The sequence below is a fragment of the Roseibium sp. MB-4 genome (assembly GCF_053005265.1).
The window spans coordinates 173014-403699 of record NZ_JBRKQB010000003.1 but is presented as its reverse complement, the minus strand read 5'-3'; the positions used below and the strand labels follow the sequence as shown (position 1 = coordinate 403699).

General features: G+C 56.2%; 207 protein-coding genes, 3 tRNA genes, 1 other RNA gene and 1 pseudogene (2 of these 212 running past the window's edge). 66 read left to right on the top strand and 146 right to left on the bottom strand.

All coding sequences use genetic code 11. The features are described from left to right. The 9 genes from rpoN to ACVDG4_RS18335 all read right to left on the bottom strand — a co-directional run. Positions 1 to 98, bottom strand: the 5' portion of a protein-coding gene (rpoN, locus tag ACVDG4_RS18375; protein WP_447236167.1) for an RNA polymerase factor sigma-54. 1465 nt of this gene lie to the left of the window's left edge; only the first 98 of its 1563 coding nucleotides appear in the window; the start codon lies at positions 96 to 98; its stop codon lies beyond the left edge, outside the window. Between the two features lie 82 nt (positions 99 to 180). Next, positions 181 to 963 carry an LPS export ABC transporter ATP-binding protein gene (gene lptB / locus ACVDG4_RS18370; RefSeq protein WP_209179432.1) on the bottom strand — a complete coding sequence of 261 codons (783 nt, stop codon included), beginning with the start codon at positions 961 to 963 and terminating at the stop codon, positions 181 to 183. A gap of 96 nt (positions 964 to 1059) precedes the next feature. After that, positions 1060 to 1641, bottom strand: coding sequence for an LptA/OstA family protein (locus tag ACVDG4_RS18365; RefSeq protein WP_447236166.1), 582 nt, complete (start codon positions 1639 to 1641; stop codon positions 1060 to 1062). Then, positions 1638 to 2285 carry an LPS export ABC transporter periplasmic protein LptC gene (gene lptC, locus ACVDG4_RS18360; protein WP_420340659.1) on the bottom strand — a complete coding sequence of 216 codons (648 nt, stop codon included), beginning with the start codon at positions 2283 to 2285 and terminating at the stop codon, positions 1638 to 1640. Before lptC ends, ACVDG4_RS18365 begins: the two co-directional genes overlap by 4 nt. A gap of 65 nt (positions 2286 to 2350) precedes the next feature. Then, positions 2351 to 2971 (bottom strand): ribonuclease D, encoded by a 621-nt coding sequence (locus ACVDG4_RS18355; protein WP_447236165.1) that lies wholly within the window; start codon positions 2969 to 2971, stop codon positions 2351 to 2353. 138 nt (positions 2972 to 3109) lie between these two features. Continuing rightward, entirely contained in the window at positions 3110 to 3571 is a 462-nt protein-coding gene (locus tag ACVDG4_RS18350) for a c-type cytochrome (RefSeq protein WP_447236164.1), read from the bottom strand. Between the two features lie 121 nt (positions 3572 to 3692). Next, positions 3693 to 4091: a Cu(I)-responsive transcriptional regulator gene (gene cueR / locus ACVDG4_RS18345; protein ID WP_133948960.1), complete on the bottom strand. Its 399-nt coding sequence runs from the start codon at positions 4089 to 4091 to the stop codon at positions 3693 to 3695. A 312-nt stretch (positions 4092 to 4403) separates the two neighbouring features. Beyond that, the gene (locus ACVDG4_RS18340) at positions 4404 to 9623 is read right to left on the bottom strand and encodes an ExeM/NucH family extracellular endonuclease (protein WP_447236163.1); all 5220 of its coding nucleotides are present in this window, start codon (positions 9621 to 9623) and stop codon (positions 4404 to 4406) included. A 781-nt stretch (positions 9624 to 10404) separates the two neighbouring features. Next, positions 10405 to 10491, bottom strand: a tRNA-Leu gene (locus ACVDG4_RS18335). A gap of 175 nt (positions 10492 to 10666) precedes the next feature. Here ACVDG4_RS18335 and ACVDG4_RS18330 point away from each other — a divergent pair. Together ACVDG4_RS18330 and ACVDG4_RS18325 are read left to right on the top strand one after the other, a co-directional pair. Continuing rightward, positions 10667 to 11647, top strand: coding sequence for a complex I NDUFA9 subunit family protein (locus ACVDG4_RS18330; protein WP_306148157.1), 981 nt, complete (start codon positions 10667 to 10669; stop codon positions 11645 to 11647). A 113-nt stretch (positions 11648 to 11760) separates the two neighbouring features. After that, complete coding sequence (locus tag ACVDG4_RS18325) at positions 11761 to 13014, top strand: MFS transporter (protein ID WP_306148156.1); 1254 nt, start codon at positions 11761 to 11763, stop codon at positions 13012 to 13014. 24 nt (positions 13015 to 13038) lie between these two features. Here the strand turns inward: ACVDG4_RS18325 and ACVDG4_RS18320 are convergent, their stop codons facing one another. After that, complete coding sequence (locus ACVDG4_RS18320) at positions 13039 to 13275, bottom strand: YjiS-like domain-containing protein (RefSeq protein ID WP_409685835.1); 237 nt, start codon at positions 13273 to 13275, stop codon at positions 13039 to 13041. Positions 13276 to 13424: 149 nt separating this feature from the next. On the opposite strand from ACVDG4_RS18320, the gene ACVDG4_RS18315 reads away from it, so the two are divergent. Then, positions 13425 to 14450, top strand: a complete 1026-nt coding sequence (locus ACVDG4_RS18315) for a helix-turn-helix transcriptional regulator (RefSeq protein ID WP_447236162.1) — start codon at positions 13425 to 13427, stop codon at positions 14448 to 14450. On the opposite strand, the gene ACVDG4_RS18310 is transcribed toward ACVDG4_RS18315, so the two are convergent. Continuing rightward, entirely contained in the window at positions 14442 to 15248 is an 807-nt protein-coding gene (locus tag ACVDG4_RS18310; protein WP_209172272.1) for an undecaprenyl-diphosphate phosphatase, read from the bottom strand. The genes ACVDG4_RS18315 and ACVDG4_RS18310 overlap by 9 nt on opposite strands. A 191-nt stretch (positions 15249 to 15439) precedes the next feature. Here ACVDG4_RS18310 and ACVDG4_RS18305 point away from each other — a divergent pair, with 191 nt between their 5' ends. The 3 genes from ACVDG4_RS18305 to ACVDG4_RS18295 all read left to right on the top strand — a co-directional run bounded on the left by ACVDG4_RS18305 (position 15440) and on the right by ACVDG4_RS18295 (position 19585). Then, entirely contained in the window at positions 15440 to 16132 is a 693-nt protein-coding gene (locus ACVDG4_RS18305) for a glutathione S-transferase family protein (protein WP_306148153.1), read from the top strand. A gap of 18 nt (positions 16133 to 16150) precedes the next feature. After that, positions 16151 to 17290, top strand: a complete 1140-nt coding sequence (queG, locus tag ACVDG4_RS18300) for a tRNA epoxyqueuosine(34) reductase QueG (protein WP_306148152.1) — start codon at positions 16151 to 16153, stop codon at positions 17288 to 17290. Between the two features lie 195 nt (positions 17291 to 17485). After that, positions 17486 to 19585 carry an aq_1923 C-terminal domain gene (locus ACVDG4_RS18295; RefSeq protein WP_447236161.1) on the top strand — a complete coding sequence of 700 codons (2100 nt, stop codon included), beginning with the start codon at positions 17486 to 17488 and terminating at the stop codon, positions 19583 to 19585. A 71-nt stretch (positions 19586 to 19656) separates the two neighbouring features. On the opposite strand, the gene fdhF is transcribed toward ACVDG4_RS18295, so the two are convergent. The 18 genes from fdhF to ACVDG4_RS18205 form a co-directional block, all read right to left on the bottom strand. Further along, positions 19657 to 22425, bottom strand: coding sequence for a formate dehydrogenase subunit alpha (fdhF, locus tag ACVDG4_RS18290; protein ID WP_447236160.1), 2769 nt, complete (start codon positions 22423 to 22425; stop codon positions 19657 to 19659). Then, positions 22422 to 24098 carry an NAD(P)H-dependent oxidoreductase subunit E gene (locus ACVDG4_RS18285; protein WP_447236159.1) on the bottom strand — a complete coding sequence of 559 codons (1677 nt, stop codon included), beginning with the start codon at positions 24096 to 24098 and terminating at the stop codon, positions 22422 to 22424. The genes fdhF and ACVDG4_RS18285 overlap by 4 nt, the downstream gene beginning before the upstream one ends. A 137-nt stretch (positions 24099 to 24235) precedes the next feature. Then, a complete protein-coding gene (locus tag ACVDG4_RS18280; protein ID WP_353621098.1) occupies positions 24236 to 24766 on the bottom strand; it encodes an RNA pyrophosphohydrolase in 531 nt (176 codons plus the stop codon). Between the two features lie 56 nt (positions 24767 to 24822). Continuing rightward, complete coding sequence (locus tag ACVDG4_RS18275; protein WP_420338981.1) at positions 24823 to 25848, bottom strand: divergent polysaccharide deacetylase family protein; 1026 nt, start codon at positions 25846 to 25848, stop codon at positions 24823 to 24825. A gap of 229 nt (positions 25849 to 26077) precedes the next feature. After that, positions 26078 to 27409 carry a S41 family peptidase gene (locus ACVDG4_RS18270; RefSeq protein ID WP_306148145.1) on the bottom strand — a complete coding sequence of 444 codons (1332 nt, stop codon included), beginning with the start codon at positions 27407 to 27409 and terminating at the stop codon, positions 26078 to 26080. Next, the gene (locus ACVDG4_RS18265; RefSeq protein WP_447236158.1) at positions 27406 to 28788 is read right to left on the bottom strand and encodes a murein hydrolase activator EnvC family protein; all 1383 of its coding nucleotides are present in this window, start codon (positions 28786 to 28788) and stop codon (positions 27406 to 27408) included. Before ACVDG4_RS18265 ends, ACVDG4_RS18270 begins: the two co-directional genes overlap by 4 nt. 180 nt (positions 28789 to 28968) lie before the next feature. After that, positions 28969 to 29451, bottom strand: coding sequence for a 23S rRNA (pseudouridine(1915)-N(3))-methyltransferase RlmH (gene rlmH, locus ACVDG4_RS18260; RefSeq protein WP_447236157.1), 483 nt, complete (start codon positions 29449 to 29451; stop codon positions 28969 to 28971). Positions 29452 to 29534: 83 nt separating this feature from the next. Further along, a complete protein-coding gene (gene rsfS / locus ACVDG4_RS18255) occupies positions 29535 to 29918 on the bottom strand; it encodes a ribosome silencing factor (protein ID WP_286182741.1) in 384 nt (127 codons plus the stop codon). A 236-nt stretch (positions 29919 to 30154) separates the two neighbouring features. Next, positions 30155 to 30784 (bottom strand): nicotinate-nucleotide adenylyltransferase, encoded by a 630-nt coding sequence (locus tag ACVDG4_RS18250; RefSeq protein ID WP_447236156.1) that lies wholly within the window; start codon positions 30782 to 30784, stop codon positions 30155 to 30157. Further along, positions 30781 to 32061 (bottom strand): glutamate-5-semialdehyde dehydrogenase, encoded by a 1281-nt coding sequence (locus tag ACVDG4_RS18245; RefSeq protein WP_447236155.1) that lies wholly within the window; start codon positions 32059 to 32061, stop codon positions 30781 to 30783. The genes ACVDG4_RS18250 and ACVDG4_RS18245 overlap by 4 nt, the downstream gene beginning before the upstream one ends. Positions 32062 to 32113: 52 nt before the next feature. Next, positions 32114 to 33253 carry a glutamate 5-kinase gene (gene proB, locus ACVDG4_RS18240; RefSeq protein ID WP_420338985.1) on the bottom strand — a complete coding sequence of 380 codons (1140 nt, stop codon included), beginning with the start codon at positions 33251 to 33253 and terminating at the stop codon, positions 32114 to 32116. Next, positions 33253 to 34299: a GTPase ObgE gene (obgE, locus tag ACVDG4_RS18235; RefSeq protein WP_447236154.1), complete on the bottom strand. Its 1047-nt coding sequence runs from the start codon at positions 34297 to 34299 to the stop codon at positions 33253 to 33255. Before obgE ends, proB begins: the two co-directional genes overlap by 1 nt. Positions 34300 to 34344: 45 nt before the next feature. Further along, positions 34345 to 34890: a GNAT family N-acetyltransferase gene (locus tag ACVDG4_RS18230; RefSeq protein ID WP_447236153.1), complete on the bottom strand. Its 546-nt coding sequence runs from the start codon at positions 34888 to 34890 to the stop codon at positions 34345 to 34347. Next, the gene (locus ACVDG4_RS18225) at positions 34887 to 35456 is read right to left on the bottom strand and encodes a GNAT family N-acetyltransferase (RefSeq protein ID WP_209002345.1); all 570 of its coding nucleotides are present in this window, start codon (positions 35454 to 35456) and stop codon (positions 34887 to 34889) included. Before ACVDG4_RS18225 ends, ACVDG4_RS18230 begins: the two co-directional genes overlap by 4 nt. Then, on the bottom strand, positions 35453 to 36058 hold the full coding sequence (locus tag ACVDG4_RS18220; RefSeq protein ID WP_040451371.1) for a GNAT family N-acetyltransferase: 606 nt from the start codon (positions 36056 to 36058) through the stop codon (positions 35453 to 35455). The genes ACVDG4_RS18225 and ACVDG4_RS18220 overlap by 4 nt, the downstream gene beginning before the upstream one ends. Positions 36059 to 36199: 141 nt before the next feature. Beyond that, positions 36200 to 36469 carry a 50S ribosomal protein L27 gene (rpmA, locus tag ACVDG4_RS18215; RefSeq protein WP_008192734.1) on the bottom strand — a complete coding sequence of 90 codons (270 nt, stop codon included), beginning with the start codon at positions 36467 to 36469 and terminating at the stop codon, positions 36200 to 36202. A gap of 56 nt (positions 36470 to 36525) precedes the next feature. Continuing rightward, complete coding sequence (locus tag ACVDG4_RS18210; RefSeq protein WP_447236152.1) at positions 36526 to 37122, bottom strand: 50S ribosomal protein L21; 597 nt, start codon at positions 37120 to 37122, stop codon at positions 36526 to 36528. A 341-nt stretch (positions 37123 to 37463) separates the two neighbouring features. Then, the gene (locus ACVDG4_RS18205; protein ID WP_447236151.1) at positions 37464 to 38456 is read right to left on the bottom strand and encodes a hypothetical protein; all 993 of its coding nucleotides are present in this window, start codon (positions 38454 to 38456) and stop codon (positions 37464 to 37466) included. 323 nt (positions 38457 to 38779) lie between these two features. On the opposite strand from ACVDG4_RS18205, the gene ACVDG4_RS18200 reads away from it, so the two are divergent. Beyond that, positions 38780 to 38869 (top strand) — tRNA-Ser (locus ACVDG4_RS18200). A gap of 232 nt (positions 38870 to 39101) precedes the next feature. On the opposite strand, the gene ACVDG4_RS18195 is transcribed toward ACVDG4_RS18200, so the two are convergent. The 9 genes from ACVDG4_RS18195 to ACVDG4_RS18155 all read right to left on the bottom strand — a co-directional run bounded on the left by ACVDG4_RS18195 (position 39102) and on the right by ACVDG4_RS18155 (position 49756). Beyond that, on the bottom strand, positions 39102 to 40127 hold the full coding sequence (locus tag ACVDG4_RS18195; RefSeq protein ID WP_447236150.1) for a calcium-binding protein: 1026 nt from the start codon (positions 40125 to 40127) through the stop codon (positions 39102 to 39104). Between the two features lie 324 nt (positions 40128 to 40451). Then, entirely contained in the window at positions 40452 to 41513 is a 1062-nt protein-coding gene (locus ACVDG4_RS18190) for a bifunctional transcriptional activator/DNA repair enzyme AdaA (protein ID WP_447236149.1), read from the bottom strand. A gap of 71 nt (positions 41514 to 41584) precedes the next feature. Continuing rightward, complete coding sequence (locus ACVDG4_RS18185) at positions 41585 to 42652, bottom strand: hypothetical protein (protein ID WP_447236148.1); 1068 nt, start codon at positions 42650 to 42652, stop codon at positions 41585 to 41587. A gap of 281 nt (positions 42653 to 42933) precedes the next feature. Beyond that, a complete protein-coding gene (gene panB / locus ACVDG4_RS18180) occupies positions 42934 to 43743 on the bottom strand; it encodes a 3-methyl-2-oxobutanoate hydroxymethyltransferase (RefSeq protein WP_447236147.1) in 810 nt (269 codons plus the stop codon). Between the two features lie 38 nt (positions 43744 to 43781). Continuing rightward, complete coding sequence (gene panC, locus ACVDG4_RS18175) at positions 43782 to 44633, bottom strand: pantoate--beta-alanine ligase (protein ID WP_447236146.1); 852 nt, start codon at positions 44631 to 44633, stop codon at positions 43782 to 43784. 380 nt (positions 44634 to 45013) lie between these two features. Further along, on the bottom strand, positions 45014 to 46630 hold the full coding sequence (locus tag ACVDG4_RS18170) for a thiamine pyrophosphate-binding protein (protein ID WP_447236145.1): 1617 nt from the start codon (positions 46628 to 46630) through the stop codon (positions 45014 to 45016). 6 nt (positions 46631 to 46636) lie between these two features. Beyond that, the gene (locus ACVDG4_RS18165; RefSeq protein WP_447236144.1) at positions 46637 to 47908 is read right to left on the bottom strand and encodes a CaiB/BaiF CoA transferase family protein; all 1272 of its coding nucleotides are present in this window, start codon (positions 47906 to 47908) and stop codon (positions 46637 to 46639) included. Positions 47909 to 48038: 130 nt separating this feature from the next. Continuing rightward, entirely contained in the window at positions 48039 to 48872 is an 834-nt protein-coding gene (locus ACVDG4_RS18160; protein ID WP_447236143.1) for a CE1 family esterase, read from the bottom strand. Between the two features lie 101 nt (positions 48873 to 48973). Continuing rightward, positions 48974 to 49756, bottom strand: a complete 783-nt coding sequence (locus ACVDG4_RS18155; protein WP_447236142.1) for an ion transporter — start codon at positions 49754 to 49756, stop codon at positions 48974 to 48976. 220 nt (positions 49757 to 49976) lie between these two features. On the opposite strand from ACVDG4_RS18155, the gene ACVDG4_RS18150 reads away from it, so the two are divergent. Continuing rightward, a complete protein-coding gene (locus ACVDG4_RS18150; RefSeq protein ID WP_447236141.1) occupies positions 49977 to 50738 on the top strand; it encodes an SDR family oxidoreductase in 762 nt (253 codons plus the stop codon). Between the two features lie 276 nt (positions 50739 to 51014). On the opposite strand, the gene ACVDG4_RS18145 is transcribed toward ACVDG4_RS18150, so the two are convergent. Together ACVDG4_RS18145 and ACVDG4_RS18140 are read right to left on the bottom strand one after the other, a co-directional pair. Beyond that, positions 51015 to 51485: a DUF302 domain-containing protein gene (locus ACVDG4_RS18145; RefSeq protein ID WP_447236332.1), complete on the bottom strand. Its 471-nt coding sequence runs from the start codon at positions 51483 to 51485 to the stop codon at positions 51015 to 51017. Between the two features lie 109 nt (positions 51486 to 51594). Then, positions 51595 to 52746, bottom strand: a complete 1152-nt coding sequence (locus tag ACVDG4_RS18140; RefSeq protein WP_447236140.1) for a YeeE/YedE family protein — start codon at positions 52744 to 52746, stop codon at positions 51595 to 51597. A gap of 243 nt (positions 52747 to 52989) precedes the next feature. Here ACVDG4_RS18140 and ACVDG4_RS18135 point away from each other — a divergent pair, with 243 nt between their 5' ends. Both ACVDG4_RS18135 and ACVDG4_RS18130 read left to right on the top strand, forming a co-directional pair. Beyond that, a complete protein-coding gene (locus tag ACVDG4_RS18135; protein ID WP_447236139.1) occupies positions 52990 to 54375 on the top strand; it encodes a tetratricopeptide repeat protein in 1386 nt (461 codons plus the stop codon). Positions 54376 to 54429: 54 nt separating this feature from the next. Next, positions 54430 to 55707, top strand: a complete 1278-nt coding sequence (locus ACVDG4_RS18130; protein WP_447236138.1) for an OpgC family protein — start codon at positions 54430 to 54432, stop codon at positions 55705 to 55707. Positions 55708 to 55770: 63 nt separating this feature from the next. On the opposite strand, the gene ACVDG4_RS18125 is transcribed toward ACVDG4_RS18130, so the two are convergent. Then, positions 55771 to 56055 carry a BQ00720 family protein gene (locus tag ACVDG4_RS18125; RefSeq protein WP_428528890.1) on the bottom strand — a complete coding sequence of 95 codons (285 nt, stop codon included), beginning with the start codon at positions 56053 to 56055 and terminating at the stop codon, positions 55771 to 55773. A 33-nt stretch (positions 56056 to 56088) separates the two neighbouring features. Then, the gene (locus ACVDG4_RS18120) at positions 56089 to 56517 is read right to left on the bottom strand and encodes an Hsp20 family protein (RefSeq protein ID WP_133949054.1); all 429 of its coding nucleotides are present in this window, start codon (positions 56515 to 56517) and stop codon (positions 56089 to 56091) included. 405 nt (positions 56518 to 56922) lie between these two features. On the opposite strand from ACVDG4_RS18120, the gene ACVDG4_RS18115 reads away from it, so the two are divergent. From ACVDG4_RS18115 to ACVDG4_RS18105, 3 genes are all read left to right on the top strand, one after another. Beyond that, a complete protein-coding gene (locus tag ACVDG4_RS18115) occupies positions 56923 to 57282 on the top strand; it encodes an MmcQ/YjbR family DNA-binding protein (RefSeq protein ID WP_447236137.1) in 360 nt (119 codons plus the stop codon). Then, positions 57266 to 58468 carry an MFS transporter gene (locus ACVDG4_RS18110; RefSeq protein ID WP_447236136.1) on the top strand — a complete coding sequence of 401 codons (1203 nt, stop codon included), beginning with the start codon at positions 57266 to 57268 and terminating at the stop codon, positions 58466 to 58468. Before ACVDG4_RS18115 ends, ACVDG4_RS18110 begins: the two co-directional genes overlap by 17 nt. A gap of 66 nt (positions 58469 to 58534) precedes the next feature. Next, entirely contained in the window at positions 58535 to 59167 is a 633-nt protein-coding gene (locus ACVDG4_RS18105) for a glycoside hydrolase family 25 protein (RefSeq protein WP_447236135.1), read from the top strand. A 17-nt stretch (positions 59168 to 59184) separates the two neighbouring features. Here the strand turns inward: ACVDG4_RS18105 and ACVDG4_RS18100 are convergent, their stop codons facing one another. Further along, the gene (locus tag ACVDG4_RS18100) at positions 59185 to 60315 is read right to left on the bottom strand and encodes a DNA alkylation repair protein (RefSeq protein ID WP_447236134.1); all 1131 of its coding nucleotides are present in this window, start codon (positions 60313 to 60315) and stop codon (positions 59185 to 59187) included. Positions 60316 to 60621: 306 nt separating this feature from the next. On the opposite strand from ACVDG4_RS18100, the gene ACVDG4_RS18095 reads away from it, so the two are divergent. Then, positions 60622 to 61383, top strand: a complete 762-nt coding sequence (locus ACVDG4_RS18095; RefSeq protein WP_447236133.1) for a transporter substrate-binding domain-containing protein — start codon at positions 60622 to 60624, stop codon at positions 61381 to 61383. Between the two features lie 146 nt (positions 61384 to 61529). Here ACVDG4_RS18095 and ACVDG4_RS18090 read toward each other — a convergent pair whose 3' ends face one another. From ACVDG4_RS18090 to ACVDG4_RS18060, 7 genes are all read right to left on the bottom strand, one after another. Then, positions 61530 to 62606 (bottom strand): sn-glycerol-3-phosphate import ATP-binding protein UgpC, encoded by a 1077-nt coding sequence (locus ACVDG4_RS18090; RefSeq protein ID WP_447236132.1) that lies wholly within the window; start codon positions 62604 to 62606, stop codon positions 61530 to 61532. Positions 62607 to 62614: 8 nt separating this feature from the next. Next, positions 62615 to 63457, bottom strand: a complete 843-nt coding sequence (gene ugpE, locus ACVDG4_RS18085; protein WP_008188752.1) for a sn-glycerol-3-phosphate ABC transporter permease UgpE — start codon at positions 63455 to 63457, stop codon at positions 62615 to 62617. A 10-nt stretch (positions 63458 to 63467) separates the two neighbouring features. Next, positions 63468 to 64349, bottom strand: coding sequence for an ABC transporter permease subunit (locus ACVDG4_RS18080; RefSeq protein ID WP_133949068.1), 882 nt, complete (start codon positions 64347 to 64349; stop codon positions 63468 to 63470). Positions 64350 to 64455: 106 nt separating this feature from the next. Continuing rightward, the gene (locus ACVDG4_RS18075) at positions 64456 to 65766 is read right to left on the bottom strand and encodes an extracellular solute-binding protein (protein ID WP_447236131.1); all 1311 of its coding nucleotides are present in this window, start codon (positions 65764 to 65766) and stop codon (positions 64456 to 64458) included. Between the two features lie 499 nt (positions 65767 to 66265). Beyond that, complete coding sequence (locus ACVDG4_RS18070) at positions 66266 to 66688, bottom strand: YqaA family protein (protein ID WP_133949072.1); 423 nt, start codon at positions 66686 to 66688, stop codon at positions 66266 to 66268. Between the two features lie 78 nt (positions 66689 to 66766). Continuing rightward, positions 66767 to 66842, bottom strand: a tRNA-Ala gene (locus ACVDG4_RS18065). 149 nt (positions 66843 to 66991) lie between these two features. Further along, the gene (locus ACVDG4_RS18060; protein ID WP_133949074.1) at positions 66992 to 67384 is read right to left on the bottom strand and encodes a TIGR02300 family protein; all 393 of its coding nucleotides are present in this window, start codon (positions 67382 to 67384) and stop codon (positions 66992 to 66994) included. Positions 67385 to 67650: 266 nt separating this feature from the next. Here ACVDG4_RS18060 and aroA point away from each other — a divergent pair, with 266 nt between their 5' ends. The 3 genes and pseudogenes from aroA to rpsA form a co-directional block, all read left to right on the top strand. After that, positions 67651 to 69006 (top strand): 3-phosphoshikimate 1-carboxyvinyltransferase, encoded by a 1356-nt coding sequence (aroA, locus tag ACVDG4_RS18055; RefSeq protein ID WP_447236130.1) that lies wholly within the window; start codon positions 67651 to 67653, stop codon positions 69004 to 69006. Next, positions 69003 to 69623, top strand: a complete 621-nt coding sequence (cmk, locus tag ACVDG4_RS18050; protein ID WP_306148109.1) for a (d)CMP kinase — start codon at positions 69003 to 69005, stop codon at positions 69621 to 69623. Before aroA ends, cmk begins: the two co-directional genes overlap by 4 nt. A 257-nt stretch (positions 69624 to 69880) precedes the next feature. Then, positions 69881 to 71593, top strand: a pseudogene (gene rpsA / locus ACVDG4_RS18045) (30S ribosomal protein S1); the annotation flags it as partial. Positions 71594 to 71701: 108 nt separating this feature from the next. On the opposite strand, the gene ACVDG4_RS18040 reads toward rpsA, so the two are convergent. Beyond that, positions 71702 to 73717 (bottom strand): bifunctional metallophosphatase/5'-nucleotidase, encoded by a 2016-nt coding sequence (locus tag ACVDG4_RS18040; RefSeq protein WP_447236129.1) that lies wholly within the window; start codon positions 73715 to 73717, stop codon positions 71702 to 71704. Between the two features lie 207 nt (positions 73718 to 73924). After that, positions 73925 to 75151, bottom strand: coding sequence for an MFS transporter (locus ACVDG4_RS18035; RefSeq protein WP_447236128.1), 1227 nt, complete (start codon positions 75149 to 75151; stop codon positions 73925 to 73927). Between the two features lie 22 nt (positions 75152 to 75173). Between ACVDG4_RS18035 and ACVDG4_RS18030 the strand changes: the two genes are divergently transcribed. From ACVDG4_RS18030 to ACVDG4_RS18005, 6 genes are all read left to right on the top strand, one after another. After that, positions 75174 to 76511, top strand: coding sequence for an ArsB/NhaD family transporter (locus ACVDG4_RS18030; RefSeq protein WP_447236127.1), 1338 nt, complete (start codon positions 75174 to 75176; stop codon positions 76509 to 76511). A gap of 136 nt (positions 76512 to 76647) precedes the next feature. Then, positions 76648 to 77076 (top strand): FKBP-type peptidyl-prolyl cis-trans isomerase, encoded by a 429-nt coding sequence (locus ACVDG4_RS18025; protein WP_409685711.1) that lies wholly within the window; start codon positions 76648 to 76650, stop codon positions 77074 to 77076. 124 nt (positions 77077 to 77200) lie between these two features. Next, a complete protein-coding gene (sppA, locus tag ACVDG4_RS18020; RefSeq protein ID WP_447236126.1) occupies positions 77201 to 78187 on the top strand; it encodes a signal peptide peptidase SppA in 987 nt (328 codons plus the stop codon). A gap of 15 nt (positions 78188 to 78202) precedes the next feature. Continuing rightward, entirely contained in the window at positions 78203 to 78502 is a 300-nt protein-coding gene (locus ACVDG4_RS18015; protein ID WP_008191762.1) for an integration host factor subunit beta, read from the top strand. A 62-nt stretch (positions 78503 to 78564) separates the two neighbouring features. Further along, positions 78565 to 78930 carry a DUF1049 domain-containing protein gene (locus tag ACVDG4_RS18010; RefSeq protein WP_209172198.1) on the top strand — a complete coding sequence of 122 codons (366 nt, stop codon included), beginning with the start codon at positions 78565 to 78567 and terminating at the stop codon, positions 78928 to 78930. 10 nt (positions 78931 to 78940) lie between these two features. Further along, positions 78941 to 79849: an ornithine cyclodeaminase gene (locus ACVDG4_RS18005; RefSeq protein WP_447236125.1), complete on the top strand. Its 909-nt coding sequence runs from the start codon at positions 78941 to 78943 to the stop codon at positions 79847 to 79849. A gap of 291 nt (positions 79850 to 80140) precedes the next feature. On the opposite strand, the gene ACVDG4_RS18000 is transcribed toward ACVDG4_RS18005, so the two are convergent. The 17 genes from ACVDG4_RS18000 to ACVDG4_RS17920 form a co-directional block, all read right to left on the bottom strand. Next, positions 80141 to 80515 carry a VOC family protein gene (locus tag ACVDG4_RS18000; protein WP_447236124.1) on the bottom strand — a complete coding sequence of 125 codons (375 nt, stop codon included), beginning with the start codon at positions 80513 to 80515 and terminating at the stop codon, positions 80141 to 80143. A gap of 88 nt (positions 80516 to 80603) precedes the next feature. Next, positions 80604 to 81215, bottom strand: a complete 612-nt coding sequence (locus ACVDG4_RS17995; protein ID WP_447236123.1) for a trimeric intracellular cation channel family protein — start codon at positions 81213 to 81215, stop codon at positions 80604 to 80606. Positions 81216 to 81290: 75 nt separating this feature from the next. Further along, positions 81291 to 81926, bottom strand: a complete 636-nt coding sequence (grpE, locus tag ACVDG4_RS17990; protein ID WP_209172194.1) for a nucleotide exchange factor GrpE — start codon at positions 81924 to 81926, stop codon at positions 81291 to 81293. A gap of 151 nt (positions 81927 to 82077) precedes the next feature. Further along, entirely contained in the window at positions 82078 to 82398 is a 321-nt protein-coding gene (gene trxA, locus ACVDG4_RS17985; protein ID WP_008194002.1) for a thioredoxin, read from the bottom strand. 85 nt (positions 82399 to 82483) lie between these two features. Further along, positions 82484 to 85999 carry a double-strand break repair helicase AddA gene (gene addA, locus ACVDG4_RS17980; protein ID WP_447236122.1) on the bottom strand — a complete coding sequence of 1172 codons (3516 nt, stop codon included), beginning with the start codon at positions 85997 to 85999 and terminating at the stop codon, positions 82484 to 82486. Next, a complete protein-coding gene (gene addB, locus ACVDG4_RS17975) occupies positions 85996 to 89136 on the bottom strand; it encodes a double-strand break repair protein AddB (RefSeq protein ID WP_447236121.1) in 3141 nt (1046 codons plus the stop codon). The genes addA and addB overlap by 4 nt, the downstream gene beginning before the upstream one ends. Before the next feature lie 3 nt (positions 89137 to 89139). After that, positions 89140 to 89874: a nucleotidyltransferase family protein gene (locus ACVDG4_RS17970; protein WP_447236120.1), complete on the bottom strand. Its 735-nt coding sequence runs from the start codon at positions 89872 to 89874 to the stop codon at positions 89140 to 89142. Positions 89875 to 89919: 45 nt separating this feature from the next. Next, a complete protein-coding gene (gene tsaE, locus ACVDG4_RS17965; RefSeq protein ID WP_447236119.1) occupies positions 89920 to 91446 on the bottom strand; it encodes a tRNA (adenosine(37)-N6)-threonylcarbamoyltransferase complex ATPase subunit type 1 TsaE in 1527 nt (508 codons plus the stop codon). Between the two features lie 13 nt (positions 91447 to 91459). Next, on the bottom strand, positions 91460 to 93973 hold the full coding sequence (locus ACVDG4_RS17960; protein ID WP_447236118.1) for a PAS domain-containing sensor histidine kinase: 2514 nt from the start codon (positions 93971 to 93973) through the stop codon (positions 91460 to 91462). A gap of 250 nt (positions 93974 to 94223) precedes the next feature. Continuing rightward, complete coding sequence (gene ahcY, locus ACVDG4_RS17955) at positions 94224 to 95612, bottom strand: adenosylhomocysteinase (RefSeq protein ID WP_133949107.1); 1389 nt, start codon at positions 95610 to 95612, stop codon at positions 94224 to 94226. A 264-nt stretch (positions 95613 to 95876) separates the two neighbouring features. Beyond that, complete coding sequence (locus ACVDG4_RS17950; RefSeq protein WP_447236117.1) at positions 95877 to 97151, bottom strand: class I SAM-dependent methyltransferase; 1275 nt, start codon at positions 97149 to 97151, stop codon at positions 95877 to 95879. 70 nt (positions 97152 to 97221) lie between these two features. Next, the gene (locus tag ACVDG4_RS17945) at positions 97222 to 97491 is read right to left on the bottom strand and encodes an HPr family phosphocarrier protein (RefSeq protein ID WP_209178923.1); all 270 of its coding nucleotides are present in this window, start codon (positions 97489 to 97491) and stop codon (positions 97222 to 97224) included. A gap of 21 nt (positions 97492 to 97512) precedes the next feature. After that, entirely contained in the window at positions 97513 to 97917 is a 405-nt protein-coding gene (locus tag ACVDG4_RS17940; RefSeq protein WP_008193884.1) for a PTS sugar transporter subunit IIA, read from the bottom strand. Between the two features lie 120 nt (positions 97918 to 98037). Continuing rightward, positions 98038 to 98505 (bottom strand): HPr kinase/phosphorylase, encoded by a 468-nt coding sequence (locus ACVDG4_RS17935; protein WP_447236116.1) that lies wholly within the window; start codon positions 98503 to 98505, stop codon positions 98038 to 98040. Next, on the bottom strand, positions 98502 to 100325 hold the full coding sequence (locus ACVDG4_RS17930) for a sensor histidine kinase (RefSeq protein WP_209178919.1): 1824 nt from the start codon (positions 100323 to 100325) through the stop codon (positions 98502 to 98504). The genes ACVDG4_RS17935 and ACVDG4_RS17930 overlap by 4 nt, the downstream gene beginning before the upstream one ends. A 32-nt stretch (positions 100326 to 100357) precedes the next feature. Next, positions 100358 to 101056, bottom strand: a complete 699-nt coding sequence (locus ACVDG4_RS17925) for a response regulator transcription factor (protein ID WP_133949114.1) — start codon at positions 101054 to 101056, stop codon at positions 100358 to 100360. Between the two features lie 466 nt (positions 101057 to 101522). Beyond that, positions 101523 to 101765, bottom strand: coding sequence for a hypothetical protein (locus tag ACVDG4_RS17920; protein ID WP_447236115.1), 243 nt, complete (start codon positions 101763 to 101765; stop codon positions 101523 to 101525). A gap of 31 nt (positions 101766 to 101796) precedes the next feature. Between ACVDG4_RS17920 and ACVDG4_RS17915 the strand changes: the two genes are divergently transcribed. The 7 genes from ACVDG4_RS17915 to ACVDG4_RS17885 all read left to right on the top strand — a co-directional run bounded on the left by ACVDG4_RS17915 (position 101797) and on the right by ACVDG4_RS17885 (position 110291). Further along, positions 101797 to 103407, top strand: coding sequence for a phosphoenolpyruvate carboxykinase (locus ACVDG4_RS17915; RefSeq protein ID WP_447236114.1), 1611 nt, complete (start codon positions 101797 to 101799; stop codon positions 103405 to 103407). A 128-nt stretch (positions 103408 to 103535) separates the two neighbouring features. Then, positions 103536 to 103871, top strand: a complete 336-nt coding sequence (locus tag ACVDG4_RS17910) for an XdhC family protein (RefSeq protein WP_306148090.1) — start codon at positions 103536 to 103538, stop codon at positions 103869 to 103871. A 13-nt stretch (positions 103872 to 103884) separates the two neighbouring features. After that, positions 103885 to 104514 carry a LysE family translocator gene (locus tag ACVDG4_RS17905; RefSeq protein WP_447236113.1) on the top strand — a complete coding sequence of 210 codons (630 nt, stop codon included), beginning with the start codon at positions 103885 to 103887 and terminating at the stop codon, positions 104512 to 104514. Between the two features lies 1 nt (position 104515). Further along, positions 104516 to 105211 carry an XdhC family protein gene (locus tag ACVDG4_RS17900; RefSeq protein ID WP_447236112.1) on the top strand — a complete coding sequence of 232 codons (696 nt, stop codon included), beginning with the start codon at positions 104516 to 104518 and terminating at the stop codon, positions 105209 to 105211. A gap of 13 nt (positions 105212 to 105224) precedes the next feature. After that, positions 105225 to 106844: an NTP transferase domain-containing protein gene (locus ACVDG4_RS17895; RefSeq protein WP_447236111.1), complete on the top strand. Its 1620-nt coding sequence runs from the start codon at positions 105225 to 105227 to the stop codon at positions 106842 to 106844. A gap of 289 nt (positions 106845 to 107133) precedes the next feature. Then, positions 107134 to 107340: a hypothetical protein gene (locus tag ACVDG4_RS17890; protein ID WP_133949130.1), complete on the top strand. Its 207-nt coding sequence runs from the start codon at positions 107134 to 107136 to the stop codon at positions 107338 to 107340. A 329-nt stretch (positions 107341 to 107669) separates the two neighbouring features. Beyond that, a complete protein-coding gene (locus ACVDG4_RS17885; RefSeq protein WP_447236110.1) occupies positions 107670 to 110291 on the top strand; it encodes a PAS-domain containing protein in 2622 nt (873 codons plus the stop codon). A 96-nt stretch (positions 110292 to 110387) separates the two neighbouring features. On the opposite strand, the gene ACVDG4_RS17880 is transcribed toward ACVDG4_RS17885, so the two are convergent. The 6 genes from ACVDG4_RS17880 to ACVDG4_RS17855 all read right to left on the bottom strand — a co-directional run bounded on the left by ACVDG4_RS17880 (position 110388) and on the right by ACVDG4_RS17855 (position 117947). Further along, positions 110388 to 110795, bottom strand: coding sequence for a F0F1 ATP synthase subunit epsilon (locus ACVDG4_RS17880; RefSeq protein ID WP_040451346.1), 408 nt, complete (start codon positions 110793 to 110795; stop codon positions 110388 to 110390). Positions 110796 to 110898: 103 nt separating this feature from the next. Then, the gene (atpD, locus tag ACVDG4_RS17875) at positions 110899 to 112323 is read right to left on the bottom strand and encodes a F0F1 ATP synthase subunit beta (RefSeq protein WP_133949136.1); all 1425 of its coding nucleotides are present in this window, start codon (positions 112321 to 112323) and stop codon (positions 110899 to 110901) included. Between the two features lie 25 nt (positions 112324 to 112348). Then, positions 112349 to 113233: a F0F1 ATP synthase subunit gamma gene (locus ACVDG4_RS17870; RefSeq protein ID WP_209172164.1), complete on the bottom strand. Its 885-nt coding sequence runs from the start codon at positions 113231 to 113233 to the stop codon at positions 112349 to 112351. A 33-nt stretch (positions 113234 to 113266) separates the two neighbouring features. Beyond that, positions 113267 to 114796 (bottom strand): F0F1 ATP synthase subunit alpha, encoded by a 1530-nt coding sequence (gene atpA / locus ACVDG4_RS17865; protein WP_133949140.1) that lies wholly within the window; start codon positions 114794 to 114796, stop codon positions 113267 to 113269. Further along, entirely contained in the window at positions 114796 to 115356 is a 561-nt protein-coding gene (locus ACVDG4_RS17860; protein WP_040451344.1) for a F0F1 ATP synthase subunit delta, read from the bottom strand. Before ACVDG4_RS17860 ends, atpA begins: the two co-directional genes overlap by 1 nt. Before the next feature lie 395 nt (positions 115357 to 115751). Further along, positions 115752 to 117947: a primosomal protein N' gene (locus ACVDG4_RS17855; protein ID WP_447236109.1), complete on the bottom strand. Its 2196-nt coding sequence runs from the start codon at positions 117945 to 117947 to the stop codon at positions 115752 to 115754. Positions 117948 to 118221: 274 nt separating this feature from the next. Between ACVDG4_RS17855 and fsa the strand changes: the two genes are divergently transcribed. The 8 genes from fsa (at position 118222) to ACVDG4_RS17815 (ending at position 126196) form a co-directional block, all read left to right on the top strand. Next, positions 118222 to 118875, top strand: coding sequence for a fructose-6-phosphate aldolase (gene fsa, locus ACVDG4_RS17850; RefSeq protein ID WP_133949144.1), 654 nt, complete (start codon positions 118222 to 118224; stop codon positions 118873 to 118875). A 315-nt stretch (positions 118876 to 119190) separates the two neighbouring features. Further along, entirely contained in the window at positions 119191 to 121044 is a 1854-nt protein-coding gene (locus ACVDG4_RS17845; RefSeq protein WP_447236108.1) for a dihydroxy-acid dehydratase domain-containing protein, read from the top strand. A gap of 249 nt (positions 121045 to 121293) precedes the next feature. Next, entirely contained in the window at positions 121294 to 122289 is a 996-nt protein-coding gene (locus ACVDG4_RS17840; protein ID WP_447236107.1) for an NAD(P)H-dependent flavin oxidoreductase, read from the top strand. 18 nt (positions 122290 to 122307) lie between these two features. Further along, positions 122308 to 123090: an enoyl-CoA hydratase/isomerase family protein gene (locus tag ACVDG4_RS17835; protein ID WP_447236106.1), complete on the top strand. Its 783-nt coding sequence runs from the start codon at positions 122308 to 122310 to the stop codon at positions 123088 to 123090. Continuing rightward, positions 123087 to 123590, top strand: coding sequence for a winged helix-turn-helix transcriptional regulator (locus ACVDG4_RS17830; RefSeq protein WP_447236105.1), 504 nt, complete (start codon positions 123087 to 123089; stop codon positions 123588 to 123590). The genes ACVDG4_RS17835 and ACVDG4_RS17830 overlap by 4 nt, the downstream gene beginning before the upstream one ends. Next, on the top strand, positions 123587 to 124471 hold the full coding sequence (locus tag ACVDG4_RS17825) for a haloalkane dehalogenase (RefSeq protein ID WP_447236104.1): 885 nt from the start codon (positions 123587 to 123589) through the stop codon (positions 124469 to 124471). The genes ACVDG4_RS17830 and ACVDG4_RS17825 overlap by 4 nt, the downstream gene beginning before the upstream one ends. Positions 124472 to 124561: 90 nt before the next feature. Next, a complete protein-coding gene (locus ACVDG4_RS17820; protein WP_306148078.1) occupies positions 124562 to 125206 on the top strand; it encodes an NADPH-dependent FMN reductase in 645 nt (214 codons plus the stop codon). A 99-nt stretch (positions 125207 to 125305) separates the two neighbouring features. Next, on the top strand, positions 125306 to 126196 hold the full coding sequence (locus tag ACVDG4_RS17815) for a DUF5996 family protein (RefSeq protein WP_447236103.1): 891 nt from the start codon (positions 125306 to 125308) through the stop codon (positions 126194 to 126196). 11 nt (positions 126197 to 126207) lie between these two features. Here ACVDG4_RS17815 and ACVDG4_RS17810 read toward each other — a convergent pair whose 3' ends face one another. Continuing rightward, positions 126208 to 126630, bottom strand: a complete 423-nt coding sequence (locus ACVDG4_RS17810) for a MerR family transcriptional regulator (RefSeq protein WP_447236102.1) — start codon at positions 126628 to 126630, stop codon at positions 126208 to 126210. 74 nt (positions 126631 to 126704) lie between these two features. Here ACVDG4_RS17810 and ACVDG4_RS17805 point away from each other — a divergent pair, with 74 nt between their 5' ends. Continuing rightward, entirely contained in the window at positions 126705 to 127373 is a 669-nt protein-coding gene (locus tag ACVDG4_RS17805; RefSeq protein WP_447236101.1) for a cation efflux transmembrane domain-containing protein, read from the top strand. Positions 127374 to 127430: 57 nt separating this feature from the next. On the opposite strand, the gene ACVDG4_RS17800 is transcribed toward ACVDG4_RS17805, so the two are convergent. Then, the gene (locus ACVDG4_RS17800; RefSeq protein ID WP_447236100.1) at positions 127431 to 127664 is read right to left on the bottom strand and encodes a hypothetical protein; all 234 of its coding nucleotides are present in this window, start codon (positions 127662 to 127664) and stop codon (positions 127431 to 127433) included. A 114-nt stretch (positions 127665 to 127778) separates the two neighbouring features. Then, entirely contained in the window at positions 127779 to 128309 is a 531-nt protein-coding gene (locus tag ACVDG4_RS17795) for a serine/threonine protein kinase (RefSeq protein ID WP_447236099.1), read from the bottom strand. Between the two features lie 46 nt (positions 128310 to 128355). On the opposite strand from ACVDG4_RS17795, the gene ACVDG4_RS17790 reads away from it, so the two are divergent. After that, positions 128356 to 128862, top strand: a complete 507-nt coding sequence (locus ACVDG4_RS17790; protein ID WP_447236098.1) for a GNAT family N-acetyltransferase — start codon at positions 128356 to 128358, stop codon at positions 128860 to 128862. 7 nt (positions 128863 to 128869) lie between these two features. On the opposite strand, the gene ACVDG4_RS17785 is transcribed toward ACVDG4_RS17790, so the two are convergent. Continuing rightward, the gene (locus ACVDG4_RS17785; protein WP_447236097.1) at positions 128870 to 129823 is read right to left on the bottom strand and encodes a tyrosine recombinase XerC; all 954 of its coding nucleotides are present in this window, start codon (positions 129821 to 129823) and stop codon (positions 128870 to 128872) included. A gap of 78 nt (positions 129824 to 129901) precedes the next feature. Next, the gene (locus tag ACVDG4_RS17780; RefSeq protein WP_447236096.1) at positions 129902 to 130783 is read right to left on the bottom strand and encodes a LysR family transcriptional regulator; all 882 of its coding nucleotides are present in this window, start codon (positions 130781 to 130783) and stop codon (positions 129902 to 129904) included. 119 nt (positions 130784 to 130902) lie between these two features. On the opposite strand from ACVDG4_RS17780, the gene ACVDG4_RS17775 reads away from it, so the two are divergent. Continuing rightward, a complete protein-coding gene (locus ACVDG4_RS17775) occupies positions 130903 to 131472 on the top strand; it encodes an NADPH-dependent FMN reductase (protein WP_447236095.1) in 570 nt (189 codons plus the stop codon). A gap of 75 nt (positions 131473 to 131547) precedes the next feature. On the opposite strand, the gene lpdA is transcribed toward ACVDG4_RS17775, so the two are convergent. The 12 genes from lpdA to ACVDG4_RS17715 all read right to left on the bottom strand — a co-directional run bounded on the left by lpdA (position 131548) and on the right by ACVDG4_RS17715 (position 145751). After that, on the bottom strand, positions 131548 to 132951 hold the full coding sequence (gene lpdA, locus ACVDG4_RS17770; RefSeq protein ID WP_447236094.1) for a dihydrolipoyl dehydrogenase: 1404 nt from the start codon (positions 132949 to 132951) through the stop codon (positions 131548 to 131550). 106 nt (positions 132952 to 133057) lie between these two features. Further along, a complete protein-coding gene (locus ACVDG4_RS17765; RefSeq protein ID WP_008188814.1) occupies positions 133058 to 133672 on the bottom strand; it encodes a LysE family translocator in 615 nt (204 codons plus the stop codon). Between the two features lie 40 nt (positions 133673 to 133712). Next, positions 133713 to 135239, bottom strand: coding sequence for a 2-oxoglutarate dehydrogenase complex dihydrolipoyllysine-residue succinyltransferase (gene odhB, locus ACVDG4_RS17760; protein ID WP_447236093.1), 1527 nt, complete (start codon positions 135237 to 135239; stop codon positions 133713 to 133715). A gap of 63 nt (positions 135240 to 135302) precedes the next feature. Next, positions 135303 to 138290: a 2-oxoglutarate dehydrogenase E1 component gene (locus ACVDG4_RS17755; protein WP_447236092.1), complete on the bottom strand. Its 2988-nt coding sequence runs from the start codon at positions 138288 to 138290 to the stop codon at positions 135303 to 135305. A gap of 220 nt (positions 138291 to 138510) precedes the next feature. Then, the gene (sucD, locus tag ACVDG4_RS17750) at positions 138511 to 139419 is read right to left on the bottom strand and encodes a succinate--CoA ligase subunit alpha (protein WP_209172144.1); all 909 of its coding nucleotides are present in this window, start codon (positions 139417 to 139419) and stop codon (positions 138511 to 138513) included. Next, positions 139420 to 140619, bottom strand: coding sequence for an ADP-forming succinate--CoA ligase subunit beta (gene sucC / locus ACVDG4_RS17745; RefSeq protein ID WP_133949177.1), 1200 nt, complete (start codon positions 140617 to 140619; stop codon positions 139420 to 139422). Positions 140620 to 140689: 70 nt separating this feature from the next. Beyond that, positions 140690 to 141652, bottom strand: a complete 963-nt coding sequence (mdh, locus tag ACVDG4_RS17740; protein ID WP_447236091.1) for a malate dehydrogenase — start codon at positions 141650 to 141652, stop codon at positions 140690 to 140692. A gap of 173 nt (positions 141653 to 141825) precedes the next feature. After that, positions 141826 to 142983 (bottom strand): cell division protein ZapE, encoded by a 1158-nt coding sequence (zapE, locus tag ACVDG4_RS17735; protein WP_447236331.1) that lies wholly within the window; start codon positions 142981 to 142983, stop codon positions 141826 to 141828. A gap of 312 nt (positions 142984 to 143295) precedes the next feature. Then, positions 143296 to 144081 carry a DUF7662 domain-containing protein gene (locus ACVDG4_RS17730; RefSeq protein WP_447236090.1) on the bottom strand — a complete coding sequence of 262 codons (786 nt, stop codon included), beginning with the start codon at positions 144079 to 144081 and terminating at the stop codon, positions 143296 to 143298. 73 nt (positions 144082 to 144154) lie between these two features. Then, complete coding sequence (locus ACVDG4_RS17725) at positions 144155 to 144688, bottom strand: protease inhibitor Inh/omp19 family protein (RefSeq protein ID WP_447236089.1); 534 nt, start codon at positions 144686 to 144688, stop codon at positions 144155 to 144157. A 108-nt stretch (positions 144689 to 144796) separates the two neighbouring features. After that, complete coding sequence (locus tag ACVDG4_RS17720; RefSeq protein WP_447236088.1) at positions 144797 to 145243, bottom strand: arsenate-mycothiol transferase ArsC; 447 nt, start codon at positions 145241 to 145243, stop codon at positions 144797 to 144799. Positions 145244 to 145376: 133 nt separating this feature from the next. After that, complete coding sequence (locus ACVDG4_RS17715) at positions 145377 to 145751, bottom strand: carboxymuconolactone decarboxylase family protein (RefSeq protein WP_447236087.1); 375 nt, start codon at positions 145749 to 145751, stop codon at positions 145377 to 145379. A 126-nt stretch (positions 145752 to 145877) separates the two neighbouring features. Between ACVDG4_RS17715 and ACVDG4_RS17710 the strand changes: the two genes are divergently transcribed. Both ACVDG4_RS17710 and ACVDG4_RS17705 read left to right on the top strand, forming a co-directional pair. After that, complete coding sequence (locus ACVDG4_RS17710; protein ID WP_447236086.1) at positions 145878 to 146255, top strand: MAPEG family protein; 378 nt, start codon at positions 145878 to 145880, stop codon at positions 146253 to 146255. Between the two features lie 116 nt (positions 146256 to 146371). Continuing rightward, the gene (locus tag ACVDG4_RS17705; RefSeq protein WP_447236085.1) at positions 146372 to 147271 is read left to right on the top strand and encodes a lysophospholipid acyltransferase family protein; all 900 of its coding nucleotides are present in this window, start codon (positions 146372 to 146374) and stop codon (positions 147269 to 147271) included. Between the two features lie 25 nt (positions 147272 to 147296). Here ACVDG4_RS17705 and ACVDG4_RS17700 read toward each other — a convergent pair whose 3' ends face one another. Next, positions 147297 to 148061 carry a hypothetical protein gene (locus ACVDG4_RS17700; protein WP_447236084.1) on the bottom strand — a complete coding sequence of 255 codons (765 nt, stop codon included), beginning with the start codon at positions 148059 to 148061 and terminating at the stop codon, positions 147297 to 147299. Positions 148062 to 148316: 255 nt separating this feature from the next. Here ACVDG4_RS17700 and recQ point away from each other — a divergent pair, with 255 nt between their 5' ends. Continuing rightward, the gene (recQ, locus tag ACVDG4_RS17695) at positions 148317 to 150206 is read left to right on the top strand and encodes a DNA helicase RecQ (RefSeq protein WP_447236083.1); all 1890 of its coding nucleotides are present in this window, start codon (positions 148317 to 148319) and stop codon (positions 150204 to 150206) included. Positions 150207 to 150240: 34 nt separating this feature from the next. Here the strand turns inward: recQ and msrA are convergent, their stop codons facing one another. Then, positions 150241 to 150885 carry a peptide-methionine (S)-S-oxide reductase MsrA gene (msrA, locus tag ACVDG4_RS17690; RefSeq protein ID WP_209172134.1) on the bottom strand — a complete coding sequence of 215 codons (645 nt, stop codon included), beginning with the start codon at positions 150883 to 150885 and terminating at the stop codon, positions 150241 to 150243. A 178-nt stretch (positions 150886 to 151063) separates the two neighbouring features. After that, positions 151064 to 152482: a cell envelope integrity protein CreD gene (gene creD / locus ACVDG4_RS17685; protein WP_447236082.1), complete on the bottom strand. Its 1419-nt coding sequence runs from the start codon at positions 152480 to 152482 to the stop codon at positions 151064 to 151066. Positions 152483 to 153011: 529 nt separating this feature from the next. On the opposite strand from creD, the gene ACVDG4_RS17680 reads away from it, so the two are divergent. From ACVDG4_RS17680 to ACVDG4_RS17660, 5 genes are all read left to right on the top strand, one after another. Then, on the top strand, positions 153012 to 154205 hold the full coding sequence (locus ACVDG4_RS17680; RefSeq protein ID WP_447236081.1) for a Rossmann-fold NAD(P)-binding domain-containing protein: 1194 nt from the start codon (positions 153012 to 153014) through the stop codon (positions 154203 to 154205). Further along, positions 154202 to 154987, top strand: a complete 786-nt coding sequence (locus ACVDG4_RS17675; protein ID WP_306148053.1) for a class I SAM-dependent methyltransferase — start codon at positions 154202 to 154204, stop codon at positions 154985 to 154987. Before ACVDG4_RS17680 ends, ACVDG4_RS17675 begins: the two co-directional genes overlap by 4 nt. A 242-nt stretch (positions 154988 to 155229) precedes the next feature. Then, positions 155230 to 156612, top strand: coding sequence for a glutamate decarboxylase (gene gad, locus ACVDG4_RS17670; protein ID WP_447236330.1), 1383 nt, complete (start codon positions 155230 to 155232; stop codon positions 156610 to 156612). A 4-nt stretch (positions 156613 to 156616) separates the two neighbouring features. After that, a complete protein-coding gene (locus ACVDG4_RS17665; protein WP_447236080.1) occupies positions 156617 to 158107 on the top strand; it encodes an amino acid permease in 1491 nt (496 codons plus the stop codon). A gap of 238 nt (positions 158108 to 158345) precedes the next feature. Then, a complete protein-coding gene (locus tag ACVDG4_RS17660; RefSeq protein ID WP_447236079.1) occupies positions 158346 to 158858 on the top strand; it encodes a hypothetical protein in 513 nt (170 codons plus the stop codon). Between the two features lie 95 nt (positions 158859 to 158953). On the opposite strand, the gene ACVDG4_RS17655 is transcribed toward ACVDG4_RS17660, so the two are convergent. Continuing rightward, complete coding sequence (locus ACVDG4_RS17655; RefSeq protein ID WP_422019659.1) at positions 158954 to 159154, bottom strand: hypothetical protein; 201 nt, start codon at positions 159152 to 159154, stop codon at positions 158954 to 158956. A gap of 263 nt (positions 159155 to 159417) precedes the next feature. Between ACVDG4_RS17655 and ACVDG4_RS17650 the strand changes: the two genes are divergently transcribed. After that, positions 159418 to 160542: a flavin monoamine oxidase family protein gene (locus ACVDG4_RS17650; RefSeq protein ID WP_447236078.1), complete on the top strand. Its 1125-nt coding sequence runs from the start codon at positions 159418 to 159420 to the stop codon at positions 160540 to 160542. 83 nt (positions 160543 to 160625) lie between these two features. On the opposite strand, the gene ACVDG4_RS17645 is transcribed toward ACVDG4_RS17650, so the two are convergent. Continuing rightward, positions 160626 to 162323: a methyl-accepting chemotaxis protein gene (locus ACVDG4_RS17645; protein ID WP_447236077.1), complete on the bottom strand. Its 1698-nt coding sequence runs from the start codon at positions 162321 to 162323 to the stop codon at positions 160626 to 160628. Between the two features lie 243 nt (positions 162324 to 162566). Here ACVDG4_RS17645 and ACVDG4_RS17640 point away from each other — a divergent pair, with 243 nt between their 5' ends. The 5 genes from ACVDG4_RS17640 to ACVDG4_RS17620 all read left to right on the top strand — a co-directional run bounded on the left by ACVDG4_RS17640 (position 162567) and on the right by ACVDG4_RS17620 (position 166407). After that, positions 162567 to 163544 carry a DUF808 domain-containing protein gene (locus ACVDG4_RS17640; protein WP_447236076.1) on the top strand — a complete coding sequence of 326 codons (978 nt, stop codon included), beginning with the start codon at positions 162567 to 162569 and terminating at the stop codon, positions 163542 to 163544. Positions 163545 to 163686: 142 nt separating this feature from the next. Continuing rightward, positions 163687 to 164028, top strand: a complete 342-nt coding sequence (locus tag ACVDG4_RS17635; protein WP_133949215.1) for a PepSY domain-containing protein — start codon at positions 163687 to 163689, stop codon at positions 164026 to 164028. An 88-nt stretch (positions 164029 to 164116) separates the two neighbouring features. Further along, positions 164117 to 164800, top strand: a complete 684-nt coding sequence (locus ACVDG4_RS17630) for a winged helix-turn-helix domain-containing protein (protein WP_447236075.1) — start codon at positions 164117 to 164119, stop codon at positions 164798 to 164800. Continuing rightward, entirely contained in the window at positions 164784 to 166091 is a 1308-nt protein-coding gene (locus tag ACVDG4_RS17625; protein ID WP_447236074.1) for a sensor histidine kinase, read from the top strand. The genes ACVDG4_RS17630 and ACVDG4_RS17625 overlap by 17 nt, the downstream gene beginning before the upstream one ends. A gap of 79 nt (positions 166092 to 166170) precedes the next feature. After that, positions 166171 to 166407, top strand: coding sequence for a hypothetical protein (locus ACVDG4_RS17620; RefSeq protein ID WP_209172121.1), 237 nt, complete (start codon positions 166171 to 166173; stop codon positions 166405 to 166407). 132 nt (positions 166408 to 166539) lie between these two features. Here ACVDG4_RS17620 and ACVDG4_RS17615 read toward each other — a convergent pair whose 3' ends face one another. The 10 genes from ACVDG4_RS17615 to ACVDG4_RS17570 form a co-directional block, all read right to left on the bottom strand. Beyond that, positions 166540 to 167052 (bottom strand): Hcp family type VI secretion system effector, encoded by a 513-nt coding sequence (locus tag ACVDG4_RS17615; RefSeq protein WP_008193018.1) that lies wholly within the window; start codon positions 167050 to 167052, stop codon positions 166540 to 166542. Between the two features lie 490 nt (positions 167053 to 167542). After that, positions 167543 to 168325 (bottom strand): succinate dehydrogenase iron-sulfur subunit, encoded by a 783-nt coding sequence (locus tag ACVDG4_RS17610; protein ID WP_133949223.1) that lies wholly within the window; start codon positions 168323 to 168325, stop codon positions 167543 to 167545. A gap of 73 nt (positions 168326 to 168398) precedes the next feature. Continuing rightward, entirely contained in the window at positions 168399 to 169244 is an 846-nt protein-coding gene (locus ACVDG4_RS17605) for an FkbM family methyltransferase (protein ID WP_447236073.1), read from the bottom strand. Continuing rightward, positions 169241 to 170131, bottom strand: coding sequence for an FkbM family methyltransferase (locus ACVDG4_RS17600; RefSeq protein ID WP_447236072.1), 891 nt, complete (start codon positions 170129 to 170131; stop codon positions 169241 to 169243). Before ACVDG4_RS17600 ends, ACVDG4_RS17605 begins: the two co-directional genes overlap by 4 nt. A gap of 20 nt (positions 170132 to 170151) precedes the next feature. Then, positions 170152 to 171978 (bottom strand): succinate dehydrogenase flavoprotein subunit, encoded by a 1827-nt coding sequence (gene sdhA / locus ACVDG4_RS17595; RefSeq protein ID WP_209178870.1) that lies wholly within the window; start codon positions 171976 to 171978, stop codon positions 170152 to 170154. A gap of 5 nt (positions 171979 to 171983) precedes the next feature. Beyond that, complete coding sequence (gene sdhD / locus ACVDG4_RS17590) at positions 171984 to 172367, bottom strand: succinate dehydrogenase, hydrophobic membrane anchor protein (RefSeq protein ID WP_447236071.1); 384 nt, start codon at positions 172365 to 172367, stop codon at positions 171984 to 171986. Positions 172368 to 172377: 10 nt separating this feature from the next. After that, entirely contained in the window at positions 172378 to 172776 is a 399-nt protein-coding gene (sdhC, locus tag ACVDG4_RS17585; protein WP_447236070.1) for a succinate dehydrogenase, cytochrome b556 subunit, read from the bottom strand. A 305-nt stretch (positions 172777 to 173081) separates the two neighbouring features. Continuing rightward, positions 173082 to 173999, bottom strand: coding sequence for a glutaminase (locus ACVDG4_RS17580; RefSeq protein WP_447236069.1), 918 nt, complete (start codon positions 173997 to 173999; stop codon positions 173082 to 173084). Positions 174000 to 174027: 28 nt separating this feature from the next. Then, positions 174028 to 174696 (bottom strand): sulfate transporter family protein, encoded by a 669-nt coding sequence (locus ACVDG4_RS17575; protein WP_447236068.1) that lies wholly within the window; start codon positions 174694 to 174696, stop codon positions 174028 to 174030. A 79-nt stretch (positions 174697 to 174775) separates the two neighbouring features. Continuing rightward, on the bottom strand, positions 174776 to 175339 hold the full coding sequence (locus ACVDG4_RS17570) for a GNAT family N-acetyltransferase (protein WP_306148036.1): 564 nt from the start codon (positions 175337 to 175339) through the stop codon (positions 174776 to 174778). Between the two features lie 155 nt (positions 175340 to 175494). On the opposite strand from ACVDG4_RS17570, the gene ACVDG4_RS17565 reads away from it, so the two are divergent. Then, entirely contained in the window at positions 175495 to 176241 is a 747-nt protein-coding gene (locus ACVDG4_RS17565) for a class I SAM-dependent methyltransferase (protein WP_447236067.1), read from the top strand. Positions 176242 to 176259: 18 nt separating this feature from the next. Here the strand turns inward: ACVDG4_RS17565 and recR are convergent, their stop codons facing one another. The 4 genes from recR to ffs all read right to left on the bottom strand — a co-directional run bounded on the left by recR (position 176260) and on the right by ffs (position 179685). Next, positions 176260 to 176868 carry a recombination mediator RecR gene (recR, locus tag ACVDG4_RS17560; protein WP_306148338.1) on the bottom strand — a complete coding sequence of 203 codons (609 nt, stop codon included), beginning with the start codon at positions 176866 to 176868 and terminating at the stop codon, positions 176260 to 176262. 192 nt (positions 176869 to 177060) lie between these two features. Further along, positions 177061 to 177381, bottom strand: a complete 321-nt coding sequence (locus ACVDG4_RS17555) for a YbaB/EbfC family nucleoid-associated protein (RefSeq protein ID WP_133949239.1) — start codon at positions 177379 to 177381, stop codon at positions 177061 to 177063. A gap of 117 nt (positions 177382 to 177498) precedes the next feature. Further along, positions 177499 to 179436, bottom strand: coding sequence for a DNA polymerase III subunit gamma/tau (locus tag ACVDG4_RS17550; protein ID WP_447236066.1), 1938 nt, complete (start codon positions 179434 to 179436; stop codon positions 177499 to 177501). Positions 179437 to 179587: 151 nt separating this feature from the next. Then, an RNA gene (ffs, locus tag ACVDG4_RS17545) (signal recognition particle sRNA small type) lies at positions 179588 to 179685 on the bottom strand. Between the two features lie 288 nt (positions 179686 to 179973). Between ffs and ACVDG4_RS17540 the strand changes: the two genes are divergently transcribed. The 5 genes from ACVDG4_RS17540 to ACVDG4_RS17520 all read left to right on the top strand — a co-directional run bounded on the left by ACVDG4_RS17540 (position 179974) and on the right by ACVDG4_RS17520 (position 183949). Further along, a complete protein-coding gene (locus ACVDG4_RS17540; RefSeq protein WP_447236065.1) occupies positions 179974 to 180399 on the top strand; it encodes an HIT domain-containing protein in 426 nt (141 codons plus the stop codon). 42 nt (positions 180400 to 180441) lie between these two features. Beyond that, positions 180442 to 181389: an NAD(+) diphosphatase gene (nudC, locus tag ACVDG4_RS17535; protein ID WP_447236064.1), complete on the top strand. Its 948-nt coding sequence runs from the start codon at positions 180442 to 180444 to the stop codon at positions 181387 to 181389. Continuing rightward, positions 181386 to 181964: a histidine phosphatase family protein gene (locus ACVDG4_RS17530; RefSeq protein ID WP_447236063.1), complete on the top strand. Its 579-nt coding sequence runs from the start codon at positions 181386 to 181388 to the stop codon at positions 181962 to 181964. Before nudC ends, ACVDG4_RS17530 begins: the two co-directional genes overlap by 4 nt. A 64-nt stretch (positions 181965 to 182028) precedes the next feature. Next, positions 182029 to 183243 carry a lytic murein transglycosylase gene (locus ACVDG4_RS17525; RefSeq protein WP_447236062.1) on the top strand — a complete coding sequence of 405 codons (1215 nt, stop codon included), beginning with the start codon at positions 182029 to 182031 and terminating at the stop codon, positions 183241 to 183243. Between the two features lie 79 nt (positions 183244 to 183322). Continuing rightward, on the top strand, positions 183323 to 183949 hold the full coding sequence (locus ACVDG4_RS17520; protein WP_447236061.1) for a hypothetical protein: 627 nt from the start codon (positions 183323 to 183325) through the stop codon (positions 183947 to 183949). A 29-nt stretch (positions 183950 to 183978) separates the two neighbouring features. On the opposite strand, the gene ACVDG4_RS17515 is transcribed toward ACVDG4_RS17520, so the two are convergent. From ACVDG4_RS17515 to ACVDG4_RS17480, 8 genes are all read right to left on the bottom strand, one after another. Then, entirely contained in the window at positions 183979 to 184728 is a 750-nt protein-coding gene (locus tag ACVDG4_RS17515; RefSeq protein ID WP_447236060.1) for a VOC family protein, read from the bottom strand. Between the two features lie 27 nt (positions 184729 to 184755). Next, entirely contained in the window at positions 184756 to 186387 is a 1632-nt protein-coding gene (locus ACVDG4_RS17510) for an ABC transporter ATP-binding protein (protein WP_447236059.1), read from the bottom strand. A 10-nt stretch (positions 186388 to 186397) separates the two neighbouring features. Further along, a complete protein-coding gene (locus tag ACVDG4_RS17505; protein WP_447236329.1) occupies positions 186398 to 187492 on the bottom strand; it encodes an ABC transporter permease in 1095 nt (364 codons plus the stop codon). A gap of 94 nt (positions 187493 to 187586) precedes the next feature. Next, positions 187587 to 188708: a microcin C ABC transporter permease YejB gene (locus ACVDG4_RS17500; protein ID WP_209172103.1), complete on the bottom strand. Its 1122-nt coding sequence runs from the start codon at positions 188706 to 188708 to the stop codon at positions 187587 to 187589. Positions 188709 to 188772: 64 nt separating this feature from the next. Continuing rightward, complete coding sequence (locus tag ACVDG4_RS17495; RefSeq protein ID WP_447236058.1) at positions 188773 to 190665, bottom strand: extracellular solute-binding protein; 1893 nt, start codon at positions 190663 to 190665, stop codon at positions 188773 to 188775. After that, positions 190662 to 192542 (bottom strand): extracellular solute-binding protein, encoded by a 1881-nt coding sequence (locus ACVDG4_RS17490; RefSeq protein WP_447236057.1) that lies wholly within the window; start codon positions 192540 to 192542, stop codon positions 190662 to 190664. Before ACVDG4_RS17490 ends, ACVDG4_RS17495 begins: the two co-directional genes overlap by 4 nt. 102 nt (positions 192543 to 192644) lie before the next feature. Next, entirely contained in the window at positions 192645 to 194075 is a 1431-nt protein-coding gene (locus ACVDG4_RS17485; RefSeq protein ID WP_447236056.1) for a diguanylate cyclase domain-containing protein, read from the bottom strand. A 156-nt stretch (positions 194076 to 194231) separates the two neighbouring features. Further along, positions 194232 to 194783 (bottom strand): c-type cytochrome, encoded by a 552-nt coding sequence (locus ACVDG4_RS17480; RefSeq protein ID WP_008189097.1) that lies wholly within the window; start codon positions 194781 to 194783, stop codon positions 194232 to 194234. Between the two features lie 200 nt (positions 194784 to 194983). Here ACVDG4_RS17480 and ACVDG4_RS17475 point away from each other — a divergent pair, with 200 nt between their 5' ends. The 3 genes from ACVDG4_RS17475 to ACVDG4_RS17465 are packed head-to-tail and all read left to right on the top strand — an operon-like array spanning position 194984 to position 197676. After that, positions 194984 to 195718 carry a 3-deoxy-manno-octulosonate cytidylyltransferase gene (locus tag ACVDG4_RS17475; protein ID WP_447236055.1) on the top strand — a complete coding sequence of 245 codons (735 nt, stop codon included), beginning with the start codon at positions 194984 to 194986 and terminating at the stop codon, positions 195716 to 195718. Positions 195719 to 195745: 27 nt separating this feature from the next. Further along, positions 195746 to 196636 carry a prephenate dehydratase gene (locus tag ACVDG4_RS17470; protein ID WP_209172097.1) on the top strand — a complete coding sequence of 297 codons (891 nt, stop codon included), beginning with the start codon at positions 195746 to 195748 and terminating at the stop codon, positions 196634 to 196636. A gap of 38 nt (positions 196637 to 196674) precedes the next feature. Beyond that, positions 196675 to 197676, top strand: a complete 1002-nt coding sequence (locus ACVDG4_RS17465; RefSeq protein ID WP_133949269.1) for an adenosine kinase — start codon at positions 196675 to 196677, stop codon at positions 197674 to 197676. Positions 197677 to 197727: 51 nt separating this feature from the next. Here the strand turns inward: ACVDG4_RS17465 and ACVDG4_RS17460 are convergent, their stop codons facing one another. Together ACVDG4_RS17460 and dapB are read right to left on the bottom strand one after the other, a co-directional pair. Further along, on the bottom strand, positions 197728 to 198348 hold the full coding sequence (locus ACVDG4_RS17460; RefSeq protein WP_422019684.1) for a 2,3-bisphosphoglycerate-dependent phosphoglycerate mutase: 621 nt from the start codon (positions 198346 to 198348) through the stop codon (positions 197728 to 197730). A gap of 33 nt (positions 198349 to 198381) precedes the next feature. Then, a complete protein-coding gene (gene dapB, locus ACVDG4_RS17455; protein ID WP_286182697.1) occupies positions 198382 to 199194 on the bottom strand; it encodes a 4-hydroxy-tetrahydrodipicolinate reductase in 813 nt (270 codons plus the stop codon). 435 nt (positions 199195 to 199629) lie between these two features. Here dapB and ACVDG4_RS17450 point away from each other — a divergent pair, with 435 nt between their 5' ends. After that, positions 199630 to 200688 carry a substrate-binding domain-containing protein gene (locus ACVDG4_RS17450; protein WP_447236054.1) on the top strand — a complete coding sequence of 353 codons (1059 nt, stop codon included), beginning with the start codon at positions 199630 to 199632 and terminating at the stop codon, positions 200686 to 200688. Continuing rightward, entirely contained in the window at positions 200685 to 203438 is a 2754-nt protein-coding gene (locus ACVDG4_RS17445) for an EAL domain-containing protein (protein WP_447236052.1), read from the top strand. Before ACVDG4_RS17450 ends, ACVDG4_RS17445 begins: the two co-directional genes overlap by 4 nt. 95 nt (positions 203439 to 203533) lie before the next feature. On the opposite strand, the gene pnp is transcribed toward ACVDG4_RS17445, so the two are convergent. The 25 genes from pnp to ACVDG4_RS17320 form a co-directional block, all read right to left on the bottom strand. After that, positions 203534 to 205657 (bottom strand): polyribonucleotide nucleotidyltransferase, encoded by a 2124-nt coding sequence (gene pnp, locus ACVDG4_RS17440; RefSeq protein WP_447236050.1) that lies wholly within the window; start codon positions 205655 to 205657, stop codon positions 203534 to 203536. Positions 205658 to 205970: 313 nt separating this feature from the next. Then, on the bottom strand, positions 205971 to 206240 hold the full coding sequence (gene rpsO / locus ACVDG4_RS17435; protein WP_133949282.1) for a 30S ribosomal protein S15: 270 nt from the start codon (positions 206238 to 206240) through the stop codon (positions 205971 to 205973). A 255-nt stretch (positions 206241 to 206495) separates the two neighbouring features. Next, positions 206496 to 207890 (bottom strand): flavin monoamine oxidase family protein, encoded by a 1395-nt coding sequence (locus ACVDG4_RS17430; protein ID WP_447236049.1) that lies wholly within the window; start codon positions 207888 to 207890, stop codon positions 206496 to 206498. Between the two features lie 88 nt (positions 207891 to 207978). Beyond that, entirely contained in the window at positions 207979 to 208923 is a 945-nt protein-coding gene (truB, locus tag ACVDG4_RS17425; protein WP_447236048.1) for a tRNA pseudouridine(55) synthase TruB, read from the bottom strand. An 82-nt stretch (positions 208924 to 209005) separates the two neighbouring features. Further along, a complete protein-coding gene (rbfA, locus tag ACVDG4_RS17420) occupies positions 209006 to 209416 on the bottom strand; it encodes a 30S ribosome-binding factor RbfA (RefSeq protein ID WP_447236047.1) in 411 nt (136 codons plus the stop codon). A 98-nt stretch (positions 209417 to 209514) separates the two neighbouring features. Continuing rightward, the gene (gene infB, locus ACVDG4_RS17415; protein WP_306148014.1) at positions 209515 to 212253 is read right to left on the bottom strand and encodes a translation initiation factor IF-2; all 2739 of its coding nucleotides are present in this window, start codon (positions 212251 to 212253) and stop codon (positions 209515 to 209517) included. A gap of 29 nt (positions 212254 to 212282) precedes the next feature. Then, a complete protein-coding gene (locus tag ACVDG4_RS17410) occupies positions 212283 to 212918 on the bottom strand; it encodes an RNA-binding protein (protein WP_447236045.1) in 636 nt (211 codons plus the stop codon). Positions 212919 to 213065: 147 nt separating this feature from the next. Then, a complete protein-coding gene (nusA, locus tag ACVDG4_RS17405; protein WP_447236044.1) occupies positions 213066 to 214718 on the bottom strand; it encodes a transcription termination factor NusA in 1653 nt (550 codons plus the stop codon). 65 nt (positions 214719 to 214783) lie between these two features. After that, positions 214784 to 215380, bottom strand: coding sequence for a ribosome maturation factor RimP (gene rimP, locus ACVDG4_RS17400; RefSeq protein ID WP_447236043.1), 597 nt, complete (start codon positions 215378 to 215380; stop codon positions 214784 to 214786). A 298-nt stretch (positions 215381 to 215678) separates the two neighbouring features. Further along, entirely contained in the window at positions 215679 to 216365 is a 687-nt protein-coding gene (gene trmB / locus ACVDG4_RS17395; RefSeq protein WP_447236041.1) for a tRNA (guanine(46)-N(7))-methyltransferase TrmB, read from the bottom strand. Positions 216366 to 216438: 73 nt separating this feature from the next. Further along, positions 216439 to 217611 (bottom strand): methionine adenosyltransferase, encoded by a 1173-nt coding sequence (gene metK, locus ACVDG4_RS17390; protein ID WP_409685431.1) that lies wholly within the window; start codon positions 217609 to 217611, stop codon positions 216439 to 216441. A gap of 111 nt (positions 217612 to 217722) precedes the next feature. Continuing rightward, entirely contained in the window at positions 217723 to 218127 is a 405-nt protein-coding gene (locus ACVDG4_RS17385; protein WP_094073420.1) for a helix-turn-helix domain-containing protein, read from the bottom strand. A 191-nt stretch (positions 218128 to 218318) separates the two neighbouring features. Then, positions 218319 to 219935 carry an apolipoprotein N-acyltransferase gene (lnt, locus tag ACVDG4_RS17380; RefSeq protein WP_447236040.1) on the bottom strand — a complete coding sequence of 539 codons (1617 nt, stop codon included), beginning with the start codon at positions 219933 to 219935 and terminating at the stop codon, positions 218319 to 218321. Positions 219936 to 220066: 131 nt separating this feature from the next. Then, a complete protein-coding gene (locus ACVDG4_RS17375) occupies positions 220067 to 221248 on the bottom strand; it encodes a hemolysin family protein (RefSeq protein WP_447236039.1) in 1182 nt (393 codons plus the stop codon). Between the two features lie 48 nt (positions 221249 to 221296). Further along, positions 221297 to 221818, bottom strand: coding sequence for an rRNA maturation RNase YbeY (gene ybeY, locus ACVDG4_RS17370; RefSeq protein WP_447236038.1), 522 nt, complete (start codon positions 221816 to 221818; stop codon positions 221297 to 221299). Between the two features lie 10 nt (positions 221819 to 221828). Continuing rightward, positions 221829 to 222887, bottom strand: coding sequence for a PhoH family protein (locus ACVDG4_RS17365; RefSeq protein WP_447236328.1), 1059 nt, complete (start codon positions 222885 to 222887; stop codon positions 221829 to 221831). Between the two features lie 74 nt (positions 222888 to 222961). Further along, the gene (gene miaB, locus ACVDG4_RS17360; protein WP_447236037.1) at positions 222962 to 224422 is read right to left on the bottom strand and encodes a tRNA (N6-isopentenyl adenosine(37)-C2)-methylthiotransferase MiaB; all 1461 of its coding nucleotides are present in this window, start codon (positions 224420 to 224422) and stop codon (positions 222962 to 222964) included. Positions 224423 to 224547: 125 nt separating this feature from the next. Next, positions 224548 to 225414 carry a lyso-ornithine lipid O-acyltransferase gene (gene olsA / locus ACVDG4_RS17355; protein ID WP_447236036.1) on the bottom strand — a complete coding sequence of 289 codons (867 nt, stop codon included), beginning with the start codon at positions 225412 to 225414 and terminating at the stop codon, positions 224548 to 224550. Then, entirely contained in the window at positions 225407 to 225856 is a 450-nt protein-coding gene (locus tag ACVDG4_RS17350) for a Fur family transcriptional regulator (protein WP_447236327.1), read from the bottom strand. Before ACVDG4_RS17350 ends, olsA begins: the two co-directional genes overlap by 8 nt. 43 nt (positions 225857 to 225899) lie before the next feature. Next, positions 225900 to 226388: a ribosomal protein S18-alanine N-acetyltransferase gene (gene rimI / locus ACVDG4_RS17345; protein ID WP_209178834.1), complete on the bottom strand. Its 489-nt coding sequence runs from the start codon at positions 226386 to 226388 to the stop codon at positions 225900 to 225902. Further along, positions 226385 to 227062 (bottom strand): tRNA (adenosine(37)-N6)-threonylcarbamoyltransferase complex dimerization subunit type 1 TsaB, encoded by a 678-nt coding sequence (gene tsaB, locus ACVDG4_RS17340; protein ID WP_133949310.1) that lies wholly within the window; start codon positions 227060 to 227062, stop codon positions 226385 to 226387. The genes rimI and tsaB overlap by 4 nt, the downstream gene beginning before the upstream one ends. A 152-nt stretch (positions 227063 to 227214) precedes the next feature. Further along, complete coding sequence (locus tag ACVDG4_RS17335; RefSeq protein WP_008194306.1) at positions 227215 to 227772, bottom strand: NifU family protein; 558 nt, start codon at positions 227770 to 227772, stop codon at positions 227215 to 227217. Between the two features lie 194 nt (positions 227773 to 227966). Continuing rightward, a complete protein-coding gene (locus tag ACVDG4_RS17330; protein WP_040451306.1) occupies positions 227967 to 228461 on the bottom strand; it encodes a universal stress protein in 495 nt (164 codons plus the stop codon). 69 nt (positions 228462 to 228530) lie between these two features. After that, the gene (hslU, locus tag ACVDG4_RS17325; protein ID WP_209178832.1) at positions 228531 to 229835 is read right to left on the bottom strand and encodes an ATP-dependent protease ATPase subunit HslU; all 1305 of its coding nucleotides are present in this window, start codon (positions 229833 to 229835) and stop codon (positions 228531 to 228533) included. Positions 229836 to 229876: 41 nt separating this feature from the next. Continuing rightward, positions 229877 to 230686, bottom strand: partial view of a hypothetical protein gene (locus ACVDG4_RS17320; RefSeq protein WP_447236035.1) — the 3' portion only. Its footprint extends 300 nt past the window's final position; only the last 810 of its 1110 coding nucleotides appear in the window; the start codon falls outside the window, past its right edge; its stop codon occupies positions 229877 to 229879.

Sequence of the window (230686 nt, the reverse complement as noted above, 5' to 3'; positions counted from 1 at the left end):
AGATTGGACATCTGCAGCAGCTTGATCGCCTGCATCAACTGCGGCGTCATGACAAGCGACTGGCTCTGTCGCATCTCCAATTTGGTTGATATTGCCATTGATGTCCCGGGCGCTCGTCAGGTTCGGTTGGTCTGCTTCTTGCTTATGATCACAAGATACAAACTTGCACGCGCCTTGTCATCAAAGGGTAAACTGCTCACCAAGATAAAGTCGGCGGACATCTGGATTTGACACTATGTCCCGCGGAAGCCCTTCGGTCAGGACCTCTCCGGCAGCGATAATATAGGCCCGGTCGATCAGTCCGAGCGTCTCCCGGACATTGTGATCTGTAATCAACACGCCAATACCGCGCTTTGTGAGATGGCGGACCAGCTGCTGAATGTCACCGACAGCAATTGGATCGATCCCCGCAAACGGTTCATCGAGCAGCATAAATGATGGACGGCTTGCCAGAGCGCGGGCAATTTCCACACGGCGGCGCTCACCGCCAGACAGCGCGATACTTGGAGATTTGCGTAGGTGAGTCAGACCGAATTCCGCCAGAAGGGAATCCAGGTCTTCCTTGCGCTGTTTCCGGTTCGGCTCGATCACCTCAAGGACCGCACGTATGTTTTCTTCCACGGTCAATCCGCGAAAGATGGATGCTTCCTGAGGCAGATAACCAATCCCCAGCCGAGCCCGGCGGTACATCGGCATGCGGGTGATGTCGAATCCTTCGAGGTAAATCTTGCCCTGGTCCGGCCGGATCAAGCCGGTGATCATATAAAAGGTCGTTGTCTTGCCGGCACCATTCGGGCCGAGCAGACCCACGGCTTCCCCCGGCCGAACCATCAAGCCAACATGCTTCACCACCTGACGGCGGCCATAGGTTTTACCAATCCCGTCAACCACGAGAGCGTTGGACAGATCTTCAGCTGGTGCTGCGGCACCGGTAAGGCCATGTTCGAAATCGTAGTTGTCCATAGGAGGCCGGTTCACTGATGTTCTATCCATTCGCACCGCATTTGGGCGCTGTTGAAGTCATTAGATACGAAAAACACTACCGATGACTGTCCGGCACTACTGCTGTGTGCTGGGCGCTGAATTGGGAAGGATGCGCACCCTTACACGCCCGTCGTCAGCGGGAGCGTTCAAATTGGCCTGACCGGTCTTCAGGTTTACCGTCAGACGATTGCCAACAACGACATTACCGCCTTGCTTGAGGATAACTTCTTTCCCCGTCATGACCATGACTTCGGTTTTCATATCGAAGTTTGCAGCATCGCCGGTCGCGGTCTGGTCCTTGGAGGAGATATGAACACCGCCACTTGCCTCAAGCCGCGAAATCTCCTGTTGAGCTGGAACAGCGCCATTGCTTGTGTCCGCGCCCTCAGAACTCTGACCATCGCCGTCGTAGAAAACCTTCAGCTGCGATGTTTCAAGACGTGTGTCTCCCTGGATCACCACGACATCGCCGATGAACGTCGCGACTTTGGTCTGGTCTTCGACCTTGAGTTCATTTGACTCGATCTCGATCGGTTGACCGTCGCTTGACCCAAATCCGGCGAAAGAATCCGAAAAAGTCTGCGCGGTTAAAGGCGCAATTGCCAGCATCAATACTGAATAAGCAACCAAGCCGCATTTAAAGACCGGTTTCATCATTGGTTTTCGTCCTCGGTCGCCGGGTAAAGGATCAGCTTGACGCCCTCTTTAAACCAAACGATTTGCTTGTCTTTGTCGTAATCGATTTTTCCGGCGGTCAACTGAGCCTCACCGGACCCAATGGTAATAGGATCGTCGGACGATATCGCGCCTGTTTTCAGATCAACGTCGACCGTCTCAACATCCACTGTATACCCTTCACTCCAGTTCAGCTGCACCCCCTCATAAAGGCGCAGGGTTTCCGCTGCGTTATTATATATGCCTTTAAGGGAAATTATCCGCGCGCCCTCGTCCGGTGCAAGCACGATATCGGCGCGAATTTCTTCCAAATCAATGATCCTAGGATCGGTAAGCCGCTGGATCGCCTTGCGCGCTGTCACCTGATAAGAGCGCTCGCCATCATTGCCGGACAGTTTTGGGTGATCCATCACGATGCCGTCGCTGGTCAAAACGAGATTGGCTGCGCCGAAAGACCCGAGAACATTGAACAACACCACAGCGCCGATCATGCCGGCCAAGATGAGAATCCCTATTGCGGGAAACAGAAAGCGCAGAACGCGCACCAGTGTACTGTGCCGTCGTGCGGACCTCTGGACCCGGCTCTCCATGTCGCGTGGTCTTAGCCCGCCGAACTGTTGGTTCACTGCGCTCAAAGGCAACTCCAGCACTCCCGAACTCAGTAACGCAGCTTTCCGGCGGCGAAAGCTTCTCAGGAATGAGCAAAAATGTCGTTTTCTTCCCAGCCCTTTAGATCGAGTTCCGCACGAACCGGCAAGAAGTTAAAGCAGGCATCTGCAATATTCGTACGCTCCTCGCGCTCAAGCATTATCTCAAGTTTTGCCTTCAGATCATGCAGATGCAATACGTCTGATGCTGCATAGGCCAACTGCGCATCCGATAATGTTTCAGCCGCCCAGTCTGAGCTCTGCTGCTGCTTCGACAACTCAACCCCTAAAAGCTCGCGAGTAATATCTTTCAATCCATGGCGGTCAGTGTAAGTGCGCACCAGTTTCGAAGCGATTTTGGTGCACCAGACCGGGGTTACATGAATCCCCAGATAGTGACGAAGAACAGCCACGTCAAACCGCGCGAAGTGGAAAATCTTCGGTTTGGATGGATCGGTGAACAGCGTGGCTAAATTGGGCGCATGCGTTTGCCCGCGAGCGATCTGCACCACGTCGGCAGACCCGTCGCCAGGTGAGAGCTGCACAACACACAAACGGTCACGATGGGGGTTCAATCCGAGCGTTTCTGAATCTACAGCCACGGCGGATGCCGTCTCATAGGCACTCAAGTCCGGCAAGTCACCTTTGTGGTAGCGGATTGTCATATCGCCATTTCCTTCTGGAGTTTTCTCGGGCCGAATAGGTGCACGACACATACGCAGAGGCCGTCACTTCTCGTCACGTAAAACATGCCACGGATGGGCGCAAGTGGCTGGATGATGCACCGACCAGAAACTGTTGCGTTACTTCTTGACCCGAAACGTCTCGTGGCAAGTCTTGCAGGTTTGGGCGAGACGACCAAACGCGGTCGCTATCTGGTCACGGTCCGCACCACTTTGAACTGCATCCGTGACGCTCATAGCCGCAGTTTCCATGTCATTTGCGATGCCTGAAAACTGTTCCCATTTTTCCCAAATGATCGGGCTCGCTTCCGTTGGCGGCATCAGGCTTTCTGGCGGGAATTGCCGTGTCAGATTGTCGCCGCTGTGCCCCGCGATGATCTCTGCGGCGTTCGCGATAGCAGATGCATCAAAGGGCTTCTGGCCTCGGAGCATCTGCCCAACTAGTTTCATGCTGGCGCTGATCTCCTCCATAGCATCCATCCGCTCTTTGACAATTCCAGTCGCGCCCCCATGCGCAAATGCCAGTGCAACACTTAAGGCCAGCATTGCAACGGAAATACTGGCAGTCTTTCTGATATTCATTGATGTGCCTTCCACTTCCAAACATTGCCCGCGCGCTAAAGGGCGGTGTATCGCCGGTGGAATTGACAAGATACCCACCAAAGACTGCTGCCGCCTCGCAGCGATTGCCATCAGATACCGTTTAACCGCTCGAAATCGCTCCCGCCAGATCATCAATGATCGGACAGTCCGGACGATCATCACCCTGGCAACTCGCCACCAGGGACTTCAGGGTTTTCTTCAAGGATTTGAGTTCGTTGATCTTGGCATCAATCTCGTCGATCTTTAGCCGCGCGATCGCTTTGACATCTGCGCTTGCCCTATTGCGATCATCATAAAGTGACAAGAGCTCACGACATTGATCAATGGTGAAGCCGAGACCTCGCGATCGTTGTATGAACGCCAAACGCTGGACATCTGTCTCCGAATAATCCCGGTAGCCATTTTCAGAGCGCATTGGTGCGACCAACTTGATGTCTTCGTAGTATCGGATCGTTTTCGTCGGCAGCCCGCACTGTTTTGCAGCATCGCCAATGTTCATGAATGCACCCTCACAGCTTATACGCATTATGACGCAAACCTTTGGCGACCACGAGTGTTGGCCAGAGCCTCATAGTGTTTCTAGCCGGTTTTTGAAACGCCAACGGCTGCGGTGGGACCGGCATCATTAACTTGCCATGCTGGCCCTTAAACACAACTTCACTTTGTATTCTTAAACCCTCCAGTCACAGGAAGGTCAAGCGCTCCGCTCGGCTGATCGAGGGTGCTTTCAGAACATCGATAACCTGGGTCAATGTAAACAAAAACGGCCGGGCAGTGCCCGGCCGTTTCAACGTTCTAGAGCCCTCTACAATCAGCCGACGAACTGGATCGTGTCGGATGTCAGATCCAAGCCGATGAGCATCGGGTCATGGTCAGATGCCCGGTACTGATCGGCCGCGTAAAGATCGGAGATCTGACTGTCCGGCTTGAAGTTCGTGTTGTAGTCGAGCGCCGATGCTTCGAACGCGTTGATGTTCCATTCCTCAGCCCCGGTGACCTGGGCGAACAACGTGTTGCTCGCCAGGGCGTAATCGAGGGCGCCAAAGGACTGAACGGACGGAGCCGTATCCAGATCGATCGGGAAACCGAATGATGTCTGATTGAGACCGCCCAGAAGGTTAAAGTCGATCAGACCTTGATCCTGGCTCAGGAAGTACTGGATCGGATCTTCCATGAGGTAGGAGTTCAGATCTCCCAGGATCAGGATATCCGTGTCATCAGATCCGGTCGGGTTCGTGGCAAGCCATGTATCCAGAGCTGTCGCGGCCTGAAGACGGGCTTCGTTGTTGTTGCCGGTGCCATCGCCAATACCTTCGTTGGTGCCAAACGGGCTGACTGACCCCTTGGACTTGAAGTGATTGACCGAAATGGTGACGTTTTCGCCTGTTGCCAGTTCGGTGAAGGTTGCAGCGAGTGGTGCGCGGCTGGTGCCAGCACCATCAAATACCGTGTCAAAGCCCAGGCCAAGGTCTGACAGATCGTTGTCAGTCAGCATTGCAACGTTTGTTCCAGCCGCAATCTGCACAGTGTCAGCATCGTAGATCATGCCAACCATGATCGCATCGCTGGTGTCGCCATAATCGACACCTGGATCAACGAAGGTGTAGTTTCGACCAGTTGCCTCGTTCAAGGCATTCACCAGATACTTAAGTGCGAACTGACCATCACCGTTTTGGTCACCATACTCGTTCTCCAGTTCCTGAAGCCCGATGATGTCGGCATCCATTTCGGCGAGGGCTGCAATCATCTTGTCAACTTGGCGCTCGAATTCGGCAGCACTTTCCGCACCACGCGGATCCAGACCACTCGGCCCTGATGTGTTACCCGTCTGATCAAGCGTGGTGAAGAAGTTGAGCAGGTTGAATGACCCAACTTTCAATGAGCCACCAACATCCGGCACCTCAGAGTCACGTGGCGCAGTATCCGCAAATTCTGGTGTTTCCGTTGGATTGATACGGAAGGCAGCATCCCCGAACTCACCGGATCCAGTACCGAAGCGGAGCACGCCCGTCAGGCCAGAAACGGTGTCGCCAGCACTTAATGCATCGCCTGCATCAAACTGTCCGGCAATGTTGCCTTCTTCACCGAAGATCTCGAACGGGATCGTGTCCGGGTTCTGTGTGGTGAAGCCATCATCCAGAAGGATGGAGTTGCTGACAGCCTCTTGGATGAATGCGTTGAAGCCTTCAACACTAGGCGCATTGCTTTGCGTGTAGGTTTCAAGCAGACCGCCCGCCTGAAGACCGATATCTCCAAACCGGCCAACTGTGAACAGATCCGAGACGGTCATTGTCTCCGGGATCGTGACCAGCATGCCTTCGTAGGCCTCGAGGTCTGGAATGAATTCTCCGTCGCTGTTCTGGATAACATCTGCGACTGGGAACTTGATCTCAGATGCAGTCGGTAGAGTGTTTTCAACGCTGACGATCTCGATGTTTGTGACGTCGCTGATCTGCGTTTCTCCAAAGAACTCTGCAACGGTTCCGGTCACCCGAACAAGATCACCGACTTTGACATCAAGATCTGGTTCGAAGCCGTCAAATACAAAGATACCCTCAGATGTCGCGGCATTGTCATCCGCATCCTTATCCTCTTCCTGAAGGAAGAACCCGTTAAGGTCACCATTGATGCCATTGCCACCGTCTTGGAAGTCACCAACGACAATCGCCTCGACCGTTACGCGCTGACCTTCGAGCAAAGATCCTGTGGCTGTGCCCTGGATGGACGAAATCAGCTCAAATGTCGGCTCTTCACCGCCACCGTTGTCTGGCGGCGTAACATCGCCACTGATCAGCTGAATGTTGTCGATTGCAATATCTTCGTCGCCAGCGTCGAGATTGTCGAACGTCACACGGAGATCGATGGAAGCTCCTAAAGCGTCAATTCCTGCGACGAATTGCGCAAACGTGTCGGAGAGCACCGTGCCGTCACCGACGCCGTCTCCATTCGTGTCTACAGCTGGCTCTGTATTTGTTCCGCCAGACGCTTCGACCCTGAATATCTCAGCATAGTCGCCACCATCGATCGATGCTTCAATATAGAGCGCGCTGTCCGCATCCCAGTCTTGGTTTGATCCGTCATCATCTTCAGCAAGAAGGAAAGACAAATTCAGGTTTGAGTAACCGGATATATCGATGTTTTGGAACGAGAGGGTTTGCGTACCAGCGTCACCTTCCCCATTAAGATCCATGCCCGCGAAGAAGTAATCTCCATCCTGACCTTCGACTTGGTAGAAGCTGCCGATGTTGTCGCCGTCAGTGCGCGTGAAGAAATCACCGGATCCATCTGAGAACTCAGCGACAGATGTATTGTAACGATCTCCATTACCGTCTGTTTCGAAGCTTTCTTCAAACAATGTGACCGGCGTGCCGTCGAAGACATCGTCTTCACGGAATGTGAGGTTCTGGATACGGTCATCGGAGGACGGGCCTCTGTCGGCTTCGTTGAAGGCTGTTCCACCTTTTTCCGGATTGTGGTTGTCGTCCAGGTATTCGGCCAGAGCATCTTGCTCACTGCCATTGACAGCAAAGATCGCATCACCTGAGAACAGGCCATCGTTTTCGTTGTTGCCGTCCAGATCGATCAGATCCACCCGGTTCGGGTTTGACAAGTTGGACAGAACCGGATCGCCGCTGTTGGCCAGGAAGTTGAGTGTCACAATGCGGAAGCTCTCTGAACCGTCACCGACGATATCGCCGTCGCGGACCAGCTCAGCAACCAGTTCGTCGCCGTCGAAGATCCCGGCAGAGACCACGCGGCTGCCTTCCGGCTGTGTTTCGTCAAAAGAGAACTTCAGGCCGGAGATCTGCGGGAAACCGCCAGAGGCGTTGCCCGGCAGTGCGCCGACGGCGCCTTCCAGGAAGTCGACCAGTTCCGTTTTGGTGATATCCAGAAGCGTCAGGCCGTTGTTGAAGGCCAGTGTTGTGGCAATGTCGTTTTGACTGATGCCGCCGGTCGGCTTGACGACCTGATTGTTCTCATCAAGTACCTGCGAGTTCGGCAAACGGATGGCTTCCGTACCGCCAGCAGGAACAACGATCTCACCGATGTTGGCGCGAATGCCGCCACCGTTCTTGATCGATACCACTACCGCGTCACCCAGATTATTGTCTGCAATCATCTGGTTGGCATAGGCAAGGTTTGCATCCGCAGTCAGGTTGCCAAGGTTGGTTTCCTGGGTGCGGACACCGTCCGGATCTTCTTTGGTGAAGGTGCCGGAGCGGTTGCCGTTCAGGAACACATCGGACACACCGAACACATTCGATTCTGTCGCCACGATCTCCGCCTGAATGGCGTCCGTGATCGCATCGACTTCAGCATCGATCAGGTTCTCAGCACCGAGAGCTGCAACACCGGCATCATCGGTGGCATAAGCTCCGGAAATCGTTTCATCATAGCTGTCCGCAATGATGTGACCGTCTTCGTCAAAGTCGACAACAAGGCGTCCTACATATTTGTAATTGCCGTCAGTGTTGACGACCGCCGTCGTGGTGCCGCCAGCATTTTCCACCATGATCGGGTACTGGCCCTGATCACTGTCGCCGTCACGCGCACGATCATTGTCATCAAAGAGGCGGGTGTTCGAGCCACCAGCAACGATGATGTCAACGTCGGTCAGACGTGCAGCCAACTCCTGCTCGATAGAGATCTGCTGCATGTGGCTCAGCAGGATAACCTTGTTCAGGCTTGGGTTTGCAGCCAGCAGCACATCCACTTCGCTCTGCAGAACTGCGGCCAGCGCATCCAGTTGCTCTGGTGTCGGATTGCTGTCGAAGTCTTCTGGGAAGATTCCCAAATCCGCGCCCGGGCTGGAAATTGCGCGGATAGTCGGAACGGTCGCACCAACGATACCAACGAGCTCACCATTGACATCGGAGATGCTAGACGACGTCACGACGTTTTCAAGAGTTGCCGTGTCCTGGCCACCTTCAACGGCAAGCGGAGCAAGGTTGGCATCGGTTGAGAAGTCAAGGTTCGCGGAAAGATACGGGAACATCGCGCCACCGAAATCAGCACCTTCCAGATCCGTTCCGTTGAACAGAGGGTCGGTGAAGCCGCCGGTTGCCGAACCGTCAATCAGGCCCGCCAGCAAGCCAGTCCCAAGATCGAACTCGTGGTTGCCAAGCGCGATCGCCTGAACACCAAGTTCGTTCTGGATCTGGATATCAGCAATACCCGCAGATCCGAAGACCGCTTCAGATGCATCAAAAAACAGGCCCGGGATGATGGCATCGCCGGAGGATAGTGTCAGGGTGTTATCAACCTCGCCGTCGTTCCCAAGGTCTTCTTCGCGCAGGGCATTCAGAACCCCGGAAAGTTTATCGATGTTGTCGATGGTTGCAGCGTTCGCTTCCTGATCTGTGAAATGCAAAAGTTCGAGCGTAAATGATTCCGGGGTTGGCGTGCCGCCACCGCCGCCGCCTCCTCCTGTTCCACCATCGCCGTCACCCGGTGCAGCATCAGGATTATCTCCCGGGGCGCCGTCACCAATTGAAATCACATCACCATTTGTGTTTTGCGCGCCAGAGCGGTCTTCTTTGAAACCAAACAGGCCCCAGTGTTCGTAGGCGGATGCGAACAGGCCGTTTTCAATCGCTGCGGCGACATCCGGGTTCGCAGCCAGATAGGCTTCGGTATCAAAACCGCTTTCGAGCTGGGATGCGATGCTTGCATTCGGCGACCGCCCCTCGGACGCGCCAAAATTGATAAAATGTTCAAACAGGCTGACACCGGCCGCAACGATATCCGGGTATTGCTCTGCATAAAAAACAGGGTCGAATACGGAGTTTGGGCTCCGGCCTTCGCTTTCACCCAACAGGTTATAATGATCGAACGGATTCACACCTGCAGCCGCAACATCCGGGTTCTGCTCAAGATAAAATGATGTGTCGAAGTGAGCATTCGGATCACGACCTTCTTGAAAACCAAAGAGGTTGAAATGCTCCTCGGCGCTGCCGATTACGCCAGCTTCAATGGCCGCGGCCACGTCCGGATTTTGGGCTAGATAAAATGATTCATTAAACTGCAACATCGTGCGATCCCCTACGCAAGACAAAAAGAGACCGGCAGCCTTGATAAGAATGCGAGCCGCCGGACCGTTTCATTAACGGTTTATTAACTTCTGCCTGGGGAGTTTCAATGTAGTATTTTTTGAATTTTTGATGAATTATTTCTTTTATTATTACAGCCTTATCATTATTGTTTCAAATCTATTACATTCATGTTGCCACCTATTTAATTTAATCAACGTTCCTGCGACTTACAGACTTGACCTGCCTTTTCGATTTCATTGCAATTTTGTATTTTTTGCGATTTTTATTTCACTTTTTTATTTTATACTTTGCTGTATTTAGCAAATGAACGTTCTTCCCAATTCGCTAAGGTGAACCTTAAGAGTATTTTTCTCATCAACTCATGATTGCTTTGGAGCGGCAGACTGCGTCACCGTACTGCCACATGACATGATCTTGCAAAGGTTGAGTAGATCGACGTTTTCTCCCCTTACGGAACATCGAGCCGCGCGTCCGAAACCCGTCAAAAACAAGATATGATTGAACATTCGACGCCTAAAACAAACGCGCATGCGGGGTACACTTTGCATCCCCAGCAAGACACAAAACGTGCGTAAAATGCTACTGAAAGTGTCGCCAGAGCAATCCAACGGGCATGATGGCGTAGGACCCCCGGCGACCACTGTCCTTAGTGTCTGAACATGACAGGAAGTAACCGGACACTAGATACGAAAAAAGCTCCGGAAACCGGAGCTTTTTCGAGAAGTTTCGGATCGAACTGGATGATCTGAAACGTATGATTGGTGCCCAGGAGAGGACTCGAACCTCCACGCCCGTAAGGGCACTAGCACCTGAAGCTAGCGCGTCTACCAGTTCCGCCACCTGGGCCGTGAGGGGGGCTTGTAAGGGGCAGCCCGCAGCTTGTCAATCGCCGTCTTATACTTTTTTCGATCCTTTTCCTCCAGCCCTTCACACACCGGACGCAACGGTCTAAGAGACTGTTGGAAAGTCCCGGCCTTTTTGCCGGGTAAAGCTTTTGGACGCGACAAAGGGCCTTCTCACGATGTCCACACCCCTTAACGGAAAACTCGTCACAGTCTTCGGTGGATCCGGCTTCCTCGGCCGGCATATCGTTCAGGCATTGTCTAAGCGCGGCTACCGTGTACGGGCGGCCGTGCGGCGGCCCGATCTCGCCAGCCATTTGCAACCACTCGGCGCACCCGGTCAAATCATGGCTGTGCAAGCCAACTTACGCCACCGCTGGTCCGTCGATCGCGCCGTTCAAGGGGCCGACGCTGTTGTCAATGCGGTCGGCATCCTTGCGCCAACCGGGAAACAAAGTTTCGATGCTGTTCAGGCCTTCGGCCCCCGCGCCATTGCCGAGGCCGCCCGCGCTGCCGGACTGAACGGCATTACCCACATTTCAGCAATTGGCGCCGATCCTGACAGCGCCTCTGCCTATGCCCGGTCCAAAGCCATCGGCGAAACCGGTGTTCTGGAAACCCTGCCCGACAGCATTATCCTGCGGCCCTCGATCGTCTTTGGGCCGGAAGACAATTTCTTCAACCAGTTTGCCGGGATGGCTCGAATTTCTCCGGTCCTACCGCTGGTTGGCGGCGGCGAAACCAAATTCCAGCCGGTCTATGTTTGTGATATCGCCGAAGCTGTTGCACGTGCTGTTGACGGTACTCTTCAGCCCGGCTCGGTTTATGAACTCGGCGGACCAGAGATCAAGAGTTTCCGGGACTGCCTGGAAGACATGCTGGAGGTCACACAGCGCTCTCGCGTTCTGCTGCCGATCCCCTTCCCTGTTTCCGAAGTTATGGGCAAGGTCATGCAGTATCTGCCCGGGTCCCCGCTAACGGCGGATCAGGTGGAGTTGCTCAAGAAAGACAATGTGGTGTCTGAAGCTGCGATCTCCGAAGGCCGAACCCTCTCAGGCATTGGCATCGAACCAACGACCCTGGCTGCTATTCTGCCGTCTTATCTCGATCGGTTCCGGGAACATGGCCAGTATGACGCCCACAAGGCCAATCGCACCTAAGCCCGGTTGGGCTTCAAAAGCGGAAGATCAGGCGGGCTTGGCCCGCCTTTTTTGTTTTCACCGCATTGCGGTCATCCTGTCTGCACATAGGCTGACCAAGTGGAGACGGATACATGCCGGTTGTTGCCAAGATCACCTTGTTGTTTGTCGTGTTTGTCGACTTGCTCGGACAAGGCTTGGTGTTTCCAATCATCAATAGCTTAATCATGACCCCGGATACGGCACTGCTCCCGGCCGCAACCTCTGAGGCCACACGGCATTTTGACTATGGCCTGATCATAGGCGTCTTTTTCTTGTGCTGGTTTTTCGGGGCTCCCTATATCTCGAAGCTTTCCGACAGCATCGGCCGCAAAAACGCAATCCTCATCTGTCTCGTCGGAGCCCTTGCGGGCTACGCGTTGACCATTGCTGCACTTTACATGAAGAGCTTCACTCTTCTGATCGTCGGCAGAGCGATCACGGGACTGACCGCCGGCAACCAACCGATTGCGCAAGCGGCCATGATTGATGGCAGCGTTGATGAAGAGGATCGCAACCGGAACATGGGCTACATAATTACCGGCGTCAGTTTCGGATTGGTCGGCGGCCCCTTGATCGGCGGATTTCTCTCAGATCCGGTTATCCTGGGCAGCTATGCCAGCTTGCAGATGCCGTTTTATGCCTGCTTTGTCCTGGTCGCGATTGCTATAGTCCTGGTTCTCGTCTTTTTTAAGGATGAAAAGCAGGATCTTGCGCCGTTTGTTTTCAAGCCGTCAGAGATCTTTGAACTGCTATGGAGGATCAAAAACTATCCCGTTGTCGTCCGGCTTTCCGTGGTGTTCCTGTTCTTCCACATAGCAAACCTGTCCTTCTACATCTTCGTTGACAACTATCTGACAAGCCGGTTTGGGTATGGGACGCTCGGCGGCAGCATGATCATGCTGACGATTGGAGTGGCGCTTGCTTTCTCCAGCACGTTCCTTGTTGTTCCAGTCCAGAAAAGGTTGAGCAAAGAGGCAATTTTGAGTTTGACGTTTATCGTCTGGGCGCTATCGGCAGCTGCGTTTGTGGCAGCGCCTCACCCAATTTTGACGTTCGTACCGGTTTTCTGTTTCTATTTCGTCTTCGGCATCGCCTATCCGACGTTCCTCGGCCTGTATTCGGCGGCGGTGACTGACGAGGAACAGGGCTGGATCATGGGTGTCACAATCGCCGTCTTCACATTGGTCGCTGGCGTTATCTCGCTCTTGGGCGGCCGGCTAATTGCGATTGATCTGGACCTGCCATTCTTCACTGTGATGGCCGCGTCCATTATCGCACTGATTGTCATGCTCATTGTCTGGAACCGGCCTGAGATAAAAACCCTGACACGGAAATCCGGCGCATAAGATAGCGCCGGACTTCTTGTTTCTTCAGTCATTCCAATAGCTCGCGCCGAGGCGGTCATGGTGCAGCTCGCGGTATCCGCGATTCGTTCGCACAAGACCGATGTCATCCAGTTCCTGATTGCTCAAACGCGCAAGAGCCCGCTCAGTTGACCTGCGGCGCAGATACAATTGAACACCTGCGGCCAAAGTACGAATGGCAGTGAGGAACAGACTGCGGTTATGGGCACGGCGGCGGAAAACGGTATCCATCTCAAGGCTCATCTCTCTTCTCCGGGATCATTGTCACCCCGTCTTTTCCGGGGGATGAAACCATTCTGGCAGGGCAATCCTGACAGCAGGGAGTCAGGTTTGATCTTGTTCTGTTCTCAGGATATGATTTTTTTCACCACAACTCTGAAGAGCCCTGTTTCATGAACCCGATTGAACGCGCACTCGGCATTTTGCTGCTGTTGACCGGCGGCAAACTCGTCCCTGCGACGGTTCTGGCAGACCGGTTTCACGTCTCCTTGAGAACAGTCTACCGGGATATCGACAGGCTGATCTCCCTTGGTGTGCCGATCGATGCAGAACGCGGAGCTGAAGGCGGCTACCGGCTGGCCAAGGGATATTTGCAGCCGCCTGTCGCGCTTACCCGGAACGAGACTGCGGCTCTTCTCACAGCAATGGCTCTCGTCCGGTCAAGCAGAACAGTTCCGCTGGCGACCGACCTCTCCTCAGCGGAACAAAAACTTCTGGCGACACTTCCAAAGGCGGTCCACGGACTGCTGAAGGATGCCGAACGAATTGTCGGGATCGAACCGATCCCGCCCGATATCTTTCACTCCGGCACAAAAACCGAAGCAACCGACGCATGGCAAAGCGCGCTCGACGGGTTCATGACAGGTATCCTGGAGGCAAGACGAGTGCGGTTCGATCACGTCAATCCGTCGCGGCAAACCCGCAAGTCCCATGATGTCGAGCCGCAAGGTGTCATGTTTGACCGGGATCTTTGGTATCTTGCCGGCCGCTGCGTCGACACGGACACCTTGAAAGTTTACCGCGCAGACCGTGTTCATGATCTCGAGATCAGCGGTTTCCGGTTCCGCCCGCCACAAGACTTTTCGATCCAGTCCCTCTTGGGTGGCGCGTGGTTGTCACATGCAATGCGGCGCTGGGAACAGGAAGACAAGATCAGCAAGATCCGTTTGACCGCAAGGCAGGCCAAACGGTTGAGTGCAGACTGGTATTATCGCCACGCGGTTTTCACACCAATTGCCAACGGTGAGATCCTGATCAGCATCCCGAGCGTCGACCCGGGACGCATCCTGCCACTTGTCCGTTGGTTGGGACCCGGAGCTGAACTGTTGGAACCCCCTCACCTGCGCGAGGAAATCGCATCGGAGTATGCGGCGCTTGCAAACGCGCACGGCTCACGCCGGCTTGAAAAATCAGCCTAGGAAATAAAGACCGGCAAAACCGGCAAGGCCCACAAAAATGCGCCACCAGGCAAAAGGCGCAAACCCATGACGGGAGACGAAATCGAGGAGCCCTTTGACAACAAAGAAACCCGCGATGAAGGAGGCGACAAATCCAATACTGATCAGGACGACATCGTCCGTCGAAATCACATTCCGGTTTTTATAAAGATCATAGGCAAAGGCGCCCGCCATGGTCGGCATGGCGAGGAAGAAGGAAAACTCGGCTGCAGACCGCTTGTCCGTGCCCATCAACAGCGACCCGGCGATGGTTGCGCCGGAACGGGAGACACCGGGGACCATGGCCAAGCACTGGCAGAACCCGATCTTCAGGCAAAGAGACAGCGGATAGTCCATCACGTTGGTGTATTTCGGTGAAAGCTCGAGGCGGTCGATCCACAACAAAATGATACCGCCAACCAACAATGTCGTGCAGACGAGTGCTGGAGTTTCAAACAGCACCTCTTTGATGAAGCCATGCGCCATGACCCCGATGATAGCAGCCGGAAGAAAGGCAATCAGGATGCCGAACACAAACCTTCGGCTGGCCGCATCACTGGGTAAGGACGTCGCAAGTTGCCACAGCCGTGCCGAATAAACGGACAGAATCGCCAGAATTGCTCCAAGCTGGATCAACACCTCAAACGTTTTGCCGGTGCTCTCAAACCCCAGAAAATGACCAATGAGGAGCAAATGCCCTGTTGAGGAGACCGGAATGAACTCGGTTAGCCCCTCAACCACTCCCAAAATGAGAGCATTTACAATCGTTTGGCCATCCATTGTGTATCAGGTCTCCAAAAGCCTTGATGACAGGCGGGGTGATCCGCTAACTGTCGCGACGAATTCCGACCGCCTATTTGCCGGACCCGGAGACCTCCGTCAAACCCTTGATAACCAGTTCTGAGGCAAACTTCTCGTCTGCCACGGCCATCGGGCATAGTCTTGCCACAGTTCAGGCTCTATACGCTTTCATGCTGACCCTTTATCATCACCCGTTTTCACCTTCCTCCCGGTTTATTCGCCTGATCTTGAGCGAGTATGGTGCGGCTTTCGAGGAGCGGCATATCAACCCGTGGGAACGGCCTCAGGAATTGCTCATCCTGAACGCTGCAGGCACAATTCCGGTGATGGTCGAGAATGAAGGTCCGGCAATTTGTGGCCCTGGTCCGATCATGGAGTACCTTGATGAGACCCGCGGATATGCGATCGGCGATCGCAGGCTGATGCCCGATCATCCCGATGCACGTGCGGAAACCCGCAGACTGGTGGATTGGGCACTGGCAAAATTTGACGTCGAAGTGATCGGTCATCTGGTGCGGGAGCGGATTTACAAACAGATCATGCCGAAATCCGCCGGTGGGGGCGAGCCGGATTCTGCAGCTTTACGCGTCGCCCGGGCCAACATCGACCATCATCTGAAATACTTTGGCTACCTCGTCGCATCCCGCCGCTGGCTTGCTGGTGACCGTCTCTCTTTTGCAGATTTTGCGCTGGCTGCATCACTGTCTTGCGCTGACTATCTCGGCGAGGTGAAATGGAACAACGAAGAGGATATCAAGAACTGGTATGCGCGGGTAAAATCCCGCCCCAGCATGAGGCCTCTTCTGGGAGAAAAGGTTCTGGGAATGCCACCCGCATCGACCTATGCGGATCTCGATTTTTGAGCACCGTTGGGGCACGCCTTGGACACCAAGACGCAAAAACTTGTTGCAGCTCTCCAAGCAAAGGCAACCGCACTCGGCTTTGATGCCTTAAACATTGCAGCCGCGGACAGTATTCCGGACGCAAGAGACCGGCTGAATACGTTTCTTGAAAAAAACTATCATGGCTCGATGAGCTGGATGGTCGAAACTGCCGAACGCAGAGCGGCGCCGAAAGCGCTTTGGTCAGAGGTGAATTCCGTCATCATGCTGGCCATGAACTATGGCCCTGACGATGCCCCGGAGAACCATCCGCTGGCCCATTTGAGTGACAAGGGCGCTGGCGGCATCTCGGTTTATGCCCGGCACCGCGATTACCATGACATCATCAAAGGGCGCCTTAAGGAACTTGCCAGCTTTCTGATCTCGCGTGCGGGCGGAGATGTGAAGGTGTTCGTCGATACAGCGCCCGTCATGGAAAAACCTTTGGGTCAGGCGGCCGGGCTTGGCTGGCAGGGCAAACACACCAACCTGGTTTCCCGGGAGCTCGGATCCTGGTTCTTCCTCGGCTCTATCTTTACGACACTTCAATTGCCGGAAAGCGGCGCGGAGACCGATCACTGCGGGTCCTGCAAGGCCTGCCTCGATGCTTGTCCGACAGATGCCTTCCCGGCGCCTTACCAGCTGGATGCGCGGCGCTGCATATCCTATCTCACCATCGAGCATGCCGGTCCCATTCCAGATGAATTTCGAAAACCCATCGGCAACAGGATTTATGGTTGTGACGATTGCCTGGCGGCCTGTCCCTGGAACAAATTCGCTCAAGCGGCAAGCGAGGCAAAACTGGTGGCCCGGGAGGATTTGAAGTCTCCCCGGCTCGCCGACTTGTTGAAATTGGACGACCCAACGTTCCGGAAACTCTTTTCCGGATCTCCGATCAAACGGATTGGCCGAAACCGGTTCCTGCGCAATGTTCTGATTGCAGCCGGGAATTCCGGAAAACCGGATCTCGTACACTCTGTTGAGCAGCTACTGGATGATCCGGATGAAACCGTGCGTGGCACAGCGGTCTGGGCCTGGCGCCAACTTGTTCCAACTGACATGTTCAAACAAAAGAGCCATTCCGCGCTGGCATCCGAAACCAGCGCTGAAGTCCGCAGCGAGTGGCAGAAGCAAGGATAAAAAAGTGATCGCCAGCTTTGGGCCATCTTCTCGTGAGAATGGTCTATAGTTTATTGAAAGGTCATCACGGCAAGAGGTGTTTTTCCTCGGATATGCCAGACCTCTATCCCGGATACCGGAGCCAAGATGTTGTATTTTTCCAGCCCTCTGTCCAAATGCCCCCGCCCCGCCTACCTGGCGCCCATGAGAACGACCGTGCTTTCGGTCGGTTTTGCTCTTGCAATTACTCCTGGAATAGCCAGCGCGCAAACGACCGGGCTCGAAGCTTATAACGCTTATGTTGCCGGCCTGAGGGATCTTGGGTTTATAGTTGAGGACGGTGCGATCAACTATGACGGCACCACAGATACACTCACGATCTCGGGCGCCAGTCTCGGTTTCAAAGGCATTATCACAGATCTTCCTGCCGAGGGATTTGACGGTGATGACGCTGACGCAGACGCCTCCGAAAACACGAACCTTTCCTACGACCTGTCCCTATCATCGGGCACGGTGACTATTGAAGGTTTGAGCGAAGACAACAACGTCTTTTCCGCAGACCGATGGTCATACTCGGACGACACAAGCCTCAGCATATCAGCCGCCATTGACGGTGAAGGCCGTTTTTTGGCTGACGCACGTCTGGCCGGAGCAAAAGCTGAAAACTACAGCTTCGCCATACCCGCTCTACCTGCCGAAGATCCGGATAAACAAGCCAGCCGATGGTTGCCGTTTTTCAAAACCCTCCTGCAAGCTTCCTACGATGAGGTTCGGGTCGATACGACAGCCATGACGCTGGAAGCATATGCAGACGAAGACGGTAACGAAGCCCAAGTCATGTCTGGAACCGTTCAACTGGACGGGTATCTCATGGCCGGGGCGGTCGACGGAAAGATCGCACGTTATTCGCTCGACAAGATGATCCAGACCATCGAAACCCGTGATGAGTCCAGCGGGCAGACACTCACCCAATCCACGTCCCAGGGAAAGACTGTCTACGAGGACATGGATGCAAACGCCCTGATTGCGCTGCTCGATCCGGATGTTCCGGAGACCGGTGATCAAGTAACAGTTATCAGGACGGCTTCTGCGGTTGATTATGCCACTCGGCAAGATCTGGGCGACGGGACGACGATTGCCTTCAAGATCGACCGGAGCTCGATGGATGATCTGACCTTCGTCAAACGCGAAAATGATTTCCTCGATCTGATGGACAAGATGATTGCCGGAGAATTGCCGGAGCCTGTCGACATCATCACCAATGTTTTCCAGATCTACCGCTCCTTTGCGATCGCAGACGCGCGTGTTTCCGGAATTGACGTCAGCATAGAGCAAGCAGGCGTGGACACACCTGCAAAGGTGACCATCAAGGAGGCCGCACTGACAAATGTCAGTTCTGATGGCATCGGGGAAATGATGCTTGTCGGTGTTGCCACCCCAGACCTGCCCGAAGGTGCAGTCATGTCTCTGGAATGGGCCGCACTTGGCGATATTGAATTCGCCGACTTTGCTCCGATGGAAAGCATGATCGCAACGTTGGTCGACAATCCCGATTATGGCGAGGAGAACCCTTTGGACGTCCTTCGGGCGTTCATGCCGCGGTCCATTTCGTATGAAGTGGAGGGGCTTAAAGTCGCCGTGCCGGATGCTGGTGTCACCAGTGTGAACCGTGCTGAAATGCGGATGTCTTCAACGGTGCCGCCCATCCCTACAAGCTATTATGCCAAGAACGACGGCATTCAGATCCCTGCGAAGGCTTTGGGCGATCCGGAAGTGGAAGCTTTTTTGGAAGCGCTTGGGATCTCCGAGATCATCTGGTCTGATGAAACGCGTCTTTATTGGGACGAAGCCACAAAGGAACTCAACCTCGAACGGCTTACTTTCGAAATGGAAGGGGTTGGACGGGCGGAGGCTTCCGCGCGGTTCGGCAATGTTCCGAAAGAGCTTTTTGAAGATCCTGAGGGCCAGGGTCAGATGGCTTTGATCGTTGCCCAGTTCATCGACGCCCGCATCCGGTTTGTCGACGACGGTGTTACCGAGAACGGTCTCGCTCACATCGCCAATGACCAGAACATACCGGTCAATGTGTTCCGCGAAGCACTGACGGAGCAGGCAGCCGAAATGACGGCGCCAATCCAAAATGCTGCTTTCACCGAGATGGTTCGATCAGCGGTTTCAAAGTTTCTCGAAAATCCAGGCGAGATCACTTTGAGCCTCAAGCCGCAAGCAGCTGTCCCGCTGGCGCAAATTGTCGGCAGCTTGGCGGCGCCTCAAACCCTGCCGGATCTCTTGAACATTCAGGTCAAGGCAAACTAAGACTTCGGGAAACGCAGAAACGAAAAAGGGCGGCTGCCGGGCCGCCCTTTTTTGTTTAATGATCGGGAGATCTATTCCGCAGCTTCCTGGTGTTCGGCGGCTGAAATCCGGGCCGCGCAGAACTTGAACTCCGGAATCTTGCCGAACGGATCGAGTTGCGGATTTGTGAGGAAGTTCGCCGGCGCCTCATAAAAACAGAAGGGCACGAACATCATACCAGTCGACACGTCACGGTCCGCTCGAAGTGTCAGCGTGATCGCCCCCCGGCGTGTTTCCACAGTCACCTGCTGACCAATCTCCAGGCCTTGGAGCTTGATGTCGCGCGGGTTCATCGAAACAACCGGTTCAGGTTCGATCGCATCCAGAACTGCCGCCCGGCGGGTCATCGCACCGGTATGCCAATGCTCCAGCATCCGTCCGGTGGTCAGGACCATCGGGAAGTCCTCATCCGGCGTTTCATCCGGCGGGACCAGGTCCGTTGGCACGATCTTGCCCCGGCCATCAGCCGTCGGGAACGACTGACCGAACAGGATCTCGTTGCCGGGCTTGTCCGGGCTGTCTGCCGGATAGGTCACCGTGCCATCGCGCTCCAGACGCTCCCAGGAGATATTCTGGATGGACGCCATGTGGGAGCGCATTTCCTCGTAGATCGCCGGCACGCCGTCATAGGACCACTCAAGCCCCAGCCGGTTAGCGATTGCAATAATCAGCTCCCAATCTGCGCGCGCTTCGCCCGGCATCGGGACACAAGGCCGGCCAATTTGAACCTGGCGGTTGGTGTTGGTGTAGGTGCCGAGCTTTTCCGCATGAGCGGAGGCCGGCAGGATTACATCCGCATGCCAGGCGGTTTCAGTCAAAAAGATGTCCTGCACCACCAGATGTTTCAGGCTGGAGAGTGCCTTCCTAGCATGGTTTTGGTCCGGGTCGGACATCGCCGGGTTTTCGCCCTGGATGTACATCGCCTCAATGCCACCAGCCAGGATATCGTCCATGATCTCGACGACGGTCAGACCGCGAACCGGGTCAAGCGTACGCCCCCAGGCATCTTCATATTCTGCCCGGATATCAACGTTTTCAACGGACCGATAGTCCGGGAAGACCATCGGGATGAGGCCAGCGTCGGAGGCGCCTTGCACGTTGTTCTGGCCGCGCAGGGGATGAAGGCCGGTACCCGGACGGCCGATCTGACCGGTTGTCAGTGCCATGGCGATCAGGCAGCGGACATTGTCAGTGCCATGAACGTGCTGGGAAACGCCCATGCCCCAGTAGATGATCGAACGCGGGCTGGTTGCGTACAGACGGGCAACCTCGCGCAAGGTGCCGGCATCAATGCCGCAAACCGGTTCCATGGCTTCCGGGGTGAAATCCTGGATCTTTTCCTTCAGAGCTTCAAAGCCATCCACATGTGCAGCGATATATTGCTCATCACAGAGCTTTTCGCTCACGATGACGTTCAGGATGGCGTTGAGCATGGCAACATCCGTCCCGGGCTTGAACTTGAGCCCGTAATCGGCGTGGCGCATCAGCCCCTGCCCGCGCGGATCCATGACGATCAGCTTGGTGCCGTTCTTTGCCGCCTGCTTGATGTAGGTCGCGGCGACCGGATGGTTCTGTTCGGGCCGCGCACCGATCACGATCATGCAGTCGGCATCTTCTGCCGCGTTGAACGGTGCAGTGACGGCCCCGGAGCCGATACCTTCCATCAGTGCCGCAACGGATGAAGCATGGCAAAGCCGTGTGCAGTGGTCGACATTGTTCGTCTGAAATCCCTGACGAATGAGCTTCTGGAAAAGATAGGCTTCTTCGTTGGAGCCCTTTGCAGACCCGAACCCGGCGATGCCCGCACCGCCCTTGGTCTCAAACGTCGCTTTCAGGCCATTTGCCGCCAGATCCAGCGCCTCGTCCCAGGTCGCTTCGCGGAAGACCTCGAGATAGTTGTCGAGGGTTAGCGAGATGCCCGCATCCTTCGGCGCATCGTCTCGGCGGATCAGCGGTTTTGTCAGTCGCTCAGGGCTTGATACATAGTCAAAACCGAAGCGGCCTTTGACGCACAACCGGTTTTCATTGGCTGGGCCATCGCGGCCTTCAACGCTCACGACCTTGCCGTCCTTGACCGAAACAGATGTCAGACAGCCCACACCGCAGAACGGGCAGACACTGTCGATAGTTTCATCCGCATAGACTTCCCGGGACTTCGCGTCTGCGTCGAGCAGGCTCTTTTCCATCAGTGCGCCGGTCGGACAAGCTGAAACGCACTCGCCGCAGGCCACACAGGTGGACAGGCCCATGGGGTCGGCAAGGTCAAAGACCGGAGCCGTGTGGGACCCGCGATCCGCCATGCCGATAACGTCGTTCACCTGGACTTCCCGGCAGGCTCGCTCACATAAATTACAGGCGATACAAGCATCGAGATTCACGGCAATTGCGGGATGCGACACATCTTGGGCCGGCTTTTCGCACGGCGCGTAACGGCTGGATGTGACACCGATCGCATCGGACCATTTGAAAAAATCGCTCTCCGGGTCCGGGTGCTGATCGCGGCTCGGCTGGTCAGAGGCAAGAAGCTCGAACACCATCTCGCGCGCCTTGGACGCCCGTTCCGTCGCAGTCTGGACAACCATGCCTTCAGCTGGTGTGCGAATACAAGAAGCCGCCAGTGTGCGCTCGCCCTCGATATCCACCATACAGGCCCGACAGTTTCCGTCCGACCGGTATCCCGGCGCGTCCTTGTGACAGAGATGCGGAATGGCGACGCCTTCGCGTTTCGCCACTTGCCAAATGGTTTCGCCGTCTTCGGCCGTTACGGTTTTCCCGTCGAGAGAGAAGGTGATGTTGCTCATACTTCAAACTCCTCAGAGAAGAATTTTAGCACGGACGCCACCGGGTTGCTGGCGGCTTGTCCAAGACCACAAATCGACGCTGAACGCATGACTGCGTCCAGATCAGCAATCTTGTCCTGATCCCAGTCGCCCTCAGCGAGCAACTTTTCCATTTTTTCAGTGCCAGACCGGCACGGTGTGCACTGACCGCAGCTCTCATGCTTGAAGAACCGCATCAAGTTGAGCGCTGCATCACGCATGTCATCCTGATCGGAAAAAACGACAATCGCGTGGCTGCCAATGAAGCAGCCGTGCTTGTCGAGCGTGCCGAAATCAAGCGGTTCATCTGCGAGCGAAGCCGGCAGGATGCCACCGGATGCGCCACCCGGCAGATAGCCCTTGAAGCTGTGGCCGTCTTCCATACCGCCGCAATACTCGTCAAGCAGCTCGTTCATGGTGATTCCGGCCGGAGCCAGTTTCACACCCGGCTTCCTGACACGGCCAGATACCGAGAAAGAGCGGAAACCCTTATGCCCCCGACGCCCTTGCTCGGCAAACCACTCCGGCCCTTTTTCGACAATGTCGCGAATCCAAAAGAGTGTCTCGATATTGTGGTTGAGGGTCGGACGGCCAAACAAACCGACTTGAGCAATGAACGGCGGGCGATGACGGGGCAAACCACGCTTGCCTTCGATTGACTCGATCATCGCGCTTTCTTCGCCGCAAATGTACGCGCCAGCTCCCCGGCGGATCTCGATATCGATCGTTGTGATGATCCCGGCTGACCGCAGCGCCTCGATTTCCGTGTTCAAAATCTCCAGAACGGCAGGGTACTCGTCCCGCATGTAGAGATAGATCCGATCAGCGGAAATCGCATGGGCAGCAACAAGAGCACCTTCAAGGAGACGGTGTGGATCGCTCTCCAGGTGATACCGGTCCTTGAACGTCCCCGGCTCGCCTTCGTCGCCGTTGATCGTCAGGAATTTTGGTCCCGGAAGATCGTGGACAATCTTCCATTTGGTGCCGGTTGGAAAACCTGCACCACCCAGACCGCGCAGACCCGCGGCCAGTACGAGATCGGCCACGGATTCAGCAGTCAGATCGCCAGACCTGACACGCTCCAGGACTTTGTAACCGCCCGATCTACGATAGGCCTCAAAACCTGTGTACTGTGGAATTTCCGGTGCAACTGTTCCTTCAAACAACAGAGAGCGGACAGACATCTCGTTTGCATGATCGACCGCCCGCTTGCCCACTTGAGCAGCCGGGGCAGCTGCGCACCGGCCGATGCAGGGCACTTTCTGTATCCGAACTTTGCTCGGGTCCACACCACTTTCCAGAGCCGCCGCCAAGGCATCCGCGCCTTTGAGCGAACACGTGATGCTGTCGCATACACGGACAGTCACCGGTGCCGGTTTTGCCTCGCCTTCGCGGACAATATCGAAGTGGTGGTAGAAGCTCGCGACTTCATAGACCTCAGCCTGAGAAAGACGCATTTCCTCTGCCAGCGCACGCAGGTGACGCGCCTCCAGACACCCATATGCGTCTTGGATCTTATGCAGATGCTCAATCAACAGATCGCGGCGGCGCGGCTCATCTCCAAGCAGCGCCTGCACTTCTGTAAGTGCCGCATCCTCCAATTGACGCCCTTTTGGCTGGGACGGCTTGCGTGAAAGCCCCTTGCCGAAAGACATTGGCGTTTACTCCCAGAATGATTTCGTTGGCCGGATGTTATCCAGCGATCTCAGGCCTGTCTGTTTGAAAAACGACAAGCGCGATCCCAAAGCTGACGCTTTGGAACAACAGACCCGACGAAACCTGGGCTCTGGGTTTATATCGTCAGATGCGAAAAGGCGGCGACAACCTTCTCGTAAACCGGGCGTTTGAAGGGGACGATCAATTCCGGCAGTCGGGATACATCTTCCCAACGCCATTCCTCAAACTCGGCTGAATGACCATCGGGCGGGGTCAAGATATTGATCTCGTCATCTGATCCTTCAAAGCGATAGGCAAGCCAGCGTTGGGCCTGCCCCCGGTACTTGCCCTTCCGGCTCGAACGGGCAATCTCGTCCGGGTAGTCATAGGCGAACCACTCCGGCGCTTCTTCCAACAGCGTCACCGACTGAATGGATGTTTCTTCATAGAGTTCCCGCCTGGCGGCCTTTTCCGGCGTTTCACCGGCATCGATCCCACCTTGGGGCATCTGCCACTTGTACTGGTAGCCATTTTTGTTGGCCTCCGGTGACCTGCTGCCGACCCAGACTTTTCCGTCACGATTGATCAGCATGATCCCGACACAAGGGCGGTAGGGCAGGCCATCCACGCTCTCAGGATAACCCGGTCCAAGATCCAGTTTTGTCACCAGAAACCTCACTCAATACGCAAAAGAAAACCGTGGATGCGACGCTGCCGTGTATATTATTCGTCGCGATCGATGGTCGCACTGACTGGAACCAGCTGCAAGCCGCGTTGCTCGAGATCCTGCACCCATTCTTGCAGTTGCCGGACGGTGACGGGCAGCGCAGACCCGGCAGCCACGGCATATCCGCGTGCACGGGCAACGCTCTCAAGCTGCAAAAGCTTTGCGTCGATATTGCTTTCGCGCGGCACTTCATCGAGCACGACGTCGACACCGCTGAACGGCATTCTGAGCTCGCCTGCAACCTCGTCAGCAATGCTGCGCGAGGTCGTGCCGTTGTCGACAAACATGAGACCTCGGGATTCAAGTTTTTCCAGAAGGTACTGCATGGACGGCCGGGTCGATGAGAAGCGGGCTCCCATTTCACCAATCACGCCGACATAGTTGGTTGCCCTGGTCAGCAAAAACGCGAGGCGGTCCAAAAGTTCAGCCGGTTGAAGGCTGACAAGGAGCGTGTGCGGGCCAGGATCATTGTCGGGGAAATCAAATGGTTCCAACGGAAGCTGAAGAAGCAGCTCGTGTCCTTTCATCCGGGCCTGCTGCATCCAGAGGTCCAAATCGGAACCATAAGGCGCCAGCGCGAAAGTAACATCCGCCGGAAGACTGTCGATCGCATTTTGCGTGCCTGTTTCGCTCAGCCCAAGCCCGGTCACGATGACGGCAATTTTTGGTATGGACGTGAACTGCGTCACGATCGGCCGGGCGTAGGCGTCTAGCGGTCGGACACCAGCGTCGCTGACCATCGGCAAGAAGCCGTAGTCGGAGCGTTCGCTTACCCGCGTATCTGGATTGATAGCCAATCCGGTCACTGGCGCCTCCGGCCCCAATCCGTCGGGGCGGATGATCATTTCATAACGCGGACCAAGATAGTCACCGCTGGACTGTTGACGGAGGTTTGGGCCGAGATCATCGCCCACCGTCGGACGGATCTCGACGACCTCGATGTCCTGGGATGTGATCCCTTCTACAACCTCATCAAGTGGCAAGACAGCAAACGGTTCTCCGCCATACGGATCGTCTACCACCAGAATCCAAATAAGCGCCGTTGTTAAGACGACACTTATCAATCCGGCGCCAATGAGGCCAAACGGCAGCCTGACAAGCCGCCGCTTTCCCATTCCTAAGGGAGCTGTGAGATCTTCGCTCGACATATCGTCCAGTGCCTTTACGCCGGCAACGCGCCGGCATGATCATTGTTTTTGGATACGCAGAACGAGTGGAAAAGGTGCGCCGTATCCGGCGCACCTTGGAGTTTTAGTTTTTCGGGACCGACGCTGTATCAGCAATCGGTGGGAACGCACTGTTCACCTGAACGCCGCGCAGAAGATCAAGCGCCAGGTTCAACTGAGTGTCGTCTTCCGGGTCCGGCGGAATATAAGCCTGGCTTCCGGACTGTTCTTCACCCTCGGCTTCAAGGTGGCCGCGAAGACCTGCCTCACCCCGGGTTTCAACACGGCCGACGAGTTCTTCTGGAAGTTCCTGAAGGGCTTCGATGTCCGGGACAATACCCTTGGCCTGGATAGAATTTCCTGATGGCGTGTAGTAGCGCGCCGTGGTCAGGCGGATTGCACCATTGGCACCCAGTGGAATGATCGTCTGTACGGAGCCTTTCCCGAAGGAGCGTGTTCCGAGGATTGTTGCCCGGCGATGATCTTGCAAAGCACCCGCAACAATTTCAGACGCTGACGCGGAGCCACCATTGACCAGTACGATGACAGGTTTGCCGTCTGTGAGGTCACCGGCGCGCGCATTGTAGCGCTGGGTTTCATCTGCTTCCCGGCCTCTAGTGGATACGATTTCACCACGATCAAGAAACGCGTCGGACACAGCAATTGCCTGGTCCAAAAGGCCGCCCGGATTGTTCCGCAGATCAATCACGAAACCCTTGAGCTTGTCTTCACCAATGTTCTTGGCGGTTTCCTCAAGCCCTTTTTTCAAACCATCGAAGGTTTGCTCGTTGAACTGCGTTACACGAACATAGCCAACATCATCCTCTTCCCGCCAGCGGACTGACCGGATGCGGATGATGTCGCGGGTGATCGTGATATCGAGCGGTTGTGTCTGACCTTCGCGGCGGATGGTGACCACGATATCCGTGTTGACCGGGCCACGCATTCTTTCAACAGCTTCGTTGAGGGTCAGACCCTGAACCTGTTCGCCGTCGATATAAGTGATCAAGTCACCCGCCAATACACCGGCCTTGGCCGCAGGTGTTTCGTCGATCGGAGAAACCACCTTCACCAAACCGTCTTCCATGGTCACTTCGATACCCAGACCGCCGAACTCACCGCGGGTCTGCACCTGCATATCGCGGAAGCTTTTGGGTGACATGTAACTGGAGTGCGGGTCCAGCGACGTCAGCATGCCATTGATGGCGCTTTCGATCAGCTGTGCATCATCGGGAACTTCAACATAATCCGAGCGGACCCGTTCAAACACATCCCCAAATAGGTTCAGCTGCCGATATGTATCGGTGGCCGCAGCATTTGCTGCGCCTGACACATGGAATGGCATTTGGGACAAGGTTGTCACAGCCGCGGCCCCCAAAAGGGCACCTGCCAGCAGCAAGGAAGCTTTCCGTATCATCCGCGAGCCTTTTCTTCTTCTGTGCGCGCCCACCATGGTGTGGGATCGACCGCACGGCCGTCCTTCCGAAATTCAACATATAATATCGGCTGGGTCGAGCCCATACCGAATGTTGATGCGCTTGCCCATTGGGTCGCGCCCATTACACCGACCGGTTCTCCGGCCAAAACAAATTGTCCGAGCTCCGCATCGATCCGTTCCATTCCGGCCAGGAGCACATGGTAGCCGTCACCCGTGTTCAGGATCAAGAGCTGGCCATACGACCTGAAAGGACCAGAATACACCACCCATCCATCTGCTGGCGATGTGACATTCGATCCGGGGCGTGTGGCGATTGACTGGCCTTCCGTCACACCGCCAAACTCATCTTCTTGACCGTAATCCTTCAGCACAGTGCCGGATACGGGTTGAGGAAGCCGTCCCCTGGCGTCCTCAAAAGCAATCGCTGGCGCCAGGCGGCCAGGATCCGAAAACGGATCGTTATCTCGCGGCGTCCGGTTTTGATCCAAAGCAGCCTGCCGGGATTTCTCAGCGGCTTCCCGGGCGCTTTCGATCTCAGATTCCAAGTCTGCTATCAATTCCTTGAGCGAACCTGCCTTTGCCGCCAATTCTGTTGCACGGCGCTTTTCATCCTCAAGGGTGCGGACCGTTTCAGTATGTTCCAGCCTTTTGGCGCTCAAGAGAAGTTCCAGCCGTGACTTTTCCTCAGCCAATCGCATGGCATCACCGCGAAGCCGGCGTTCCTCATTTGCGATGACCGTCTTCAAGCGCTGAAGCTCCTCCAAATCAGCGGCCAAGGCCTCCGTTTCCACCCGCAGTTCCGGCATGACCGCATTCAAGAGAATCGCGCTGCGAACCGCCGACAGAGCGTCACTTGGGCGAACTGCCAATGCTGGTGGCGGCCGGCGGCCAATACGTTGAAGCGCCGCCAACACTTCAGCTAGGACATCGCGGCGCGCGATCAAGGACAAGCGAACAGCGTCTTCATTCTCGCCGAGACTGCGCAACCGACGTTCGGTGTCCGTCAGCTCTGTTTCAAGCCCGCGAATTGTGTCTGCTGTGTTGATGATCTTTGCATTGAGGGTGTCCCGGTCCCGGTCCAGGGACTGGATTTCTCGGGCGATCGCCGCTTGCCGATCCGACGAGACAGTGATGTCTGACGTGAGCGCGGCAAGCTCCTGCTCGCGCTTCGCCTTTTTCTCAATCGCAGCTTCAATTTCCGGTGAGCTAACCGCAACCTCGGACGGATCTACCGTCTCGGTGACGTACCCTGGTACTGGCCAAAGAAACGCACAGGCAAAAAGGCCGCTGAGAAGTGCCGGCTGACCAGCTTTCTTCCACCGCCGTTTTCTAATTCCCCTGCCCGGATCTGATCTCAAGTCGCGCGATCTCCAATACGCCATACGATCTGCGATACCGGCATGGCGTTAACGAAGTGTTTACCGTAGTGGCCAAACCGTTAACACCGCGCCCTTATCCACCGATCGCAGCATGATGAGCACTATCGGCAGAATGCGGCGATATGCTGGCGCTGCGTTTTATGATCGAGGATCAGTTGATCAAACGCGATGATAAGGATGGCCGGACTGGATCGTGATCGCCCGGTAAATCTGTTCCGCAAGAAGAATGCGGGCAATTTGGTGCGGCCAGGTCATCGCCCCTAACGCCAGTTTCAAATCTGCGCGGGCCAAAACCTCTTGACCATGCCCATCGGCACCACCAATGGCAAAAACGATGTCCGGCGCGCCGTCATCCTTCCAACTCTCCAACCGCTCCGAAAAGGCTGGGCTGGTCAGGTTCTTACCGTTTTCATCCAACACGACCAGCTTTGCGCCAGCCGGTAGAGACGCCAGAATTGCCCGTGCTTCATCAGCCTTGCGATCTTGGGCACGCTGAGCACGGCTTTCCTGCATTTCTGAAAGACTGACATTGGTAACTCCGAGCGCGCGGCCAGACTTGCGCGCCCTGTCCATGTACCGGTCGAAAAGATCTTTGTCCGCACCAGCCTTCATGCGGCCAACGCAGATAAGTGAGAAGCGCATCAGATCCCCGCCGGACGAATATCCGGTGCCACTACTGCTTCGACAATATCACGGGGCTCCCGGAAGGAACCCTCGTGCCAGCTTCAGCCGATATATTGCGGTGCGTCGTCTTCTTCCGGGGCCCACATCTTTTCCAGATTGTAGAAACCACGGACTTCTGGACGGAAGATGTGAACGATCACATCACCGGCATCGATCAAGACCCAATCACAGGTGGTTTGCCCTTCAACGGTCGCATTGCCGTGTCCTGCAGTTTTCAGGTCACGCTGCAAATGATCCGCGATCGCCCCTACATGACGATGTGAACGGCCGGACACAATCACCATGTGATCGGCCAGGGAGCTTTTTCCTGCGATGTCGAGAGTAACAAGGTCCTCTGCCTTGGAGTCTTCCAGACTCGCGAGAACCGTATCGAGGAGGCCGGCCGTAAGGTCTGCACTTACGGAAGCCTTCATAGGAGTGGACATTTCTGTCCGCCCGCTTTCAAGGGACATGGTCAGGTGGAATGCCTTTCGCTGTCTTCAATGGCCTGTGTCCAACGTCGTCACGAACATGATTGTCCGACTTTGCACGTCACCCGTTTTGGCTACAGACCGGTTGACCAATGTGCGGCCGCCCCCTTAGCAGCCACACTACATAATACCGCGTCTGACTTGGCAATTTCAAGACAACGGAATTTTCACTAGGCTGTTTGCCTTATCCGTCACCCCTTGCGCCTCAGATCAGTTGATGAAGTCTGATCCAAAGGGGTGTGCAGAAACGTCCATACCGGAGGGTCCATATCGGGAAGAAGACCTGCATCCTCTTCTGGAAGCCGATATTGTTCATAGGCTTTTGCCATTGGCGACGACAACATCGAAAGCGATGCGCCCGGTCTGTCGACGACTGCGACCGGCACGGTGCCGAGAATACCTCGCCAATCCTGCCAATGATGGAACCCAGCCAAATTGTCAGCACCCATGACCCAAACGAATCGGACCGACGGGTTTCTGGACCGCAGGGCCTGCAGTGTCTTGGCCGTGTAGGGCGTGCCCAACACCTTCTCATAAGCGGTCACTTTCATCCGCGGATGATTGGACAACGCACTCGTCAAGTGAAGGCGCATCTCAAGAGGCGCCAACTCCGAATGGCTTTTCAGAGGATTGCCCGGTGTGACAAACCACCAAACTTGATCCAGCCCAAGACGCTTCAGAACAGTGTCGGCAACCATCTTGTGACCGGAATGCGGCGGATTGAACGACCCGCCGAAAATTCCGATCCGGTTGCCCGCTTCACAATGGGGCAATTTCAACCAGTCCTGATGACGGTCCTGGCCGGTGGACAATTTGCTCATGGACGGATTTGGCCCGTCCCATGCACCTTGTATTTGAAGCTTGTCAGCTGCTCGACGCCAACGGGCCCGCGCGCGTGCATCCGCCCAGTCGCTATGCCGATTTCAGCACCCATCCCAAATTCGCCACCGTCCGCAAACTGGGTCGAAGCGTTATGCAATACGATCGCCGAATCCACTTCCGCCTGGAACCGGTCCGCGGCAGCTTGATCTTCAGTGATGATGCAATCGGTGTGGTTGGACCCGTAGTTTGCTATATGCGCGATGGCAGCATCGAGATCCGGGACAATCATCGCAGAGAGGATCTTGTCCAGATACTCCGTTGACCAATCCTCTTCGCTTGCTTCCAAGACACCCGAGCCAATTTTCTGGACTTCGGAATCGCCGCGGATCTCGCAGTCACCTGCGTTCAATGCGTCCAAAATTGCCGGCAAGTGGCTTTCAGCGACGTCCTTGTGAACCAGCAGCGTTTCCAAGGCGCCGCAAATCCCAGTGCGACGCAGCTTGGAATTCTTCACAATCGACACTGCCTTTTCGAGATCGGCAGCCTTGTCGACAAAGATGTGTACGAGCCCCTCAAGGTGTGCAAACACCGGAACACGCGCCTCGGTCTGAACCCGTTCGACCAGACTGCGCCCGCCACGCGGAACGATCACATCGAGGTTTCCGTTCAATCCCCGCAGCATTTCACCAACTGCCGCCCGGTCGGTCACCGGTACGATCTGGATCGCATCTTCAGGCAAACCAGCATCCGCGAGGCCCTTTTGCAGCGCTGCGTGGATCGCCCTGTTGGAGTGGATGGTGTCAGAACCGCCACGGAGCACGACGGCATTGCCGGCTTTCAGGCACAACGCCCCGGCATCTGCAGTCACATTCGGCCGACTTTCATAGATCACACCAATCACACCCAGAGGTGTGCGAACACGTTCGATCTTAAGCCCGTTCGGACGCTCCCAGGCCGCAATCACGCTTCCGACCGGATCGTCCAAGGCGACTATATCCTCAAGAGCCTTGGCAATCGCCTCGATGCGCTCTTCGTTCAAGGTGCCACGATCTAGAAACGCTGCGGTCTGGCCATTGGCCTTCATGGCTTCGACGTCTTTGGCATTGCCTTCAAGGATTTCCGGAGTTGCGGCCCGGACCGCTTTCGCCATCGCCATGAGCGCATTGTTTTTTGCCTCGGTTAGGGCATTGGCAAGCACCCGGCCAGCCGCCCGCGCCCGCGTGCCGATCTCCGCCATCAAAGCTTCCGTCGACTGTGCCTCAACCTTGTTCAGCATTCCTTCAACTCCCGTTTGGCGCGTTCATCAGCGCCACCTTGAATTGGTGTTTTTAGCTTGTTCCGTTCAAAAAGCCATCTTCGAGCACAAGATCATCCCGATGGATCATCTCGGCCCGGCCTGGATATCCTACAATTGCCTCGATTTCGCGGCTGTTGCGGCCAGCAATCAGCTGCGCCTCATCCATGTCATAGGCAATAAGACCGCGCCCGGCCACTGCACCGTCTGGCGCCAGGATCTTTACCGCGTCTCCACGGCTAAACTGACCGGATACGCTGGTGACCCCTGCCGGCAACAAGCTTTTTCCGGACTTAAGGGCACGAACGGCACCAGCGTCCAGAACGATTTCGCCGCGTGGCTCCAACGTCCCGCCAATCCAGGCTTTTCGGGCGCTTGCCGGTGTCGCCAATGCGGGGAACCAGGTGGCCCGTGCTCCCTCGTTCAAGCGTTTCAACGGATTGAGCTCCTTGCCGGACGTGATCACCATTGACGTTCCTGCGGCTGTCGCGATTTTCCCGGCATCGATTTTGGTCTTCATGCCCCCGCGGGAAAGTTCGGACCCGGCACTGCCGGCCATTGCCTCAATCTCTGGCGTAATCCGCGAGACTTCCGGCAAGAACACCGCAGACGGATCAACATGCGGCGGCGCGGTGTAAAGACCATCGATGTCCGATAGCAGTACTAGGCAATCGGCGCTCGCCATGGTCGCCACGCGTGCGGCCAACCGGTCGTTGTCGCCATACCGGATTTCGGACGTAGCAACAGAATCATTTTCATTGATGATTGGAACCGCACCGAGCTTCAACAGCGTTCCGATGGTGGCACGCGCATTGAGATATCGGCGCCGCTCTTCCGTATCTCCGAGTGTCAGGAGAATTTGCCCGGCGCGCCGATTGTGCGCGTCCAGCGCTTCGGCATAGGCTTTGGCCAATGCGATCTGGCCTGTTGCTGCCGCCGCCTGGCTTTCTTCCAATTTGAGAGGTCCTTTTGGCAACCCAAGGATCCCGCGGCCAAGCGCGATCGACCCGGACGACACCAGAAGCACCTCAGCGCCAGCATCCATCAGGTCAACCACGTCGGAGACCAGAGCCTCCAGCCAGTCTTTCCGAAGCGCGCCATTGCCAACAAGCAGTGCCGAGCCGATCTTGACCACGATCCGGCTATGGGTCTTGAGGATCCGCTGCGCCGACATCAGGGATGCCACCCCTCCTGCTCGGGAGACGGCACCTGATTGGCGGCTTCTTCCTTGTCGCGATCAATAGCCCGTACAATCATCCGCAGGGCGCGGTCAACATTCAGACCGCTGGCAGATGACAGGATCAAGGGTCTTTGACCACAGGCAGCCTCCAGGCTGGCCGACTTTTCTGCGATCAGATCTTCGGTCAAGGCATCACATTTGGACAGCGCCACGATTTCGGGCTTATCCGTCAGACCAGCTCCATAGGCTTCCAGTTCTCCGCGGACGACCTTGTAGGCCTCGCCAGGATCTACTTCACCTGATCCATCAACTAGATGCAGGAGAACACGGGTCCGCTCCACGTGACCCAGAAAGCGGTCACCAAGGCCAGTGCCTTCGTGGGCACCTTCAATCAGACCCGGGATATCAGCCATGGCAAAGCTGTTGCCGTCGATCTGCACGATTCCAAGGTTCGGGTGCAGGGTTGTAAAGGGATAATCTGCGATCTTGGGCTTCGCTGCCGATACGGTGGCCAGGAAGGTGGATTTGCCTGCATTCGGGAGACCAACCAGACCGGCATCCGCAATCAGCTTCAGCCGCAACCAAATCCATTTCTCTTCGCCTTCAAGACCCGGATTGGCGCGGCGTGGCGCCTGGTTTGTCGAAGACTTGAAGTGCGCGTTGCCGAAACCACCATTGCCACCCCTCAGAAGGTGTACCTTTTGGCCGATTTCCGTCAGATCGGCGATGATGGTTTCGTTATCTTCTTCCAGGATCTGCGTCCCGACCGGCACTTTCAGCACAACATCATCGCCATGCGCTCCGGTCCGGTTCTTACCCATCCCGTGAATGCCGGTTCCAGCTTTGAAGTGCTGCTGATAACGGTAGTCGATCAGCGTATTGAGGCCATCAACGCATTCGACGATGACATCACCGCCCTTGCCGCCGTCGCCGCCATCCGGTCCGCCGTATTCAATATATTTCTCGCGGCGGAAGGAGACACAGCCCGCACCGCCGTTTCCTGATCGCACGTAGATCTTTGCCTGATCGAGGAATTTCATTTTCTTCTCTTTTCATCCTGGACCAGGACATGATCTTCGTTTCGATCAGTATCCGGTCGTAAAGTCTGCGCGCAGCAGTTCGGTTTGCAAGGCTGGCACTGGCCCGGAGCGCGCGGCACTGTCACAGAGGCTTTCTCCAACCTGGCGAAAGCCCATTTTATTCATAACCGCCAAGGACGCGGCGTTTGTCTTCATGGCTTCGCTAACAACCCGATTGTGACCCGTTGTCCGGAAAAGCCATTGAAGCGCAGCCAGAACGGCTTCGCTCATAAACCCTTGCCCCCAATAAGGCTGCCCCAGCCAATAGCCGATCCGGGGCGTTTCCTGCAACTTCCGAAAACCCACCGCGCCAATCATTTGACCATCATGGTCAATATGAAAGGGCAGTTCATCGGCCTCTTCCGGGGCCTTCCAACTCGCAGCCGCCCTGTCAAGAAATGCCCGTCCGCCCTCCAGATCATACGGATACGGCACCCGGGACAACATCTTGACGACCTCGTAGTCTCCGAGAAGCGCAGCGCAGGAATTCAGGTCATCCCTTCGCGGCGGCCGGAGCACCAGCCGCCGGGTCCGGATCTCTGACGGGCTCATGCCACTTGCCGTCTGGCTTCGTAGTCAGACCGCTCAAGGCAGACGACGACATTCGAGACCTTCCGGTCAAGCGCCTTGGCATACCGTTCGGTCATGGCATAGGGCTTGAACCCGAACTTGCGCAACAAGCCGCGGGACCGGGTGTTCTCCTCAAATGCCCTGGCACCAATCGCATCGGTTTTGTAAACGTCAAAACCCCACTCCAGAACGGTCTCAACAGCTTCCGAAGCATAGCCATGACCCTGGAAGGCCCGCCCGATCCAATACCCGATTGAAGGCGCATTCGGCAGTTCATCGAGATCACCGGGCGCAATGACGCTCACAACACCGATGAAAACACCGCCCAGCGTGACCGCGAAGGCAGCTTCATGTGTGAGCGGATCGACGCCCACAACCGTTTCCAGATAGGCTTCCGTCTCGCCTTCCACAAACGGCCAGGATACACCGCTCAGCCAGCGGACAATCTCAAAATCCTTACCGCCAAGCTGTGCAATTGCCGAAGCATCATCGGCGGTCAGTGGCCGCAGAACCAGACGGCGCGACTTCAATTCTGGCAACGTCATCATCGGCCCTGCCCCCATCCTTTCAGAGATTTCCAGACGGCTTTTTCAAGCGTGTACCGCTCGATCGGCACAGACCCGCCGGCCCCGAGCGACCGGATCATCGACTGATCGCGATACTGGAAACCCGATTTGATCAAAACCCTGCGCGAAGCCGGGTTGGTCACCCGGCAAGAGCCCTGCAATTCTTCAGCGTCTGTATGCGTGAAGGCATGATCAACAAGCGCATGGACCGCTTCGGTTGCATAGCCCCGTCCCCAGAAGGGTTCGCCGAGCCAATAACCAATATGCAGAGGACCATCCGGCTCTACATTAGCGTAGCGGGTCAGACCGATGAGGCGGCCCGTGCTTTTCAACCGGATCGCAAACCCGGCGTTCAGCGGACGGTTGCGCTCAGCCTTTTCGATCAGGGCGCGGCCATCTTGCGCCGTGAAAGGATGCGGCATGGTGGACAGGTTTGCCGCCACCTGTTTGTTGTTCGCCAGGAACACCAAATCAGCCAAATCGTCCACACGCGGCGTGTCGAGCCGCACATGAACCGCTTCCTGCGGCAACGGGGCCGCGTACAAACTGCTTTCGTCTAACAGACCATCGCTTTCAACAACCATTTTTTCCTCCAGCCAAAACAAATCAAGGGAAAGATGGTGCCCCATCTTCCCCTTGGATCTTTGACTGGTCTTGGATGCTGACCTGTCTCGAATTGCCGGGGTCTGGATGGGACACCGGCGCTTCGAAACGTCACGTCGGCTTTACTCCGCAGCTTCCGCCACTGGGACCACATTGATGAAAGTTCGTTTGTTGGCTTTCGCCTGAAACTCAACTTTGCCTTCAACGGTCGCAAAAATGGTGTGGTCCTTGCCCATGCCTACGCCGGTGCCAGGATGCCAGGTTGTGCCACGTTGACGAGCAATGATGTTGCCCGGGATTACGGCTTCGCCACCATATTTTTTGATGCCGAGACGGCGGCCAGCTGAGTCGCGGCCGTTGCGGGATGAACCGCCTGCCTTTTTATGTGCCATCGTTAGAACTCCTCGTTCTTCGAATACTTAAATGTCAGGTCTTAAGAAATAGCAGCTCAGTTGCCAGCCAGTTCTTTCGCCTGCTCAACCCAGTTACCGCGTTCGAACTTGCCCTTCAGGCCGGTCTCTTCTTCAACGCGAGTGATGTCGTCAGCGCTCATGGCAGCGATCTGAGCGAAGGTGGTGATGCCAGCTTCGTTCAGTTTCTTCACAGCAGCCGGGCCAGCGCCGTCCAGTTTCTTCAGGTCGTCCGCGCCAGCGTCTGCAGCCGGTGCGTCTTCCTTGGCTTCAGCCTTCGGCGCAGCCGCTTTCGGCGCAGCCTTCTTGGCCGGTTTTGCACCACCGGTCAGGATGTCGGTCACCTTAACGAGGGTGAACGCCTGACGATGGCCATTGCGGCGGCGGGAATTCTGACGCCGGCGCTTTTTGAAAATGATAACTTTGCGGTTGCGGCCCTGATCGACCACTTCTGCAACAACGCTGGCACCTTCAACGGTCGGAGCGCCAACTGTGGTGTCTGTGTCGTTGCCAACCATCAGCACTTCGTCGAAAGTTACGGTGCTGCCAGCTTCGGCATCGAGTTTTTCGACCCGGAGCAGGTCGTCAGCGGCAACTTTATACTGCTTGCCACCAGTTTTGATCACTGCGAACATGTCTCGCACGTCCTTCTTTTCGTTTTTAATATCCAACAACTCGCTTGACGCCAGTTGCGGAAACCGCGTTGAACAAAGGCGCCGAAGCAGCAAACATATGCTCTCGGTCTTTGGCAGGTCATTAGAGCGGCTTGAGTAAAGCGCATTCCTGCGGGCCCGGCCCAACACGAAGGCCGGAGTCTGGGCAGACCCCGGCACTTCGAACAGCGCGCAATATATGTATCGGCACCGGCATGTCAATCTTTTCTTGGAATTGAAACACGCATTGGAGTTGACCGCAAAAGCACCGCGCGCCACTAGTCTCAATCTCGCGCACCAAAGGATGCACGGTGGTCGACTACCTACATGTGGACATCCATGTCTCGAACCGCCGCACGGACTCCACCCATTTCCGCCTCCAACTGACGCACCTTACTCTCGAGTAGAGCTACTGCCACCATGTTGTCGCGCGCTTGAACTGTCGTTTGGCTTACGGTGACGTCTGTCGCATAAATTTCAGCCTCAAGTTCGTTCACCTTGGTCGACAGACCGGCAACGCCAAACCAGCTTTCTTTTATGTCCGTTGCACTGCCCTTCAGCTCAAACAGTTTGCCAATTACTTCAAACTGGAAGCCCGTCAAAACGACGTTGAGGATAGGCTTGACCATACAAGATCCGCCAGCAAGCAAAGTGAAGTCTGCATCGACCTGGACTGTAGACGTTGCCCCAAAAAAGAAATTGTTCGATACGCCGGTCACATAAGTGTCCTTCGCCGTACTTTTCTCATACTGGTGACCGCCGATGACCTTGTAATGGTCCTGCGAGCTTTCGTAGATCGTTCCGTTTGCTGATCCGGAACTCGTCTCGCCGGCTGTGATGTAAATGTCCTTGCCGTCCGCGCTCGCGATCTTCACATCACTTCCAGTTGAGGAAATGGAAACCGTCCCTGCTGCTGCGGTCGTATAGGAACCTGTTGCATCAAGCTCGTAGTTCCCATTGACCGCCTGATTATAGGCTCCGGTCTCAATGTACATCTTCTCACCAGCCTTAACGAGGATCCGTCCATCACAGGACAGTAAGATGCCTTTCAGTGTTTCACTGTCGCTCACACCAGCCGCCTGGTCGACCGCAGTATCGCTGTCACCAGCGTCACTTATGTGCTGCTGCGGGTAGTAAGCTGCGAGTTCGCTGGACGTGCAATCGTATTCAAGATCGGACGCCTCGCCGAGCCTTAGGATAGCGCCGAGCTCATCATCGTCCCCGTCATCGTCCACATTGTAAGGTACGAAGAAGTATACGTGTGGCGTGCTGTATTGAACGTCGCTTTCGCTCGATATTGTGGCTTCCGAATCCATGTCCGCGTCCTGTGCTCTAAAAATAAGACGCCGGACATGGCCGGCAGGTAACCGCTATCGACGGATGTGCCCTTGTCTTTGTTAGGAGTTGATACCGGACCTTCCTATCGACAAGGGAACAACAAACAGATGACTCAGGTTTAATCTTGAAGATACAAAACGGCAATATTGCGCAAACCAGCCGCAATTGGCTTCGCCATACCCGTCCCAGCCTAGCGGGCAAAAAAACTCAGAAATGGGAACTTCGAAATCGGGACTTGCGGGCATGGGCAGGTTTGTCTATGTTCCGCGCCGCTTAAGACCCGTTTGTTGTCAAGCGTCGCGGAGAGGTGCCGGAGTGGTCGAACGGGGCGGTCTCGAAAACCGTTGAGCGCGCAAGCGTTCCGAGGGTTCGAATCCCTCTCTCTCCGCCATCTTCTCTATTGCCATTCCCAAGGACGTTGGCACCACCTTGTGCCGGAGATTTGGATTGGTCTTAAGGCCGGCCGGTTTATGCACCAACCATCAAGCCAAACTGGTCTGCGCTGATCAACTTGGGAGCAGGCGGAGTTTTGGAACTTACCCACACGGGTTCCAAACAGCTGTGAGCCCGAGCACTGCCGCGTACCGGGCCCACGATCACTTTTATATCCGCCGTCCCCGCACCTAGAAAAATGCAAACGCGTCAGAGGTAAGATCATCTGTCGATGAAATGCCTTGAAGTGTAACGCTATCTTCGCCTATCGACAGCACAACATCGCCTGATTCGTTGATGGTTGCGGCCGCCAGGAGCTCCTCAAAGCTGGTAATACCGGAAGCGTCATCCAATAACAGGACATCTTCTGCCACGTTGAAGTCGGTGATGAGATCGTTACCGCCACCGACGTCCAGAACAAAAACGTCCGAGCCCGCGCCGCCGGTCAACACGTCATCGTCGGCGCCGCCATTGAGCAAGTCGATGCCATCACCGCCGTCGATCGTGTCGGAGCCGGCTCCACCGTTGAGCAGATTGTTTGCGACATCGCCGATCAACTCGTTGTCGGTGTCATCGCCCTCTAACGGCGTGTCAATTGGGCTTGGGGCACGCCCCTCGTCGGCACCAAACGCCAAATAGTGATCAACGGCAGACACACCCGCCGCTGCAACGTCGGGGTTTTGCGCGAGATAATAAGCCTCATCGAACAAAGTTCCGTCTTCGAGCTCAATTACTCCCTCGTCGTCGGCTGTGGTTCCCTCCGCAGACGGTAGGCGCCCCTCATCAGCTCCGAAGTTCAAGTAATGATCCAGCGCCGATACACCGGCTGCCGCAACATCCGGATTCTGCTCTAGATAGTAAGACTCATCGAAGAGCGTACCGTCTTCCAGCAACAAAAGGCTTGCGGTACCAGGTGCATCACCACCGTCATTTTCATCATCGCCGCCATCATCATCTTCTGACGGCCGGTTAGATTTGGTGTTCAACAACCCTGGCACAGCGCCACCCCATCCAGGCGGCAGGCCGCCCCCAAGGTGCGCAGGGAGTCCATCACGCAGGCCAGGCGGAATCCAAGTCGGCACATCATCGTTCCCTTCCGAGCCCCCGTCGTCCAGACCTTCGCCGTCTTCCAGCAAGAACTCTTCATCAGTTTCCAGCTCGGGATCACTGCCGCTGTTTTTGGTTTTGCCCTGACCGACACCTTTGCCGTTGCTCATAGCGCCCTCTGCCTTTTTTGATTGCTGTGATCCGGCAATGCGCGCCCATCAACTATCGGCACAATCACTGCATCACCTTGCATCATTGAGATAAGCGCGAAGATAATAAGAAGACCTTAGAAGGAGGACTGGATTTATAATAAAAAGAAATTGGCTTTTTATTTGTATTTTCGAAAATTATCTGATTTATACCTTGAGTTATATATTTAGAATACATTACTATTGGTTGATTGTAAATATTCGACACGCAAAAGGACATGCATAACAGTTTTGCGGGCCCAATGACGGGATCACATTGATCATATTCGGATTTGTTGTGGCTCCTTATGAATCCGCGGCCTGATAGCTGCGTTCCAGCTCGATCAGTTTTTGTTTGCGCCAGAGGCCTCCGCCATAGCCTGTGAGGGATCCGTCTGCGCCCATGACCCTATGGCAGGGAATGACGACGGCGATCTGATTGGCGCCGTTTGCACGCGCAACGGCCCGCACCGCTTCCGGCCGGCCAAGGGCCTTTGCCACATCCGAATAGCTGCGAATACCACCTGCCGGGATTTTCAAGAGTTCGCGCCAGACATCCCGGGTGAAGGGCGTGCCGTGCAGCGCCAAGGGGGTCTCGAACACTGCTTTCCTGCCCTCAAAGAAACCCGTCAACTCATCCTGGATCTGGTCGATGATTTTCGTACGTCCAAATCCAAGACTACCGTTGGCATTGCGCTGCAGTTTCTTGACTTCCGAAGGCAAGGCCTTTCGGTCCAAAAATTCCAAGAGATGCAGTTGGGAGTGGTCCGCGATTGCGATCATGGGCCCGAGCGGCGTCGATACCCAGTCAGTTTTCAGTAGAGGATCCGTCGAAAACATGCCGGGCGCCCGACCCAAGATCTTTGCAAAGGCCTCCCGGAACGCACTGGCAGAGTCAAATCCAGCCGAGACCTGCGCCTCAATCACCTTGCCGCCATCCGCCAAGGCCGAAAACCCTTCCTGAAGACGCCTCTGACGCGCCATTTCCAGGAAAGTCATGCCGAAGTGCCTCTTGAATGACCGGCGCACAGTCGACGGGTCCAGCCCCATCCGGCGCAAATCCGGTTCACCCCAGCGATAGGCCGGCCGTCTTTCAAGTTCGGTTATCAATGCCTTTATAACTGGATCGGCGCTCGCCTCCGGTGTCGTTGGCTTGCACCGCTTGCAGGGCCTGAAACCGGCATCGATGCATTCTGCAACGGTCTCATGAAATGTGCAGTTTTCCCGCTTGGGTTTGCGGGCCGGACAGGTCAAACGGCAGAAGATCCCTGTCGAGGCAACGCATACAAACGCCCGCCCGTCATAGGACGGATCCCGGTTCAAGAGCGCCTCGTACAGTGTATCGAAATTAGGACTAATCTTCAGCATTCCGGCACCATAAGACGAAGCTTAGAGCAGTGCAGCCGGAAATCGGGCGTTTATTTGCTGGAGTTTAACATTCAAACAAACAGAACATTCCGGACATCAGCTTTCAAGTTCCCGACATCCGCCTGTATCGCTTTCTGATTTGCCTCAATCGAAGCAGCTTTGGTTGATAGGGCCGCAGTCCCGGTCGAGAGCGTTGAAATGTTGTTTTCTATCGCGGCCAATCGGCTTTCTGCGGCCGTACTCTCGGTGGAAACACCGCGCACCATGACCTCGCCGGTACACATGTTGATATGCGTGTTTTTGAATTCCACATCGATCCCCACAATCCCGAGATTGAAGACGGACATGGAGAGACTTGCACTGATGTTTATGGCACCGAACAGGCCAGCGGTGATCAGCATATGAACGCCGGTGTTCAAGGTGAAGGTCCCGGCAAGGGTCACATCAAGCTTCCCGCCCAGGAAATAGGTTTCCGTTGCGCCATGATGGACAGCGCGGGTTGTGCCGGTCGTCTTCTTGAAGTCATTGCCGTTGATCTTCGTTGTTGACTCTTTGACGTTCAGATCGAAATCGCCCGTCCCATTGCCTGCCGAAACGCTTACATTTTTGTTCTGCCCGGATTTAATCTCGATCTGATCGTCGCTGTCGGCCGTCAGCTTGCCCGTCGCCTTGATATCGTATGTACCCGATGCCTTGTGCCTGTACTTCTTGCTTTCCAGGTACATTTCCTCGCCAGCTTTGACGAGAATGCGCCCATCACACGCCAGCAGAATACCGTTGCTCGTCGACGGGTTAGGACCAGCGGCATGTTGCGCGGTCTCAGCGTTGCTGCCAGCTGTGTCACCTCTGTCCGAAAGATACCCTTCCGGAAAATATGATGTCGCGGTCTGGCTGGTGATCGAAGCTGTTTCAACGTCGGAATAGCCACCTAAACGCAAAAAGGCACCAAGCCCAGAGTCGTCCGCTGATGTGGCGGTCGACCCTTTGGCTGCCGGGACATAAAAATATGTGTAGCTGGTCTGGTAGTGCGTGCCCGTATCAGCTTCTTCAATCGCGGGCGTGTTCACCAACGCCTCCACACTCGCAACCCTTGCATCCAGGGCCGCTATGTCGGCGGCGTTTTGTGTCGCGTCTGCCATTTGCTTTCTCCAGCCAGCACAAATCTGCTTACCTAGAGTTTTCGCAAATGGCTCAATTTTCAATAGTTATTATTTTGCAACCGAAGTTTTCACACGTCCCGCAAGCCGCTTTGTATTCATTATTTTCCGTTCATCGGGATTATTCACGATGGATTTAGCACTACAAACAAGAAATTACAGCCTTACCGCGCGTGATCTACAGAACCAGCAATGAAAATCGCTTTCATGGCACGAGAAGATCGATAAACAAAACCGCCGCTAAGCGGATATCTCACCCCGGCTTATCGATATACTTGCTCTTCGGTCGGGAAGCTGCGGTCTTTGACCTCATCGGCATAGGATTTTACAGCCGCTTCGATCTGGCCACCAAGATTGCCATAGACCTTGACGAATTTCGGCGGCGCGGGATTGAGACCTAGCATGTCCTCAAGAACCAGGATCTGTCCGTCGCATTCGGCCGAGGCACCAATGCCGATGGTTGGTATCGGGATCTGCTTTGTGATCTTAGCTGCGAGCGGTTCGACCATGCCTTCCACGACGAGCGCAAAGGCACCGGCCTCGGCCACCACTCTGGCGTCTTCTTCATGGATCGACCAGGTTTCTTCTTCGCGCCCTTGTGTCTTGAACCCACCCATGACGTTCACCGATTGAGGTGTTAGCCCGATATGCGCCATGACCGGAATGCCGCGCTCGGTCAGAAAGCGGATCGTTTCAGCCATGCGCCGCCCGCCCTCCAGCTTGACGGCACCGCACTGGGTTTCTTTCATCACTCGAGCCGCATTGCGAAATGCCTCGGCCGGGCTCTCCTCGTAGGTGCCGAAGGGCATATCGACAACGACCAGCGCGCGCTGTGTGCCGCGAACAACTGCCTTGCCGTGCATGATCATTAGGTCAAGCGAAACACCAACGGTGGACTCCATACCATGCATGACCATGCCCAGACTGTCGCCGACCAGAATGAAGTCCGCGTATTTGTCGACAATCGCCGCCGTATGTGCGTGGTAGGAGGTCAAAGAGACGATCGGCTCCACGCCCTTGCGCTTGGCGATCTGCGGTGCGGTGATGCGGCGGATTTGTTTTTGAGCGCTCATGGTCTGAGCTCCTTAGGAGTTATAACTGACGGCTGGATCTACGCAGCGGGTCTGACAACACGTTGATCGATCAAAAGAACGGATCCGAAGCGAACGGCGAGAAGAACAACGGCAGGCCTGTCCAACGTACAGCTCAGCTCGGCAAGGGTTTCGGCATCGCGGATGTCGATGCTTTCAATTTGTCCGGACGGCGCTTCCGAAAGGACGTTGCGAACGGCCGCTACAAGGTCATCAATTCGCGGTGCAGTCTTTGCAAGATGCTCGGCCTGGTCCAGGGACCGGTTCAAAGCAACCGCTTCGGTACGCTGGCCGTCCGTTAAACGCACATTCCGCGAAGACATCGCCAGGCCATCGGCTTCCCGCACCGTCGGATGACCAAGTATCTCTAGGGGCGCATCGAGATCCCGCACCATCTGTTTGATCAGGGTCAGCTGCTGGTAATCCTTTTCACCGAAGACGGCGATATCCGGCGTCACGATATTGAAGAGTTTGGTCACGACCGTTGAAACACCCCGAAAGTGTCCGGGCCTCAATGAACCCTGCAAGATGGCCGACAGACCTGGCACTTCGACAAAAGTGTCTCCACCTGCGCCGTACATTTCATCGACGCTCGGCATAAACACAGCGTCCACGGCTTCAGCACGCAGAAGTGCGAGGTCGCGGTCTTCATCCCGCGGGTAGGTCGCCAGATCCTCATTCGGACCGAATTGGGTCGGATTGACGAAGATCGTCGTGACAACGCGGTCCGCCTCGGTTTTTGCCTTGCGAACCAGCGACAAATGACCTTCGTGCAGATATCCCATTGTTGGAACAACAGCGGTGGTTTCTCCGCTCCGTCTCCAGGCGCGCACAATGGCACGCATATCCGCCTTGGTCCGGCAGATCCTCATTGGCTCTCCTCCCAATCCCTTTTCGGGACTTTATTCTTTTCGCAGGTGCAACATAGCCACCCCGCCTAGGAAGGTCCAGTATCCGTTAGTTGTCTAAAAAGTCAGGTTGCGGGCCTAGGGTCAGGACATTTTAGATTGGACGAACTGGTAGGAATGAATTTGTTCGGATACAAGGCGCAAAGCTGCGGGAAACCGTCCGGTTTCCAAAGGTTTGCAACGATGTTACCGGGCAAATCCAACCTATCCCAAAGGGGCGCAAAAACGGCTTCAATCTGCTGCGTCGAACCGCTCAACCGGGCAACCAGCCCGCTTTTCGCGCTTTTCCTTGCAGCTCATTGGCGTTTCTTGCGCCAGTTCATCAAGTTTAATGGGTCCTGACCCTAAAACGCACCGTCATAGGATCGTTGCGCGATGCGGCACGCAAGCAGTGTGAAGCCATCCCGGTCCAGTGCCGCCTCTGCTTCCTGCCTTAGAACTTCTGCACTCTCGACCCAAACGCCATAGCCGCCATAGGCCGCCGCGATCGCCGGAAAGTCGGTTTCGCCAAAGTCGACGCCGACATTCGGCCGCTGGCTGTTGCGCTGCTTGAGTTCGATGAGCGCAAGGCTGGTGTCCACAAGAACACAGATGATGACCGGGATTTTCAGGTCCCGAAGCGTAGAGAGTTCACCGAGGCACATTTCAAGCCCGGCATCGCCGACAAATGCGATCACCGGCGCTGTCTGGTCCACCAATCGATGGCCCATCGCCAAGGGAACGGCGCAGCCCATGGTGCACAAGGCGGACGACTGGAGCATCTGCCTTGAACCAGAGCAGCGCCAGATCTGGCTGACCAAAATACGGTGTGCGCCACTGTCGGCCGTGGCAACGGTGTTCTCAGGCATTACATCACGTAGCACGTGGAACGCTGTACCCGGGCCCCAGCCTGATTGTTCCGGCGCGAAGGCCTCTGCAAGATCCTTGCGGACTGCGGCCGGCTCACCGCCTGACCAGGAAGAAGCGGTTGTGTCACGTGCTTCAGCCAGAAGTTTTAGCGCAGGTTCGACGGCGCTGCGGAGCGTTACTGCGCCTTCATGCATGCCATGGGTTCTCAAAACCGGCGTCACATCAATCACCGGCGCGTCAGACGGCCAGGGATTTCGCCAATTGATGCGCATTTCAATTGGGTCATAGCCAAGCGACAATATGCAATCGCTTTGATTAATCAGCGGCAGAAGGTGGCCGTCGGCCTTTGGCGACAGGCCCGCGCCGCCCAGCGCGAGCGGGTCATTCTCATCGAGAAGCCCCTTGCCCTTGTAGCTTGTTACGAGCGGGATTTTGTAGGTGCGGCAAAACTCGGCAATAGCTTGCGAAGCGCCCTCATTCACAGCATCCACCCCGGCAATGGCGATGGGCCGCTCCGCCTTTGCAAACAACTCAAGTGCGGTGTCCAAATCGGAGCCGGACGCAGGTGCGGAGGCGGCGGGGCTTAAGCGGAACTTTGAAGACCAAGCTTCCGAAGTTACTGTTTCGGCGACCTTGATCGGGACGTCGATGTGAACAGGACCGGGCTGACCGTCGAGCGCGATCGCCAAAGCTTTTTCCATCATCACATCAAGCGCTCCGAGGCGTGCGGAAAAGCTGGCCTTCACAATCGGGCGCAGCAACTGTTGGTGATCAAAGACCTGGTGCGTGTAGCTTTCCGCCTCGGCTTGATCGACGCAGCCGGTCAGAAAGATCAGCGGCACCCGATCCTGCCAAGCATTGGCGACGACATTGATAGCATTGGCTGCGCCCGGCCCAAGTGTGGCGAGGAGCACTCCTGGTGCGCCGTCGGCATGCCAGCCGCCTTCGGCCATAAACCCGCCGGCATTTTCGTGCTTCACCAACACGAACTTCAGGCCTGCTTCATCAAGCGCCTGCATCAGTGCCAGCACCTCGCCTCCAGGAATTCCGAAGGCATGGCGGCAACCTGCACCGTGAAGCTTTTGTGCAATGATATCAGCGCCGGTGGTCATGGTTACTTAGTTTCCTTTTGCCGGTGTGGCTTTGCCAAGATCAAGGATGCCGCGCTCTACCAGCTCTGCGATCTCGCTGTCACTCAATTCCAAATGCCTTTGCAATACATCTTGCGTATCCGCACCGAGCATCGGCGGTGCTTTGCGGTAGTCGATCGGCGTCTTCTCCATTTTGATCGGAGACCCAATCAAAGCCACCGATCCGCTGACCGGGTGCGGCAAGGTAATCATCATCTCCCGCGCCAGAACCTGAGGATCTTTAAAGACCTGCCCCAGATCGTTCACCGGGCCGCAGGGGACACCGGCCGCTTCAAGATCCCGTATCCATTCTGCAGCCTCGCGTTCGATGGTTAGACGCCGGATTTTTGGCACCAGTGTCTTCCGATTGCGAACCCGGTCTGCGTTTTTTGAAAAGAGTGGATCTGTGGCCAGTTCCGGAGTACCTGCAACGTCACAAAACTTCTGAAACTGACTGTCGTTTCCAACCGCGAGAATGAACGGGCCATCGGCACCCGGAAACGTCTCATAGGGCACAATGGTGGGGTGCCCGTTGCCGAGCCGTCCGGGAATTTCTCCGGAGACCAGATGCGCAACACCCTGATTGATGAGCCAGGACACCTGAGCATCCAACAGCGAGATGTCGATGTACTGCCCCTCGCCGGTTTGATGCCGGTGATGAACCGCGGCGAGAATAGATACGGTCGCGTACATGCCGCACATAACATCTGCGATCCCGACCCCGCACTTGGTTTGCGATCCACCATCCTCATCGTCAAAGCCCGTGAGCGACATGATCCCGCCCATGCCCTGGATCAGAAAGTCATAACCGGCACGATGTGAATAAGGGCCCGTCTGGCCAAACCCGGATATCGAGCAGTAGATCAGTTTTGAGTTAATTTCCTTCAGGGTCTCGTAGTCGAGCCCACGCCGCTTGAGATCGCCGACCTTAAAATTCTCGACCAGAATATCGGCCTTTGCAGCCAGCTTCCGTATCAGACCCTGACCATCCTCGCTTGCGAGATCTACGGCCACCGACTCCTTGTTGCGGTTCGAAGAGAGATAGTAGGCACTCTCGGCGGTTTCTTCGCCATCCGTATTCTTCAGGAACGGGGGGCCCCATCCCCGGGTATCGTCGCCTCGGCCCGGCCGTTCGATCTTGATAACTTCAGCCCCAAGATCACCAAGGATTTGGGTGCAGGTCGGCCCTGCTAGAATTCGGGAAAGATCAAGGACAAGGAGCCCTGAAAGTGCTCCCTTCGATGGAACGGTGTGCTGCACGGATCACCCTGTTGCTGATACTTCCGCGAAAAGGGCATGAGAGGCAGGCCGCCGTCAACTCCGGTGGTCTTGTCATCAGATCGCTTTGTCTCAATTTCCCGTCACCGCCAAGTGATGCGATCAGCTCACCTCAGCTTTCCCATCCGCGCATTTCGGACAAGAGCGACCAGGCACGCTCGATCCACTCCGCACGCACACTGTGGCCGCCATCATGAAGACACAACTCGAGCAGTCCGGTGACCGGCTTCCATCTTTCGCAAGACAAGGTTCCGTCTGTCAGGGTCTCCGGTGCGGTCTCGGATAGGCCAGTCTGTTTGCGCCAGATATCGAAACTTTCAAAAACATCCCCCTGTTTCCATTGCCCGCCGCCGAGCCAACGCCCTTCCAGGGGAACAACAGTGTCGGTGGTGCCATGGACATGAAACAGGTACGGGGGATCTGTTGGGCAGTCTTTCGGAAGCGGCTCCCAGAAGGCGCCAGCAATTGGCGCATAGCCTGAAAACCGCTCCGATTGTTCGCAGGCCAAATACCAGGTCATGAAACCGCCGGAGGAAAAGCCGGTCAGCATGGTGCGCTCCCGATCAACTCCAAATCGCTCCGACAGATCATCCAGGACGCTGTCGAAAAACACCGGTTCATCCCTGAGATTTCTCGGTGCTGTCGGAAACGACCAGGTTCCGTTCACGCCTTGAACAGCGACGAAAGCAACGCCCAAGTCATCTGCCATGCGCTTGAAGCTCTCGTTTTTCAGCGCATTCACTGCTTTGCCGCGATGCCCGTGGAGATAAAGGATTGCACCGAGTGGTTTTGACGGGTCGCGCTTTTCGGGCATGTGAACGTAATAGGCGCCATCACTCAACGTGCAGGGTGTTTCGCCGCCGCAGCTCGTCTCTGAGGCAAAAGCAGATGGGCTCATGGCTGCAGCAACAGCAAGGCCAAGGATCCAGTTTCGTTTTTGCGTCATGCATGCGCTCCCGGCGATATTGGTCATTGCCAATTGGAGAGTGACCCAACGCCCGCAGATTTCCAGCACCTGACGGATCACAAGCGCGCGATTGCGGTGACCTAGTCCCAGGTTCCTTCTGTCGGGATGTTGAGCATCCGTCCGCAGTGCTTGCAATGCACGGCGTCTGGGTCATGACGGTTCAAGCCGCAATCGGGACATGGCAGATTGACCTTCGAAGGACGGAAAATGGTCTGAACGAGCCGCAGAAACAAAGCGACACCGAAAATCATGATCAGGACCGTCAGCAAGCGTCCGACCGTATCGGTCATGGTGATGTCGCCGAACCCGGTCGTAGTCAGCGTTGTGACGGTGAAGTAGAGCGCATCCAGATAGTTGTTGATGTTCTCGTTCCGATCATGCTCCAGCACAAAAACGATCGCTGTGATGACAAAGATGAAAACAAAGAGATTGACTGTCGACTGGAGGATTTCTTCATTGCGGCGGAACCATTTCGACGTGTCGCGCAGCTCCTTCAAGAGGTGATAGGACCGCAGCAAGCGCAACATGCGGATGACTCTCAAAAAGGCGAAATTCTCAAAAAACGCCGGAATGATCAGCGAGATCACCACCACAATATCCGCCAAGGAGGTAAAACTTGCCAGGTATCGCCAGCGGGAACCTGCTGCAATCAGGCGTGCCATGAAGTCCAATGCGAGGACCACCGCGATAGCGTAATCCACTTCATGGTGGTGTCGGTCCGGGTCAACAATCGCGGACACGATGAAATACGCAATCGTGATGATATCGAAAGCCAAAAGGACATAGCGGAAAATCCGCGCGCTGTTGGAATGGCCAAAATAGAGTTGCCGTAAACGCGATTGCAGATCCGATTTTTCTGCCATTCCCTCAACCTGCCAACCTATTCCAAAACCACACATTCACCCGACAAGAGCGCAGATGAAATGTCAATTGAGCGGGTGACTTAACACAGGATTTTCCCAATTGATGAAGATTTTGCACGGCATCCATGACGCGAGATGGTTTATTCCGCGCCCGCCGCGCATTAGGGTCACCTTCAACAAAAACCTGCCCTTTGCGGCGACACAAAACTGAGGTTCATGAATGTTCGATCTGAAAGGTAAAGTTGCCCTTGTAACCGGTGCGAGCCGCGGGATTGGTGAAGCTGGTGCCCGCAGCCTTGCGAAATACGGCGCCAAGGTTGTTCTCGCGGCGCGGTCCAGCGGCAACATCACAAAGATCGCGGGTGACATCCGCTCCGATGGTGGTGAGGCTTTAGCTGTCACTTGCGACGTTGCGGACTACGCTGACGTCGAAAAAGCCGTTCAAACCGCGATCGACACGTACGGTGGGATCGACATTCTGGTGAACAATGCTGGTGTTATTGAGCCGATCAGCCGTATCGAAAGCTCCGACCCGGAGGCCTGGGGTCAGGTGATCGACATCAATGTGAAAGGCGTCTACCACGGCATTCGCGCTGTTGCGCCGCATATGCTCGCAAAAGGATCCGGCACAATTGTCAATATCAGCTCCGGCGCCGCTGTCAGCGCATTGGAGGGCTGGAGCCAGTACTGCTCGTCCAAGGCGGCCGCACTTTCCCTGACCCGATGCAGCGACAGGGAATTTGGCGAAAAGGGTATCCGAGTGGTGGGCCTGAGCCCAGGGACCGTTGCCACACAAATGCAGGTCGATATCAAAGCATCAGGGATCAACCCGGTCAGCCAGCTTGATCCATCCGTTCATATTCCAGCCGAATGGGTTGGCGAAACGATCTGCTGGCTCTGCACCCCGGCGGGAGATACGTACCGCGGTATTGACTGCTCCTTGCGCGACGAAGATGTGCGCAAAGCGGTTGGCCTGATTTAGGCAGTCAGAATCAAAAGAGGGCCGCTGTGCGGCCCTCCCATGAGATCGTTTGACCTTTGTTCCGGATTACATCCCGGCGAAACCGTTCGATACCAGAGGCTGCTCCACCACCGTTCCATTTCGCCCAGCTACAAGGGCCAAATTCCGATACTCACTAGACATGGGCACACCTCCTTTCTAACGTTGAAGACAAGGAGATTGTTCTTGAGAATCAGCAGTATGACAAGCACAAAAACTGGTCATGCATGCCTTCCAAACACGCAAATCCAAAGACCGTTACTGAGGAGCAACAGCCGCGTCAGCAATGCTTTGGAAGACGCCATCAAGCTCTGCTGCCAAGCCAGCCAGTTTTTCGCCGCCCTCATCCATGTATGGCGCGAAGACAAAACTCGGCGTTTTCCAGGATAGGGTTGCAGTCTTGTCCGAATTCTCGGTCACATAAAACCGGATTGGGGCCTCAATGCCGGCAGCGACGGACGCCTCCAACATTCGTACCGCATAGTCGTTCCGATAAACGCCGAGAACACGATTGCCCGGGATTGTCAGCCCCCTACCCTTTGCACCGGCTGAGGCGCTTGCCTGTGTCACAAGCAGCATGCCGGCCTCTTTCACTGCTGCTTTGAGGCCGTCAACCAGTTCTTGGTAGGACTGGGATGTCGATAGCGCCTGCCACCCCTCACGAGGTGCAATGCTGTCAGCTCTAACGGGACCAAGCCCCAGGAAAACCGTCAGCAGGATTGGAAACACATAACGCAAAGGCTAATCCTCCACTGAAAAACATCGAGTGGCGCGCACAATAACCAGTGGCTCTTTCACACACGTCTCACAATCGGGTGTGGGGCTTGCGGTCGGAGTCTCAGCCCATACCAAGTTTCAGACGCACCCGGACGCCGACCATCGACCCAAGAAAGCCGAACAGCAGCCACAGCCACCCGTGCAGGGAGCCGGACACCAGCCCGCCGAGATAGGCTCCAATGTTGCAGCCATAGGCGAGCCTTGCGCCATATCCCATCAACAGACCACCGGCGATCGCCGTCAAGACGTCGCGGCGGGTCAGCTTCCAGAGCGGCGCATATTTTCCAGCCAGTGCGGCCGCGGCCATCGCCCCGAAAATGATCCCGAAATTCATGACCGATGTCGTGTCTCTCAGGACACTGTTTTCAAGCGCGCCTTTCTGCCAAGTCCAATATGGCCAGGTTTCCACCGGAATCCCGATGAAATGAAATGCCTTCGCTCCCCAAAGGGCAAAGGCGGATGTGATGCCCCATGGCCGGCCAACCACAATAAAGGTGGCGATGCCAACAACCGCTAACATCACCGCACCGAGCATCGGAGACCACGGGCCTTGCAGAACAGATTCAGTTTTGCGTGCAGGTGCGATCTCGCCGTGGGCGCGCCGCTCCAGCCAGACGGTCAGAAGTGCAATAAACCCGAGCACCAAAGCGGTCAGCAAAAACGCCCGTTGCGGACCAAACTCGCGGATCAGTGAAACCGGCTTTAGCTTTGGCAATTGCCCCCACAAATGGAGATGCGCGGTCGCAAACACGGACCCAAGAATAAAGGCGGCCAACGTGATCATCATGCGTGTAGATCCACCGCCCGCAGTGAAGAGTGTCCCCGACCCGCAGCCGCCACCAAGCTGCATACCTGCGCCAAACATGAAAGCTCCGATGGCGGCAGCGACGCCGAACGGAAAGACGAAACCGCCTGCCGGCCATCCAAGGGTATCGCCCCATGCGATCAACGGAAAGGAAACGGCGCTTGTCAGCAGGATGAGGACGAACTGCGCCCGCAAACCGCCGCCCCGTTTCTCCGTCACAATGCGCCGCCAGGCGGCAGTAAACCCGAAGCTCGCATGATACAGCGAAATGCCGGCAAGCCCGCCAATCAGGACAGCTATGCCTTGGCGGGGACCCGCAGCTGCATGTGCGCCGATCGATATCAGCCCGATGATGCCAAACGCGATAACTGCAATCGCAGTTTGAGGACTTTTCAGTGACACGGCCATAGTCGCTATCTCTTCAAACTTAAGGACACTCGGTCAAAACCAAGCACACACTCACTATCTCCCAAAAACGCGCAAGGAAAGCCCCGCCGTGGCAACACGCCGCCAACACCATTTTGTGTTTTGCAGTTCAGGACACAGCTGCGGATCTTGGGTTCAATAGCGGTCAACATCGTTGAGGCTCAGTGCTGCCACGTTTTCTTGCAAACGTCAGCGCGTTCAACGGAACAGCAACAAAGGCTCAGCATGCGTCTTAGCGATCAATTTGGATACGATCTCACCTTGACCAGCCCTGCAGCCGCAGAAGCATGGGACAAGACGGTTCTGGCGTTTCTGGCCCATGGCAAGACAACGCCCGCCCATTTGGAAACCTGCTTGGCCGAAGAGCCCAATTTTGCTCTCGGCCATGCGACACGCGGACTGTTTTGCCTCCTGCTCGGCCGTAAGGAATTGGTTGATACTGCGCGGGAATGCCTATCGATTGCCCGATCGTCTGCTGCAAATAGTTCCGTGACCGAGCGCGAAACCGCGGTGCTTGAAGCGTTGGCTGCCTGGCTCAACGGATTCCCGAGCCGATCCGCAGATCTCCTGGATGCCGCCCTTTCGAAGGCGCCGCGCGATGCGCTGCTCTTGAAACTCGTGCATGCAATCCGGTTTGTGCTCGGCGATGCCACGGGGATGCGGTCCTCAATCGACGGCGTTTTTGATGCCTATGACCCGCAAAATCCTGCATATGGCTACGTTCTTGGATGCCGCGCGTTTTCGCTTGAAGAAACGGGCGAATACCGGCTCGCTGAAGCTGCCGGCCGGCTCGGTCTCGAACACGCCCGCGACGATGCATGGGGACTTCACGCTGTCGCGCATGTTCATGACATGACAGGCCGCACCGAAGAGGGCGCCGGCTGGCTTGAAAACCATCCGGACGGCTGGGCGCACTGCAACAACTTCGGCTATCACGTTTGGTGGCATCTGGCGCTAATGTATCTCGATCAGGGTCAGGCCGATAAAGCCTTGATGCTGTATGACCGCGACATTCGGAAAGACAAAACAGACGACTATCGCGACATTTCGAACGCCGCTTCGCTGCTGGTGCGCCTTGAGCTGGAGGGGATCGACATCGGCAGCCGCTGGGATGAGCTGGCGCTGATTTCCGACAAACGCGCCGAAGATGGCTGCAACGTTTTTGCGGACTTGCATTATTTGATGGCCCTGTTGAACGGGGGCCGCCGCATGGGCGCCGACCGGCTCATCGCTGGTCTCAAGCAGCGCGCTGACCAGGAAACCGACATCGGGCACGTATCATCGGAAGCTGGTCTACCCGCAGGGCTCGGCCTGGAACAATACCGAAAAGGCAACTACGCCTCAGCGTTTACACTGCTCACATCCGCCAGAAGCAACATGCCCCGGATTGGCGGGTCGCACGCCCAGCGCGATGTTTTTGAGCGGATAACAATTGATGCCGCCTTACGTGCCGGATTGTCTGTAGAAGCTGAGACCCTTATCAAGGACCGGTCCCGCAAACGCGGTGCGCTCGACCGGTTCGCGGAACAACGCCTTGAAACTTGCCAGAAAATGCGGCGCGCAGAAAAGGTGATGCAGGCCGACAGTCTGCGTGCAACGAACAGCTACTGACGGTTCGCCGGTGATCCGGCGGACGATTTCATTTACACTTCCCATGTGACAAACGTGACTTCCCAGCCTCATACCAAACGCCCCCGGGACCCACGGCTCGACTTTTTCCGCGGGATAGGGATGTTCATCATCTATATCGCCCATGTTCCCTGGAACTGGTGGACGCTCTGGATTCCGGCGCGATTCGGCTTTTCCGATGCGACCGAAATGTTCGTATTCTGCTCCGGGATGGCCTCGGCTCTCGCGTTTGGCAAGATCTTCGATATCCACGGCTTGGGGATCGGCGCTGCCCGCATTCTTCACAGGATGTGGCAAGTCTATTGGGCGCATATAGGCCAGTTTCTGGTGATTGCGGTTGGCTTGGTGATGGTACACGAAAGCGGCTACCTGGAGAGCTGCTGCGGCCTCACTCAGGATTATGTCGTCTCGCTGAACCTGTGGCATCTGTTCAACAATACCGCTGTCGCATTGCCCGGCATTCTGACACTCACCTGGGTGCCGAACTACTTCGATATCCTGCCCATGTACATCGTGATCCTGGCGCTCATCCCGGTGATCATGCTGGCGTCGCGGATTTCGGTGAAGGCTGCATTTGCTGTATCGATCAGTCTTTGGCTGGCATCACAGTTTGATTTTCTGAGTCTGCCTGCTGAACCCTGGTCAGAACGGGATTGGTTCTTCAACCCATTTGCCTGGCAACTTCTGTTCTTTACTGGATTTGCGTTCATGCGCGGCTGGATACCGGCCCCTCCAGTGAATGCAAAGCTGCTGATCCTATGCACGGTGATTGTACTGGCAACGGTGCCCTTCGCGTATTTCCGCGTATATGGCGAAGCGCACCTTAACTGGGTGTGGGCGCGGGAAGTCCGTGAATTCATCAAGCCGCTCTGGATCAAGACCGAATTCGGTGTGCTGCGGTACATTCATTTCCTAGCACTTGCCTATCTTGCCTGGGCGGCGGCCGGCGAACATGGCAAATATCTTCTGGGTCATGGCAAACTTTGGGGCGGATTTGTGCGGGTCGTCCAAAAAGTCGGACAGCAGTCCCTCGCCGTCTTCATGGCTAGCCTCGTCGTCGCTCAAGCAGCTGCAATCCTGCGCGATATGGTCTGGGGCCGGGGCGAATGGATCCCCCAGATCCTTTCCAATCTCCTTGGATTTGCGGCCCTCATCGCCGTCGCCTATGTGGTGTCCTGGTATAAGAGCGAGCCCTGGCGCAAACCTCCGGGAAAGGCGACACTCCAACCAGAGTTTACGCGCCGGCCAAACCAGCCTGCGGCTACCGGAGACGGGCCTCATAAGGCGAAGGATTCGGACAAGGTGCTCAACTGAAAAGAAAAACCCGGAAGCAAGCTCCCGGGTTTTTCTTGATCAGGACGTGACGCCCAACAGGCCTCAGTTCAACGAGACCATTTCGAGTTCCTGCTCAAAAGCATTGGCAAGTGCCGCAGCGCGGCTGTCAGCCAAGAGGATCGGCGTTCCATCTGCATTGAGGAGCGCATAAAGCGTCATGTCATCCTCTAATGGCGGAACATCCGGGAACATCTCTTTCAAGTCTCCGGCTGTCACCGGCTTGATGTAAGCCACATCACCGGTACCAAGTTCGCTCAGTTCGTCCACTGTCATAACTTCGGCGATGTCGTTTTCGTCAGCCCAGAAAGGTGAATTCGTGTTGTGCATCAGTGTTTCTCCATTTTGGTTTTGTAGCGAGGGTCATTCACCGCTGGAGATTTCTATTTTTCTTATGACACGTTCCGGTTCCGGTCGTGCCAAGTCGATGGACAGCAAGCCATCTTTCAAGTCCGCACCGAGTATCTCGATCCCCTCGGCGAGAACAAACGCCCGTTGAAACTGACGGGCGGCGATACCGCGATGGAGATACTGACGTGTCTTGTCGTCAATCTGCCGGCCACGGATAACGAGCTGGCTTTCTTCCACCGAGACATCAAGCTGATCACGGGTAAACCCGGCCACAGCCAACGTAATTCTAATCACATCGCCCTGGCTGTCGGTTTTCGGCAACCGTTCAATGTTGTAGGGCGGATAGCCGTCATTCGCGGCCTTAGACACACGATCAAGCACACGCTCGATATCATCAAACCCGAGCATAAACGGGCTGGAAAACGCTGACATGCGCGACATCCTCAAAGTCCTTGTCGAAGCGACCTTGCATCCGGGCCCTTTTCGTAAGGCACCCGGACAGGAGCATCTTGCTCCCTTCACTATTAAATATGGAGACATGTTAAAATTGATTCAAGGATGCCGCCGAAATCGGAGGTTTTTGCGCTGTTTTCCAAAGGCCATACACAAGCTGACGGCACAGTGAAGCAACCCTGAAGGCACCAAGTCCAAAATCCGCCATCGCAACAACTGGCACGCAATCATGTGGCGATTGCCCCCCTAATTGCCAAGGCCGATACCGCTTGTCCCTGCCTGTCATCCTTAAAACAACACGAATCCTTGTTCTGATTTCGCTTTTTCGCCCTTCATTGATGCGCTATCACTTGCTCCGCATTTATTTTTTCCTCTCAGTGACAGTCAGTTCTCATGAACCGGAATGAATTTGACGCCTATTGCAAGGCTTTGCCTGCAACCACGAACGTCGTCCAGTGGGGCAATGCGTCCGTCTGGAAGGTTGGCGGCAAGATTTTCGCCATTTGCTCCGGCTGGGGCGAAGGCACCCACGAGAAATTCAGCTTCAAGTGTTCGGACATTTCCTATTCCCTGTTGATCCAACAGGACGGCGTCATTCCCGCCCCGTATCTTGCGCGGGCCAAGTGGGTTCAGCGAGAAGACGACAGCAGTATTTCGGACGATGATCTGAAAGCATACATTTCGGTAGCTCACGAAATCGTAGCGCGTAAGCTCTCCAAAAAACTCCAGAAAGATCTTGGCCTTGCAGATTGATGTCGCCGCCAAGTGGCGGTCTCTCGGCCTTCTCATGATTGCCGAGATTGCAGCCATGAGCCTTTGGTTCATGTCTGCAGCCATCTTGCCGGATTTGACCCGCGAATACCCGATTTCCGAGTTCCGGCAGGCCGCTCTATCAAGTGCGGTACAAATCGGCTTTGTTGTCGGGGCGCTTACCTCAGCCCTTTTGGGACTTGCCGACCGCATTGATCCCCGCCGGTTTTTTGCGTTCTGCGCGATTACCGCCGCTCTTTTTAACGCCAGCCTGCTTGTCTCCGAACCAGGTGGAGCTGTTTCCATCTTGGCCCGGTTTGCCACAGGAGCCTTGCTCGCAGGCGTTTATCCCGTGGGTATGAAAATCGCTGTTGGCTGGGGTCAAAAGGACCGCGGGTTTCTGGTGGGAACCCTCGTCGGCGCCCTCACCTTCGGATCTGCAGCACCGCACCTCTTGGCGCTCCTTGGGGGAACCGACTGGCGCTGGAGCCTGACGGTTGCCTCGATCGCTTCGGCACTCGGCGGGTTATTGTGCCTTGCGAGCACGCTTGGGCCGTTTCATGGCACAGCCTCGAAGATGGACATTAAGGCTGTGTTTTCTGCCTGGACGAACCGCAAGATCCGGTACGCTTACCTCGGCTATCTCGGTCACATGTGGGAGCTCTACGCGATGTGGGCCTGGATAGGGATCGCGCTGACCGTTTCCTTTTCTGCGCATATGGCGGCCGACGATGCAGTTTCGCTTGCGCGTTTGATCGCTTTTCTTGCGATCGCAGCGGGCGGTGTCGCCTGCATTGCCGCTGGTGTTCTTGCAGACAAGGTCGGAAAGGCCAACATCGCGATCCTTGCGATGGCAGTCAGTGGAACGGCTGCTGTTTTAAGCGCCATCACCTTTGGCGGCCCAGTCTGGCTGACAATCCTCTGCGTCTTGATCTGGGGCGCGGCCATTTTGCCTGATTCCGCACAGTTCTCAGCCCTCGTCGCGGATTTTGCACCTGCCGAACAGGCCGGAAGCCTGATGACCTTCCAGACCGCACTTGGCTTTGCGTTGACTTTCCTGACTGTCCAGGTCACGCCCATGCTTGCGAACGGTATTGGTTGGCCCGCAGTTTTTGGGATCATGGCAATCGGACCGGCGATTGGCATTGCCGGTATGTTGAGACTGAAACGACTCGCACCGGAAAGTTGAGCTTTTCCTCACAACACGGCCTGTGCCGCGTCTCTCACTTCGTAGGCAACAGACGGAGTGTAACGCATGGACACGACAGGTGGACGGGGCATCGACGTTTCCCATTACCAAGGGACGGTAAATTGGGCAGGTGTTGCTGCGGACGGAACTGAGTTTGCCATGATCAAGGCCAGTGAAGGAGAGAGTTCACCGGATCCGATGTTCTTGTCGAATTGGGCAGGGTGCAAGAACAACAGCGTAAAGTGCGGCGCTTACCACTACTTCCTTCCAACAGACTGTTTCTTGAAACAGGCAGACCTTTTGATCCAGCAGTTGAGATCCGCGGGCTATGATCCAACCTCCGATTTGCCGCCGGCGATAGACTGTGAGGATATGGAAGGTGTCTCTGCTTCCACATACATCTATGCTTTAAAAGAGCTTCTCCAAAGCCTGAAGACGCAACTCAAGTGTACCCCGATGATCTATGTCTCCCCGGCGTTTTGGCAGGGGTTGGGCAGTCCCGACTTCTCCGATTATCCGTTGTGGGTCGCGAATTACACAACGGCGAGTGCGCCCGAGATTCCCTCCCCTTGGAAAACCTATGCCATCTGGCAGTACTCGGACGACGGCACGGTGGGTGGCATTGCAGGGGATGTCGATCTCGATCTCAGCAATCCAGGGGCTGGTGTTTCACCGGAACCAAAACTGAATTGGTTCTAGAGACCTGATTGGAACCGTCAGCCGTCTGGCATTTGAAGATCGAACTCTTGATACCCAAAATCCTGACCGTTGATACGCAAGCTCACGGCCTGTGTGCCGCCGTAGTAGGTCCGTGTCGTGATCGGTCGGATCGGATGAAAACGGGAAAGCCTATGAACGGTGCCGGGGTCCAATGTGGCTTTCGTCCACTTGAATACTTTCGGCGCCAGTTTGCCGTTGGCCTTTCGAAAGTGCAGGACGTAATCAATAATCAGATCCTGAGACCTCATTGCTGTCGATTTCAACGCAGCCGAAAATGACAATGAACTGCCGAAGCGGACCTTCGCCGTTTCAATGCTCAAGTCTGCGAGATGAATTTCTGGCGCGTTGAGACCAAAAGCGCGCAAGGCCGGTTCATAGCCGCTTTTGATCAAAGACCGGCAGGCATGCCGAACTAACTTCCCCCGCTGCGGCGTTGCATCTTTGAGCCAATTAGCCGCCATGTCGCTCACCAAGGCCGGGTGATCCTTTGCAATGTCATTCAAATGGTTTGCGACAGAGCGGCGCACATACTCTTCCGGGTCGTCTTTCAAGGCCTCCAGAAACGGCAAGGTCGGTGTTGGATCCTCGATCAGCTGATTGAGGCGCATGCCCCAGGGCAACCGCGGACGTGTGCCTTCAGAGACCAGACGCCTGACATGCACGTTGGGATCCTCTGTCCAAGGTGTCATGATGGAGAGCGCTCTTTCCTGGTCTTTTGCCAAAAAGGGCCGGACATCGAATTCGGCAGTCGCCCGCTTGGTCATTTCCTTCATGAGATCGAACGAAGCGTCAAAGTCATTCAGGCCGGTGTCAGAAACAATCATACCCAGCGGCATCATGCCCCAGCCGCAGATCCCGTTCTCGTCGCTGTCCCGATCGACCACGCCCTCCGGATCGGAATGAAGAAGCGAGCGCAAGATCGAAAACCGGCTCTCGAGCGCGTCAGGCAAATGCTTGGTGGTGACATCTGCAATGAGCCGGGCTCTTTGCTTCAGTTCAAGTTGCTGCAGTTGGCCCAGAATTTCCCTTTCAAAGGCCGTTTTTTGAAACCCAACAATGGTCCGGTCAAGATGGTTGGCCAGACACTGAACAAACTCCGGTGAGATTTTGTTTTTGAAGGGTTCCAAGTGCAGCTCCTGTTCTTCTGAGGAGCCTACATCGCATGATTGCCTGTGATTGTTCCAGCCGACACTCCAGCGCTCCTGACAAGCACCGTCAGGAGTGCACTTTTCTGGTTCATTCGCCGCCAGATGGTGATCGCTCAAAGGTTTCAGCCCGCACGCGCTGTTATCCTTACCATCATCCATTTACACAATAACAATTCCGGTCTGGCTCACTTATGTTTGGTAACAAAGCAGCAGGTTGCGCAAACTGAACCAGCTGAAAAGCTTCAACACTCGAGATGGCGTTTATCTCTCGCCAAGCACAGAACCATGTCGGCCAATTTTGAATTTTTGCCAGTCTCAATCCTGAAGGCCGCGTTCCTGGCTTTGTCAGTTTTGATCACCTCTGTTTCGGTGACCGGAATAGCGCAGGCCGACCCCATTACAATCTTCACGACCGAGCTGGACGGACACCACCAACCGGATGCGCGTGGCCGGTATGATCAGATTGTTTTGTCCGCGGCCCGGCAGCAAAACCTGCAAGTAGACTTCCGCTTCATGCCGCCGGCCCGCGCGATCCTCCAGTTCTCCAGATGTGAAGACTGCTGCGTCAGTCCTTGCAATCAAGACCCCGAGATCAGCCATTGCCCCGGCGCTACACTTTCGGATGTGTGGGACAAAGTGGAGCTTCACGCCTTTTCACTCAGACCTGACGCTCCAGATCTCGCAATCGACAATCTCAAAACTCTTGATGTCGGGGCTATTCAGGGAATGCCGCTGGGGACCAGGGTCGAAACCAACCTGACTGATATTCGGCGGGTCGACACACCCCGCGCAGCGGTCAACATGCTGACACTTGGCAGACTTGATGTGTTTTTGGGGTGGATACCTGAAACACTTGTCTACTTTAGGGTCAACGACATACCTGTGCCGAACTACGACGCAAAGAACCCTTTGAAAAGCGTCCCGATCGGTATTGCCTGTAAGGGATCGCAATCCCTTCGGCTCATTGACGCCGTCAACACTTACCTGCGCCAGGCGCCGCAGACCTCCGGGACCGAACCAATCAGTTCCTCAAATCCGGACGGGTAGAAAACCTGACATTCATTTGTCGTGCCGTGCTACCGGAACCTCGACAGCAACGGAGTGCCAAATAAAAAACCACCCCGATTGCTCGGGGTGGTTTACTCGAGGCAGGCCGACCCTCGTATTGCCGCCTGCCTCAAAAACGATTCGATTTAGTCGATCCGTTTGCCGGTCTCAGCGTCAAAGAAATGAACGTTTTCCGGAGATGCCGCGAGATACATGGTCTCGCCCGGTTCATGACGCGCATGGCTGGAGACGCGGATCACGATTTCCGGTCCGCCATCTTCGAAGCTCGCATAGACATAGCTTTCGGCGCCAACCGGCTCCAACACGTTTACTTTGACTTCAAGTCCAATGCCGTCACCGGAATGCGGACCTTCTACAACGGTGAGATGCTCCGGACGGATACCGATCTTGTAGGCGTCCTTGCCCTTGGTGTTCGCGCCCGAAAGACCGGAACCCGCTTTCAAGGCCAAACCTGATCCGTTTGCTGCAACGTCCAAGAGGTTCATTGCGGGCGAGCCAATGAAGCTCGCCACAAATGTGGACGCAGGCTTGTCATAAACGTCGATCGGAGCTCCGATCTGTTCGATGTTGCCACCGTTCAACACCACCAGCCGATCCGCCAAAGTCATGGCTTCGAGCTGGTCGTGGGTCACATAGACGCTGGTGGTGCCGAGCGACCGCTGCAGACGCTTGATTTCAACACGCATCTGGACACGCAACTTGGCGTCCAGATTGGAAAGCGGCTCGTCAAACAGGAAAGCGGCCGGTTCGCGGACAATCGCCCGACCCATGGCCACGCGCTGACGCTGGCCGCCTGACAGCGCCCGCGGTTTGCGATCCAGATAGTCGCCGATCTCAAGGATCCGTGCGGCTTCCTTTACCCGGCGGTCGATTTCCGCCTTGTCCATGCCCCGGTTCTTCAAGCCGTAGGCAAGGTTGTTGTAGACCGACATGTGCGGATAGAGCGCATAGTTCTGGAACACCATGGCAATGTCACGGTCGGCCGGATCGACATTGTTGACCAGCCGATCGCCAATCTTGATTTCACCGGTGGTGATGTCCTCAAGACCGGCAACCATGCGCAACAAAGTGGACTTGCCGCAGCCGGACGGACCGACAAGCACGATGAACTCGCCATCGGCTATGTCGATGGAAACGCCCTTAACCGCTTCCACATTGCCCGCATAGACCTTGCGGACAGTGTCGAGAGTAATCGTTGACATTCAAAACCTCACTTATCGCTCTCGACGAGCCCTTTGACGAACCAGCTCTGGAAAACCACCACGATGAGAACGGGCGGCACGATTGCCAGAATGGCAAGCGCCATCGCCTCATTCAGCGCCGGGATCTGTGCGCCAACCCAGACCTGCATGATCTGTTTGATGCCGCGAACCAGCGTGAACAGGGATTCTTCGGTGGTGATCAGGGTCGGCCAGAGATACTGGTTCCAGCCATATACGAACATGATGATGAAGATGGCCGCGATCATTGTTTGTGACAGCGGCACAAGGATATCCTTGAAGAACTTCCAGGGACCTGCGCCATCGATCCGGGCCGCCTCCAAAAGCTCGTCGGGGACGGACATGAAGAACTGACGGAAGAAGAAGGTGCCGGTCGCAGATGCGATCAACGGAACAATCAGGCCGGTGTACGTGTTCACCAGACCCAGCGACTGAACAATCTCGTAAGACGGCAAGATGCGCACTTCCAGAGGAAGCAGCAGCGTCGCGAAAATGATCCAGAAGCAGAAAGTTGCCATTGGAAACCGGAAGTAGACGATCGCATAGGCCGCGATCATCGATATGATGATCTTGCCGATGGCAAAGCCGAACCCAAGGATCATCGAGTTCATCAGCATGACAAACCCGTCAACTTCCTTGGTAAACCCGCCGGCACGGAACAGAACCGTCTCGTAGTTCTCCAGGAACTTATCGCCGGGAAGGAACTGTATGCCTTCCTTGTAAATGGTGATCGCGTCGTGCGTGCTGGTCATGAACGCCAAGGCAACAGGCGTTACCATGAAGAAGACACCCAAGAGCAGGATCACGTGATCCAGAATTTGAACTTTTCTCATCTCTCGCCCCTCAGGTGTAGTGAACGCGGCGTTCGATCAGCCTGAACTGAACGACGGTAAGTATGAAAACCAGCACCATAAGAATGACCGACTGCGCGGACGATCCGCCAAGGTCGTTGCCCCGGAAACCATCAAGGAAGACCTTGTAGACGAGGGTTACAGGGTTGTTGCCCGGCTCCTGTTTCACGATGATGTCGACAATACCGAACGTGTCGAAGAACGCGTAGGTGATGTTGATGATCAACAGGAAGAACCCGGTCGGCGCGAGCAGCGGGAACGTGACGGTCCAGAACCGGCGGAAGCTGGACCGGCAGTCAATGCTGGCGGCCTCTTGAACCGACTTGGAAATCCCTTGAAGGCCAGACAGGAAGAAGATGAAGTTGACCGGAACTTGTTTCCAGACCGCTGTTACGGTCATAGCAAAGCTCGTATCGAAGTAGTCGACCCCGATCTGCATTTCCCAACCGAAAAGCGCAAAAAACTCCACGATTGGTCCCACGTGCTGGTCGAACAGCATCACGCCGATCAGACCCGCAACCGGAGGCGCAACCGCATACACCCACATCAGAAGCGTCTTATACGAGGAGCCTCCCCGCAAGACCTTGTCGGCCTTCACGGCTAGAAGCAACGCGATTCCGAGGGAGAGGAAGGTTACAAAGAAGGTAAAGACAGCCGTGAAACGCGCCACACGGCCATAATCCGTTGAGGTTACGGTATCGACGAAATTGTCGAAGCCGACAAATGTTGCGCCGAAGCCAAAGGGGTCTTCCAAATAGAAGGAAGACTGCACGGCTTCTGCGGCCGGCCAGAGGAAGAAGACTGTTACGATTACCAGCTGCGGTAAAAGCAGCATATAGGGAACCCATCCAGTCTGAAATTGAACTTTTTTCATCACGTCACCGCAACGGAGAAAGCGGGTCTCCAGAAATCTGTCGACCCGCCATCAGCCCTAAAGAACGGGGACGCGTGTTCTGCGTCCCCGCATAGTTTCGTCAGCCTTAGTTGCTGGTAGTCTTGGCGAAACGCTCAAGAAGCTTGTTGCCGTCAGCTTCAATGTTCTTGAAAGCGTCTTCAACAGTGGTTTCACCGGCAAGGATCCGACCGTATTCACGGTTCATGATGTCGCGGATCTGGACGTAGAAGCCCATGCGGTAGCCTTTGGTCCACTCACCACCTGGGAGGGTCAACTGCTTGATACCAACTTCAGCGGCCGGGTTGCGGTCGTAGTGACCGTCTTTCTTGGCGAGGTCGTATGCAGCATTTGTGATCGGCACATAACCGGTTTCACGGTGCCACATGTACTGGACTTCCGGTGAAGTCAGGTACTCGAAGAAGGAAGCAACACACTTGTTTTCTTCTTCCGGCTTGCCGGCCATTGCGAAAAGAGCGCCGCCGCCGATGAACGTGCCGGTGCCTGCGCCTTCAACTGCATCCCAGTAAGGCAGGTATGTCGCGGAGAACGGGAACTCAACGGTCTTCTGGATACCACCGAAAGAGCCCGAAGAACCGAGCCACATGGCGACTTTGCCTTCGTTGAACGGTGTCTGGTTGTCGCCCCAGCCTGTGCCGTAATAACCGAAAAGACCATCGTCGAGCCAGCCTTTGACAGCGGTGAAGTGGTTCTTGATCGGCTCACCGAACACCAGTTGAGTACCTTCAGCACCATCAAAACCGTTGTTGTTCGTTGCGAACTGCAGGTTATGGCGGGACTTGAAGTTCTCTGTGAAGATCCACGGCAGGTGAGACTGAGCGAGCGGCACGTAGCCAGCTTCTTTCAGCTTCGGTGCGATTTCCTGGAATTCTTCCCAAGTCTTCGGAGCTTCAACACCGGCTTTTTCGAGAGCTTCTTCGTTCACGTACAGGATCGGCGTGGACGAGTTGAACGGCATGCCGATCATCTTGCCTTCGCTGTCTGCGTAGAAGTTACGGACGCCTTCGATGTAGTCTTCGCTGTTGAACTCAACACCGGCGTTTTCCAGGATGTCCTGTGCCGGAACGACAGCACCCTTAGCGCCGATGATCGTTGCTGCACCAGCGTCGAACACCTGCAGGATGTTCGGCTGCTCACCTGCGCGGAACGCGGCGATGCCGGAGGTCAAGGTCTCTTCATAAGTGCCCTTGAAGACCGGAGTGATCTGACAAGCTTCCTGAGAAGCGTTGTAGTTTTCACCGATTTGGTTGACCACTTCACCGAGATGGCCGCCATGGGCAAACCACCAGGAGATTTCGGTCGCCGCGTAAGACGCGGAAGAGGTACCCAGAAGGGCCGCAGCAGCTACGAGGCTGGCGACTGTCTTACGGTAAGCCATATTGTTTGCTCCCATCTAGCAGGGCTGGCCGCCCTGATCAGCAGTTGGTTTGTCATGGCGCTGACGGCTTCTTCAACGCCAAAAGGATAACGCCTGCGTTTCGTATTGTTTTCATATGAACGTTATATGACGCTCATATGAACATTAAACGACGGCTTGAGACCTGCTGCAAGAGGGAAGTGCTCAGAAACGACAATTCTTGCGACGCCTAAGCTTTCGGTTGTATTGATCAAAAACCACGCCTCATGGCGTAGTAATGGAAAGCGGCGCCTCCCCGCAGAGGTCTCGCCGTTTCAAGCCGTCAGATTTTCTGCGCAAATATAGGGAGTTATACGTAGATTGCCGAAGACCTTAGTTAGGGGCTTCGAAACAATTGCGATCTCAACAGCCCGCTGTTGAGCAACCACGCTACTGTTGCAGGGACTGCTGATTTATTTGCTGGCAAACGACTGAATCAACCGACATCACAAAGAGTTTGATTTCAGTCGCCATCAGACGATCAGATGAACTGAAGAGCAATCGCGGCAACCACGATGTACCGGACCGTTTTCGCAATCGCCACCAACAAAAAGAATCGCCACAGGGGCTCTCTGAACACACCAGCGACGAGCGTTACCGGGTCTCCAACAAGAGGCGCCCAACTGATCAACAAACTCCAGTAGCCATACTTCTCATACCAGTGCTGCGCTTTAGCATACCATTTCGACGCCTTCCCGGAATGCTCTGCGGGACGGGCAAACCGGATCAGTCCCAGACCGATGGCCCAATTCACAACCGATCCAAGGGTGTTACCAACACTGGCAACTGCAATCAGAGCCACCAGGTCTTCCGGGTAGTTGGTCACCAGATAGACGAGCCCCAACTCCGATTGAGCCGGAAAAAACGTTGCAGCAAGAAAAGAAGATAGGAACAGCGCAATCATCGTGCGCCGCGATATAAGCCACTTCGCTTCAGAAGCAACCGTTCAACGGGGTCAAGTAGTATCATATGGAAGAGAAGATGGTGGAGCCTAGGGGAATCGAACCCCTGACCTCTTCGCTGCCAGCGAAGCGCTCTCCCAGCTGAGCTAAGGCCCCATTTATGTCCGGAAACGTTGGGATCGCTCCGGCTGATGGAGGCGGAACATAGTCGCACCTCCTGGTAAGATCAAGCGGAAATTTGAATGATTTCAGCCCGCCCTTGTGGAAAAGGCCGGGAGCGCAAAAAACACTTCCCGGCCAATCACTTAACGATCAGGATCGTCGTCTACTTCAACCCGGATACCGGGAACAGCTTCATCGTCTTCATCGTCTTCATCGATAAAGACGTCATCATCGGCGCTGTCGTCGTCTTCGAGTTCAACATCATCGCCATCGATGTCCGGCACATCATCATCGCCGCCTTCGGCTTCCGCGTCGGCTTCTTCCAGCGTTACGATTTCCGGAGCTGCTGCATCGTCTTCGTCTTCATCGTCTTCCGGCTTTTCTTCAACCTTGGCGGCTTTCGCCGCGCGAGAGGTCATCACAGCCTCGAAGATCGTCCCGCATTTCGGGCAGGTAATCGGATCACGGTTAAGATCGTAATATTTGGCGCCGCAGCCCGGGCACAGCCGCTTTGTGCCAAGTTCAGGTTTTGCCACTGTGCTCACCCTTCATAGCTTGGATGGTCGATTTGGAAATTTGAGTTCGCCGCCCTTAGCGCTAACTCAGGGCCGATGTCAAAGCCAAATCGCCGTTTTTTCTATTCGGTTCCACTTTTCTGCACGATGCGTGGCAAATTTCAAGCAGGCTCACCGCATCCGTACACATAAAGGATTGTTATCTGGCGCTAATGGATGACGCAGCCGCCCTTGCGTGATAGGACGTGGCACCTTTTGACAACCTAACAAGCTTGCGGACAAACATAATGTCACACACTTCCGCACCTGTTCCGCTCACTTCAGCAGCAGGCAGCCCGCTGAAAGGCACCATTCGCGTGCCGGGCGACAAATCCATCTCCCACCGGTCCTTGATGTTTGGCGCCCTTGCCGTTGGCCGCACCACAGTTCAAGGCCTTTTGGAATCTGAAGACGTTCTTGCCACCGCCGATGCCATGCGGGCCGTCGGTGCCAAGATCGAAAAACAGGACGACGGCTCCTACACCGTCGACGGGATCGGTCTCGGCAGCCTTATGGAGCCAGAAGGCGTTATTGATTTCGGCAATGCCGGGACTGGCGTGCGCCTGACGATGGGCATTTTCGGAAGCCACAACATTGCAGCGACCTTTGTTGGCGATGCGTCTCTCTCAAAACGTCCGATGGGGCGTGTTCTTGATCCGCTTCGTGAGATGGGGACGAACGTAATTGCCCGCGATGGCGATCGCCTCCCAGCCTCGATCCGCGGTGCGGAACAAGCTCTGCCGATTACATACCGCGTTCCAATGCCTTCAGCTCAGGTGAAATCCGCTGTGCTTCTAGCCGGTCTCAATGCGCCAGGCGTCACAACGGTCATTGAACCGATTGCAACACGGGATCACACGGAAAAAATGCTGAAGGGCTTCGGCGCAGACATTTCCGTGTCTTTGAATGAAGCCGGAGAGCGGGTAATCAAGCTCACCGGGCAGCCTGAACTGAAGCCACAGGACATCGATGTTCCGGCTGATCCGTCATCCGCCGCATTCCCGATTGTTGCCGCTTTGATCGTACCGGGCTCTGATGTCACGATCGAGAATGTCATGCTGAATGAACACCGCACCGGCATCATCACAACGCTGATCGAAATGGGCGGTGATATCGAGCTCCTCAACAAGCGCAGCGCTGGCGGCGAAGAGGTCGCCGATATCCGCGTCAAGCACAGCCTGCTGAAGGGAATTACAGTTCCTGCCAAACGCGCACCGTCCATGATCGATGAGTATCCGGTTTTGGCAATTGCTGCTGCGTTTGCTGAAGGCGACACCTTCATGCTAGGTCTTGAGGAGCTGCGTGTAAAGGAATCCGACCGGCTTGCAGCTGTTGCCCGTGGCTTGGAGGCCAACGGCATACCTTGCGTTGAAACCGAAGACACTTTGACTGTCACTGGCGGTGCTGCCGATATCGGCGGCGGCACAGTTGTCACGCATCTAGACCATCGGATCGCCATGTCGTTCCTGATCCTCGGTATTGCAGCACATAAACCTGTGACGGTGGATGACGGCGCGGTGATTGCGACCAGTTTCCCGACCTTCACGTCGTTGTTTGAAGAGCTTGGCGCAAAGATCTCTGCAAACTCTAGTGAGGCCGCATGATTATTGCAATCGACGGTCCGGCCGCCTCAGGAAAGGGCACCCTTGCACGGCGGCTCGCCGAACATTTCGAGCTGCGCCATCTGGATACGGGCCTGACGTACCGGGCCGTGGCTGCCGCACTCTTGGCGAAGGGGTTGCCTCTGGGGGATGAGAGTGTTGCGATTGAAATCGCGCAACATCTCGATCTTGCTCAGATGGACAAGTCGGTTCTGTCCGCTCATGAAATCGGCGAAGCAGCATCCCGGATAGCCGTCCTCGGTGGCTTGCGGGAGGAGTTGGTCAACCTGCAGCGCAAGTTTGCCGAAACTCCTCCGGGGGCCGTTCTGGACGGTCGGGATATCGGCACGGTCGTCTGCCCAAATGCAACCGTAAAGCTGTTTGTCACGGCCAGCCCGGAAGCAAGGGCGCGGCGCCGGACACACGAAATGATCTCCAAAGGCAATGAGGCAAATTATGCCTCAGTCCTGGACGATCTGAAGCGCCGCGACGAACGGGATAGCCAAAGAACCGTGGCTCCGATGAAACAAGCGGACGATGCGGTCTTGCTTGATACGACGGAAATGGATATAGAAGCAGCGTTCAAAGCGGCTGTGGACATCGTTTCCAAAGCTGCATAGGCATCAGATGATGCGGGGCTCACTCCAGAGTGTGCCCCTTTTTGCGCATCTAGGCCGGAACCCGCCCTCAGGGCCTTTTGTTCAGAAATGGACACAAATTTTCGGCAGGTCACGCGTGTGGTCTGTGACGAGACCGGATTTTCTGTTTCTCGCCCCGCCGGCCCGCTTGATTAAAGCGGAAGAACCAGACGAAACGTCGGTTCCGGAAGGCAGAAACTCCGGAGTGCAACACCAACCCGCCGGCGGCGCGCCAAAAGGCGCTAGGAGTATCTATGTCTGATTTTAATCCCTCCATGGAAGACTTTGCGGCTCTTCTCGAAGAGTCCTTCGTCCAGAACGACCTTTACGAAGGTGCTGTTGTCAAAGGCACCGTCGTTGCTATCGAAAAAGACCTGGCCGTTATCGACGTTGGTCTGAAAGTTGAAGGCCGCGTGCCGCTGAAGGAATTCGGTGCCAAAGGCCGTGATGGCGAAATGAACGTCGGCGACGAAGTCGAAGTTTACCTGGAGCGTGTCGAAAACGCCCTCGGCGAAGCTGTTCTGTCGCGCGAAAAAGCGCGCCGCGAAGAGAGCTGGGTTCGCCTGGAAGTGGCTTTCGAAGCCAACGAAAAAGTCAACGGCCAGATCTTCAACCAGGTCAAAGGCGGCTTCACCGTCGATCTGGATGGCGCTGTTGCCTTCCTGCCGCGTTCGCAAGTGGACATCCGTCCGGTGCGCGACGTCACTCCGCTGATGCACACACCGCAGCCGTTCCAGATCCTGAAGATGGACAAGCGCCGCGGCAACATCGTTGTGTCCCGCCGGGTCGTTCTGGAAGAAACCCGTGCCGAGCAGCGTTCGGAACTGGTCCAGAGCCTGGAAGAAGGTCACACAGTCGAGGGTGTCGTCAAGAACATCACCGACTACGGTGCGTTCGTCGATCTCGGCGGCATCGATGGCCTGCTGCACGTCACCGACATTGCGTGGCGCCGCATCAACCATCCGTCCGAAGTGCTCACGATCGGTCAGACCGTCAAGGTTCAGATCATCCGCGTCAACCAGGACACACACCGCATCAGCCTTGGCATGAAGCAGCTTGAAGCTGATCCGTGGGATGGCATCGAAGCCAAATACCCGATCGAAGCCAAGTTCAACGGCCGCGTGACCAACATCACCGACTACGGTGCATTCGTCGAACTGGAGCCGGGCATCGAAGGCCTGATCCACGTTTCCGAAATGTCCTGGACCAAGAAGAACGTCCATCCGGGCAAGATCGTTTCCACTTCTCAGGAAGTCGAAGTGATGATCCTGGAAGTCGATCCGGTCAAGCGCCGCATCTCTCTCGGCCTCAAGCAGACCCTGCAGAACCCGTGGGATGCCTTCGCTGAGCAGTTCCCGATCAACACCGAAGTTGAAGGCGAAGTGAAGAACAAGACCGAATTCGGTCTCTTCATCGGTCTCGACGGCGACGTTGACGGCATGGTTCACCTGTCCGATCTCGACTGGAACCGTCCGGGCGAGCAGGTCATCGAAGAGTACAAGAAGGGCGACATGGTCAAGGCCATCGTTCTTGACGTTGACGTTGAGAAAGAGCGCATCTCTCTCGGCATCAAGCAGCTCTCTGGCGACCCGATGGAATCCGGTGCTGCTGGCGAAATCCGCAAGAACTCGATTGTCACTTGTGAAGTCATCGAGATCAAAGACGGTGGCCTGGACGTGAAGATTGCAGACAGTGACCTGACTGCATTCGTTCGCCGCGCTGACCTTTCCCGTGACCGGGATGAGCAGCGTCCGGAGAAATTCTCTGTCGGCGACAAGTTCGATGCACGCATCACCCAGTTCGACAAGAAGACCCGCCGCGTTTCCGCCTCCATCAAGGCGCTGGAAATCGCAGAAGAGAAGGAAGCTGTCGCACAGTACGGTTCTTCCGACTCCGGCGCGTCCCTCGGCGACATCCTGGGTGCTGCTTTGAAGCAGCAGGGTGACGACTAAGTTACCTGCTTCTTTCCCAGAAGCTAAAAACGCGAAAGCCCGGCAGCGATGCCGGGCTTTTTGTTTTGGTTCGTGTGGTCAGCCGAAGAAACGCCTGACCAGCACAAATCATTGAACGATCGTCAGACGACCATCCTTCTTTGCGCCGGACTCCGGGCCAACGGTTCCAGTCTTGCGAATGTGGGAGATCACTTCGTTCCGGTAAACGAGGCCAGTGTGCTCAAACGGCAGCTGACGCACGTCAAAGCTCGCAATATTGCCCGGAACATCCGCACCGATCGGCTTGCCGTTCCAGGTTTCACCGAAGGCGCCCAGAGCAATATAGGTGTTAAAAGCGACTCGGAAGGTTTTGTCCAACTGCTCATCCAACGGCTTGCCCTGGACCGTGATATCAACAGCCCGCGCATCCGCTGCCGTCGCTCCAAGTGCGATCTTGTAGCGCAGATCCTTAGAGAAATGCAGGAAGCCGCGCGACACAAAGCCCTTCATATCAACGTCTTCCGCTTCTTCAGGGCGCAGAAGACGCTTGGCATTGTTGTCGAGCATTTCCTTCAGCTGAGCCCCGGTCATGGTCGCAACATGCACCGCATCCGCATACGGCATGACGTCATACCAGCCTCTGAAGGTCAGATCGCCCTCGGCGATGCCGGCTGACAATCCGGTTGCATTGAAGATTGCAAGATCCACAGGGCCACCAGGGAAGGACCCGGACGCCTCAACCAGCGCATCGTTCATGTAGTTCGCAAGCGCAACTTCACCGACATACCGGTCAGCAAACGTTTCTTCCGAGGTCAGGCCCTTATCGTCAGACACTCGTCCAATGACTTCCGCCAGTTTGGTATCCAGCGCCTTGATCATCGGAGCGATATGCGCTTTCTCGAATGCTTGATCGTAGTCTTCAGGCTGTTCGAGAGAGGCAAACTTAGGATCGTCTGCGGCGACACGCTGGTCGCGCTTCTTGGTCGGGTGCAGACCAACGGACGTGAACCATCCTTTACGTCCTTGATCCGCCGCGATCGACATGGCGACATCGCCCAGAAACTTGCCGTGGGCATTGGCCTGGGTGATCAGGACGCCGTTGACGACATTGTCGGTGTTGATGCCAGTTTCGTTCAGCGTTGTGTGGGAATGACCGCCAATCAGGACCACCGGCTTGTCGGTCAGCGGACCAACAGCATCCGCAATTGCAAAGTCGCCTTCGCCGATTGTGCGGGATGTTGCAGCTTTACCGCTCTTGTGCTGATCGCCGCCATAACCGCAATGCGACAGCACAACGATGACATCACACACCTCGGAGAGTGCAGGGGTCAGGTTGCGGGCGGCATCCACCGGGCTGGCAACGGCAAGATCCGGATCGTCCGGCTGGCCAACGCGGGTGTCAACCGCTGTCGTCAGACCAATGAAACCCACCCGAAGGCCTTTCACTTCGGCAATGGCCGCGGCCACGTAGTCTTCGTCACGCGCTATATGCTTCGAGCCATGAATGTTGGCTGACAGGACCGGGAAGTCGGCATCGGTATCGATACCCAACTTCAGAAGTTCCGCACCCCGGTCAAATTCGTGATTGCCAAGGACGGCGATGTCGACACCGGCGGCGGAATTCGCCCGGTAACCCGCATCGGCAACAAACTCCTCCGGGGCCCAGCCCATCAGTTCATCAAAGATGGAACCGGTGTGATCGTCGCCGGCAGACACGAAAAGAACGATCTCGTCCTCTTTTGCCGCGCCGCGGATGTCTTTGACCATCTTCACGATTTGCGAGAACCGGTGTGTGTCTCCGCGCTTGCCGTGCATCTCTGTCAGATGATTGTGCATGTCGTTGAAGTGAAGAACCCGGAGCACGCGCCGCTCGCCGTCTTCAAGCGTTGGCATCGGGACAGGATTGCCCTCTTCGGTCACGATCGTCCGGATAGGCCCTGAAAGCGGATCGCCTTTCAAAAGAAACAAGCGCTCGAATTCCCCGGTCGGGTTTGGCTGAGCTGGAACCATGGCGAGTTCACCAGGCCCAGCCTTGGCATGGGCACGGAAGGAAACAATGGACGGGACTAGCGTCGTGCCAGCAACGACAGCCCCAGTTTTCAAAAATGAACGGCGCGACAGCCCAGATGAAACCGGGTTCGACATAACAACCTCCTTGGCCGGATCGGCAGAATGGATTGGAAAGGACGCGTGTCCTCTTCCACGGCCAAGTGTCAGCAAAATGAATAGCCTGATAAGGATCTTTGGTGTGTCGGCGCGGTCAATTCCGGCCATCGTCACGCGATGCAAAAACTGACGCAGCGTTTCCCGAGACTATCGGAAAAACAGGACCTTACGGGCTTTTGTTGGAGGCTAAGACTTCTGTGCTTCAGCCACTTCCACCTGTGTCTGCTCAAGTGTTTCTTCCATGAAGAAATAAAAGAGAATGAGGCCGATCACGGCAATTCCGGCGAGAAAGCCGAACGCAACGGAGTAGCTTGTGAACTGAACCACATATTCCGCCGCAATGTTGCTAAGGCTTGCTCCGATGCCGACCAGCATCGCCAACACACCCTGGGCGAGGTTAAAGCGCCCTGACCCGTTCGTGATGTCTGCAAGGATCAGTAGAAAGAGAATCGCAAATATGCCGTTTGCAACGCCATCCAGTGCTTGGACGGCGACGAGCGCATACGCACTATCGAATTGGCTGAAAAGCAGACCACGGATGGGCAGAACAAGAAACGCTATTAGAAATAACGGTTTGCGCCCCCACACATCTGCTTTCTTGCCACAAAACAAAGCCATGACGATCATGACCAGCTGCGCCGCGATCACACACGCCGCGGTAAAAGCAATTCCATGTTCCGCATCGCTCTGCGCCGAGAGTTTTTGGCTAACTAGGGGCAACATTGCAGCGTTCGCGAAATGAAACAGAAAGATACAGGCCGCAAACACCACAAGGCGGCGATCTTCAAAAAGGCTCAGTATGCTCTCCGGTTTTGCATCGCCGGAGACTTCCTCATCGATGCCCCCTCGTGCCAGATCATGGTCAATCGAGTGCCGGTCGATCATCAGGGCGCAGATAATCATCCCGAACGCCATGGCTGCCACGAGCCAGAAGACCCCCAGCGCTGACCATGTCAAAGCAAGAATAAGCGCCAATGCGGCGGCGATCATATTGCCCGCATGGTTCCAGGCCTGATTGGAACTCATCTGCCTGGTGAAATGCGCATGTCCGACGATGCCGAGTGTCAAAGCAGCCATCAATGGACCGAGGAAGGCTGATGCCGACCCGATCAGTATCTGCGCGACGTAAACGGCTGCTGTGTCGTTGAACGCAAGGATCGAAAGGGTACTCACGGCGATTGCGAGCGCACACCCAATCAACAGCGTCCGTTTCCAAGTCACAGTATCGATGATGGCGCCTGCCGGAGCTTGCATTGCCACTGTGGCGAGGCTGCCGGCCGCAAGGGCCATGCCGATCGCGCCTGGCGACCAATGCTGAAGTGTAAGGAGGTAGATTGCCAGATATGGGCCAATCCCGCCGACAACGTCGCCCGCAAAAAAATTGACACCCAGCAGCGGACGATTCAGTTGCATCGACTTTGTCTCCAACAAGCCCTTGAACCGTAGTACACCCGCGCGCAAGATAAAAAGTAAATTCGAACTAATTATTCAGCGGCCATTCGGAGATCCACTGGGAATGTCATTTAGCTTAGCCGTATCAATTGCTGTTTTTATAGCGATTGCGATCAGACAGTGGCTTCCTGAGTGGATAAAGATCTGGCAGATCATGAGCGCTGGTGCGGTTGCTGTTTTAATCACCGGGAACCTGGCGGCCACAGAAGCTTTCAATGCAATCGACTGGAATGTAATTGCGTATTTGTTCGGAGTTTTCGCGATCTCTCACGCATTGTTCGCGTCCGGGATCTCTGAGAAGGTCAGCAACAAGATCTGCACGCCCGGCAGGTCAATCCCGCTAATACTGATACCCTTTATCTTGTTTGTGACCGCCATCTCGGCGGTTCTGACCAATGATGCTGCGGCGGCAATTGGCACGCCGATCGCCATCGCGATTGCTGCACGGCTTCAGATCAAAGCCTCCCTCCCGCTGATCGCTCTGTGCGTTACAGTCACCGTCGGCAGCATGTTCTCGCCTGTCGGCAACCCGCAAAATCTGCTGATAGTTGCTGATGGACACTTCGATAACCCGGTTGGAACGTTTCTGATATGGCTGGGACCTCCAGCAATCGTATCCTTGGCCTTCACTCTGCTCTGGTTTTGGTATCGGCTGAAGAAGGAAGAGACCGGAGAGGCACCAGAGGCGGTCACGCCAGAAGATGTGACCGTTCACCCGGCACCGGCACTCATTTCCACAACCTTGCTGTCGGTACTTGTCATCCTGGACAGTGTTGCTGGTGGAGCAAGCTGGTTTCCTGACCTGCCGCTGGGTTTGATCAGCCTGATCGCTGCAATCCCCTTGTTTGTTTTGTCTTCAAACCGTGTGCAGATCCTCAAGGAGGTTGATTGGCACACGCTGATCTTTTTCGTGGCCATGTTCATCGTGACCGGAGCTGTTTTAAAGTCCGGCGTACTGCAGGAATGGCTGAGCCCCTGGCGCCACCAACTGGGTGATCCGCTCTTGCTCAGCTCTATTGCTTTTTGGGGTAGCCAGCTTTTTTCGAATGTTCCTTTGGTCGAGATTTATCTCAACCTGCTGGAAAAACACGATGTCGCAGTGTTGATGTTGCTGTCCGGTATCTCCACACTTGCGGGAAATCTGTTCATCATTAGCGCAGCCAGCAATGTCATAATCATTCAGCAGGCAGAAAAACACGGCATAAAACCATTCCAGTTCTGGCAATTCACGGCGACGGTTATACCCGTGACTATTGTCTCGCTCATAGTCTGTTATGGCTGGGTTGCATTGATGCGCGTATTTCTAAACGGTGAAAGTTAGCCGGGCACTGTGTGTTGCAAACACGCCTGACCTTTACTCCGGACGCTGCGATGCCTAGGTTTGGTGCCAAGAGACGAGCACCTGCAGCAGACTGCGGCCTCAAAACCCACCCCAAGACAGAATTGCGATACGCCTCATGACCGAAGCCAAACAAGGCGATACGGTGCAACTTCACTACAAGGGAACTCTGGACGACGGTTCCGTTTTTGACAGTTCAGAAGGCCGCGAGCCACTCGAATTCACCGTTGGTTCCGGCCAGATCATTACGGGGCTCGATCGCGAGATCCCGGGCATGAAGGTCGGTGACGAAAAAACCGTCACGATCGCAGCCGAAGATGCTTACGGGCCACACAATCCGGATGCTCAGCAGACAGTGCCGCGGACGCAAATCCCGGAAAATGTTCCGCTGGAAGTCGGAATGCAGCTTCAAGGCCAGACCGCTGACGGCCAGGTGATGAGTGTTGTGGTCGTGTCATTTGACGACGACAATGTTGTGCTGGATGCCAACCATCCGCTTGCTGGCAAAAACCTCACATTCGCGATCCAGCTGACGGGCATCAATTGAGATCAGGCGGTAAATTCGCCTTATTCAACCCCTACGTATTGATCCAGTGTTTGCAATTTGGGTGCCTCGGGCCTAGGGTCCGAGCCACTTGAATTGTGATGATAAATTTGGAGTTTTTCGCGCAATGGCGATGGATGTCGATGCATTGGTTGATCGCAGGCGTTTGCGGCGGAAGGTGACATTCTGGCGGGTGGCAACGTTTCTTGTCGCCGCCTTGGTTCTGATCGGCGGCCTGGCGTATTTTGCAGGCGCTGCGAACATGTCGAAACGGTCTGCCCACATCGCGCGCATCCCGATAGAAGGCATGATCCTGGAGAACCGTAAAACTCTGGAGATGCTGGAGAAGATCGGTAAATCCGACGCTGTGAAGGGCGTGATTGTCTCGATTAATTCTCCCGGCGGCAGCACAACCGGCGGCGAAGCGATCTACAACGCCTTACGCAAACTCTCGGAGAAAAAGCCCGTTGTTGCCGAAATGCGGACAATCGGGACCTCCGCAGGGTACCTGATCGCAATGTCTGCTGATCATATTGTCGCCCGGTACAACACCATCACCGGCTCGATCGGTGTCCTCTTCCAATTCGGAAACTTTGAAAAGCTGCTGGAAACGGTCGGTGTTTCCATGGAAGCGGTCAAAAGCGCGCCACTCAAAGCCGAACCTGACTTCTATTCCCCTGCGACACCGGAAGCCAAAGCGATGTTGCAGGCAATGGTGACCGATTCCTACAATTGGTTTGTCGACATTCTCGCTGAGCGCCGAGACCTGGACAAATCGAAAGCCCTTGAACTTGCCGACGGCCGTGTTTTGTTGGGTCAACGAGCCCTTCAGGAGAAGCTCGTAGACGCCATTGGCGGTGAGGAAACGGCGGTATCCTGGCTCGAAACGGAAAAAGGCGTTGCCAAAGACCTTCCGGTCATCACCTGGACAACAACAGAGAGCATCGAAGAACTGCCATTTGCCTCCCGGGTCTCCCGGGAAGTCGGCAAAGGCTTCGGTTTGGCTGTCTTGGAGCCACTAAATGAGGCTAAAGGGCTGATTTCTCGGGACCTTATGCTTGACGGGCTCGTGTCGGTTTGGCAGGCTCCAGTAGCGGCAGACAAAAAACCGTAATCGAGGGGGCTCTTCATGATCAAATCAGAGCTTGTTCAGCATATTGCCGAACAAAATCCACATCTCTATCAGCGGGATGTCGAAAACATCGTCAATGCGATTCTTGATGAGATCACTGAAGCGCTGATGCGCGGAGACCGCGTTGAACTCAGAGGTTTTGGGGCCTTTTCGGTCAAAAACCGCCCTGCCCGGATCGGGCGCAATCCACGAACCGGCCAAAAGGTGGAAGTGGATGAAAAACATGTTCCGTTCTTCAAAACCGGCAAAGAAATGCGTATACGGTTGAACGATGGTGTCGACCACGGGGACGACTGAGTCCTCTCAAGGTTGCCTCATCGCTGCAATCGCGTTTTGCTCAGACCGTCAGGGAGACTGCTTTGACCCGCTTTATCAAGAACTTGATCTTGCTCGCCATTGCAGTTGTTCTCGTTCCCTTATCCGTTGCCAACCGGCATACGGTCTCCCTTGCCCTGAATCCATTTGATCCGCAGGACCCGCGCTTGACGATCCCGGATATCCCCCTGTTCTGGATCATCTTTGCGAGCCTCGGCTGCGGCATTATCGTCGGTGGCATCGGGGCTTGGGCGAAGCAAGGCCGCTGGCGCAAGGAAGCCCGTGTCAAACGCCGCGAAGCTGACAAGTGGCACAAGGAAGCCGATCAGCTGCGCGAACTGACCACAGACGGACAGAGCAGCTCTGCGGCCGCAAGCCTGCCGCGGCCGGGCAACCGCACCGCCGCATAACCGCTTTCCAATGCGGATCATTTCCAGCAGCACCATTGACCTGTGCCTGAGCGATCGGGACGCAATTGAGATCCTGCGCCAGGGTTACCGGTCCACTGCTCAGGTCAGCGCACCACTGACGGCAAGCATTCCCCGCCTTGATATGCAGGTTGGACATTTGGCCGTGCAGCCTGCGTGGTCCGACTTTGCCGGACAGGGGCACATAGATCGCGGCTACGTCGGTTGTTCTTTATCGCTGGCACTACCAGAACAATTCGGCGACCCTTCCGGTCTCTACGTGTTGTTCTCCGGCAAAGGCGGGCAACCGATCGCACTTTTGGACGGGGTTCGCCTCGCCACCTGGCGTGACGCCGGTTTACATGCGCTGGCTGCAGCTTATCTTTCCCGTGAAGACGCCCAACGTTTGCTCGTGATTGGCAGCGACCCGCGCCTGCCACGCCTGATCTCCGCCTATTCAGCTGTCCGAAACATCACCTCGATCCTTTTTTCAGGAACGGACAAGGAGATCCGTCGGAGGATCGCTGGCATTTCAGAGCTCTCTCATGTTTCGGCCGGGGTCACAGACGATATCTCCAGCGCACTTGAGGGCGCAGACATTGTGTGCCTGGCGGGACCGGAGGCGGGAACTGATGACTGGATGGATCTATCCAAGTTCGATCCTCCGGCTGGATGCCACGTAGATGCTTTGGTGTGCAATCCACCGGTCCCGGACACGCTTTGGCAAGAAGCACGTCTCTTCACCACGAACCTGAAATCAGCGCCGCGAACCAACTGTGAATGGACGGCTGGTCTGGAAGAATTGGCGCGCGGTGAACGCGCCGGACGGCGGTATTATGGACAAAGAACACTTTTCGTTCCGTGCCCAGACACTGGGCTCGCCGATTTCGTTCTGGCTGCACACGTTTTCTTGAAGGCCTGACGTCTGGATTTCAGACGGCGGCCATCCCATTTCATTCGCTATCCGGGGGCGTCCATAAGAACAAAAAGCCGCCGCTCGCGCACACACGCATGTGCATGGGCACCGATGTCGCACAATGTCGTTTTGCAAAGGAGCAGGACATGCTGACGACACTTGCCTATTCAGCAAGTCTACCGGCAATCACGATCGGTTTGATCGTGATCGTCGCAACAACCTACGGGCTTGTTTTCTAAGATGAGGGCGCGAAGCCGGTTCCACGAGAGCCAGCTTTTTTGCTTTCAAGATGCCGCGCTACGCAGGGGTCATCCAGCCCTGAGCGGCGCCTCCTGCATCTTTGAGCAGCGCAATCCGGCCAATACCCGGCACGTCGAAGGGCGGCCGTGTGACCGAAGCGCCGTGGGCTTTTGCCAATTCAAGACGTTCGTCGATGTTGTCGACGGCGATATAGGAAAACCAATGTTCGGGCAGCCCGTCGAATTCCGGGCCTTTCATCTCGAAGATTCCACCGGCCGGCTTGTCACTGAGATTGGCAATCCAATAGGTCCCGCCACCTTCCACTGGCATCTCAGAGAAGGTCCGTCCAAGCGTGCTTCCATAGAACGCTTTTGCCTTTTCAGCATCCCGGGTCATCAGTTCATTCCACCAAAACTGACCGTGTTCCCACATGTTACCCTCCTGACTACTCAACCGGAGGAGAAGACATAACAGCTTTTGATTGTAGTTGCATATGGGGACCCGGATACTGAGCGTGAAGTCACGGTCGGCGCCGATGGCCGTATCCGGGTAGGCTCCACCCATAGACAATTGCCCCGCCACGCAGGAGCATCGCAACGCTTGCCGCAAGAATGGCCGCAGCCCATGGAACAACACCAACTTGGGCCAGCAAAACATAGCTGCCAGCACCTGCAAACGCGGCACTGACATAGATCTCCGGTTTGACAATCGATGAGGGTTCTTGCGCAAGCGTGTCCCGCAAGACACCGCCGAAAGTCGCTGTTGAGACGCCCATCAAAACAGCAACCAACAGAGTGTCGCCAACGTTTAGGGCCTTTGCCGCGCCCATTACGGAATAGGCTGAAACACCAACGGCATCTGCCCAGCGCAAGGGCTTGTTGAAGCGTTCAATCCAATGAGCAAAGAACCAGAGGAACACGCTCACAACGAGGCAGACGACAAGATAGGCTTCGTTGACCACCCAGAAGACCGGCACCCCCAAAAGAAGATCGCGCAGCGTGCCGCCTCCAATACCGGTCAGCGTTGCGAAGAACAGAAAAGCTATGAAGTCCAGTTGCTTGCGGGAGGCAACGATGCCCCCGGTCACAGCGAACACGGCAACACCCAGATAATCAAGCAACTGCAACAGCATTCCTGCCCCCAAAAAGAAAGCCGCCCGGTCCGTGTGGAAGGGCGGCCTGCTTCAATCCATTGATCTTAGGGCGCTTTAGGCGCTTTTATCAACCGTTTCACCAGGTTCTGCTCCGGCGTCTGCTTTCGGAGCCTCTTTCGGGCCGCCTTTGGAGACGCCCACCATGGCCGGGCGCAGAACGCGCTCGCCGATCACATAACCAGCCTGCACGACCTGAACGACGGTGTTGTTCGGAACCTCGGTGTTCGGTACCTCAAACATGGCCTGGTGGAAATTCGGATCGAACTTCTGCCCTTCCGGCTCCAGCTTGCGCACGCCATTTTTCTCAAGCTGGTTCAATAGATCCCGCTCGATCATCTCCACGCCCTCGATGAGGGAGGCGACGCCGGCATCTGCATTCTTGCGATCGTCTTCCGGCAGAGCCTCCAGCGCACGGCTAAGGTTGTCGGAAACAGTCAGCATGTCGCGGGCAAAGCCAGACACTGCGTATTGGCGCGCGTCCTTGACTTCTTTTTCAGTGCGGCGGCGGAGATTTTCCATTTCCGCCATGGTGCGCAAGGCCCGATCTTTCAGATCCGCATTTTCGGCCATCAGAGCTTCCACCGGGTCGACCGCGCTTTCCTCAGCGGCCGCGGCAGCTTCATTGACAGCTTCAGCTTCTGGATTCAGCCCGTCCGGCTGATTTTCCGGCGATTTGTTTTCTTCACTCATTGGTGTTCCGTTTGGCTCAGACACATTTGGCGTTGCTTATACGTCCGGGGGCGGCAAAATCAAAGAGAAACGGCGGATAAGTGTTAACCTTACCCGCCGCTCCGCAAAGCTCACCTGCAGTGCCCGGCGGCAACCACAGCAATACAAGGTCTTAAAGGGCGCTCTTGATCCAGTCGGAAAGTTTTCCTTTCGGTGCAGCGCCAACCTGAGTGGCCATCGGCTCACCGCCCTTGAAGAGGATCAACATCGGGATGGACCGGACGCCATATTTCATGGCCATGTCCTGGTTTTCATCGATGTTGAGCTTGGTGATTTTGACCTGACCGTTCATTTCTTCGGAGATTTCCTCCAAAGCCGGCGCGATCATCTTACACGGGCCACACCATTCGGCCCAAAAGTCCACAACGACCGGCTCGTCGGAATTCAAAACATCAGCTTCAAAGGAAGCATCGGTGACTTGGGTGGTAGCCATTACAACATCTCGTGGTTCGGTGGTTCACACATACCCAGTTCAGGTACGCCAGTTGGTTGGAACGTAGGTAGCCGAAGCGGCTCCGTCAAGCAGGCCGGACCTCTGGCGCCAATCCGGCAAAAGTTTCATCAAGAAGTTCGCTCGGAATCTCCATCAACGATGGCCCTGTTGTCCAAAGCAGATGACATCGGACTGTTTTTGTCGGATAGATCTGCCGCAGCAACTCCCTGTAAACACTGAGCTGCGCCCGATACTCCAACGGCACTTGATGAAGTGTTTCCGGCGGTTTGAGATTGGTCTTGTAATCCACAATCACAACTTCGTTGCCGTCCACAATCAGGCGGTCAATCTGCCCCGACACCTCAACGTCCGTGCCGTTTGCAGAACAAATCGTTCCAGTCAGGGCCACTTCCGCTCGGCCATTTTCTGAGAACACGGGCTGAAACTCTGGTTTCTCCAGGACCTGCTCAAGCTCTTTCAGCAAAGTGTCTTTGAAAGGCGCGAAGACGGGCTTCAGCGCCTGATCCAGAAATCTCTCCGCAGCCGCCATCCGTGACACTGCCTGCAAGTCAGGCAGCAATTCCAAAAGCCTGTGGACCAACCGCCCCCGATCCAACGGCCAAGAATCCGGCTGGCGCCCAGCTGCAAGGCGCGCCACAGCCGGAACCGGTTCAATACCGTCCTTGTCTTCCATGTCTTCAAACGCCTTTGACGGTTGAAGCCGGATTTTTCTGGAAACAGGTTTGACAGGTTGATGTGCCCAGTCAGGCAGTACGTGATCATCACCAGATGCACTCGCATCCGTTCGAGGATGGCCGGGTGACGGTGCGCTGCTCGTATCTGCGCTGGGATCTTTTTGCCAACGCCAGCCGACAACATCACCCTTGGCATCGTGCAACTCTTTGGCTTGTGGCTTCAAGGCAGCGGACACAAGTGAATACCAGCAGTCGTCATGCGCGCCGCGTTTCGGCTCCCAGCCGCAAACAACCAATCGGTCTTCGGCACGTGTGAGCGCGACATAAAGAAGACGGCGGTATTCCTCTTCCTGCCCCTTCCGGAGCGTCTCTACTGCTTCGTCATGCCAGCTGATACGATCCGTCTTCGGAGGCAACCAGACAAGAGCAGGAGGTGACAAATCGTTTCCCGGACGCGGACGCGGCAAGAAGCTTGGATCGTGAATTGCACTTACCGGAGCGCCGCCTGGATCAACCAGAATAACAATCCGAGCTTCCAGCCCTTTGGAGCCGTGGACCGTCATGATGCGCACCATACCCTTGGTGTTCGTCAACTCGCGCTTGATCTCCGTCGGGGCGGCCGCCATCCAGGCAAGAAACCCCTCAAGGCCGGGCGTTCCGGCCTGCTCATAAGCAATGGTCAGTGCTAGGAATTCATCGAGGACATCATCAACCTCAACGCCGAGGCGGCGGCGGAACGCCTGACGTCCTCCGTCGGCCCCAAGCAGTCGAGCATAGAACTCATAGGGCGGAACAAAATCCGCGCGTGCCCGCCAATCCTCAAGCTGCCGGCGAACCTCCTGCCATTTTGTAGAGGCCTCAGATCGCTTGACCAGCATCTGCCAGAGCGTGCCGGGGCGAACTTTGTCATCTGTCTCGCGTGCGACTTCCAGAAGATCCATATCGTCCAGGCCGAACAGCGGGCTTTTCAAAACAGCCGCCAGAGAAAGATCATCTTCCGGCAAGAGAAGAAAACGCCCGAGAGCTGCGAGATCCTGAACAGCGATGTGATCAGTGAGGATCAGCCTGTCTGAGCCGGCCGCCGGGATGTTGAGATTTTTCAGCTCCCGGTTCAGCGCCTCCACGAACGGACCACGCTTGCGGACCAGGATCATGACATCGCCTGGTTCCGCAGTCCCATCCAGCATCCAACCTTTGATGGTTGCAGCGATCCGCTTGGCGACCTTCAACATAGGGCTGCCTGAGCCGACGTGATCGACCGGCAACCGCCAGTCATCCGGTTCGCTCACCTCAGCCTCAGCCTCCAGCGGCCAAAGATCAACAATCCCGGGATCCAGCCGGATCGCCTCATGAATCGGGGCCGCGCCCTCTTGCGATAGCCCCTGATAAGCGCTGGCGTCTTTGAAAACCTCATCGACCGCGCCCAGAACATCCGGCGTAGAACGAAATGAGAGCTGAAGGTTTACGGAGTGAAACTCCTGCTCCGCGCTTTGTGCCTGCCTGGAAAAGGCCCGGCGCATTTGGTCGAAATAAGCCGGAACAGCGCCTTGAAAGGAATAGATCGACTGTTTCTCGTCCCCCACTGCAAAGAGGGTCCGAACCTTTTCACGCCCGCTGTCACCGACGAAGAACTCGGCGGCCAAAGCGTTGACCACCTCCCACTGGCGCGGGCTCGTGTCCTGTGCCTCGTCAACGAGGATATGATCCAAGCCCTGATCGAGCTTGTATTGCACCCACTGAGCCGCATCCGACTTGGCAAGCAACGTTGCCGTCTTGACCACCAGATCCTCAAAATCCAGGTAGCCCTTGGCCGTCTTTGCCCGTTCGTAATACGTGATCACAGCATCCGCCAGCCGTAAAAGCGCGACGGTGCCCGCATAGGTCACGACCTTTCGGCGTCCATCCAGAAGCTCCAAAAGCCGGGTTTGTTCCGCAATCAGCGCATCGACCATGTCCGGAAACGCTTCCGTGACTTTCTTGGTCGCCAGCGATTTCCGTGCCTCCAGCTTGCCAGTCAGGAAGACCGGAAGCCAAGCCTCTCGGAAAAGGCCCGGATCGGTCTGGCGGATTGCCGCGACAAGCGCCTCTGCCCTGCCCTGATCCGTTTTCGTACCCGTGTTCAGCGCTTCTGCGTAACTGAGGCAAGTGTTCAGATCGAAGGGACATTCGGCACGAAAACGGCAATCGAAAATTGAAAGTTGCTGGGCCGGATCAATCTCAAGATCATCCGCCAGTGCCTGTAATGCTGGTTCCAAACCGCCAGCATCGACCGTCCAGCGTCGGAACGCATCGCGGTTTTGGATGAGCTCATCCAGAGCCTTTTGAGCGCCGCCGTCGCTCATCAAATCGATGACAGATGCAAGCGCCTGGCCGAACGGGCTTTCCGGCTCCATTTCCGCCTTGTGCAGCACGCTGGCGCGGGCTTCCGCCATCAGCTCGGCCGCGATCCGGTCGTCGAGAACGTTGAAGTGACCGGCGACATTGGCCTCAAGCGGGAATTGATGGAGAAGTGCTTCGCAAAAGCCGTGAATAGTCTGAATTTTCAGGCCGCCCGGCGTTTCAAGCGCACGGGCAAACAGACGCCGGGCCATCGCGATCCGGGCGGCATCCGGATGACGCCCTTCGATCTCGAAAAGCTCATTTGCCAGTTTCGCATCGTCCATCGTCACCCAGGTGCCAAGGATCTTGAAGACGCGGGTCGCCATTTCAGCGGCCGCAGCTTTAGTGAAGGTCAGCGCCAGTATACGGGATGGGTCGGTGCCATCCAGCAGGAGCCGGACAACCCGGCGCGACAGGACAAAGGTCTTCCCTGACCCGGCGTTTGCACTCACCCAGGCGGACGCTCGGGGGCGCGATGCAAGATCCTGACGCTGCCGCGTGAGGTCGGGGATCTGGAAGCCGCTCATGCCGGGTCCTCCCCGCCAAGCGCCCATTCTGGCGCGCGTGCCAGATGGTCATAAGGACCATCGATCTGACGGCCTTGCATGACGCGGGCCCTGGAGAGATAGCCGGTCTCTTCCTTGGCATAATGGGCGATCAATTGTTCGAGGCGCTGCCAGGCATCCTCGATCAGATCTTCCAATGCAGTGTCTTTCGGGTTCCGGCCGACTTCGAGCACGGCGTCAGTGCCTCCTTTCAGCTGCAGATAAAGCAGTTCACCAACCGGCTCGCCAGCTGGCACGTCCTTGAACCCGCCGCGCTGGATCATCGCCGCTTCCAGAGGCAGCTGTGGCGATAACAAAGCATCCACCTGTTTCTGCGACGGCACTTGGCCAGTCTTGTAGTCAATGACGGAAAGAGACCCTGAATTCATCAGATCGATTCGGTCTGCCCGTCCGCGGAGGCGGAAATCCAGACCTGGCAGTTTCAGCTCGACACCGCCGCCGATCTCCAGGAACCGTTTTTCGACGTGCAAAGACCTCTTGACCTCAAACGCGACAAACCCTTCAGCAATCCGCTGGAACCGCGGCCACCAGAGCGCCCGGATTGCCGGGAACGCATCCAGCGGTTCGAACAGCTCTTCTCCGATCTCAAGCAAAGCCGTTACCGCCGTTTCGTCAAACGGCCCGGTCCAGGTCGACAAGAACTCTGCAAGTGCTTCGTGAATGAGATTGCCCTTGTCGGCAGCTCCCGGCTCCCCACCGATCGGATCAACCGGCTGCAACTCCAACGAATGCCGGGCAAAGATCGCGTAGGGATCCCGCACAAGCCGTTCGATTTCGGTCACCGAAAGCGTTTTAGGCCGCGCTGCCAATGGAGGTTTCGGGGCAGGCCGGTCTGCGGGACGCACATCACCTGCCTGGCGATCCAAAAGCGCTGCAAGCTGGGAGTAGCGACCTCCGCGCATGTCCATCGCAGCCGTGATGCCCGGTCCGGCCAAAGTGGTCAGACGCTGCAGCCATCTTGATGCGACCGTTGGAGCCCCATCAGCCCTTGCGGCACGGGAAAGAAGGACCCGCTTGGCACCCATCCCTTGTGCAAAATCATGGGCGGCCGCTCCCAGGCGCCGCTCAGGGGGTTCCAGCCCCATATCCCGTTTCATTGGCCGATTGAGCCAGGGATCGTTGCGGGTACGCTGCGGCCACGTGCCCTCGTTGAGACCGCCGAGAATGACAAAATCGAATGCTTGCAGGCGTGCTTCCATTGGCCCGAGGATTTCCACCCGCGGATCCCCTGGGAAGCGCCGGCGCACTGCTTCTCCAGACATCAATGCCGACAGAACGGATGGCCACTCGTGCGGCGGAACAGCCAGACCGCTGGATTCGGCCTCCAACAGCCCGGACCAGAACGCCGCCAGGGCCTCGCCAGCCTCGGCGGCATAGAGCTCATCCGCGGCCCCTGTCTCATCCGCAGAAATCGCCTGCATGACATCGACATGCGCCTGAACGAGTTGTTCCACCGGCACAGGGTCCCGATCTCCGGCCATGCTTTCCAGCGGTGCGAGCGCGCTCTGAAGGCGTGCTGCCAGATCCGCGATCACATCCCAATCGCCCTCGTGCACCTTCTTCCAGCGCGGCGTGTGTGCATTCTCGGCCGCGGCTCTGCAGGCCTCTACGGCCATGATCAAACCACTCGTACCCGGGCGGGGTCGTTCGCCGCGGATCACCCCGCGCTCCAAGGTCCGAGCTGCTGCGCGGATGTCCTTGATGGGCAGGCCCAGCCGCGCCAGTGGATGTTTCAGAAGCGCCAGAAGATCAATCGGTTCACAGCCATTGAGCGCAAGCTTTGCGGCCAGGATCGCCAGAATGGCGGGCGCGGTCTGATCGAGCGGACGGCCAGCACTGTCGTCAGCCTGGATGTTCCAGCGCGCAAGCTCCGCCGCCACGCGGCGGGTGAGCATCCGGTCCGGGGAGATAAGCGCTGCGGTCTCACCGAGTTCGATTGCCTCCCGCAAGGCAATTGCCACGCTCAGCGCTTCGTCTGCCTCGTTGCGGGCTGTCATGAGACCGACATTGCCGAGTGCAGCCGCTCGGACTTCGATCGGGGTCGCCCCCAGATAACTTGTCCAGCCGTCTGAGGTGTCCGCAGGGCGCAATGCCTCCGAGACCAGTTTCTGACGTTGGCGCTGCACATCATCAGCTTCACCAAGCTCGCAAACATCCGCCCGCGTGACGCCAAGCCGATCAAGCAGCTGTTTCAGGGAATACTGCGGATGAGAGGACAAGGGCGTTGGTGCTTTGGTCCCATTTCCATGCCGTGTGCCGGGTACAAACCGCTTGCCAAGCGCCTCCCAAGACCGGTCATCAAGGTCCAGATCCAGCCCGGGCAGCACAATCACACCCTGCTCCAACCCGGCCACGGCTTTCAGAAGTTCAGCCGTTGCCGGCACCGACCCGGTTACGCCTGCCACGATGACCGGACCTTTTGGCAACGTCGCGGAAATGCGTTGGGCTTCCCGCCGGATCAGCGCGGACCGGCGGGTCTTCGGGTCCATCTTGCCGAGTTCTGACAAATGCGCCGGCCAGGCCTCTTGAACAATCTGCAGGAAGTCCAGCGTGATCTGCCAATAGCGAGCATGATCGTCCGGCACCAGCCCGGCAAGTTCGCTCCAGTCCGCCTCTTCCGTTTCCACTTCATCCATCAGGGTCAGGAGATCGCCTGCCAGCCATGCTGCGTCGGCGGTCGAAGCGGGAAGCCCAAGCGGCTCATCGGACCGCAGAGCCAGAGCTTCGCGCCGCAATGCGCCTTTCCAGGCCATAACCAACCGGGTCATGGCCAGATGCCGGTCGATCAGCGGCATTGCCGGCGGCAGCGGTTCGAGGTCCGGACCAGAACTCAGAGATTGGATGTCCTCGTCGGCATCACCGACCGGCCGGATAATTGGCAAAAGCACCGGCTTGCCGTCAAAAGCCTTTTGGAACAGGTCTGGCAGCAGGCGCGCGGCGCGGCGCGTCGGCAGGTAGAGCGTTGCTGACGACAACAGCAATGGATCATCCAGCGGCCGGAACCCTGGCACGAGTTGCCCATCAACAAGCTTGTCTACAAAGGTCTCAAGAAAGGATACGGCGGGCGGAATTGTGAAAAGACGGGGCTGGTCCAGCATCTCTTAGGCAGCGCTTTCGCGAACTGCATATTCGGCAGCCCGGATTGCTTCCGGCGTGCCAATATGCAGCCAGACACCTTCCATCTGGACACCAAACAACCGGCCGTTTTCAATTGCACGGTCGAACAAGACATTCATTGAGAATGGGCCATCCGGCGCGCCTTCAAACAAACGCGGATGCAGGATCGCGGCACCGGCATAAGCGAATGGGGTGACGCCCTTTTCCGGCCTCCGGCTGAGCGAACCATCGCGCGCCATTTCAAAGTCGCCACGGCCAGTGTAAGCCACAGCCTTGACCGTTTCAGCGACCAGGAGCAATGCGTCCATGCGGCTGTCGTCCCAGGCATCAATCATATGCTCCAGGTTTGGCTTGACGCCCTCAACCCAGTAGCAGGTGTCCGAATTCAGCTGGAAAAAAGGATCCTTCCCGAGCAGTGGCAGCGCATTTTTGATCCCACCACCGGTCTCCAGAAGCTGCGCGCGCTCATCAGAAATCACGATGTCCATATCGAGCCGCCGCCGGACATGGACCTCAACCAGGTCGGCGAGGTAATGGACGTTGACCACGCATTTTTTCACACCTGCGGCCGCCAGCCGATCCATTCCATGATCGATCAGCGCTTGACCGTTTACCTCGATCAATGGCTTTGGTGTGGTTGCGGTCAGCGGGCGCATCCGCTTGCCAAGGCCGGCGGCCAGGATCATGGCGTTGGTAGGGCGAAAGCGCGTGTTTGTCATCGTCGTACTCGGTTGTCTAATCAGCTCTTCAGCGTCCGGTCAGTATCATCCAATATGTCTTTGATACCAATCTTTCAAATCGGACAATATGGGTGCCGTCATCACCCGGTCGAGATACCCTTCCATCCTTGGCAAGTGCACAAGATAAGCAGGCTTATTGTCCCGCCTTGCAAGGCGGACGAAGATGCCGACGATCTTGGAAATCCTCTGCGCCCCCATAACGACATAAGCCTGTTTGAACACCTCCGGATCGACTTCTTGGCCAAGCCCCTTCCGCTTTTGGAGATAAGCATCAAAAAGGGCATTTTCCAGTTCAGGATTGATGTCCGTTCGCGCATCCAACAGCAAGGAAGCAACATCATAAGCGACTGGTCCGATCACCGTGTCCTGAAAATCAATCAGGCCAATGCGATCAGTGCCTGATGCCCCGACCTGCCAAAGCAGGTTCGGAGAGTGAAAGTCTCTGAGGACCCAACCGCTTTGGGCCCCTGATATTCCATCCAGCAAACCTCGCCAAAGCGCCTCAAATTCCGCTCTGGTTTGATCGCTCGCTTCAGCTCCTGTTTTCTCTGGCAGATACCAGTCCAGCAAGAGATTCGCTTCAGAGACCAACGCGTCAGTGGAGTACGCCGGAACCTGGTAGGTTTCGCCGGTGTCCAGATCCACCGTTTCTGGAAACTTACGGGCATGCATAGCCGCAAGGACATCGACGGCGGCGAAGTACCGCTCCGCGACAGGCTGACCGTCAACGACGATCGTTTCGCTGCCGAGAAACTCAGACAGGACCAGCCCCTTGTCGAAATCCGCTCTCTTTATGGCCGGTGCGCGGAGGCCGATCTTGCGCAGTTCGCCGCCGATCGCTGCAACCGCACGGCAATCCTTCGCAAGATGAACCTTGTCCATGTAGGACCGAATATTCTCGGGCAGTGTTGCATCAGAGAAGGGCCACCGCATGAGAACCAGATGCTCGTCTCCCGCGCCGATTTTCTCAAACGTCCGGAGAGAGGCATCCCCGGCCAGATGCTCGCGGGAGATCTGCCCTGTGTTCGTCGCCGCCTCCAAGAACGCGCGAACCTCAAGTGTCGCGGAAATCCGGTTTTCCCATTCCGGATCCTCGGAGTAGAACTCAACCTGGCGGGTGTCCTCATCCCCCCCATGGCGGAACTGAAGCCAAAGCGCTGACTTGGGCGTGAGGTCTTCCGCCATCTCCGGCCATTCAATCAGAGCGGCACTGTCCTCCAGGATTTCTTCCAGGCCCAGCTCCTCAAGTTCTTCCGGCTCTTCCAGTCGATACAGATCGAAATGGGCAAGTGGAAGCCTTGGCAAATCGTAAGGCTGAACCAATGTGAAGGTTGGACTCGGAACTTCCAAATCGGGATCGCCGGCGATATTGCGGATCAGCGCACGGCTGAAGGTGGATTTACCAGCCCCGAGATCCCCGGAAAGACACAACAGGTCTCCTGGTTTCAGGATTGCCGCAAGGTCTTCGGCGAGTTGAGCCGTATCGCTTTCGTCTTTCAACGACAAAGACAGAAAGGTTGAGTTTAGATCGCGAAGCGGGTGAGACGCCATGGGGACGCGAACCTTATTCGGCCGCAGCCTGATCAGCCAGATCCGGGTGCGCTGGGAAGACGCAGGTCACGGTCGTACCCTTGCCAACGACGCTATCGATATCGACGGTTCCGCCGTGAAGCTCGACGAAGCTTTTGACGATGGCAAGGCCGAGGCCCGCACCCTGGCGGCGCGCGCCTGTGTCATGACCGACAAAACGATTGAAGACCTGGGTTAGAATTTCCGCAGGAATGCCGAGACCATGGTCTTGGACAACAAAGGTCACCTTGTCGTCGTCCCGGTCGCAGCTGATGTCGACAATGCCGTCGGGCTCAGAATACCGCACAGCGTTGGAGATGAGATTGAACAGGACCTGACGCAGGCGTTTTTCGTCCGCGATCATATTGCCGATGTTGTCCGGAACCTGGGTCCTGAGATTTATGCGAGCTTCGGCGATCCGGTCTTTCAAACCTTCGACTGCCGCTTCAACGGTGCTTGCAAGATCCACTTCGCGCAGATCCAGCTCCATGATCCCGGCGTCAAGCGTGGCAAGGTCCAAAATGTCGTTGATGATGGCAAGTAGCGCCGACGAGGAAGACTGGATGTAATCGGCGTATTCGCCCTGCTTTTCGGTGAGATCGCCAAACTTCGGATCTGCCAGAAGCTGCGCAAATCCTATGATGTTGGTCAAAGGCGAGCGCAGCTCATAGGAGACGTGCTGGATGAATGCGTTCTTGATCTGGTCGGCCTGTTCAAGCGCTTCGTTCTTTTCAAGAAGCGCCCGCTCCACATTCACACTGTCGGTCACATCCACGAACGTGACGAGGGTCCCACCGTCTGGCAAAGGCACAGTTGCATAGTCCAGCACGGCACCATTGTGGCGCTCCAATCTGCTGACATTCTGCGTGCGGTTGTCGACCAAGCCCGTTACATTGCTGGCGAGTTGCTCCCAGGCCGTTTTCTCATAGTCGTTCAACGCGCACGCGCTGACCACTTCATTGACATGCGGGAACTCGGAAAGTTGGTCTTCTTCGAGATCCCAAATCCGGCCAAAAGCCGGGTTCCAAAGCCGTAATTTTCCGTCAGACCCGAACACTGCGACGGCTTCAGACAAATTGTCCAGCGTTTCACCCTGAACTCGCGTCAGGGCGTTGTAGCGGCTTTCGAGATCCAGCTGCTCAGTGACGTTCTCATAGATATAGGTCACACCGCCTTGCGGATGCGGGTTGGCGATCACCCGCAAGGTGCGGCCATCCGGCAAATGCCACCAGCTTTCACGTGCTTCGAGCGACTGATAGCCTTCCAGCATCTTGTTGCGCCAACCGCGGTAATCCGCCTGTTCGGGCAACTTCCGAGCAGCCCGCAGGGCGTCAAGGACCGCACCATCTTCCGGATGGCTTTCCAGAAAGGCGGGATCAAGATCCCAAAGCTGACGGAAGGCAGCATTATAGAACTGCAGCTTCCGGTCGCCGCTATAAATCGCAACAGCGGCGGCCAGCTGATCCAGTGTCCGACCATGGAACTCTTCTGCACGGCCAAGTTCTTTTTGTGCCTGTTCCAGTTCGCTGATGTCCACCGCAATACCAGCACCGCCGACATTCGCGTTGACATCGGTGATTTCAAACACCCGGCGCTGACCGGATGCAACGATTGGAATGCGCGCGCTGAAGCAGCCATCTTCGTTTCGCTGAACGGCCATTGCAGTGCGCGCCGCGGCATCGAGGAAGGTCGCCCCTTCTTTGACGGCCGCTTGCGCATCGGGCATCTCGACCGCTTCTGCATAAGCGTCATTCGCCCAAATTACATTGCCCTCCGCATCCCTCTGCCAGGCAGGCGCTGGCATGGCGTCGAGCAGGGCATGCAGCATGTGCAGCTCGCCGGAGATCTTTGCGTTGCGGGTTTGAAGTTCGGCCTGCGCCTGGCGTTCTCCCGTGAGATCCCGGAGCCGTAATACCACCGCACCACCCGTCGTGCGGCCCAGCGCTTCCACGTAACTGCCAGTGCGGGTCTTGAGTGTAGTGTTGAACGTTTCGCCTGTGCGGAACAGAAGGTCCAGATGACGCTCAAGATCGCCTGCACATTTTGCCGTCAGCCAACTGCCGAAAGCCAGCAGCTGAGCTGATGGACGCGGAACACCTGATTTTTCAGGAAGAATGCCCCAGATCTGTGGCATCGCGCCATTGCCCGTCCAGACAATGACGCGCTGTTCATCTGTATTCAGCATGGCTTCAAGGCGGTCGACGCGAAATTTGAGATCGCGCTTTTCCTGTTCAAGCGCCTCTGTCAATTGGCCGGATTGAGCACGGTGGCGCACCAAGGCAATAGCTGCAGTGACTGCAAAGGCACACATGCCGCCAAGGGCGCCAAACATGACCATTGTGTCGGGATTGATTGCCGCAAGTGTGCCGGACAGAAAATCCGCGGCCGCAGCAGGGCTGCCAGACAGAGCCATCGCCAATCCCGACACACTGCCGAGTTTGATCGTTTTAAGACTCCAATCCTGCCACGTCGTGCGGCCTCGCACGCCGTTTCCGCTGCCTTCCGGCATTCCAAGATCCCCTTACACCGCCTTCGCCCGCTAATTCTAACGGGATGCAGCCCCCGATTATTGGGAGCAAATCAAAGACATCCGCCTTCTGGCCTCTGATTCGCTAAAACCATAACCTTTTTGAGAATCGCGCAGAAGAGTCCCTTGCTGAAAAGTTAACAGGACCCTTCAAATTGAAGGGTCCTGCATTTTTTTGTTCACAATGCCGAATCGCAGCCCTCACCATATCTAGTATGGCGAAGCGCAGGAATCAGTATTTGTAGTGTTCCGACTTGAACGGACCGGACTTGTTAATCCCCAGATAATCCGCTTGGTCGTCACTCAATTCGGTTAACGTCACACCAAGCTTTGCCAGGTGCAGACGGGCAACCTTTTCATCGAGGTGCTTCGGAAGCACATAGACTTCGTTCTTGTACTGATCACCCTTGGTGAAGAGTTCGATCTGCGCCAGCACCTGGTTGGTGAAGCTGGCAGACATAACGAAGCTCGGGTGACCGGTCGCATTGCCGAGGTTTACCAGACGCCCCTGAGACAGCAGGATCATCCGCTTACCATCCGGGAACTCATACATGTCGACCTGGTCCTTAACCGGACGCAGTTTGGTGTTTTTCAGAGCGGCAACCTGAATTTCATTGTCGAAGTGACCGATGTTACAGACGATCGCCATGTCCTTCATGCCACGCATGTGGTCGAAGGTAATGATGTCCTTGTTGCCGGTCGCGGTGACATAAATGTCTCCTTCCGGCAGAACCTGTTCCATGGTCTTGACTTCGAAGCCGTCCATGGATGCCTGAAGTGCGCAGATCGGGTCGATCTCTGTAACGATGACCCGGGCGCCAGCGCCTGCGAGAGATTGCGCCGAGCCCTTGCCGACATCCCCATAGCCGCACACAACAGCGACCTTGCCGGACATCATAACGTCGGTACCGCGGCGAATGCCGTCTACCAGAGATTCGCGGCAGCCATAGCGGTTGTCGAACTTGGACTTGGTGACGCTATCATTGACGTTGATCGCCGGGAACGGCAGCTTGCCGTTTTTCTGCATTTCATAAAGACGCAGAACACCAGTGGTGGTTTCTTCCGTGACACCCTGCAGCATGTCGCGCTGCTTGGTGAACCAGCCCGGATTGGCCGCTGCGCGCTTCTTGATCTGCGCGAAGAGAGCTTCCTCTTCTTCGGACTTCGGATTTTCGATCAGATCCGTTTCACCTGCCTCAACGCGGGCACCGAGCAAGATGTAAAGGGTGGCGTCGCCACCATCGTCGAGGATCATGTTGGCGCCGTCTTCGAAATCGAAGATCTTGTCGGCGTAGTCCCAATATTCCTCAAGCGTTTCGCCCTTTACAGCGAACACCGGAACGCCGGAAGCGGCAATAGCAGCTGCTGCCTGATCCTGTGTGGAGTAGATATTGCAGGACGCCCAACGGACTTCCGCGCCCAGCGCGACCAGCGTTTCAATCAGAACCGCCGTCTGAATGGTCATGTGCAAGGATCCGGCAATCCGGGCCCCTTTGAGCGGCTTGCTTTCGCCGAACTCTTCCCGGCACGCCATCAGGCCCGGCATTTCGTGTTCCGCGATTTCGATTTCGGTGCGGCCCCAGTCTGCGAGTCCGATATCCTTGACGATGTAATCAGCCATGAAAGTTTCCTGCTGTTTGCGCCAGCCTCTGTTGCCGGGCCAACTCGATTTTGCGCCGCGTCTGTCGGAACACAGATCCAGTCGATTGACTGCTGCGCGGCAAGTGGCCGGATTGCGAGCAACGCCACAATCCATTGCCGGGGTTATAACCCCGCACCGCATGTCATGCAATAAAGATATAAAGAATTCTTTATATGATTAAGTCATCGTTAGGATGGGGCTTCGAAACATGGGTTCGACTGAGCTCCAAATCGCCGATACCGTCTAGCTCAGGTAAAGATCTTCACGTGTCGGCGGCATAGACGACGGGCCCTTTGTGCGTTTGGTCGACACAGTCTGGAAGATGTTGATCGTGCCGCGCTGGAAGCCAAGGGAGACACCCGTCAAATAAGCCAGCCACAAGCGATATTTTTCTTCCCCCACCTCGGCAATTGCTGCCTCTTTGGCGCGCATCAGGTTCTCAGCCCACAGTCGGGTTGTGCGTGCATAGTGCTCCCGCCAACCTTCGACGTCGTGCACTTCAAAACCCCAGGATTCCAGATTGGTGAGGGTCCATCCGATGTGGTCGACCTCGCCGCCAGGAAAAATGTATCTGACGAGCGCCTTATACTCCGCACGCTTGCGTCGGAAGTTCTTGAGGCTCTTTTTGCCCCGGCGCGTGATCGCATGGTGGAGATAGATCCCGCGCGGTCTCAGAAGACGATGAACGGCCTGGTAGTATTCCTCGTGATGATCCAGGCCGACATGCTCAAACATCCCTATTGAGGAAATCTTGTCGAACTCGCCCTCCATCTCACGGAAGTCCTTTAGCTCGACAGAAACATTACCTTCCAGGCCCTTGGCCTTGATCCGCTCGCGGGCGAGAACGGCCTGTTCTTCCGACAAAGTCACGCCTGTTGCCGTCACACCATAATGCTCGGCCGCGTAACAAATCAGAGCCCCCCAGCCGCACCCGATGTCGAGCATTCGGTCCCCCGGCTTCAGGCGCAGCTTCCGGCAAATCATCTCCAGCTTGTCTTTCTGTGCCGTCGCAAGATCTGTGTCCCATGACTTAAAATATGCGCAGGTGTAGAGCATCTCCGGATCCAGAAAGAGCCGATAGAACTCATTGGAGACATTGTAGTGAAAGGCAATGTCGGTCTGACCGCTCCCGGACTGCTGAGCCGCATTGCCGCCGTCCAGTTGCGCTTGTTGTTTATCGGATGCGCGCGGTGCAAAGAACAGCTTTACCGCTGACCCGACAACAAGGCGTTTGTTCAGACGCTTCAACAGTGTCTTTGATTTGACCGACGGACGCTTGTCCGCGAAATCAAACAGCGACCCGCCCCGTGGCTCGACTTCGCCGCGCGCATAAAGCTCAAGAACCGTCTTTAAGCTGGGACGCCGCAAAAGCGCAGGGATCGCAGTGCCGGAAATGAATAGGCGGAGTTCGCTCTCCTGGCTATTTTCCGGTATGACCGTTCCATCTGGAAGCTCGAAAGAAAAGTCGGCCCCCAATGCATCATGAACATGGGCCAGCAGGTCTTTCGTTACCTGCATATTCCGATCCACAACCGCGTCCAACTTGCCCTCCAACTCAATGGTCAAACCTTGCGGTGTGTCGAGACGGTCAGTCTTCTTCCCCGAAGCCGCTTTCAACCAAATCCGTGATGGCCTCAAGCGCAGGTTCGGCTTGCGCGCCGCTTGTGCGGACCTTAATGCAGCAGCCGGGGCTGGCTGCGAGCATCATGAGACCCATGATCGAGGTGCCGCCTACTGTCTGGCCATCTCTTGAGACTTCCACGTCGGCGTCGAAAGTCTCAACCAGCTTTACCAATTTTGCCGATGCACGGGCGTGCAAGCCGCGCCGGTTTACAATCGTCAGGTCTTTTTCCAACACGCTTTTCGCGTCCTGTTCTTGTTAATTCTGTCCCGACAGCACCTGGCTCGCGACGGAGATATATTTTTGTCCAGCCTGCCGCGCCTCGTCAACAGCCTGCGGAAGCTCGCGATCGGCACGAACGCTGGCCAATTTGATCAGCATCGGCAGGTTTACACCTGCAACGACTTCAACGGACTTGCTGTCCATGACCGAGATAGCAAGGTTGGACGGTGTGCCTCCGAACATGTCTGTCAGAAGAACCACACCTTTGCCTGTATTTGCGGCATCGACCGCCGCCAAAATGTCCTGCCGGCGCTGTTCCATATCGTCATCCGGGCCAATGGAGATGGTCTCGACCTGCTCCTGTGGGCCAACAACATGTTCCAGTGCTGCCTTGAATTCCTCGGCGAGGCGCCCGTGAGTGACGAGGACAAGTCCAATCATACGTATAAAAACCCGATTATCGAGATTTGCTTCAGCTCATTTGAGAGCCGGGCGTTTACCAGCCTGCTGCACTCTCGGCAACCGTATCGCCAGTTGCAAGCAAAAAAGGAAAGGTCCGCCTTAAAAATAGTCAGGGCTATTTAAGTAGAGATGCCTGAAGGCCCAGCGGATCAATCGTACACTTGAAAAAGTATCATCTTCGGGGCAACGAAGAAGCGGGCAGACTACGCCCAAAACGGTTTCCTTTTTGCAATGCTCCTCCGGCAGGCGTTCCAACGCTTCCCTCTGACACAAATCAACAATCAGATGAACCTGCGCTTGGCGTAAAAACTCTGCCCGCACAATACCGCAACCACGCACCTCCATCAGGCCTTCAAGCACCTTTGGCGGCTCTGCCAGCAATCGCCCGGTTTCTCCGTTCAAGAGCACGCGATCATCCGCGACAAGAGCCGCGAAGTGCCCGCGTGATCGCGCCGCCTCGAGGATAGCTTCACTCAATGACGACTTGCCACTCCCGGACTTGCCGCGGATCAGAAGTCCCTTGGTTCCGACAACAACGCAGTTTGCGTGGATGTTTTTGGCTGTCACTTCTTGCGGCCTACGGGCAAAATGATCGTGAACCGGGCGCCGGCGATCCGGTCCATCCCGTCTTTGCCAGCTTCTATCCGGTTGGTTGCCGAAATTGACCCGCCGTGCGCATCAATGATCTGCCGTGAGATCGAGAGACCAAGGCCAGAATTGTTACCGAAGCCCTCGCCGTCCGGCCTGTCGGTGTAAAACCGCTCGAAAATCCGCTCGGTGTTTTCCGCGCGGATACCGGGCCCATCGTCGTCCACGGTGATTTTGATTTCCCGTCCATCGCGGCCAAGATCCACCCGGACGGTTCCCTTCTTCGGTGAAAACGAACGAGCGTTGTCAAGAAGGTTGCTGATCACCTGACCAAGCCGAATGTCATGGCCTTGGACTTCGTAAGGTTTGGTGCCGGGCGCGTCCGCCACGGTCAATTTAACTCGCGGGTCCCCCTTGTCGGACCGCTCATTTGCTGCGTCCGCCATGTTCCGAAGAAGCTCGGCAATGTCGATCGTTTCCGATTGCGTCCGGGCAAGTTCTGCATCCAGGCGGGACGCATCGGAGATGTCGCTAATCAACCGGTCAAGACGGCGGACGTCATGCTGAATGACTTCCATCAGCCGGTTACGCGAATCCTCGTTTCTTGCAAGTGGCAAGGTCTCAACCGCGCTTCTGAGAGAAGTCAGCGGGTTTTTGAGTTCATGTGCAACGTCTGCTGCAAAGCGCTCGATCGCATCAATCTTGTCATAGAGCGCGTTGGTCATTTCCCGGAACGAGCGCGCCAGGTGACCAATCTCGTCCTGCCGATCTGAGAACTCCGGGATTTCTTCGCGTGACGTCGTTGATCCGGTCCTCACGCGGTCCGCTGCAGCTGCAAGACGGCGCACGGGTCCGGCAATAGTCCCGGCCAGAAGGATCGACAAGAGGATCGTGACCGTTGCAGCGAACAAGAAGACACGGATGATCGCGATGCGCTCGGCCCGAACAATGGCATCAATATCACCACCCTGCGTTGACAAGAGCAAAGTGCCGAGCACGGCACGAAACCGCTGGATCGGAACCGCCACGGAGACAATCAGTTCACCGCGCTGGGATATCCGGGTCACACTGGCCGGAGATCCTGCAAGGGCCGCCTCCACTTCAGGATAGGCTCGGCCATCGCCCGCGCCGACTTCCTGGTAGAGCGGCAGGTCGCCCTGCTGCATCCAGCGTTTGCTCCACTGCCAGAGGGTATCCCAAAAGCCTTCTTCCTCGACATTGGGTGGCGGCAGATCAAAGCGCAGGATCTGCGCACTGGAATAAAGGTGCCGGGAATCGAGGATCAAAATCCCCTCCGGATCGTAGATCCGCGCACGCGTTTTTGTCGGAGATATCAACCGGCGAAGAACAGGGCCGACGCGTTCAGGATTGATTGGAAAGTCGAGGCTTTCAAGATCATCACCTGCCGTCGGCGTGATGCTCTCGCCTGCCTGAAGCTGCAACAAACGTTCCGGATCGACCGTGATCGTTCCGGTATCGACGGTCGCCGATGCCGCAATTGCACCGGCAATGATCTCCCCTTGCGTGAGGAGGCTCTGCACCCGTGCATCAATGAGACCGGCACGGAACTGATTGAGGTAGAGGATCCCGATCACGAGAGCGATAAGCCCAACCAGATTGATCGCAATAATCCGCCGCGTCAGGGAAGACAGCACGTATGTCCCGAAGACCCGGCCCACCCGGCTCAAGATCCTACGGCGAACGCGCTTCTTGCTCAAACGGCGCAGCTTGGAGCGCTCCGAACCGCCTTCCGGTTCAGAGATCTGCACGTCGTCCAGATGTTCGCTTTCCACCGCCATTCAGGCCCACCTTCAGGTCTGTGGCCTCCAGCTCAAACCTCTCTGAACCGGTACCCAACACCATAAAGGGTTTCGATCATGTCGAAATCGTCGTCAACCACTTTGAACTTCTTGCGCAGACGTTTGATGTGACTGTCGATGGTGCGGTCGTCAACATAGACCTGATCATCGTAGGCCGCATCCATCAACGCATTCCGGCTTTTGACGACCCCTGGACGCTGGGCCAGAGCGGACAGGATAAGGAACTCGGTGACGGTCAACGTAACCGGCTTGTTGTTCCAGGTGCAGGTATGCCGCTCCTGATCCATGACCAGTTGCCCGCGCTCCAGCAACTTATCTGCATCATCCCTTGGTGCTGATGCATCGCGCGGTTGGGCACGGCGCAGCACCGCGCGGACCCGCTCGACCAGCAACCGCTGTGAAAACGGCTTCCGGATGAAGTCGTCCGCGCCCATCTTGAGACCGAACAGCTCGTCGATTTCATCGTCTTTCGACGTCAGAAAAATGACCGGGAGATCGGATGTCTGACGCAACCGGCGCAGCAATTCCATGCCATCCATTCGCGGCATCTTGATATCGAAGATCGCCAGCTCGGGCGGATCGCTTTGCAGGCCGTCAAGCGCGGAGGTTCCATCCGTGTAGCTCTGGACCCGATATCCTTCCGCCTCCAATGCAATTGATACGGAGGTCAGGATATTGCGGTCGTCATCAACCAGGGCAATCGTTGGCATATTTGTCTTCGTCCACTTCCGGAAACGCACCGACGGCACGCGTCGGTCAAACAGTAACACAAAGCCTTTGGCCTGCTAAATGCGCAAAAATTAAGGCGATCGGGCCATTTACAATCTGCAAGGTAAGGCGCGCATAGCAAAGGCAGCCCTTCTGCCGGGCTAAAACGTTTCTCCAGATGGCGGGGATAGCTCAGCGTTACAAGCCCCACTCCTAAAGCACGCAATAATGAGCTGAAACACTTTCAGCTGTTGTCCGAGCGCCTAACGCAAATGCTGTCAGTTTCATTGGTGACATCAGTTGGGCGATCAGGTTCTCTTCTTAACCCGCCTGCCGCTGCGGGAACAAACTGATAGGCAGCAACACACCGCTTTAAATGAATTTTGCGTGCGCTTCCGGTCTCTATGCTCTGCCGCAGCGTTCTCAAATAAGGCGAGAATGAGATCGCCCCCTTTCGGCTCAATCACGTCACAGACCGAAAAAGCGCGTTTCAGCCGCATATACTTTCGCCTCAACACACAAGTCGAAGAATTCGAAAGTTTCGTTTTTTTGTTTGCCGCCCAAATTAATTAAGCGGTATTTATTCGCGTATTTTAATCGATTAAACAAACACATAGCCCTTTGGCCGCCTTGCTGCATTTCTGCGCATCCACTAGGTTCGCAGCCCTTAAGACCGGGTTCAGTATTTGTTAACACTGCCCGGCCGCTCACAAATAGCTCCCACAACAAGGATCTCGGGATCATGCAGGAAGTAGGCGATAGGAATTCAGCCATTGGCAGCGAAACGTTTGGCTTCAAAGGACTGAAAGCGCTCTATTGGAACCAGAGCGAGCCTGCGCTTTATGAGTATTCCCTGAACCGAGGTGAAAGCCAGCTGGCCGCTGGCGGCGCTCTGGTCGCAGAAACCGGCGTACACACCGGCCGCTCGCCGAAAGACAAGTTTGTGGTTGTCGATGACCAGACCAAGGACGCCGTCTGGTGGGACAACAACGCGCAAATGTCCCGGGAGCAGTTTGATCTCCTTATGAGTGATTTCCTGGCACATGCTGAAGGAATGGAGCTTTTCGCGCAGGACCTTTACGGCGGAGCAGATGCCGACCACCGCCTGCCGGTCCGCGTCTATACAGAATACGCATGGCATTCTCTTTTCATCCGCAATCTGCTGCTGCGCCCGGAGCGCAGCGACCTCGCAGATTTTGCGCCAGAAATGACGATTGTAGACCTGCCAAGTTTTACTGCCGACCCGGCCCGCCACGGTTGCCGCGGCGAGACCGTGATCGCAGTCGATCTGACACGCAAGATTGTTCTGATCGGCGGCACATCTTATGCCGGTGAAATGAAGAAATCGGTGTTCACCGTCCTCAATCATCTGCTTCCGGAAAAGGGCATCATGCCGATGCACTGCTCGGCCAATGTTGGCGACGGCGGTGATACAGCCGTCTTCTTCGGTCTGTCCGGCACCGGCAAAACAACCTTGTCCGCTGACCCGTCACGCACTCTGATCGGCGATGACGAGCACGGCTGGAGCGAAAACGGTGTCTTCAACTTTGAAGGTGGCTGCTACGCAAAGACCATCAAACTGTCCGCGGAGGCAGAGCCGGAAATCTATTCCACCACTCAGCGGTTTGGCACGGTTCTGGAGAATGTTGTGCTGGACGCAGACCGGGTTCCGGATTTCGATGATGGTTCGAAAACAGAAAACACCCGTGCCGCCTACCCGATCCACTTCATTTCCAATGCCAGCGACACTGGCTGTGCGCCGGTCCCGAAGACGATCATCATGCTGACGGCAGATGCATTTGGCGTCATGCCTCCGATCGCTCGACTCACCCCGGCCCAGGCAATGTATCACTTCCTGTCGGGTTACACGGCCAAGGTGGCGGGCACCGAAAAGGGTGTGACCGAGCCGCAAGCGACGTTCTCAACCTGTTTCGGTGCGCCGTTCTTGCCGCGCCATCCGTCCGAATACGGAAATCTTCTCAAGGATCTGATCGCCAAGCACAATGTCGATTGCTGGCTGGTGAACACCGGCTGGACCGGCGGCGCGCATGGTGTCGGCCACCGGATGCCGATCAAGGCGACCCGAACCCTTTTGCAGGCTGCACTCTCCGGTGATCTTTCGAACGCAGAATTCCGGACAGATGCAAACTTCGGCTTCGAAGTTCCTGTTGAAGTTGCCGGTGTAGATACCGAGATCCTGACGCCGCGCGACACTTGGTCCGACAAAGAGGCTTATGACGCACAAGCTGCAAAACTGGTCGACATGTTCGTAAACAACTTTGAGACCTTCGAACCACATGTCGACAAATCTGTCCGCAGCGCAGCCCCATCTGTCAGGCTTGCTGCAGAATAATCATCCGCTGACAAGTGGACCAATTGAGGAGCACCTGCCAAGTGGCAGGTGCTTTTTCTTTGGCAGCTTCTTCTTTCATCCGTTTGCGGACCCGCTATATTTACTAATGGATCCAAGGAGATTGAACCATGCAGGATGGCAACAGCCGCACCGCTCCCGACATTTTGGCAACCACCCAAACGTGGAAAGAAGCGGGCCGATCGGTGGCCTTGGCGACTGTCGTTGAGACCTGGGGGTCCGCGCCCCGCCCCGCCGGATCGCATCTGGTGATCGATGCTGATGGCAATTTTGAAGGCTCAGTGTCTGGCGGCTGCGTTGAAGGCGCGGTGGTCGCGGAAGCCATTGATGTGATTGAAACGGGTAAAGCGGCGATGCTTGAATTTGGCGTTGCCGATGAAACAGCTTGGCGGGTTGGTCTGTCTTGTGGCGGCCGCATTCGCGTTTACGTCGAACCGGTAAACTGATTGAGTATTGTCTATGCCACCTATTGAGACGTTATTGGCCTTTTTTGCCGCGACTGCCCTTTTTGCTTACATACCAGGCCCTGCCCTGCTTTACACCGCCGCTCAAACGATTGCGCGGGGACGCCGCGCCGGATTTCTTGCAGCTCTTGGCATTCATATGGGCTGCTACGTGCACGTCTTTGCAGCAGCTCTCGGGCTCTCCGCGATCTTTTCTGTTGTTCCGAGTCTTTACTTCGCGCTGAAAATCATTGGCGGCGCCTATCTGATTTTTCTCGGCATTCAGATGATCCGCGCACGGGCGGATAGTGGCGCAATACCCAACCTGCCTCAAAAAAGTGGTCGGCGGGCCATGGTGGACAGCTTCCTCGTGGAAGTCCTCAATCCGAAGGTCGCCGTCTTTTTCATAGCATTTCTGCCACAGTTCGTTAGCCCGGAAGCGGCCCTTCCGGTCTGGGCACAGTTCCTCATTCTCGGGACGATCGTCAATTTTGCGTTCACGTCCGCTGATATCGTCACCGTGCTCTTTGCATCAGAAGTCAAAAAGCGTTTCACGCGTCAATCCAGAATGCAGGCAATCACCAGGTGGGCCGGCGGCTCACTGCTTGTTGGGCTTGGCCTGAAGCTGGCAACGGATCGCAGTTAACATGGAACTCTCACTTCTCAGCCAACTGAACACAGAACGGGCTGCCCGCCGAGCCGCTATTCTGGTCACAGATATGACCGCTGGCAGCCAACGGTTGATCAAGAGGGACATTGCCTACCGTGACGACCCTCTGGCTGAAGAATTCGACAAGCGCTTCCTGTCCGGCAAATCCGGCCTTGTCAAAACCGATGCCGGCGAGGCCTTTCTGACTGTCTCTGTGCCCTCACCCCGACTTGTCCTCATCGGCGCCGTACACATCAGCCAGGCACTGGTTCCCATGGCTGAAATTGCAGGCCTCAATGTCAGCGTGATTGATCCACGCACGGCCTTTGCGACCGAAGACCGGTTTCCTGGGTCCAGCTTGTTGGCTGAGTGGCCGGAAGATGTCCTGAGAGTTGAGCCATTTGACCCTTACACCGCTGTCGCGGCAGTCACCCATGACCCCAAGATTGATGATTACCCACTCATGGAAGCGCTCAAGACCGGGTGCTTTTATGTGGGTGCTCTTGGCAGCAAAAAGACCCATGGCAAGCGCCTGGAGCGGTTTCGGGAAACGGGCTTGTCAGAGGATGTACTGAGCCGGATGGAAGCGCCAATCGGTCTCGACATTGGTGCAGCCTCCCCTCAAGAAATTGCAGTTGCAGTCCTCGCCTCCGTGATCAAGGCCTTACGAAAACCCGATGGGGTTTCGCCATGAAGAGGGGCCTGGAATGAAGTTTGGCCCCGTTGCGCTGATGGAAGCTGAGGGCTGTGTGCTCGCCCACTCGACCAAACTGCCTGGCCTCATCCTCAAGAAAGGGCATCGCTTAACAGAAACCGACTGCGCTCTTTTGAGCGAGGCCGGCTTGGAGACGATTGTTGTTGCGCGCCTTGAAGCCGGAGACCTGGACGAAGACGCAGCGGCAGCCCGACTAGGAGGCGCTGCCAAAGGTGCCGGCCTGTACACGGACGCGCCGTTTACGGGCCGGATGAACCTGTTTTCAGACACCGACGGTGTTCTGGTTATTGATGAGGCCGCGGTCACAGATGCCAATAGAATAGATCCGGCGATTACCTTTGCAACGCTCGCAAATCATACTCGGGTCACGCCGGGCCGGATGGTCGCAACAGCCAAAATCATACCCTTTGCGGTATCGGATGTTTTAATCGGCAAGGCCGAAAGAGCGATCAAAGGCGCGGTCCGCGTCGCGCCGTTTTCTGCCCGCAAGGTTGGCTTGATCGCGACATGCTTGCCCCATTTAAAACCTTCCACGATGGACAAGACCCGCCGGATACTCGAAGACCGACTTCGGGCAAGCGGCAGTCAGATCGCGGCTGAATTGCGCGTCGACCATACCGAAGAGGCTGTTTCTGCTGCCATTTCCCAAATGAATACCAGCGGCGTAGACTTGCTGATCCTGTTTGGCGCGTCAGCAGTTGTTGACCGGGAAGATGTTCTTCCTGCAGCGCTGGAAAGAGCTGGCGGCGACGTTCGACACCTCGGCATGCCGGTGGACCCGGGTAACCTTCTTATGCTGGGCGATCTCAACGCCACACCTGTGATCGGCGCACCGGGGTGCGCCCGCAGCCCAAAGGAAAACGGCTTTGACTGGATCCTTGATCGCCTGCTCGCCGGATTGGCAGTTTCAACCCACGACATCACCGGCATGGGCGTTGGAGGCCTCTTGATGGAGATCGGGACGCGGCCGCAACCAAGGGCCCCAAAGGCCCCCAGGTCGAAGCCGAAGATCGCAGCGATCATTCTGGGCGCCGGTAAATCCTCCCGCATGGGTGGACCAAACAAGCTGCTGGCGCAACTGGATGGCAAGTCGTTGATACGTCACGCTGCAGAAACGGCTTGCGGTGCTGATTTGATCGAAACCGTTCTGGTCACTGGTCACCTTGCTGAGAGGGTCGAAGCCGAAGTTGATGATCTTGATCTGAATGTCACGTTTAATGCCGACTATGCAGATGGTATGGCGGGCTCGATCCGCGCTGGCATGAATGCTCTAAAAACGGAGCCGGAAGCCGTCATTATCCTTCTCGGAGACATGCCGCGCATTACGCCGGAGGCCTTGAACCGACTCATTGTTGCCTATCGGGAAAGCTCCAGCAACCTGATTGTCGCAGCGACTGCGGACGGGAAACGCGGCAATCCGGTACTCTGGGACCAGCGATTTTTCGACGCGCTCAAATCCTTGACCGGTGACATTGGCGCTCGCCATGTTATTGCTGAGAATCCAGGCTTCGTAGCGGAAGTCGAGCTTGGTGATGCGGCCCGACTCGACTTGGACACACCCCAAGCACTGTTTGCAGCCGGTGGGCAGCTCCCGCCAGATGACCAGCAATAAAGCGCTAAACAACGGAAGTTGTTAAGCTTTCTGAGCAAAGGTAAACTAGGCTTAACCGGCTATGCAGGAAATGCAAGGCCGACATGCCTGCTATTCTATTGCAATTTTGTGACATCCGACCTATGTACTCGATGCGCTTGCTGAAGGGCTCTCTGCTTGCAGAGGTGGGCCATGAAAAACGTCCCGGGCGTCTGCTAAATCCGATTTATTTCAAAGGCTGTTCGGATCCTCACTTGAGGAGGATGCTCGAGCGCTTTTGTTGTGTGCGTATAGAATAAAGGAAACTGTCATGGCTGACTTGTCTCTCCCGCGCCCGGGCTGCTGTAAATGGGCAGAAGGCGACGCTGGAAATTACACCTTTCCGTGCTCCAACCGGGTCGAGCCGGGCGTTTCTTACTGTGACGACCACCGCTCCATCGTTTACATCCCACCGGAAGAGCGCCGCCGCAACCGTTCTGGTGGTGGCATGAGCTTGTCCTTCCGTCGCGCGGCTTAAAACTACAGCTGCTTGTAAATAAAAGCAGTTCTCCGTGGATCATCCACGCGCCTCAAACCCGGCCCCAGGCCGGGTTTTTTGTCGGCGCCCCTAGCACTTTTGACGACCAACCTTCGCGCCAATACGCTCCAATTTCCGTATAATTTACCTATTCATTTAATTTACCCTGCGTTCTTCTCCCCCTATTTACTGCTACCTCAAAGCTTTTATTGTTTCATTTTTAGATATTTTTTATTCAATTATTGTGGCCAGTTAAGACTTTGTTTTTAACCGACCGGTACTTTTTCCCGTACTAGATTTGTTGCAAAGCAACCTAGACGACGGGCAGGATGGGTATACACCTGGTTGAAAATGAGAAGGAACGCCTGGACGCGCTGCACGCACTGCAGATCGTGGGCTCTGAGCGTTTGCCGGAATATGATGCGGTGGTGGAAGCCGTTGCAGCCATCTTCGATTGCCCCATCGCATTGATTTCTCTGGTAGATGAACGGGTTCAATGGTTCAAAGCCGCCTGCGGCGTTGATATCGAAGGCACTGCGAGAGAAGTTTCCATCTGCCAACATGCCCTTTCAGCTGATGATCTGTTTGTCGTTCCAGATACGCTGAGCGATGAAAGGTTCTGCGACAATCCGTTGGTCACGGGCGAGCCGAATATCCGTTTCTATGCCGGTTGTCCTCTAAGTCTGGATGGAAAAAACAGGCTCGGCACTCTCTGTGTCATCGACCAAAGACCACGCAAGCCGGCCCGGCAGCAATTGGATCAGCTGCGACGTATGGGCCGGGTGGTCGAGGGGCTTCTTAAATCTCATCAGGCAAATGTAGAAAAAGAAGCAGCGCTCGCGCGTGCAGAAGCGGAACATGAAGAGGCCGTGGGCAAAGGCCGACTTCTTGAAGAAATTGCCGCCGTATCTGGCGTTGGTGGTTGGGAGTTGTGCATGAACTCTCAAAAGCTGACATGGACGCGGAAGACCCACGAGATCCATGACGTATCTGATGACTATGTCCCGAACGTCGAAACAGCCATTGACTTCTATGCGCCAGAAGCCCGGGGGACAATCACCAAGGCGGTTGCGCGTGGTATTGAGCAAGGTCGCGGCTGGGATGCTGAACTGCCCCTGGTAACCGCCAAAGGTCGCCAAATCTGGGTTCGCGCTGTAGGCCGCCCAATCGAAAAGGACGGCGAAACCATCAAGCTTGTTGGCGCATTTCAGGACGTAACTGAGCGGAAACAAGTTGAACAAGCGGTCCGCGAATCCGAAGCCGCACACCGGACGACGCTTGAGACGCTCAGTGAAGGTGTCTTGGTGCTGACCCGGTCCGGCATCATACAGTCCTGCAATCCGGCAGGCGCGAAACTGCTTGATTCTACGACCGAGCGTCTCGTCGGCCGAAACGTCAAAGATCTCACAGTCGCTGTTATTTGCGACCTCGGGGTTACACACCAAGAGGTTAATACGCTCGAACTTGCGGCAAAAGATCCGCTCCTCGTCTGCGATGCCACGGCTGAACTCAAACACAGTGGAAAAGCGGCGTCGCGATGGTTGCGTGTCAATGCAAGACCCATTGCACAAGGCGGCGATTACGCCCTTGATGGGGTCGTCGTTTCACTGACCGACATCACGGAAACCAAACGCCAGGCGAATACGCTCCAAGGCATTTTCGACAATTTCCCGGGCGGTGTGGCGCACTACAGCGACAACTTCCAGCTCGCATCTTACAATGACGAATTCGGCAAACTGCTCGGTTATCCCGCCGATATGTTACGGCAGAAATTGCATATTCTAGATTACCTCAAGTTTTCAGCCGAAAGAGGTGATTATGGGCCCGGAGACCCGGAGAAACTTGCTCTGGAGAAGTTCAGGCTAAACTCTCCCTCCAAAGCCTACAGCTACGAGCGTCAGAACGCTGATGGGCGATACCTCGAAGTTCGCTACACTCCATTGCCGGCGGGCGGTTCCATTTTCAATTTCTTTGACGTGACTGATCGCAAAGAAATGGAAAAAACGCTGGCCGAAAGCGAACGTCTGGCACGAGACCGGTTGGCGGAGCTCGAAGCCGTCCTCGGCAACATGCGCCAGGGCGTGAGCGTATTCGACAAGGACGGCAAGCTCATTTTGTGGAACCAGCAATACCTGGACATCTTCCGGAAGCCCTATGGCGAGGTGCGCGAAGGTGTCAGCCTTATTGATTTGCTTCAGGCAGAAAAAGACCGCGGCGATTTCGATGGCGACGTCGAAGAACACTATAAATCGCTCTATGAAAAACTGTCCCGCGGCGAAGTCGTCCGTTCTAAATTCACACATCCCGACGGCAAGGTGATCGGAGTGGTCCATGCCCCATTGCCGGACGGCGGATGGATCGGGACTCACGAAGACATCACTTTGCGCGAAGAAGCCGCAGCGCGCATTACCCACGCGGCCCACCACGATGACCTGACGGGTCTCGCCAATCGCGCGCTCTTCACGGCACGCCTTCAAGAAGCCCTGCTCGATGCCCAGATGCAAGGAACGGGCGGACATCTGTTATTGCTGGATCTAGATCGCTTCAAACCCGTCAACGACACCTACGGCCACGATGTCGGGGACGAGCTGCTCTGTCAGGTTGCGCAGAGGTTCAAAGAGTGCGTACGTGCAACCGACCTTGTTGCGCGAATTGGCGGGGACGAATTTGCGATCATCCTTCAGGGTGGGGGGCCAGGCGAGCCCTGGGTGACCGAAATCGCGGAGCGGCTGGTAGCAGCACTCAATGAGCCCTTTGATGTCTTTGCCCATAATGTTTCGATCGGGATCAGCCTCGGGATTTCTTATATTGGTGCAGACGCCGCATCGATCGAATCCCTTCAGAAAAAAGCTGACATCGCGCTCTATGAAGTCAAGCAGAATGGGCGGAATGGCTTCCGGTTCTACGAAGCTGGGCGCGCCCATAAGGTTATCCGTGGCGGTGCGGCCTGAACGAAACTTCGCAAAAGTTTCTTCTCAAGAAAAAAGCAAAAAACGCGATCCAATCCGGACCGCGTTTTCAAAAATACGTTTCTGAGCGTAAGCTGATTAGGCAGCCTTGAGAGCTTCTGCGACGTCCTTCAGCTGAGACAGGGTCATTTCTGCCTTCTGCTTGGTGTCGTCGTCTTTCGCGTCAGCAACATCCTCTTCGGCGTTCTTTATCGCCTGAGCCAGTTGGTCTTCGCTGATTTCAGACACCGGGATCGCCTGTTCGGCCAAGACGGTCAGACCGCCTGGAGCAATGTCAGCAAACCCGCCGCGCACGAAATACTCATCCCAGGATCCAGCATCTGTGCGGACTTTCAGGATGCCCGGCTTGATGGTGGACATGAACGGGCTGTGGTTCTTCAGAACGCCAAACTCGCCTTCGGTGCCCGGTACAACGACCTCGGCAACCTGTTCGGACAGGAGCTGGCGCTCCGGCGAGACCAACTCAAACTGGAAAAGTTCAGCCATTTGGCGTCTTCCTTGTCAGTCATCGGTTCAGATGGCAGGCAGAAGGCCGGACCATCAAACAAGAGAAAACCGGACGCCGTTTTCCGGCGTCCGATCCAATGCCTTAAGCGGCTTCTGCAGCCAGCTTTTGAGCTTTCTCGATGGCTTCCTCGATGGAACCAACCATGTAGAAAGCAGCTTCCGGCAGATGGTCGTATTCACCGTCAACAAGGCCTTTGAAGCCCTTGATGGTGTCTTCCAGAGCAACCAGCTTGCCCGGAGAACCGGTGAAGACCTCAGCCACGAAGAACGGCTGCGACAGGAAGCGCTCGATCTTACGGGCACGTGCCACGGTGAGCTTATCTTCTTCAGATAGTTCGTCCATGCCGAGGATGGCGATGATGTCCTGAAGAGCCTTGTAGCGCTGCAGAGTACCCTGAACAGCACGGGCTGTTTCGTAGTGCTCTTCACCAATGATACGGGCATCCAGCATGCGGGATGAGGAATCCAGCGGATCCACAGCCGGGTAGATACCTTTTTCAGCGATTGCGCGGTTCAGAACCGTGGTCGCATCCAAGTGAGCAAAGGTCGATGCCGGTGCCGGATCGGTCAAGTCATCGGCAGGAACGTAAACGGCCTGAACCGAGGTGATCGAGCCCTTGTTCGTGGTGGTGATCCGCTCCTGCATGCCGCCCATGTCGGTGGCAAGTGTCGGCTGGTAACCCACAGCAGACGGGATACGACCGAGAAGCGCGGACACCTCAGAACCAGCCTGGGTGAAGCGGAAGATGTTGTCCACGAAGAACAGAACGTCCTGACCTTCATCACGGAAGTGCTCGGCGACTGTCAGACCAGTCAAAGCAACACGGGCACGCGCTCCGGGAGGCTCGTTCATCTGACCGTAAACGAGGGCCGCTTTGGAGCCTTCTCCGCCGCCTTCCTTGTTCACGTTGGATTCGATCATTTCCCAGTAAAGATCGTTGCCTTCACGGGTGCGTTCACCAACACCGGCGAATACGGAGTAACCGCCGTGCGCCTTAGCGATGTTGTTGATCAGTTCCATGATGAGAACGGTTTTGCCAACGCCGGCGCCGCCGAACAGACCGATTTTACCGCCCTTTGCGTACGGTGCGAGAAGGTCAACGACCTTAATACCCGTCACAAGGATTTCAGCTTCGGTCGACTGCTCGATGAATTCCGGAGCTTCCTGGTGAATACCGCGCTTCTGCTCGTGCTTGATTTCGCCAGCATCGTCAACCGGCTCACCAATCACATTCATGATGCGGCCGAGTGTGCCGTCCCCAACCGGAACCATGATGGCAGAACCGGTGTCGACAACTTCCTGACCGCGGACCAGACCCTCGGTGGAGTCCATCGCGATGGTACGTACTGTGTTCTCGCCCAGGTGCTGAGCAACTTCGAGCACCAAGCGGTTGCCCTGGTTGTCCGCTTCAAGAGCGTTCAGGATCAACGGCAGATGGTCATCGAACTTGACGTCGACAACGGCGCCGATGACCTGGGTGACCCGTCCGACTTTTTTGTCAGCCATATCCCTAATCCTCGTCTCGATCCCGTTACAGCGCTTCAGCGCCTGAGATAATTTCAATCAATTCGGTCGTAATCTGAGCCTGGCGCTGGCGGTTGTAGTTGATCGTCAGTTTGTCGATCATGTCGCCGGCGTTGCGCGTCGCGTTGTCCATTGCGGACATACGAGCGCCCTGCTCAGATGCAGCGTTTTCCAGAAGCGCCCGGAAAACCTGGATGGAGATGTTCCGCGGCAGAAGATCAGCAAGGATCTCAGCCTCATCCGGCTCATACTCATAGACCGCGCTTGCACCGCCTTCATCCGTGCCTTCGCTTGCCTCAAAATGGGCCGGGATCAACTGCTGGGCAGTCGGAACCTGAGCGATAACGGATTGGAAGGTCGCATAGAACAATGTGCAGACGTCAAACTCTCCATTTTCATACATGGAGAGAACCTTGCGCCCAATTTCATCCGCATTGGAGAAACCGACGTTTTTGACGCCGCGCAGCTCGATGGTCTCGATCACGTGCTGGCCAAGGTCGCGTTTGATCGCGTCGAAACCTTTTTTGCCAACACATAGGATCTTGACCGTCTTGCCCTGGCCAATCAGGCTTTTTGCCTTTTCGCGTGCCAGCTTGGCGATGTTCGTGTTGAAGCCCCCGCAAAGACCGCGTTCGGCCGTTGCAACAACCAGGAGATGAACCTGGTCATTGCCCGTACCGGACATCAGCTTCGGAGCGTCGTCGCGGCCTTCAAAAGCCACGGCGAGGTTGGCCAGCACGCTCTCCATGCGTTCCGCATAGGGGCGCGCGGCCTCCGCAGCTTCCTGGGCACGACGCAGTTTCGCCGCGGCCACCATCTGCATGGCCTTGGTGATTTTCTGCGTCGCCTTCACGGAAGCGATGCGGTTTCGTAAGTCCTTCAGGCTCGGCATGGCCGCCCCTGCTCCTTATCCCGGCGTGTGGTCTTAGGCGAAGTTCTTAGCGAACGCGTCAAGCGCAGCTTTCAGCTTGCCAGTGAGGTCGTCGTCGAGGGCTTTCTTTTCCCAGATCGCGTCGAGCAGTTCTTTGTGCTCACCACGCAGGAACAGAAGCAGGCCTTCTTCGAATTCCTTCACACGATCAACCGGATGGTTGTCGAGGTATCCGTTCACGCCAGCATAGATCACGGCGACCTGCTCTTCAGTCTTCAGCGGCGAGAACTGCGGCTGCTTCAGTAGTTCGGTCAAACGTGCACCGCGGTTCAACAGGCGCTGAGTGGTGGCGTCAAGGTCGGAGCCGAACTGCGCGAACGCAGCCATTTCACGGTACTGAGCCAGCTCACCCTTAATCGGGCCAGCAACCTGCTTCATCGCCTTGATCTGAGCTGAGGACCCCACGCGGGACACCGACAGACCAACGTTAACAGCCGGGCGGATACCCTGGTAGAACAAGTCCGTTTCCAGGAAGATCTGACCGTCGGTGATCGAGATCACGTTGGTCGGAATAAACGCGGACACGTCGTTGCCCTGGGTTTCAATGACCGGAAGTGCGGTCAAAGAGCCCTTGCCGTGGTCTTCGTTCAACTTCGCAGCACGCTCCAGCAGACGGGAGTGCAGGTAGAAAACGTCACCCGGGAACGCTTCACGTCCTGGCGGGCGGCGCAGAAGCAGAGACATCTGGCGGTAAGCAACAGCCTGCTTGGTCAGGTCATCGTAACCGATCACGGCGTGCATGCCGTTGTCGCGGAAGAACTCACCCATTGCACAGCCGGCAAACGGCGCCAGGAACTGCAGCGGAGCAGCTTCGGATGCGGTCGCGGCGATAACGATGGAGTATTCCAGAGCGCCGTTGTCTTCCAGTGTCTTGACAAACTGGGCAACGGTGGAACGCTTCTGACCAACAGCGACGTAGATGCAGTACAGCTTTGCATCTTCGTCGTCGCCGGCATGAAGCGGCTTCTGGTTGAGGAACGTGTCGAGGATGATCGCGGTCTTACCGGTCTGACGGTCACCAATGACGAGCTCGCGCTGGCCGCGGCCAACCGGGATCAGGGCGTCGATGGCTTTCAGGCCAGTAGACATCGGCTCGTGCACGGACTTACGCGGCAGGATGCCCGGCGCTTTAACGTCCACACGGCGCTTTTCAGTAGCTTCGATCGGGCCTTTGCCATCGATCGGGTTGCCGAGCGGATCGACAACGCGGCCAAGGAGACCTTTACCAACCGGCACTTCCACGATGGCGCCGGTCCGCTTGACGGTGTCGCCTTCTTTAATGTCACGGTCAGAACCGAAGATAACTACACCGACGTTGTCGGATTCCAGGTTCAGGGCCATGCCCTTGATACCACCCGGGAATTCGACCATCTCACCAGCCTGAACTTTGTCCAGACCATAAACACGGGCGATACCGTCACCGACGGAGAGCACCTGACCAACTTCAGAAACTTCGGCTTCCTGGCCAAAGCTCTTGATCTGGTCCTTGAGGATTGCGGAGATTTCCGCGGCCCGAATATCCATCAGCCGACCTCTTTCATCGCGAACTTGAGTGAATTGAGCTTGGTACGCAGCGACGTATCGATCATGCGGGACCCGACTTTGACCACAAGGCCGCCGATCAGGGCAGGATCAACCTTAGCTGCGATGTTTACAGATTTGCCCGTGGAAGCAGAGAGCGCTTCTTTCAGGGCAGCGACATGTTCGTCTGACAGAGCAGCGGCAGACACCACTTCAGCTGTTTCTTCGCCGCGCTTTTCTGCAAGCAGGGCGCGGAAAGACTTGATCATGTCAGGAAGGACGAAGAGGCGCCGGTTACGGGCTGCCAACTTCACGAAATTTGCGGCCAGGCCTTTGATGCCAGCCTTGTCGAGAAGTGCTGCGAGCGCTGCAAGCTGCTCTTCAGCACTGAATGCCGGGCTTTTCACAAGACGGACGAGATCTTCGCTTTCGGAAAGCATGCCTTCAAAAGCAGTCAGATCCCGTTCCACGTCAGCCGTTACGCCGTCGCCTTCAGCTAGGTCGAGAAGGGCGGACGCATAACGCTGTGCCACGCCGGATACGAGAGATACGTTGTCAGTCACCAGGTCCGTGCTCTCTGACGTTTTTCATGTCCGCAAAACGGCTAGCGTCCGCAAGACATTGAAAAAATGAATGATTTCAAGGTCAGAAGGTATGACGGTTAAACCGTTCCCCCAAAGCCGCGCCTCAATTAGCACAGGGTTTCCCAGTGTGCAACGCCGCGGGGAGGCTGTTCTTGCCGATTCATTGGTGTTTTTTACCCATCCGCGACAAAAAGCCTTGCAGATCAATGTGTCACCGGCCGTATAAACCTTTAGACGGTGGCCGCTTTTGAGACCGTGTTTGCATTCGTTCTCATTGCGGGTCTACCACGAAAGACCAACACATCCTGCGACGGCTAAGCCACCGAAAGCCTTCTATACCAAAGCAGCCCATCCGTTTCGGTCTATGCGCGGTGCTACAAAAAGTGCTGCGGATCAATATCGATCTGTACGCGAAGGCCCTTCGTCGGCTTCGGGCCGTTTGAAAGCCAGCCTCTGATATAAGACTGCAAGTCATATTGCTTCGGCGCCATCGCCAAAAGGCGAAACCGGTAGCGTCCTCGGACCATGGCCAAAGCGGCTTCTGCAGGTCCAAGCAGCGTAACGGCCTGGTCCGGAGGCGCCACCCGTGCAAGCTGTCGGGCAAAACTTTCCGCAAAATTCCTGTCAGGACCTGAGATTACGACAGCTGCCAATCGACCAAATGGCGGCAGCCCAGCGGCGCGGCGCGCTTCGATCTCCGCCTGATAAAACGCGTGTTTATCGTTGGAGAGCAACGCCTTGATGACAGGATGATCGGCGCTGTAGGTCTGCAAAAAGCCTTTGCCGCCACCGGTGACGCGGCCTGCACGGCCCGTGACCTGGGCAAGCAGTTGGAAGGTCTTTTCAGCGGCACGCGGATCGCCATGCGCCAGGCCGAGATCTGCATCAACCACGCCAACCAGCTTCAGTTTCGGGAAATTGTGGCCTTTGGCGACCAACTGAGTTCCGATGATAATATCAGCGCCGCCCTCTTCGACGACTTTCATTTCCCGCTTCAATCGCTCAGGCCCACCAGGCAGATCAGACGACAGAACCAACGTCCGCGCCTGTGGGAAGAGATCGCTCACTTCTTCTGCAATCCGCTCTACACCGGGGCCACAGGCAACCAGCGTATTGGTGCTTTGGCATGACGGGCAGCTTTCCGGTACGCGTTCGTTATGCCCGCAGTGGTGACAAACCAGTTTCTTTTGAAACCTGTGCTCAACCAGCCACGTGCTGCAATGCGGACATTGGAACCTGTGACCGCAGGTGCGGCATAATGTCAGAGGGGCATATCCGCGCCGGTTCAGGAACAACAGCGCCTGATCCCCGTTGGCGTAAGTTTCCTTGATTGCGCCCACCAAACCCGGTGCCAGCCAACGCCCCTGTTCCGGTCCGTCCAGGCGCATATCAATGGCCGATAGATCGGGAAGTGCAGCGCCGGACGCCCGGTCAGGCAATTCGACCAGACTATACCGGCCCTGCTCAGCATTGACCCGGCTCTCGATCGACGGTGTCGCGGAGGCCAAGACTACCGGGAAGCGTGAAATATGCCCGCGCACGACGGCCATGTCCCGTGCGCTATAGGGCACACGGTCATCCTGCTTGAACGCGGCATCGTGTTCTTCATCGACGATGATCAGCCCTAGTTCCTTAAATGGAAGAAAGAGAGAGGATCGCGCGCCGATCACGACACGGACATCGCCAGTTGCAACACCGCGCCAAACCCTCGCCCGGTTTTTTGGTGTAATTTCAGAGTGCCACTCGGCCGGATAAACACCGAACCGCTGTTCAAACCGCCGCAGAAACTGTTCTGTCAGCGCAATTTCCGGCAGAAGCACCAGTGCCTGCTTATCCCGCCGCAAGGCTTCCGCGATTGCTTCGAAGTAGACCTCGGTCTTGCCAGACCCGGTCACACCGTCAATCAATGTCACTGCGGCGCCTTTGTCGAAACTATCTGATAGCTTCTCCGCAGCTGCTTGCTGAGCCGGCGTCAGTTCCTTTTGCGCATAGTCGATCTGAGGACGTGGCAGCGGGGGTGCTGCCGGCATGGAGACGATCTCTAGCACCTCTTGTTGAACCAGTCCGTCAATGACGGATGCGCTGACACCGGCTGCATGTGCGAGGCCGCTTTTTGTCCACGCAAATCCGTCTTCCATCGTTCCGAGAACACGGCAGCGGGCGGGCGTCATCCGCTCTGGCTCCGCACCTTCGATCCGCCGGACACCTGGAACCGGGGCTTCCGGTTCGAGTGCCTCTTCAGACCGCAGCACCATGCGCACAACCATGCCCGGTGCACCGAGCGTCCAGCCGGCCACCCAGTCCACAAACCGGCGGAGATCCTTATCAAGCGGCGGCGTGGTGTCGTAAACGTGGGAAATCGATTTGAGTTTGTTGGAATTGATCGCCGCATCCGGCTCACCGTCCCAGACCGCACCGATGACCTCGCGCGTTCCCAATGGCACCCGAACAATCGAACCCGGCACCACCGACTGCCCAGCAGGGACCTTATAGGTATAAGCAACCGGCACGGCGACGGGTACCAGCACGCTGGCAATCGTGTCTTTCGGCTCCAAATCGTCAAACAGCACGGCAGGTCACATTTTTCGGCATGGCATTTCGTGGTCCACACATCCACGGGTGAGAGATGCGGCACGCTCTGCGGAGATTGCCCGGATCCTTGTTCCGTTCAAGCGGAATAATTTTTGAGGTACGTACCGCAAAAAGACTTTCACCAGAGAATCAGGGCTTCAGTTGGGCAGCATCCTAGGCTAAAGAGAGCGCAGCTGACCATTCATACGTTCGCTTGCCGACAGCGGCAGGCTGCAAAGGCGTACACACAAGCGCCATTGGGAGAAATCATTCATGAAGTTTTTCGTCGACACCGCGGATACCGCGGAGATCCAGGAACTCGAAGCCACGGGCCTCTTGGACGGCGTCACCACAAATCCGTCCCTGATCGCCAAGTCCGGCAAGGATTTCAAAGACGTGATTGCCGAGATCTGCAAGATCACAAACGGTGACGTTTCAGCGGAAGTCGCAGCAACCGACTTCGACACCATGATCAAGGAAGCCCATGTCCTGCGTGCGATCGCGGACAACGTGGTCATCAAGCTTCCGCTAACATTTGACGGTCTGAAAGCCTGTAAGCAGCTGACGAGCGAAGGCACGAAGACCAACGTCACCTTGTGCTTCTCGGCCAACCAGGCGCTGCTCGCAGCAAAGGCTGGCGCGACCTACATTTCGCCGTTCATTGGCCGCCTCGACGATATCAATCTTGATGGTATGGAACTGATCAGAGAAATCCGCGTCATCTATGACAACTATGGCTTTGACACCGAGATCCTGGCCGCGTCCATCCGCACACCCAATCACGTCAAGGACTCTGCGATCATCGGTGCTGACGTGGTCACCGTTCCGCCAGCAACGCTGAAGTCCCTGGTCAAGCACCCGCTGACCGATAAGGGCCTGGATGCGTTCTTGAGCGATTGGGCCAAGACCGGTCAGAGCATCCTTTAAGGCGCTCGCGGATCGGGTGCAGCACGCGCTGCATCCCGGTTCGCATAAGAAACACGATCAAAGGCTCCGGTCCATCCGGAGCCTTACCTTTATGTTGCTAAGCCGGCGATCAAAAACCGGTGGCACTCGGCTCTTCATTTTTCTATTTTGAGCCTCGGTTCCGGTATTTGACGGCCGGACAGCCCAGCCATTCAGGCAAATCCCGACCCCAAGTGGCCCGACCCCGGTGACAGACGGAAGCGCGCAGGGTATTCGTGGATTTGAAAACAGACAGCAAGAGCGCGGGTTAAAGCGCTGAAGGATAGGAAACACACAATGACGGGTTCGAGAATCGTCTTGATTGACCGCCACCCCGGCCGGTCCGCGCAAACCATTGGCGTGGCGCGGGAATTGGGCACCGACCCCGATCTCATCCATGAACCGTCAGTGGGCGTGGTTGGCACGAAAGGCGACAGCCAGTGTTATCTCGGTGTGGCGCGCAAGGTCGATGCCATCCATGAGCACTTGAAATCGCGCATCGGCAGCGGCGAAGGTCAGCTGAAATACCGGCTGGTCCAGCCGGAATACACGATTGCGACGTCCGACGGCATCCGCAACGGCACGCGCGAAATGCGCTATTCGCTCATCGGGCGCGAAGTCACCAACGATGGTTTGTGCGAGCACCTGGAAGCCTCCGGTCTGGCTGGCACGATCGCCGTCGTCGCCTGTGACAAGCCACCGGTCGGTACCATGGCTGCCGTCCTTGAGCGCAATGAACCGGCGATCATCATGTCCGATGGCACAATCCGCCCGGGCAAGGATCCGGAAACCGGTGAGATGCTGGACATCGTGAGCGCCTATCAGGTGGCCGGACACCCGGACAAGGCCGTTCGGGACCGCATTGCCTGTAACGCATGTCCGGGCATTGGCAGCTGCGGCGGCATGTTCACCTACAACACCATGCAGACCTTCATCGGCGTTGTCGGCCTGCAGCCACTCCACATGGTTGCGCCACCGTCCGACGATCCCCGCCGCTTAGAGGAATTCCCGCAGCAGCTCGTTTCCTATCTCGCCGACATGATGGAAAAGGGCTTGAAGCCGCGCGACATCGTCAAACGCGATTCGCTGCGCAATGCGATCATCGTCGCCATGGCCATCGGCGGCTCCACCAACGTTGTTCTGCACGTTCCGGAAATCGCCCGCGCAGCTGGCTATGAGCACTTCTGGCGCGATGTGATGACCCCGGAAGAGTTCAATCACCTCTCCCAGAATGTGGTCCCGGTTCTGACCAACGCACGGCCGTACGGCAAATACTCCATGCTCGACATTGATCGCGTTGGCGGGGTTCAGGTGATTGTCAAAGAACTGCTGGACGCAGGTCTTCTGAATGGCGACATGATGACCTGCACCGGCCGTACCTTGGCCGAACAGGTTGCGGACCTCAACGCAGCCGCCCCGGACGGCGACGTCATTCATTCCGTTGCCGAGCCGTTCAAGCCGACCGGCGGCCTTCGTATGCTCGGCGGCAACCTGTCGCCGGATTTCTCGGCCATCCTGAAGCTTGCCGGTGTCGAAGGCGGTCTGGAAGACAACCTCTTCAAGGGCCGTGCGCGTGTGTTCGAACGCGAAGCCGGTCTGATTCAGGCCCTTGACGAAGCGCCAGACAGCTTCCAGGACCATGACATGGTCATCGTCCGCTATGACGGCCCAAGCGGCGGTCCGGGCATGCCGGAAATGCTCGACCCGACCTCCCGCATCACGACGCTGTGCCGGGAGCGCGGCATCGTGATTGCCCTTATGACAGATGCCCGCTTCTCTGGCGGCTCGGTCGGTCTGGTCATTGGTCACGTGGGGCCGGAAGCAGCCCTTGGCGGTCCGATCGCCTTTGTCGAGGACGGTGATGAGATCATCGTGGACCTCAACACCAACACCCTGAATTGCCCGGCGCTGGACGATGCAGCAACACTCGCAGCCCGCAAGGCCGTGTGGGACAAGGCTGTTGCAGACAACGGCGGCATTCATCCGAACTGCGGCGTTGCGGATACCCGCCTTCTGCACCGGGCCCGTCACACCGCAGTTCCAGCCGTCCGAGGCGGTGGCCTGCATCCGAACCGGGAAGTCTGGGTACGCGATCCACGCCCGGCTGAAAAAACTGGGTTTGAACCGCGGAACCGCCACCGGAGCGCATAAACGCCCCGGCATTCCTGTCGAGAAGTTTAGAACGCCCCGGTCAGATCAGGCCGGGGCGTTTTCTTTTGAAAACCTTTCCGGAGTCTGTGCTTTGGCTGAGGGCTGGGACCGCTTTTTGAAAACATCACTTCACGGACGAATTGCACCTTGGCAAAAAGGGAGATAGCTTCGATTATGAAAGCTATTACCAGAACGCCGGAGGGACCCGGTCGCCTGCGTAGAATGGCATGGACAACGGAGGACCCTTTCATGAAAACGCGGATTACCGAGCTCTTTGGAATTGAACATCCGATCATTCAGGGCGGCATGCACTATGTCGGTTTTGCAGAGCTCGCGGCGGCTGTTTCAAATGCCGGCGGGCTTGGAACGATCACGGGTCTAACTCAAAAGACACCGGAAGCCCTTGCCAACGAGATCGCCAAATGCCGGGATCTCACCGACAAGCCGTTTGCGGTGAACCTCACCTTTTTGCCGACGGTGAACGCACCTGACTATCCAGGCTATGTGAAGGCGATCATTCAAGGCGGGGTCAAGGTGGTGGAAACCGCTGGCCGCAATCCGCAACAGGTGATGCCCTACCTGAAAGACGCGGGCATCAAGGTGATCCACAAATGCACCTCCGTCCGGCATTCCCTGAAAGCCCAGGCCATTGGCTGTGATGCGGTCTCGGTGGATGGGTTTGAGTGCGGCGGCCACCCGGGCGAAGACGACATTCCGAACATGATCCTATTGCCCCGCGCTGCAGATGAACTGGAAATCCCCTTTGTGTCCTCCGGCGGCATGGCCGATGCCCGCAGTCTCGTCGCCTCGCTCGCCATGGGTGCGGAAGGCATGAACATGGGCACGCGCTTCATCGCCACGAAGGAAGCGCCGGTGCATCAAAGGGTCAAGGATGCGATTGTCGCCGCCTCCGAACTCGACACCCGTCTGGTCATGCGCCCGCTGCGCAACACGGAACGCGTCCTCAACAATGCCGCTGTCGAGCGTTTGCTGGAGAAGGAAAAGAGCCTCGGCGACGATTTGAAATTCGAGGACATCATCGAGGAAGTCGCAGGCGTCTATCCGAAGATCATGATGGACGGCGAAATGGATGCCGGGGCCTGGTCTTGCGGGATGGTGGCCGGTCTGATCGATGACATTCCAACCTGCAAGGAGCTGATCGACCGGATCATGAGTGAAGCCGATGCCCTGATCCGCCAGCGGCTGGAAGGCATGGTTGGCGGCGTTGCCGTCGCAGCTGAATAAGTGTCAGGGGAGAAAGAGATGGACTATCAAACGATCCTCTGGAGCCATGAAAACGGCGTTGCCGAGATCACCATGAATCGGCCGGACAACGCCAATGCGCTGAGTGCCCGCATGTCGGATGAACTCTTCGATGCAGCTTGCCGGTGCGAGGCAGAGGGTGCGCGCGCGGTGATCCTCACGGGGTCCGGACGCATGTTCAACGCGGGCGGTGACTTGCAGGAATTTGATGACGCTGAGGACAAGGCCGACCATGTTACCCGCATGGCGACAATTCTCCATGCAGCGCTTTCCAGGTTCTCGCATATGGATGCGCCGGTGATAACGGCGGTGAACGGCTCGGCCGGTGGCGGCGGGTTCTCAATCGCGATTTCCGGCGACATCATTCTGGCGTCCGAAAAGGCCAAATTCGTCTCCGCTTACACGGCCTCCGCGCTGACACCTGACGGGTCGTCGTCCTATTATCTCGCCAAGCACATTGGTTTGCTGCGGGCGAAGGAGCTGATGCTGACCAACCGAGTTCTGACCGCCAAGGAAGCCTGCGAGTGGGGGCTGGTGACCCGTGTCGTCGCCGCGGATGATTTGATGGCGGAAGCGCGTACACTCGCAGCCCAATTTGCCTCGGGACCAACCAAGGCCTACGGCGGTGTGAAGCGCCTTTTGCAGACCGCGTATTCCGAAGGGCTGGAAACCCAGCTCGACAAGGAAAGCCGGTCGATTGCCGCCATGATGAAAACCCATGACGGCGCGCATGGGATCGCCTCGTTCCTTGCCAAGAAAACGCCGGAGTACAAGGGCAAATGAGCCGCGCGCCGATTGAAGACGACTGTGGCATCGGCCAGGCGCTGAACATCGTTGGCGAATGGCGCACGCTCTTGGTCCTGCGCAATCTCTTCAACGGCATGCGCACCTTTGATGCCATGCAGACCCATCTCGGGATTTCGTCGAGCGTGCTGGCAGCCCGTCTCAAAACCTTGAGTGAGGCGGGCATCGTGGAGAAGCGTCCATCACCGGAGGATGGCCGGTCCCATGAATACCGGCTGACGGAAAAGGGACTGGACCTTTATCCTGTGCTCGTTGCCTTGCTGCATTGGGGGGAGAAATGGACACCCAACGGCCGGGGACCGCGCATGACCCTGACAGAACGCGCAACCGGCTTGCCGGTTCGCGACATGGCGGTGACGGCCCAGGACGGGCGGCCGCTTGGGCCCCGGGAGGTCACACCAATACCGGGCCCCGGCGCGAGCGACTATACCCGCGTCCTGACGGCCCGCTGGGCAAACAAGAGGGAGGAGTTTGGATGATATCCGACTGGGCAGCTGCAAAGAAAAAGATCAGCGTCGAAGGTCATGACATGGCCTATGTAGAGCGCGGGCAAGGGCGGCCGATTGTCTTTCTCCATGGCAATCCGACTTCCTCCTTTCTGTGGCGGGACGTAATCCCGGCATGCGAACATCTCGGGCGCTGCATTGCGCCGGATCTGATCGGCATGGGCGACAGCGCCAAACTGCCGAACCCAGGACCAGATACCTACACTTTCCAGACCCACCGGCGTTTTCTGGATGGGTTTTTGGCAGCCGTCGGTGTCGACAAGAACGCCATTTTCGTCATTCACGACTGGGGCTCTGCGCTCGGCTTCGACTGGGCGAACAGGCACCGGGATGCGGTCGCCGGCATTGCCTACATGGAAGGCATCGTGAAGCCACTGGCGGATTGGTCTGAGTTCAATCCGGAGGCGGCGCCGATCTTTCAAGGATTTCGATCCGAAAAAGGTGAAGAGCTGATTCTCGATCGCAATCTTTTCGTCGACCGTGTTCTGCCCGGATCGATTCTGCGCGACTTGAGCGCCGAAGAACAAGCCGAATACCGGCGGCCCTTTCAAAATCGGGACGATCGCTGGCCGACGCTGACCTGGCCGCGCCAAATCCCGATAGGCGGCGAGCCAGCTGACGTTACCCAAATCGCTTCGGACTATGCAGCATGGATGGCGGAAAACGACCTGCCCAAACTGTTCATCAATGCAGATCCCGGCGCAATCCTGATCGGTGCCCCACGCGACTTCTGCCGGACCTGGAAAAACCAGCAAGAGGTGACTGTCAAAGGAAGCCACTTCATCCAGGAAGACAGTGGTGCAGAGATTGGCCGCGCTGTCGCGGGTTGGCTTGAAGATGCTGTTGGCTCGTAGCCCTTACATCGAAGATCCAACAATTTCCTGTTCAAGGTTGCAAGCATCCCGCATTCTTCGACGGCAATGCCATCGGATAAAGGGCAGGTCATGAAACTGTTGGTTTTTCTAGGGTCGGTGCGACAGAGCACGCCGCCAAGGCCAGCGCGGCTCGGAGAGCGGGTGGCCAAGGCCTGCGCGGCGCAACTCGTCCGGGCCGGGGCCGACGTCGAGATCATTGATCCGCTCACGCTCCAACCTCAATTGGTGTTCAAGCCGCATTTCTCCTATGCGGCCGGGCGGGCGCCCGAAGCGCTTGAAGTTCTCTCGGACAAGATCAAGGATGCTGACGGCTATGTGATGGTCTCGCCGGAATACAATCACTCCATGAGCCCAGCTCTTGCGGATCTACTCAACCATTTCGGCAGTTCCAGTTTTTCCTTCAAGCCGAGCGCCATAGCCACTTATTCCGCCGGTCAATGGGGCGGCGCGCGGGCAGCCGTCAACATGCGCACCTATTTGAGCGAGCTCGGCTGTCTTCCGGTTTCTGCCATGATCCATGTGCCGAAAGCGCAGAACGTGTTTGATGAAGAGGGTCGCTATCTTGAAGGTGTCGATGCGGACAAATGGAACGGGTACATTGGCCGTACACTGCGCCAGCTGACCTGGTGGGCGGAGGCCGCCAGCCGCCAACGCCAGCAGGCGATAGCAACGGAGGCGTTTGACAGGGATCCGTCGCAACGCAACGCGCCCTGAATTCCGTGGTTTTGGCTGGGCTTGGCAGATCACGCGCCTATATGCCGGTCAGGAAGTGCCTGTAACGCCATTGTTCAAGAGATTTGTCAGGAGATCAGCATGCTGCCCACACTTCCCTACCAGGACTGGTCGGAAACGAAGGACACGTTGCACCTGTTCCTGCAGATGATTGGCAAGATCCGCCTGAAGGTGCATCCGAAGCTGAACCACTGGTGGCATGTGACGCTCTATCCGCATGTGCGCGGCCTGACGACCGGGCGCATTCCATATGGCACCAGCGGCTTTGAAATTCTCTATGACATGCTTGATCACACAGTGACCATCAGCCGGAACGATGGCCAAAGCGCATCGTTTTCAGCTCCAGGTCTCACTGTTGCTGATTTTTATGAAGCGCTTTTCTCCGGGCTTGAGCAGCTGGGCATCTCAGTGAAGATCGTTGCCGTTCCGTACGACAACAAATCTAAGGTGCCCTTTCCAGAAGACACCGCACCGCGCGCTTACGACCGAAAGGCCGTTTCCGATTTCTGGCGGGCGCTCTGCTCAATCTCCAGCGTCTTTGAAACTTACCGCTCGGGATTTGTCGGCAAACAGACACCGGCTCAGCTTTACTGGCATTCCTTTGACCTCGTTGTGACCCGTTTCTCCGGGCGGGCACATCCACTGGAGAGTGGCACACAATCCGATCGCGAGGCCTATTCCCACGAGGTGATTTCAATCGGGTTCTGGCCCGGAGATGATAGCTTCCCGGAAGCCGCGTTCTACGGATATGCCTATCCGGAACCGCAGGGCATGAGCCAGGTTCTCCTGAAGCCAGCTGACGCATTTTGGGCTGAAAAGAACGGCGGAGCTCTGGCGATCCTGAAATACGAAGATGCCCGCACGTCCGCAGACCCGGCAGCGGCAATTCTTTCTTTTCTCAACAGTGTCTATGACGGTGCGGCGGTCAAGGCCGATTGGCCGGTTAAGGATCTTTGCCATCAGCACAGCTGATTTCTTTGCGATCACTTGTGATCTGACAAACACAGATCATGATCGCTGAAGGCTTTCAAAATGTTGCAATCGGCGGCCGGGTGCTCGCCGGTGCAGCTTGCGTTGATCCGGGCCAGTTCCTTTTCCAGTTTTTTCAAATGCGCAATGCGCGCGCGGACGGCTTGAAGCTGTTCTGCTGCAATTCGGTTTGCGTTGCTGCAAGGCTGGTCCGGATGAAGGCTGAGGTCAATCAGTTCCCGGATGGCCTCCATCGGCAAACCAAGATCCCGGCAGTGTTTTAAGAACCGAAGTCGGTCAAGGTCCCGCTCCTGGTAGCGTCGCTGATTGCCCTCGGTTCGGATCGGGGCTTCGATGAGCCCTTCTTTTTCGTAGTAGCGGATCGTTGGAACTTTCACGCCTGTCGCCTTTGACAATTCTCCGATTGAAAAATCCATAAAACCCTCTTGAACCTCTAGCCGCTATAGGGATTACACAGAACCAAGGAATAAAAATCAAGGAGTTCAGTGGTATGGCCGGGTGTTGCGGATCGAACGCAAAATTCGATGGGGTTTCCCGGGATTACAAACGGCGGCTGTGGCTGGTGATCGCCCTGAATGCGACCATGTTTGTCGTGGAAATGGCCGCCGGACATGCGGCGCGCTCCCAGGCACTACAAGCCGATGCGCTCGACTTTTTCGGCGATGCGATCACCTACGGAATTTCGCTGGCCGTTATCGGCGCATCTTTAAGAACCCGGGCAATCGCGGCGTTGTTCAAAGGAGGAAGCCTGTTGCTGATGGGTCTCTGGGTCGGCGGATCGACCGCTTACCAGTTTCTTGTCCTTGGAACTCCAAAAGCTGAAATCATGGGGGCCATCGGGTTCCTAGCCCTGGCTGTAAACCTGATTAGCGTCCTGGTTCTGGTTCGCTACAAGGATGGTGATGCCAATGTCCGCTCGGTCTGGCTCTGCTCCCGCAACGATGCGATCGGCAACGTCGCGGTTATGCTGGCGGCACTTGGGGTTTGGGGAACGGCGACCGGTTGGCCGGATCTCATCGTCGCTGGTCTGATGGCGAGCCTCTTTGTCAACTCCGCGGTGCAGATCCTCAAACAGGCGATCGCAGAGTACAGGCAGACGGACATTGAGACCGGCTCGGACCACGAACATGGCACTACACCTGATAGTGTTGTCCGCTAGGCATAAAAAAACCCGCTGCCATAGCAGCGGGTGCTTTGGAGCATTGAGTGCTGTCGTTTATTCCGCTGTTTCCTCGGTCTCAACTTCCGGAACTGTCATTTCCTGAAGAACTTGATCGCTGAGGTCATTGGTAGCGATCGAGATATCGGTGTCGATCTCAGGTGCCACAGTCGTTTCGGCAACGGTCATGTCTTTCGCTTTTGCGGTTTTGCCCCAAGAGCAGGCATGGGACGGGGCAAGTGCGAAAGTGCTGACCGCAAGGGCCGCGATACCAGTAGTTAATAGACGCATAGTCTGTTCCCTCTGTTTGCTCGTGCAATCCCTCTACGTGACCTAGCGTAACTCAGATCGAAGTGATGACCAAGAAAAACCTTCCGGCTGTTTATACCAGAGTTAAGATCCGAACTAATTGCGGCGGAGATTGTAAACTTTTGTTTCGTTTGGCTCAGACAAGTCATTCAGAATATTGACGACACGAACATCGAGCAAATCCCCAAAGGCTTTTAAAGTCATATCCTTACTGCTCAAAAAACCGATCAACAGGACCCGCACGGCGCCATCGGAGCGGAGTTCCCCCTTGGTCCATCCCCACTTGCAGTCACGGGGGATACAGGAGGTAAACGCCCGAGCGCGCACAAATACCTGTTCATTTTCGCATCGGCTTTCCACCTCAACCCGGCTGATTTCCTTGGGAGCTGCATCCGGATTGACCCACACACCGTCCTCGGGAATCGGACAGTAAATTCTTTCGGTTCCCGATCCCGTTTGTGCCTGTGCAGGCAAAGATAAGACCGCCAATCCGGCCACGAAAGCGACGGCTAAAAGCGTTCTTTGCATCCTGCTCCTCCGCTCCATGATGCGTTGCGCTTGCTTCAGTGCAAGACGGTGTTTATCACAGCGGCCTTGTCCGAAACGTTTCCAGTCATCCCGTTTCACCCCACTCCATGATGCCGGGTCTGGCCTGCCAATCAAGTGGAATGCTATGCACAGTCTTAAAAGCCCGCGCTTTTTATTGCGGCCACCGCCTGCCGACGATCTGCCTGTCTACCAAGAGTTCTTTTTTGACCGAAAAGCTTCCAGCTTTTACGGCGGCCCTCTGCGCGCCGATCAAACCTGGCGGGTCTTGGCCGGTCACCTTGGGCATTGGCTCTTGCGCGATTACGGCATGTGGATGATTTCACCCCGTGAGGGTGGATCAGCTTTTGGCGGATGCGGTTTTGTCTGGCCGGAAGGCTGGCCCCGGCGAGAACTCACTTGGTGGCTTTTGCCTAAGGCACGAGGTCAAGGCGTGGCCATCGAAGCCTCACATGCTGCAATCCGGCATGCCTACCTCAGCTATGGGTGGCCCCTGGTGGAAACGCACTTGGACGATGACAACATTGTGGCTCGGAAGCTGGTTTCAAAACTTGGTGGAGAGCTCATTGCCCGCGAAGCGTTTCCGGATGGCAAGTCCCGTAACGTTTATCGTTTGCCTCAACTAACGCAATAGCACGGGATCACCGCCGCGGATGCGCCTTGTCATAGGCGGCCAGCAAATGGGCGCTGTCAATCTCGGTATAGATCTGGGTGGATGCGAGGCTTGCGTGTCCGAGCAATTCCTGAATGGTCCGTAAATCGCCGCCGCCGGCCAGAAGATGGGTCGCGAACGAATGCCGAAGGGCGTGAGGTGTGGCGGTCTCAGGAAGACCAAGTGCGCCGCGCAGTTTGGCCATAGACAGCTGGATCATCCGCGGATTGAGCGGACCGCCGCGCGCCCCGAGAAACAACGGACCGTCTGGTGAGATCGCATAAGGGCAGAGCTTTATGTAATGAGCCACCGCCTCACACACGGCCGGCAGGATTGGCACGATCCGCTCCTTACGGCCTTTGCCGACAATTCGCATAGATTTCGTACCTGGCTGCGGGGCCATCTTTCCAGTCAGTGACAACGCTTCGGAAATACGCAGTCCGCATCCATACAGCAGCGTCAGAACAGCTGCATTGCGCGCCTCCACCCAGGCCTCTGTTTCCATCGCGAGATCACCGCTGGTAATGTCGATGGCATCCTTTGCAGACACCGGTTTGGGCAAGGAACGAGATTGACGTGGTGGCCGGACGGCATCCGAGGCGGCCGCGTTGATCTCCCCCCGGCGTTCCAGGAATTTCAGGAACGAGCGGATCCCAGCCAGGCCGCGTGCCAGCGAGCGGCTTTCGACCTTGTTGCGGCGGCGTTGTGCCAAAAACCCGCGAAAATCTGCCGGACGCAAGTCAGCAATATCCTTAATCCCCGGCGCACCACCCAAATGATCTGTCAGAAAGCGCAAGAACTGGCGAAGATCCCGCTCATAAGCAATCAGCGTCTTGTCGGACAAGCGCCGCTCATCTGACAAATGGTCCAGCCACTTGGCGATCCGGTCATTCAGATCCGGTTTGGCAGTGACAAGCAGAGAATCGGTTGCACTGTGAGACATCTGCCCAGACTAGTGAAAACTCCCGATCGTTTCGTTAATCCGCCAGCGGACTGCCCGGTTTAGTTGGAGAATTTACCTTTAGAGCCAATCGCCGGTCCGCCGCAGTTGGTCCAACTCCTTCAAAAACGCCTGCACTTTCGCCGAGCGGTGCAGATCGACATGGGTGACCATCCACATCATCGAGAGCCAATCCGGATCCGGGGGAAGAATTTCGATCAGGTCCCCGCGTTCAAGAGCGGCCTCACGTGGCAGAAACCCAATTCCATTACCGCAGAGAACAGCTTCCGCCAGTGTGCCCATCGAATTGGAACGGAATGCAATACACTCAGCCGGGACATTTTTGTGCAGCCAACGCTGGAACCCTGCCCTCGTGTTCGGATCGACGGTTCCGGCGAACCGGTGCTTTGGGAAGTCAGTTGCACCGTTGGGCAGGCCATACCGGTCGATGTAAGTTTGATGGGCGAACAGACCGATTTCCATTCGTTCAAACTCCCGAACCACATTGTCCGGGTTTTCCGGCCGGCCACCTGCACGAAACGCGACATGCGCCTCGCCATATTCCAAGCGCAGGAGGCTGTCGCTAACCATGAACCGTATGGTAAGGCCCGGGTGCTTGTCGCCAAAGGCGCGTAAGATTGGCATCAGAGTCGGCGCATAGGTCGCTATGGACGTCACGATGAAGTCGCCCCTCAGCGCATCTCCCTGCCCTTGCGCCTTGCGATGTAGTTCCTCGAATTGCTCGTCGGCGGTGTCGGCAATGCGAAGCAACTCACGCCCGAGATCGGTCGGCGTAAAGCCCTTTGCATGGCGCTGAAACAGTTTGCCGCCAAGCGCCGCTTCTAGAGTATCGACGTGGCGGTTGATGGTCGCCCGGTGAACGCCGAGCGACTCGGCGGCAGCGCTTACGGTCCCCAAACGCGCAACACGCGCGGCTGTTCGAATTTCGGTCCAGTGCTGCATAGTCTTATGTCACATTTTCGCGCATTCAATGCGGATCTCGATATCTTTAAAGCAAATATACAACAGACTAGATTGGGTTCAACACGATGATAGTGCGACATCACCGAAGAGGTTGAACCATGAAAATCCTAGCATTCGCAGCAACAAACAGCCGCCAATCCATCAACAAGCAGGTGGTTCAAGCGGCAAGCGACATCATCACCTCTGATCTGGATCCAAATGCGGAGATCGAGATCATCGATCTGAACGACTACGAGATGCCGATTTACAGCATTGATCGGGAAACCGAGGGCGGCATTCCAGAAGAAGCCAAACGGTTCCATGAAAAGATCAGCGCTGCAGATGCTCTGATTGTTTCTTACGCCGAACACAACGGCACATATACCGCCGCCTTCAAAAACGTGTTCGACTGGGCCTCCCGCATCAACATGAAGGTCTTTCAGGACAAGCCACAAGTTGCTCTGTCCGCGTCCATGGGACCGGGCGGTGCTGCCAGCGTCCTGAAATCAGCGGTCGGCTCTGCAGGCTTCTTTGGAGCCGACATTCGGGGCAGCCTCTCGATCGGGCCGTTCACCGAGAAATTCGACGCTAAAGCTGGCAAGCTAGCCGATGAGAATCTGGAGCACTCCTTGCGCGAAATCCTGTCGGATCTGGTATCTGCTGCGCAAGGCGCCAAGCGCGCCGCCTAAATTTTTCAGGACAGTACTTTAAAAAAAAGCCCGGGGGTTTGCCCGGGCTTTTTGATTTCAAACTTTTCAGATCTTTTAGGAATGGATCGGCTTGGCGAATGCCCCCATGGCGGCTTCCTTGACGGCTTCGGACATGGTCGGGTGCGCATGACACGTACGGCCGAGGTCTTCCGCGGAACCGCCGAATTCCATAACAACGCAGGCTTCGTGGATCATTTCACCGGCACCAAAGCCGACGATATGCACACCGAGCACCTGATCGGTTTTTGCGTCGGACAGAACCTTGGCAAAGCCGTCGGTCGCGTTCATGGCGCGCGCGCGGCCATTGGCCGTGAAGTTGAACTTGCCGGTCTTGTACTCAACACCAGCCGCCTTCAACTCCTCTTCCGTCTTGCCGACAGAGGCGACTTCCGGCTGGGTGTAAACAACACCCGGAATGACGTCGTAGTTCACATGGCCAGCCTGACCCGCGAGGATCTCGGCAACCGCAACACCTTCATCCTCGGCCTTATGCGCGAGCATCGGTCCGACGACCACATCGCCGATTGCGTAAATACCGTCGACATTGGTCTTGTAGTGATTGTCGATCTGAACCCGGCCGCGGTCATCGACAACAACGCCGGCTTGATCAAGACCAAGACCTTCCGTGTACGCGCGGCGGCCAATGGCAACCAGCACGATATCGGCTTCAAGAACTTCCGCATCGCCGCCAGCTGCGGGCTCAACGGAAACCGCAAGGCCCTTGCCCTTCTTCTCAACGCCCGTGACCTTGGAAGACAGCTTGAAGGCCAAGCCTTGTTTCTTCAGGATCCGCTGGAAGTTCTTGGAAATGTCGCCGTCCATGGGCCCAAGGATCTTTGGCATGAACTCGACAACGGTGACTTCAGCGCCAAGACGGTTCCAGACCGAGCCGAGCTCCAGCCCGATTACACCGCCACCGACAACGATCATCTTGCCAGGGACTTTTTCAAGGTCCAGGGCGCCGGTGGAGGAGACGATCTGCTTTTCGTCGATTTCCACGCCCGGCAGCGGCATAACATCGGAGCCGGTCGCAATCACGATGTTCTTCGTTTCGATAACTGATGCCTTGCCGTCGTTGTCGGTGACTTCGACTTTGCCGGCACCCAGAATCTTGCCCATTCCTGTGTGTACGTCGATCTTGTTTTTCTTCATCAGGAAAGAAATGCCGCTAACATTGGCATCAACAACATCGCTCTTGTGTTTCATCATACCCGGCAGATCGAGCTTCGGCTTGGCAACCTTGATGCCGAGCTTCTCGAACCCGTGGCCCGCTTCATGGAACATCTCTGATGCATGCAGCAGCGCCTTGGACGGGATACAACCGATGTTTAGGCAGGTGCCGCCAAGGGTCGCTTCTTTTTCGACAACGGCTGTCTTCAGGCCGAGCTGAGCCGCCTTGATTGCGCAAACATAGCCGCCCGGGCCGGTTCCAATGACGACAAGATCATATTGGGACATTTGGGTCGCCTTAGCCTCTTTCTCTCTATCCCTTACGGACACTTACAAAACCGGTTGTCAGAACAGAAACCGGAGAATGAAATTCGAAGGTCTTTCAAAGACCTCATCACTGCTCTGCAAGCGCAAGGCGCAAGCCGAAACCTGCAAAGGCTGTCGCAACAGCGCGGCGCATCCAAAGCATGACCGTATCGCTGCGCAGCACCTTCTCCCCGACAAGTGCCGCAAACATGCCGTAGACGATGAACACCGCGAAGGTCATCGCCATGAACACACCGCCGAGCAATGCCATATCCAAAGTTGGATTGGCTGCTTGCGGGCTGACAAACTGCGGCAGGAAGGCGAGGAAAAACACGGTCAGCTTCGGGTTCAGGATGTTGATCAAAAACCCGGTGCGAACCGTCGCAATCATACTTTTGCGGTTGGACTTGTCCGCTTTCAACTCCAGCGGACCGCTGTCTTTCAGCGTTTGCCAAGCAAGATAAAGCAGGTATGCCACGCCAGCGTATTTGACCGCCGTAAAGACCAGCGCGCTGGTGTGCATCAGCGCGGCCAGTCCAATGACAGACGCCAGGATTGCCGGAATAATACCCAGCGTGCAGCCGAAGGCGGCAGCGATTGCCGCCTGCCGGCCTTTGCCCAGACCGACCGCCACCGTGTAGACGACCCCGGTTCCAGGGACCAGCACCACGATCAAAGCGGTGATCAAAAACTCCAGGCTCATTGTCCAGCTCCTTTGAGCATGACAGGAAGACTGGTCCGGATCAGAGATCCAGAACCAGACGCTGCGGATCTTCCAGGCTTTCCTTGACGCGCACCAGGAAGGTCACGGCTTCTTTGCCGTCGACAATCCGGTGGTCATAGGACAGCGCCAGATACATCATCGGGCGGATCACCACCTGTCCGTTCACAGCCATCGGGCGTTCCTGGATCTTGTGCATGCCCAGAATACCGGACTGCGGCGCATTCAGGATCGGCGAAGACATCAGCGAACCGTAGACACCGCCGTTGGAGATGGTGAAGGTGCCGCCGGTCATATCGGCCATGCCGAGCTTGCCGTCCCGTGCCTTGCGGCCGAGGTTGCCGATTTCCTGTTCGATCTCCGCAATTGACATCTGGTCCGCATCCCGGACAACCGGAACCACCAAGCCTTTGTCCGTACCAACGGCAACACCGATGTGGGCAAAGTTCTTGTAGATGATGTCCGTGCCATCGATCTCGGCATTCACAGCCGGGATCTCTTTCAGCGCATGGGTTACAGCTTTTGTGAAGAAGCCCATGAAGCCAAGCTTCACCCCGTGTTTCTTCTCAAACAGATCCTTGTACTGCTTGCGCAGTTCCATGACCGGACCCATGTCCACCTCATTGTAGGTGGTCAGCATAGCTGCGGTGTTTTGGGCGTCCTTCAGGCGGCGCGCGATGGTCTGGCGCAGCTTGGTCATGCGGACGCGCTCTTCGCGGACTTCGTCTTCGGCTGCAACCGGGCCACGGGCAACAGCTGCCGGCGCCGGAGCAGAAGCCGATGTCGCGCCGGAGGCGATGGCGTTGATGACATCGCCCTTCAGGACCTGACCACGTTTGCCAGAGCCGGCGACCTGATCACCAGAGAGATTGTTTTCCGCCATCATCTTGGCAGCAGACGGTGCCGGCGGCATGGAGGTGCCAGTGCTCTGTGCTGGAGTGGCAGCTGCCGGAGCCGGAGCACTTGCTGCAGCCGGGACGGCGGCGGCAGCGCCTGCACCGGACGGATCGATCTGACAGAGCAGAACGCCCGGCTCGACGGTTGCGCCGGTTTCAGCCGCGATCTTGACAACGGTGCCTGCGACTGGAGCTGGAACTTCCTGAGCGGCCTTGTCGGTTTCCAGTTCGACAAGCGTGTCGTCCGCCTTGACGGTATCGCCAACCTTGACGCTCCATTCGCCAACTTCAGCTTCGGTCACGCTTTCGCCCGCGCTCGGGGTTACAACGTCAACGAGCTCAGCTTTGGCCGCCGGAGCCTCTGTCTTGGCAGGAGCCGGCGCGGAAGCTGCCGGTGCTGCAGCTGCAGCGCCTGCACCTTCTGCGATTTGACCAAGCAGAGCGCCAACCTCAACGGTGTCGCCTTCCTTGACCACGATGGACTCCAGTGTGCCGGATGCCGGTGCTGGAACTTCAACGGTTACCTTGTCCGTCTCCAGCTCGACCAGCGGCTCATCCTGATTGATGGCGTCGCCTGGTTTCTTGAACCACTGAGCAATGGTTGCCTCAGATACGGATTCCCCAAGCGTTGGGACGCGAATTTCGGTTGCCATGGTTGCCTTCTCTTAAATTTCCCAGGCCAATTTCGATGAAGGGGGCCACCGCCCCCTTCGTGATCAGTTTCCGAGTGCCTCTTCGAGGAATGCCTGCAGCTGGGCCAAATGCGCGGACATCAAACCCGTAGCCGTGGACGCCATTGCGGCGCGGCCTGCATAACGCGGGCGCTTGTGCTTGGCATCGATCTGTTCCAGAACCCACTCGATATAAGGCTCAACGAAGAACCAGCTGCCCATGTTCTTCGGCTCTTCCTGGCACCAGATCATTTCCGCTTGCGGGAAACGGGCCAGCTCCATCATCAGAGCCTTTTTCGGGAACGGATAGAGCTGCTCGATCCGGAACAAATAGATATCGTCGATGCCACGCTTCTCGCGCTCTTCGTAAAGGTCGTAGTAAACCTTTCCGGAACACATCACGACACGCTTGATCTTGTCGTCGGAAACCAGTTTCGTCTCGGCTGCCGGATTGGATTCCGCATCATCCCACAGCAAGCGGTGGAAGGTGCTGTCCGGTCCAAGTTCCTCGATCTTCGACACCGCTTTCTTGTGACGCAGAAGCGATTTCGGCGTCATAAGGATCAGCGGCTTACGAATATCGCGGCACAGCTGACGGCGCAGGATGTGGAAGTAGTTCGCCGGTGTCGAACAGTTCGCCACCTGCATGTTGTCTTCCGCACACAGCTGTAAGAACCGCTCAAGCCGCGCCGAAGAGTGTTCGGGGCCCTGACCTTCATAGCCGTGAGGCAACAGGCAGACCAAACCCGACATACGCAGCCATTTGCGCTCGCCAGACGAAATGAACTGATCGAACAGAACCTGCGCACCGTTGGCGAAGTCACCAAACTGTGCTTCCCACAAGGTGAGGGCACGAGGTTCAGCGAGCGAGTAGCCGTATTCAAAACCGAGCACCGCTTCTTCGGAGAGCATCGAGTTGATGACCTCGTAGCGCTGCTGGCCTTCCCCGACATGGTTCAGCGGAATGTAGCGGTTTTCGTTTTCCTGATCATAAAGTACGGAATGCCGCTGCGAGAACGTGCCGCGCTCACAATCCTGACCGGACAAACGAATTGGATGGCCTTCCTTGAGCAAGGTCGCAAACGCCAATGCTTCCGCGGTTGCCCAATCGATGCCTTCACCCGTCTCGATCATCCGCTCACGATTGTTCATGAACCGTGCGATCGTGCGGTGCGCGTTGAAGTCGTCTGGGATTTTGGTCAGTTTGCGGCCGATGTCTTTCAGCTCATCGATTGCAACACCGGTTTCACCACGGCGCGGATCTTCTTCGTCATCCGCCCGTTTCAATCCGGCCCATTTGCCGTCGAGCCAGTCGGCCTTGTTCGGCTTGAAGGCCTGACCAGAGTCAAACTCAGTGTCCAGATGCGTACGCCAAGCCGCTTTCATGCGGTCGACGTCTTCCTGGCTCATCACACCTTCCTTGATCAGCCGATCGGAATACAGCTGCAAAGTGGTCTGATGTTTGCGGATCTTGCGGTACATGATCGGCTGCGTGAACGCCGGTTCGTCACCCTCGTTGTGACCAAACCGGCGATAGCAGATCATGTCGATGACCACCGGACGACCGAAAGTCTGCCGGTATTCAATCGCGATCTTGGCGGCAAAGACAACGGCTTCCGGATCATCCGCATTCACGTGGAAAATCGGTGATTCAATAACTTTCGCCATGTCCGACGGATACGGTGACGAACGCGAGAAACGCGGGTTGGTCGTAAAGCCGATCTGGTTGTTGATGATCACATGGATCGAACCACCGGTGCGGTGACCACGCAGTGCGGACAGGCCGAAACACTCAGCAACCACACCCTGACCGGCAAAGGCCGCGTCCCCGTGGAGCAGAAGGGGAAGAACGGTGCTGCGTTCGACTTCTGTTGTTTCAACAAACGTCCCGTCTTCCTTGGCCGCCAGCTGGTCCTGCTTGGCCCGCGCCTTACCAAGAACGACCGGGTTTACAATCTCGAGGTGAGACGGGTTGGCTGTCAACGACAAGTGGACGTTGTTGCCATCAAAGTCGCGATCCGAAGATGCGCCAAGGTGATATTTCACATCACCCGACCCTTCAACATCGTCCGGCGCGTAAGAGCCGCCCTTAAACTCGTGGAACACGGCGCGGTGTGGTTTGCCCATCACCTGGGTCAGCACGTTGAGGCGTCCGCGGTGGGCCATCCCCAGTACGATGTCCTTGAGGCCCATCTGACCGCCGCGCTTGATGATCTGTTCAAGCGCCGGGATCAGTGCTTCACCGCCATCGAGGCCGAACCGTTTGGTGCCGGTGTATTTGACGTCCAGAAACTTTTCGAAACCTTCAGCTTCAACAAGTTTGTTGAGGATCGCCTTCTTGCCTTCAGAGGTGAAAGCAACTTGCTTGTCCGGACCCTCAATGCGCTCCTGCAACCACGACTTTGCTGCCGGATCAGAAATATGCATGAACTCAACGCCCAGCGTCGAGCAATAGGTCCGCTTCAGGATGTCCAGCATCTCTCGGATGGTTGCGTATTCCAAACCCAGGACATGGTCGATGAAGATCCTGCGGTCCCAATCGGCTTCGGTGAAGCCGTAAGATGAGGGGTGCAGCTCCTCATGATCCCCGGGTGTCGCGAGTTGCAGCGGATCAAGATCTGCGTGCAAGTGACCGCGCATGCGGTAGGCCCGGATCATCATCAGGGCACGCACGGAGTCGCGTGTTGCCTGATGCACCTCTGCATCCGACATTGGTGTGCCGGTCGTATCCGCTTTCTGTTTGAGCTTGGTTTCGAGCTTCTGCTCGATTGGCGCCCAATTGCCGTCAAACGCGTTGACGAGGTCGCCACTGGCTTCCAGCGGCCAGTCTTTCCGTTTCCAGGGCGCGCCGCGGGCTTCTTTCAAAACCGCGTCTTTTTCATCCTGGAATGCCGCGAAGAAATCCCGCCACTCCGGATCAACCGAATTGGGATCAGTCTTATAGCTGGCGTAGAGGTCTTCGATATAGGCTGCGTTGGCGCCGTAAAGCAACGACGTCAGTGCGAATACGTTGTTCGCTTCCTGCCGTGCCATGTTCACTCAGCGGAGGGCTTCTCCGCCCTTATTCTTTGGCGAGCCAAAAAACTGGCCCGCGGCCGGTTCCCTACAAAGACCGATGCGCACCACCGGCCCCTCGAAATATTGGGTGTTTACCCAAAGGTCACGGCACGTTGCCGCGCCGTAACCTATCCTTTCACCATGCAGCAGGAAACGTAAACAGTTTCCGTAATCCGCAGTGGATTTTCTTTTGTATTTAGCCCTTCAACACTTCGAGAAGTGTTTCACCGAGCTTCGCCGGGGACGGAGACACCTTGATACCGGCCTCTTCCATCGCAGCGATCTTGTCTTCAGCGCCGCCTTTGCCACCGGAGATCACAGCACCTGCGTGACCCATGGTGCGGCCCGGAGGCGCCGTGCGGCCCGCAATGAAGCCAGCCATCGGCTTCTTGCGGCCTTTCTTGGCTTCGTCCTTCAGGAACTGAGCCGCTTCTTCTTCCGCCGAACCACCGATTTCACCGATCATAATAATCGACTGTGTTTCGTCGTCGGCCAGGAACATTTCCAGGACGTCGATGAACTCGGTGCCTTTGACCGGGTCGCCGCCGATGCCGACAGCCGTTGTCTGGCCGAGGCCTGCGTTGGAGGTCTGGAAGACCGCCTCGTAGGTAAGTGTGCCGGAGCGCGATACAACACCCACGGAACCCTTCTTGAAGATGGAGCCCGGCATGATGCCGATCTTGCACTCTTCAGGGGTCAGGATACCCGGGCAGTTCGGGCCGAGAAGACGGGACTTGGATTTCTCCAGCTTCGCCTTGACCTTGACCATGTCGGCAACCGGAATGCCTTCGGTGATGCAGACGATGAACGGAACTTCCGCATCGATCGCTTCGATGATCGCTGCGCCCGCGCCTGCCGGCGGAACGTAGATCACGGATGCGTCAGCACCGGTTGCTTCCTTTGCCTCACCTACGGAAGCAAAGATCGGCAGCTCTGCGGCGCCTTCGACGCCGGCAGACCATTTTTCACCACCCTTTTTCGGGTGCACACCGGCAACCATCTTGGTGCCGTAGTACTCAAGAGCCTGTTCCGTGTGGAACGTGCCGGTCTTGCCGGTCAGGCCCTGAACGATAACTTTCGTGTCTTTATTGACGAGGATCGACATTTACGCGCCCCCCTTAACGGCTTTCACGATTTTCTGGGCGGCGTCGTCGAGATCGTCAGCAGCGATCACATTCATTCCGCTTTCGGAAATGATCTTTTTGCCGAGCTCAACATTGGTGCCTTCAAGGCGCACAACGAGCGGGACCTGCAGACCGACTTCGGTCACAGCAGCGAGAACGCCTTCCGCGATGATGTCGCAGCGCATGATACCGCCGAAGATGTTGACCAGGATGCCTTTGACGTTCGGATCAGACGTGATGATCTTGAATGCAGCCGTCACCTTCTCCTTGGTCGCGCCACCACCAACATCGAGGAAGTTGGCAGGCTCTGCACCGTAGAGCTTGATGATATCCATGGTCGCCATGGCGAGGCCGGCGCCGTTGACCATGCAGCCAATGTCACCGTCGAGAGCAACGTATGCGAGATCGTATTTGGACGCTTCGATTTCCTTGGCGTCTTCTTCGGTCTCATCGCGCAGGGCCATGATGTCGTCGTGGCGGAACAGCGCATTGCCATCGAAGGACACTTTGGCGTCGAGAACGCGCAGGTGGCCGTCTTTCATGACGATCAGCGGGTTCACTTCCAGCAGCGCCATGTCTTTTTCGACAAACGCCTTGTGCAGGATCGGGAAGAGCTTGAAGCCGTCTTCGCGTGCCGCGCCGGTCAATTCGAGCGCATCGCAAAGCTTGGCAGCATCCGCCTCAGTGACACCCGTATCCGGATCAATCGGAAGCGTGATGATCTTTTCCGGGGTCTCTTCGGCCACAGCTTCAATGTCCATGCCGCCTTCGGTGGACACAACGAATGCCGGACGGCCGACGGTGCGGTCAACAAGGATGGAGAGGTAAAGCTCACGCTCAATGTCCGCGCCATCTTCGATGTAGAGACGGTTGACAACCTTGCCAGCTTCCCCGGTCTGGGCTGTCACCAGCGTATTGCCAAGCATTTCTGCTGCATGCGCTTTAACTTCGTCCAGAGAGAATGCGAGGCGGACACCGCCCTTGGCATCTGCATCCAATTCCTTGAACTTGCCCTTACCGCGGCCACCAGCGTGGATCTGGGATTTGACGACCCAAAGCGGGCCCGGCAGGCTTTTGGCAGCGGCTTCTGCTTCATCAGCAGAAAAGATCGCAACGCCCTCGGCCACTGGTGCACCGAATTCCTTCAGCACGGCCTTGGCCTGGTATTCATGAATGTTCATGTGTTTCCCCCGTTGTCGGAGGACCGCCCCAACACGGGGCGGCCGCTAAAACTCGTCGGCAGGCGCGTTCTTATGCGAGCGCCGGCTGGATCTTTTTGCAGGCCTCAACAAGGCCATCGACAGACGCGACCGACTTTTGAAAGCCGGCTTTTTCGTCGCCCTGCAGGTCGATTTCGATGACGCGCTCAACACCCTCTGCGCCGATCACCACCGGAACGCCGACATAGGTATCTTTCAGGCCATACTGACCGTCGAGGGCAGCTGCACATGGCAGAACGCGTTTCTTGTCTTTCAGGTAGCTCTCGGCCATCTGGATCGCGGATGCTGCCGGTGCGTAGAAAGCGGAACCGGTTTTCAGGAGACCAACGATCTCTGCGCCGCCGTCACGGGTGCGCTGAACGATTTCTTCGAGACGCTCGGCTGTGCACCAGCCCATTTTCACCAGATCGGTGAGCGGGATGCCTGCAACGGTGGAATAGCGGGTCAGCGGCACCATGGTGTCGCCGTGGCCGCCAAGGACGAATGCGGTAACGTCTTCAACGGAAACATTGAACTCGTCAGCCAGGAAGTAACGGAAGCGGGCGCTGTCCAAAACGCCAGCCATGCCGACGACTTTGTTTTTCGGCAGGCCGGAGAACTTCTGCAGAGCCCAGACCATCGCGTCGAGCGGGTTGGTGATGCAGATGACGAACGCGTTCGGAGCGTATTTGGCGATACCTGCGCCGACCTGCTCCATGACCTTGAGGTTAATTTCCAGAAGATCGTCGCGGCTCATGCCCGGCTTGCGCGGCACACCTGCGGTAACAATAACAACGTCTGAGCCTTCGATGGCTTCGTAGGTGTTGGTTCCTGCCAGCTTGGCATCAAAGCCGTCGACCGGAGAGGACTCTGCGAGATCGAGAGCCTTGCCTTGTGGCATGCCTTCCGCGATGTCGAAGAGAACGATGTCTCCCAGTTCCTTCAAGCCTGCCAGGTGAGCGAGCGTGCCGCCAATCTGACCCGAGCCGATCAAGGCAATCTTGTTCCGCGCCATATCGAAAGTTTCCCTTTACGTAAGATGGAACTCCATGCCATCCGCCGATGACTGACGATGGCACTACTCCCTTTGTTCCGCCCGCGCAACCTCGCCAGAAGTATATTGCGCCAGCAAAACCAAATTTTTTCATTTATTCCCGCACACATTCCTCCCCTATAGGGAATGCGTATCTATGCGTGTCTTTCCCGCCGCTCACCCGCCAGATAGGCCTCTGAACGCATCTCGATCAGCCGCGAGGCCGTCCGGTCGAATTCAAAGGCCTCCGTTCCGTCTGTCGACACGTAAAGATCGGCCGGCTCAGCCGCGGCGGAGATGATCAGTTTGATGCCGTTATCGTAAAGCGTATCAATAAGTGTGATAAATCGCTTTGCTTCATTGCGCCGGGCTTTCGACAGCACCGGCACATCGTCCAAAAACAGTGTGCTGTAGGCATGCGCAATGCGCAGGTAATCACTTGCTCCGAGCGGCTGCATACACAAATCATCGAATGTAAACCGTGCTGCGCCGGCTGCCGTGCAGGGAACGGGGATCTTCCGGCCCTTGTTTTCCAGCTCTTCCTTGTGCGTCGGCATACCGTGTGTCAGCCGTTGCCAGAGATCGTCCATCTTAGCGCGCGCCCCATCCCCAAGCGGCGTCAAATAGACGGGAGATCCTGCAAGTTTTTCAAGCCGGTAATCTGTCGGCGAATCCAAATGCAAGACACTGACTTTGGACTTTAAGAGCGAGATAAATGGCGTGAAAAGTTGCCTGTTCAAACCATCCTTGTAGAGGAGATCCGGGTTCACATTCGAGGTGGCAACAACAATGACCCCCAACTCGAACAGCTGCGTGAACAGTCGCCCCAGGATCATCGCATCGGCAATGTCGGTTACGGAAAATTCATCGAAGAGAAGCAGCCGGGTCTCTTCTGCGATTTGCGCCGCCACGGGCGGGATCGGATCGTCGCCCTTGACTTCGCCCCGCTTGTGCGCCTGCCGGTGCGCATGGATCCGTTCATGCACATCGGCCATGAATTCATGAAAATGCACACGCCGTTTGCGCCGGATCACGGTGACCTCATAGAAGAGGTCCATCAGCATGGTTTTGCCCCGACCAACTCCGCCCCACATATATAGCCCCTGAACGGAGGCCCAGAGCTGGTTCTTTTTCTTGGCAAATAGCCAGCCAAGCGAGCTCTTCTTAGAAGCCAGTCGTGTCTCGCCAAGCCGGGTGTTGAGAAGATCAAGATGCCGGACTGCCTCGCGCTGAACCGGGTCTTCAGAAATATCACCGGATGCGACAAGCGCATCGTAGCGGGCGCCCAAGGCGCGGTTGACCGGCAATTCCAGCTTCAAGTGCTGAGCTCCATCCTGCAAGTCCATGGAGGGTAAGGCGTGACCTTTTGGGGGCGGGGATACTGTCAAAACGTCGCAGATGCAAGCTATCAAAAAGCGTTACGGCTCTTCTGACATGACATGTTTGCGGGACTGCCAGTTGGAACCACGCGAAGGGAGTTTTGCCTTTAAATCAATTAAAACTCCCGATCTCTGGCATTTGTCAGCCAACGACTTGAGAGAGAAACAAAAAATCCTCTCCAGCAGGCGCTGGAGAGGACCACCCTGAGAAATTTTGGAGGACATGGTCAGGGTGCGGCGGCCCCGTCAAACCTGCAAAAGCTTGCTCGTCCGGCCAGATTGAAGCTCTTGCACGTAAAGGAGTTGCGCCACGAGATGACATTCTGTTTTGTCATCCATTTTGGCTTTGCGGCCGCGCCCATCGGTGAGCAGCCAAGCATTTCCAGATTTCACAACATCGCACTCAATTGGCTGCTTCGGGTCAAAACCGGATTTGTTGATGAGTTTGAGTGCTGGCAAATCTTCATCAGACCCGGACATGCCCTTCATCTCCAAACGAAGAGCACGGTACAGTTTGTGGATCGATTGCGTTGCAATGATCACTGTCCTGACCTCTTCCCCATCCATGGCGGCAAAACGGACGACGCCCGCATCCCTCGGGATCGTTGAATTTGAACAGGGTGTCTTTTGAACGTCACCAAGGGTCGTCCACTCGGTCCGCAGGGTCACGGTCGCTGGCTGCCGCAAGGAAGCCATTTCCCGGGTCAAGCGCTTTTCAGCAGCGCGCTGAGGGTTTCGAACATCCTTTTGCGCGCGTTGGCTCTGGGCTGCGATGCTGGTTCCACCGATCCGGAGGCGCCGGAAAATGATGACGTCCCGGTTCAGGTCCGTCCGCTCAACACGCCATCCAGCATCCAGCCAAGCATTTTGATGCACCAGACTACCGCCGGAATTGGCCCACCAGGTGCGATGCTCTCTGGCGCTGCGCGGCAGGTTTGATCCGATGATCTCCTCGACCTCGTCCAGCTTCGCGGCCCACACCACGTCGTCCATTCTGGCCAAGTGTTCCCGCAAAGGTTCATATTTTGACATTTGCACAGTCCTTAGTTGACCATGCAAAAATACACGCATTGCGCGCATTGTCCAGAAAAAATACTGAGGGCTGTTAACGGTAAAGAGAGACCGGCACTCCAGTTGCCGTCTGGCCGTCAAACCGCCCGGATTGGCTGGAGTAGAGCTGCGCAACAGTTTGCCCACTCCCGTCCTTCAAGACCACCTGATTGCCATTCAGATCCCATGCGGAAATTCCGGTCAGCACAGGCGTGGCACAACCTCTGGTATTTGCACGGTAGCCACCAGACCAGGTCGTTAAGGTCATGAATGCCATGCAATTGTCGGCGCCAGAGGCCAGTTTCCAGCCGCCGAGGAGGTCTGTACGGCCCACTTGTTGAGCGTTGGCAGGAGGTGTCACGGCTGCCACGGCACCATCGGTTGTGGGTGCGGCTCCATCAAGCCCGGCTGTCGCGGTTTCAGATCCCGGGACTGCAGGGTCAAGCGGCTGCAAAGCACCGGAGTTAACCGGCGTCGTCGGCGTGGCGGGCAGCGGAGCAGCATAATTCGGTCCGCCGGAAAGCCTCTGGCATCCCGCAGCGAGAATCACCAACCCCACAACCAAACCCAAGTTTGCCACACGCTTCATAACGAATCAGTCCCTGAATGACGTCCCAATATGCCGCCACTCTTAGCCTACAATTTGGCGAAAATCCAAAGGCTCCCGCGGAAACTCTACAAATTTCCGTCAGGCAACCTAGTTGCCGGTGGAAAGCTCCGATGGGACGGACGGATCAATCAGACCGTCAATCGCTTTCCAGATACGCTTAAGGTAAGCAGAACAGGCTGAAAAATCATCGCTCAAGGCGCCGCCATCCGTCACGCTCCACCAATGGCTTGATGTTGTCCCCTTCCAGGACGACGGTTGAAGGATCGCCTTTACGTCGCTCAGATAAATGATCCGATCCGGCACGATCGCATATGGCATCAAAAACACATCAATGGATTTCGGCGAAAGGCCTTGCGCGCTTACGCCATGTTCCGACAAAAGGCGGCTGACATTCTTACTGATCTGCGCCGCAGGCTGAAGGCCTGCAGAAAAGGCTCGCATGAGGCCGCTGCCTCTGGCGTTGAGGCAGGCTTCGGCCATCGGCCCGAGCAAACTGTTGTCGGGGCACACAAACAACACGGTGGTTTTTGGCACAGGGAATCCTCTTGCGACGTTGGGGCATGTTTCCCAATTTCGCGGATGCCATAGCCAAAGGTTCAGACCCTATTATGACAGTTTAAGGCTGTGCCCGACATTCTCAGCGGATAAACAGCCAATCTTCTGAATACTACTTAGGGTCTTGGGCCTCGGACGCGCCGTGTCCGGAAAATGCATCGAATGCCGCCAGCGCTTCGGCTCCATAGATCATCGACGGGCCGCCGCCCATATAAACCGCGACACCGATCGTTTCCATGATCTCTTCCCGGCTCGCACCATATTTTGCGGCCGCCTTGGAGTGGTAGGCAAGGCAACCGTCGCAGCGCGCCGCAATTCCAATCGCCAAAGCAATCAATTCTTTGGTCTTCGAATCCAAAGCACCCGGACTAATGGCCGAGCGAGCCACTTCGTGAAACCCTTTGGTGACACCGGGGATGCCACTCCGAAGATCGGCCATTCTCTTGTCGGTCTGTGAAATAAAGGATTGCCAATCGCTAACGGACATGTTCGCTCCTCCGCTGTTTTGCTGACGGATGGATACTTAAAGACGCACTTGCGCGATTGGCGTTGATATCACTCAATTTGCATGCGAATGAAGGCGCACCCCAATCTCGACGTCATGGAGATAACTGTGCCGCTTGCCATCTGGTGCATCCTTGCCGCCGCCATTCTTCCAATCCTCTCGGCATTTCCGGCAAAACTGAACAAGGACTTTGATAACGCCTATCCGCGCGATCCAGACTATTGGCGCGAGGGGTTCCGGGCACGGGCACAAGCAGCTCAGGCCAACGGCTTTGAAGCTTTTCCTCTTTTTGCCATCTCTGTCATCGTCGGGATCGGTCAAGGCGGGTCCGACTACTGGATCAACCAGTTGGCTGTCCTATTTGTGATGCTGCGGGTGATTTATGTGTTCTGCTACTGGACGGATCGATCAAACCCACGCTCACTGGCCTGGACCGCAGGCTTCCTGACCTGCGTCGCAATATTCACAAGCCCCGTGTGGAGCTAAAACGCAACAGCCTGACACTTAAAAACTCAATTCTATTTTGAACATTTGCATGGCCGGACTGCTTTCGCTAACCATGGCAGTGTGGATCGAGCATCGAAACCGGCAGGGGTTAAAGAGTGCGGACGACAGACCAGACGACCACCACGCTTCCCACCCGTCATGAAAATGAAGCGGTGGCAACGCGCCTTCCCGCCGATCCTCATATAGTGGATGTGCTGATCGCAGAACGCGGCAAACAGGTGATGGCGAGCCCATGGTGGCCCCTCATTCGTCCCTTTGCCTTCAAAATCCTGCGCTACCGGTCAGCCGTCGAAATGGCCAACACCATCGATCACATGAGCGCGGTGGACGTTTTCCGGCACCTCAGCGATTTGTTGCAATTGAACGTCACGACCCTCGGCCTGGACCGCGTTCCAACGGACGGCCCGGTCGTCCTGGTCTCAAACCACCCCACAGGTATTGCCGATGGTGTTGTGTTGTTCGATGCCATCAAGGAGCGGCGCGAGGATCTTGCAATCTTCGCCAATCGGGACGCCATCCGCATCAATCCGCAGCTTGCAGACATGATCATTCCGGTCGAGTGGCGGGCAGATTTCAAAAGCCGTGAAAAGTCGAAAGAAACGCTCAAGATTGCGTCATCCGCCTTCTCTAAGGAGCGCGTCGTTGTCCTGTTCCCGTCTGGACGTCTTGCCTATTGGCACGAGGGCAAGCTCACCGAGCGCCCTTGGATGACGTCTGCGTTGGCTCTTGCGCGTAAGAACAAGGCGCCGATCATTCCCATGCATATGGGCGGCCGGAATTCCGGGCTGTTTTATTTCCTGGCGCGGGTCTCGACAGAACTGCGCGACATGACCGTTTTCAACGAACTGTTGAACAAGAAAAACGCCGAGTTCCGGGTGCACTTCGGCAAGCCGATCCGCCCGGAACGGCTGGACGGCGACCTGACAGAGCTTACCGAGCAAATGCGCTTACATTGCGCAGAAACACTGGCGAGTGACCCGGACGCGGAGTTTTGAACTGTCTGCCCGGATCCGATGTTTGTCACGTTTGAACTAATTCTTCACTCTCTGAAGAAAACCATCGCTGCTTTGCGACTGAGTAGCCGCTAGACAGCACCGATACGGTGACTGCAATTGTCGCGTACGAGAGAACTGTCACTAAAAGCGTAGACAGTAAAATCATACTATCTGCTCCCGTTGCTTTTTGTAGCAGCACTAAAAGAACAAACCCAACACCACCTAAAAATACCAACGGCAGCATGAGAACCGCATTGACCAACATCATTGGCCCTCCCATTCCTTTGCTGACCATCAAAGCATCCGAAATAGAGAACTTTTCCCCTATGGCCGCAGCAGGCAAAATCAAAGATAGTCTATAGACAAGCGGCGTCACCAACAAACAAATCACAATATCAAAAAAAATACTCGCGGATCCGGCGACTACACTTGTCAGTTCCAAAGCCAATGCGAGAAATAGATTATATCCGACCATCAATATTAACATCGGCCACAAGTATCGAAATTCATTGCTCCAGTCCCGAATTGACACTCTTTTTGTCTCTCCAATCAAAAACAAACGGTGCCCGGAAACTGCAAATGCGCACCCAACAAAAACGTTTAAGCCAATAGTTATTGCAAATATCGCACTTCCGTGCGCTTGCCCATCACCGCCAATCAAGCCGAGATTGAAAGGGAGTTGCCAACCAAATGCAAGGGCGCCCCAAACTGCCAGAAGTGCAAGAATGTCTCTGCCCCTCTTTCGCAGAGTTTCAACGCAACGAGCGAGTATCAAAAAAAAGATGTCCATTAAACCATTCCAGTAGGTCTGCTCACTGTCTGGATGACCGATAACAACATTCCCTTTAATATTGCATTATTTTAAAAGGTAATTTTTAGTTTAGTTACGATCACCAAACAGAAGCCGGCGCTTCGAAAAATCAACTCCAGCTCCGGCAACTGTCCGCTGCGTTGGTCAACGACAACAAATCATCCACAGGCGGGGCAATTGCCCTGAAGCGGCGAATAAGACATGGTGCGATGAGTTCAGGAGAATCATTCGAACATGTCCGCTTCACCTGCGCCCGCCGCAGAGGAACCCAATACGATTCAGGCCACGCTTGCACCGCCAGTGACTGGCGAGGCGCGCCCTTTGGCTGTGCTGCAGAAAATCTTCGGCTTCAGTGATTTCCGGGGAAAGCAACAGGCGGTCATCCAGTCGCTTGTCGATGGCCGGGATGCAGTCGTGCTTTTTCCAACAGGTGCCGGCAAGTCGCTTTGTTACCAAATCCCGGCGCTTTGTCGCCGCGGTGTCGGGATAGTTGTCTCCCCGCTCATTGCGCTGATGAAGGACCAGGTCGGCGCGTTGACAGCCGCCGGCGTTAACGCAGCTGCTTTGAACTCCACGCTCACGCCTGGCGAACAAGCAGTTTTACGTCTGGAATTGCAACGTGGACAAGTTGATCTCTTGTACGTTACGCCGGAACGGCTCAGCAGTGAGAGTTTCCGCAAGCTCCTAGATACGCTCGACATTGCGCTCTTTGCCATTGACGAGGCGCATTGCGTGAGCCAATGGGGCCACGATTTCCGCCCTGAATATTTAAGCCTCTCCACCCTGGCGGAACGCTATCCGGGCGTGCCCCGGGTAGCACTCACAGCAACAGCCGATCCGCACACCCAGAAAGACATTCAGGCGCGACTCAAGCTGGATGAGGCGGAAGTTTTTTCGACCAGTTTCGACCGGCCCAACATCCGGTATGAAATCGTTGAACGGAACAACCAGCGCCAGCAGCTTCTGGATTTCCTGAAGAAGCACAAGGGCGAGTGTGGCATCGTCTATTGCCTCTCCAGGGCGAAGGTCGAGGACATCGCCGAGTGGCTAAATGCCAAGGGCATTCGTGCACTGCCCTATCATGCGGGTTTGCCTGCAGAACAGCGGGCAGTCAATCAGGATGCGTTTGTGCTGGAGGAGGATCTTTGCCTAGTGGCCACGGTGGCCTTCGGTATGGGGATCGACAAGCCGGATGTGCGCTACGTGGCCCACTTGGACCTGCCCTCATCTGTCGAGGCCTATTATCAGGAGACAGGCCGCGCCGGGCGGGATGGTGCGCCGTCCGAAGCCTTCATGGCGTATGGTATGGCGGATCTCGTGCAACGCCGGCGAATGATTGCGGAGGGCGATGCCCCGGACGAGGTCAAACGCGCGGAAAATGCCAAGCTCAACGCACTCCTCGGAATTTGCGAAACGGCGGGCTGCAGGCGCCAGGCCTTGCTCGCCCATTTCGGTGAGACCTATCCAGAACCTTGCGGAAACTGCGACACCTGTCTATCGCCCGTGGAAACATGGGATGGCACGGAACCTGCGCAGAAGCTCATGTCGGCGATCTACCGGACCGGCCAGCGCTTTGGCACAGGTCATGTGATCGATGTGCTACTGGGCAAAACCAGCGAGAAGTCCGCCCGCTTCGGCCACGACAGTCTCTCCGTCTTCGGTATCGGTCAGGATCACGCGCTCAAAACATGGCAATCGATCACCCGGCAGATCGTTGCTGCCGGATATGTCGACGTTGACCACGCGCAATTTGGCGCATTGGTCTTGACCGAAAAGGCGCGGCCGGTTCTGCGGGGTGAAGAGAGGATTCGTCTGCGCAAAGACCGCAGCGCCTCTGGCCTCAAGAACACCCGGACATCGCGGGCTGCCTCTCTGGCGGATGAGCTGGACCAGGAAGACCGGTTGCTGTTTGATCGGCTCCGCCGTTTGCGCACCCAAATTGCTCGGGATCAGAGCGTGCCGCCTTATGTGGTGTTTCCCGACGCCACTCTTGCCGGGATCGCTGCGGCGCGCCCGGTCACGCCGGACAGCCTTCTATCGGTCTCCGGCATTGGCCAGTCAAAACTGGACAAGTATGGCGAAGCAGTTCTGGATCTGGTGGAAGCCTTCGAGGCCGGCGTTTAAGCCAGCCTCAAAGTTTGAGCAGATCGTGGTTTGATCAGGATCCGGCTTGCGGGAGTCCCTTGAAGGCTTCGGAACCCCAGACTTGCTTTACACGAGCATCCCGGCCACAGGCCTTTCGGTAGCCTTTGTAGGCATCGGCACGGGTTACATAGCCGAACCGGGTCAAGGTGCGTTGATTGCTCTTGTAATAGCCTTGGTGATAGTCCTCAGCCGGCCAGAAGACTGCAGCGTCTTCAATCGGGGTCACCACTTTACGGCCCAGCGCCTTTTCCGCTTTTGCCACTTCCTGCTTCGCCGCTTTTTCCTGCGCTGCGTTCAAAGGATGGATCGCAGTGGAGTATCCAAAACCCCGGTCACAGAATTGCCCGCCGCTGTCGGTCACATCGACTGTTCTCAGGAAAATCGCCAAGAGCTCGCCATAGCTAATCTTGGTCTCATCAAAATCGACCTGAACGACTTCGCGGTGACCACCACGTTCGTAGTTCTTGTAGGTCGGGTTTTGCGTGGTTCCGCCAGCATAACCGGACACCACATCGCGAACGCCCGAAAGCTGTTCCAGATCTGATTCAACACACCAGAAACAGCCACCGGCAAACACCGCCGTCTCGGCGTTCGCCGGAACCGTATAGGCGGCACCGGTCATCAGAGTTGCAAGGGCGAGCGGGGCAAGACGCTTCATGAGAAATCCTCCGTATGTTGGTATCAGAGCTAACGCATCTGCAGCTGGAGGCAACTCAACTCCATTGTCATTACCGCACAAGCCCGTGAGGGATGTGTGACTCACGTTGCTTCTGACCAATGCAATGCCCCGACAGGTGGATCGCCACCCCGCCTGACAGGCACCGCTGTTTTTCTTGCTAGACAGCCTGACGGTGAGATGGTGAGCGCGGTGTGTCCAGCCCCGACCAGTCGATCCTCTGCGTTACGAACATGGTCACGGCAAGAGCTGCAAATGCGATCACAGATCCGATCAGCAAGGCGTAGTCCTGTTCCCGCATCAAAGCGTAAAGGGTCGCAAAGATACCGGTCAGGACAGCTGCGATAACAAATCCTGCAATTCGGCTTTTCAGCGAGGTCCCAACGTAGATGGCGTTCAACAGCGTCGCCGAACCTGCAGCGACCAGGTAGGCCGGCCCGTAACCAATATGCTCAGCGAAGGCCAACAGCATCACGTAGAAGATGATCAGCGCACAACCAACCAACCCATATTGTATCCAGTGAAATTGCCAGCCCGATCGCATCTCCAAAACGAAAACTGCCAGAAAGGTCAGGCTGATGAAACCGATTGCATATTTCAATGACCTTGAAATCGTCTGATAGAAGTTCACCGGCTCGACAAACTTCACACCCATCAGTTTGCCGGACAGCGGCAAACTGTCGACCTCCATGGTCTTAGGAATGCCACGGGCCAGATAAGGGATGGTCCAGTTTGCGGTAAACCCACTGTCCGTGATTGAACGCTGTTCAGGCAGGAAAGCTCCTGTAAACCCTGGATGCGGCCAATCGGACTGGAACGTGACCAGCGTCGTCTGCCCGGCCGGTGCTACAAAAAGGGCTGATGAGCCGTTCAAGTGCATGGCCAGATCAAAGGAAAAGCCTCTTTGCCAGATATCAGCTGCGACTGGTGCGTTGATACCGGAACCGCCGTGCTTGGCCAGGACACCAAGGCCAGGCTCAAACTGCACAGTTTGTGTGTTGTTGAGACGGATCGCGACTTCGCTGCGCAGCGCGCGGACATCAGATATGCCAACGACAACCATGGCTTTGTCCGTTGCGATCTTGATCGTGCCGCCGTCTTTCGGCTCGAAGATGCCGGAGGGCGGCGCAGCAAACCGGCCCTCCATGGACATCTGACCACTATAGACCGGCAATGTGTAGATTGATTTGCGGCGTTCTTCGACACCGATGTCTCCTTTCAATTCCAGACGTTCAGGAAACAAGACCACCGTTCGATGATGGACGGTCCGCTGCCGCTTCTCGCCATCTCCGGAAATGACAGTCTCCGTGAATGGAATGGCAAGATAAGGACCATTGATCGACTGCGTGCCACCCCAGGACCGTGCGATATCCGCCGCCACGCCCTTGGCGCGGTCGGCACGCTCTTCCACGAGCAACCAAACAAACGTCGTTGGTATGAGAAGAAGAACGGTCAGGAAGCCGATCAGGAAAACCTTGACCGCGGGCGATTTCAGAACTGCTGGTAGTTTCGGTGACTGTCGGTTCTGGGGAGATCCGTTTTCGTCGTCAGCGGTTGGTGCCGATGTTGCGTTCGCCATTTTCTGCAATCCTCTGCCAAAGGGTTGCCCACAAGCACTATCAAATCGGAACAATCAGCACATTGTTCGAACACCCGATGATTTTTCGGCGGAGGAAATGTGGCTTGAATATGCCGGTGGCTCGTGAATTTAGGCAATTTGGGCCAAGGCAAGTCTGCCGAGCGGCATAGTTTGCTGGCTAAACAGACTTTTGCAATCCTCTGCGTGCCGCATATTTGCCCTTGTAAATATTACATAAAACTTGAATACTTTTGACCTGTTTCGGAATTCACCCCCCGGATTGGCAATCAATCCTCACAAGATCTGTTGTGAACAAGCTGTGGACCAATTGTTGGCAACGGAACGAACTCAACTGAGAATCCGAACGGGTTTTCAGTGTACTAGCCAAGGTATCAACTCAGAGTAATCGAGTTACCACAAAAGCGGGTTAACCATGAATCCGGTTTATACCAAGGTTTTTGGCAACCCCTGCTTGTCTTCTGCTGCGTGGCCAGTTCTTAATAATTCGTTAACAAAGGACACTTTGTGAATGACACCGTTAAACAACATGGCTCTTGGCGCCAGCGCTGATTATGTGCGCCGGGCGAATTATCTTCCGGCGCTGGTCGAACGCCTCGACCTGTGCCAGGCAGAAACGCACCGCTTCATGCTGGTCGCGCATCTGTTCGACGACACCATGCGGATGATTGATGCCTTGGCTGGGATCATGGATTTCGATGCCATCATCGGTATTCCATATTCTTCCGGCAGCGATGCGACACGCACGAAATGGCAATCGCGTTATGGCTCTATCGTGCATTGCCCGAAGACCGAGGATGATTTCAAAGAAGCGCTTGCAGCTGCTATTCAGAAAAGTTTTCTGCAGTGCCGCTCATCTGGTCAGAAACTGGTGATCCAGGAAGTTGGCGGCTATGTCGTTGAACTGCTTCATGAACGTTTTGCCGATCAGTTGGACCTTGTTGAGGGTGTCGTCGAAATCACCAAACAAGGTGTGTGGCGGGCCGAACAGCTCAATTTGAAAGTACCAGTGCTGCATTGCGCCGACAGCGAACTGAAGCGCCTGGAAGCCAAACGGTGTGGTGAAACCATCGTGCGCTGCCTGGACGGCCTGTCCAGGGATCTCGGCAACTCCCTTGCGGGACGCCATGCCGCTGTTTTCGGAGCAGGATGGATCGGCTCCGGTGTTGCCCATGCCTTCCGCCGCCTTGATGTCATTCCGATGGTGATCGACACCGACCCGCTCAAGGTGGCAGAAGCGCGCCTCTCGGGTCTTCAGGCGCACATGTCACCAAGGGAGTTGGACAAGTGCGATCTGATCGTCGGCGCAGCCGGCAGATTGTCGATCACGGAACAGGTGCTGCGCCAATTGCGCAGCGGCTGTATTGTTGCAAGCGCCAGCTCCCGGCGCATAGAGATAGATGTCGACTATCTGGAAACCGCGCCAAGCGCCGATATTCATCCGTCGATCCGAGCCTTCCATTTCCAGAACGAGAATGGCTGCGGCGAGCGTCAGATTTGCCTCGTCAACGACGGTTATCCAGCAAACTTCATTCCGGGATCTGGCAGCGTCGCCGATGAGATCGTCGAACTCATTCTGGGCGAACTGATCGTCCTGATGTCGGACATCACCTTTTATCCGTACGAGCCGGGAATTCATCGCATCACGCCAGCCAGCGAGGCGTTGTGTACACAGCTGTGGATTGAGCAGAGGGACCAGCTATGACCGATACAACCAACGAGTTGACAGTACACTCACAGTATCTTGTGAAGAAGCTGTCGAACTCAAAGCAGAATCTCTACGGGACCGTGAAATTCGATACGGTTTCGCGGAAAATCAAATCCTGGGCCAAAGGCCGCACGGACACACCAAAGATCCTGGATATCGGCTGCTCGACTTCGATCTCCAAGGAATATCTGGCCGCAACCGGGCTGGAGTTTGAGTATTGCGGCGCCGACTACGAAGCCGCTTTCCAGCCGGACATCGTGCTTGATGCCACGAAGCTGTCCGAGCACAAGGAAGACCTGCCCTGGCGCCCGGATGTCATTACCCTGCTGGATGTGCTGGAGCATCTTCCGGGCAAGGCCGAGGCGATTGAATCCACCATGCGCCAATGCTGCGAAGTGGTTGCACCGGGTGGTCTGGTGCTTGCGGTCGTGCCGCAACTCTACCGGCTCGACCGGCTGAAATTCGGCCACCTGCACTATCCGGAACACCATGTCCGCTTCACACTCAAGGAATGGATGAATATCGTCGAAAAGGCCGCCGATATCGAAGAAGTCCATGGCATCGGTTACCTCAGCGTCCTGCCTTACACCCCTATGTTCAGCCCCTGGTACAAGGAACATAACCGGCATGGAAAACTCTTCCATCACCTGCGTTCCAAGACATTCGAGTGGGGTCCACTGAAACCGGCGGAAATCGGATTGACCAGGACCCTTGGCCGCTTGCCGGGCCTGCGCGGCTGGTGCAACAGCACCCTGTTGGTCTGCAAGGCCAAAGGCTGACCTAGGCCACCCACAAACCGAGAATTTCCTCCGCTCAATCAAGCGCCCCGGGAAGCTGCCCGGGGCGTTTTCTTTTTTCGCATCAATAGAATCTTTAGTGGCCACCACCGAATGGCACAGTTGTGACGCGGGTCACAGGACAGCATGCACTGCACAGGGTAGGCATTGCACATGATCTGAATTCTATGGTCGTATGGGGCATCCATCACACGCCTGTATTCACAGGGAGGTTTCCAGTGGCATTGCATCAATCCCAACCCGGTCGGCGGGACGACGTTTTTGACCTTTATGCCCGCGACTTGTCCGAACAGCCGTTGCCAAAGTTCCGGATGCCGGAGAACTCTTCGCTCCCCGATACGGTTTACAATCTGATCCACGACGAATTGCTTCTTGATGGCAACTCTCGCCAAAACCTGGCGACTTTCTGCACAACCTATGTGCCCCCACAGGCCCAGCAGCTCATGCAGGACTGCGTCGACAAAAATATGATCGACCAGGACGAGTACCCGCAGACGGCCGAAATCGAGCACCGCTGCGTCCACATTCTTGCCGATCTGTGGAACGCCCCGGACGCAAAAACCACGCTTGGATGTTCAACGACCGGGTCCTCTGAAGCGGCGATGCTAGGCGGCCTGGCTCTCAAGTGGAAATGGCGCAAGCGCCAGGAGGCCGCCGGCAAACCGGCCGACAAACCCAACTTGATCTGTGGGCCGGTACAAATCTGCTGGCACAAATTTGCGCGTTACTTCGATGTCGAATTGCGGGAACTCCCTATCCTTGACGGCGAGCTTTGCATGACCGCTGCACAAGTGGCTGAGGCAGTTGATGAAAACACCATCGGCGTTGTGCCAACCCTAGGCGTGACCTTTACCGGCGTTTATGAGCCCGTCGAAGAAATCTCGAAAGAACTCGACCGGATCGAAGCTGAACGTGGCCTTGATATCCCGATCCATGTAGATGCAGCCTCTGGCGGGTTCATTGCACCGTTCCTGCACGAAGATGTTGTTTGGGATTTCCGCTTGCCACGTGTGAAATCAATCAATGCATCCGGACACAAATATGGCTTGTCCCCGCTCGGCGTCGGCTGGGCCATCTGGCGGGAACCGGAAGACTTGCCGGAAGAATTGATTTTCAACGTCGACTATCTGGGCGGCCAGGTGCCAACATTTGCGCTCAACTTTTCGCGGCCCGCTGGCGAGATCGTGGCGCAATACTACCAGTTCCTGCGCCTTGGCCGGAAAGGGTATACCGAAGTTCAAGGCGCCTGTGCCGACACAGCTCAGTATTTGGCCGCTGAGCTGCAAAAGACCGGGCATTTCGACATGCTCTACAATGGCGATGGTGGTCTGCCGGCTGTCTGCTATTCCCTGAAGAACAGTGCCGACCGCGGCTACACGCTCTACGACGTGTCGGAGCGGTTGCGCATGCGCGGTTGGCAAATTGCCTCGTATCCGCTTCCGGCAAACCGGCATGATCTCATTGTTCAGCGGGTTATGGTCCGCCATGGGATCGGCCGCGATCTTATGGAACTGTTGATTGAGGATATGAGCCGGACGATCGAATTTCTCGATCGAAATCCGATGAGCAACCGGGAAGCCAAAGCCTCCTTCCACCACGGACGATAGACCGATGTCAGATCCCGCTCAGGCTGGCACGGAGCGCCCGGCCAAGGACAGCTCAGCGACCGGAAAAATCACCGTTCTCGGCCTTGCCATGATGACAGTCGCTGCCGTGGTCAGCCTGCGCGGCCTGCCATTGATGGCTGTTGAAGGTACGACGCTGCTGTTCTACATCGGCTTCGCCGCCTTCATTTTCCTGATACCAGCCGCTTTGGTCGCTGCCGAACTGGGCGGCATGTTCGCCCATTCAACCGGCGGGATCTACGATTGGGTGAAAGCCCCGTTTGGCGCCCGGGCGGGCTTTGTCGCCATCTGGCTGCAATGGATCCAGAACGTGGTCTGGTACCCGACCGTGCTTGCTTTCGCAGCTGCGTCCCTTGCCTATGTCATCGGACGACCCGAGCTTGCCGATGATGGCATCTATACCGGGTCGGTCATCATCGCGGCCTATTGGTTTGCAACCTTTATTGCCCTGACCGGCACCAGCGCGGCGGCGCGGTTCACCTCGGCCGGGTTTCTACTCGGGACGGTGATCCCTGGACTTCTGATCATCGCTCTCGGTGCGGCCTGGATTGCGGATGGGCAAACGATGGCTTTTTTGGAAAGCGCATCAGTGACCGGAGGCGATGCGCATTTGCGGTTCTTTCCACATATCACAGGCCTGTCATCCCTGGCTTTTCTCGGCGGCATTGTGCTCCTGTTTGCCGGTGTTGAGGTTCATGCCGTTCACGCCAACGAACTCAAGAACCCGGCGCGGGACTTCCCGAAAGCCATACTCTTGTCTGTCGTGATCATCGTTGCACTTTTCCTCCTGGGCTCGTTGGCGCTTGCATCCATCGTTCCCGCAAATGAGATTGCCCTCGACCAAGGTCCGATGCAGGCCTTGCAGATCGCGCTGAAAGAATTCGACCTGGGCTGGCTCGTGCCTATCCTTGCCCTGTTGATCGCTCTTGGCGCTCTTGCCGGAGTAATGTCGTGGATCACCGGCCCAAGCCGCGGTCTTCTCCGAACTGCCCGTGACGGCGAGTTGCCGCCTTTTCTTGCGCGGACCAACAAGAACGGAGTGCAGGTAACAATTCTGCTCATTCAAGGCGGCATCGTCACCGTTTTGGCACTGCTCTACTTTGTCTTGAAAAATGTCTCCGTCGCCTTCTTCCTGCTGTCGGCAATGACGATCACGCTATACTTGGTGATGTACATGATGATGTACGCGGCTGCAGTTCGCCTGCGGCTAACACAACCGCACGCTGAGCGAAGTTACAAAGTGCCCGGTGGCCTTGGCGGATTGATCGCTGTAGCCGGGATCGGCTTTGCCGGAGTGGCCTTTGCGTTTGTCACCTCGTTCTTTCCGCCAAGCCAGCTCCCCGTGGGCAGCCCCACAACCTATGTCGGTGTGGTAACGGCAGGTTTTGTTGTTTTCATTGGTCTGCCGATCCTGATCCACGCTTTGAAGCGCCCGTCCTGGGTCCAAGATCAGGCCAAAACGGACGAAATAACCTGACGATTATGGGCCGGTAGCGTCATTTGAAGGCCTAATCGGCTTCACGGCTGCTCACGCCCCTGTCATGGCAGGTGATGCACACCTTGGAAATCCAGGCTGCCTTGAAGCGGCTTCACAAAAACGCATTGATATTTTGAGGGAAATCAGGTCACGGAAGCGTGGCACACCTTGATTTCAATGCCAGTGATCTCGCTCCCACATGTGGTCTATCGCAATCGGATTTGGGAGCGCAGAAATCATGACGACACTAACAGCAGATAGACACCTGACCGCAACCGCACCGGCTGTTTCGGTCAACACTGTAGGCCTGATGTTCATTTCAGGCTTTTTCGCCACCATTGCTTTTGATCTTTGGGGGCAGGTCATCAGCCCGGGTTTGGGTTTTGCAAATCTTTCACCTCACGGCTTGGCACAAAGCCTTCTGGCAAGCCTCGGCCTGCCCAGCAGCGCCTTTGCAGGATATTTTGTTCACTTCTATTTGGTGGGTCTTGTCGGCTATCCGATCGGCTGGATGTACGTTTTTGCTCCGATCTGGCAACGTGTTGTCGGCGACACACATTGGCTCCTGCCAGCCGCGATCTACGGGGTAGGTCTTTGGATCTTTGCCATTGGCGGTATTTCGGCAATCGCCGGTTTGCCGTTCTTCCTGAACTTTACCGGTATCACCTGGGTCGCCTTGGTTGGTCACGTGCTTTATGCCGTCGTAATGGTCGGTGTTCTTGATGTCATTGAGCGTCAAAAACAAGCCTAGGCTTTCTGATACGCCCTAAAGAAGAAAACCGCTGCGACACCTTCGGAGCGGTTTCTTTTTCGAATCAGACCAACAAAAATGTCAGATCAACTGAACTAGTCAGCGAAGATGCCGTATTCCGGGATGGGGTCCAGTTCGATCTGAGCCAGCAGAGACCCTTCGACGATCGCCTGTATGCTGACGTTTTTTCCCATGATCGGATAAAAGCGGCTTTCAACCGCCCGGCCTTGAGTGTCACCGAATTCCGTATGTGACGCATTTCCAAGTGTTTCAAACTGTGACGCTGTTTGAGACATGACCACTCTTTCCCTGCAGTACCATCGCCAACTGTGTGGCGTTAAAGGCACCCTAGAGACAATTCCCAAAATTGGCGCTAAGGGCTTTAGGCAAATTGTTTCTGCTCTGGGCGCAAATTATTAACTACGCCATATTGCGAGCTCTTTTCCCATGTGAAGATCTGACAAAGACTGGATTGAACAATCACGCGATCCATATTGACGCTGAACGCGAGTGGTTTGCCTGTGGGCATTTTATAATACTCGCACAATAGGTGCCGCTGATGTCCGAACACTCGACAGACATTGCTATCATCGGGGCAGGTCTCTGCGGATTGGCCACGGCAGCTCTGCTTTCGAACTTGGGCGTCGACGCAAGGGTGTTTGAAGCAAGCAAAACGGCCGGTGGACGCATCCGGTCTCTGCCTGGGCCCTCGTCTCCTAATCTGCGCTATGATCTTGGCCCCGCATGGATCTGGCCGCATAATCAAAGAGTGCTTCAGTTGGCGGAGCAACTGGATTTACCCCTGATCCGTCAGCACTCAGCCGGAAACCTCATATTTCAGGATCAGACAGGCAGCATCCGCCGCGATCTCGCTTTTGCAACGATGGGAGATGCATTGCGGATACCTGGCGGTCTGACACGCATTACAGACGGCTTGGCTGCCCGGCTTCCTGACGGCACGATTGCCTATCAACACGCCGTCACCGCAATTGAACAGGACACGTCTGGCCTGACAGTGTCGGGAAAGACACCTGAAGGTCCCTTCCGCGTTTCCTGCCGGCAAATCATCCTTGCCTTACCTCCGCGATTGGCCGCTGCACGTATCGCCTTTTTGCCAGATCTTGTCGCTGAAACGAAACAGGATATGTCTGCAGTTCCAACGTGGATGGCCGGACATGCGAAACTTGTCGCTGTCTATGATCGACCCTTTTGGCGCGCTCAGGGCTTTTCAGGCGATGCTATCAGCCATGTCGGTCCTTTGGTCGAAATCCACGACGCTTCAGCGGAAGAAAACCCTCAGGGCGAGGCAGCATTGTTTGGTTTTGTCTCCCCTCACGACATCCAAAACACAGCAGATCGTGAGGCCTTTGTTTCACGGGCGATCACGCAGTTGAAGGAGCTCTTTGGGCCCGAAGCTGGACGCCCGGCAAAGGTCTTCTTGAAGGTCTGGGCAACGGACCCGTTGGTGGCAACTCAGCGTGATCAGGAAACTTTGACGAGCCACCCGCAATACGGACCGTTGCCAATTGTTGAATCCTGGCATGACCGGCTGTTCCTGTCCGGTACGGAAACCGCACCGGAGAACGGTGGCTTTCTGGAAGGCGCCTTGGAGGCTGCGGAGCGCTCCGTTGCTTGGGTGCGGCGTCACTTGGCCAAGTCAAACAAAGCTGTGCCGGGCTTGTAAGCCGGCCCGCAACTCCGGATCAGTGAAAGTGAAATGGCGGCCAACATTTGCACGCCGCCAATTCAAAGGATACGGAAAGCGATCTAAGCAGCGTCGGTCGTCGCGTTGGCTTTGACACCTTTCAAGAATGCGCCAACGTTTTCGCGCAGTTCCCGAGCTTCTTTTTCCAGGCTGTTGGCAGCCGTGAAGACAACATCTGCTGCCTGGTTGGTCACTGTTGCAGCCTGCGACACGCCGCCGATGTTGTCAGAAACCTGCTGCGTTCCGGCAGCGGCCTGCTGAATGTTGGACGCAATATCGTTGGTCGCGGCACCTTGCTGCTCCACAGCCACTGAAATGCTCGTGGTGATCTCATTAATCTTGCCGATTGTGCTGGTGATCGCCCCGATTGCCTCAACAGCGTGATGGGTTTCCCCTTGAATGCTCGAAATCTGGGTAGAGATTTCTTCCGTCGCTTTGGAGGTTTGCGTTGCCAGCTCCTTCACTTCAGCAGCCACCACGGCGAACCCCTTGCCTGCTTCGCCGGCTCTTGCCGCTTCAATGGTCGCGTTCAACGCCAACAGGTTGGTCTGTTCGGCAATCGCTTGAATGAGCGTGACGACCTCACCGATTTTCGCAGCGGCCTCAGAAAGGCCCTGAATGCGCTGGTTGGTTTGGGCTGCCTGGCTTGCCGCCTCGGAGGCGATTTCGCTGGATGACGACACCTGACGGCTGATCTCCGAAACCGACACCGCAAGTTCCTCCGCCGCGGCAGCCACTGTTTCAGTGTTTGCCGATGCGATGGCTGCTGCCGATGCAACCGCTTCACTTTGGCTTGTGGTCTGTTGAGCTCCGGAGTTCAGATTGGTGGACGCGTGCTGCAGGCTCTCAACGGACCCGCCAATCGTCTCAAGCAGACCGGAGACCTGCACATCAAAATCGGACGAGAGGTTCTGGATTGCCCGCGATCGCTGGAGATCTAGCTCCTGACGATTGGTCTGCTGGTCTTCCAGGTCGCGCCGCATGTTTTCATTGGCCACAAAGGTCTCCATGGCCTCGGCCATATCGCCAATTTCATCGCGCCGGTCAGTGCCCACAATGGGGAAATCAGTCTTGCCGTCTGCGAGCTGCTTCATGCCCAATGTCAGCCCCTTCAGCGGTACCGAAATATTGCGGATTGCGGCGACGGCAATCGCTGCAGCAATCAGACCTCCGACAATGAGCACGCCAATCAAGGCGCTGGCCTTGGACCAGAAAGCGGCGGACACATCATCCACATACACACCAGTCGCCGTGACCCAGCCCCAAGGCTGAAAGACCTCCGACCAGGTCGCCTTCTGAAGAAGTTCTTCTTCCCCCTTGCGGTTCCACATATAGCTGCTGACACCGCCACCAGACTTGGCAACCTCAATCATTTCCCGGACGTGATACTTGCCGGTCTTGTCTTGTGAGTTCCACGCACTCTTGCCCTCGGAAGACTGCTTCGCACTCACAATGCGGGTGCCGTCCAGGTCAAAAATAAAGGCGTAGTTGTTGCCATCGTAGTGGATGGCACGAACAACGTTACGCGCCCACTTCTGGGCTTCGTCCTTGGAAAGTTCGCCGGAGGCTTCCAGCTCATGAAAGTATTTCAGAACCGAATTGGTGACTTCAACGACGGTCTGGGTCTTGTGGGTACGTTCGCCATACAAGATCGAGCGCAGAAATACGAGATCATAAGTCACCAAGGCCAGCGTGAAGACAGCCAAGCTGATAACCGGGATCCAGATCTTGAAGCCGATTTTGAAATTGTCGAGAAACATAATGACTGACCTGAGAAAATTACGGATGGTCCCTCTTTGCATGATTTGATTAAACAAACTTAAAGCTGACAAATACGAATTAGTGTTTTTTTTGAGTAGTTTATCTGGCAAATAAACTCCCAATTTCCTCCATCATTCACCACCCTTCTCTTTCATCGTATTGCTTGTCATCCGGCATTTGGCCTGTCGTGAAAAGACTGTATGGTCTACGCAACTGACAGGAAGAATAATTCAGGAGCGGCCATGAGCGGTCTTCTCGCCCTACTTGACGATGTGGCAGCAATTGCCAAGGTGGCCGCAGCGTCCGTGGATGATGTGATTGGTCAAGCGGCCAAGGCTGGGTCCAAAGCGGCTGGGGCTGTCATTGACGATGCAGCGGTGACGCCGAAATATGTTGCCGGGTTTTCCCCGGCCCGCGAGTTGCCGATTGTCTGGCGCATTGCCAAAGGGTCGCTAAAGAACAAGCTGATCTTCCTGCTGCCCGTGGGCCTTTTGCTCAACACATTTTTGCCCGGCATCATCACGCCCTTGTTGATGCTCGGCGGAGCCTATTTGTGTTTCGAGGGGGCGGAGAAGGTCTATCACCTCTTTGTTCCCGGCCATCACGACGCGGACCAACCGAAAGACCTGGTGCAGGACCCAACCCATCTGGAAGAACAGAAGGTCTCCGGAGCAATCAAGACAGACTTCATCCTGTCCGCCGAAATCATGACCATTGCGCTGTCCGAAATCCCGGACAGCAATATCTGGATGGAGGCCTCCACACTGGCGGTGGTCGCGATCGGCATCACGGTCATGGTCTATGGCTCGGTTGCGCTGATCGTGAAGGCAGATGACTTTGGACTGCACTTGTCCCGCGAGGGGCGGTTCGGTGTGACCCGCGCAATTGGTATTGGCATCGTGAAAGCAATGCCCGGCGTCATGAAATTTCTTATGACGGTCGGAACGGCAGCCATGCTCTGGGTCGGTGGGTCCATTGTGATTCACGGCTTGAAAGAACTCGGCGTGAAAGGCCTCTACAACACCATTCACGACATCGCGCACAATATCGCCCACACCATTGGCGTTGCCGAAGGTTTCCTCGGTTGGTTCGCAACGGCAACAATGGACGGAATTTTCGGGCTGATCCTCGGACTGATCCTGATCCCTATCGTCACAAAGGTCATCGAACCGACCTGGCATATGGTGAAAGGCAGGAAAGAAGAAGCCAGCGGGCATTGAGGTGCGTAAGTATCTATAATATTCAAATCTTCTGCGCTTTACACAAATGTAAACTTCGCTCAAGAAGCCTGCAAACTGGCTGTCCCATCTTTGTTTCATCGGAAGGCAGAAAGCCTTTCACACACAAAGATGGAGACGCGTAATGAACATGAAGATCATCGCAGGTACGGTTGTTGCAGGTATGGTTCTGGCAACGGGTGCAGTTGGTGCAGTCGCTGCACAAACGGCAACATCACCAGCTGCCATAAGCGAAGCACAGGCCATCGAAATCGCTCTGAAAGAGGTTCCGGGAACTGTTCAGGAAACCGAATTTGAGCGCGAAGACGGCAAAGAAATCTTTGAGATCGAAATCGTCACGGCCGACGGTGTTGAAATGGAAGTCGAAATCGACGCGGCGTCTGGCACGGTCCTGGAGATCGAACAGGACGATGATCACGACGACGATGATGATTACAAGAAAGGCGACAACAAACGCGCCGGGTAATCCGTAACAGAACGTGTTAGGGAACAGGCTGCCTGGGATGGCGGCCTTTTTCCTGTTTTGACGCCATGCAACGGGGTAAGGATTTGGAATGCGGATACTGCTTTTGGAAGATGACCGGCAACTCGGGCCGTGGGTGGCGGGCGGCCTGCGCGAAGAAGGCCACGTGGTCGATCATTTCACCGATGGCAAGGAAGCGCTTCTTGCTTCCATGGGTCAGGACTATGACGTTTTGATCCTCGACCGGATGGTGTCCGGTCTCGACGGTCTTTCCGTGTTGAAATCATTGCGCGCCTCCGAAGACACCACCCCGGTGCTGTTCCTGACCGCCCTTGGGGAAGTGGACGCACGGGTGGAGGGTTTTGACGCGGGCGGCGACGATTATCTCACCAAACCCTTTGCTTTTGCCGAGCTTTCGGCCCGCGTGAATGCTCTTGGCCGCCGACGGGACAGTAGCGGAACCAGCACAGCCGAGCCCACCACACTGCGCTATGGAGATCTCAGTCTGGACCTTTTGGCCCGCCGCTGCGAACGCCAGGGACAGGCGATCGACCTGATGGCCAAGGAATTCAAACTGCTAGAGTATTTCATGAGGCGCCCTGGCCGCCTCGTGACCCGCACCATGCTTTTGGAACAGGTCTGGGACATGAGCTTTGATCCGACGACTTCGGTCGTGGAAACCCATATCAGCCGGCTGCGCTCCAAGATCGACAAACCGTTTGATGATGAACTGATCCGCACCAGACGGGGCGAGGGTTATGTCTTCGGTAAGTAAGGTACTCGACACAGTTAGAGCCACGCTGACTCGCCGCGTCCGATGGCTGCTCCGCTCCTCCACCTTGCGGCTATCGTTGCTGTTAACTGCCATTTTTGCCGTCGGCATGGCGGTTGCCATTCTTTTGGCACTGACCTTTGGCCGGGAAGCTGTTCTCAACCGGGTCGACACGGCCCTTGAAGGTTTGGCCGCGACGGTCGAAGCCGACGACACCGAAACAGATACATTCTCCGTCATAATCCGCCCGCTTTCTGAAATCGGCGACTTGCCGAAGGAATTTGAGAAGGTCGTGCGCACAGGTGGCGGCACTGTCAGTCTCAAACGAGACTTCCGGCGCGCGGAAGATTGGCGGATCCTGATTTCACGGGACAAGGAAGGGGAACCGGTACTGATCGCCGTGCCGCTTGATGCCAGCGAAGACGCTCTGGAACTTCTGGGCAACGCACTATGGAGCACAGCCGGGGTGGTGCTCGTCCTGGTGCTCGTCATCGGGCTCGGGGCCGGTTTTCTAGTTCAGCGGCGCCTTGCCCGGATCACCGGGGTGCTGGATCGGTTGGCGACGGGAGACCTTGAAGCGCGCATCGGTGTTGCCAGCTCCACTGATGATCTCGATGATCTTGCCGGGCAAATCGATCGAACCGCTCAAGAGTTGGAGCGCCTTGTCGCCCAGACCCGCAATCTCAGCGCCAGTATCGCGCATGACCTGCGCACGCCCCTCGCCCGCCTTCGTGCCCAACTTGAAAGCCTGCCAGACGGCGAAGAGCGCGGCGCAGCGCTGGAAGAAGCAGAACGACTTTCCGGCATCTTCGACACCATCATGCGAGTTGCCCGGATCGAGGCGGCCCATGGAACGGAAGGCTTCGAACAGGTGGATCTGAACGCCCTCATTGACGAAGTCGCGGAGATTTATGGCCCGGTCGTTGAGGACTCGGGCAAGGCGCTTGTCCTTTCGGCAAAATCCGGTGAAAGCGTTCTGGCAGACAGGAGCATGTTGATCCAGGCGCTTGCAAACCTCATTCAGAACGCCTTGGTCCATGGTGGTCCGGACATCACCTTGTTCGCGCGTGGTTCGGAAATCGGCGTATCGGACAATGGACCTGGCGTTGACCCCGATCTCTTTGACGAGATCATCAAGCCCATGGTGCGTCTGGACGCTGCCAGGGAAAGCGAGGGCACAGGCCTTGGCCTTGCGCTGGTGCGGGCCGTCGTCGACCGGCACACCGCGAAACTCGAACTTTCTTCAGTCCAGCCGTCCGGTCTGCGCGTCTCGCTCAACTTTACAAAAATGTAAAGCCCGGCGGAGCGGAACGTAAAACCGGGTCTCCATATCCAGTTTATCGAAACGACAGGACAAACTGGAGATACTGGAAATGAAATCCATTCTTGAAAAAACCACTGCCACCTTTGCCGGCGCCATCGTCGTCCTGGTTGGCTGTGTGATGGCCGGCCTTGGCTTTACGGTAATCGCCTTCTTGGCAATGTTCGCGTTGGCCGCCTATGGACTGGCGTTGATCGCAGCGCCCTTCCTGGCCATGGCACAAAAACAGGCTGAACAATCCGAGCCGCAGGACATCGATATGCCATCAGATGCTCAAACGGCGGCGTAAGGGGAGCGGGGGCAAGCCAATTGACGTATCCTAAAGGGCGAAGGTATCCTCGCGCTCTTTGTGTTTTGAGAGCGCCGAAACCAAAAACCCCGGCCAAAGTGACCGGGGTTTTCGTTAAAGACCAAAGGCCGATCAGGTGACCGGAGCGCGCCAGTCGTCAGAAGCGGATGTGCCGGCCTTCTCGTGGGTCCACTCCGCCTTGCGGTAAGTGAAGGACCACTGCTCCTGATCGCCGCGGGATGCGTTCGCATCATCGAAGACGTCCGGCAATATGGTTTTGCCTTCAACCAAAACCGCATCGGTGTACTTGATCGTGTAGTAGTGCTCCTGGACGCCAGAAGTAGACGTACGCCAGAAGTTGATAGTGATCTCCAATGATTCACCGGTGGCCAATGCCTGCCACATCAACGGAGACGCCTTGTCCAGCGGCTTGATGATGGTTGTCGGCTGGTGGCGGCGGGTGCCGATTGCGGTACCGGAGTTCGGGTCACGCGGAACAATTGCGTTGCTCTCGAACTTGTAGACCAGGGATTCACCCTCATGGCCTTCCTGCCAATTGTTGCCGATAGAATCTGCCGTTGTAGCATCGGAGGTGATTTCACCTTGGGTGGACCCGCTGATGGTCATGTATGCAACGTTTGCCATTTTTCCGTCTCCTGCTCTTAAAGCGGTTGGTCTGTAACTTTCGAAGTCTGGGGCGCCGTTTGATTTCTGTTCGGTGCCGATGCCAACAACTTAGCAACGGGTGTGCCAGTTTCGGGAATTTTCCTTATCTCACTGTTTTATATGGTGATTACCGATTCCTGCCGGGGTTAACGATTTTGCCAACTGTGCAGATTTCTGCACACTCTCCCGAAGGGCGCGCAGGAACGTGCACACAGGCCGTGTGATGAGAATCACAAAATGCCCAGGAACCGGCCGCCGCTCTTGATCTGGCACGTCTATTTGAGAGCCATTTGCAGTTCGGGAAGCCTCTAACACCGGATGCAGTGTGCGAAAACTGCGCAGCCGGAGAGCAAATCGCTGATATTTCTATTAGATCCAAAAGCACGCTTCAGACCGAACAAAAACCGCCCCGAATTCCTCCGGAGCGGTTTTCTTATTTTCGGTTCCCGAAGCAAACGCTTCGACAGCGTCAGACGCGGCGTTCGACCATCATCTTCTTGATTTCGGCGATGGCTTTCGCCGGGTTCAGACCTTTCGGGCAAGCTTGGGAGCAGTTCATGATGGTGTGGCACCGGTAGAGGCGGAACGGGTCTTCGAGGTTATCGAGACGCTCGCCGGTTGCTTCATCCCGGCTGTCGATCAGCCAGCGGTAAGCCTGCAACAAGATAGCCGGGCCGAGGTAGCGGTCGCCGTTCCACCAGTAGCTCGGGCAGGAGGTGGAGCAGCAGGCGCAGAGAATGCACTCGTAAAGGCCGTCCAGCTTCTGACGGTCCTCATGGGACTGGCGCCATTCCTTTTCCGGAGCCGGGGTCACCGTTTTCAGCCACGGTTCAATGGAGCGGTGCTGGGCATAAAACCGGGTCATGTCCGGAACCAGATCCTTGACCACCGGCATGTGCGGCAGCGGATAGATCTTCACCACGTCGCCGGCGATCTCTTCCATGCCCTTGGTACAGGCCAAGGTGTTGGTGCCGTCGATGTTCATCGCGCAGGAGCCACAAATTCCTTCGCGGCAGGACCGGCGGAACGTCAGGGTCGGGTCGATCTTGTTCTTGATGTAGATGAGACCATCCAGCACCATCGGACCGCAGTCGTCACGGTCGACGAAGTAAGTGTCCACGCGCGGGTTTTTGCCCTCATCCGGGTTCCAGCGGTAGATCCGGTATTCGGTCAGGTTGGTTGCCCCTTCCGGCTTGTCCCAAACCTTGCCGTCCGTCACTTGTGAGTTCCGGGGTAGCGTCAGCTGAACCATCTTTTCAATGCTCCGCGTTGGGCCCTTGTTCGCGCCAGATAAGGCTGTCGGGCCAATTTCTTGAATTCACCGCTCAGGCGGCCAACTCAAAGATCATGTTGTCGTTCGTTCGGCCGGTGACCTTGTAGGACCGGTTTGCCAGTTCCGTCAGGCAATCCTCGGACCAATAGGGCCGGCAATTGATTTCAAGCAGGATCACGCGCGGCCAAAGGCTCTTTTCCGCGTGACGCAGGAAGGGAAGAAGAACCCGGTCTTCAAAGCCTTCCACATCGATTTTCAAGACGTCTATTTTCTTCACGCCCGCTTCATCAACGATCGTTGTCAGCGGCCGCATCTTCACGGTCGAAGGTGCCCAGTCTCCACCCCATTCACCATTGGTGACCCGCTTGTCGAGCGTGCCAAAACCACGATTGGAGGTTTCCGAATAAAGCTCAAGAACATCTTCGCGCGGACCGGCGGCGGTCGGGACAATGGTCACGTTCTGGAGCCCGTTGGCGTCAATGTTACACTGCAGCTTGTCGACCGAATGGGCGTTGGGCTCCAGCGCAATCACACGGGCTCCATGATGGGCGGCAAAGACCGTATAGACGCCGATATTGGCGCCGACATCGACAAACACCGCATCGTCGGACAAGAACGGTTTGATGAGCTTGTGTTCCTCCACCTCAGGCAACCGGCCTTTGATCAGAACCTTGCGGTCATCGTAATTGTCGGAGGGGTACACCCGGAATTTCAGGCCGTCTGCCTCAAGGTCGTAAGGACCTGTGAAGATCTTGCCCAGAAACAGGCGCACATACCTGCGCAAGCCTTTCGGTAGCTTGGCCTGACTTGCCAGCCGCCATGCTGTTCGGACCAGCCCAATTGGCGGATAAGTGCCGAACGGGCTTCTGGTGTCGAGCACCATTGCGTCCCTCTTCATTCGGCGAGCTCCTTAATTCCGGGTGCCGGAGCCTGATCGCTTTCGTGCGTCACTTCTGTCAATTCCAGCATGATGTTGGCGCCGGTCGTTCCGATTTCCCGGTACCCGATCACCGCCATTTCTGCGAGACAATCCTCTTTCCATTCCGGCTGGTGATCGACTTCGATCATCACCACGCGCGGCCAGCTGTGCCGTGGCTGCGTCCGGAAATAAGGCAGGATCGCCTGATCTTCATAACCTTCGACATCCAATTTCAGGACGTCCACCTTGTCCACACCGGCCTCCTGAAGGATTACCGCCAGCGGGCTGACCCGGATTGATGTGGTCGTCCATTCAGACTTTTTCAGCGATGGCGCAAGGCCTTCTGACAATGTCGACAGGTTCAAATTGGATGGGCAAATCACAAGATCGAACGTGCCTTCTTCAGGACCCGCGGCAACTGACATGACCGAGACATTGTCGAGCTTGTTCAGTTCAACATTGTAAGCCAGCTTTGCTGCAATATCCGGATTGGCTTCCACCGCAATTACCCGGCCGCAGAGTTCTGCTGCGGAGAGCGTATGGGTTCCGATGTTTGCACCCAAATCGACAAAAACAGCGTCCTTGTTGAAGTGTTGTGCCAGCATCTTGCGCTCGGCCTTTTCCGACAGCCGGTCCTTGGCAACGATCTTCCAGTCGTCCCGGTTTACACCCGGGTAGATCCGGAAGGTGAGGCCTTCAGCGCTTGTGTCGTAGGGACCAGGAAACCGGTCGGCAACAAAATGGCGGATCTTGTAGCGCAGCCAGTCGGGCAGCCGATGGGCATCGGCTGCTCGCCAAGCAGCTTTGGCGAGCCACCCGGCACGGTATGTGCCGAATGGACTGCTTGTATCCAGGATTGCCGCCATTGGAGCCAACTTCGTTCCGATCAGTAGACGCGTGCTTTCGGCGCGATCTTCTTCGGATCGATGCCGCCGTTCTGGAACGGGGTCAGCGGCTCAGTGACAACCGGACGGTAGTCCAGCTTGACGTCGCCCGCTTCATTCACCCAAGCCAATGTATGCTTGCGCCAGTCCGCGTCGTTCCGGCCGGCAAAGTCACCGTCCTTGTAGTCTTCACGGGCATGCGCACCGCGGGACTCTTTCCGGGCCTCAGCGCCGTAAACGGTGGTGATCGCGTTCGCCATCAGGTTCTCCAGCTCCAGTGTTTCCACCAGATCGGAGTTCCAGATCATGGAGCGGTCAGAAACCTTCAGATCGCTCATGCCCTTCCAGATGTCATCGAGCCGCTTGCAGCCCTGAGCCAACGTTTCCTGGGTCCGGAAAACCGCTGCATCTTCCTGCATGGCACGTTGCATCTGGTCGCGTAGCTCGGCTGTCGGTGTGGAACCACTGGCGTTCCGGAGCTTGTCGAAACGATCCATTATCCGCTCACAAGACGCTTCATTCGGCGATGGAACGGCTTCCTTCGGATCAACAACCTCACCGGCTTTGATCGCGGCAGCGCGGCCAAAGACCACCAAGTCGATGAGCGAGTTGGAGCCAAGGCGGTTGGCGCCATGAACAGACGCACAGCCGGCTTCGCCGACAGCCATCAGGCCCGGCTGGATCCGGTCCGGATGATCGGAGTTGGCGTTGAGCACTTCGCCCCAATAGTTGGTCGGAATGCCGCCCATGTTGTAGTGCACCGTCGGGATAACCGGGATCGGCTCCTTGGTGACATCAACACCGGCAAAGATCTTCGCACTTTCCGAAATACCCGGGAGACGCTCGGCGAGAATCGCCGGATCCAGGTGATCCAGATGCAGGAAGATGTGATCCTTGTTCTTGCCGACGCCGCGGCCTTCGCGGATCTCCATGGTCATGCAGCGGGACACAACATCGCGCGATGCCAGATCTTTCGCGGACGGTGCATAGCGCTCCATGAAGCGCTCACCTTCGGAGTTGACCAGATAGCCGCCTTCACCGCGGGCCCCTTCCGTGATCAGACAGCCGGATCCATAGATCCCGGTTGGGTGGAACTGCACGAATTCCATATCCTGAAGCGGCAGGCCTGCCCGGGCCACCATGCCGCCGCCGTCACCGGTACAGGTGTGTGCGGAGGTGGCAGAGAAATAGGATCGGCCATATCCCCCGGTCGCCAGCACAACCATCTTCGCCGCAAATCGGTGGATGGTGCCGTCGTCAAGGTTCCACGCAATCACGCCCTGACACACGCCGTCCTCGGACATGATCAGGTCAAGTGCGAAATATTCAATGTAGAATTCCGCGTTATGGCGTAGAGACTGGCCATAGAGCGTGTGCAGGATCGCGTGACCGGTCCGGTCAGCGGCCGCGCAGGTGCGCTGTACTGGAGGACCTTCGCCGTAGTTCTGCATGTGACCGCCAAACGGGCGTTGATAAATACGGCCGTCTTCGGTCCGGGAGAATGGAACGCCGTAATGCTCCAGCTCGTAAACTGCCTTCGGCGCTTCGCGGGCCAGATATTCCATGGCGTCGGTGTCACCGAGCCAGTCGGAGCCCTTGACTGTGTCGTACATGTGCCATTCCCAGCAGTCCGGCGTCATGTTTGTCAAAGAAGCGGCGATGCCGCCCTGGGCAGCCACGGTGTGCGAGCGAGTCGGAAACACCTTGGTGATACAGGCGGTGCGCAGTCCTTGCTCGGCCATGCCAAGCGTTGCGCGCAAGCCAGCACCACCGGCGCCGACAACAACCACGTCATATGTGTGGTCGACAAATTCGTAGGTCTTGGCCATACGGGTTAACCTCCAAAGCCAATCTTAAGCACTGCAAAGATGCAGCCGAAACCGATGAAGACACAGAAGAACGTGTTGGCCATTACTGTCAGGAACTTCAGGGCTTCGCCGTGAATGTAGTCCTCAATGATGACCTGCATCCCGAGCTTCATGTGATAGACGCCGGACAGGATCACCAGCAGGAGAATGATGGAGACCAGCGGGTTCCGCAGGGTCTCGACCACATCGCCGTGCGAAGAACCTTGCATTGAGATTACCAGGATCACGAAGAAGGAGATCAGGAAAACGTTCGCAACTGCTGTCAGGCGTTGTTTCCAGAAATGGTCAGTACCGTCCTTGGCAGAACCGAGGCCGAGAACTTTGCCGAGGGGTGTGCGCATATCGCTCATGACGGTCTCCTTAGCGAACTGCATAGCCGATGATCCAAAGGATCAGCGTCAGGGAAACGGAACCGATGATCGTCGCCTTGGCAAGCCACTCGCGTGCGCCTTTTTCAAACCCGGCACCCATATCCCAGATGAAGTGGCGGATGCCACCAAGCATGTGGTGGACCAGGGCCCAGGTGAAACCGAACAGGATCAGCCGGCCGAAAATCGAACCGTAGATCGCGTTGACGAAATCAAAATAGGCCGGTCCCGCAGCAGCTGCGATCAGCCACCAGGCCAGAAGGATGGTGCCGAAATACAGCGCCGCTCCGGTGATGCGGTGCAAGATCGACATAACCATCGTCAGAATGGGTTTATAAATCTGAAGATGGGGCGACAGCGGGCGATTGCCCCGCAAATCGGCGTTCGACATGGATTTCCTCTCCCGTGCGACGCATTCTTACGTTTACGCAAACGTAAGCATTTCAAGGCGTTGTCTAGAGGGGTTCTAACGCCAACGCCGCCGTACGTCAAAATATCCTATAGGTCTATATCGCGAAAAACGACCTGTGAATCGGTAAAATGGGTTAGGTGACTGTCAGAAAACCAGATATTGCGCCGGTTTGCCGCGCATTGGCACCGTTTGAGACGTAGACAGCGCAGTATTTTTTCAGTCAGAGCAAGAAACGACTCACTGCAAGGGGCGCATTCCGTTTGCGTCACTTGCGTATTTTTTGATCAGGCTTGCGGCATCCCGAATACGGACCATCCGGTCTCGTGAGCAATTCGTTCCATCGCCTCAGTCCCGAGCTTGGAGTTGCCGTATTTGTTTAGTCCCGGCGACCACACCGCAATCGACGCCCGCCCCGGAGCAATCACCAGGATCCCGCCACCGACGCCGCTCTTGCCCGGCAGTCCGACACGGAACGCAAAGTCACCCGATCCGTCATAGTGACCGCAGGTCATCATCAAGGCGTTGATGCGCCGCCGCCGTTCGCTGGACACAAGCTTTGGCATATCCGGGCCTTCGAGAAGAAACCGGCCGGCAAGCGCGAGCTGCGCACATGTCATTTCGACAGCGCATTGGTGGCAATAGGTGCCCAAGACCTTGTCGACCGATGCGCGAAGATTGCCGAAAGACGCCAGATAATGCGCGAGCGAAAAGTTTCGATGCCCGGTGGCAAGTTCTGAGCTTGCGACACTCTCATTGATATGAATGCTGTCGTCATCCGTTGCTGCACGGATGAACCGCACCAGCTCGCCGAGAGCCTCTCGCGGTGACGAGCCGGCAAGATAAGTATCGGTCGCAACCAGCGCACCGGCATTGATAAACGGATTGCGCGGGATGCCCTCCTCTTTCTCCAAGAGCAGAATTGAGTTGAAGGAGAGACCTGACGGCTCTCGCCCGACCCGGTGCCAGAGCTGATCGCCCACCCGGCCAAGAGCAAGGGCCAGGGCGAAAACCTTGGACACCGACTGGATGGAAAACGGGACATGCGCGTCGCCGGCGGAAAAGACATCTCCATTCGCTAACGCAATCGAAATCCCGAACTGGTTGGGATCGATCTTGGCTAGCTCGGGAATGTAGGTCGCAACCTGTCCCTTGTCTTCCGACTTGAGCGCCGCGTCCGCGATGGTGGTCAGCAGGTCTTGCATGTTGCCCTCGTTTTGAGGGCAGACTAGGTCAGATCGCGGACTTGGATGCAAGCCGCTTGTAAAGATGCATCATGAACAGGGTGGCGAAGATCGGTGTCACCAGGTTCAGGATCGGAACAGCCAGCAGCCCGGCAATGACCAACCCGCCCAAAAAGACCGTGCCCCCGCGCGCTTTTCTGAACGCCCGCGCCTCCGCCGGTGGCATGAAGCGCATGGCTGCGAACTCGAAAAACTCACGGCCGAGCAGATACCCATTCACCAGGAAAAACGCCACGAGATTAACCCCCGGCACCAAAAGCAACACGAGCGCGAAGAGGTTGCCAAGGATCACAACACCAGTGAACTTGATCGTCTGAGGGATTGACTTGGAAAGCGGCAGAGCCTCGCCGGGTCGGTCTCCGGGATAATCTCGTGCCTCCACGATATCCGCGATCTCGTCCTGAAACAGACCGGCAAACAGCGCGGAAATCGGGGCAATCAGAAATCCAAGCGCGAAAATAGCCCCGATGCCAGTCAGAACGGACAGAGCCGTTTCCAGCCACGGATAGGGCAACGCAACGAACCCCGCGACCAACCCTTGCAACACAATCCAAATGACCACGAGAACGGCCAGCGTAAAGCCAAGCATTTTCCAGAAGACAGCGCGAAACGGGCGCTCGAACACCTGGGACATGGCACGGCTGGCGGACTGGAACATTCTTGCCTTCAAGGGTTTGTGATCGACTGCCACGACATAAGTGCCGGTCTGACCCTGCGCAAGTGGCCACAGAAAAGGATCACTTAGCCTCAAAAACGGATCGGGGAAGAATGAGATCCGTCTGCTGCTCTGTCTTACCGGTAGCGCGATTGAAGTCCATACTGGTTCCAACCGGCGTAAACCCCTTCTTCTTCAGCAGAACGTCCGAGGCGATGTTGCCGTCATAAAAAGATGCTCGAATCTCTTCGGCGCCGGTCAGCTGAAACAGCTCCTTAAGGGCCGCATCCAGCGCTTCGCCCATGAACCCCTTGCCGTGAAATCTCGATGCCAGAAAGAAGCCGATGATCGGCGATTTTTCGCCATCCGCCCAGTTCGCCAGAATGAGGCCAATGGCTTTTTGTTTTTTGTCTGATTTTTTCGCAAGGATGAAACAGCGTTCGTGCGGCGGAAAGGTCAGAAACCGCTGAAACCGCTCAAGGGCAAATCCGGTCGGGCAAGGATGAGGGACGTTGATCCAGCGGGCGACGTCAAAATCGTTGTATATCGGATCGATGTCGAACGCGTCCTCAAGCTTCGGCGCCCTCAGACACAGCCTGCGGGTCATGATTGGCGCCGGTGCTTGCAACGCTGCGTTCGGGAACATGAGTAACAATCCTTGAGCAACAAGCGGGGATACTTGCGTTCGTGTCATCATTCCTCAGGTCACATATGGTGATCAAGGTTGCTTTCGTTCCTCCTCCATAAAATGTATCCTAAGGTGCACTTTCTTATATAACCCTCATAGATTGCATTTTACCTATGATCAACGCACACGATCCAACTGCAACACCTGTCGCGACAGATCTGGATCCGGCAACCATTTTCGAAACCGACTGGCAGATTTACCGGACGCTGGTCGACAATAATCTGCTCTTTCATAAGGAAGTTTCAGAGACCCTGGTTCAAGAAATGACGACGCGGTTTTCCGGCGCCATCCGGTTTCTGGATCTTGCCTGCGGAGATGCGGATGTCATGTCCCGTGCTCTTCGAAAAACCGCCGTCAAAGACTATCTCGGCGTTGACTTGTCACCGCAAGCTCTTGAGATCGCCAGGAAGAACATGAATGACGCGCCCTTTGACGCACGACTGGAGCAAATTGATATACTCACTACGCTCTGTGAAAACCCGGGCACATATGACGTGATCTGGTGCGGGCTGTGCTTGCATCATTTCCAGAGCATTGAAGAAAAGACGCAAGTTTTCTCAGCCATCCATTCTGCGCTGAGCTCCAACGGCGTGTTCTTCTCCTTCGAACCTGTCTTGCCGGAGGGCATATCCCTCGAAATCTTCAACCGGCAAAACAGACAGCAATTCCGGAAAGACTGGTCGCCGCCACTCACTGAGGAACAGTTTGAACGCCTGATGACCCATATCGAGACTTGTGATTTTCCGGAGACCGCACACGGCTGGCTCACTGCCGGGCGCGCAGCAGGTTTTTCATCTGCGGAGGAATTGCTCGCGATCCCGAATGGCGGCTATTGCCGGTTGTTTCGATTTGAGCAGTAGCCTTATGTACCGTTTATCTCAAAACCGCGTTCGGGCTTTCAGAGCCTGCGCCAACGTGCCCTCATCCAAATAATCAAGCTCACCGCCAACGGGTACGCCGTGGGCCAGCTTGGTGACATGAACATCCGAATGGCCAAGCTGGTCCATGATGTAATGGGCTGTTGTCTGGCCTTCGACGGTCGCGCTGATTGCCAGAATGACTTCCTGAATTTCCGGCGCGCCACAGCGGTCGATCAGGGAGGCAAGGTTCAGATCATCCGGGCCAACGCCATCCAGCGGGGATAGTGTTCCGCCGAGCACATGATAGCGGGCATTGACGGCACCTGCACGCTCCAGCGCCCAGAGATCGGACACGTCTTCGACAACGACCAGAACGCTCGGGTCCCGCTTGTCATCCGAACAGATCGTGCAAGGGTCGGACGTGTCTACCGTACCGCACACCGAACAGACGCCAATGTCGCGGACCGCAACGCCCATCGCCTCAGACAGCGGGACGAGCAACTGGTCCTTTTTTTTGATGAGGTGCAAAGCGGCCCGGCGGGCCGACCGCGGCCCAAGCCCCGGCAGCTTGGCCAGCAACTGGATCAATCGCTCGATTTCCGGTCCCGCAACCTGCTTCTGCGCCATGTTTTTCCGATCCGATGTTATTGAAATCGAGGCGACACCCACCGTCGTCATTGCCGGACCTGATCCGGCAACCCATTCCGTGACTTAGCCGCAATTCAGGTGTGCGCGGAGATATTACGGCATGGATCCTCGGCTCAGGCCCGAGGATGACGGAATAGGCAAGAGCGCGGCGCTAGCCAATTCTCAAAAACCTTAAAACGGCAATTTCATGCCGGCCGGAAGGCCGAGGCCGCCCATCATTTCCTGGGTCTTTTCCTGGATTGCCTGGTCGATCTTTACCCGGCCGTCGGTGTGCGCGGCAATGATCAGGTCTTCAAGGATCTCACCCTCGCCTTCTTTCATCAGAGACGGGTCGATTGTGAGGCTTTTGAGCTCGCCTTTGCCGTTGAGGCGCACGGTGACCAGGCCCGCTCCGGAAGAACCTTCCGCTTCGATGTCTTCGATCTGTCCCTGCAAAGAGCCCATCTGCTCCTGCATTTCCTTGGCCTGCTTCATCATCTTGAGGAAGTCCATCGGGTCTCTCCTTGAAAACCTGGCAGGCGGTCCCCGCCGTTTCTCACTATTTGGGGTCTGCGTTTAGAAGAACAATTGCCAGGGCGCAAGCTTGACCACCGCAGACGGCGCCCGACTCTAATCTTCGTCGTCGTTGCCCAGCGCTTCATTCAGCAAGGGATCGTTGACCAGAGGGTCGGCCATGGCAGCTTCGTCTTCTTCAGAAGCCTGCACTTTCACGTCGATCACCTTGGCGCCTGGAAACTGGGCCAAAAGTGCCGCGACAGTCGGATGGGACTTGGCATCTGACAGAAGCTGCTGCTGGTTGGCTTCCTGCTCTTCGTGGATCGTGGGGCGGCCTTGCGTCCGCGACACAACGACAAACCAGCGCTGGCCCGTCCATTCAGTCAGTTTGCGGCCGAATTCCCCGGCGATATCGGCTGGCGCATCGTCGGTTGGCTGGATCTCGATCTTGCCCGGTTCGAATTTCACAAGCCGCATTTGCCGCTGGATCGCAACCTTCATCGGGATGTCGCGCTTTTCCGACGCCAAGGCGACACAGTCATGCAGATTTTTTAGATTGTAAGCAGATTGCGGCTGAGCGGGCTCCGGCTCCGGTGCACTCTGCGGCGCTTTTTGTTGTGCAGGCGCTGATTGCGGCATGCCGCCCTGGATGGCGGAAAGCTGCGGCCGACCGGACGCCTGCATGACCGGGCCACCTTGTGGGGTGCCTTGTGGCATCGCCCGCGCGCCAACAGCCATTGCCTGTCCACCACCGCCGGACGGAGCTGTGCCGCCGCCAGAGGCACCTGCCGGCGCCCCGCCGGATGCCGGCATTTGGCCATTCTGGATCTGCGCCATCAATTCGCCCGGATCTGGCAAGTCCGCCGCATAGGCAAGACGCACCAGCACCATATCTGCCGCGGCCAATGGCTTGGAGGCGGCCTGAACTTCCTGAACGCCTTTTAGCAGGATCTGCCAAACGCGTGACAGAAGCCGGACTGAGATCTTCTCGGCAAACTCCTGACCTCGGGCGCGCTCAGCTTCCGTCACCGAGGCCTCGTCTGCCGATTTCGGCGCGACCTTCATACGTGTCACGAGGTGTGTGAAATCGGCAAGATCTGTCAGAACGATCGCCGGATCCGCACCAATTTCATATTGCGCCTGCAGCTCGGCTAGTGCGTCCTCGATCCGGGCGGCCATAAGGTGGCCGAAGAGATCAATCACCCGCGCGCGGTCCGCAAGTCCGAGCATCTGTCGCAAATCGTCAGCTTCGATAGCGCCTGAGCCATGGGCCATCGCCTGATCGAGCAGCGACAGCGAATCACGTGCCGAGCCCTCACCAGCTCTGGCGATCAGCATCAGGGCTTCATCGGAGATCTGAATGCCCTCGGCATCGGAGATCCGGCGCAGCAAGCCAATCAGCTTGGACTGGTCGATCCGGCGCAGGTCAAAGCGCTGACAACGCGACAGGACCGTGATCGGAACTTTCCGGATTTCTGTCGTCGCGAAAATGAACTTCACATGCTCCGGCGGCTCTTCCAGCGTCTTCAACAGCCCGTTGAAGGCTGCGTTGGAGAGCATGTGCACCTCATCGATAATGTAGACCTTGTACCGCGCCGTTGCCGGGCGGTAGCGGGCAGCATCGATGATCTCGCGAATGTCATTGATGCCGGTGTGAGAGGCAGCGTCCATCTCGATGACATCGACATGGCGGCCTTCCATGATGGCCTTGCAGTGCGTGCCTTCCTGCGTGAGTTTCACGGTCGGCTTGTCCGCTTCGCCAGGGACCTCATAGTTGAGACCCCGGGCGAGAATGCGAGCGGTCGTGGTTTTGCCAACCCCGCGCACACCGGTCAGCATCCAGGCTTGCGCGATCCGGCCGGTATCAAACGCATTTTCAAGCGTTTGAACCATGGGCTCCTGCCCCACCAAATCTTCAAAGGTTTTCGGGCGGTATTTGCGCGCCAACACACGGTAAGCGCCGCCCTCGGCCGCGCCGGGCGCCGTTCCTGTCCCGCCGGTCAGCCCAAGGCCGGTTTCAGTGTCTTCTTGCGGAAAGCCAGTGTCATCCATGAGCCGCACCATACCGATTTTTTTCAAAAGGTGGACAGGGTTTTATCGGTTTTCCTGGAAAGGCCAACAGGCACATCCCGGGAGCGGCCCGAAAATCAAAAAAGCACCGCGGAATTCCGGCGGTGCCTTATGCATATCCTTACACTGAAGGGTGGGAGGCTGGCACGGCGACCCGTGCCGAGGCTCGTTAGGGCTGCTTCCTTCCGGACCTGACCCGGTTGGCGAGTGGCTCGTCCACCACCAACCTCCCGAGCGACTTATATCAGGACTCATGGGGTGGTTGGCAAGAGGCAAATCCGGCTTTTTCTTTGCCGGAAAAGTGCCAGCAGTTCGCAGACACTCCGCCTCATTGTCTTGTGACGCCATCCAAGATTGACATTTGACGGAAATATCGCCAGCTATGTTTTTCGTAGCGCCATATGGCTCCCGCGTGAAAAGAGGTTTCTTTCCCGTCTGCACTGGACGTATGGTGAGATAACATATTCTAATTCAGTCTCTTCACGCCCCGATGGCCTTTATCTGTATCGGTTTGACCTTATGACCTTTTTCGATCTCAATCCGCGTCTTGAAGGAGACAGCATCCCGGTTCTGGATTTGCCGTTATCGACTGTTCGGCTGATGAAGGACGCCAATTATCCGTGGCTGCTGTTGGTGCCGCGCAAGCCGGATCTGGTTGAGATCATCGATTTGGAAGAAGATGACCAGCTTCAGCTGATGCGGGAAATTGCGCTGGCCAGCCGAGTTTTGCGCTCGGCAACTGAATGCGAGAAACTGAACGTTGGCGCTCTCGGTAACCAGGTTTCTCAACTCCATGTTCACGTCATTGCCCGCTTCCGAGATGACGCGGCTTGGCCCGGGCCAATTTGGGGGGTAGTTTCCCCCAAACCTTACGAAGACGCTGCGGATGAACACTTGATAAACCGCCTGCGGGACAGTTTTGCAGCGGAAACCGAATTCGACTGACCCGGCCCCTTACAAAACTCTCCCAAATCCAAGGATTACTTGATGCGTGCGCCTGATGCCGACTTGCCAGCGATGGAAATGAGTTTTCTCGGGAACACACTCGACCGCCAGTCAACGCGTCGCGGCGACCGCGCCTACTTAAGCGGGCTCCTGGATAGACCGGATACTGAAATTGTTTTGTCGACGCCGCGGACGCTGGTCTTTCCGGCTGGGCCCCCTCCGCAGTTCGGACACACGCTCAAAGATGCTTTGACCTTAAACGCGTCACGCGAAGAAATGGTCTTCTTGGGATTGCGGCCTGAAACAGGCCGAGCCGTTTTTGCGACGACACTAGCCCAACAGGATGAAGAATTGGCGGAGATGCCAAGCCTGCATCTGCAGGATCTAAGGCAGCTGGCCATCCAACGGACATTCCCTCCAGAAGAACTTGGCGCGTTGGCGCAAGCCCGCGCCCTGATCCACTGGCACCGAACGCACCGGCATTGCTCGCAATGCGGTGAAAAAACGGTCATGAGCGAAGGGGGATACCGCCGCGATTGCCCATCCTGCGGCGCCCATCATTTTCCGCGCACAGATCCCTGCGTCATCATGCTGATCACAGACGGAGACCGGGCCCTGCTGGGGCGCCCGCCCCGGTTGCCGGAAGGGATCTACACAACACTTGCTGGTTTTATGGAGCCGGGAGAAACGATCGAACAGGCTGTGCGGCGGGAAACGCTGGAAGAATCCAGCATTGAGGTCGGAGAAGTCCGTTTGATTTCCAACCAACCCTGGCCTTTTCCGGCCAATTTGATGCTCGGCTGCATCGGTGATGCGTTGTCGACAGACATCATCATCGAAGATGACGAACTCGAGGCCTGCAAGTGGTGCAGCCGCGACGAGGTCCGCCAAATGATTGAGGGCACCCATCCGGAGGGGCACATGATCCCGCCGTCCATTTCCATCGCATATGAACTCATTACCGGCTGGCTAGAGGAGACATCCTTATGACTTGGTGTGTTTATCTGACCCATCCGGAAGTCGAAATCGATCCGGATGTCCCCATTCAGGAGTGGCGGCTGTCCGAAATTGGCCGCGACCGCGCTGCCCTCGCCGCGGATCTGCCGTTTGCCAAAGACTTTCAGCGGATTGTCTCCAGCGGCGAGGTCAAGGCCGTCGAAACCGCCGAAATTGTCGGAGGACACCTCGAGCTGAAGCCTCTAGTCTTGAAGGCGCTCCACGAAAATGACCGCTCCGCGACCGGCTATCTGGCACGGGAAGAATTTGAGCGGACCGCAGATCAGTTTTTTGCCAAACCGGACGAATCCATCCGCGGCTGGGAGCGGGCGATTGACGCACAAATGCGCATTGTCACCGGTATCCGAGCCGTTCTGCGCTCAGTGAAAGAAGAAGATCCTGTTCTCTTCACCGGACACGGCGCGGTCGGAACCCTGTTGATGTGCCACCTAATGGGCGCACCTATCTCACGGGCACATGATCAGAAGTGTGGGGGTAGCTGGTACCGGTTTGATAAGGACTGGCTGACATCGCAGTCTGGCTCAAGTTTGGCTTGGACAGAACTCTAACAGCTGTCGGTTGACGCTTGTCTTCGTGATAGTCTCTGTACTCCCGATGTATGGAGACTAAGCCGTGTTTGCCAAAGCGCTACGCCTTGCCACGCTCGCCCTCAGCCTTTCAATCTTGCCATCAGATCTGGCACTCGCCGGCCAGGACGACCAGCAATTCCGTCAGTTCCTGGCTTCGGCCGTAGTCCCAGCGGCAAGACAAGCGGGCGTCTCACAAGCAACCTTGGACAGGGAACTGAGAGGCCTGACACCAGATACATCGCTGCCGGGCCTCGTTGGCCCGGGCGGCAAGGGTGCTCCTCCCAAGTTCAATTTCCAGGCTGAGTTCCGCTCGCCTGCGCGCTATTTCCGCGACAATCAGTTCAATGCACTCGTGCCCGGCGGCCGCCGCCTTATGCAAAAGCACGCGTCAACGCTGCAAAAGATAGAAGCGCGGTACGGTGTTCCGAAACGGATCATTCTTGCGATCTGGGCCAGGGAATCTGGCTATGGCGGTGCCAAGATCCCACATGATGCAGTTCGTGTTCTGGCAACCCGGGCCTTCATGGGGCAGCGGGCTGATTTCTTCAAAGGCGAATTGATTGCTGCCTTGCAAATCCTGCAAACCGGCGACGTTTCCAGAAAAACCTTGCGCAGCTCCTGGGGTGGCGCCATGGGACAACCCCAGTTTTTGCCGTCTTCATATCTGAAATATGCGGTCGACTTTGACGGCGATGGACGGCGAAACATCTGGACGTCGGAAGTGGATACAATGGCGTCAATCGCAAACTACCTGGCCAAACATGGCTGGGTAAGCGGCCGGGACTGGGGCTATGAGGTCCGCTTGCCGAATACGGTCTCCTGCACCCGCGAAGGGCCGGACAACCGGCAACCGATTTCAAGGTTTGTAGCTGAAGGTGTCACACGGGTTAGTGGACGTCCGTTCCCAAATCACGAGATCAATCAACCAGGCAACATCTTGCTGCCGGCCGGCCGCTATGGTCCGGCTTTCATCGCCACCGAAAACTTCTATGTCATCAAGGAATACAATGAGAGCGACACCTACGCGCTGTTTGTCGGTCACCTTGCAGACCGGTATGGCTCGAACAAAAGCTTTGTCGGCGATTGGAAACCAATGAAGGACACCACCCGAGGTGCAGTACGCAATCTTCAACTGCGTCTTGAAGGTGATGGTCATGACGTTGGCGGTGCAGATGGTCTCATCGGTTTCAAGACCCGCCGCTCTATCGGTAAAGATCAGGAGAAGAATGGTTTCTTTGCGACCTGCTGGGTAGGGTAATCAGCACCTAAATTAATTTTTTGATTTTATTTCTTATTGTTTTGCGATAATCATCATCCCGGTTTTTCGGGAGATACTGATGTTTGCTCACAAAACGCCCGCTCGACCGGGAATTGCCAAGCTGGTTCTGGTCCTCATGCTTGGTGGTTTGATGTCAGCGTGTGGCCACGTTCCTTTGGCGACCATTGCCAAGCTCAGCCAGTTTGACATGCTGGAAACAGACCCCGGCGCTTTGCGTCTAGCGGTTAAATACCCGGATGCAATTCGCATTCCCGAAGGTGGGGCGACCATGGCCCTGACGATCAAACGCAAGGCGGATGGTACTGTCTTGATGGAAGAAAAGCTCGCCTTTGAGGAAACAGAATCCAAGGCGGACAAGGCTGAGTTATCTCAGGAACTGCAGACCGGTTATCGCCTGGAAATCTACCGGATTCCGGAGGAAAACGTGCCGTTCTTCCGCAGTTTTCAAAAGCACATGGCCTCTATGTCCAAAAGTGATCGGGAGAAGGTTGAGGGCAATTTGAGCATCGGTGTGACTGGCTGTCTTCTGACCGATGAAAGGCCGTCAGACATCCGTGTCAGCACATTCTTAAAGGCTGCCGAATTGGGCGGGTTTATAATTCTCGTCCGCAATTTCGATCTGGAAGAACAGATGGCAGAGTTCGGTGGTGAAGACGGCCTGGAGCGCTGCCCCGACGCGGTTTGAGCACTGCTCTTCGAAATCTATCTGCCTGGTCAGACAAAACCTTGATCGGGAGAGCCCCGGCCGTCCACTCTGATACAAGTGTATCCCTTTTGCGTGGGCATTGGCCACTGGACATCAATGCCATTCCGGAGGTGTTGAAATTCAAGCACGGTATATGGGCGTTGGTAGATCCACGGACGGTTAATGAATGCATCTGGATTTGGGTCTGGCGCTGTCTCGTTCCGTTTTCCCAAGAAATAAAGATCGAACCCGAGTTCCGGCAGCTGTTCGCGGACCAGGTAACGCAGGCCAAATTCTTCCTCACACTGCGCAAGATCTGCTTCAATGTCGGTAGATCTAAGCGTGACCAATCCAATCTCCGCCCCACCGCCGAGTGGACGCTCTGGATCCCCCGTATCTGTTTTTGGAACACCCTCAAAAGTGTGCTGAAGCAGTTCGATGATATGGCCTTCCGGGTCTTCAAGATGGCTTAGATAGCCGACATCGCGGAATTGATGCGGTGCAGATGCAGAAACGCCTTTTGCGGCCAAGACGGCATGTGCGCAGTCAAGGTCCGGCATTGTCACCCCGATTTTCCAGTAGCGGTCGGAGCGTTCGTGCCGATATCGGTCTGAGCTGTTTGATTGTTTCAGCAGAAGAACAGCACCATCGGCCCCATATCCAACAGCGACATGGCCATCCCGTTCAGATCGGATCATGCCCAAAGTCCGGCAATAAAAGTCTGCCAGTCTCGCCGGATCAGAGACGTTCAATTCAATGGCGGCGATGCGCGTGGTCATCCCACTGTCCAACGCCATCTCAATAGATCAGACACTGACGACACCTTCCGGTGCCGTCTCCAGCCGGAACGCGGCTGCCATGAGGGCTTTTGTGTAATCTGTTTCCGGCGAGTCGAAGATCTTTTCAGCCGGGCCGGATTCCACCACCTTGCCCTGCCGCATGACGACCACTTCGTTGGCAAGGGCTCGCACCACCTTCAAATCGTGAGATATGAAAAGATACGCCAATCCATGCGCCTTTTGCAGGTCCCGCAAGAGATCGACCACCTGCGCCTGAACACTCATGTCCAAAGCTGACGTCGGTTCGTCCAGCATGACGAATTTCGGCTCCAGAACCATGGCCCGGGCAATGGAGATGCGCTGGCGCTGACCACCTGAGAACTCGTGCGGGTAGCGGTGACGTGTAGAGGCATCAAGGCCAACCTCTTCCAGCGCTCCGGCAACTTTCCGGTCCCGCTCTTCTGAAGAGATGCCCGGGAAGTGCACCTGAAGACCCTCTCCAACAATGTCGGCGACAGACATACGCGGGGAAAGCGCCCCAAACGGGTCCTGAAACACGATCTGCATGTCGCGGCGCAAAGGCCGCATTTCCTTCCAGGAGTTTTCATGAATGTCCTGACCATTGAAGGCGATGCGGCCGGTGGAGGAAATCATTCGCAAGATCGCAAGCCCAAGTGTGGTCTTACCTGACCCACTCTCGCCCACGATCCCGAGCGTCTGTCCCTCCCGTACGGTGACATCAATGCCGTCAACGGCCTTTACATGGTCAACGGTCCGGCGCAAGAACCCGCGCTTGATCGGGAACCAGACCTTCAGGTCATCGGCCTGAACCACGATGGGCTTGGTCTTGTCCGTTTCTGGTGGGTTGCCCTTAGGCTCTGCGGCCAACAGATGCTTGGTGTAATCGTGTTGCGGATTGTCGAAAATCTCGGCGACCGGGCCCTGCTCAACGATCTTTCCGCCGGTCATGACGCAGACCCGATCCGCAAACTTGCGCACGATGCCGAGGTCATGGGTGATGAACAGCATGGCCATGCCCTGTTGGCGCTGCAGATCCTTCAACAGTTCCAGGATCTGCGCTTGCACCGTCACATCGAGCGCGGTTGTCGGTTCATCAGCGATCAAAAGGTCCGGCTCGTTCGCAAGCGCCATCGCAATCATGACACGCTGCCGCTGCCCGCCGGAAAGCTGGTGCGGATAAGACCCAAGGCGGGATTCCGGATCCCGGATGCCGACCTGATTCATGAGCTCCAGAACCCGTGCGCGGGACTGGGTGTCGCTCATGCCCCGGTGCACTTTCAGAATCTCAGAGATCTGACGCTCGACCGTATGCAAGGGGTTGAGCGAGGTCATCGGCTCCTGAAAGATCATCGAGATCTCGTTGCCGCGCACCTTACGCATCTCGTTGGCATTTGCCTGCAGGAGGTCAACGCCATCCTTGACGATTTTGCCAGTCGGATGAGAGGCAGCCGGGTACGGTAGAAGTTTCAGGACCGACAAAGCCGAGACCGATTTTCCGGACCCACTTTCGCCAACCAGCGCAACGGTTTCCCCCTTGTTGATGTCAAAGGAAATCCGGTCGACTGCAAGCGTTTCCCTGCCGCCCTGCGTGAAAGCAACGGAGAGATCCTGAATGGAGACGAGCGTGTCTTTGGTCATCTCTGCCTCCCTATGCCAAGCTCTTGCGCGGATCGAACGCATCTCGCACGGCTTCGCCAATGAAAATCAACAAACTCAACATCAGCGAGATCACCAAGAACCCGGTGATGCCCAGCCACGGCGCCTGAAGGTTGTTCTTGCCCTGTGCGAGCAGTTCGCCAAGCGATGCGGACCCAGGCGGCAGACCAAAGCCGAGGAAATCCAGCGCCGTAAGGGTCGAGATAGATCCGTTCAGGATGAAGGGCATGAAGGTGAGTGTTGCCACCATCGCATTCGGCAACAGGTGCCGCCACATAATCACACCGTTGGACACGCCCAGCGCGCGTGCCGCCGATATGTATTCAAAGTTCCGGCCCCGCAGAAACTCGGCGCGAACGACGCCCACCAGCGCCACCCAGGAGAAGGCGAGCAGGATTGTGAAGAGTGTCCAGAATCCGGGAATGAGAACCGAGGACACAATCAGAATGAGATACAGCGTCGGGATGGCTGTCCAGATCTCGATAAAGCGCTGGAAGATCAGGTCCACCCAGCCGCCATAATAGCCCTGCACGGCTCCAGCCGCGATGCCAATCACCGAAGATGCCAGTGTCAGGGCCAGACCAAACAAGACCGAGATGCGGAAGCCGTAGACTAGACGCGCCAGAACATCGCGGCCCTGATCATCTGTGCCGAGCCAGTTCCAGTTGCCCATGACGCAGTTCGGATCGTCCGCACCCATCGGGTAGCGCTGACACCGCTCTTCCTTATCCAGCATCCACGACGGCGGGGCTGGCGCGGGCACCGGTATTTCATGGTTCACGGTACGGTAGGAGTACCGCACCGGCGGCCAGAGCATCCAGCCGTTCGCTTCGATCTCGTCCTGGATGAACGGATCCCGATAGTCGGTGATTGCCAGAAAGCCGCCAAACTTTTCTTCCGGGTAATCGACGAAGACCGGGGTCAGTATCTCGCCGTTGTAGGAGACGAGGATTGGCCGGTCGTTGGTCAAGAACTCGGCGCCCATGGCGAGCACAAACAGCACCAGAAAAATCCAGAGCGACCAGTAACCCCGGCGATTGGCCTTGAAGTTGGCAAGGCGCCGCTGGTTAATCGGCGACAGGCGCATCTTTTTGGGCGGTGGTGCCGTTTCCTCCGCCAGCGGGTTCAACACATCGTAGCCGGCGTTTTCGAGGTCCTTGTTCAGACGACTGTCCATTGCCTCACACCTCCCGGCTTTCAAAATCGATCCGCGGATCGATCCAGGTGTAGGTGAGGTCAGAGATGAGATTCACCAGAAGTCCCATCAGCGAGAAAATGTACAGCGTTGCAAAGACCACCGCGTAATCGCGATTGATGATGGATTCAAAACCGAGCAGCCCGAGACCATCCAGCGAGAAGATCGTCTCGATCAACAGCGAACCGGCAAAGAAGGACGAGATGAAAGCGCCCGGGAAACCGGCCACAACGATCAGCATCGCGTTCCGGAACACATGGCCGTAAAGAACCTGGCTTTCCGTCAACCCTTTTGCGCGCGCGGTAATCACATATTGCTTGCGGATCTCATCCAGGAAGGAATTTTTGGTGAGCAGCGTCGTTGTCGCAAAAGCCGACAGAACCATCGCTGTCAGTGGCAAGGCCAGGTGCCAGAAATAATCAAGGATCCGTTCCGGCCAGGACAGGCTCTCCCAATTGTCGGACACCAATCCCCTCAGCGGGAAGATGTCCCAGAAGGACCCGCCGGCGAAGAGGACGATCAAGAGAACCGCAAACAGGAACCCTGGAATTGCATAGGCGACCACAATCACCCCGGAGGTCCAAACATCAAAGCGCGAGCCATCGCTTACAGCCTTGCGAATGCCAAGCGGGATCGAGACCGCATAGGAAATCAGCGTCATCCACAGACCGAGCGAGATCGACACGGGCAGTTTTTCGGCGATCAGGTCGAGGATGCGAATGTCACGGAAGTAACTCTCACCGAAATCAAACCGCGCATAATTCCAGAGCATGTTCAAAAACCGTTCCAGCGGCGGCTTGTCGAACCCGAATTGCGCTTCCAGCTCTTTGATGAATTCCGGATCCAGCCCCTGAGCACCGCGATACTTGGACGTCACACTGTCACCACCGCCCGCGCTTGCGCCGGACGATTCATTGCCGATGTTTCCCATATCGCTGCCGCCACCGCTGATGCGCGATGTCGCATCGACATCCGTGCCGGAGATCTGCGCAATGACGCGCTCAACCGGTCCACCGGGTGCAAACTGGATGATGAAAAAATTGATTGCCATGATCCCGACAAGGGTCGGGATCATGAGCAACAAACGGCGGAGAATATAAGCGCCCATAGGGGTCTTTTTATCCCTTTGCGTCTCAGCTCGAAAACCGAGCTTAGAGAGTGTCTGTTATTTTCTAACCGGCATCTTCAATGAATTTGGCTTTTTCCGGATCTATCCACCAAAGATCTTCCACGGGGAAGAAATACTTTGGCGGTTCCGGTGGAAAACCGAATATGTCCCAGATGGCCACCGAATGGGTGTTCTTGTACCATTGCGGGATCCAGTAGTAACCGGCACGCAAGACACGATCGATCGCTCGGGCTGCGGTGACCATTTCCTCCTTGGACTGCGCCGCCAGGACTTTGTCGGTCAAGGCATCAATCACGGGATCGGAAATGCCGGCAAGATTGCTGCTTCCCGGCACACTGGCTGAGCGGGTGGTCCAGTACTCCCGGATCGGATCAGACAATGTGGCACTGAAGGCAAACCGGCGGCTGGCTATGTCGAAGTCGAACTCGTTCAAGCGGGCCTGATACTGGGCTCCGTCCACGACCCGGAAAGTTGCGTCGACACCGAGACGCTTCAGGTTCTTGATGAATGGATTGACGATCCGTTCAAACGACGTGGTGTTGTTCAGAAATTCGATAGTGAACGGTTTGCCGTCTGGTCCGACAAGGTTTGATCCGTCGCGCGCGTATCCTGCCTCCTGCAAAAGCTCATTGGCCCGGCGCAGCAGTCCACGGTCAAAGCCCGACCCATCGCTGACCGGCGGCGTCACGGGCTCCCCGAAGACAGCTTCCGGCAGCTGATCCCGGTAAGGTTCCAACAAAGCCAGCTCCGCGCCCTGGGGCACGCCTTCGGCCTTCATCTCCGAGTTTTCGAAGTACGACTGCGTTCTTTGATAAAGATCGTAAAAAAGGTTCTTGTTGGACCATTCAAAGTCAAATGCGTAGCCGAGGGCTTGGCGCACACGCGGGTCCTTGAACTTCTCGCGGCGCGTGTTGAGAAACCAACCTTGCGCGCCTGAGGGACGGCCGTCCGGAAAAACCTTTGTCACCACCCTGCCATCTTCAACCGCCGGGAAATTGTATTCGGTCGCCCAGTTTTTTGACGAAAATTCCTCGCGGTAGCGGACGGTTCCTTTTTTGAAGGCCTCAAAAGCAACCTGGCGCTCTCGGAAGAACTCCACCCGCACGATCTGGAAGTTTTTCTGTCCGCGCAGCACGGGAAGGTCATTGGCCCAATAGTCATCGACCTTATGGTATTCGACAAAACGCCCGACAGCGTGTTTGCCAACCTTATAAGGGCCCGACGACAGCGGCGGGGTCAGCGTGCTCTGCTCAAAGTCGTAGGCCGTGTAGTAGCGTTTTGAAAAGATCGGGTAACCGGCGGCGACACCGAGCGGATAATTGCGGGACTGTGTCCCATCAAACTGCAGAACGACGCGATGTTCGTCGAGAACTTCCGCATCGGTCAGAACCCGCATCGGCTGACTGATGTTCGGATGGCCGTGCTCTTTGAGAAGCAGCATGGAGAAAGCAACGTCTTCGGCTGTCAGCTTTGAGCCATCATGAAACTTTGCTTCAGGCCGCAAATTGAAGATGAAGCGATTGCCGTCTTCGGAGACCTCAACACTTTCTGCGACGAGCCCATAAACCGCATCCGGTTCATCATAGGCCCTGACCATGAGAGTGTCGAAACACAGCTCCATCCGCGGCGGCGCATCCCCTTTCAAAATGAAGGAATTGAAGGTGTTGTAAGTCAGGACATTCTGATTGAAGGACCAGTACGGCGCTTGAAAATTGAAGGTTCCGCCTTTTGGCGCATCCGGGTTTACGTAATCAAAGTGCGTGAAGTCCGGCCCATATTTCAGGTCACCAAACACCGAAAGGCCATGACGCGCACCTGTGCTCTCACCGGCTGCATATGCTGCCCGTGAGAAAAGCGGTCCGGATGCAGCCGCAAGTGCCGTTGCTGCGGAGAGCTTCAAGACCTGCCGTCGGTCCGGCCCTTGACGGTTCGTCATTGTACTGCTCCGGTTTTTGCTGCCTTTTCTTCGTCATACCACCAGATTTCCGGGAACCCGGTGCTATATTCCGGCATGTTTTCCGGGTGCGAGAACCGGTCCCAACGCGCTGTTCGGGTCTCATCGACGTAGAACTGTGGCACCACGTAGTGGTTCCACAACAGGACACGGTCTAGGGCGTGGGTCGCAGCAACAAGGGTCTCACGATCTTCTGCGAAGATCACCTTGTCGATCAGGTGATCGATGGCTGGGTTTTTGATGCCGCCATAGTTGGCCGAGCTCGCATTGTCGGCAGAAACAGACCCCCAATACTCCCGTTGCTCGTTCCCCGGTGACAAAGACTGCCCGATCGCCAAGGTCGTCGCATCGAAGTCGCGTGCCCGAACCCGATTGATGAACTGGGACGTATCGACAAGCCGCAAGACAGCATTGATACCGATGCTCTCCAGATTTTTCGCGTAGGGAAGCAGAGAGCGCTCACTGGCCTTATCGCGGTAAAGGAACTCGATCGTGAGCTGCTCACCGGTTGCCTCGTCGACCATCTGGCGCCCTTCGAGTTTGTAACCGGCACCGCGCAGAAGCTTGACGGCCTCACGCAAATTGGCCCGGACATTTTGCGGGGAACCGCCGACCGGGTTCTTAAATTCTTCGGTAAAGACTTCCGGCGGCACTTGATCGCGAACTTCTTCAAGAATTTCCAGTTCCTTTCCGGTCGGCAGACCTGACGAGGCCAGTTCCGTGCCTGAGAAATAGGAATTCACGCGTTTCAAAAGGTTGGCGGAGATGATTTCGTTGGTGGTTTCAAAATCATAGGCATAGTTCAGCGCCCGGCGCACGTCTGGGTTCTTGAACTTGTCTCTTCTGAGGTTCAGGAAGTATCCCTGCATCACGCCGGTGGATCGGTCGGGAAAGATCTCGCGCACGACCCGCCCGTCGCGGAGTGCTGGAAAATCATACCGCTTTGCCCATTGGCTAGAGCTGCGTTCGGTATGAAAATCGTATTGATCGCCTTTGAAGCCTTCGAACTGAACCGCATCGTCCAGAAAGATGACGTACCGGATCTCGTCAAAGTTTCCTGTTCCGGCCCGGATCGGCAAATCCCCACCCCAATAATCGTCGACCCGTTCGTAGATCACTTGCCGGTTGGCCGAAAAATCCTTGATCCGGTACTGACCGGATCCCAGGGGCGGCTCCAGCGAACTCTTGGAGAGATCCCGAGGCTCACCCTTGTCATTGGTTCCTTCCCACCAATGCTTTGGCAGAATTGTGAGCTGTCCCATGATCTTGGGAAGTTCACGGTTGCCGGATGTGTCGAACGTGAACCGAACGATATTGCCGTCAACGATTTCGGCATTGGTGACGTTCTTGTAGTAAAACTTCCGCTGCGGATTGAGTTCGATTGATTTCTCAAACGACCAGATCACATCTTCGGCCGTCACCGGCTGCCCGTCATGCCATTTGGCGTTCTGGTTCATTCGGTATTCGACCCAAGAATAGTCGTCCGGATATCTGACGCCATCTGCCAGAACACCGTACTGCGCACTGATGTCGTCTTCATCGAGTGACGGTTCCATCAGGCTTTCGTAAATGTTCAGGATCCCAGGCGCAGGCTGGCCTTTGGGCGGCAGGAAGTTGAAGGTGTCGAACCCGCCGCGGGCTGCGAGGCGCACTGTGCCGCCTTTCGGCGCATCAGGGTTTACATAGTCAAAATGTTCGGCGTCAGGGCCATATTTCGGCGTGCCATTCAAAGCCGCAGCATGTTTCCACTGAGGATCTTGCGCCACTGCGGGATTGGCGATTGCAGCGACCAGCAACAACACTCCTGTCAGTATTGCCGTCACCGCTGGTTTTTCGTTTGCACGCCAAGCGGCTCGCATCACTTGCTCCGTTGCTGTTGTCCGGGCCGCAGTTCGCGGTATGGAAACAGTTTAGGGAGCGGTGGCCAAAAAACCACCCATTAAGCGTGACATGACAGAAATTTAACCGGTTTGCGAGAGCTCGTTGCCGGAGACGGTTTCCGATTCTTTCCGCCCCTTGGTCTTTTGGCTGTACATCCGGCTGTCGGCAACTCTGAGCAGATCGTCAATGGTGCCTGCATCGCTTGGAAAGCTTGCACTGCCGATACTGGCGCTCACACCGATGCGCACACCGGAGAACTCGAAAACCTCTGAAAGACGTTCGCCCAAGCGCTCCAGGAACGCCTCCCGTTCCAGGCGGCGCATGTTTCCAGGGGTCAAAACGATGAACTCATCCCCCCCCACACGGGCAACCGTATCTGTCTGCCGTGTCTGCTGCTGTAGCCGATGACCGATTTCGACGAGCAACTGATCCCCGGCCGCATGCCCATAATTGTCATTGATCGGCTTAAAGGCATCAAGGTCGACATAGAAGATCTCAAAGCCGGACCCGGTCCGATCGGACATGACCGCCAATTGAAGCATCCTGTCTTCCAAGAGCCGCCGATTGGCCAACCCGGTCAGCGGGTCGTGCAAAGCCATTGAGCGCACCTTGTAAACCTCGCTGATCAGCAAAAACGCCATGGCGCCGAACAGAAGCGAAATCAAACTGCCGACAAGCTGAGTGATCCAGATGCTGCGTTCGTTGCTGTTCCAACCGTTTTCTGGATAGCCTAGAACTTCCCATGTCAAACCACCGGGCAGGTTCAAGGGGAGTCTTACACTGTCAATATCCATCAAGCCGAAGCTTCCGAATATATGCGCCTTTTCCGGTGTGGCAGCAGCTTTGTCCACGATCCCAATCCGCAGCTGTTTGACAGTGTCAGAGATGCCAGCAGCTTGCATCAGGCCCGCTTCATCGACCACAAGAGACAACACACCCCAATATGGGCGTTCCGGCATGGGCTGTCCGAGTTCGGCCGGCGGGAACACAGGGATCCGGATTAAAAGCGCCCGACCGCCCTGTACGAGTTCCAAGGGCCCGGCAATAACAATCTCTCGAGAGAGCATGGCCTGTCTGATTGCAGGCCATTGGCTTGTGTTCAATCGGTAGTCCAAGCCGATGGCCGACTGGTTGGGCTGATATGGATAGACAGCTTGCAGGACATTGCCCGGCGCAAGTCCGATTGATCTTATGACTGGATTTTCATCAATCAAATCAGACGCGATCGCATCGTATTTTCGCGCATTGAACGGCTCTTTCGAGGACTCAATGACATTGGCCCGCAGTCCGATACCGTAGGCAACTGTGCGGTTGAGTTCGCCTTCCAGCTTGGCGCGGACTTCTGAAAGATTGGCAACGGCCTGACGTTTGTTTTGGGACATGATTTCGCTGCGCACCGTGTACCCGACATGCGCCGTCACCGCGATCCCAGCCAGAAAGCAAATCACCGCCGTCAGCGAAGCAACCCACGCCCCATTGCTATGTACAAAGAATTGACGCAGTGCGTTCATGCTTGCCCAATCCAATTGGATTGTCGTTCCTGCCAATATTACCTAAATGATACGTAACGTCACAAAACTTAATTTTTCTTCAAATCGCAATAAAAAAGCCGGGCAATTGCCCGGCTTCCAAATGTAGTCGCAGCATTTCACCAGTGCTTATTGGGATTATTCTCCCGGAAGCGGCTTTGGTGTAGCAGCCTGCTCGCGCATGTAAGCAATCAGGTCAGCCCGCTCTTCAGACTTGCGGATACCTGCAAAGCCCATGGACGTGCCCGGGATGTATTTTTTCGGGGCAGCGAGAAAGTTATAAAGGCCCTCGTAGGTCCACTCCGGATTTTCCTCGCCGTATGCAGCCATTGCGCTTGAATAATTTACGCCATCAACACCACCCGGCTTACGACCAACGATTTCCCACAGGTTCGGGCCGACTTTGTTCGCGCCGCCCTGCTCGAAAGTGTGGCACGCCGCACATTTCTTTGCAGCACTCTCGCCATCACTGGCAGCAGCAGCCATGAGCAACTCGCCAATCGGAACGACATCCGGCTCCGGTGTGACTTCTGACGTTGAATCTTCCGCAGCGGCCACGACAATTTCATAGCCGGGCTTGCCCGGGATCGTCGGCTTGAAAATTATGTCAGACACAATTCCCAAACCCATAGTCAGAATAAGCACCATAAGAACCGCACCAGCGGCCTTGTTCAGCGTGAAGGAATCCATTCTCTCCGGCTCCAAGCTCATACGCGTCCGGGCCCGTAACTTGAGGTCACGAACCCTATCAGCTCATCGAATTTTGCCGGAACCTACAAATTTTTTGACCTCGCTGTCCATAGCTTTAAAAGGGCAACGTGTACGACATTCGGACGCGCCCCCGGAAAAACACAGTTTTCCGGCCAAAAAACCCGCCAAAGGAGACTGGATTGAGCTCTGCACTTGTTATTGTTCCGGCCCGACTGGCCGCAACACGACTGCCCCGGAAGCCGTTGGCGGATATCTGCGGAAAACCAATGATTGTCCGGGTACTCGAGCAGGCCCTCAACGCAGATATCGGACCAGTCGCCGTTGCGACTGACGACACGAGTATCGCAGAAGCGGTCCGGGATCATGGCGGAACTGCCGTTATGACCCGGGACGACCACGAATCTGGTTCAGACCGTATCTTTGAAGCCGCGCAGACCCTGGACCCCGACCAGAAGCACGACACTGTATTGAATGTTCAGGGCGATGTGCCTCTGATTGAGCCTGCAGCGATTCGGGCTGCCTTCGCCCCCCTTTCGGTCTCAGGCGTAGACATTGGCACTATCATGACCGAAATCCGGGATGATCGGTTCCGCGACGACCCGAACTTCGTCAAAGCAGTCACGACACCGAACGGACACGGGCACAACCGGGCGCTATATTTTACCCGCGCAACCGCGCCGGGTGGCGACGGTTCGCTTTATCAGCACATCGGCATCTATGCCTATCGCCGCGCCGCGCTGGAGCGTTTTGTCTCGCTGTCGCCGTCGCCACTGGAAAAGCGGGAAAAATTGGAACAATTGCGCGCGCTCGAGGCCGGTATGCGCATTGATGTATCGGAGATTGCCTCCGCGCCTATGGACGTGAACACACCTGAAGATCTAGAACGGGCTCGATTAGCCTATCAATCCTTATAAAACGCCGCACCAAAGCTGGACACATCAATGAGCAATGCGAAAAAAATCGTCTTCCAGGGCGAAACCGGCGCCAATTCCCACATGGCCTGCCGTGACGTTTATCCCGACTACGAAGCCATTCCCTGCGCGACGTTTGAAGACTGTTTTTCGGCAATGGCGGACGGCAAAGCCGACCTGGCGATGATCCCGATCGAAAATTCGGTCGCGGGCCGTGTCGCGGACATTCACCATCTTCTACCTGGTTCCAATTTGCACATCATCGGCGAGTACTTCATGCCGATCCGGTTCCAGTTGATGGCTCCAAAAGGGACCAAGGTTGAAAACCTTACAACGGTACAAAGCCACGTCCATGCGCTGGGGCAATGCCGGAACATCATCCGCGAGCTGGGTTTGAACGCTGTTGTTGGCGCTGACACCGCCGGCTCCGCTCGTCAGATTGCCGAGCTGGGCGATCCCACCCATGCAGCACTCGCCCCACGGATGGCCGCAGATATCTACGGTCTCGACATCCTGCGTGAAGATGTGGAAGACGAGGCACACAACACCACGCGGTTTGTGATCCTGTCCCGCGACAAGATGGAGGCAGCCCACAACGGCCAACCGGTAATCAGCACCTTCATCTTCCGGGTCCGGAACGTGCCGGCCGCTCTATACAAGGCACTCGGCGGCTTTGCGACGAACAATGTGAACATGACCAAGCTGGAATCCTACCAGCTGGAGGGACAATTCTTCGCGTCCATGTTCTACGCAGACATCGAAGGGCACCCAAACGACCCGCATGTTGCACTCGCTTTGGAAGAGCTTGCCTTCTTCTGCGCGGAGCTCAAGATCGTTGGCGTTTACCGCGCGAGCCCGTTCCGCGACAAAATTCGTGAACCGGAAGCTAACCGGGCCTTAAGACCCAATCCGCAATCTTAAGGGCGACGCCCATTCTTTCAGGACCCCTAGAGGACCCAATGACCGAAATTCGTTTTGATGCCCTGTGCATCGGCAATGCTATTTGTGATGTATTTGCCCATGTCGAGGAAGACTTTCTTCTCCAGGAGGGCCTGGTCAAAGGGTCCATGCGGCTCATCGAGACCGATGAAGCTGTGGCCTTGTTCAACAAGATGGGCCAAACGGTCCGCATCTCCGGCGGCAGCGCAGGCAACACGGCGGCTGGAATTGCCTCTCTCGGGGGGCGCCCGGCTTATTTTGGAAAAGTCGCCGAAGACGAACTCGGCGACAGCTACTACCACGACATGAACGGCACAGGTGTCTACTACAACACCCCGCGCCTTCGTGAATGGAAGCCCACTGCCCGCTCAATGATCCTGATCACTCCTGACGGTGAGCGCACCATGAACACATATCTTGGCGCGTGCACGGAATTCAGCCCCTCAGATGTTGATGAAGACGTGGTTGCCGCAGCCGCAGTCACCTACATGGAAGGCTACTTGTGGGATCCGGAAGAGGCAAAAAAAGCTTTCCTCGCGGCTGCAGAGATCGCACACAAGCATGATCGGAAAGTGGCAATCACCTTGTCCGACTCCTTCTGTGTTGACCGTTACCGGGATGAGTTTACCGGCCTGCTGTCAGACGGCGTCGTTGATCTGATGTTCGCCAATGAGCATGAAATTAAGGCGCTTTATCAGACGGGAGACCTGGACACAGCCATTTCTGCCGCGCGTGAGAGCGGCGCAATGACCGCCCTGACGCTCGGAAAAGAGGGCGCGATGATCATCACACCTGAGGAAACCGTCAAGGTTCCTGCTCAGCAAGTTGACAATGTCGTCGACCTCACCGGTGCCGGCGACCTCTTTGCCGCCGGCTTTCTGTTTGGCCTCGCACGAGATTACTCGCTCACCAATGCCGCTGAGCTCGGCTGCATCTGTGCCTCCAGCGTTATCAAGCACGTCGGCGCCCGCCCCGAGCGGCCGCTGAAAAACCTTGCAGCGCAGAATGGCTTTGAAGTTTGAATAAAAAAGGCGGCCCATCGGCCGCCTTTTTTCTCATGAATTTTGTAATCCTCAGGCGGCCAGATCCTGGACGCTGATGACTTTTCCGTCTTCATCCAGGCGATAGATGATCGGCGTCCCGGTCCCGAGCTCCCGCTTCAGGATTTCCTCCGGGCTCAGCCCTTCCAGTTCCATGATGAGCGACCGCAACGAATTGCCGTGGGCTGCAACGATCGTGCGCTTGCCAGACAAGACGCGCGGCAATATCTCGGCTTTGTAGTACGGCAGAACACGTTCAGCAGTCATTTTAAGGCTCTCACCTCCCGGAGGTGGAATGTCGTACGACCGGCGCCAGATGTGAACCTGTTCCTCGCCAAACTTTTCCCGGGCCTCATCTTTGTTCATGCCGGTCAAATCGCCATAGTCACGTTCGTTCAGAGCCTGATCCTTGAAAGTTTCGAGGCCGGTTTGGTCAAGCTCTTCCAGAATTATCCCGAGCGTTTTCTGGGCACGGGACAACACCGACGTAAAGGCCAGATCGAAATTCAGTTTCAGATCCCGCAGCTGCTCGCCCGCCTTATGCGCTTCGGCAACGCCCTGGTCGGTAAGACCCGGGTCTTTCCAGCCTGTGAACAGGTTTTTAAGGTTCCATTCGCTCTGTCCGTGGCGGACAAGCACTAGCAGGCGTTCCATAAAGATCTCCTTAGGTGGATCATCTTGAATTGATCAGGTGTCCAGGCCAAGGACGTCGGCCATGGAATAAAATCCGGGTTTCTGGTCGAAGCCCCACAGGGCCGCCTTGACCGCGCCGCGTGCAAACAGCTGCCGGTCTTCGGCGCGGTGCGTCAGCTCAATCCGCTCGCCTTCACCGGCGAAAATCACGGAGTGCTCTCCTATGACGGATCCGCCCCGAAGGGTCGCAAAACCGATATCGCCGGTCTTTCGCGGGTCCATAATACCGTCACGGCTTCGAACTGAATGGGTCTGGAGATCGATCCCGCGGCCTTCTGCGGCAGCTTCGCCGAGAAGCAAAGCGGTGCCGGACGGCGCATCGACTTTGTGTTTGTGATGCATTTCCAGAACTTCGATATCAAAGTCTGCGTCCAACGCCGCTGCTGCCTTGCGCACAAGGCTCGCCAGCAAGTTGACGCCGAGGCTCATGTTGCCGGATTTGATAATCCGTGCGTGCCTTGCAGCGGCGCGAAGAGGTGTTTCCTCCTCCGGCGTCCAACCAGTCGTTCCGATCACATGAACGATCCGCGCCTGGGCCGCCAACTCAGCAAACCAAATGCTCGCTTTTGGCGCTGTAAAATCCAAGACCCCGTCGGCTTTCGCAAATGCAGACAACGGATCATCGGTCACAGGGACATTCAAAGCGCCAACGCCGGCAAGCTCACCCACATCCTGACCTAGGAAAGGCGATCCCTCTTGCTCAATGGCCGCAACCACGTCTGCTCCCGCAGCATCTGTGACGGCCCGGGTCAAGGCCCGCCCCATCCGGCCACCTGCACCAACCACGACCAAGCGCATTGAACCCATACCTTGTTCCCTTCAAAGTTGGCAGCGGTATAGCAGGTTCGTAACTGCAGGCAAATGTCTGATGCGAACGCAACAAACACGGGCGCTTCAATGTCTGGTCCGTAACTTGGGACAGAAGTTAGGCCCAACCGATATTAACTGATCGATTGCAGAATGGCCGAAATTGACATGATAAAAACAAACAATAATTCGTTTAATTAAGTATTTGTTTGACCTCTTATAATAGCGTTTCGATAAAGTGATCAGACACAACAACAAAAAGCGGCTTTTTTGATTGCATCATATAAAACCACAATCACAATGAACGCCAGTTATCTCGGATCAGTATTTATGGCGAGCGGTTTCGGTATGAGCCAACTCGATATATTTCGAAAAGCCGTACGAAGATCGTTATTTACATCTTTGGCAGTCTCCTTTGTTTTGAGCCTTGCATATTTGACGACAGCTACAGCTCAAGACACGAGTTTGGACGAATTCTGGTCGCTCACCGAATTTACCGCGCTGAATAAAAAACAACGGTCTGCCGCAGAAGGCTTTGCGCAACGCGTGTCGGCGCCGGCGATCCCGCTGGAAACCAAAGTCAATCCGGTTAAAGTCGCAATCATATATCCGGGCAGCCAGGCATCAGATTATTGGCGCCGCAGTCTCGCGTCGTTTGAAGCGCGGATGGACGAGATTGGTCTCCCTCGCAAGATCGAGTCTTATTTTTCTGGATCATCATCGGATGCGGGCGGCCAGGCCGCGTTGATCACACAGGCTCTGGCAAGCAATCCGGATTATCTGGTTTTCACTCTGGACGTTCTACGCCACAAGCCGATTGTTCAACGCCTCATCGCCCGTGGAGAACCTAAGATCATCCTGCAAAACATTACGACGCCGCTGAAGGTTTGGAGAGAACGGCAGCCCTTTCTTTATGTCGGTTTCGACCATGTGGCCGGTACCCAGCTTCTCATCGACCACTACAAGACCAAGATCGGCCAAAAACAGGACTTTGCAATTCTGTTCGGGCCTCGCGGATACGTCAGCCGAGCCCGGGGCAACACTTTCTTGCAGGCTTATTCAGATCCGGAAGCCATGAACCTCAAGGCCTCCTACTACGTTGGGTATGACCGGGAAAAATCGCGGCAGGCGACAGAAAGCATTCTTCAAGAACATCAAAACCTATCGTTCATCTATGCGTGCTCAACTGACATCGCTCTCGGTGTCATGGACGCCATCGCGGCAAGTGACAACCAGGGAACCGTCATGACCAACGGATGGGGTGGGGGCGCTGCCGAACTGGATGCCATCCTGCAAGGAAAGCTGGATGCCACGGTAATGCGGATGAACGATGACAACGGTGTTGCCATGGCTGAGGCGATTGTCTTGGACCAGACAGGAAACAGTGACCAGATCCCGGTGGTGTTCTCCGGTGAGTTCGCGCTTGTCACCAAGGAGAACTCTGCTGGAGATATTCAAGAATTGAAGGCGCGGGCCTTCCGGTACTCAAAATGAAGACAAAAGGTGTGAAGTTCAGCTGGTTGGTCGGAGGCCTGTTTGTGGTCGGCCTCATGGCAACTGCTGTTGCGCTTTTTGGCATCACCTACCTTGGAAGTTTGTCCGTCGCTGAGTTGGAAGCTGAACGCAATGCAAAGCGCGAACAGTCCCTCACGACATTGGTTTTCGAGTCCTATTTGAAGGACATCGAAAGCCAGCTGCGTACGATTGCCCTGAACGATGATTTCATTCAGTCGGTTATTGATTACGATGCCCGGAAGGCTGCAAGGATCATGGAGGTCGTCGGCCAAAATGCATCGGCTGTCGTCCCTGACGTGCTTATACTCGATCATGAACGGCAGATGGGATGGCTGAATTCCAGTCTTGCCCTTGTTGACGTCGGCTCCGTACTACCGGGACAAACTCTGAGAACGATGCCACCAGATGTTTGGCGCTTCTACAGCGACGGCAGCGCCGAGCCCGCAACGAAACTCACGGTCATTTCCATACCAGTGGTGGATCCAGAAACCGGCCGTGTCATTGCCCGGCTTGTCGGTGGATCCCTGTTCAACGATGCTTACGCGCTTCTCGACAACCTCTCAAGTGTCCTAGGCACAGGAGATATTGCGATCATCTCTGGGACTGCTTCGCTGGCCTCTTACGGCAAGTTTGCCAATAACGAAGAACTCTCGAACACACTTGATGAGCTCGGCGCGCAGGCGTTCCGCCTTCATGACGGCACACTGACATCAAGCACGGTTCTCCTAGGCGAAACTGGCACAGACCCGATAAAGATTATCACGCAGTCCAAAAGCGACATTGTCGAAAATATAGAATCCACCTATCTGGACATCTTCTTTCCATTTCTCCTCTACATTGGGATTGCGTCGTTTTCAGCCGCATTCCTGATCAATCAGTTTACCGCCGCAAACCTCAACGCTCTCGTGGATTACGCAGGTGGACGGGCGGCTAAGGGATCAGGCGCCAAGTACGAACCCGGTCGGATTGCAGAATACAACCGCCTCGGCACACTTTTTGACAGCGCCTTTGATGCCGTTCAAAAGACGAATGCCCAATTCCGAGAACTCATTGACGGATCGCTGCAGGGGATTGTGATCCATTCCGATGCCAAGATCCTTTACGTCAATGACGCATTGCTCAAAATCCTGGGATACGAACCGGGTGATGCGGACAGACTGATTGGTCAGTCGATATGGGATATCTATGCTCCCGAAGAACATGAGCGCATGCGAACCTATCGCCGGATACGGCAAGAGGGTGGCATCGCGCCGGCCGTTTATGAAGTCTTGGGCAGAGCAGCTTCAGGAGAGTCGGTCTGGCTTGAGCAACATGTTCGCATGACCACCTGGAACGGCGTCACTGCCATTCACAGCACGATCACAGACATTACGGAACGCAAGGAACAAGAAGAGCTGATTGAAAAACATGCAAACTATGACGCTCTTACAGGTCTTCCGAACCGCAATCTGTTCAGAGACCGTCTGCGCCAAAGTCTCGTCCACGGAGACAGGACAGAAAAGGCCGGTGCGGTACTTGTTGTCGATGTGGACAGATTCAAAACGGTGAACGATCTCCATGGTCATGATCTCGGCGATCCGATCCTGCGTGAGGTTGGAAATCGTATTCAGGAAACCGTTGACCCCAGCAATACAGTATCCCGCCTTGGCGGTGATGAGTTTGCCGTGCTCCTGACTGACACCGAAGATGACTGGGAGACAGAAAGGGTCGCCCAGAGAATCTTAGGCGCTGTTTCCAAAAGAATTGATGTCGGCAACGGGCAGGATGCGGTTTTGACGGCCAGTATCGGCATTTCTGTATTTCCGCTGGACGGCTTTACAGATATCGCGCTTTTGAAACAGGCCGAATCCGCCATGCATCAAACGAAGACCGATGGCGGCAATGCTTTCCGGTTCTTCTCAAAGCAAACGAATGATCGAATGACGCGGGCGCTGATGCTCGAAGCCGCTCTTCGAAAAGCCATCGAGAATGATGCGATTGAGATCTATATCCAACCGATAATCAATTGCGCCACTGGTACTGTGTCGGGTTGCGAAGCCCTCGCGCGATGGACCGATCCTGAACTCGGCTTTGTGTCGCCGGGAGAGTTCATTCCCGTCGCTGAAGAAACGGGCTTGATTGTCCCACTTGGAAAGCTTGTTCTGAAAAAGGCCTGCGCATTCTTTTCAGATTGCCGTGCGCGCGGACACACTCTTCAGAGTATCGGGGTGAACATATCGCCGCGCCAATGCCGGGAAGACGGCTTTGTTGACCTCTTGAAATCCACTCTCGACAACGCGGGCATGCGGCCGGACCAGCTGACATTGGAGATCACTGAGAGCGTTATGTTTGATGACAGCCAAATCGATCCGGTTGCCATCATGATGGCTATCAAAACCCTGGGCATCAAACTGTCACTTGATGATTTCGGGACTGGATACTCGTCCTTGAGCTATCTCAAGCGACTGCCGATCGATACCCTCAAAATCGACCGCTCCTTCATAAAGGATATTGAGACAGACACGGACGATCAGGCGCTGGTCAGTGCCATTGTGACCATGGCAAATGCGTTGTCGATCAGTGTGGTCTGTGAGGGCGTAGAGACCCGCAAACAGAACACCATTTTGATGCGCATGGGGTGCCGTCAGATTCAGGGCTTTTACTTCGGCAAACCGATGCCAAGAGAAGATTTCTTCCAATTCCTGGCCGAAGAACCGTTTAAGACCGAACTGCAGTTGAAGGTCAGTTAGACCCACGTAAACACGTTGACCTGTCCACTTGGGGCACAAAAAAAACGCAGGTACCGATTGGCACCTGCGTCTTCTATTTAAGAAGCTTTTGAAGCTTATTCGGCGTCTTTCGGGATTTCCTGACCAGTTTCCTGGTCAACAACCTTCATGGATAGGCGGACCTTGCCACGCTCGTCGAAGCCCATGAGCTTGACCCAGACCTTGTCGCCTTCCTTGACCACATCGGTGACCTTGGCAACTTTCTTCGGAGCCAGCTGGGAGATGTGTACCAAGCCGTCTTTTGCGCCGAAGAAGTTGACGAACGCGCCGAAGTCAACGCATTTCACAACGGTGCCTTCGTAGATCACGCCAACTTCAGGCTCAGCTGCAATGGAGTTGATCCAGTTGACAGCCGCCTTGATGGCTTTGCCATCGGAAGAGGCGATCTTGACGGTGCCGTCGTCCTCGATGTTGACCTTCGCGCCGGTCTTCTCAACGATCTCGCGAATGACCTTGCCGCCCGAACCGATGACTTCACGGATCTTGTCGACCGGGATCTTCATCATTTCGATGCGTGGTGCATGCTCACCAAGCTCGGAGCGTGCCTCGGTGATGGCATTTGCCATTTCGCCGAGAATGTGGATCCGGCCGCCTTTGGCCTGCTCCAGAGCAACCTTCATGATCTCTTCGGTGATACCGTCGATCTTGATGTCCATCTGTAGCGCGGTGATGCCGTTCTCAGAACCAGCAACCTTGAAGTCCATGTCGCCGAGGTGATCTTCATCACCCAGGATGTCGGACAGGACTGCGAAACGATCGCCTTCCTTGATCAGACCCATGGCGATACCGGCAACCGGTGACTTCAGCGGAACGCCGGCATCCATCAGCGATAGGGATGTGCCGCAAACGGTTGCCATGGAGGACGACCCGTTGGATTCGGTGATCTCGGAGACAACCCGCAGGGTGTACGGGAACTCATGATGCGCCGGAAGCATCGGGTTGATTGCGCGCCACGCCAGCTTGCCATGACCGATCTCGCGGCGTCCCGGGGAGCCCATGCGGCCGGTCTCACCGACAGAGTACGGCGGGAAGTTGTAGTGCAGCATGAAGTGAGACTTCACGGTGCCTTCCAGAAGATCGATGAACTGCTCGTCTTCACCGGTGCCGAGGGTTGCAACAACAAGACCCTGTGTTTCACCGCGGGTGAATAGGGACGAGCCGTGTGCGCGCGGCAGAATGCCGACTTCCGAGGAAATCTGGCGAACAGTGGAGAGATCGCGGCCGTCGATGCGGGTACCGGTGTCCAGGATGCCGCCGCGGACGATTTCCGCTTCTAGCTTCTTGAACTGCTCACCGAGGACGTTCGCCTCGACCGCTTCACCTTCGGCAGCGTTGGTGATCAGCGCCTCGACAACCTTGGCCTTGGCTGCATCAACCGCGTTCTTGCGCTCGGTTTTTGCTGTGATCTTGTAAGCTGCAGTCAGATCGTCAGCCGCGATTGCCTTGACCTTGCCGAACAGTTCGGAATGATCGGCAGCAACGAATTCGCGCGGCTCTTTCGCACCGGCTTCCGCCAGCTTGATGATCGCGTCGATGACAGTCTGGAAGCCCTTGTGGCCGAACATGACCGCACCGAGCATTGTTTCTTCGTCGAGTTCCTTGGCTTCGGACTCAACCATCAGAACCGCATCGGAGGTTCCAGCGACAACCAGATCCAGAGCGGATTCCGGCATGTCGTCGACCAGCGGGTTCAGAACGTATTCGCCGTTGATGTAACCAACGCGCGCGCCGCCGATCGGGCCCATGAACGGAACGCCAGACAGGGTCAAGGCAGCAGAAGCTGCGACCATGGCCAGGATGTCCGGTGCATTTTCCATGTCATGCGACAGGACGGTAATCACGACCTGCGTGTCGTTTTTGTAACCGTCAGCAAACAGCGGGCGGATCGGACGGTCGATCAGACGGGAAGTCAGGGTCTCGTGCTCGGACGGACGGCCTTCACGCTTGAAGTAGCCACCCGGGATCTTACCGGCGGCGAATGCCTTTTCCTGGTAGTTCACGGTGAGCGGAAAGAAATCCTGGCCGGCCCGCGGCTCTTTGGCGGAAACAACGGTCGCCAGAACCTTGGTTTCACCGTAGGTCGCCATAACAGACCCATCAGCCTGACGGGCAACCTTACCCGTTTCGAGAATGAGCGGACGTCCGCCCCAGTCGACTTCTACACGATGAATATCAAACATCATCTGTCCTTAACATAGCCTGTCTGCCCCGCCGCTATTCCTCAGCGGTCCATCTCGGGCAAACACATTCCCGGTCGGCCCCGGATGGGCCGGTTACCGGCGGACAGGTCATGGGCAAGACGGCAAGTATCTTTTCAGTGAAATCGAAAAGACGCTGGCAATCCTGCCCCATGACATGTCACGAGGTTTCTATAGAGCGTTTGCAGCCAAAAGGGAAACACTCAAAGGCCTTAGGAACTCAAGAAAGAGCCCTTTGGCAAAAAGAAAAACGCGGCGGGCAAGCCCACCGCGTTGATCAAGTCTAAAACAAGCCTTAGCGGCGAATGCCAAGACGCTCGATGAGGGTCTTGTAACGCTCTTCGCTTTTGCCACGCGTGTAGTCCAGAAGGGACCGGCGCTGCGCAACCATCTTCAGAAGACCGCGGCGGGAGTGGTTGTCCTTGCCATGACCTTTGAAGTGTTCGGTGAGGTTGTTGATCCGCTCGGTCAGGATCGCGACCTGTACTTCCGGAGAACCGGTGTCGCCTTCCTTGGTGGCGTATTCTTTGATGAGCTCAGCTTTGCGCTCTGCAGTGATCGACATCGCTCTTCCTTTCAAGAGGTGGGGCCCGTTGACCGGGCGCGTTGACATGCCGGATTTCCGGCCTGATCCCTCCTGCGCCAGAGCCAAGATGTCGGTCAGCAAAGGTTTTGAAGGGACGTACTGAGCTTCAATGCCCAATGGCGGCGGAATATGACGGAAAACCTTGCGAAAATCCAGAAGAATCTCAAGTGGCGCCCCACATACGCCGATTAGGGACGTTCGTTGAACGCACGGCTGACCCGGTCAGTCGGCTTGTTATTCCGCAAGCTCATCTTCAATCAGGTTTGCCGCTGCCAGTCCGGTCAGGTATGCGCCGTGGGTTGTGCCATGAAAATCGAAGGTCGTGTGCTCGCCGGCAAAAAGGATGGTATTGGCAACAGGCGTTGCAAAACGGTCAAAATCGGCTGGCGTGTTTCCGACCGCAGAATAGGAATACGCGCCGAACGTATGCGGGTCTTTCGACCAGCGTGTTGCCATATGACCAATCGGCGCAGGAATGTCTTCACCGAACATCGCGCGGAGCGCACCCATGCAATCGCTGGTCATATCGGGATCGCTCATTGCCTCGGCAACAAACGGATAATCGCCAACACTCACGCCCAGCAGGATGTTTTCAGGGCTGAAGGTGCGGTAATTTAGAAAGTAATTCCAGCGCCCTTTTGGTTCGCTCATGTACCCGAGATACTGAACGTCTTCGGGCCAAAATGGCTGCTCAAACTTCAGCGCCAGTTTGGTGACACTCCCAAAGCCAATTTCGTTGATGCTTTTCTGATGCGCCTTGGGAAGGGGCGGGTCAAACGCGATCATGCCTTTCTTGAGAACTCCAAGGGGCACGGTACAAATCACGAAATAGGATTCGAATGATCCCTTTGAGGTGTAGACGGCCGCCCCATCGCCTTCTTCGTATTCGATCGCTTCAACAACCGTATCAAAACGAACGTCCATACCGTCCGCGAGGCTCTTTGGTATCTGATCGTAACCCTTTGTCAGGATCACATCCGCCCCATCATATTCATCGTCCTCGTCGAAATAGTAGGCGGACAGTTTTTCAATAGGTCCGCCAGTCGAGAACTCCGTGTAGGCACTCATCATCCAGCGAAGCACCGGATCCTGAAGGCTATCCTTGGAGAAACGGCGGATCGCCTCAGACAGCGGCTGATCATTGTCGAACGTATCGTCAATGCGCTTATAGAGCCGCATCAGGTCGCGATACTTGGAGTTGATCGTGGATCTCGAAACAGCAGCGCCATCTTGGGCATAGACCTGATAGCTTTCGTCCGATGTGACGTAGGTCGGCGCGTCGATCGCATCTGCCAGTTTTGAAACCGGATTTCCCTCAGGCCTGTGGATCCAGCCGGCACCGACCTCAAATGGCGCGCCCAAAGACCAGTCTGTCCGGATCCGCCCACCGACGGCAGACGCCGCCTCCAGGACAACAACCGCGTATCCGAGGTCCTGGAGCCGCCTTGCTGCAGTGAGACCTGCGATGCCCGCCCCAATCACAATTACATCGAAGTCGTCGTTTTGGGCTTTCGCTAAACTTGCATTCAGAAACGGCGAAGTTAGCGCCACAGCAGCACCAGTTTTCAGCACTTGGCGCCGCGTTGCCCGCCCGCGAGTATCCGTAAAGATCTTCCGCCCGCGCTTCATAGTGCCCTCCACCCGGTCGTTGCCGTTTGTGCCTGGGCATCATGGCACGGTTTAGCCGAAACGTCAGGCTGTGATCGCAGGCTTGGCCCTAAAGATGAAACACCCGGCTCGGCTGAAAGCGGCCCTTTTCGATCGCACCGATGGCGACGGGAACACTTGCGTGGCTGGCAAAAGCGACATCACAGTTCAACGGAGCATCCCGGCCACGCAGGAGCACAGACATCCCCTTTTTGATCTTGGCGGCATCGTCATCCGAGACCGTGACTTCGACCAGCTCATCCATCGCTTCGCGGACCGGCAAGACAAATTCCTCGACCAGGACATCGACGCCCGCACCCTCTTCAAGCTCCTCCGCCATCTGAAGGATTTCGTCAAGCTCGATCAGATCCTCTTCGCCGAATGGTCCCACCAGCAAACGGCGTAATTCCGTCACATGGCCGCATGTGCCTAGACATCGACCGATGTCCCGGGCGAGCGCCCGCACATAGGTACCCTTGCCGCATTCCGCTTCGAAAACAGCGCGGTTTTCATCCGGGCATTCCACGAGGTCAAGCCGGTGCATATCAATCGGCCGTGCTTCCAATTCAACCTCTTCACCGTCACGGGCCAGATCATAAGCCCGCTCGCCTGCGACCTTGATCGCGGAAAATTTGGGCGGAACCTGCATGATTTCGCCGACGTACTCCGGGAGAACGGCTTTGATCGAGTCGGCATCCGGACGCACATCCGATGTTGCAACGACCTCACCTTCGGTGTCATCGGTATTGGTTTCCGCGCCCCATGTCACCTCAAACCGGTAAACCTTGCGTCCGTCCATCACAAAGGGAACGGTCTTGGTCGCTTCCCCGAAGGCCACCGGCAGCAGGCCAGAGGCCCGCGGATCCAGGGTGCCGGCATGACCGACCTTTTGCGGTGAAAAGATCCGCTTGATCTTGCCGAGGGCCTCGTTGGACGTGATGCCATAGGGCTTGTCCAATACCAGCCAACCGTTGATCGTGTTCTTTTTTCTTTTGAATTGCTGTTTGCGGGCCATTTTTTCTTCTTGTTCGTAACGCGTCTGTCCACCCTGGGATCATCACTGCCTAACGTGACGCCCTATAGGCTTTCCAAGCAATTCACTGATCTTCCTGCGGACCGTCCAGATCCCGGGCAACTTCCGGTGAATGCAGCAGCGTTTCGATCCGGTCGTCATCGTCAAAGCGCGTATCAAGGACAAAGCGCAGATCGGGCATGTATTTCATTGTCAGCCGGCGGGAGACCTGACCTCGGAGATATTTTGCGCTCCGGTTCAAGGCCTTTTGAACCTTTTCAGCATTCACACCGCCCAGCGGCATCACGAGACACGTCGCCAAACGCAGATCCGGTGTCATGCGGACTTCCGGGATCGTGATGATAACGCCGTCGAGGTCCGGATCGGAAAACCGGCCGCGTGTGAAAATGTCGGACAGCTCCTTACGAACCGTTTCGCCGACCTTCAACTGGCGCTGCGATGGTCCCTGACTGTCCTGTCCAGAATGTTTCGCCATTTCAATTCCTAACGAGCCGTCGAGGCTCCAAATGCAAGGGCGCCGGCGTGACCTTGAAGTCCCGCCGGCGCGCATCTCTTCCAATCAGTAACCGGCGATCAGAGCGTACGTTTGATGTGCTCGACGCGGAAACACTCGATAACATCGCCCGGACGCATGTCTTGGTACTTGGTGAAGTTCATGCCGCATTCCTGACCGGATTCGACAGACTTGACCTCGTCCTTAAAGCGCTTGAGCGTGCCCAGCTCGCCTTCGTGGATGACCACGTCGTCGCGGATGAGGCGGACTTGCGCGCCGCGCTCCACAACGCCCTCGGTAACCAGACAGCCCGCAACCTTGCCGACCTTGGAGATGTGGAAGATCTCTTTGATCTCCGCATTGCCAAGGAAGGTCTCGCGGCGCTCTGGCGACAGAAGGCCGGACATGGCTGCCTTGATGTCGTCGACGAGATCATAAATCACGTTGTAGTAACGGATCTCGATGCCGTCGCGCTGAGCCGCTTCACGGGCCTGCTTGTTCGCACGCACGTTGAAGCCGAGGATCGGCGCTTTGGATGCCGCCGCCAGCGTGATGTCGCTTTCCGTGATGCCGCCCACGCCGGACAGCAGAATGCGCGCACCGACTTCGTCTGTTCCAAGCTCGTTCAACGCATGTGCAATGGCCTCTGCAGACCCCTGCACGTCGGCTTTCAGAACCAGCGGGAACTCCTTGCGGCCCGTTTCCTGCAGACGGTTCATCATTTGCTCAAGCGAGCCACGTGTCCCGGATGCAACGACAGATGCCTTCTCGCGGATCTGGCGCTGACGATAGTCGGTGATCTCACGGGCACGGGCTTCGTTTTCAACCACTGCAACCATGTCACCGGCAGCCGGCGTTCCCTGGAAGCCGAGGACCTCGACCGGTTTCGCTGGGCCAGCTTCACTTACCTGCTTGCCATTTTCGTCAAGCATCGCGCGGACACGGCCCCACTCGGAACCGGCAACCAGAATGTCACCCGGCTTGAGTGTGCCCTTCTGCACCAGAACAGTCGCAACCGGACCACGGCCACGATCGAGCTGTGCTTCGATGACGATACCTTCCGCGGTCCGATCCGGGTTTGCCTGAAGTTCCAGAACTTCGGACTGCAACAGGATCATTTCCAAAAGCTTGTCGAGGTTTTGACCGGATTTGGCCGAAACCTCAACGTCGATGACGTCACCGCCCATAGATTCAGTAACGATCTCTTCGCTCAGAAGCTCGGTACGAACCCGGTTCGGATCTGCATCGGGCTTGTCCATCTTGTTGATGGCGATAATGATCGGAACATCCGCTGCCTTGGCGTGCGCAATCGCTTCCTTGGTCTGCGGCATGACGCCATCATCGGCGGCAACCACCAGGATCACAATGTCGGTCGACTTCGCACCGCGTGCACGCATCTGGCTGAACGCCGCGTGGCCCGGAGTATCGATGAAGGTGATCTTGTTGCCGTCCTGCTCGACCTGATAGGCACCAATATGCTGAGTGATGCCACCTGCTTCACCGGTTGCGACTTTGGCCTTGCGGACAGCATCCAGAAGCGATGTCTTACCATGGTCGACGTGACCCATGATTGTCACCACCGGCGGACGCGGCTGCAAGGTGCCCTCATCGTCGTCCGAAGAGAAGAGACCTTCTTCAACATCGGCTTCGGAAACGCGCTTAACCGTATGGCCCATTTCTTCAGCGATGAGTTCGGCCGTATCGGCGTCAATTACATCGTTGATCTTGAGCATTTGGCCTTGCTTCATAAGAAGCTTGATCACGTCAACAGCGCGCTCTGCCATGCGGTTGGCGAGTTCCTGAATGGTGATCGCTTCCGGAAGCGTGACTTCCCGCATGACCTTCTCGCGAACAACCTGCTGCTGGCCGCGCTTTGCCTTTTCCTGACGGCGGCGCATGGAGGCAAGCGAGCGTGTCCGCTGCCCATCGTGACCACCGGTAGCGGCAGAAATCGTCAGCTTCGAACGGCGGCGATCGTCGCCACCCTTCGGACGTGCCGGAGCCGGAGCCGGGGCCTGTTTCGGACGTTTAACCGCGCGCAGGTTTTTGTTGGCTGCGCCGCGATCATCTGCACCAGCGGCCGGACGCTCTTCCGGTTTCGGGCTGGCCGTAGTTTCTGTCTTGCGGCGGCCCATGTCATTCAAGTTGCGTGGCTTGCTGTCGTCGCGGCCCGGCGCTTTGCGAACTTCGCGGCGCTGAGCTGGACGTTCTTGCGGCGCAGCCTTTGCGGCGGGCGCTTCAGCAAGAGCTTCTTCAACTTTCGGAGTTTCGGCAACCTTTGCCTGCTCCGCAGCTGCCTGAGCTTCTTCGGCTTCGCGTTTTTGCCGCTCTTCGGCTTCTGCCTTAGCGCGAACTTCTTCTTCCTGCTTGCGCTGAGCTTCTGCGGCGGCGCGGCGCTTGGCCTCTTCCTCGCGGAGCTTGGCTTCTTCAACCTCGCGCTCCTTGGCCATCAGCAGTGCAGCCTGACGCGCTTTCGCTTCTTCAGGCGTCAGCGTGCGCAGCACATTGCCATTGCCTTTTTGCCGTTGTCCGCCACCTGGCTTGCGCCCCTGGCGGGCAGCCGGTGCGTCCGGCTTGCGCGGCGGCACCTCGGAAGGTGTTTCAAGGCGTTGCGTAACCGGAGCCGGAGCTTCCGGTTTCGGCTCTTGGCCCGGCAGGACGACACGGCGCTTCTTCTTTTCCACGACGACGGCCTTTGACCGGCCATGCGAAAAGGACTGGCGAACAGTTCCTGAATCGCCGCCACCACGCTTTAGGCCAAGCGTCTTGCCACGCTCAACGCTGATTGTCTTGTCGCCCGGATTTTTCGTATCGCTCATATTGCCTTCAGTCCTGCGCAACCGCCCTGCTATGCGTTGCTCTTTTCGTCGTCTGCGACGGAATAGCCGCGAAAACGCTCCAAGTCACGTACCCGTGACAGGAAATTTTCGCTGGCCTGCCCCGCAAGCAGTGCAGCATGTATCACATTTGACCGGCCCAATGCCAAATCCAATTGGTCCGAATCGAACAAACGGACGATTTGGCATCCGTTTGCTTCTTCATTTCTACCCGCGGCCACGGCCGCCAGTTTCCGTACCCCGTCTTCTGCAGCATCCGAGGCATGGATCAGTCCTACGACGGGATCCCGCCGCAAGGCTGCGTCAACTTTCGAATAACCGGTGATCAGCTCGCCAGCCTTGCGAGTCATGGAAAGCGCCTGAAGCGCACTTTTTTCCATGAGCGCATCGACACGCTCGGCCAATCCAGGTTCGACGCTGACTTCGGTCTTGAAGCCCCGGCCAAACACTTTCTTCCGGTCTTTCTCGGCAACAGAGACGACATCGGTCGACGCTGTTACCCATACACCGCGCCCCGGCAGAACCCTTTTCAGATCCGGAACAACCTGACCCTCAGGATCAAGCACAAACCGGATCAGCGAGCTGACGGGCTGAACCTCCCGGGTGACGGCGCATTGCCGTTCGGTTGGCTCATTCTTCCTTGGCACGCTGCCACTCCTCTCGATCAACCGTGCGCCCGATGCTCAGGCAGCGACGCAAACCGCGTTGACCACTTTCAGTCTTGTTTGAGCGGTTGCCGCCAAGGCGTCACCGCTCACTAGAGGCACTCGACCTCGTTAGTCCAGCCGATGGAATTATCCGTTCAGGATCGCACCGGTCGGTGCTTCCTCAACAGTTTCCTCTTCAGCTTCGATCTCTTCCGATTCAACTTCCTCTTCTGCCATTTGGGCAGCGAGTTCTTCTTCGGTAATCCAGCCGGCCGCCAGACGGGCTGCCATTACCATGTTTTCCGCGTCGGCGCGGGAAACATCATAAGCGGACAGCGCACCATCATATCGCTTGGTCTCGCCATCTTTGCGCTCGGTCCAACCAACCAGATCGTCCGCAGCGCAACCGGCAAGGTCTTCCATCGTTTTGACGTCGTCTTTGCCGAGAGCCACCAGCATAGCGCTTGTCAGACCATCAATCGAGCGCAACTCGTCTGAAACGCCGAGTTCGATCCGCTCTTCATCGAGCTTTGCTTCCAGCTCATTCAGATAGTCACGGGCGCGCGCCTGGATTTCAACTGCCGTGTCGTCGTCAAAGCCTTCGATCATGGAGATTTCTTCGATCTCCACATAGGCGACCTCTTCAACAGATGTGAACCCTTCTGTCGCCAACAACTGACCAACCATTTCATCAACATTGAGGGCGTCCATGAACAGTTGAGACCGTTCCTGGAATTCCTTGCTGCGGCGCTCGGATTCTTCCTGTTCTGTCATGATGTCGATCGCCCAGCCGGTCAACTGGGATGCCAGCCGCACATTCTGACCACGGCGTCCGATCGCTAATGACAGTTGGTCATCCGGAACGACAACTTCAATACGCTCGGCATCCTCATCGAGAACAACCTTGGCAACTTCGGCCGGCTGCAGCGCGTTGACGATGAACGTGGCTGCCTCGTCATTCCAAGGAATAATGTCGATCTTCTCGCCCTGAAGCTCGCCAACAACGGCCTGCACACGGGACCCACGCATACCCACACACGCACCAACCGGGTCGATGGAGCTGTCTTTCGAGATTACTGCGATCTTTGCGCGGGACCCTGGGTCACGAGCGACAGATTTGATCTCGATGACACCGTCATAGATTTCCGGGACTTCCTGGGCAAACAGCTTGGCCATGAACTGCGGATGGGTCCGGGACAGGAAGATCTGCGGACCGCGTTGCTCGCGGCGCACGTCGTAAATGATTGCCCGGATGCGGTCGCCCGTGCGGAAGATCTCACGCGGGATCAGCTCATCGCGGCGAACAATTCCTTCGCCCCGGCCAAGATCGACAATGACGTTGCCGTATTCGGCACGCTTAACAACTCCGTTGATGACTTCGCCAACACGATCCTTGAATTCGTCATACTGACGATCACGCTCTGCTTCGCGAACCTTCTGAACGATAACCTGCTTTGCAGACTGAGCGGCAATGCGGCCGAAGTCCAGCGGCGGCAGCGGCTCGGCGATGAAATCACCCAGACCGGCTTCCGGATTGCGCGCTGTGGCATCGTCCAGAGAAATCTCGGTGGAGACGTTCTCGACAGCTTCCACAACCTGAAGCAGACGCTGCAAACGGATATCGCCGGTTTTCGGATTGATTTCTGCGCGAACTTCCGTTTCCGTGCCATAACGCGAGCGGGCTGCCTTCTGGATGGCATCTTCCATTGCATTGATGACGATCATCCGGTCGATCGACTTTTCCCGAGCAACTGCGTCCGCAATTTGCAGCAGTTCAAGCCGGTTTGCGCTGATTGCCATAATCCACTCCTCTTGCGCCAAGGGTCGGGTCGGGCGCGTTCATCCAAGTGCCAACGAGCTCAGGCTCAGTTCGGCGTGTTATCCTGTGTCAACTCATCGGCGCTCTCGCCGCGTGCGGCCAAGGCCGCCTTTTCGGCCTGAAGAGCTGCCGTAATCAAGTCATCGGTCAAGACCAGTTTGGCTTCGCCAATATCTTCCATCGGAAGCAGAACTGTATCTACTTCACCTTCGGGAGCATCAGGCAAACGCATTTTTGCCGACGCACCCTCAACGCCGAGAAGCGTTCCGCGGAACCGCTTGCGGCCATCTTGCATGACGTCCATCTCGACTTTCATTTCGTGACCGGCCCAGCGGTCAAAATCACCGGCGCGCACAAGCGGCCGATCAATGCCGGGAGACGACACTTCAAGGTGATAAGCCCGGTTGATCGGATCTTCGACATCCAAAGCAGGCGACACAGCCCGGCTGATTGATTCACAATCATCCACCGTCATGGTGCCGTCCGGGCGCTCGGCCATGATCTGCAGCGTGCATCCGTTTGCCGCGCTGATCCTGGTGCGCACGAGCCGGTAGCCGAGATCTTCAATAACCGGCTCAACAATTGCCGCAACACGGGCATCAAGCCCTTGTTCGGTGACAATTCTCGGTTCTTGGTCGCTCAATACCCGGCTCCATTCTGCCATTTTGAGGCAGTTTTGTTTCAGTTGGGCATCGAGCTTAGAGATAAACTCAGGTGCTGCCCGGCAATATCACATTCGGTTTCCGGCATGGGGTTAAGCAAAAAAGAGCGGGTCCCCGGCGGGCCCACCCTCAAGAGCTCATATAAGCCGTTTGAGATGAAACACCGGCTGTATAACGCCAAACACCCCTCAAAGGCAAGGGGCTTGGGGTGAATGCTGGAAAAGAGTCTGTATTTGCCCAGCAGTCACTGCTCCAGCTGACACTGCTCTGGTACAGGCTCTACCGCCTTAAGAAGGTGAGATACCGGCCAATGCGCCCCTCACGGATCGCCTTGGCCTCATACCGTGTGCCGGGCCAACCTTCCCAAGGGGTTTTCCAGTTAGACGCGGTTTCCGCGGCCCAGTCAAAGGCCGGATGGTCGCGGCAATGGCGCAGTGTCCAATTGATGTAGGTGTCGATGTCACTAGCAAACCGGAATTCGGCTCCAGGCTTCAAGGCGCGTGCATACCGATCTAGGTTCTGTCCGTTGATAAAACGCCGCTTCCAATGGCGCTTCTTTGGCCAAGGATCCGGATAAAGCTGGTATGCGAGATCGAGCGAAGCTTCCGGCATCCAATCTAGGACATTGACCGCATCGTCGTCATAAAGCCGAACATTTTGGAGGTCTTCGTCCGTTACGGCAGCAACGGCTTTTGCCATGCTTCCAACAAACGGCTCAATGCCTATGAACCCGGTTTCCTGATTGGTCCGGGCCCGGTGCAACAAATGCTCACCACCGCCGAAGCCCACCTCCAAACAGACAGACGTAACCTTTGCCTTGAAGAGGTCCTTCAAATCGGCAGGCGGCGGCGTTGTAAGATCCAGGGAAAGCTCCGGCAGAACATCTGCCATGAGCGCTTCCCGGCGTGGGGTGAGCGGCTTGCCTTTCCGGCGTCCAAAAAAAGAACCTTCGTATCGATCATTCATTGCTTCAAACCAAATCGCCGGCCTCAAAGGCCGGCGATCTTCATTCTGGTGAGTGGACCTTTCTGGGTCCGGCTTATCCTGCAAGCGAGCGCAGTTCGTCAACCAGGTCTGTTTTTTCCCAGCTGAACCCGCCATCGGCATCCGGCTGCCGACCAAAGTGACCATAAGCTGCGGTGCGCTCATAAATCGGATTGTTCAGCTGCAAATGCTCGCGAATACCGCGTGGGCTGAGGCCCATCACGTCACGCAGAGCTGTTTCCAATTTGGCTTCGTCGCACCGGCCAGTGCCGTGGAAATCGACGTAGACCGACAGCGGATCGGACACGCCAATTGCGTACGATAACTGGATCGTGCACCGATCGGCCAAATCGGCCGCGACAACGTTCTTTGCCAGATAGCGGGCGGCGTAGGCTGCAGACCGGTCAACCTTTGTCGGATCCTTACCGGAGAACGCGCCACCGCCGTGTGGGGCAGCGCCGCCGTAAGTATCGACGATGATCTTGCGGCCTGTGAGACCTGCATCACCATCCGGACCGCCAATAACGAACGCTCCCGTCGGATTAACATGCCAAACTGTTTCATCCGTGACCCAGCCGTCCGGCAAGGAGGACAGGATGTATGGCTCGACGATTGCTTTGACATCAGGCGAGGTGAGCGCCGGGTCCAAATGTTGCGTCGACAGGACGATGGACGTGACACCGACCGGCTTGCCGTTTTCGTAGCGAACAGTCACCTGGCTCTTGGCATCCGGACCAAGCACCGGCTCCTTGCCGGTTTTACGGGCTTCTGCCAGCGTTTTCAGGATCTTGTGTGAAAAGAGAATTGGCGCCGGCATCAACTCTTCGGTCTCGCGGCATGCGTAACCAAACATGATGCCCTGATCGCCCGCACCCTCATCCTTGTTACCGCCAGCATCAACGCCTTGAGCAATGTGAGCAGACTGGGCATGCAAATGCACGGCGATATCGCAGTCTTCCCAATGGAAGCCGTCCTGCTCATAGCCGATGTCTTTGACGGCCATACGCGCCAAATGCGCGATGTATTCGTTGGTGATGGTAGCAGGCCCGCGGGTTTCACCGGCAATCACGATCCGGTTGGTGGTCGCCAGCGTCTCAGCGGCAACACGGGCTTCAGGCATTTCTTTGAGGTAAGCATCTACAACCGCGTCAGAAATACGGTCGCAAACCTTGTCTGGGTGACCTTCGGAGACGGACTCAGACGTGAACAGGTAATTTTGACGTGCCATTGGCGATCGTCCTTCTGGGAATGAATACAAAGAAGCGGCGATTACGATCGCCGCTTCAGGTGCCATCAATCTAAGAAGTTTGGGGCCACGTCAAGAAGATGGTTGTTTTTATTATTCGTCGCCGGCGAGGGATCTGACCAGATCAACAATGCGGCGGCGGACCTTCGGGTCTTCTATGCGCACAAATGCCTTGTTGAGGGACAGACCTTCCGACGAGGAAAGGAAATCCACGACATAAGACGTGGGTTGGGTTTCGCCAAAGCCTTCAGCTTCTTCCGGCGTTCCAGGCGCATCTTCAAAAAAGAAGGAAACCGGTACTTTCAGAATAGTTGCGATATGCTGCAACCGGCTGGCTCCAATGCGATTGGTGCCTTTTTCGTATTTCTGGATCTGCTGGAAAGTGATGCCTAGCGCTTCGCCAAGTTTTTCTTGGCTCATGCCGAGCATCATGCGGCGCAAGCGCACACGGCTTCCAACATGGATATCGATTGGATTAGGTGATTTCTTACTGGGCATTGGCGTTATTCTTTCTTAGTCATTTGGCTTTCACAGCCAATATTTTTTATTTGGCGCAAGCCCAATCAGGTCCCCACAAACCTGAAAAGAAGAAAGTTTGCCCGCAACTTCCCGCTTACGCCTACGTTAGCTTTCAATCAGCTATGTCACGGTTGTATCACAATTCTTTCACTCAACTCAAACAAAAAATATCAATTTAAACGGGAATTGCGGTTGTATCGATGAATACTGGTCAAAATTACAATAATTACCGAAATTATTAGTATCGGAGTATCCAGAAATGTACGGTAAATCGTTTCCGGTTCTCGCACAGGTAGCCGAGCATCAATCACACCGCGTTCAAATACCGGAAGTTTAGTCACCACACGCCCCAACCCATCTATCACACCGGAAATTCCGGTATTGGCGGCGCGGATTGTGGGCAGGCCCGTTTCGATAGAACGCAGCCGAACCTGAGCAAAGTGCTGGTAAGGACCTGGTGTCCGGCCGAACCACGCATCGTTGGTCAGATTGAGAAGAAACGCAGGTCTCGGTGCCACACCAGTAGTTTCAGCCGGGAATATTGCCTCGTAACAGATCAGCGGCAGAAACAGGTACTTGTCCATTGCTGACAAGGGGCGCCGCACGTCTCCAGCCTCAAAACCTGCACCGGGGCCTGCCAGATTACTGATACCCAGTTTATCCAGCAATGGGCGGAACGGGACATATTCACCGAACGGGACCAGGCGCACCTTGTCGTAAAGCCCACGCACGGTCCCATCATTTCCGATCAAATAGATGCTGTTGAAATAGACTTGGCCGGTTTCGCCCGTCTCCGCCCTGACCGCGCCGATCGCCAGCTCTTTGTTCTGCCCAAGTGCCGCCGAGATCCGATGCAACGCGCCAGGCTCCCTCGTAAGCAGGAACGGAACCGCAGACTCAGGCCAGACCACCAGCTGTGGTGTTCCAACCCGCCCCTCCCCGCCAAGCGGCGCTTCTGTCAAATCAAGGTAAGTTTGAAAAATCTCGTCCCGCAGCTCCGGCCGCCACTTGTCCTGCTGGTTGATTGAAGGCTGAACGATCCGGATATCCAGATCTTCATACGCAGTGGTGTCAGGCGCCAACCGGTATGCGCCATAGGTCGCCATAAGAACCAGAACAGCTACTGCCAAACCAACAGGCAAGACGCGCAGCGGGAGCGGCCTGCTGTCCGCGAGCGCGGCCGGTGCTGCAAAGATGCTCCACGCCAGAAACGTCAGACCGTATATGCCCAGAACGCTGGCCGTTTGAGAAAGAGCCAGACTTTCTGAAAAGGCATAACCGTAAGAGTTCCAGGGAAATCCGGTCAGGATCGTTCCCTTGAGCCAGTCGGCAAGCGTCATTGCTGCTGCCAGGAGCAGCACCCGGGTCCTGGAGTCCCCCCAAAGTGCCGCCGCAATGGCTCCGGCGAGGCCCGTGAACAGAGCCAAACCAATCGGCATTGCTACGACGGCAAACGGCATCAGCCAGGCAAACTGTTCGGCATCGACCAGAAAAGCCGAGCCAATCCACCAAAGACCGGAGAGGTAGTATCCAAAGCCAAAAAACCAACCGAGCGCAAACCCGGTGCGCAGCCGCTTGTATACGCCGCTCCGGTTTGTCTCCAAAGCCCCATCCAGGAGCCAAACGAATCCTGAAAAGGTTAGAAAAAGGATTGGAAAGAGACCATATGGCGGTAGGGCAAAGGCTGAAGCGCTGCCACACAAAAAGCACAGCAACCGACGTCGCCATCCCCAAGCGAGCAGAAACGTGTTTGGAATGACGGAAAGCTTCTGAAAAAGCGGGCTCATATGGATCCGATTCGCTGCAAAAACGTTGGCAGATTTGTCTGCTAGCAGCGAGTCGGTCAACCCTTTCTACGGCTCAGCGCTCGACCGTCAAACGCCAAGCTTAGTCCATCAGGGTCCCGAGCGACCAAGTGTTAGGATGCGATTGGTCGCTGTTCTTTGTTTTCTGGCGTCTCTTGATCGGTCTCGGACGGATCAGTTTCAGGACGTTTCAAACGGCGCCTGACTTCCGGCGACCGAACTTCAGCGCGCCGACGGCGAATCTTCAAGCGTTTGATCCGTCTCGGATCTGCATCCATGACCTCAAACTCATAGCCCGGCACGTCATCCACGAGCACAAGCTCGCCGCGCACCGGCACGCGGCCAACCGTGACGTAGAGCAATCCGCCGAGCGTATCGACATCTTCGGATATCTCACCGTCGCTCAACTGTGTTCCAAGGGCCTCATCGAGATCTTCAAGCGGCAACCTTGGATCCGCGATCCAAATGCCGTCACCGGCATCTGCAAGCATCGCTTCTTCGTCTTCGTCGTGCTCATCCTCGATGTCGCCGACAACTTCTTCGACGAGATCCTCCAGTGAGACTAGACCGTCTGTGCCGCCATATTCGTCGATCACAAGCGCCATCTGGATCCGGCCAGCCTGCATTTTCGCCATCAAATCCGTTGCCGGCATGGAAGGTGGAACAAAAAGCAGGTTCCGAATGAGGTTTGCATCCCGGAGCGAAATCGACAAATCGACCGACGACAAATCGAGATCTGAGGAATTATGACCAGGTGCTGCCGCCACGATGGTCAAGCGTTCGGTGTCCCCGGACTGACCGAGCGTATCTGACCCGTTTATACTCGAATCTGCCCCTTGTTCGGCTATGAAGGCCATCAAGTCCTTGATGTGAACCATGCCGCGCGGATCGTCGAGCGTCTCCTCGTAAACCGGCATGCGGGAGTGCCCGCTGTTTCGGAACAGCTCCATAACCCGGCTAAGGCTTGTGCCTAGGTCGACCGCTTCAATGTCGGCCCTTGGGATCATGACATCATCAACACGCTTTTCGCGCAAACGGAGGATGTTCCCAAGGAGCATACGCTCCTCAGGCGAAAATGCCGTATCCCCCGCCCCTTCGCGGGCGAGTTCATCTTCCAGATTTTCACGCAAGTTGGATGTGTCGCGCCCCAAGCGGAGAAGCCGTTTGAGCGAGGAGAAGAATGCCGCAGGTTTCTGCGGCCTGGTCTGTTGCGGGTCTTCCCCGTCCTGCACCGTTCCGTGCTGGGCGGAATCCGCCTCGCCACCGGAACTGTTTGGTTCAACTGCGTTCATCATCTATCGTTTCAGGGCCCTGAAGCAACGGGTCATACCCCTACTGTCCCTTTAATCGCCATCGGCTTCAAGTGGCCGGCCAGCATAAGGATCATCAATACCCAAAACGGCCAATATGGCCGTTTCCAAGCTTTCCATCAGTTCAGCTTCGTCTTTCTCTTGATGATCATAATCGAAAAGATGAAGCAATCCATGAACAGTGAGATGGGTAAGGTGATTGTTAAATTCAATTCCCAGTTCTTCTGCTTCTTTGGCCACTGTCTCATAGCCAAAAACTATGTCGCCGAGCAGAGGTCCGTACACATCATCCTGAGGGTTGCTGCCGGGAAAGGACAACACATTGGTCGGTTTGTCCTTGTCCCGCCACTGATGATTCAGTTTGCGGATCCCCTCATCATTTGTGAAGAGCAGTGACAGCTCGGTTTCTTCCAGAACTTCCAGATCCGCGCCTTTTATTCCAGCAGCAATCGCGGTTTGCGCCAGTTTGATCAACGCGGCCTCATCCGGCCAATCACCGGCCTCAACCGCGATATCAATCAAAACCTCTTCAGGCGCATGTTTAACTTCGGTCACACAAGCCCCTTCAGGAAGCCGCTGCGCTGTTGCGCGGCCGGCGATCCTGATCTTCGCTTTCGCCTTGGCGGGCCGCAAACCGGCGTTCACGTGCCTGTGCTTCTTCGCGCGAAGCATTATCGTAAGCCGTGACAATCCGGCCGACCAACTCATGGCGAACAACATCGGTTTCGTTGAACCGGATATGTGCAACCGCAGAAATATCCGTCAACAGACCCAGAGCTTCGCGCAAACCGGATTTCTGGCCCGAGGGCAAATCGATCTGACTTGGATCGCCAGTCACGATCATCTTTGAACCTTCGCCAAGCCGAGTCAGGAACATTTTCATTTGCATCGACGTCGTGTTCTGCGCTTCGTCGAGCAAAACAACGGCGTTTGACAAAGTACGTCCGCGCATGAACGCGAGTGGCGCGACCTCGATCATTCCGGATTGCAGTCCGCGATCAACTTTTTCAGCCGGCATCATTTCATAGAGCGCGTCATAAATCGGCCGGAGATACGGGTCGACCTTGTCTTTCATTTCTCCCGGCAAGAAGCCCAGACGCTCACCGGCCTCAACTGCAGGCCGAGACAGGATCAAACGCGCCACATCGCCGCGTTCCAACAGCGCTGCCGCGTAGGCAACCGCGAGGAACGTCTTACCCGTTCCAGCCGGACCTGTGCCGAAAATCAGATCCGCCCGATCCATAGACCGGATATAGGCATCCTGTGTTGGCGTACGCGCAACAATGGTTTTCCGGCGCGTCGCGATTTGTGCAAACGCCAACCGAGATTTCGGCTCAAGGGTCGGCAACGGAAGCTGGGCTTCGTTGGCCGCTGCCATGCGCAAGGCCCCATCGACATCGCCTGGATGAATTTCCTGCCCTTGCAACAAGCGCTGATAAAGGGCTTCCAATGCCGTCCGGGCTTGGGCACAGCCGGCTTGCGACCCCTTCAGCGTCACCTGATTGCCGCGTGCAATCGCGTCCACGCCGAGGCGTTGCTCTATTAAGGCTAGGTTCTGATCGAACTGGCCAAACAGATCGCCGATCAAACGGTTATCTTCAAAAGCGAGAACGATGTGGGTCATGTCGGAAGCCGAAGCGGCTTCATCAGAAAGCCTGCGGGAAGAAGATTGGCTGTCGCGCGTCAAATGACGTCTCCTTAGGCGGCCGGGGCCGGTATGGCACCGGATCCATCAGCAGCATCTTGCCCCGCAATCAGCCGTCCGAACAGCGAATTGCTTCCGATCTCAACGATTTCCACCGCTTGTACACTGCCGATCATGGACTCTGGCGCATCCAGCTGGACCGGCTGCAACCATGGAGACTTGCCAACAAGCTGTCCCGGGTTCCGGCCCTTCTTTTCCAAAAGTACATCGCAGGTCATCCCTTTGCGGGACGCATTGAAGGCCTTTTGTTGCTCGCTCAGAAGCGTTTGGAGTTCCTGCAGGCGCGCAGATTTGACGTCTTCCGGCACCTGATCTTCCATGGTTGCTCCCGGTGTGCCGGGGCGCTGGCTGTATTTGAACGAGAAAGCGGAGCCATATTCGACACGGCGGATCAGATCCATCGTGTCTTCAAAGTCCTGATCCGTTTCGCCTGGGAAACCGACAATGAAGTCGCCGGAAAGGGCAATGTCGGGCGCAGCTTCCCGAATCCGGTCGATCAGTCGGAAATACTCATCGCGCGTGTGCTTGCGGTTCATGGCCTTCAAAATCTTGTCAGACCCGGACTGAACCGGCAGATGCAGATACGGCATCAGGCTCCTCAGCTCGCGGTGGGCTTCAATCAGATCATCGTCCATGTCACGCGGGTGGCTGGTCGTGTAGCGGAGCCGAACCAGCCCATCGATTTCCGACAAGCGGCGCAAAAGCTTACCCAACCCCCAGGTTGACCCATCCGCAGCTTCGCCGTGATAGGCATTGACGTTCTGGCCAAGCAGAGTCACCTCCCGCACACCAGAGGCTGCCATGCGCTGAGCTTCAGTAACAATCTGTTCCACGGACCGAGAGACTTCGGCACCGCGGGTATAAGGAACGACGCAGAAGGTACAGAACTTGTCGCAGCCTTCTTGAACTGTCAGGAATGCGGCCGGCGGGCGTCTCATGATCGGCTTTTCAGCCCGCGCAGATAAATGGTCAAACTTCGCGTCGATGTCGAACTCTGTTTCGACAACTTTCTGGCCTTGGCGCGCTTTGTCCAAAAGCGATGGCAGCTGATGGTAGCTCTGCGGACCAACGACCATGTCGACAATCGGCGCCCGGCGAGAGATTTCCTCGCCTTCCGCCTGCGCCACACAGCCGGCCACACCGACCATCATGTCCTTGCCGGCTTTCGCCCGTTCTTCCTTGACCTTCCGGATGCGCCCAAGCTCTGAATAGACCTTTTCAGCGGCCTTTTCCCGGATGTGGCAGGTGTTCAGAATGACCAGATCGGCCTCTTCCATGTCTTCTGTCGTGGAATAGCCCTGTGGTGCCAGCACATCGGTCATGCGCTCACTGTCATAGACATTCATCTGGCAACCGTAGGTGCGCACAAAAACCTTGCGCGTATTGTCACCTGATACGGTCTTTGTTTCCGCGGCTGCGGAGGTGTCCAGTTCTACTTCCGGGCGGCTCGTCATTCGCTCCTCATGGTCCCTTTGGGACGGACGGCATATCTCGTGGTAGTCGTGCTTTTGGGCGAGGCTCTAGCCCACACCTGTTTCTGCCCGCGTTTAATCACGTCTAAGGCAGGCCGCACCTCTATTTAGGCGCCAGCTTTAGCGGTTTTTTCTTCGTTTGAGAAGAACTCAGGAGCATCGAATTCGTCGGATTCGAACCGTTCGACCGGTTTTTGGCGCAAGGCAGCCATGGTCAGGGCGCGCACCTCCCGCTCCAACTGCAGGGTCAGAGCTTTCCGGTCCGTTGCGGGATCGACCCGAACAGGCTCTCCCCATTGGACGGCAACATCGAGAGCACCATGCTTAAAGATGCCCCAAAGATGGCCCGCAAGCTCCATATCCCCGTACCAGGCGACGTGCGGACGGTGCACACGCCCCATCGGCATTCCGAACAAGCCCTGATAGGCAATCGACAACGGCTGGACCCAAACCGTGGTGTCTTGATCATTCCCCGCGGCGCGCGTTGCAGCTCCCAAAAGAGCCGAACGGAACGGCAAAACGCAATTCCCATCGTTGGATGTACCTTCCGCAAAGAGCACCATGGCATCACCCTCTGCCATTCGGCCTGCAATCGTGTCAGCAACTTCTGCCGTTTGCGATCGCCGGGTGCGGTTGACGAAAACCGTCCGCTGAAGCTTGGCAAAGAGACCAAAGACCGGCCAGCCGGAGACTTCCGACTTAGCGATAAAGGACAGCGGCATCAAAGAACCGATAACGGTGATGTCTACCCAGGACGCATGGTTGGCGGCAATCAACAAAGGACGCTCAGCCGCCGGCTGCCCTTCCTGGTGAATGCGAATACCTACGAGGCCGGTTGCAATTTTATGCCAGAGATGAGGAAGGTGTTTCTGGATTGAGAGATTTAGCTTCACTGCAACCCATTGCAGTGGAATCAAGATCAGCGAGACGACCGTTAAAACCAGGATCGTCAAAACCGCCTTGATTTCAGCCATCCGTGCCCCCGCCCTTTTTCGAATCTATCGGAACGCCATAAAGTTCCAATCGGTGATCCACCAGCTTGTAGCCCAGCTTTTTGGCAATGAACTCCTGCAAGGCCTCAATTTCCTCGTTCCGGAACTCAATCACCTGTCCGCTGCGCAGATCAATGAGATGATCGTGATGCTCATCGGGCACAGTCTCATAACGGGAACGGCCATCGCGAAAATCATGGCGCTCAACCATTCCGGCATCTTCAAACAGTTTAACGGTGCGGTAGACCGTTGAGATCGAGATTTTCGGGTCAATCGCAACGGATCGGCGATAGAGTTCCTCGACGTCCGGATGCTCTTCTGAGGCCTGCTCGATCACTGAGGCAATCACACGGCGCTGTTCGGTCATGCGCATGCCTTTTTGGACGCAAAGTTCCGCCAGCGATAGTGTCCGCTCGTCCGTCATAAACTCCAATTGCCTTCCGGTTCCGGTTGGGTCTCAAAGCGCTCTAACCAAGATCGACGCGCATGACAAGCGCTGTCCCATCTCCTCCACTGTCGCTGTAGTACCCTTTTCGTTGGCCAACTTCCCGGAATCCAAGGGAGCGGTACAGCAAAATCGCGGCTTCATTTGCCGAATCCACTTCCAGAAACAAGCTCTTGCAGCGTTCTCCATAGAGGCGGAACAAGCCGGCCTCCATCAGCTTTTTTCCAATGCCGCGACCACGTTGGCGCGGATGTACAGCGATCGTGATCACTTCCGCTTCATCCGCGACTGTTCTGAGGATTAAAAAACCAAGTGGCCCCTGCGTTCCGTAAGGGCTGGCCCGCCGCGCGACCAGAATGGACGTTCCGGATTGCGCTTTCATACGGGCAAGCTCTTCCACGTCCCAGGCATGTTTGAATGAAGCTGCGTGGATTTCGGCGACCTTCAGCAGATCTTCGTCCAGCGCCTCTTCAACAACCGGCGGCTGGCTCCAGAACCACCAAAAACTCATTGCCGTTCAATCCTTCCCTTCGTCTGCGGCGTCGCATCCGGCGGCCGCAAATACAATGGGGAGGGAGACGCCCCTCGCGGATCCGTTATGAGACCAAGCTCGGCAACGGCCCGTATTCCCGGATACCCGCACCTGGAAATCACGCGCGTGTCTTCCGCTCCCACTGCATCGGCAACACGGTCTGCCGCCGAACCGGCAAATCTTATGTCCTCAGGCAGTGTCCTTGCAAGATCTGACAGGGTTTGGACACCGGCAAAGTCAAGTGGTTCGCCATCGTGAGAAAAAAGCTGACAATAAACTTCGTCGCCTTTTCCGGTGAGAGCGACGAGGATCGGGGGGCCATTGTCGCCGGATGCGCAGGACCGTGCGATCGCTGCCAATGTGGTAACACCGACAACCGGCTTTTCCAGAACCAGACCGAAGCCACGGGCAACGGCCAACCCGACACGAAGACCGGTGAAACTTCCCGGTCCGACGGTTACAGCAACCCGGTCGAGATCGGAAAAGGCTGTCGAGCTCTCAGCCATCACGGTTCCGATCATGTCCATGAGCTTCTCCGCATGGCCGCGGCCGATCTCTTCGCCACAGGTTTCGAAACATGCTGAGGAGGTGCCATCGTCAAGAACGGCGGCAGCGCAATTGGCCAGTGCTGTATCGATTGCCAGAACACGCATGATAACTTGCCACTACCCCGGCCGCTTCGCAGAGTCGAGCCGGGCTTTGGATCTAGGCCCAATGGGGGGCTTGAAACCCACAGAGAAATACCAGCGGGAATAAAAAGGCCCGGCAAGCAGGCCGGGCCAATAAAGCAAAGCGGCAATTCGCTTTAGATTGGACGCACTTCCTCAACTTCCGGCACAAAGTGGCGCAGAAGATTCTGGATGCCGTGCTGAAGCGTTGCGGTCGAAGATGGGCATCCAGCGCAGGCACCGCGCATTGAAAGGTAGACGATCCCTTCCTTGAAGCCCTTAAATGTGATGTCGCCGCCGTCCTGTGCGACAGCAGGACGCACACGGGTTTCGAGCAACTCTTTGATGGTCGCGACCGTTTCCTGATCGCCTTCCTCAAAGAACTCGCCTTCTTCGATGTCTTCACTTTCACCGGCATTCATGACCGGCTGACCGGACATGAACTGTTCCATGATGACACCGAGAATTGCCGGCTTCATGTGCTGCCAGTCCGTGTCATCCTTGGTTACGGTCACAAAATCATGGCCAAAGAAAACGGCGGCAACGCCCGGCACATCAAAAAGCTTCTCTGCAAGCGGCGATGCGCCAGCATCGGCCTTGGACCGGAAATCATACGTTCCTTCCGGTAGAACAACCCGTCCTGGAAGGAACTTGAGGGTTGCCGGGTTCGGTGTGGCTTCGGTTTGAATGAACATGTTTTCCGTCCTTGCGCTGTCCGCGCTGTGTCACCTGTGCGCCCAATTTGGCAAACGTGTTTGCGGCCTCTCCATCATCGCAAAACACCGATAGGATCTTCTAGCCGATCCTGCGTCAGTTTGGAACCGTTAAAAACTAGATAGGTTTGCGCCGCTGGGGATCAAGCGCCTCGGATATCTTTCCTCGCAGCAGGTCAGGCTAGAGCCGCGATGGAATCATCATCCAGATTTCCCGGAACGATGGTCACAGGGATCGGAAAGGTGCCCGCGGACTTGCCGGCGATCGAGGAAACCAACGGCCCCGGTCCATCCGCATTGGTGCTTGCTGCCAAGACGAGGATAGCGATATCGGCATCAGCTTCAATCAACTCGAGGATTTCTTCGCTCATTGTGCCCTCCCGGATAACCGTTTCCGGTTCCGTGCGTGCGACTGAGCGAACCCGTTGCGCTGCTTTTGCCAGGGTGGCTTCTGCCTCCTGGTGTGCTTCGGCACGCATAATGTCCTCAACACCCAGCCAATGCTGGAAATCCCCGCGTGCGATGATGAACAGCAATGTGACCACACCGCTTGTGCGCGCTGCCCGCTTGGCGGCATAGACAATTGCGCGATCACATTCCGGTGTGTCGTCGACCACCACCAGAAACTTCCGGCGGTGACCCTCTTCGTTACTTTTTCGAATTGCTACCATGACCGCATGCTGCCATCGGTCCCGGCAAGCCGCAAGCGGCGAATTCGCAGCCTGCGGTACCGGTTCAAATTACAGAATAAACTTCGACAGATCGACGTTCTTCGCCAGATCGCCAATGTTCTCGCGAACGAACTCTGCCGTGATTTCGACTTCTTCCCCAGACCGATCCGGTGCCGTGAAAGAGATTTCATCCAGAATCCGTTCCATGACGGTCTGCAAACGCCGCGCACCAATGTTTTCGACAGACCCGTTCAGATCCACGGCCACCGACGCGATTTCCTCAATGGAATCCTCTGTGAACGACAGTTTCAAGCCCTCAGTTTCCATCAGGGCGACATACTGTTTGATCAGGCTGGCCTCAGGCTCTGTCAGGATCGCCCGGAAATCTTCCTTGGTCAGTGCCCGCAGCTCAACCCGAATCGGTAGGCGGCCCTGCAATTCCGGCAAAAGATCCGAGGGCTTGGCAACATGGAACGCGCCGGATGCAATGAAGAGAATATGGTCGGTGCGAACAGGGCCATGTTTGGTCGACACGACCGTGCCCTCGATCAACGGTAGGAGATCGCGTTGAACGCCCTCTCGTGAAACATCACCGCCAGCGCGGCCTTCCCGGGCGCAGATCTTGTCGATCTCATCGAGAAAAACGATGCCCGAATTTTCTACAAGCGAGATTGCTTCCTCGACGATCTTGTCTTCATCCAGAAGCTTGTCGGATTCCGCATTCACCAAGAGCTGATGGGAATCGCGCACACTTGTCCGCTTCGTTTTCGTTTGGCCGCCAAACGCCTTGCCGAGCAGATCCGAGACGTTCATTACACCGACGCTCGCACCCGGCATGCCTGGCAAGTCAAAGCTTGGCATTTGTGCCTGTGCCGGCACTTCCACCTCAATTTCCTTGTCGTCCATTTCGCCGTCGCGAAGCTTGGTGCGAAAGCTCTCCCGGGTGGCCGGGCTGGCATTAGAACCAACCAGCGCATCCAGAACTCGCTCCTCCGCCAACACATGGGCCTTGGCTTTCACGGATTCCCGTTTTTCCTCGCGCACAAGGGAGATACCTGCTTCCACAAGATCACGGACGATCTGCTCAACGTCCCGGCCCACGTAGCCAACTTCGGTGAACTTGGTGGCCTCAACCTTGGTAAAGGGAGCCCGTGCCAGTTTCGCCAAACGCCGGGAGATTTCTGTTTTGCCGACACCGGTCGGGCCGATCATGAGAATGTTCTTTGGCAGAACCTCTTCGCGCATCTGACCCTCAAGCTGCTGGCGGCGCCAGCGGTTGCGTAAGGCAATGGCCACCGCCCGTTTGGCGTCCTTCTGGCCAACGATGTAGCGATCGAGTTCAGATACAATTTCACGCGGAGAAAAATCAGTCATTCAGGGGTTTCACTCGCACAAAAGTAGATGGTCATTGCCGGTTATGTGGTCGCAGGAAGGTAGCGCAGCAAGGGCTGACCTGAAAAGGGCGCCAAAAGCACGCGCCGCAACAGGCTCCAGCCGGAGCCGATAAGCAGAATAAAACCACCCAGCAACAACAGGGTTACGGCAAAGGCGGCCTCTTCCGAAACATTGGCTTCAAGGATCAAATACCCGATTGCAAACCCAAGATAGCTCATTGCGGAGACCAGAAGGGCCCGCCGGTCAACAACCAGCGCCACGATTGCCAGGATCATGAAGAGCGCAATGACAGCAATCGAGTAACCGACCGAACCCTGGCCTGAGTAGCTGGAGACCATGGCAAGAATCGAATGCACGATAAATGGTGCGGCCATCAGATGAAGCCAAAAGGCCTTGTCGGAATTCAGCGTGACGCGGGCTGGATCCTTGATATCAAAGCTCATCGCCAGGGCAAAGGTAACGAGCCCAAGAGCCAGGAAGAAACCAACGTGATACCGGTCGATCAGCCCGGGAGCCGCCATCTCGATAAGCACAGCCACGATGAACAGGCATCCACCGGTGATCCCTGCAATCCCAACTGGAACCTTAAAGCGGAGGTAAAACAGCACCGCGCCGGTAAGGGCGACCAACGAGGTGGGGATTACCAGCCAAGTTTCATAGTTTTGCCGCCAGCCACCGAGGCTCAAACCGGTCAGGTCCTGATCAACGACCAGCCCGAAACACGCCATGAAGAAAAAGGGGGTGAATGCAAGGCTGAGCAGAAAAGACGGCAGAGCCAACCGCATGCGGCGGGAGAAAAATTCCGCCAGTCCCCAAATGGACACAGCGCC

Bases quoted from the DNA above. Each gene is read 5' to 3' on its own strand.
- ACVDG4_RS17565 (WP_447236067.1), top strand. From the start codon at position 175,495: ATGATCAACGCACACGATCCAACTGCAACACCTGTCGCGACAGATCTG.
- sppA (WP_447236126.1), top strand. From the start codon at position 77,201: ATGGCGATGGATGTCGATGCATTGGTTGATCGCAGGCGTTTGCGGCGG.
- ACVDG4_RS17430 (WP_447236049.1), bottom strand. From the start codon at position 207,890: ATGAAGCGCGGGCGGAAGATCTTTACGGATACTCGCGGGCGGGCAACG.
- ACVDG4_RS17445 (WP_447236052.1), top strand. From the start codon at position 200,685: ATGAAGACAAAAGGTGTGAAGTTCAGCTGGTTGGTCGGAGGCCTGTTT.
- trxA (WP_008194002.1), bottom strand. From the start codon at position 82,398: ATGGCTACCACCCAAGTCACCGATGCTTCCTTTGAAGCTGATGTTTTG.
- ACVDG4_RS17385 (WP_094073420.1), bottom strand. From the start codon at position 218,127: ATGCCCAGTAAGAAATCACCTAATCCAATCGATATCCATGTTGGAAGC.
- atpD (WP_133949136.1), bottom strand. From the start codon at position 112,323: ATGGCTGACAAAAAAGTCGGACGGGTCACCCAGGTCATCGGCGCCGTT.
- odhB (WP_447236093.1), bottom strand. From the start codon at position 135,239: ATGGCAACCGAAATTCGCGTCCCAACGCTTGGGGAATCCGTATCTGAG.
- ACVDG4_RS17495 (WP_447236058.1), bottom strand. From the start codon at position 190,665: ATGACGAACCGTCAAGGGCCGGACCGACGGCAGGTCTTGAAGCTCTCC.
- atpA (WP_133949140.1), bottom strand. From the start codon at position 114,796: ATGGATATTCGGGCCGCGGAAATCTCCGCAATCCTCAAGGACCAGATC.
- ACVDG4_RS17615 (WP_008193018.1), bottom strand. From the start codon at position 167,052: ATGGCAAACGTTGCATACATGACCATCAGCGGGTCCACCCAAGGTGAA.
- ACVDG4_RS18075 (WP_447236131.1), bottom strand. From the start codon at position 65,766: ATGGCTTACCGTAAGACAGTCGCCAGCCTCGTAGCTGCTGCGGCCCTT.
- ACVDG4_RS17940 (WP_008193884.1), bottom strand. From the start codon at position 97,917: ATGATTGGACTTGTCCTCGTCACTCACGGGCGCCTCGCCGAGGAATTC.
- ACVDG4_RS18365 (WP_447236166.1), bottom strand. From the start codon at position 1,641: ATGATGAAACCGGTCTTTAAATGCGGCTTGGTTGCTTATTCAGTATTG.
- ACVDG4_RS18220 (WP_040451371.1), bottom strand. From the start codon at position 36,058: ATGGTTGTTGAAAGCGATGGTCTGTTAGACGAAAGCAGTTTGTACGCG.
- ACVDG4_RS17870 (WP_209172164.1), bottom strand. From the start codon at position 113,233: ATGCCGAGCCTGAAGGACTTACGAAACCGCATCGCTTCCGTGAAGGCG.
- recQ (WP_447236083.1), top strand. From the start codon at position 148,317: ATGTCCGCTTCACCTGCGCCCGCCGCAGAGGAACCCAATACGATTCAG.
- mdh (WP_447236091.1), bottom strand. From the start codon at position 141,652: ATGGCGCGGAACAAGATTGCCTTGATCGGCTCGGGTCAGATTGGCGGC.
- ACVDG4_RS17580 (WP_447236069.1), bottom strand. From the start codon at position 173,999: ATGCAAGACCTGCTGACCACCATCGCGGACGCGGCGCTCAAGTCGGAA.
- ACVDG4_RS18270 (WP_306148145.1), bottom strand. From the start codon at position 27,409: ATGATACGGAAAGCTTCCTTGCTGCTGGCAGGTGCCCTTTTGGGGGCC.
- ACVDG4_RS17700 (WP_447236084.1), bottom strand. From the start codon at position 148,061: ATGGACATCTTTTTTTTGATACTCGCTCGTTGCGTTGAAACTCTGCGA.
- ACVDG4_RS17765 (WP_008188814.1), bottom strand. From the start codon at position 133,672: ATGAGCCTGGAGTTTTTGATCACCGCTTTGATCGTGGTGCTGGTCCCT.
- ACVDG4_RS17895 (WP_447236111.1), top strand. From the start codon at position 105,225: ATGAAGTTTGGCCCCGTTGCGCTGATGGAAGCTGAGGGCTGTGTGCTC.
- ACVDG4_RS17640 (WP_447236076.1), top strand. From the start codon at position 162,567: ATGAGCGGTCTTCTCGCCCTACTTGACGATGTGGCAGCAATTGCCAAG.
- ACVDG4_RS17825 (WP_447236104.1), top strand. From the start codon at position 123,587: ATGATATCCGACTGGGCAGCTGCAAAGAAAAAGATCAGCGTCGAAGGT.
- ACVDG4_RS18310 (WP_209172272.1), bottom strand. From the start codon at position 15,248: ATGGATGGCCAAACGATTGTAAATGCTCTCATTTTGGGAGTGGTTGAG.
- ACVDG4_RS17835 (WP_447236106.1), top strand. From the start codon at position 122,308: ATGGACTATCAAACGATCCTCTGGAGCCATGAAAACGGCGTTGCCGAG.
- ACVDG4_RS17335 (WP_008194306.1), bottom strand. From the start codon at position 227,772: ATGTTCATTCAAACCGAAGCCACACCGAACCCGGCAACCCTCAAGTTC.
- panC (WP_447236146.1), bottom strand. From the start codon at position 44,633: ATGAGGATCTGCCGGACCAAGGCGGATATGCGTGCCATTGTGCGCGCC.
- ACVDG4_RS17950 (WP_447236117.1), bottom strand. From the start codon at position 97,151: ATGCAGGTAACGAAAGACCTGCTGGCCCATGTTCATGATGCATTGGGG.
- ahcY (WP_133949107.1), bottom strand. From the start codon at position 95,612: ATGGCTGATTACATCGTCAAGGATATCGGACTCGCAGACTGGGGCCGC.
- sdhA (WP_209178870.1), bottom strand. From the start codon at position 171,978: ATGGCCAAGACCTACGAATTTGTCGACCACACATATGACGTGGTTGTT.
- ACVDG4_RS17570 (WP_306148036.1), bottom strand. From the start codon at position 175,339: ATGTTCCCGAACGCAGCGTTGCAAGCACCGGCGCCAATCATGACCCGC.
- ACVDG4_RS17775 (WP_447236095.1), top strand. From the start codon at position 130,903: ATGAAAATCCTAGCATTCGCAGCAACAAACAGCCGCCAATCCATCAAC.
- ACVDG4_RS17575 (WP_447236068.1), bottom strand. From the start codon at position 174,696: ATGTTCCAGTCCGCCAGCCGTGCCATGTCCCAGGTGTTCGAGCGCCCG.
- addA (WP_447236122.1), bottom strand. From the start codon at position 85,999: ATGAGCGGCTTCCAGATCCCCGACCTCACGCGGCAGCGTCAGGATCTT.
- ACVDG4_RS17485 (WP_447236056.1), bottom strand. From the start codon at position 194,075: ATGAACGCACTGCGTCAATTCTTTGTACATAGCAATGGGGCGTGGGTT.
- fdhF (WP_447236160.1), bottom strand. From the start codon at position 22,425: ATGAGCAACATCACCTTCTCTCTCGACGGGAAAACCGTAACGGCCGAA.
- creD (WP_447236082.1), bottom strand. From the start codon at position 152,482: ATGGCGAACGCAACATCGGCACCAACCGCTGACGACGAAAACGGATCT.
- ACVDG4_RS17600 (WP_447236072.1), bottom strand. From the start codon at position 170,131: ATGGCGGCAATCCTGGATACAAGCAGTCCATTCGGCACATACCGTGCC.
- ACVDG4_RS18160 (WP_447236143.1), bottom strand. From the start codon at position 48,872: ATGACGCAAAAACGAAACTGGATCCTTGGCCTTGCTGTTGCTGCAGCC.
- ACVDG4_RS17550 (WP_447236066.1), bottom strand. From the start codon at position 179,436: ATGGATGACACTGGCTTTCCGCAAGAAGACACTGAAACCGGCCTTGGG.
- ACVDG4_RS18115 (WP_447236137.1), top strand. From the start codon at position 56,923: ATGAACCGGAATGAATTTGACGCCTATTGCAAGGCTTTGCCTGCAACC.
- ACVDG4_RS18315 (WP_447236162.1), top strand. From the start codon at position 13,425: ATGAACCCGATTGAACGCGCACTCGGCATTTTGCTGCTGTTGACCGGC.
- ACVDG4_RS17665 (WP_447236080.1), top strand. From the start codon at position 156,617: ATGTCAGATCCCGCTCAGGCTGGCACGGAGCGCCCGGCCAAGGACAGC.
- ACVDG4_RS17630 (WP_447236075.1), top strand. From the start codon at position 164,117: ATGCGGATACTGCTTTTGGAAGATGACCGGCAACTCGGGCCGTGGGTG.
- ACVDG4_RS17610 (WP_133949223.1), bottom strand. From the start codon at position 168,325: ATGGTTCAGCTGACGCTACCCCGGAACTCACAAGTGACGGACGGCAAG.
- rpmA (WP_008192734.1), bottom strand. From the start codon at position 36,469: ATGGCACATAAAAAGGCAGGCGGTTCATCCCGCAACGGCCGCGACTCA.
- ACVDG4_RS17635 (WP_133949215.1), top strand. From the start codon at position 163,687: ATGAACATGAAGATCATCGCAGGTACGGTTGTTGCAGGTATGGTTCTG.
- obgE (WP_447236154.1), bottom strand. From the start codon at position 34,299: ATGAAATTCCTCGATCAGGCAAAGATCTACGTGCGATCAGGAAACGGC.
- olsA (WP_447236036.1), bottom strand. From the start codon at position 225,414: ATGGCTGAAATCAAGGCGGTTTTGACGATCCTGGTTTTAACGGTCGTC.
- ACVDG4_RS18070 (WP_133949072.1), bottom strand. From the start codon at position 66,688: ATGATTGCGCTGTTCCTATCTTCTTTTCTTGCTGCAACGTTTTTTCCG.
- ACVDG4_RS17845 (WP_447236108.1), top strand. From the start codon at position 119,191: ATGACGGGTTCGAGAATCGTCTTGATTGACCGCCACCCCGGCCGGTCC.
- trmB (WP_447236041.1), bottom strand. From the start codon at position 216,365: ATGAATGATCGATACGAAGGTTCTTTTTTTGGACGCCGGAAAGGCAAG.
- infB (WP_306148014.1), bottom strand. From the start codon at position 212,253: ATGAGCGATACGAAAAATCCGGGCGACAAGACAATCAGCGTTGAGCGT.
- hslU (WP_209178832.1), bottom strand. From the start codon at position 229,835: ATGACTGATTTTTCTCCGCGTGAAATTGTATCTGAACTCGATCGCTAC.
- ACVDG4_RS17680 (WP_447236081.1), top strand. From the start codon at position 153,012: ATGACACCGTTAAACAACATGGCTCTTGGCGCCAGCGCTGATTATGTG.
- ACVDG4_RS18120 (WP_133949054.1), bottom strand. From the start codon at position 56,517: ATGTCGCGCATGTCAGCGTTTTCCAGCCCGTTTATGCTCGGGTTTGAT.
- rpsO (WP_133949282.1), bottom strand. From the start codon at position 206,240: ATGTCGATCACTGCAGAGCGCAAAGCTGAGCTCATCAAAGAATACGCC.
- ACVDG4_RS17880 (WP_040451346.1), bottom strand. From the start codon at position 110,795: ATGGCTGAACTTTTCCAGTTTGAGTTGGTCTCGCCGGAGCGCCAGCTC.
- ACVDG4_RS18105 (WP_447236135.1), top strand. From the start codon at position 58,535: ATGGACACGACAGGTGGACGGGGCATCGACGTTTCCCATTACCAAGGG.
- rimI (WP_209178834.1), bottom strand. From the start codon at position 226,388: ATGAGTTTTTGGTGGTTCTGGAGCCAGCCGCCGGTTGTTGAAGAGGCG.
- ACVDG4_RS18230 (WP_447236153.1), bottom strand. From the start codon at position 34,890: ATGAGCCCGTCAGAGATCCGGACCCGGCGGCTGGTGCTCCGGCCGCCG.
- ACVDG4_RS18355 (WP_447236165.1), bottom strand. From the start codon at position 2,971: ATGACAATCCGCTACCACAAAGGTGACTTGCCGGACTTGAGTGCCTAT.
- sucC (WP_133949177.1), bottom strand. From the start codon at position 140,619: ATGAACATTCATGAATACCAGGCCAAGGCCGTGCTGAAGGAATTCGGT.
- ACVDG4_RS17820 (WP_306148078.1), top strand. From the start codon at position 124,562: ATGAAACTGTTGGTTTTTCTAGGGTCGGTGCGACAGAGCACGCCGCCA.
- ACVDG4_RS18330 (WP_306148157.1), top strand. From the start codon at position 10,667: ATGTCCACACCCCTTAACGGAAAACTCGTCACAGTCTTCGGTGGATCC.
- ACVDG4_RS17500 (WP_209172103.1), bottom strand. From the start codon at position 188,708: ATGGGCGCTTATATTCTCCGCCGTTTGTTGCTCATGATCCCGACCCTT.
- rbfA (WP_447236047.1), bottom strand. From the start codon at position 209,416: ATGGCGAAACATTCTGGACAGGACAGTCAGGGACCATCGCAGCGCCAG.
- ACVDG4_RS17830 (WP_447236105.1), top strand. From the start codon at position 123,087: ATGAGCCGCGCGCCGATTGAAGACGACTGTGGCATCGGCCAGGCGCTG.
- addB (WP_447236121.1), bottom strand. From the start codon at position 89,136: ATGCTGGACCAGCCCCGTCTTTTCACAATTCCGCCCGCCGTATCCTTT.
- ACVDG4_RS18185 (WP_447236148.1), bottom strand. From the start codon at position 42,652: ATGGCAGACGCGACACAAAACGCCGCCGACATAGCGGCCCTGGATGCA.
- ACVDG4_RS17905 (WP_447236113.1), top strand. From the start codon at position 103,885: ATGCCACCTATTGAGACGTTATTGGCCTTTTTTGCCGCGACTGCCCTT.
- ACVDG4_RS17925 (WP_133949114.1), bottom strand. From the start codon at position 101,056: ATGCCAACGATTGCCCTGGTTGATGACGACCGCAATATCCTGACCTCC.
- ACVDG4_RS17785 (WP_447236097.1), bottom strand. From the start codon at position 129,823: ATGTCTCACAGTGCAACCGATTCTCTGCTTGTCACTGCCAAACCGGAT.
- ACVDG4_RS17790 (WP_447236098.1), top strand. From the start codon at position 128,356: ATGCACAGTCTTAAAAGCCCGCGCTTTTTATTGCGGCCACCGCCTGCC.
- ACVDG4_RS17755 (WP_447236092.1), bottom strand. From the start codon at position 138,290: ATGGCACGGCAGGAAGCGAACAACGTATTCGCACTGACGTCGTTGCTT.
- ACVDG4_RS18285 (WP_447236159.1), bottom strand. From the start codon at position 24,098: ATGTCTTTCGGCAAGGGGCTTTCACGCAAGCCGTCCCAGCCAAAAGGG.
- ACVDG4_RS18125 (WP_428528890.1), bottom strand. From the start codon at position 56,055: ATGCACAACACGAATTCACCTTTCTGGGCTGACGAAAACGACATCGCC.
- tsaE (WP_447236119.1), bottom strand. From the start codon at position 91,446: ATGGCGTCTCACCCGCTTCGCGATCTAAACTCAACCTTTCTGTCTTTG.
- ACVDG4_RS18245 (WP_447236155.1), bottom strand. From the start codon at position 32,061: ATGCTGAACAAGGTTGAGGCACAGTCGACGGAAGCTTTGATGGCGGAG.
- ACVDG4_RS18205 (WP_447236151.1), bottom strand. From the start codon at position 38,456: ATGGATTCGGAAGCCACAATATCGAGCGAAAGCGACGTTCAATACAGC.
- cmk (WP_306148109.1), top strand. From the start codon at position 69,003: ATGATTATTGCAATCGACGGTCCGGCCGCCTCAGGAAAGGGCACCCTT.
- ACVDG4_RS17995 (WP_447236123.1), bottom strand. From the start codon at position 81,215: ATGCTGTTGCAGTTGCTTGATTATCTGGGTGTTGCCGTGTTCGCTGTG.
- ACVDG4_RS17350 (WP_447236327.1), bottom strand. From the start codon at position 225,856: ATGACGGACGAGCGGACACTATCGCTGGCGGAACTTTGCGTCCAAAAA.
- ACVDG4_RS17660 (WP_447236079.1), top strand. From the start codon at position 158,346: ATGACGACACTAACAGCAGATAGACACCTGACCGCAACCGCACCGGCT.
- ACVDG4_RS18035 (WP_447236128.1), bottom strand. From the start codon at position 75,151: ATGCAACTGAATCGTCCGCTGCTGGGTGTCAATTTTTTTGCGGGCGAC.
- ACVDG4_RS18305 (WP_306148153.1), top strand. From the start codon at position 15,440: ATGCTGACCCTTTATCATCACCCGTTTTCACCTTCCTCCCGGTTTATT.
- ACVDG4_RS17675 (WP_306148053.1), top strand. From the start codon at position 154,202: ATGACCGATACAACCAACGAGTTGACAGTACACTCACAGTATCTTGTG.
- ACVDG4_RS18340 (WP_447236163.1), bottom strand. From the start codon at position 9,623: ATGTTGCAGTTTAATGAATCATTTTATCTAGCCCAAAATCCGGACGTG.
- ACVDG4_RS17725 (WP_447236089.1), bottom strand. From the start codon at position 144,688: ATGAAGCGTGTGGCAAACTTGGGTTTGGTTGTGGGGTTGGTGATTCTC.
- ACVDG4_RS17800 (WP_447236100.1), bottom strand. From the start codon at position 127,664: ATGCGTCTATTAACTACTGGTATCGCGGCCCTTGCGGTCAGCACTTTC.
- ACVDG4_RS17780 (WP_447236096.1), bottom strand. From the start codon at position 130,783: ATGCAGCACTGGACCGAAATTCGAACAGCCGCGCGTGTTGCGCGTTTG.
- ACVDG4_RS17715 (WP_447236087.1), bottom strand. From the start codon at position 145,751: ATGTCCGTTAGCGATTGGCAATCCTTTATTTCACAGACCGACAAGAGA.
- sdhC (WP_447236070.1), bottom strand. From the start codon at position 172,776: ATGTCGAACGCCGATTTGCGGGGCAATCGCCCGCTGTCGCCCCATCTT.
- pnp (WP_447236050.1), bottom strand. From the start codon at position 205,657: ATGTTTGATATTCATCGTGTAGAAGTCGACTGGGGCGGACGTCCGCTC.
- ACVDG4_RS18135 (WP_447236139.1), top strand. From the start codon at position 52,990: ATGCGTCTTAGCGATCAATTTGGATACGATCTCACCTTGACCAGCCCT.
- ACVDG4_RS18005 (WP_447236125.1), top strand. From the start codon at position 78,941: ATGCGGATCATTTCCAGCAGCACCATTGACCTGTGCCTGAGCGATCGG.
- ACVDG4_RS18150 (WP_447236141.1), top strand. From the start codon at position 49,977: ATGTTCGATCTGAAAGGTAAAGTTGCCCTTGTAACCGGTGCGAGCCGC.
- ACVDG4_RS18025 (WP_409685711.1), top strand. From the start codon at position 76,648: ATGACCGAAGCCAAACAAGGCGATACGGTGCAACTTCACTACAAGGGA.
- ACVDG4_RS17915 (WP_447236114.1), top strand. From the start codon at position 101,797: ATGCAGGAAGTAGGCGATAGGAATTCAGCCATTGGCAGCGAAACGTTT.
- ACVDG4_RS17970 (WP_447236120.1), bottom strand. From the start codon at position 89,874: ATGACAAACACGCGCTTTCGCCCTACCAACGCCATGATCCTGGCCGCC.
- ACVDG4_RS17815 (WP_447236103.1), top strand. From the start codon at position 125,306: ATGCTGCCCACACTTCCCTACCAGGACTGGTCGGAAACGAAGGACACG.
- ACVDG4_RS17840 (WP_447236107.1), top strand. From the start codon at position 121,294: ATGAAAACGCGGATTACCGAGCTCTTTGGAATTGAACATCCGATCATT.
- ACVDG4_RS17805 (WP_447236101.1), top strand. From the start codon at position 126,705: ATGGCCGGGTGTTGCGGATCGAACGCAAAATTCGATGGGGTTTCCCGG.
- ACVDG4_RS17465 (WP_133949269.1), top strand. From the start codon at position 196,675: ATGACCGAAATTCGTTTTGATGCCCTGTGCATCGGCAATGCTATTTGT.
- dapB (WP_286182697.1), bottom strand. From the start codon at position 199,194: ATGGGTTCAATGCGCTTGGTCGTGGTTGGTGCAGGTGGCCGGATGGGG.
- ACVDG4_RS17540 (WP_447236065.1), top strand. From the start codon at position 179,974: ATGACCTTTTTCGATCTCAATCCGCGTCTTGAAGGAGACAGCATCCCG.
- panB (WP_447236147.1), bottom strand. From the start codon at position 43,743: ATGAGCGCTCAAAAACAAATCCGCCGCATCACCGCACCGCAGATCGCC.
- ACVDG4_RS17330 (WP_040451306.1), bottom strand. From the start codon at position 228,461: ATGGTAGCAATTCGAAAAAGTAACGAAGAGGGTCACCGCCGGAAGTTT.
- ACVDG4_RS17930 (WP_209178919.1), bottom strand. From the start codon at position 100,325: ATGGCGGTGGAAAGCGAACATCTGGACGACGTGCAGATCTCTGAACCG.
- ACVDG4_RS18090 (WP_447236132.1), bottom strand. From the start codon at position 62,606: ATGTCAACGATTACTCTCGACACTGTCCGCAAGGTCTATGCGGGCAAT.
- rlmH (WP_447236157.1), bottom strand. From the start codon at position 29,451: ATGCGCTTCTCACTTATCTGCGTTGGCCGCATGAAGGCTGGTGCGGAC.
- ACVDG4_RS17620 (WP_209172121.1), top strand. From the start codon at position 166,171: ATGAAATCCATTCTTGAAAAAACCACTGCCACCTTTGCCGGCGCCATC.
- tsaB (WP_133949310.1), bottom strand. From the start codon at position 227,062: ATGCGTGTTCTGGCAATCGATACAGCACTGGCCAATTGCGCTGCCGCC.
- ACVDG4_RS17530 (WP_447236063.1), top strand. From the start codon at position 181,386: ATGACTTGGTGTGTTTATCTGACCCATCCGGAAGTCGAAATCGATCCG.
- proB (WP_420338985.1), bottom strand. From the start codon at position 33,253: ATGTCGGCGCAGCGGATCCTCAAGACCCATAGCCGGATCGTGGTCAAG.
- ACVDG4_RS18190 (WP_447236149.1), bottom strand. From the start codon at position 41,513: ATGCTGAAGATTAGTCCTAATTTCGATACACTGTACGAGGCGCTCTTG.
- fsa (WP_133949144.1), top strand. From the start codon at position 118,222: ATGAAGTTTTTCGTCGACACCGCGGATACCGCGGAGATCCAGGAACTC.
- ACVDG4_RS18320 (WP_409685835.1), bottom strand. From the start codon at position 13,275: ATGAGCCTTGAGATGGATACCGTTTTCCGCCGCCGTGCCCATAACCGC.
- lptB (WP_209179432.1), bottom strand. From the start codon at position 963: ATGGACAACTACGATTTCGAACATGGCCTTACCGGTGCCGCAGCACCA.
- lpdA (WP_447236094.1), bottom strand. From the start codon at position 132,951: ATGTCCCAATATGATCTTGTCGTCATTGGAACCGGCCCGGGCGGCTAT.
- truB (WP_447236048.1), bottom strand. From the start codon at position 208,923: ATGGCCCGCAAACAGCAATTCAAAAGAAAAAAGAACACGATCAACGGT.
- aroA (WP_447236130.1), top strand. From the start codon at position 67,651: ATGTCACACACTTCCGCACCTGTTCCGCTCACTTCAGCAGCAGGCAGC.
- ACVDG4_RS17490 (WP_447236057.1), bottom strand. From the start codon at position 192,542: ATGCGAGCCGCTTGGCGTGCAAACGAAAAACCAGCGGTGACGGCAATA.
- ACVDG4_RS18170 (WP_447236145.1), bottom strand. From the start codon at position 46,630: ATGACCACCGGCGCTGATATCATTGCACAAAAGCTTCACGGTGCAGGT.
- ACVDG4_RS18325 (WP_306148156.1), top strand. From the start codon at position 11,761: ATGCCGGTTGTTGCCAAGATCACCTTGTTGTTTGTCGTGTTTGTCGAC.
- ACVDG4_RS17890 (WP_133949130.1), top strand. From the start codon at position 107,134: ATGGCTGACTTGTCTCTCCCGCGCCCGGGCTGCTGTAAATGGGCAGAA.
- ACVDG4_RS17730 (WP_447236090.1), bottom strand. From the start codon at position 144,081: ATGTCAAAATATGAACCTTTGCGGGAACACTTGGCCAGAATGGACGAC.
- ACVDG4_RS17520 (WP_447236061.1), top strand. From the start codon at position 183,323: ATGTTTGCTCACAAAACGCCCGCTCGACCGGGAATTGCCAAGCTGGTT.
- ACVDG4_RS17650 (WP_447236078.1), top strand. From the start codon at position 159,418: ATGTCCGAACACTCGACAGACATTGCTATCATCGGGGCAGGTCTCTGC.
- ACVDG4_RS17515 (WP_447236060.1), bottom strand. From the start codon at position 184,728: ATGACCACGCGCATCGCCGCCATTGAATTGAACGTCTCTGATCCGGCG.
- ACVDG4_RS18015 (WP_008191762.1), top strand. From the start codon at position 78,203: ATGATCAAATCAGAGCTTGTTCAGCATATTGCCGAACAAAATCCACAT.
- ACVDG4_RS17470 (WP_209172097.1), top strand. From the start codon at position 195,746: ATGAGCAATGCGAAAAAAATCGTCTTCCAGGGCGAAACCGGCGCCAAT.
- ACVDG4_RS18040 (WP_447236129.1), bottom strand. From the start codon at position 73,717: ATGTCGAACCCGGTTTCATCTGGGCTGTCGCGCCGTTCATTTTTGAAA.
- ACVDG4_RS17625 (WP_447236074.1), top strand. From the start codon at position 164,784: ATGTCTTCGGTAAGTAAGGTACTCGACACAGTTAGAGCCACGCTGACT.
- sdhD (WP_447236071.1), bottom strand. From the start codon at position 172,367: ATGAGCGATATGCGCACACCCCTCGGCAAAGTTCTCGGCCTCGGTTCT.
- ACVDG4_RS17885 (WP_447236110.1), top strand. From the start codon at position 107,670: ATGGGTATACACCTGGTTGAAAATGAGAAGGAACGCCTGGACGCGCTG.
- ACVDG4_RS18350 (WP_447236164.1), bottom strand. From the start codon at position 3,571: ATGAATATCAGAAAGACTGCCAGTATTTCCGTTGCAATGCTGGCCTTA.
- ACVDG4_RS17510 (WP_447236059.1), bottom strand. From the start codon at position 186,387: ATGACCAAAGACACGCTCGTCTCCATTCAGGATCTCTCCGTTGCTTTC.
- rsfS (WP_286182741.1), bottom strand. From the start codon at position 29,918: ATGTCCACTCCTATGAAGGCTTCCGTAAGTGCAGACCTTACGGCCGGC.
- lnt (WP_447236040.1), bottom strand. From the start codon at position 219,935: ATGAGCCCGCTTTTTCAGAAGCTTTCCGTCATTCCAAACACGTTTCTG.
- ACVDG4_RS17505 (WP_447236329.1), bottom strand. From the start codon at position 187,492: ATGCGCCTGTCGCCGATTAACCAGCGGCGCCTTGCCAACTTCAAGGCC.
- ACVDG4_RS18080 (WP_133949068.1), bottom strand. From the start codon at position 64,349: ATGAAAAAAGTTCAATTTCAGACTGGATGGGTTCCCTATATGCTGCTT.
- ugpE (WP_008188752.1), bottom strand. From the start codon at position 63,457: ATGAGAAAAGTTCAAATTCTGGATCACGTGATCCTGCTCTTGGGTGTC.
- ACVDG4_RS18195 (WP_447236150.1), bottom strand. From the start codon at position 40,127: ATGAGCAACGGCAAAGGTGTCGGTCAGGGCAAAACCAAAAACAGCGGC.
- grpE (WP_209172194.1), bottom strand. From the start codon at position 81,926: ATGAGTGAAGAAAACAAATCGCCGGAAAATCAGCCGGACGGGCTGAAT.
- ACVDG4_RS17480 (WP_008189097.1), bottom strand. From the start codon at position 194,783: ATGGATTCCTTCACGCTGAACAAGGCCGCTGGTGCGGTTCTTATGGTG.
- ACVDG4_RS17655 (WP_422019659.1), bottom strand. From the start codon at position 159,154: ATGTCTCAAACAGCGTCACAGTTTGAAACACTTGGAAATGCGTCACAT.
- ACVDG4_RS18250 (WP_447236156.1), bottom strand. From the start codon at position 30,784: ATGAGCAAATTGTCCACCGGCCAGGACCGTCATCAGGACTGGTTGAAA.
- ACVDG4_RS17910 (WP_306148090.1), top strand. From the start codon at position 103,536: ATGCAGGATGGCAACAGCCGCACCGCTCCCGACATTTTGGCAACCACC.
- ACVDG4_RS17555 (WP_133949239.1), bottom strand. From the start codon at position 177,381: ATGGACTTCCTCAAGATGATGAAGCAGGCCAAGGAAATGCAGGAGCAG.
- nusA (WP_447236044.1), bottom strand. From the start codon at position 214,718: ATGGCAATCAGCGCAAACCGGCTTGAACTGCTGCAAATTGCGGACGCA.
- ACVDG4_RS17810 (WP_447236102.1), bottom strand. From the start codon at position 126,630: ATGGATTTTTCAATCGGAGAATTGTCAAAGGCGACAGGCGTGAAAGTT.
- ACVDG4_RS18095 (WP_447236133.1), top strand. From the start codon at position 60,622: ATGTCGGCCAATTTTGAATTTTTGCCAGTCTCAATCCTGAAGGCCGCG.
- miaB (WP_447236037.1), bottom strand. From the start codon at position 224,422: ATGACGAGCCGCCCGGAAGTAGAACTGGACACCTCCGCAGCCGCGGAA.
- ACVDG4_RS18000 (WP_447236124.1), bottom strand. From the start codon at position 80,515: ATGTGGGAACACGGTCAGTTTTGGTGGAATGAACTGATGACCCGGGAT.
- ACVDG4_RS17960 (WP_447236118.1), bottom strand. From the start codon at position 93,973: ATGCCGGAAGGCAGCGGAAACGGCGTGCGAGGCCGCACGACGTGGCAG.
- cueR (WP_133948960.1), bottom strand. From the start codon at position 4,091: ATGAACATTGGCGATGCTGCAAAACAGTGCGGGCTGCCGACGAAAACG.
- nudC (WP_447236064.1), top strand. From the start codon at position 180,442: ATGCGTGCGCCTGATGCCGACTTGCCAGCGATGGAAATGAGTTTTCTC.
- recR (WP_306148338.1), bottom strand. From the start codon at position 176,868: ATGGCGCAGAAGCAGGTTGCGGGACCGGAAATCGAGCGATTGATCCAG.
- ACVDG4_RS18155 (WP_447236142.1), bottom strand. From the start codon at position 49,756: ATGGCAGAAAAATCGGATCTGCAATCGCGTTTACGGCAACTCTATTTT.
- ACVDG4_RS17900 (WP_447236112.1), top strand. From the start codon at position 104,516: ATGGAACTCTCACTTCTCAGCCAACTGAACACAGAACGGGCTGCCCGC.
- ACVDG4_RS17375 (WP_447236039.1), bottom strand. From the start codon at position 221,248: ATGATGAACGCAGTTGAACCAAACAGTTCCGGTGGCGAGGCGGATTCC.
- metK (WP_409685431.1), bottom strand. From the start codon at position 217,611: ATGGCACGTCAAAATTACCTGTTCACGTCTGAGTCCGTCTCCGAAGGT.
- ACVDG4_RS18140 (WP_447236140.1), bottom strand. From the start codon at position 52,746: ATGGCCGTGTCACTGAAAAGTCCTCAAACTGCGATTGCAGTTATCGCG.
- ACVDG4_RS17365 (WP_447236328.1), bottom strand. From the start codon at position 222,887: ATGACCCACATCGTTCTCGCTTTTGAAGATAACCGTTTGATCGGCGAT.
- ACVDG4_RS17645 (WP_447236077.1), bottom strand. From the start codon at position 162,323: ATGTTTCTCGACAATTTCAAAATCGGCTTCAAGATCTGGATCCCGGTT.
- sucD (WP_209172144.1), bottom strand. From the start codon at position 139,419: ATGTCGATCCTCGTCAATAAAGACACGAAAGTTATCGTTCAGGGCCTG.
- ACVDG4_RS18210 (WP_447236152.1), bottom strand. From the start codon at position 37,122: ATGTTCGCAGTGATCAAAACTGGTGGCAAGCAGTATAAAGTTGCCGCT.
- ACVDG4_RS18225 (WP_209002345.1), bottom strand. From the start codon at position 35,456: ATGATGACGTTGCCAGAATTGAAGTCGCGCCGTCTGGTTCTGCGGCCA.
- msrA (WP_209172134.1), bottom strand. From the start codon at position 150,885: ATGAAGCGTCTTGCCCCGCTCGCCCTTGCAACTCTGATGACCGGTGCC.
- ACVDG4_RS17605 (WP_447236073.1), bottom strand. From the start codon at position 169,244: ATGAAGAGGGACGCAATGGTGCTCGACACCAGAAGCCCGTTCGGCACT.
- ACVDG4_RS17460 (WP_422019684.1), bottom strand. From the start codon at position 198,348: ATGGAACGCCTGCTAGTGCTTGTCCGCCACGGACAGAGCGAATGGAAC.